This window comes from Salinivibrio sp. VYel1, assembly GCF_009377945.1.
In the GTDB taxonomy this organism is placed as follows: domain Bacteria; phylum Pseudomonadota; class Gammaproteobacteria; order Enterobacterales; family Vibrionaceae; genus Salinivibrio; species Salinivibrio siamensis.
On the sequence record NZ_RSAM01000002.1, the window covers coordinates 56,676 to 287,361 of the forward strand.

The window sequence follows — 230,686 nt, forward strand, 5'->3', positions numbered from 1 at the left end:
TTCGTGGTCTCAAGATAACGGTGGAACGTCGTTGCCAAACTACAGCCTTTCTAGTGATAACAAGCAGGTGATGCTAGATATCATGGACAACCTCCCGTTAATTCAAGAGTAATTGAATACAAGGTGTTGTGAAGAGCCCTCGTTGAGCGAGGGCTTTTTTGATCACAAATAATGCTATAAAATGATAACCATTTGCATTATCATCCCCGTCGCTTTTTATTGACGGGGAATGTTCAATGCAGTTAAAGCCAGTCGCCTCTTTTATTCTTAACTTTTTTGCTTTTCCTTCTCTCGCACTTGCTGCTCCGGCAGAGGATGCCTCTGAAAACGATGCGCCTATCGATACCGTGGTGGTCAATGCCGATCGCTTTTCCGATGCGCTGATGATGCGTGAGGATTTGGATAAGGTTCGTGGGATCAGTAACGCGGATATCTTTTCGGGTAACACCAGTATTCAGCTCAATAACATCCATAACGAAGCCGGCGCGATTGACCCCGGTATTCGTGGTTTGCAAGGGCATGGGCGGGTTGCGATGCTGATTGATGGCAGTTTGCAGTCGACACATACCTCGCGTGGTTATCAGGGAGTGAGTGATCGTACCTACATTGATACCGACTTATTGTCGTCGCTGTCGGTAGACAAAGGGGCAACAATTGGGCGGTCGCCTTATGCCAGTGGTGCGATTGGCGGCACCATTACCGCTACCACACTCAATGCGACAGACATTGTTCGTGATGGCGAGGGCTTTGGTGCGGTGGTGAAGCTACGTGCCCACAATAACGCCCGCTCGCCGCGTGTGAGTGACGATGCCCAAGAGCAAATGCGTTATCGCTTGGCCGATAGCAGTGACCACCAAGGGTTTGATAACGGGTCTGCAATGGTAGGGCTAGGGTATCAGGGTGATGGACTCGGTGGTGTGCTGGCATTTAGCCATCGCAAAAAGGGCAACCACTTTGCCGGTAAAAAGGGCATTGAACGCTACGAAGAGCCTGTGATTGGTGCAGGCCAAGAGGTGGGTAATACCAGTTTTGAGAGTGATTCTTGGCTCGCCAAACTGGACAAAGAATTCGGCAATGGTCATCAGGCGGATATTAGCTATCGTCACCACCGCCAAGAGGCGGGCGAGGTGCTGATGGCCTACTGGTATACCTACGAGAAAGATGGCGACACCTTGATGCCACAGTGGGGGCTAGGAACCGCGGATGTGGATGCTTATAGTGCGAACTACCGGTATACCTCGCCGTCGCAAAGCTGGCTGAATCTGCATGCGAATGCGTGGCACACGTCGGCCAAACTGAACCAATACAACGGGCTCTGGGCGAAAGGAAGCAATGCAGAGCAATATCTGCATGAGTATCAAAACGACCGTCATGGCGCGAGTATCGTCAACCGCAGTGAATGGTCGAGTGTGCCGGTGAGTGTGGATTATGGTGTGTCTTACACCAAAGAAACCCTTGAACCGCGTGGTGACACCGACAAGTTTTATACCAGCGAGCCGACCTCTCGCCACGGAAAACGCTCAGAGTGGAGTGTGTTTGCCAATAGTGAAATCGATCTCACGCCGGTGACCGCAAAGCTTGGCGTAAACTGGCATGAGGCGCAATCACTGGATAAGCAAACCCAGCAATCTTTGCACTATCGCGGTGAATGGGACTTATTGGGTGAGGTGCATTATGACATCAATGCTTCGGCGTCTGTGTTTGCCAAACTCTCTCGCACGGCGCGGTTACCGAGCTTGTATGAAGTGACTATTTCTAACGAGGTGTTTAGCTACAACCCGTATAACCCGCTGGATCCTGAAGTGTCGTTTAACCAAGAGTACGGTGTTAGCTTAGATGGCCGAGCTTGGTTGCAGGAATTAGGACTGGCGCAAACACGTCGCGCCGCCATGACGGTGTCTTACTTTAATAACCATGTCAGTGATTTTATTTCGGGTGGTGTGCTCGATCGCACGCCGGGTATGCCGTCTTGGCGCAGTAATTTTACTTTTACCAATTATGATGAGCTGTCGCTGTCTGGCATCGAGTTGCAAGCGCATTACGCGTATCAAGGCTTTTATAGCCACTTCTCTGCCACGTTTTACGACAGGGTGCAGGTGTGTTCGCAAGATCAAGCCGAACGTTCAGGCATGGACCGCTGTAACAGCTTAGGCTTTGCGTGGGGCACCACACCGACTCGTATTCCACCTGAGCGTAAATGGCACCTGAATATTGGCCATAAATGGTTGGATGATCGGCTCGATATTGGCACGACAGTGCGTTACCACAGTGGCAAATCGAACCCTGCCGATTGGCTAACAGGCACCGGCGCCGCAAGCCCTGTGGTGGCAATCCCATCAGAATACTTGGTGGATATTTATAGCCACTACGACATCACGCCGGATGTCAGTGTCTTTATTACGGTCAATAACCTAACGGACCGTTACACCATTCAACCTGGCTCGGTGGTGAGTATGCCGGACCCGGGCCGCACCATTACCATCGGCACCCAGTGGTCGTTCTAACGGTGATGCGTTAGCGCTGACTTGGCGTTGAGCAGGATGAACAGGCCTTTGCGTATTCCGTAACAGGCCTGTTTTTTATCTTACCCGTGTTTATTCTGTCGCCGGAGGCGGTGCCATGCCATGATGGCGAGCCACCAAGGCGCAGAATAGATCATGTGCGGTCGATAAAATCGCATCCGGAAAGTCATAGTCCGGGTTGTGCAGCTGTGGGTGATGCTCTCCGCTGCCAATCCCAAACAACGCGCCGGGCCATCGGGCGAGAAATTCGGCCACATCTTCTGACCATCGCATCGGCTCGGTAAGTGTTTGAACTGACAACCCAATAGTTTGAGCGGCGTCAACCACATGGGCGTGATGATCCGGGTGGTTGTAGGCGGCGATAAAAGGCTCGTGCCATGCTATGGATACCTCTAGCCCCGCGTGCTGGGCGATTGCGTTAATCGTGGCAGTCAGGCTGGCTTTCATCGCGTGGAAAGTAGCGTTGTCATCACTGCGCAAGGTAGCCATCACGGTCGCGTGGCCGGGGGCGACGCCGTAGGCGGGCTCTCCTAACTGGGCATGAACCAAGGTGACAAGGCTGTTGGCCTCAGGGTAGGCGTCGGGCAGTTGTGTCAGGGTATGCATCACGCCTGTCATCGCACCGGCAGGGCTAATCCCGCGTTCGGGGTAGGCGGCATGAGAGGTTTTTCCGTACAGCTCAATGGCGACTCCAGTCGAGGCACAGGCAAAGGTCCCTGGGCGTACCACGATTTGATGTTGATTAAAGCCGGGGAGATTGTGAAAGGCGTAGACGTTATCAATTTGCGCGTTGGTAAGTGCGGGGGACTCGCACATACGCACTGCGCCTTCTCCGGTTTCTTCTGCAGGCTGGAAGGCAAGCAGCACAGTACCACGAGCGGGCGGAGTGTGGCTAAGCTCGGCAGCGACGGCTAGCAACGCCGCGGTATGACCATCATGGCCACACGCATGCATCACGCCCGAATGCTGGGAGCAATAAGCCTGTGTTCCACGCTCTTCAATCGGGAGCGCATCAAAATCGGCGCGTAGCAAGGTGGTGGGCCCTGGCGCAGCGCCTTGAATGGTGACCAGGATCCCGTGACCACCGATATCAGTGGCTGGGTGAAAGCCAAATTGTCGCAATTGGGCAGCGATAGTACGTGCGGTGAGGGCTTCGTGGTTAGAAAGCTCAGGGGTTTGGTGCAGGGTATGCCGTAGCGTGACGGGATCGAACTCGTTAGCCATCTTCGACTCCAAAACCAGAATGGATACGCCATGCTAGATCGCGTTGGCATGTCACGTTGTGAACGCAAACGCAAAAAAGCCAGCAACAGGTGCTGGCTTTTGTTTTATCTCGACAGGGCGTGGTGAAAATTACACTTGGCCGTTGTCTTCCGCTTGTTTCGCTTGGATAGCTGTCAGGGCCACTGTGTAAACAATGTCATCGACCAGTGCGCCACGAGACAGGTCGTTCACCGGTTTGCGCATGCCTTGCAGCATTGGACCGATAGACACCAGCTCAGCAGAACGCTGTACCGCCTTGTAGGTGGTGTTACCTGTGTTCAAGTCTGGGAAGACGAACACGGTCGCTTTACCGGCAACCGGTGAATCCGGTGCTTTCGACTTAGCAACATTTTCCATGATTGCTGCGTCGTACTGAAGCGGGCCATCAATCACGAGATCAGGGCGCTTCTCTTTGGCAAGGCGGGTGGCTTCGCGAACTTTATCCACGTCAGCCCCTTTACCTGAGCTACCAGTCGAGTAAGAGATCATCGCTACGCGTGGCTCGATACCAAAGGCGCTGGCTGAATCGGCCGATTGAATGGCGATTTCTGCCAGTTGCTCAGCGTTTGGATCTGGGTTGATCGCACAGTCACCATATACCAGCACTTGCTCAGGCAGCAGCATGAAGAAGACCGACGACACCAAAGAGGCGTTCGGGGCTGTCTTGATGATCTGCAGCGGTGGGCGAATGGTGTTGGCCGTCGTGTGCACGGCACCGGAAACCAGGCCGTCCACCTCGTTGGCTTCTAGCATCATGGTACCCAGTACGACTGTGTCTTCCAGGTGTTCTTGCGCAATCACTTCGGTGATACCTTTGCTCTTACGCAGCTCAACCAAGCGGGCCACGTATTTGTCACGCGCTTTCACTGGGTCAATGATTTCTACGCCAGCGCCCAAGGTCACGCCTTGCTGATCGGCAACACGTTTAATTTCTTCTGGGTTACCCAAAAGCACACACTCAGCAATCTTACGCTCCGCACAGATAGCGGCCGCTTTAATGGTGCGTGGCTCGTCACCTTCCGGCAGCACAATGCGCTTGGCGGCTTTACGCGCAAACTCGGTGAGCTGATAACGGAAGGCCGGTGGGCTGAGGCGACGCTCGCGGTTAGAACCAGAGCTTAGTGACTCAATCCAGTTACCATCAATGTGGCTGGCTACATGGTCGTTCACAAACTCAACACGCTCTTTGTCGTCAGCTGGGACTTCGAGGCTGAAGCTTTGCAGGTTGAGTGAGGTTTGCCAGGTGTTACCTGCGGTGGTGAACACTGGTAGGCCCGTTTCAAAGGCACGGTCACACAATGCTTTGAGCTGGTCAGGGATCGAGTAACCACCGGTCAGTAGCAGCGCACCGATTTCCACGCCGTTCATTGCTGCCAAGCAGGCCGCGACAATCACGTCTGGACGGTCTGCCGAGGTCACTAGCAGTGAGCCAGGGCGGAAGTGCTCAACCATGTTAGGAATAGAGCGTGCGCAGAAGGTAATGCTCTTAATACGGCGCGAGTGAATTTCACCTTCATTAATGATGGTGGCATTCAAGTGCTTAGCCATATCGCTGGCACGGGTAGCAATCAGATCGATTTTCCATGGCACACAGCCCAGTACGCGGATTGGGCTCGTGTTGAAGATCTGCATCACTTCAACGTTAGTCGGACGCGCGCCGTCTGCATCGTCAAAGATCTCTGACAGATCGGGACGGGTGCGGCCAGCATCATCAACAGGTGCATTGAGCTTGTTGATGATCACGCCAGAGATGTTGCCGTTTTTGCTGCCACCAAAGTTGGTGCACGCAAACTCGATACGCTCTTTTAGCTGCGCAGGGTTGTCGGTACCTGGTGTGGTGACAAAGACAATCTCTGCATCCAGCGTCTTGGCAATCTCGTAGTTGATTTGGTTGGCAAACGGATGGTTACGCGTGGTGACCAAGCCTTCAACCAGTGCCACTTCGGTGTTTTGCGTGGCGCGTGTAAAGCGTGCAAGCACTTCTTCAAGCAGCACGTCTTCTTGATCGGAACGCAGCAGATCTTCGGCCTGGTTCATTGACATCGACTCGGCGACTTTCATGTCACTGTTGGCGTGAATGATTTCTGTCGTCAGGTCAGTGACATCAGTGTCGCTACCGTGATGAGGCTGCGCAATGGGTTTAAAAAATGAGACGCGGACGCCTTTACGCTCCATCGCTCGCATCACGCCGAGGCTGACACTTGTCAGGCCGACGCCGGAGCCGATTGGGATTAGCATAATAGTACGGGACACGTTGACTTCCTCTTACTATCTGATTGGCGTGCCGGACAGGCCGGCACAAATATAAAAACGGCTGAGTGGAATCAGCCGTTGGGAATGGTCTTACAGGCCAGTTAGGCGCGCGGTGTCTTGCGCAATGACCAACTCTTCGTTGGTTGAAATCACCATCGCAGGCACGCGGCTTTCGTCTGTGGTGATCACGCCTTCACCGCCAAAGCGGGCTTTTAGGTTGCGTTCTTTGTCGACGTCAACACCCAGCAGAGATAGGCGCTCGAGTACCAATTCGCGGATTGGGCCTGAGTTCTCACCGATACCGCCGGTGAAGACGATCGCGTCTAGGCGACCATCGAGGGTCGCGGTGTAGCTGGCCACGTACTTAGCAAGACGGTGACAGAACACGTTCATCGCGCGAGTGGCTTCTTCTTTCTCACCGTAGTTGTCTTCGACAAAGCGGCAGTCAGAGGTCACTTCGGTCAAGCCTTGTAGGCCAGACTCTTTGGTCAGCATGGTGTTGATTTGCTCAACGCTGTAGCCCAGTGCATCGTGCAGGTGGAAGATAATCGCTGGATCTAGGTCACCAGAGCGGGTGCCCATTACCAGGCCTTCCAACGGGGTCATGCCCATTGAGGTGTCGACGGATTTGCCGTTTTTAATCGCACAAACTGACGCGCCGTTACCGAGGTGGCAGTTAATGATGTTCACTTCATCAACAGGTTTGCCAAGCTGCTCAGCGGCGGCGTTAGCGATAAAGTAGTGCGAGGTACCATGCATGCCATAGCGACGGATGCCGTGCTCTTTATAAAGGTTATAAGGCAGTGCATACAAGTAGGCTTCTTCTGGCATGGTTTGATGGTATGCCGTATCGAATACAGCGACATTTTTCAGCGCTGGGAAGGCTTTTTTCGCCGCTTCGATACCTACGATGTGGGCTGGGTTGTGCAGCGGTGCAAAGCTGGCTGCATCGTGGATCCCTTTCAGTACATCGTCCGTAATTAATGCTGACTGAGTGAAGTGCTCGCCACCGTGAACAACGCGGTGGCCAATGGCACCTAGGTTCTCGGCAAGCTCAGGCTTAGAAGCCAGGATGGTATCAACAATGAAGTTAAGCGCTTCATTGTGTGCGGCACCTTCGCCGAGTTGGGCTTCATGCTTGCCGTCCATCTTCCACTTGATGCGGGCTTCTGGAAGGTGAAGGCATTCGGCTAGACCGGTAAGATGCTCATCGCCTGATTGAGCGTCGACAATGGCGAACTTCAAAGAGGAGCTTCCGCAATTGAGTACGAGAACCAGCTTGGACATGTATGACTACCTATGTTTCGTAAGACAGAGTGTATTGAACAAAAAGGATAGTGGACAAACAGAGACACTACCTTTTTAAAAAAAGAATTATCTCATGCGTTGTCGCGGGGAAAGAACCATCTTTATCCGTCCTGGATAAATGAACGCTCCGTCGAGTACAACCAGATTAGGTTGCGAGACAATCGAATCCGAGCAACAATGATAAAGTGCGCTAAGGATAGCGGGACTTGATACAGATAACAAAAATTTTTTGAGCAATACTGGTTAATTTTGAAAGTTTTTAAACAGTTTGTTTAATTTTTATTGTAAAAGTTGAGTGACAGCGCCTTGTGCCACACTGAGCGAGTCACACGAGTAAGTGAGGTAGGTATGACAACGAATAAGTCAATCTGGCGTTGCCTGCAAGATGGTCAGAAGTACATGCAGGAATGGCCAATGAGAAAGGAGTTGGCACCGGTATTCCCCGAGAACCGTGTGATTACCATGACTCGCTTTGCGATCAAAGTGATGCCAGCGGTGGCGGCGATTAGCGTGTTATTACAGATGTCGGCCAATAATGTACAAGGGCTGCCGCAGGCGGTGATTGTGGCCTTGTTTGCATTGAGCTTGCCGGTGCAAGGTTTGTGGTGGTTGGGTAAGCGTCGTGATACGCCTCTGCCGCCAGCGCTTGCGGGTTGGTATCGCGAGCTGCATCAAAAGATCACCAGTGAAGGACATGCGATGCAGCCGATCAAAAACCAGCCACGATACAAAGAGCTTGCGCATGCGTTAAGCCGCGCGTTTAAAGTAGATCGCGCTGCGTTGGAGCGTTGGTTCTAACAGACACGCGGCGGCGTCGCTATCGACTAGCGAACAGATATAGAGAAGAAGCGACAACAAAACGCCGACCGTTTGGTCGGCGTTTTTGTATATGGGTAAAGTGTATGTGGGAAAGCGTGAGCGCTTAGCTATTTGTGGCGCGCTTGCACTGAGCGGCACCTTGCCCTTTCATTTGGCTCACCGCTTGGCGCATTTCGTCCATCGACAGCCAGCGCTGTGGCATGGGTAGCACGTGTAAGCGCAAGTCGGGCGCGTCGTCGCTTAGCATGGCTTGGTCGCTTACCGCGGTGATCAATGCAATGCGCAGTTCAGGGTTGCGGGCGTGAATTTGTGCCGCGGTTCCCAAGCCTTCGGCGATGTGAAAGCGCCCGGCAATATGCACAATTTGGCTGTCAGGTTGAGCGGCATGGTAATCGACGATGCTTTCGGCCATGGTGGCATCCCACGCAAGCTGAGCCGCATACTGGGCGTCTGTTTGGCTGGCGCTGCCATGGTGCATATTGGCCTTAAACTTGCGCTTATACGGTGAATCTTGGGTATCTATGGTGTCGGCAAACCAGCTACGCTGTTGCTCGGATAGACTATCGAGATATGACAAGCCTTGCTGACCAATACAGCGTACCAGTCGCTTGGGGGCGTTGGCAGCAATCACCTCGATTTGGCGTTGCTTGGCCAGTTCAATCAAGGGCCGATAACTACCATCATAATTATCCCATGCATTGGCTTGTCGCTTTAACGTGTCTTCGCCGATCTCGCCAGCAAGATATTGGTCAAGCACGGGTTGTGTATCGCGACTGAATTGCTCCATCGACAGGGCCACTGGGTGTTCTGAGGCGAGCTGGCTGAGTAGCTCAGCTTGAAAGCGGTGCACGCCTGGATGGCCGTGCCATTCGCCAATGAGTACCACATCGGCATCCGCCACTTGGCGGGCCACTTGGGTCAGGCTCAATGATTCGCCCTCTGCGCGAGTGACTTGGTAGTCAAATAAAGTGGCAAGCGCATCGGTTTTTGCATGAAGCGTCGAACTGGTGAATACGATGCAGGCTGCGGCGAGCCAGGCGCTGATGATACGAACCGATACGCGACCTTGTTTCATGGGATGTCTCCTTGGCTATCATTGCTCGGCGGCGTGATGGCGATACACGCGCAGGGTGAAGTCGGCGTCGCACTCAAAGGCCTCGCTGTTCGCTAAGGTGTCACGCCATTCATCCGAGGCGCGCCAGGCAAAGGGCGTCATTTGCAGCAGAGTCAGGGCTTGCTCACCTGCCAATGTCATCGAGTAATGCAGTGAGTGCTCACTTTCAAGTTGGAAGCCTGGTAGGGCTTCAGGTGGCGTTTCGTGTAAACGCACCTCTTGATAGATACCGGCTTTTAGCTGAAATAGATGACGTGGACCTGGCGTAACCGTCACCACCACGCCGCCGGGCTTAATCGCGCGCGCTAACTCTTCGCCGTTACAGGGCGCATAAATCCGTACCACACCATCCAAGCTGTTGTCGGCAAACGGCAGGCGCTGGGAAGAGGCGACCGAGAACTGACACTGTGGGTACCACTTGGCCGCATAACGCACCGCCACTTTGGCAATATCTAATCCGTGAACAGACCATTGTTGCTCTGCGGTTTGATCGGCAATCGCGTGGGTGTAGTACCCTTCACCACAGCCGACATCCAAGATGGTTTTGTGCTCGCCATCGAGCGCTTGGGTGAGAGCGTCAATCATCGCTTGGCGCATCGGCGCATAGTGGCCAGCGTTTAAAAACGCCCGACGCGCTTGGGTCATGGCCTTGTTGTCGCCCGGATCTTTAGAGCGCTTAAATTGCACGGGGAGCAAATTGAGGTAGCCTTCTTTGGCGCGGTCAAATTGGTGATTGTTCGCGCAATAGGCGCCACGTGAGGTGGCTTGCAGAGACTGTTGGCACAGTGGGCATCGATAAATCATGGTCGTTCGGTGTGTTAGCGTGAATGGGCTTAAGGGTACGGGCTTGCGAGGCATTCGACAAGCGCGAGACGCGCAAATAAAAAGCCGCCTCGCGGGCGGCTGAGATTCGGGATGGTCGCGCTCTGCGGTTTAGGCGGCGAGGATTTGCTCAATCTCGGTTAAGCTTAAGTGGAATTGGCGCGGGCAATGACGCCATACATCCAGCATGCGACGATATTTGTCCAACATGGGCATTTGGCTGTTAAAACGATGCTCGCCCTGATCGAATTGCGGATAGAGTCCCTCCGTATCGACAAGAAAGCGGACATAATGCACTAACGCACCTTCGGTGGCGGCGTCGAAGCCCCAGAATTGAACGCGGCGCGGTGATAAGGCGGCTTGGTTGGCGTCGTCCAAGAGGTTGTATGAGGCCTGCATGGCATGGTGCATTTCCATGATATCAATGATCTCACGACACTGGGTTTCGCATAGCGCCTCGAACTGGCTGATCACTTCTGCCATTTGCAAGCTGTAACCGCGCTCAATAATGGTTTGTAAGCGGCGATACTTTTCGCTATTCGAGGGATCGAGGTGGCACATTAATTGGTATTGATTAGATAAAATTAGACGTTGTGCAGGGGTCATATCCATCGCGGTTGGCCTCTTAACTCTCAAAGGTACAATAGTCATTCATCAATTGATGAGGGAATAAATAGAGACTACCAGCTCTATGAGGGGGAAATCTTGATCTGGGCTATGTCCGTAGCACGTTTATCACCCGCTAGTTGTTGTGTCAGTCAAAGGTAGAAAAGGTCAGTGACTAGGGATTGAATATGTTTGAGTTCGCCGAAGTGAGCGGTTGGCAATGGAGCGGCTGGTTATTGTGGGCCGCGGTGCTGTATCGAACCTATCCGCCGGAATTTTTTTCTAAGCTGCGTCAAGAAACCGGTTACCAGCATTTGGCGTTTTCCTCGGCGGTGGTGTTGTTTGCTTTATGGGCGCTTCAAGCAGGGATCAAAGCGGGGCTAGATATCCACTTTTTAGGCGTGACCACGCTCGCCTTGTGTCACGGCTGGCGTATCGCTATTTGGATTGCCACTGTGCCTCTAACACTGATGGCGGTGTTTGGTTTTGTCCCTGTCGCGGACTTGGGGATGACCGCGCTCACCACGGCGGTGCTGCCAATCACTTTTAGTTATGCGATTTTCGCGCTCAGTTACCATTATTTAACTCGCCACCTGTTTATTTATATTTTTATCGCCGCTTTTATCGGCGCGGCGCTGACCATGGTTTTTCAGCTGTCCGTGACATCGTTGTGGTACGGGCTGGCAGAGCGACATAGCTGGCAAGACATTGTCCATAACTATCTGCAAATTGCGCTCCTGATGTGGTTCCCTGAGGCGTTATTAAATGGCATGGCGGTGACAGTGATGGCGGTATATCGGCCTCATTGGCTACGCACCTTTTATGACCGTGAGTATTTATCACCTGAGCGTTAGTCCGTGTGTCAATGCGGCGATGACGGCAACATCTCGATGAAAAATGCCGCCGGTATTGACCGGCGGCGTGATCGATAACGGCCATCCCTGTGTTAGGTGGTAACTAAGTGTTAGGCGGTGACTAAGCCTTCTTTCGCATCGGCGGGAAGGATATCCATTGCATTACCGTAAAGTGGCGCGAGTGCTCGAATCACATCGGCGCGCGTGATCACCCCCTCCAAGCGCTCGTCTTTCATCACCGGATAAATATAGGGACGAGACAGTGTTTGCGTTTTGGCGCGCTCTAATGCCGATTGGTTGGTAAAGCGGGTGGCAATGCCCGCATCACTGACCGGATAGAGCACTTGGTTATCAATGCTCATGTACTGCGCCAGCTCAATCACCGATTGGTCTGCCTCAACGGTTTGTACCTCGGTGCGCATCAGATCTTCAACTTTGGCATCCATGTCGGGTTGATAGTCATTCCACCATAGATCCACTAAGACATCTTGCACCGAGAAAAAGCCAACTAGTTGATTTTGGCTGTCTACCACAGGGGCGCCTTGAAGTTTGGTGCGGTTGAGCTGCTCTAGGGCGTCCGCCACAAACTGCTGGGCTTTTAAAGCACACTGAGCCGATTGCATGTTGTTTTTAATAGTTAAGGTTTCTTGGGTCATAATAGGTCTCTCAGAATAAGGCGCAGACGGGAGCGTCAATGCAGAAATGTGCGCGGTTTTGTGTTCTCTTTCTGGGTTGATAATCAGCCAATAGCCCATACCAACCAGGCCAGCGCCACCGACGATATTGCCAAGGGTGACGGGGATTAAATTGGCACTGATAAACTGGATGAGATTGACGTCATTAAAGGCCGCGGGGGAACTGCCCACCGCTTGCCAAAAGCTGTCTGGTGCGAAGGTGGCGATGCTCATACCCAAAGGCACCATGAACATATTGGCCACGCTATGCTCAAAACCGGTGCTGACAAACATGGCAACAGGTAAGATCACCATCACGGCTTTGGTCAGCGGGTTTTGCGAGGTGAATGTCATCCAAATCGCCAGACAAACGAGCAAGTTACAAAGCACACCGAGGGAGAACGCTTGCAGCCAGCTGTGATGCAGCTTGTGCTGCGCGACATGAAGAGCGTTGAGCCCCCACTGCCCATCATCAAGCTGATATAAACCCGCCGCCATCACGATCAGCACCAACAATAGCGCGCCGCATAAGTTGCCGATATACACCCTTGCCCAGGTATAAAGCAGGCTACGTGTACTAATTTTGCCGTTGGCGCGAGCAAGCATGGACAGCACCGTGCTGGTAAATAGCTCGGCCCCGCCGAGTACCACAAGAATTAATCCCATGCTAAAGGCCAGCCCGCCCATCAGCCGAGTGAGCCCCCAGCCGGCCGTGCTCCCCGTGGTCACCGTGAGGTAAAACACGAATGCCAACCCGATAAATAGGCCTGCCATCATCGCCAGCCCGACGGCCATACGGGTCGATTTGCGCGATTTGCTCTCTGCGTATTGTTCGGCTTGCACCAGCAGCGCAGCGGGGCCTTCAGTGTGGATAGGGGTTACCATCGGTTGCCTCCTCTTTTGGCAATGTGTGCCCGACCTTGAAGACAAAAAAACATACTGGTTGTACTCCTTTTTAGACTTAATGTGAATAAATCCAGCCTATTCGCCTGGTTATCAGGAGTAAAATTGATATTGCTTAGGGTCATAATCATAAAAATTGATAGTCTGATGTCATCAAAGTCAGACAGTAAGGATCCTAGATGCGCTACTCACTTAAGCAGCTCGCTGTGTTTGAAGCGATTGCCGCGATGGGCAGTGTGAGCCGTGCTGCCGACCATTTAGCGTTAACGCAGTCGGCGACTAGCATGGCGCTTTCACAGCTTGAAAAGCTACTCGGTAGGCCGCTCTTTGAGCGTCAAGGTAAGCAAATGCAGCTCACCTATTGGGGAGCATGGTTGCGACCCAAAGCACGACAACTGTTGTTTGACGCGCAACAAATTGAAGCAGGGTTTGATGGGCAGCACATTATTAGTGGTGATATTGCCTTAATTGCCAGTCAGACCGCAGCAGAACACCTAATTCCAGACCTTATCAGTATTATTGATAGTGATTTTCCCGAGCTGAGAATCGACTTTACGGTGAAAAATACCCAGAAGGTGATTGATAGTGTGCGTCGGTATCAGCACGACTTGGGGATCATTGAAGGGCGTTGTGACGACAGCCGGTTGAAGCAGCAGGTGTGGTGCCATGACCATTTGGTGGTGGTGGCAGCCAAGCATCACCCTTACGCGCAGCGCGATCAAGTAAGTTTGGCGCAACTTGAGCAAGCCCAGTGGGTATTGCGAGAGCCGGGAGCGGGGACGCGACACAGTTTTGATAGTGCCATTCATGGCGTTATCGAAGATCTTGATGTGCGCCGTGAGTATGAGCAGGTGCCGGTATTGCGCACCTTGGTGGCTAATTCCAACTACCTCAGTTGCTTGCCGTATCTTGATGTCGAGAAGTGGATAGAACGTGAAGAGCTGGTGGCGCTGAACGTGCCGGAGCTAAATATGCGCCGCACATTGTCGTTTATCTGGCGAGCAGACGCGGCGGATAACCCGTTGCGTGACTGTATTATCCGTGAAGCCATTCGAATGACGAAGGCGCGGCGACGCGAGATGTAAGGCGAAAAAGCCGGCTGCATGGCCGGCTTTATGGGGTTAACGCTTAGTAGGTGACACTGTGACCGTAACTGGCAATAATCGCTTTGACGCTCTCCATCACTTCTTTTGATGGGGGCGAGACGTCTTGCAGTTCGTAGTCATGACCCAGCGCTTCCCATTTGTGCGCGCCGAGTTGGTGGTAGGGAAGTAACTCAACTTTTTCGATGTTATCCATATCTTGAATAAATTGGCCAAGACGATGGGCAGAGTCGTCATCATCGGTGTAGCCGGGGACAACCACGTAACGAATCCAGGTTTTTTGCCCAATTTTTTGCAGGTACTTAGCAAAGTCAAGCGTTCGCCGGTTTGATACGCCCACCAAGTCTTCGTGGACTTCATCGTTGAGTTGCTTCAAATCCAGCATCACTAAATCGGTGGCATCAAGGACTTCATCAATCACCGGGGTGTGTTTGCGAATATAGCCGTTGGTATCTAAACAGGTGTGGATCCCTTCCGCGTTAGCGGCTTGGAAAAAGTCACGCACAAACTCAGGTTGCAACATGGCCTCACCGCCAGATGCTGTCACCCCGCCACCCGAGGCGGTAATAAAATGGCGATAGGCACGCACATCTTTCATTATTTCATCCACGGTGACTTCTTTGCCGCCGTGCGTGTCCCACGTATCACGGTTATGGCAGTATTTGCACCGCATCAAGCAGCCTTGCATAAAGACAATAAAGCGGATGCCAGGGCCATCTACGGTGCCACAGGACTCAAACGAATGGATGCGACCAATTGTCGACATAGCTGTCTCCAGACTGCGAATGGCTATGCCGTCATTTTATTACAAAAACCGGTGTGAAGATAAGGGAATTCCCGGCTTTTTCGCACTTCTCACCTTCGTATTTCTCCTATGTTGCATCCCTGTCATAGCTTGATCACAGTTCCAGTTTTTCGTTGCCTAGCGAATGAGACGTTAACCAGATAAATTCCATGCAGATTTTGTGACTTTTTGTTTTTTTGTCCAAACTTACGTGCGACACATCGCCAAAGCGATACATGCTTATGCCAGGTTGCATGCAAGCAAGGACATGCTTGGTGTCAGGCTAGGATCAAAGCAAATGCTAGGACTTATAATGAGAAAAATCAGTGATCTGAGAGTGAAGAATAAGCTTGTTGCACTAATGCTGGTTGCCGTTGTGTTGCTGGCAGGGATCAGCGCGTACACCATCAACAAAGAGCGGGAGCAGTCTTATGCTGAACGGACGGCTTCCTTGCGTGCCAATATTGAGGTGGCGCAAAGTGTGGTGGCCTATTATCGTCAGCAGGCACCACAAATTGGCGAAGAAGAAGCAAAGGCACAAGCGATCGCGCAGCTTAATAAACTGCGTTACGACGGGAATAATTACTTTTGGGTACTCAAGCCCGACCTCACCGTTGTGAATCACCCGATCAAGCCCAAGCTAAACGGCACCAGTGCGGATGGGCTGACCGATGGTGACGGCAAGCACCACTGGCGTGAGATGGTGCAAGTCAGTCAAGGCGCGCAGGGCGGCGTGCTCGATTACACCTGGCGTTCACCTGAGGGCGAGATGAAGCCGAAAATTTCCTATGTGAAACGCGTTGATGGCTGGAATTGGATTATTGGCTCAGGCGTGCATGTCAGTGATATTGAAGCACGGGTGATACAATCTGCGTGGCAAATCGGTGGTTTAACCCTGTTATCTGGTGCTATCTTGCTGGTATCCGGTGGGTTTGTCAGCCGCGATATCGTGGTGCCCTTGGATGAGCTGGTGGAAAAATTCGATCGCATTGCCGGTGGCGATCTTCGGGTCGAGTGTGGTTATACCCGTCATGACGAAATTGGCAAACTCGCTCGGCGCATGGATACCGCGATGAGCAGTGTCCGCGAGGCGCTGCGTGTGGCGCATGATGAAGCCAAGCAATCATCGACCATGGCCTCCTCCATAGCATCAGCCAGTGAGGAAAGTGCACAAAGCATTCAATCGCAGCGCGCACAACTTGAGCAGCTCGCCACGGCGATGAACGAAATGACGGCTACCGTGGCCGATGTTGCCGATCACGCTGAGCAAACCGCGCAAGCGACCAACGATATTTCGTCGATGGCGGAAGACAGCAACCACAAGCTAGATAGCACGGTGGCCAGTATTCGTGAGGTGGCTGAGCGTATTGCCGCAGCGGATAAATTGGTGAATCAAGTGAAACAAGGGGTGATGGAGATCAGTGATGTGGCGACGGTGATCCAAGGCATCTCTGAGCAAACTAACCTGCTGGCACTCAATGCGGCGATTGAAGCAGCGCGAGCGGGTGAGCAAGGCCGTGGCTTTGCGGTGGTGGCCGATGAAGTGCGCTCGCTCGCTCAAGGCACGCAAAAATCGACCACTCAAATTCAAGGCACGATTGAATCGCTCACCAACAATGCGATTGAGGCCGCTGAGGCAATGACATCAAGTCATCAATCGAGTGAAGACAGTGTCAATACGGCGCTAGAAACCCAAGCGCAGTTGAAGGAAATGGTGAGTGCCTTACATGGCTCGAATGACCGCGTGGTACAAATCGCCGCGGCGGCAGAAGAGCAGGGGACGGTGTCGGAAGAGATGAACCAAAATGTGAGTAATATTCACAACTCGGCCAACGAAGTGAGCGGTGCGGCGTCGCACCTTGCCGAGCAAAGCCAGCTGCTTGCCGATTCAGCACGTGAGTTGGACAGTAAGTTGGACCGCTTTGAAGTGGGGTAATGGCTGATTGCGCCTAGCTGGCAGGTTAAACAACTGTTCGCTGGGCGTCGGCTCTTTGGCGTTACCCCCGGACAAAGCAAGACATAGCGCTGAAAAACGACAGACAAACAAAAACCGCCAGCATTGCCGGCGGTTTTTTCTTTAGGCGTTAACCCTTATTTATCTCTTACAGTGAAGAGGTAAAGGTACGGGTAATCACGTCTTGTTGCTGCTCTTTGGTCAGCGAGTTAAAACGTACCGCGTAACCAGAAACACGGATGGTCAGCTGAGGATAGTTCTCAGGGTGCTCCATCGCATCCAGCAGCATTTCACGGTTCATCACGTTGACGTTCAAGTGCTGGCCACCTTCTTGACCGCTTTCGTGGTGGAAGTAACCATCCATCAAGCCTGCCAAGTTAGCGCGTTGTGCGTTCTCATCTTTACCCAGTGCATTTGGCACGATAGAGAAGGTATAAGAAATACCGTCTTTGGCGTGGGCAAATGGCAGTTTACCGACAGATGTCAGTGACGCAACCGCGCCTTTTTCATCACGGCCGTGCATCGGGTTAGCACCTGGGCCAAATGGCATGCCGGCTTTACGACCGTCAGGCGTGTTACCCGTTTTCTTACCGTATACCACGTTTGAAGTGATAGTCAGGATAGACTGGGTAGGCACCGCGTCACGGTAGGTCTTCAGTGAACGGATTTTGTTCATGAAGCGCTCAACCAGGTCACAAGCGATTTGGTCAACACGCTCGTCGTTGTTACCAAATGCTGGGTATTCGCCTTCGATATCAAAGTCGATAGCAATACCGTCTTCGTCACGAACAGGCTTCACTTTGGCGTATTTAATCGCGGCTAATGAGTCAGCTGCTACCGAGAGACCGGCGATACCACATGCCATGGTGCGATACACATCACGGTCGTGGAAAGCCATCAGCGCCGCTTCATAGCTGTACTTGTCGTGCATGAAGTGAATGCTGTTTAGGGCAGTCACATACTGTTTAGCCAGCCAATCCATCAGGTGATCCATGCGGTCCATGACTTTGTCATAGTCCAACACTTCGTCAGTCATTGGCGCGTGTTCAGGCGCAACTTGGATTTTCAGCTTCTCGTCAATACCACCGTTGATGGTATAAAGCAGCGTTTTCGCCAAGTTGGCACGGGCACCAAAGAATTGCATCTGCTTACCAACAATCATGGGTGATACGCAGCACGCAATCGCATAGTCGTCATTATCAAAGTCAGTGCGCATCAGATCGTCGTTCTCGTACTGGATAGACGAGGTGTCGATCGAGACTTTGGCACAGAACTTTTTGAAGCCTTCCGGCAACTGCTCAGACCAAAGCACGGTGATGTTTGGCTCTGGGCTTGGTCCCATGGTGTATAGGCTGTTTAGGAAACGGAAGCTGGTACGTGAAACCAGTGGACGACCGTCAACACCCATACCGGCAACAGATTCTGTTGCCCAAATTGGGTCACCAGAGAAGAGATCATCATACTCAGGCGTACGCAGGAAGCGCACCATGCGTAGCTTCATCACGAAGTGGTCGATCAGCTCTTGCGCTTGCTCTTCAGTCAGTTTACCCGCCGCGATATCGCGCTCTACATAGATATCGAGGAAGGTAGAGGTACGGCCAAGCGACATGGCGGCACCGTTTTGGGTTTTCACTGCACCCAAGTAACCGAAGTATGTCCACTGAATGGCTTCTTGCGCGGTTTCGGCTGGGCGAGAAATGTCACAGCCGTATTTTGCGGCCATTTCTTTCAATTGACCCAGTGCGCGATGCTGCTCTGCAATTTCTTCACGCAGCTGCATGGTCATCTGCAGATCTTCGCCGTTTTCGAATTTCTCTTGCAGCGAGTCGAATTGGGCTTTCTTGTCTTTCATCAAGAAGTCGATACCGTATAGCGCAACACGACGGTAGTCACCGATGATACGGCCACGGCCATATGCATCAGGCAAACCGGTCAACACGCCAGATTTACGGCACTTCATGATTTCTGGGGTATAAATATCGAAAACGCCTTGGTTGTGGGTTTTACGATATTCGGTGAAGATTTTCTTCACTTGTGGGTCGAGTTCGCGGCCATAGGCGTCGCATGACCCTTGAACCATGCGGATACCACCATACGGGAGCATCGCGCGTTTTAGCGGCGCGTCAGTCTGTAGACCGACAATCTGTTCCAGATCTTTCTCGATGTAGCCGGCGTCGTGAGACGTCAGGGTCGAAACCACAGACGTATCAAAATCAACCGGTGCATGCGTCGCGTTCTCTTGCTTGATGCCTTCCATCACGCGCGCCCACAGTTTGCGAGTGGCGTCAGTTGGCTCAGAAACTAGGAATGATTCGTCGCCCTCGTAAGGGGTATAGTTTTTCTGGATGAAGTCACGAACATCAACTTCTTTGCTCCAGTTACCTTCAACAAATCCTTCCCATGCATTGGAAACGTGCTCAGACATGTTGCACCTACCTGTACTCTTTTCAAAAAGATATGTATTGGGACCAGGTTCAGTCATCGTCTTTGTCAGTATGGCTGACGCCTGCGACCCATCGATTTATCCGGATACCCCGCCCGAAAGCGGGGCAATGTTATTACAACAAAGATGGAATGCCGGGAATCATTCCGACTGCCAACATGGCAGCAATACAAATGATCACTGTGGCGGTTGGAATCACCAGACGGTCAACGGTAGAGAGCGTTGTCGGGCGCTCTTTATCACCGATAAGGCCGTTGTTGTCCAAGAGCATAGTGACTGCCCAACCAAAGACTGGGTTAACAGCCATGGAGGCGAAAATACAAATACCCGCTGCTTGGCTCGACTTGGCGTCTTTCACCATCTGCATGCCTGCTTCAAGCAAGGGCAAGAAAACACCTGACAGTAGCGCGATGGTCATCACGGGTGGCCAAGTGGCGACATCCATTGGGTAGCCAATCAAGGCAACGGCAATACATAACAGACCCAGTACAATGGCACCGCCAGGGATGGGTCGACGCGCAATCGCCGCCGGAATCATGTAGGTTCCCCACGATGAAGTGATGTTACCGCCACCCACAGAGGCACCGACGATTTGACGGATAGAACAACCTGTCATGGTGTCATCCACGTCCATCAATACTTTTTCGGCTTTCTTCGGATAATTTAGTTCCTGGAAAATCCGGTGACCAAGAAAATCTGGTGACCACATCGCTACCGCGAGCAATGCAAATGGCAAAGAGGCGAGGAAGTGCGACAGGTTAGGAAGTCCTAGCTGCCAGCCTTGCTCGGTTGAGCCCCACCAGTAAACCGGGTTGAGGTTAGGCACACCTGGTTGAGTAACGAACTCCAGTGAAGAGCCAGCACCCAGCGCGGTAGCAATCAGTCCGCCGGTGACCGCACACACGGGAATCGCGAGCCAGCGTTTACCGATGCGCGCCAAGAAGGCATAGATCACAATCGATACGGCGAGAATTAAAATGGAGATATAGCCCATATCAATCGCCGCGCCCCATGCGAGCAGACTCTCAATCTGGCCTTTTGCACCACCAAAGCCAAGGAAGATCAGCAAGCCACCGGCGACCCCTTGACTGGTCAAGTTAACTAATTTGGAGCCACCTTTCAGGTAACTGAGTATCAGGCCAAAGGCACCAATCAGAATCCCCAATGCCAATGGGTGAGCACCTGCTAACGCAATGGTCCCGACCAGTGGAATCATTGGCCCATGGTTGCCGGCCAAGTTGGCGCGTGGGTTAATAAACCCGCACAACAGGACACAGAACAGAAGCGCTGGGATAAGCATTTCTACCCGCGCCACTTCAACGGCAAACGCTTTACCCAAGGTGATGTGATCCCAAGCGGCGGTTAAACCATCCGCCCAGGACATCATCACAGCAGAGTACATGGCGATAATGCCGATGGTACCCGCGAGCGCTGGGACAAGGTCTTCGATTTCAAAACGGAAGTCACGGCCAGGCAAGTTTAAGCCCCAACGGCGCGGACGCATAATTTGTAGTTCGTGATTCAGGTAGTCAGCGCGGGAGGCAAATGAAGAAGCCGGCTTGTGCTTCTTTTGATATTCGCTCTTTTCTTCGTGACTCACACTGCGGTCTTGAGCATGTGTTGCCATAATTTCCTCGTCGTACAGAAAGCAAACGCTTTCGAAACAGTGGCTTAGCCAGTCTTTATGTGTTGTTAACGCTGGCCTTGTGGCCGTGTTCTGTTTCGTTATCAGCATGCTAACAACAGGGGGGGCGCAGAATGTTGACTTAGATCATTACCGTGTAATTTTTTTACGTGCTACGCCCACTTGTGCCGAGGTTTTTGACCCTGTGTTCCTCTCGTCTCGCCGATAAACCAGCATTTATGTAATTTAATTACCAATCTAAGCGGCGAATATGTGCTACAAAACAGTAAGATAAACTCGCCTGATGTAAAGCGGACGTGGTGGCATCCTGAATCTGTGTCAATAAATAAAGACAGCCACCGCTTGCTCGCTGTAGTGAATAAAAAAGATAGGTTATAGTCGATATATTGTCCTCTAAAAATGGGTCCTTATGGTGCGCCGATTGTTCCGCCTGTTTGTTTGTTCTCCCATGCTGATGCCAAAGTGGCGTTGTTTGAGCTTGGGTGTCTTACTGTTTTGCCCTTTTATGGTTGTCAAGGCTGCGGGGGTGGAAACAGTGAGCGCAGCGATTCAAAACGGCGACTATCAACATGCGCTCACCGAGGCCGATACGTTGCTGACTCCATCGGATCAGCAGGTGCTGGCACCCTCTGAGCGTGCGGAGCTGCAACGTTTGCAGGCTATCGCCCACCTTTACCTTGGTCAGCGCGCCGAAGCCTACCGAGCCTATCGTCTTGCATTGGCATTGAACGCGCTCAGCAAAGAGAGCGAGGCGGATGCGTTAACTGCCGTGATTAGCTTGGCGTTTCGAGTCGAGCAATATGAAGAAGTATTGAACTATGCCCGCCAGCTCCGCGATAAGCACACACTTCAGCCGACCTCTGCTCGCTTCGCGATGCAGGCTGCTTATGCGCTGTCTCGTTTCGACGTGGCGATTGAGTATGCGCGCCAGCTGAAAAAGCTCGGCGCGGAGGATGCATTTATCCTGCAAACCAAAGGGCTCAGTGAAGTGGCGCTATCACGCTTTAAGGCGGCGGCAGCGACATTCGATCAGTTGGTCAATCAACCCGATGTAGCCCCTCGTTGGTTAGAGCAGGCCGCACGCGCTCACGCCAAAGCGGGCTCGCACCAAGCGGCACGCCAGTATTTAGCGCGTGCCAATGCTGACATTGCCCTTTACCGGACTCTCTCCACCGGCCAAATGGAGCTGGGGGCCTCACAGCAGGCATTGCTATATTGGCAACAGGGATTACAGCAATTGACCCGGCTACCCACGCGTGATGAGCAGTTATTTCTGGTGCAGTGTTTGATTAAAACAGACCAGCGCGTGGCGGCGTTAAACCGGATCAGTGAAGTGAATTTGAGCGAGCCAGACAAGCAAACGCTCAAACTACAGGTGATGTTAGCGTATCAGCTTAATCATTGGCAGGAAGTGATTGATACCGCGCAAGTGGCGCTCTCTTATGGCCTGAAAGATGATCGTATGCTGTGGCAGTGGTTATCCATCAGTGCGATTAAAGCTGGGGACTATGCACTAGCAGACTATGCGCTAGAACAGTGGGAGGCGCGTGATCCTACCGGCCTTGCCGAGCGCTGGCGTGACACCTTAGAGCTACTTAAAGCGAAGCGAGCGAAACGTCGCGACGCGCGGCTGTCATAAGGTGAGAGGCTGCCTACTTTAAAAGCGCCACTGTCTTTTTTAGTAGGCGTTTAACTATGGTGTTCACAGTTTTGTTACGCACCGCTGATCGCATTGAAATGAAATAAATTGCACGTCTATCCCCTCCAACGCTAATTTTTGTCAGCTTTCACGATAAAAATAACCAGCTTTCTTCAAGTTAACTTCTATACTTACCTCGGTTAAAGCCGGTTTAGTACGGCTAATGGCTGACAAAGCAATTGTTGGTTTTTTCAGCAGTAAATTTTACGATTGACTTTTTATGCAGTAATAGTGACTATAATGAATGCACTTTAAAGGTTAACAAAATGTTGCTCATTGCGTTGAGGGGTGATATTTTCAATCCATACTCAGTGCATTTAGTGCGCTTTAACCACAAACACAACAGATTTCACGGATGACAGGAGTTAGCGCATGACGGATGCTGTGGCGCTACAGGTAAAATCACTTAAAAAAAGCTTTGGGCAGCATCAAGTGCTCAAAGGTATTTCCCTCGACGCCCACCGCGGCGACGTGATTTCCATTATCGGCTCTTCCGGTTCTGGCAAGAGCACCTTTCTTCGCTGTATCAATCTGCTGGAAACCCCCACGGGCGGTGAAATTTGGGTCAACGGTGAGTTGATCAAAATGAAAAACAACCGTGCCGGTGAGCCCATCCCCGTCAGTGACAAGCAAGTGCAACGCATTCGTTCGCGGCTGGCGATGGTGTTTCAAGGGTTCAATCTTTGGTCGCATATGACGGTGCTGCAAAATGTTATCGAAGCGCCCGTGCATGTGCTGGGTGTGCCTAAGGCACAAGCGATTGAAGAAGCAGAAGCGTTATTACACCGCGTTGGGCTTTATGAGCGCCGCGATTACTACCCAGGCCATTTATCCGGTGGTCAGCAACAACGTGCAGCGATTGCGCGCGCACTCGCGGTAGAGCCAGAAGTCTTGCTGTTTGATGAGCCAACCTCCGCGCTGGATCCTGAATTAGTAGGAGAAGTGCTGGGTGTGATGCGCTCACTGGCTGAGGAAGGACGTACCATGCTGGTGGTTACCCATGAAATGAGCTTTGCGCGCGATGTCTCTAACCATGTGATGTTCTTGCACCAAGGGTTAGTAGAAGAGCAAGGCAACCCGAAAGAGTTGTTTGATTCGCCAGAATCAGAGCGTTTGCAGCAGTTTATCTCATCGATTTATTAATCTATTTATTAAAAATATCAATAGCATAACCATGCAATAGGGCAATGCCCTGACAACATCGTAAAAACGACAGGAGACAGGAAGATGAAAAAATGGCTAGTTGCCGCCGCTGTAATGGCCGCGGTTGGGTCAACCTCCGTAGCAGCCAAGGATTGGAAGGTCGTACGTTTCGGTATCGAAGGGGCCTATCCTCCATTTAGCTGGACCACCAACGAAGGCGAGCTAAAAGGCTTTGATGTGGATATGGCCAATGCGCTCTGCGAAGAGATGCAGGCAAAGTGTAAGATTGTGGCCCAGGATTGGGATGGCATTATTCCATCACTGCTGGCACGTAAGTACGATGCCATTATCGCCGCGATGTCTATTACCGAAGAGCGGAAGCGAAAAGTTGACTTCACCAACAAATACGCGCTGATCCCTAATAAATTTGTGGCTGAAAAAGGCACGGATCTGACCTTTACCAAAGAGGGCTTAGAGGGCGTTAAAATTGGTGTACAACGTGCGACCACGCACGACAAATACCTGACTGATAACTATGGTGACTCGGTGGATATCGTGCGTTACGGCACCTTTGATGAAGCCTACCTGGATCTAAAAGCAGGCCGTATTGAGTCAATCCTTGGCGATGCGTCGGCACTCCAGCAAGGGCTGCTCGACAAAGAGGGGGGTGACGAGTTTGCGTTCATCGGCCCGTCACTGACAGACCCTGAGTGGTTTGGTGAAGGCTTTGGGATTGCGACACGTAAGCAAGACAAAGAACTGACCAAGAAGCTCAACCAAGCGATCGATTCGTTGCGTGAAAAAGGCGTGTATGACGAGATTGCTGCCAAGTACTTTGACTACGACGTTTACGGCGAGTAATAGGCAGGCGGGCAGCATGAAAGTGCTGCCCGAATCATATGATTGATTTGAAAGGTTACGAGTGGTCCCTGCTTGAAGGCGCATGGGTGACCCTTCAGGTTGCGCTGCTCTCGTTAGGTCTTGCAATGCTACTGGGTATGCTGGGCGCACTGGCGAAACTCTCCAAATTTGGCTGGCTGCGTGGGATAGCGACGGTCTATACCACGGTCATACGCGGGATCCCTGATCTGGTGCTGATGATGCTGATTTTTTACGGCGGTCAAATGCTGTTGAACAACAGCTTGTATGGCATCAATGAGTGGCTTAACGAATACATGGCCGGACAAAACCCCAATCACGACTGGACATCTTATTTACCTGACTATATTGATGTGAGTCCATTTATTGCCGGGATCCTAACCATCGGGTTTATCTTTGGTGCTTACATGGCGGAAACTTTCCGTGGCGCTATCATGGCGGTGGACGCTGGGGAAATGGAAGCCGCACGTGCTTATGGCATGAGCAGCAGTTTGGCATTTCGCCGTATTTTGCTGCCGCAGATGATCCGACATGCGCTGCCAGGCTTTGGTAACAACTGGCTGGTGCTGCTCAAAACCACTGCGCTGGTGTCGATTATTGGCCTTGATGACATGGTGCGAAAAGGCGCGTTGGCGGCCGGCTCAACTCAAATGCCATTTACTTTTTACTTTACCGTTGCACTGATTTTCTTGCTCTTTACCAGTATCTCGACCACGGGACTGCGCTGGATGGAGCGTCGTTTTAGCATTCACACGCGGTAGGTGACCATGGATTTTTCTCTCGTACTCGAAACCTGGCCGATATACTTAGAAGGCCTTTGGACCACCGTATGGCTGGTCGCCTCTGCGTTGGTGATTGGCTTAGTGGTCGCGGTGCCGGTAGCGGTCGCGCGTAATGCGCAATTCCCTTTATGGCGTTATCCAGCGTGGGCGTTTATTTATTTTTTCCGGGGTACACCGCTGTTAATTCAGTTGTATCTGATTTATTACGGCTTGAGCCAAGTGATCAATGTCGAGAATTCTTTGTGGCAGCACGCTTGGTTCTGCGCCTTGGTGGCCTTTGTGCTCAACACAGCCGCTTACACAGCGGAAATCATCCGTGGCGCGATTAATGGCCTCCCTAAAGGAGAGGTCGAGGCGGCGATCGCTTATGGCATGAGCCCCTATAAAGCCTTTTCGCGCATTGTGTTGCCGAGTGCGATGCGTCGTGCGTTACCCGCGTACAGTAACGAAGTGGTGTTTATGCTACACGGCTCAGCGGTGGCAGGGATCATCACCATTGTCGATTTAACCGGTGCCGCGCGGATAGTGAACTCTCGCTATTATGCGCCGTTCGAGTCGTTTTTGACCGCGGGCGTGTTTTATATGGCGCTGACATTTAGCATCCTTTGGATGTTCCGCTTAGCGGAGCGCCGCTTCCTACGCCATTTAAGGCCGCTTAGCTAATCGGCTCAATCTCAAATGAGAAACGCCGCAGTGATCACCTGATCATCTGCGGCGTTTTTTTATCCAACGCGTGCGCCTTGGGGCTTACTTAAAGGTCGCCCAAATCGGTGCGTGATCTGACGGTTTTTCAATCGCACGGAGTTCGTAGTCAATGCCGGCATCGATGCATTGGCTCGCCAGATCGGAGGTGGCCAGAATCACGTCAATACGTAGGCCGCGGTTATCGTCAAAGCCGCGGGAACGGTAGTCAAACCACGAGAACTGATCGTTCACGCTAGGATGCAGGGCTCGGAAGGTGTCAACAAATCCCCAGTCCATCAGAGTGCCCAGCCACTCACGCTCTTCGGGTAAGAAAGAGCACTTACCGGTGCGTAGCCAGCGTTTGGCGTTTTGCTCACCAATACCGATGTCATCGTCTTTCGGGCTGATATTAATATCGCCCATCACCACCAACTGCTCACTCGGATCACGGTCAGCTAAATAGGTCATTAAGTCTTGATAAAACTTACGCTTGGCGGGGAATTTGGTTTCATGGCTGCGGTTTTCCCCTTGCGGGAAGTAACCGTTGAGCACAGTGATTGGCTTGCCGTTTTCGTCTTCAAAGGTCGCCATGATCATCCGGCGTTGAGCGTCCTCGTCATCGGTAGGAAAGCCTTTTTGCACGCTGATAGGGGACTTTTTGCATAGCATTGCCACGCCATAGTGGGCTTTTTGGCCATAGAAGTGCACTTCATAACCCATCGCTTTGACATCCGCGAGCGGGAAGGCGTCATCATGGACTTTGGTTTCTTGTAACCCGATCACGTCAGGTTGATGCTTTTCAATTAAGGCTTGCAATTGATGCAAACGAGCACGAATACCATTGATATTGAATGAAATGATTTTCACGTGTGAGGCTGCCTTTGTTGTCTTGTTAATAGCAAGACACTTTACCAGCTTCGTTCAATGAACGGAAAGGCGGCCTCTATCTCTATAGGTTATGGAAACGCGCGATATGCGCTAAGCGTTAGTGCGCAAGAGAGAATTCACCTAAGCATTCGCCTTGGCTAAAAATAGTGCCAAGCTCGGTGCTGGGATCAAACTGCAGCGTCGGTTGGGATAGTGTCGGTAGGCGATGGAGCAAGTGCTTGAGGATAATATCCCCATTAAATTGATGAATCGCGACCTGCCAGTTGGCAAGGTTAGGGAGTGAAAAGTTAACTTTCAATGGCGCTCCTTACTGTTTTGGTTGTGTTGTTAGCGGTTTTCGTTTGTGTTTGCGCACGGCGTAAATGATACCAGTGACGCAGTCTGCCGTTAGTAGCGGCCATATTTTATCTCCATGAGTTAAATGATTATTGCTCTGCCCTCTCAGTCGTTATCCATCATGGGCCGCGCAAATGCGTCGGTTTCTTTGGATTGAGCGATCACCATCCATACAGTGATACTTACCAATGAGTGATAGCAAAAGGGCGTTTAACGGGTTATCAATCTAGGAAAAAAGCGAAAGTGGATTACTGCAGAGAGTCTATGCGGGAAATAGCGTGGTCTGTCTCGACTTTGACTTGATGTCTTTTGATGCTCCGTATCTAGAGCTTTGGCCACACTACAGCATTTCTTACGGATGTAAAGGGCTTTTTTAACAGCAATACGATCGCGATAGTGCTGTGTTTTTCCTCTGTGCGTGATTTGACATATGGTATTTCATATATATTATTTTTCGTATGTATTAGGAAGAGGTAATGCAGATGTATCACACACTCACTTTTTACAAAGCCTTATCCGAGCCCACTCGGCTGACCTCTCTATTGCTGCTCTCTCAGCATGGTGAGTTATGTGTATGTGATCTGATGGAGGCGTTAGCCCTAAGCCAACCAAAGATTTCTCGGCATTTGGCGGAGCTACGTAAGCACCAATTAGTTGTCGGAGAGCGTCGTGGTAAGTGGGTCTATTACCGGTTGCATCCAGCCTTACCGGAGTGGATGCGTGGTATTTTACTGACCACGGTAAAACACAATCCTGCCATGTTGCCACCTGTTGAACCAACGGCCTTAAACCAGACTTGTTGTGAGGAAAAACAATAATATGAATGATAACGAACTCCCAAATATCACGGCCGATGCGTTTGATATTCCGTCGGCTGATAAGTTCGCGGTTCAGCGCTCGAGCCACCGCCCTCGTATCTTGTTGCTATATGGTTCCTTGCGGGCGCGTTCATACAGCCGACTGGTGGTTGAGGAAGCGGCGCGCTTACTGACGGCGATGGGGGCCGAGGCGCGGATTTATGATCCTAGTGGCTTACCCGCGCCCGATAGTGTTGAACCTTCACATGAGAAAGTAGCGGAATTGCGCGAGTTGATGATGTGGTCTGAAGGGCAGGTTTGGTGTTCGCCTGAACGCCATGGCTCGATCACCAGTATCATGAAAAGCCAAATCGACTGGGTGCCTCTAAGTCTTGGGGCCGTGAGACCAACCCAAGGTAAAGTGCTCGCGGTGATGCAAGTATGTGGGGGCTCTCAATCATTCAATACAGTTAATCAGCTCCGTGTTCTCGGCCGCTGGATGCGTATGTTTACCATTCCGAATCAATCATCGGTGCCCAAAGCCTATTTAGAGTTTGATGAAGAAGGCCGGATGCTGCCATCGCCTTTTTATCAACGCATTGTTGATGTGGTGGAAGAGCTTATGAAATTTACGCTCTTACTTCGTGACAACAAAGACTATCTCGTTGATCGCTACTCTGAGCGCGTTGAGAGTGCCGATGAGCTATCAGCACGTGTCAATCAACGTCAGTTATAAAAAGGAACTACCACGATGTCTCAATCTGAAACCTGTGCGCCGTCGGCCGCCGAAAAGATGGGTTGGCTTGATCGGTATTTAACGGTATGGATTTTCCTCGCTATGGCCATAGGGGTCAGCATAGGGTGGATTTATCCAGAAGTGGCGACCCTCAGTGAGCGTTTATCGGTCGGCAGCACCAATGTGCCGCTGGCGATTGGCTTGATCTTAATGATGTATCCGCCACTGGCAAAAGTGAATTATCGTTTATTGGGCTCGGTCACGCGCGACAAAAAAGCCATCACGCTGTCGCTGATCATGAACTGGGTGGTAGGCCCTATTCTGATGTTCACACTGGCGGTGCTGTTTTTACGTGATGAGCCAGGCTACATGGCGGGAGTGATATTGATTGGTCTTGCCCGTTGTATCGCCATGGTCTTGGTGTGGAACGATATCAGTGGCGGTAACAAAGAGTATGGCGCAGCCCTAGTGGCACTGAATAGTTTATTTCAGATCCTGACTTACAGTGTGATGGCATGGCTATTTATCACCGTTTTACCCCCCATGCTGGGTCTACAAAGTTTTGTGGTGGATGTCACCATGGGCGACATCGCGCAAAGTGTGCTGATTTACTTGGGTATCCCTTTTGTAGCGGGTTATCTATCACGTACCGTGCTGGTCGCTAAAAAGGGCGAGCAATGGTACGAAGATGTCTTTCTGCCACGTGTCTCACCGATGACGTTAGTCGCTTTGTTGGCGACCATTGTGTTGATGTTTAGCCTCAAAGGGGAAGCGATTATTGCGTTGCCGCTTGATGTGCTGCGTATCGCTGTACCGCTAGTGACCTACTTTGTGTTGATGTTCTTTATTAGCTTCTTTGTGGGCAAAAAATTGGGGATCCCCTATGACCGCAACGCGTCAATTGCGTTTACCTCATCCGGTAATAACTTTGAATTGGCGATTGCGGTGGCAATAGCAGTCTTTGGCATTCACTCTGATCAAGCCTTTGCAGGAGTGATTGGGCCGCTGGTGGAAGTGCCGGTGTTGATTGCCTTGGTGAATGTCGCGCTAAGGATGAAGCGGCGCTATACGATTTAACATGAAGCTTTTATGAATTCCGGCCTGTCCCAGTTGCGTGCATGCTTGGGTTCATTAATATACGCATATCCATATATACAGTTAGTAAAGCGTTATGAGAGAGCCCGTGTTGCCTCATCAGTTTTTCAAATTATTGGCCGATGAAACACGTGTGCGGTGTTTACTGCTTATTGCCCGTGAAGGGCAGTTATGTGTGTGCGAACTGACTGAAGCGCTAGATACCTCGCAGCCGAAGATCTCACGCCATTTGGCGCAACTGCGGGCCAGTGGTTTGTTGGTTGATACGCGCCAAGGACAATGGGTGTTTTATCGCTTAGCCGCTGACTTACCCGGTTGGATGCGCAAACAAATTCAAGGGCTGGTGGACTCCAACTGCCTAAAAGACACTTATCAAGAAGATCTCACGCGGCTTGCCAAGATGGCGTCTCGCCCCACCTGCTGTGTGTAAAGGAGAAAGCAATGACAATTAAAGTCGGGATCAATGGGTTTGGCCGTATCGGCCGTTTGGCTCTGCGTGCTGCGTTTGACTGGCCAGAGCTCGAATTTGTCCACATTAATGACGTGGCGGGAGATACGGAAACACTGGCGCATTTGCTGGAGTTTGATTCGGTACAAGGGCGTTGGCATCACGCGGTGAGTGCAGAAGGCAACCGCGTGCAGATTAACGGTCAAACACTGACGACAAGCCAAGAAAAAGCGATTGATGCAGTCGATTGGTCAGGCTGCGATGTGGTGATTGAGGCCACAGGAAAACACCGTGACGCGGATTTGCTGCAAAAATACTTGGACAAAGGCGTAAAGCGTGTGGTTGTCTCTGCGCCAGTCAAAGATGAGCGAGTGGCGAATATTGTGGTGGGAGTGAATGACGCGATATTTGATCCGAGTAAACATCGAATCGTGACTGCGGCGTCGTGCACCACGAACTGCTTGGCTCCGATTGTGAAAGTGATCCATGAAAAACTGGGAATTGCGCAGTCGACCTTCACCACCATTCATGATTTAACCAATACTCAAACGATTTTAGATGCGCCGCATAAAGACTTACGTCGTGCCCGCGCGTGCGGTATGAGCTTGATCCCGACCACCACAGGATCGGCGACCGCCATCGTAGAAATTTTTCCGGATCTAAAAGGTAAGATTAATGGCCATGCGGTGCGTGTACCACTCGCCAATGCGTCGCTAACGGATGTGATCTTTGACGTGGAAACCGATACCACTGCTGATGAGGTGAACGCCCTGTTGCAAGAAGCCGCGGACGGCGAGCTCAACGGCATTCTTGGCTTTGAGGCGCGTCCGTTAGTCTCGATTGATTACCGTGGCGATCAGCGCTCCACGATTGTCGATGGTTTATCCACCATGGTGGTGGGTAAGCGTATGGTCAAAATCTATGCGTGGTATGACAACGAAATGGGGTATGCCACGCGCACCGCAGAGTTGGTGCGCAACGTCGGCCGCGTTGATCAGTAACCGCTTTTTTATAGGGTAGCGATGCGTGCCCCGTGCCGCATCGCCCTTTTTTGTATGTGAATCGATGACCACTATGTTTGCTCAATTAAGCCAATCTGTGCGCCAGTATATGCTGGTCACCTTTAACTATTGGAATTTTACCATCACCGACGGAGCACTACGGATGCTGGTGGTGCTGTATTTTTATGAGCTGGGCTACGGCACGTTAGAAATCGCTTCGCTGTTTTTGTTTTACGAATTCTTCGGCGTGGTCACCAACCTTATCGGTGGATGGCTCGGTGCGCGTTTAGGCCTTAATCGCACCATGAATATTGGCCTTGGCATGCAAATTATCGCGCTTGCCATGTTAGCCGTGCCAGCCGTTTGGCTCACCATTCCCTGGGTAATGGCGGCTCAAGCCTTGTCTGGGATTGCGAAAGATCTGAATAAAATGAGCGCCAAAAGCGCGATTAAAACCTTGGTGCCTGACAACGCACAGGGAGCGCTGTTTAAGTGGATTGCGATCTTGACCGGCTCGAAGAATGCACTCAAAGGTGTGGGCTTTTTTGTTGGTGGCGCATTGCTCTCTCTGATTGGCTTTCAGTACGCGGTGGCAGCCATGGCTGGCGTGTTGAGTTTGGTGTTTATCGGCAGTGTGGTGTCGCTCAATGCAGAGTTGGGAAAAGCTAAAAGTAAGCCCAAGTTTTCGGAAGTTTTTTCTAAGTCTCGAAGCGTGAATATCCTCTCAGCGGCACGGATGTTCCTTTTCGGCGCGCGAGATGTGTGGTTTGTGGTGGCCTTGCCAATTTATCTTGGCACCACATTTGGTTGGAGCCACAGTGCGGTGGGCGGCTTTCTTGCGCTATGGGTGATCGCTTACGGCATGGTGCAAGGCATTGCGCCGAAAATCACTGGGCGCCAATCTGGCCATTCGCCGGGTGGTAAGGCGGCGCTCGGTTGGGCATGTTTACTGGCGATGGTGACGGGAGTCATTGCTTATGCAATTGGCGAACAGTGGCATCCGCAAGGGGTGATTATCGTTGGACTCATGGTGTTCGGAGCGATCTTTGCGATTAACTCTTCACTGCATTCCTACTTGATTGTCAGCTACGCCAAAGGCGATGGTGTGTCGCTGGATGTAGGATTCTATTATATGGCGAATGCCATGGGACGCTTAATTGGTACTGTGTTATCCGGTTGGGTGTTCCAAGTATGGGGACTCGCCGCGTGTCTTTGGGTGTCTTTCGCATTTCTAGTTCTAACTACTGTGATTTCGCTAGGGCTCCCCAACACGGCTGTCTCGACAGACCAAGCTTAAATAAACAGGGGTAGCATGGATATGCTTACCCCTGTTTCAAACTGCGGTTACTCGTTGAGCATATTGCTGATTTTCTTCTGCAGCTCTTTATCTTCACGTGCTTGACGAAAAACAGCGTTATATTCTTCTATCGTTAGGCCCGTTGCCTCAATCGCTTGCGCCATTTCTTTTTGCGTCTCCGCCATTAGCGCTTTCGCCTTTTCTTCACTGCGAATGCTCTCAAGCTTGCTTTTATAATCTTTTGAGATTGAAACCACCTGTTCAGCGGCCTCTGCGTAGCTGCTTACCACTTGGTCGGTCAGCTGATCCGCTGACAGTTCGTTTGTTTCGTTGGCAGCGAAACTTGGCAGACTGGCTGCAACAACAAACGCAAAAGATAGGGTCGCTAGTAAACGTTTCATCAATACTCTCCTTTTATTTATCACGGTCACCCTAAAAGAGATGGAGAGTGACCGTCAAACGCGAAAAAGCAATCAGACAAATTCTCACAAGACCATGACATTGTTGATACTGTAAGGATTGTTCAGCTTTTTCGAATAACTCCAACAAGTTGCTCTGCCGACTTTCCTTAGCGCGCTTCTTATACTGCTGATAGTAAAAAAGGAGGACGTATGGGAAAACTGATAGACGGTATTTGGCATGATGTGTGGTATGACACCAAGTCGTCGGGTGGTCGATTTGTCCGTGAAGACGCGGGCTTTCGTCATTGGGTGACCGCTGATGGCCAAGCTGGACCAAGTGGCGATGCGGGCTTTAGTGCTGAATCAGGCCGCTATCATCTTTATGTTTCTCTTGCTTGTCCATGGGCACATCGCACCCTGATTATGCGCCATTTAAAAGGGCTTGAGCCTCATATAGCGGTTACGGTCGTCTCGCCTGAGATGCTAGAACATGGCTGGACGTTTTCTGAGCCAGAGCCGCTGTATGGATACGACTATGCCCATCAGCTCTATACCCACGCGAAGCCTGATTACACCGGTCGAGTCACCGTTCCGATTTTATGGGATAAGCAAACTCAGACGATTGTCAGTAATGAATCCGCTGACATTATTCGAATGTTTAATTCGGCGTTTAATGGTATGACGGGCAATCATGACGATTATTACCCAGACAACCTGCGTGCGGCGATTGATCAGTGGAACGAGTTTGTTTACCCCAATGTGAATAATGGCGTCTATAAATGTGGCTTTGCCACCGAACAAGAGGCTTATGAAGAAGCCTTTGATCAGTTATTCACTGCATTGACGGTGTTGGATGATCATTTAAGTCGCAATCGTTATCTTGCCGGAAATCAGATTACTGAAGCAGACTGGCGGCTGTTCACAACGTTAATTCGCTTTGACCCCGTCTACGTGGGCCATTTTAAGTGTAACAAGCAACGTATTGCCGATTACTGCAATTTATTCTGTTACATGAAAGAGTTATTCCAAGTGCCAGGCGTGGCAGAGACAGTCGATATGCACCATATCAAAACCCATTATTATTACAGCCACGGCAACATTAACCCGACGCGCATTGTGCCGAAAGGACCAGAGCAAGATTTGTGGTCGCCGCATGGGCGTGCATCAGTCAGCTCTCGTGGCAAGTGATTGAGCCGTTGACAAAAAACAACGAAAAAGGGCCAGCAAATGCTGGCCCTTTAAGATGGTGGTGGAGGAAGGATTCGAACCTTCGAAGGCTGAGCCGTCAGATTTACAGTCTGATCCCTTTGACCGCTCGGGAACTCCACCATGGAGTCTTGCTTTGTAAAAGTGGTGGTGGAGGAAGGATTCGAACCTTCGAAGGCTGAGCCGTCAGATTTACAGTCTGATCCCTTTGACCGCTCGGGAACTCCACCACGGAGTCTTGCTTTATAAAATGGTGGTGGAGGAAGGATTCGAACCTTCGAAGGCTGAGCCGTCAGATTTACAGTCTGATCCCTTTGACCGCTCGGGAACTCCACCACAGAGACGAGGCGAATCTTACCAAACCGATTGAAGCTGTAAAGGGTTTTCTCAATCCAGGCTAGTGGTTGGTGCTTTTTTCAGCGTCTTGCGGGTGATAATTAACGTAAAGTGTGCTTTTTCGACGTTTTTTGAAACCTGCCCGCATGTTAACAGTCTTATTCTCGTCTCGCTTTATCGCAAAACGCTATGAAATAACGTTAAAAATACTGTCTTTACAATTCTTTAAGGACAAAAAAAAGCAGATCGGTACACTGGTGCTATTCAAATTATAAGGTACAAGTTAATGAAAAAAGGGATGCTATTAGGCGTCGTGGTGTTGGCAGGTGTCGCGTTCTGGCAGTGGGGAGGTTTACAGTCCTCGAACGAGGAAGCCTCTGCACCACCACCGGGTGCACGAAGTGTGGATGTGGTGACAGCGCAAGTCGAAACTAAACCCATTGCGCCGTCGTTGTCGTTGGTGGGCAATGTTAAAGCCCATCAGCAGATTGATATTGAATCGGAAGTGTCGGCGCGTATTGAAACGGTGCACGTGAAACCTGGGGAGACGGTTGAAGAAGGAGCCCCTTTGGTGACTTTTAACCGTGCCAAAGCCCAAGCTGCGGTGTTGGAAGCATCGGCCTATCTCAATGACGAACAGCGTAAGCTAAAAGAGTACACTAAGCTAGCGCAGCGCGGCGCATTGACGCAAACCGAGTTGGATGCACAGCAAGCTAGCGTCAATATTGCCAAGGCCCGTTTGCAATCGGCGCAATCTGATTTAGATGATCATCGTTTAATCGCGCCTTTTTCCGGTCGCATTGGTTTGTTTGATTTAAGCGTCGGCCAGCGCGTGGATGTGGGCGAAACGCTTTTTAGTCTCGACAACCTGTCACGCATGAACCTCGATATTCAGGTGCCAGAGCAATACGTCGGACTGCTTTATCCCAATATGCCAGTGGCGGTCACGTCGCAAGCGTATCCCGATGATGCCTTTACCGGCACGGTGAGCGTGGTGGACTCTCGGGTGGATAAAGACGCGCTATCAGTCAGTGTTCGCGTTGCGCTGGATAACCCTGAACGCCAATTGCAGCCCGGCATGCTGATGGAGGCGAAACTGACCTTGCCGGAGCAGCAAGCGGTGATTGTGCCTGTGCAAGCTCTGCAGTATTCCGGTACGCGTCGCTATGTCTTCCGCGTTGATGACGAAGGCATTGCCCATCGTACTGAAATTACCCTTGGCGCGCGGATTGATAACCAAGTGGTGGTGAGTAAAGGACTTGAACCCGGTCAGCACATTGTGGTGCAAGGTTTGGTGAATATGCGCGATGGTGCGCAAGTGTCTGTATTAAATGCGGAAGCACCGAAAAATCCAGAAGATGACCAAAGCCGTATCGATGATACCGTGTCTGAGACGGAGGCCAGCTAATGTGGTTGTCTGATGTCTCGGTAAAACGGCCAGTGATGGCGATCGTATTGAGTTTGCTGTTATGTGTCTTTGGCGCGGTTTCTTTCTCGACCTTGTCCGTGCGTGAGATGCCTGATATCGATAGCCCGGTGGTGAGTATTTACACCGGCTATTCTGGCGCCTCGGCCAGCATTATGGAAAGCCAAGTCACGCAGTTGATTGAAGATGAGCTTTCCGGCATTAGCGGCATTGAAGAAATCACCTCGGTCAGCCGCAATGGCTCATCACGGATCACGGTGGAATTTAAACTCGATCACCCGCTGACCGAGGGGGTGAGTGATGTGCGTGATGCCGTGGCGCGCGCGCAAGGGGGATTGCCTGATGATGCCAATGATCCGATTGTGTACAAAGACAACGGCACTGGCGAAGCGGCGGTTTATATCAACTTGGCCTCGTCAGAGATGGACCGCAACCAACTGACGGAATACGCCCAACGTACGCTGGAAGATAGATTCAGCTTGATCTCTGGGGTGAGCTCGGTCGATTTATACGGCGCGCTGTATAAAGTGATGTATGTGAAGCTGGATCCCACCCAAATGGCGGGGCACGGTGTCACCACCCAAGATATTCTTGATGCATTGCGGGATGAAAACTTAGAGAGTCCGGGCGGGGAAATTCGCAATGACGTGATGACCATGCCGGTGCGTAGCGATCGTTTATATCGTGACGCAGAGGACTTTAAACAACTGGTGGTGCGCACCACGGCGAACGGCACTGCGATTTATTTGTCGGATGTGGCGGAGGTGGCCATTGGCTCACGCAACGAAGATGCCACCTATAAAAACAATGGTATCAATAATTTAAGTTTAGCGCTGATCCCACAATCCGATGCCAATCCGCTCGATATTTCTGACCGCGCTCATAAGCTTGTCGATGAGATGCAGGCCTTCCTGCCCGAAGGTACGCGTCTTTGGGTGGATTACGATACTACGGTATTTATTGAGCGCTCGATTGAGGAAGTGTATAGCACCCTCTTTATCACTGGGGCGCTGGTGGTATTAGTCCTGTATATCTTTATCGGCCAAGCGCGCGCCACCTTGATCCCAGCAGTGACTGTGCCGGTATCCTTGATATCCGCCTTTATCGTTGCCTCAGCGATGGGCTTTTCGATTAACTTACTGACCTTAATGGCGCTTATTCTCGCGATAGGCCTCGTGGTGGATGATGCCATTGTGGTGGTCGAAAATATCTTCCACCACTTACAACAAGGCGATAAACCCTTGGTGGCCGCTTACCGTGGCGCACGGGAGGTGGGCTTTGCAGTGATCGCCACCACCGCGGTGTTGGTGATGGTGTTCCTCCCCATTACCTACATGGATGGCATGATTGGTAAGTTGTTCACCGAGTTTGCCGTGATGCTCGCCGTCACCGTGCTCTGTTCGTCCTTAATAGCGTTGACCCTCACGCCGGTGCTCGGCAGTAAATTGCTGCGCTTAAATGTAACATCCAGTCCTGTGAACCGTGCTATCACCCGTGGGTTTGATGTGCTCGAAGGCTACTATCGCCGGGCGTTGGAGCATGTACTGCGCTGGCGTTGGTTGGCACCTGTAGTGATCTTGCTCTGTATTGGCGGCAGTGGCGTGTTGATGCAGCACTTACCATCGCAATTAGTGCCACAAGAAGATCGCGGGGTGCTGCTGGCGTTTGTCCGTGGTGCGGAAGGCACGGCGTACAACCGTATGGTGGGCAACATTGAGCAAATTGAGCAGCGCTTAATGCCCTTGGTCGATGCGGGTACTCTGAGCTCGGTTAGCTTACAAACACCAGCGTTTGGTGGCCGAGCTGGGGATCAAACAGGCTTCGTGATCATGCTATTGCCGGATTGGGATGAGCGCGACCGCTCCGCACAAGATATCTTGGCGGAAGTCCGGCAGGTGTTAAATGGTGTGCCAGATGTGCAAGTGTTCCCGTTTGCGCCTGGCTTTGGGGGCGGCAGTTCAGAGCCCGTGCAGTTTGTGTTAAGTGGTCCAGACTATCCTGAACTTCATCGCTGGGCGGAGAAATTGGGCGAAATGGGCCGCGAGGCGGGTGTGATTGACAGCCCGGATTACGACTACAACCAAAACACCCCTGAGCTGGTAGTGAAAGTTGACCGTCGTCGCGCCTCTGAACTTGGGATTTCGGTGCGGGATGTTTCCGATACCTTAGAGGTGATGCTTGGTGGCCGGGCCCAGACCAGCTATGTGGATCGTGGTGAAGAATACGATGTGTATGTACGCGGCGATGAAAAGGCCTTTAGCAGCAAAGGGGATCTTACCCGTATTTATATGCGTAGCCGCAGCGGCAAGTTAGTCTCGCTGGATGCAGTGACCACGGTGGAAGAAACAGCGTCCGCGCAGCGTTTAAGCCATACCAACAAGCAAAAGTCGATCACCTTATCGGCGCATTTAGGCGAGGATGTGACACTGGGTCAAGCACTCGATTATCTCGATAAAATCGCGGCTGAGAACCTGCCGGCCGATATCTCGGTGGGCTATTCAGGGGAGTCGAAAGATTTTCGTGACAACCAAACCAGTGTGCTGGTGGTGTTCGGTTTAGCGCTCTTGGTGTCTTACTTGGTGTTAGCGGCGCAATTTGAAAGCTTTATCAACCCCTTGGTGGTGATGTTGACGGTGCCCATGGGGATGCTAGGTGGCTTTTTAGGCCTGTGGCTGACCAACCAAGGGATCAATATCTACAGCCAAATTGGTTTGATCATGCTGATTGGGATGGTGACCAAAAACGGTATCTTAATCGTGGAGTTTGCCAACCAATTGCGTGACCGTGGCATTGCATTTGATAAAGCGATTATCGATGCGTCAGTCCGTCGCTTGCGACCGATTCTGATGACGGCGTTTACCACCTTGGCAGGGATGATCCCACTGATCCTCTCCACTGGCGCGGGGGCGGAAAGTCGTATTGCGGTTGGGACAGTGATCTTCACCGGCATGGCCTTTGCGACCTTTGTTACCTTGCTGGTGATCCCTGCGATGTATCGCTTACTCTCCATTCATACTCACTCGCCTGAGTATGTGGCGCAGCAATTGGATAAGGCGCTCGCGGTGGAAACTGTGCATCGGGCCAGTCATGGTGAGTTTGATACCCATCCGCATGATGAGCCGCATAAATAACTGCTGTTGTATTCTCGATACAAAAACCGCCTCTTCATAATGAGGCGGTTTTTTATTTCTTGTCGCTGCGCCATTACGCGTTTTCGGCTTGTTTGCGTTGCAGCGCCGCTTGTACTTCTGCTTGGTTGGCGAGGTACTCATCTAAGCCACGCTGACGCAAGTGACAGGCTGGACACTCGCCACAGCCAGTGCCTTTAATGCCGTTATAACAGGTTAGGGTGTGGTCGCGTACAAAATCGAGGGCGTGATACTGGTCGGCCAGTGCCCAAGTCTCGGCTTTATTCAGCCACATCAGTGGTGTGACTAAGGCGAGTTTTCTATCCATGCCGCGCTCAAGGGCTTGCTGAATTGATTGAATAAAATCGTTACGACAATCTGGGTAGCCAGAAAAGTCAGTTTCGCAGACACCGGTGATCACCGCCTCAGCGCCAATTTGATAGGCGTAAATGCCCGCCAAAGTCAAAAACAAGATATTACGACCCGGCACAAAGGAATTGGGCAGGCCGTTTTCGTTCAGTGCATTGGAAACAGGAATATTGTCGCGTGTGAGCGAGCTAATCGCCAATTCATTGAGCAAACCAACATCCAGTACCTTGTGCGCACTGACGCTGCGGTTTGCAGCAATCTCACGGGCAACATCAATTTCTTGCTTGTGGCGCTGGTTATAGTCGAACGTGAGGCAATGCACTTCGTCGTACTCTGCCTGCGCTTGAATCAAACAGGTGGTTGAATCCTGTCCTCCGCTAAATACCACAACGGCTTTTTTCATTGGTTTGTCCTTTGGCGGTGCTACTTACCCAGTGTTACACAGAGCACGGATGGTACCCCTGTGCGGTATCGACAGCAAGCCAGAAGCTTTTGAGTCATCATGATGCCAAGGAACAAATGTCCCAATGGCTCAACGGCTGACTGCGCATCAGGCAACGCGCAGTGCTTGTCTCTATGCTTACTATTTCGCCACAAAGGCTTTTAACCCTTCGAGCGTCTCGGCTGGGATGGGGCAGCTTTTACCGGTTTTAAAATCGCAATAGACAATCAAGGCCTCGCCCTCGGCCACACAGCGCTCTTGATTGTGACTGTAGATTTCATACTTCATCGCATAGCGCTTTTCTTGAATATCCTCGACCCAAGCGACGGTGGTGATGGTATCTGGATACACTAAAGGGGCGCGATAATCGCAGCGGGTTGAGGCGACCACGGGGCCTACATGCAGCCGTTTGGCTAGCTCGAATACTTCCAGTTTTTCAAGCATCACCACGCGCACATCTTCAAAATAGCGAAAGTACACGGTGTTATTGATGTGTTGCATGGCATCCATGTCGTTCCAGACAATCGCCTGCGTATGAGAGAGCGGGTAGTTTTCTACTGGGATATTTGCCACAAGACAATCCTCCTTAATTGTGTGCCTTGATTGCACACCAAGCCCAATCACAAGACAAGTCGCGCAGGTATAAATACGGATCTTTGTCTAACAATGACGTAACAAAACACATGAGTCGACAAAGTGGTTATCAGGATGTGTGACGCTAATCGATTAATGTGGCAGCAATAAGACTCTGGTATGATACGCACCCTTTGGCCGTGCTTGGGCGCGGCATGATTTACTTTTGCTGTGGATACGACTTTGACTGATACCGCTTTTTCCTCGCTTGCGTTACCTGCTGATTTACTCGATAACTTAGCAACCTTGGGTTATACGCACATGACGCCCATTCAGGCGCAGAGCTTACCGTCTGTGCTTAGTGGGAAAGATATTATTGCCCAAGCAAAAACCGGCTCGGGGAAAACGGCGGCGTTTAGCCTGGGCGTGTTAGCCAAACTGAACGTGAAACGTTTTCGCGTGCAATCTTTGGTGCTGTGTCCAACCCGTGAGCTGGCCGAGCAAGTGGCGGTTGAGATGCGTAAGTTGGCGCGTGGTCGTCATAATGTCAAAGTACTGACGCTGTGTGGCGGCGTATCGATTGGCCCACAAATTGGCTCATTGGAGCATGGTGCACACATTATTGTCGGCACTCCAGGGCGTGTGGATGACCATTTACGCAAAGGCACCTTGCGCCTTGATGATGTTGAGACCTTGGTGTTGGATGAAGCCGACCAGATGCTGGATATGGGCTTCCAAGATACCTTGGATGCTATCATTGCGAGTGTTCCTGCTCATCGCCAAACCTTGTTATTTAGCGCTACCTTCCCGCGCTCGATCAATGCGATTGCCCAGCGAGTGCTGAGCCATCCTGTCTCCGTTAAAGTGGATGAGGTGCAAACGCAAAGTACAATCACGCAACACGTTTATAAAGTCGATGACAACAATCAGCGTTATCAAGCGTTAAAGCTACTGTTATTACATTTTCAGCCGCAAAGCTGTGTGGTGTTCTGTACGACCAAAGCTCAAACACAACAAGTTTGCGATAACCTAGAAGATGATGGTTTTAGCGCCGTTGCTTTGCATGGTGATATTGAACAGCGTGGCCGTGAGCGCACCTTGGTAAAATTTGCCAACAAAAGTGCGTCCGTGCTGGTGGCCACTGATGTGGCTGCGCGAGGCTTAGACATTGATGACATGGATATGGTGATCAACTATCAACTCGCCCACGATCCGCAAACTCATGTACACCGCGTCGGCCGTACCGGTCGCGCTGGCAAAAAAGGGGTGGCGTGTTCGCTATATAACGATGCCGAGCACTATAAGCTGGCGATGATTGGCGATCAATATGATCGTGATTTTCTCCCCGAAGCCCTCCCGCCGCAGCACTTGCTCGACACTGCGCCTTATCAACCTGAGATGGCAACCTTGATGATTGACTCAGGTAAAAAGCAAAAAGTGCGCGCGGGCGACATTTTGGGCGCGCTGACTGGTCAAGCGGGCATTGACGGTAAGCAGGTCGGAAAAATCAATGTGCTCGACAATGTGGCGTTTATTGCTGTGTCCCAATCCTGCGTTAAAGCCGCGTTGCGTAAACTCAATGATGGAAAAGTTAAAGGACGCACTATTCGCGCTCGTCGGATTTAGTTTACTCGTTCCCACGCTCCTGCGTGGGAACGCATACAAAACTCGAACCCTGAACAGAAGTCGTGACAAAGCCATCTATCCGCACTTCCTACGCCTGATTTATATATGAATGCGCCTGTTTATCAAACGCTGTATAGACGATGATGCGTTAACCCAACAAGGTCTGCAAATCATGGGTCGCTTGGTCGAGATCCCCAATGTGCTCGCGTACCCAATCAGGGTTGTAATAGGTGTCTAGGTAGCGCTCGCCGCTGTCACATAGCAAGGTGACAATAGAGCCTTTTTCGCCGTTGGCGCGCATTTCATTTGCTAGCATCAAGACGCCGTACAGGTTGGTACCGGTGGACGCGCCGGCTTTGCGGCCAAGTTGGCTTTCTAGCCAGTGAATGGTGGCGATACTGTGAGTGTCCGGCACTGTGGTCATTCTATCAATCACGCCGGGAATAAAGCTGGGCTCGACACGTGGCCGTCCAATCCCTTCAATGCGACTGCTTTTATCGGTGGTTAATGCACTGTCGCCAGTGAGGTAGTAATCGTGAAACACCGAATGTTCAGCATCGGCCACCATCAGCTGAGTCGGTTGGCAGCGATAGCGAATGTAGCGGCCAATGGTCGCTGAGGTGCCACCGGTGCCCGGGCTCATCACAATCCAGCGAGGGATCGGAAAGCGCTCGTACTGCATTTGATCAAATATGCGGTTGGCAATGTTGTTATTGCTACGCCAATCGGTCGCGCGCTCGGCATAGGTAAATTGGTCCATGTAATGGCCATTGAGCTCTTTAGCAAGGCGACGAGACTCGGCATAGATCTGATCTGACCGCTCGACAAAGTGCGCTTCACCGCCATAAAAACGGATTTGCTCAATCTTCTTACACGCGGTGTTTTTGGGCACTACGGCAATAAAACGTAAACCAAGCAAACGGGCAAAATACGCTTCGGAAATGGCGGTGCTGCCCGATGAGCTTTCAATGATGGTAGTGTGCTCATCAATCCAACCATTACATAAGCCGTACAAAAACAAAGAACGCGCCAAGCGGTGCTTCAAGCTGCCGGTTGGGTGAGTGCTTTCGTCTTTCAGATAGATATCAATGTCCGTAAAGCTAGGGAGATCGAGCTTAATTAAATGGGTATCTGCAGAGCGTTTAAAGTCGGCTTCAATGAGGCGAATCGCGTTACCGACCCAAGTATGGCAAGGATGTGAGGTTGTCATCATGCGTCTCCGAATGCGTAATTAGCACCAGTTTATGTAAAGAGTGGGATAAAAACCTTGCTATTTTTGCTCTATAATGCCACCTAAATAGAAAAATAAACTCCCATATAATACTTAATGGAAAAAAATTTTATGACTATCACTTTAGATGAGATAGATCGCACTTTACTCGCGGCGCTGCAGGAAGATGCCAACTGGTCTGTGGCAGCGTTGGCCGAACGGGTGAATTTAACCACGACTCCCTGTTGGAAGCGGCTAAAACGGCTGGAATCACAAGGGGTGATCCGTGGGCGGGTGGCATTGCTTGACCCCGAAACCGTTGGCCTCGCATTTACCGCCTTCGTCCATATCAAAACCAATGACCACAGTGAGCAGTGGTACAAGACCTTTACCGAGGTGGTGACCGAGTTCCCTGAGGTGATGGAATTCTACCGTATGGCGGGAGAATATGATTACATGATGAAGGTGCAGGTGGCTGATATGACTCGATTTGATCATTTTTATAAAAAGCTGGTCAATTCTGTGCCAAGTCTGAATAATGTGACATCAACATTCGCCATGGAAGCGCTTAAGTACACCACCGCCTTACCGATCCGATAGGTCGTTGTGATGATAAAAAGGCGGGGATAAAAAGGAGACCTCATGAAGGTGTTTTGGCAGTTAGGCTGGTTTTTTAAACGTGAATGGCGTCGTTATCTCGGCGCCATGATTATTTTAGTATTTGTCTCTGTCTTCGAGCTGATCCCGCCGATGGCCGTGGGCCATGTGGTTGATGGCGTGGTCGCGGGCGAGATTTCCACTGAGCTACTGATGTGGCTACTGGCAGGCATGCTGGCCATTTGGGTAGTGGTATATCTGCTACGTATTGTGTGGCGAGTCTGGCTATTTGGTGCCGCGGCTGAGCTGGGCACTGTGCTGCGCAATCGGCTTTATGATCACTTTACCCGTCAATCCCCGCATTTTTTCCGTCGCTATCCGAGTGGCGATATCATGGCGCGTTCCACCAATGATGTGAAAGCAGTGGTAATGACGGCCGGTGAAGGGGTCCTGACTGCCGGGGATTCCATTATCACAGGCGTTGCTGTGCTCATTGTGATGGTAAGCCAAATTAGCTGGCAGCTGACGCTTTTAGCGCTGTTACCGATGCCGGTGATGGCGGTGCTGGTCAATCGCTTTGGCCGTCGTTTGCACCATACCTTTACCGAATCGCAAGCGGCGTTTTCTGAGCTTTCAGAGGTGAGTCAGTCCTCACTGTCAGCAGTGCGTATGGTACGTGCATTCGGCTTAGAGCAGCACCAGATGAATCAGTTTAATCAAGTTGCCGATCGTACTGGGGAGAAAAACCTCGCGGTGGCACGGGTTGATGCGCTGTTTTCGCCGGTGATCCAAGGCACCATTGGCGCTTCGTTTTTCCTAACCGTGTCTGGCGGCGGCTACATGGTCGCCACTGGTGATATTTCGCTTGGGGATCTTACCGCATTTACCTTGTATCAAGGCTTGATGATTTGGCCGATGCTCGCGGTGGCGTGGCTATTTAATATTATTGAGCGTGGGCGCGCCGCTTGGACGCGGATTGATGCGTTACTGCAAGAGCAGCCGGATATTGTTGGCGGTGACACGCCGCTGCCTAACACCATGCAGCCGTTGACGCTGGCCATTGAGCAGTTTAAGTGGCAACCGGATGACAGTTTTGCCCTCAAAGATATCCATGTGACGCTTCCGCCTGGGGCCATGCTGGGGATTGCCGGCCCAGTCGGCAGTGGTAAATCAACCTTATTGCAATTGCTACTTCATCTGACCCAGCTTGAAAAGGGTGATATTCGCTATGGTGATGTGTCGATAGCGGAGGCTGACTTGTCGTCATGGCGACAACGTTTCGCGGTGGTGACGCAAACGCCGTTTTTGTTTTCGCGCTCGATTGCGGAAAACATCGCCCTTGGTCGTCCGGATGCGACCCAAGCGGAAATCGAACAGGCGGCGACACTTGCCTGCATTGATGAAGACATCCGTCAGCTGCCGCACGGGTATGAAACCGCGGTGGGTGAAAAAGGGATCACCTTATCTGGTGGTCAAAAGCAGCGTATTTCGATTGCTCGCGCTTTATTGGTGGAAGCGGAGTGCTTGATTTTGGATGATGCTTTGTCAGCCGTTGATGGTGACACCGAGCACCGCATTTTGCAGAACCTGCAACAGCATCAGCACACCCGTACCACGATTGTGATAGCCCACCGCTTATCGGCACTTGAAAACGCCGATGAAATTGTGGTGCTCACTCATGGGCAAATCCGAGAGCGTGGCCAGCATCGCCAATTGATTCAACAGCCAGGATGGTATCAAGAAATGCACCAATATCAGCAGCTGGAAGCGGCATTGGAAGCCGATGAGGAGCCGCGCCATGACTAAGCGAGAGATCTTATTTCGATTGCTAAGCTACATGCGCCGCGACAGGCGTCAATTCGTGATTGCCACGGTTTTCTTGCTGGTGGCGGCTGTGGCCGAAGTGACGGGGCCTTATTTAGTGCAAATCTTTCTCGATAATTATGTCGCCAAAGACCATTATCCGGCGGTGATTATGTGGGCACTGGCGGTGGGCTATATCGTATCGACCATTGTTTCCGCGGGCTTTCAGTATCAGTACGAGCTGCGTTTTAACACCATGGCGGTGGCCATCATTCAACGTATTCGTAAAGCGGTGTTCGCCAATGTGATTAAACAGCCTCTGTCAGCCTTTGATTATGTGCCAATGGGACGCATTGTATCGCGCTTAACTAACGACACCGAGTCGTTGAAAGAGCTGTATGTGTCGGTGCTTTCTACCTTTTTACGTAACATAGCGCTAATTGGTGTGATGCTGGTGGCGATGCTAATGCTCAGTGTGCAACTGACAATGGTGGTGCTGGTGCTACTGCCGTGTGTGGTGCTGGTGATGGCGCGCTATCAAAAACGTTCAGCGCCTGCGTATCGTCGGGCGCGAGATCGGCTAGCAGATATCAACGGGGTGATGAATGAATCTGTGCTCGGTATGAATTTGATCCAGCTAATGCAGCAAGAGCGGGCGTTCTCCTCGCGATTCAGTGATATGACTGCGGATCACTTGGATGCCATGGTCACTATTCAGCGCCTTAACGGGATCTATCTCCGCCCTTTGATTGATTTATTGGCGGGGGCCGCCTTGCTGTCTTTGGTGGCTATCTTCGGTTTTAGCGGCACAGCAGTGATTGGTGTTGGGGTGCTATACGCCTTTTTAAGCTATTTGGGGCGGATCACCGAGCCATTGATTGAAATGATGCAGCAACTGTCACTGCTTCAGCAGGCTATCTCGGCCGGTGAGCGGCTTTTCGAAATGATGGATACGCCGCCTGAGCAATATGGCCATGACACCACGCCGATCCCTGATGGTGCCATTGCACTGCAGAATGTGTCGTTTTCCTATGATGGTGAAACACCGGTGTTGTCAGACGTGAATGTAGACGTCCCTGCCGGCGGCTTTCTGGCGTTGGTGGGACATACGGGCAGCGGTAAATCAACTTTGGCGTCGCTATTGATGGGGTTTTATCGCGCAGGCGAGGGGACGCTGACGCTGGGTGGATTACCGATCGAAAGCTTGAGTCATCAAAGCTTGCGTGAGGGCGTTGCCATGGTGCAACAAGATCCGCACATGCTGACGGGGAGTTTGCGAGAAAACATCGCGCTGGGGCAGACGCTGGACGATGAAAAAATCTGGCATGCGCTCGAACAAGTGGCGCTGGCAGATTACGTGAAAGGGTTGCCAGCGGGGCTGGATACCTTACTTGGCGAGGGCGGGATGACCTTTTCTGCCGGTCAGCGCCAGCTGTTGGCTCTGGCGCGCGTGTTGGTGCGTCAGCCTAAAATTCTGATCCTTGATGAAGCCACCGCCAATATCGACTCTGGTACCGAAGAGCTTGTGCAACAGGCGCTGAATCGGTTACGCCAACAGATGACGGTGGTGGTGATTGCGCACCGCTTATCGACCATTGCCGAGGCCGATAACATCCTCGTCTTGCATCGTGGCCGCGTGATTGAGCAAGGGCGTCATCAAAGCCTGCTGCGTCAGCAAGGTCGCTACTGGCAGATGTATCAACTACAGCAAGCCAGCGCGCATTTAGCCGCATTAGAGGAAGAGGCGCAGGTGTAGCGGCTCAGTCATGAGTGAAGCAATCAAAAAGGGGCGCAATGCCCCTTTTTTGTGCTGCTCAGACTCCCTCACGCTCGAGACGTTGATGGTTAGGAGAGTTTACGCATCAAACCTTCTTGGGTCGCTGAAGCAACAAGATCGCCTTGCTGATTAAAAAGTTCGCCGCGTACAAAACCACGCGCGCCACTGGCGGACGGGCTTTCAATCGCAAACAACAGCCACTCATCCATTCTAAACGGGCGGTGGAACCACATGGAGTGATCAATGGTGGCCACTTTCATGCCCGGCGTAAGCAGCGTCACTGCGTGAGGTTGCAACGCCGTGACCAAAAAGCCCCAATCGGCGGCATAGCCGAGTAAATACTGGTGGACATGAAAATCGTCGCCGACTTCACCATTGGCGCGGATCCACAGATATTGCTTAGCCGGCGCGGAATGGGGTTTAAGTGGGTTGATCACTGTGGCAGGCCGCACTTCAATCGGCTTGTCACCCCCAAAGGCTTTGACCACATTAGGGGGAAGCTTGTGAGCGATATCATTGACAAGTGACTGCTCAGAGCGCAAGGTCTCGGGCGCTGGCACGTCTGTCGGCATGGTGTTTTGATGCTCAAAGCTTTCTTCCTCTTCTTGATAAGAGGCGGTGAGATAAAAAATCGGTTTGCCGTACTGCACGGCTTTTATTCGCCGTGTGCTGAAACTTTTTCCGTCTCTGAGTATCTCAACATCATAGATGATCGGCTGCTCAGGATCGCCTGGGCGCAGAAAATAGCTATGGAATGAATGCAAAAAGCGATCAGGGTCAACCGAGGTTTTGGAGGCCGATAAGGCCTGTCCAATCACTTGCCCACCATACACTTGGGGGAGTCCAAGGTTCTCACTTTGACCGCGGTACAGGCCAGTGTCTAGTCGCTCAAGCTCTAGCAGCTGTAAGAGTTCTTTCAGTGGTTGGCTCATAAGTCCTTGATTCATGCTATGCTTCCATTGTTATTGTTCAAGCTATCATAACCTTAGCGTTTTTGCCGCATTTGAACGTGCTTCAGTGAGGATTCTTTAATGAAGAAACTAACGTTTCTATTGTTCGCCTTATTCACTGCTTTGGTGTTTACTGCTTGTTCTGGAAATAGCCAACCTAATGATTTAGCAAATGTTTCTGGTAGCTTGGTGTATCGAGAACGCCTTGCGTTGCCCGAAAATGCCAGTGTAACAGTGCGCTTGGTAGAGATTAAAAACATCGATGCGCCAGGCAAAGTGATCAGTCGACAGTCTTTCGTGACGGAGGGGCAACAAGCGCCTCTGCATTTTTCCCTCAACTATGATCCGAGCCAAATTACGACGACGCACGATTATGTGATCACCGCCCAGATCGATGTGAGTGATCGGCCTCTGTTTATTACCAATACGGTCAATAAAGTGATCACGGATACGAATCATACCTATGATCCAACGCTAACACTGGTGCGCGCGGGGCATTGATCGCTACACTGGTGAGAGATATCCGCACAAGGAGTGTGCATGCGAATCTCACTGTTTCTCTGGCCCGTGTTGGTGCTGACGGTTATCGCTGTCGCGGGGATTAGCGCCACGTTTTCCCTGAATAGTTTAGCGATTGGCGCGTCTGCTTTATTCTTTTTCTATCCAGATAAATTCGCGAGTTGGTGCTTGGCGCTAGCGATGGCGATTTTTGCCTTTACCTTGCCATATCTCCCTACGCTGTTAGCCGCGAGCACGCTATTGCTTTTGCCGGCTTTGTCTCTCTGGTTCAATCCCGACCGACATCCACACGTCAAGCTATTACTCTGTGCGGTGATGGTTGCCATGTTCGCGGGGATGATGGCTTTGCAATCTGAAGCTAAATTGGGTGGCTCACCGAGTACTCTCGCGCTGCAAACGCTAGCACTCGTGGGGTTATGGCTTGCGATCAGATATTGGCCAGGTTATCAGCCTCCCCATCGCGGGGCCTGGCTGTTACTGCCTGTATTAGTGGCGGTGAGTGGCTGGCCTGCTGCGTTATGGAGTGCGACAACGGTGATGATTATTTGGTTGTTACAGTGGGTGGGATTCACACCACAATTTGCTCGCTCACGTCACCTTGCCTTGCATCTTATCCCGAGTATGCCGTTTTTGGTGATTACGTGGATTACCCCTGGACAACTCACGCTGTCGCTATTAGTCGCGTGGGCTACCATGCTTGCGGCGATTTGGGTTGGTGAGTATTTGCTATTGGAAGAGCCGGACGATCAGTAGGAAAATTGCCTAGAAGATAAACAGTTAACGAATGAGGTCATGAATCCTCCTTGCATTGCATCCAGCCTTGCCACATAATGCCCCGCAGTTAAGCAAGCTTAACGACATATCGATGGAGGCCTCCTTGGTTCTCCCGCAACACTATCTTGTGTACTGGGTCAGGTCCGGAAGGAAGCAGCCCGCGCTTGGGACGTGTGTGCCGGGATGTAGCTGGGGAGGTCTCCGCCCTTTCTGCCTGTCGTAAAACGTTCTCACTTCCTCTATTGACTCTCTATCTTTATTGACTGTGTGACACAGCTACTTTCTAACCAGCTACAATGTTGACACTCGGGTGACACAGCTTTTAATTGCTTAACTATGATCTCATCATTAGCACTTGTTGCGTCAGTGTGAGGGTCCAAAAGGGTGGCAAAGTGGTGTTTCGAGCGTTAGCAGCGTTACTGTTGGCTTTACTCAGCAGCCAAACGGCGGCCAGTGAGCTGCACACGCAACTGAAAGGGTTTTATGATAAGGCCTGGCAAACGGGCACCTTGATGGTTGCACAGCCGGCATTAAATGCCTATCCGCAGGCTTTGTTGGTCAGTCAGTCGCAGTACCCTGATTTCGAGAATGTTAACTGGCAGGACTTAAACGCACTACACCAAGTGGTGCAAACGTGCCAGCCGACCCCCAGTATCGTGTCCCCCCTTTTGTTAGCCGCCCAGCGTTTTGAATTGGCTTTGTGCCGTGATGAGCCTTTACCCATTGAGTGGTTTGAGCAAAACCCGCTACTCCATCCTGCCGGTGGAAGTTATGCTGAACGTTATGTGTCAGCGCGTGGGATCGACACGCCGTCACCTGAACTGGTACAACGTTTTACCTTAGCCAACGAAAAGCACCCTCTACATGCTGCACTGAATGTCCTCAGTCAGGCAGGCCGAGATGCGTTACTCAGTGGTTACCGTGCGTATTTAGATGGCGGGCGCCTGTGGCTTAACGGCGAAGAAGGGTGGAAGGCGCTATCTCATGAACAATGGGCGCCAATTGCTGAGCAATATCGTTTGAGTTTATCGACGAATACGACGGGGTGTGATTACCGCTATGGAAATATTTGTAATCAACTCCACCCGGCGTATCGTGGCGTGATGATTGCGGTGTTGGTAGCGGTTTTTTGTGCGCTAATAGTTGGTTTAGCGCGTAGCCTATACGATCGATACCAGCAGCGCCGTGAGCGCCAATTTATTCTCCAGTTGCTGACGCATGAGCTAAGAACACCGATCGCAAGCCTAGGTATGACGGTGGAAATGTTGCGCAGCCAGTTCGATTTGCTTGAGCCCAGCACGCAAGATGTGCTTTGGCGATTACTGGCGGATCATCAACGCTTAAGTCAGCTGACAGAGACCAGTAAGGGCTATTTAAGTACCGATAAACGTGAGCAATTTAAGTTACAAACTGCGTCCTTATCGGAGTGGCTGGATAATATTTGCGATTGCCTAGAGGTTGACTACACCCTTGAGCAAGATAAAACACTGACGTTGCCTTTCTACTGGTTATCCATCTGCTTGAAAAACCTGATTCAAAATGCCCATCATCATGGCGGTGATCAAATTTGGCTTCGTGTATGCGTGGATAAGCGCGTACGAGTTTGTGTGTATGATAACGGAGTTTTTCCATCCTGGTGGCAAAGGCTGTGGCGGCGATATAAGTCGTCACCGTCAGAAAGAAACATGGGGATTGGATTGTTTTTAGTGGCGCGTTTAATGCGTCAAATGGGGGGGAAGCTAGTGATCAAGCGCCACCCAACCTGCTGTATTCTGGAGTTGCCGCAATGAGCCATCTATTGTTGATTGAAGATGACACCTTATTAGGGGAAGGCTTACGCCAGTTTTTGGAACAGCAAGGGTTTGAATGCACCTGGCTGGCAGAGAGTAATAAGGTGGATAAGCATTGGTTTCATGCCGATTTGGTGATTTTAGACCGCCAGCTCGCCGATGGCGATAGTTTAGCGCATCTGCCTCATTGGCTGTCTTTAAAAGCAGTGCCAGTGATCGTATTGACAGCCAAAATTGAGGTTGAGCAACGGGTTGAGGGCTTAATGGCCGGCGCCAAAGATTATGTGGTTAAACCCTTTTCACATCAGGAGCTCTTGGCGCGTATCTATGCCCAATTACGGCCCTTAGGAGAAAGCCAACTCGTATACGGGCAGATCAAGGTTGAACCTGGATCCCGTCATGTGTATTGGCAAGACCAGGATGTGACGCTCAAGCCTAAAGAGTTTGATTTATTGCTATTGCTGTTACAAAACCAAGGGCGGGTTTTTCATCGCGAAGAATTGCTCAATAAAATATGGGGATATCAGGCGTTTCCTACCACGCGCACGGTTGACAATCATGTGTTGCGACTACGACAAAAGTTGCCCGGTTTAGCGATAGAGACGCATCGCGGTGTCGGGTATCGGTTGGTGGTGCTATGAACGGGTTTGGCTACCACATACTCGTGATAGCATGCATGGTATGCAGCTTCAGTGTCCGCGCTGAGCAAGTTTGGTTTCCAAAAACACCGATGCAGGAAACCTATCAGGCACTCCTCGCAGATAGGCCCAAGGTGGCGTGGCAAGAGCTTATTTTTGCGCTATCTCAGCAGCAGATACCGACTGAGCATTGGGCGAAGATCAAGTACGCGATCATCAATCAAACGGATTGTGGCCAACAGTTAACTGAGCCCAACGGTAAAGGGATCCCTCAAGGGTTAACCATTGCATTTGTACGACGGGCAGGCGCCTCAAGTCTTGGCTATGAAATCAAGCTTTCTGCCGAGCAGGTCGAGCGTGATACCTTGCTAACCCTCACTGATCCTACCGGGCAAACGGTGCTCAATGAGATCTTGAACGCGAAAAGCGGGTATCAAGAAATAGAATCAGGGCAACTATTTACCCAAATTATTCCTGGTATTTATGAGTTAAAAATGGGTGGTCAGCATTATAGTTTGGTGGTGTATGGGCTGCCACGCCGCCCTTGGGTAAAACTGATAGGCCATCCTGATCAACAGCTCGCAATCGATTTGCCCGATACGCCTTTGAGTTGTTCGCCAGCCGCTGCACACTGGTTGTGGCTTGATGACGCCTATCGCTGGGTCGAACAAACGCCGATTTATCTGTCCGGCCGCGCAGACAACTCCCACGCGCCAACCAAGATAAAATTGCCCACCTCATCACTTGTTAATGCTGAGCATTTAAGCGTCACTGTCAGCCATTTTGAGTATCAAGGTGCCATTAAAGTCAACTATGTTGAGCGATTAGCGTTGCCGCTGCCTCGAACAGTGAATAAAGAATGAGCCACAAAAAAGCCCGCATTTACGCGGGCTTTTGCTAAATCTTATTGATTGATGATTAGTTAAGGTAAGCGTTTAGCATCCACATCAGTTTTTCTTGTTCGCGGATGTAATCGCTCATCAGTGCAGATGTCCCTTCGTCACCCGCATCACCGGCAAGGTTCATGATATCGCGTTGTAGGCCAATCAGAACACTAAAGCCTTCGACTAATGCACGGACACCAGCTTGACCATTTGCTTCGGGTGCATGCTCTTTAATTTCACTGACCTTCAGGTACTCGCTGAAGCGATGTTCGGCGGTGCCACCGATGGTGAGAATGCGCTCGGCGACTTCGTCAATTTTGGTTTGAAGATCGGTGTAAATCTCTTCAAATTTGGTATGCAACTCGAAAAAGTCGTTGCCTTTGATGTTCCAGTGAAAACCACGCACATTGGTGTATAGCACTTGGTAGTTCGCTAATAGCGTATCCAAACGCGCGCCTAGATCTTCGGCTTTGCTGCTGTCTAGTCCAATCAATGCTGCTTGCTTACTCATTTAATGCCTCCTTAGTGGCAAATCAATGTGTTCGACCCTTCGCTTTATCGCGAGTGCCAAGCACTGGAAACGGTTCGTTCCAAACGATGTGGATAGAGTAACTACCCGATATAAAAAAAGAAAATGGAGTTAACCTATATACGCGATAGGTGTGACCTATGATGTGATCGAGGTATCGTCATGAACAATAAAATGCTCCGGCAGGCGCTCGAGGCCAGCCATTAGCGCTTGTAAACATTGCGCGTCGATGGCTGTGCCTGTCTCTTCTTTCATGATAGAGAGGGCTTTGTTCATCGGAATCGGGCCACGATAGGGGCGCTCGGCAGTGATGGCATCGAAAATATCAGCGGTGGTAATAATGCGAGTGAGCAAAGAGATGTCATCGCTTTTGATCCCCTCAGGGTACCCAGTACCATCGAGCTTTTCGTGATGGGCGCTGGCGAACTTGGCAAGATGATCGAATTGGTGGATTTTCGATAAGATGGTTTTACTCAGTGCGGCATGGCGTTTAACATGCTCCCATTCCTCTTCATCCAATTTTCCCGGTTTATCAAGCACATCATTGCTTACGCCGAGCTTGCCAATATCGTGCAGTAACGCGCCACGCTTTAGCCATTTTTTTTCCTGTTCACTGATACCAAGCTCATCAGCAATTAAGCTGGCGTAAACGGCCACGCGCTCGCTGTGACCGGAGGTGAAAGGGCTTTTGGCATCAACAATGCGCCCGAAAGCCGCTGCAATGTCATCCAAGTAGTCATCATCGACCGGAATACTTGTGTCAGCCGGCGTCATCGACAGCACGTCTTTTTTTAACGCGGGGCTGTCCAGTTGCTGCCAAAACTGCGGCTCGCGCGCTATCTGTAAAAAGGTATCGACCAGCGTTGGATCAAACCAGGTGCCGCGACGGTTTTTTAGCTCGCGAAGTGCGGCGTCGACACCGGACTCGGTTCGGAAGACATCAATGACTTGCGTCATCAATGCGATGCGCGAAAAAAAGGGGATCTGATCGGCCTTTAACTGATCAGGACGCCCACCACCATCATAGTGTTCATCCAGCGCATAGATGGCTTCAGCAACGGTTTCACTAAAACGTAAATCGCGTGCGACATCGGCACCACGGGTACATCGCGTTTCGATCAGCTCTTGCGCATACATGTCACCGTTGCGGATGATATCGAGTGTGGTCGAGAGTTTTTGCATGAAGCCGCGTTTGACCCCAGTATTTTTTAACACAAAGTTAAGTACGCTGGACAAGCTACCGTCCACTACCTTGTAGCTTTGTTTAAACGCTAAATCATTGGTGAGGTAAAGCTCACAGATCCGTGCCGCATTGCTGCTGCAGCCCGCATCTTTTAGCAGCAACGTATAGAAAAGATCATGACGTTGTTGATCATCGAGCGCTAAGGCGTCAGCGAGTTTCATTCCTAACCACGTGCAGCGCATACAATGTTCGGGAGGTTGCCCCTCCGTCATATCCAACGCGGTACTTAACGCCAGAATAAGCTCCGATAATTGCAACTGTGTCGCGCTGCTGGCCTGGGTGTGCATCGTATTTCCTTATCCTTTGTACTCATCGCGACCGAATGGCAATGAGATCGACGGTTATTGTGTCAGCCGACGAACGGTAGCGGACACTTCTTCCGCGCCGGCATGAATGTCACTCATCACAGTGTCGGCAGCGGTGACTTTTTCTTGTCCTATGGTCGATTGCTCGGTCACTCTTTCCATTGCCTCACTCACGCCTTTGATCAGTTGTTGGTTTTCATCGACAACATCGGCAATTTCGGTGGTCGAGTGACTAGTGCGTTGCGACAGGCCGCGTACTTCATCGGCGACCACGGCAAAGCCTCGCCCTTGGTCGCCCGCGCGTGCGGCTTCTATTGCCGCATTTAGCGCTAGAAGGTTCGTTTGCTCTGCGATTTGCTTAATAGTGGTGACGATGTTTTCGATACTTTGTGCGTGCTCACTCAATTGTGCGACTTGATTGGTGGCCTCGACGGCTTGATCGTTCACACTCTGCGACAGCTTGACGGCCTCTTGTAACAAGGCACTGCCGTTTTCACTGTGGCGGAGTGTTTGTTCGGAAGAGGCTTGCGCGAGTTCTGCCGCCTGATTGACTGCCTGGTTTTGTTTCACCGTATCGGTGATGGCAGTAGCGAACTTGATTACCCGATGAACGTTTCCCTTCGCATCAAAAACGGGATTATAGGTGGCTTCTAACCAGACTTCGTTACCATATTTATCGCGGCGCAAATATTGCCCAGAAGTGAATTGTCCGCGTGCTAAATTCGCCCAAAAATCAGGGTTCTCATCGTAAAAGTCCTGATCACAGAACATACGGTGATGTTGGCCTTTGATCTCGTGGTCTTGATAGCCGACTGCAGCGAGAAAGTTATCGTTGGCACGAATAATCGTGCCATCGGGCTCGAATTCAATCACCGCCAATGAGCGGTTAATCGCTGCTAATATGGCCTCTTGTCGGCGGGCGTCTTGATACTGTTGCGTCACATCAGCCGCTAATTTGCGAATGCTGACGACTTTGCCGTTGGCATCTTTAATGGGGACATAGGTCGCTTCCATCCAAATCTCGGCGCCGGATTGATGGCGGCGACGAAACACCCCTTTTTGTGCCTTTCCTTGCGCGAGTGACTGCCAAAACTGCTGGTAACTTGGGGCTTGACTGGTCTCGTCAAAGCACACCGCACGGTGATGTTGGCCGATGACTTCATCGGCGGTGTAGCCGATAATATTGAGCAGCTTGTCATTCACATCGGTAATAATGCCATCAGGTGTAAAGGTGATGGTGGCAATATGTGCTTTGATAGCATCGAGCTCTGCTTGGAGCGCGGCTTTTTCTGCTCGGCAGGTGTCCAGCTCTCGCTGCGCTTTTTTGAACATGACAGCAAACTTCCTTTTGTTCAGGTGTTTATGTTAACGGCGCGTCTTGTTTCATCGTTATAAGGAGGCGCACCATGATAAGTGTAGGCGATAATGACACTCCTAATGTGATCTTGTCCCCAAATACATTGTGGTTGCCAGTATAAAAAGCCATTTGTGTTGAGAAACTCGATGATTATAAAACTCTCAATTGTGTATCTGTTTGTGTGTTTTCCCTTTCTTTTCCGTCCGTGGGTACGTAACCTGTGTGACTTCGATCATGTTTAATTATAGCTGAATGTAACGTATTCATAACCTCTCTTCACCTTTGCTTACAACTTTGCTTTTCTATTTTCAATAATTTCTGAAATTTCCAAATTTTCATTGATCTCCCACAAAGAAACTCCGTATTATCCCACAGAAGCACTGTGAGGGAGATCAAGATGGAGCTATCACAAGAACTACGTAATGTGGTGATGCACTTTGGTGAAATGGGAAGTCGTTGGGGCTTTAATCGTTCGGTGGGCGAAATGTTGGCACTGATTGTGTTGAGCGAGCATCCACTGAGCGCAGACGACATTGTGTCGGCGCTCAACATTTCTCGTGGCAATGTCAGTATGGCAACCAAAGAGCTGCAAGGCTGGCACTTGATCCGTTCGCAGCGCACCCCCGGGGATAGAAAGGACTACTTTGTGTCCAATGGCACTATCTGGGAGTTGGCGCAGCAAGTTCTCGCCGAAAGGAAGAAGCGGGAAGTTGACCCTACTTTATCCATGCTGCGCTCACACTTTATGCGGAGTGAAGACGACGCAGAGAGTCACTCGGTTAAGCAGTTGCACGAAATCCACGATCTCCTAGAGCTGTTTAACCACTGGTTTGACGATGTGCAGCAAATGAAACCTGAACATCTAAAAAACTTGATGAAGCTGGGTAGCAGTGTCGGCAAGCTTCTTGAGTTATCCGGCAAGCTGTTTCACAGCAAGTCCAACGAAGAATCGGGTAGTTAACCTCCTGAGGGTAATGTCATGTTAGATACATTAATGTTGTCGCGGATCCAATTTGCGGCCAACATCAGCTTTCACATCCTGTTTCCCACCATCACAATCGCGCTTGGGTGGATGCTGGTGTTTTTCAAGTTCCGGCACAACCGTACCGGTGAGCAAATCTGGTTGGATACCTACTACTTCTGGGTAAAAGTGTTCGCGCTCACCTTTGCGCTAGGGGTGGTGTCTGGGATCACCATGAGTTTCCAGTTCGGCACCAATTGGCCTGGCTTTATGGAAAAGGTCGGTAATATTGCCGGGCCTCTGTTGGGCTATGAGGTGATGACCGCCTTTTTTATGGAGGCGACCTTCCTTGGCATTATGCTGTTTGGTAAAAATCGCGTTCCGAACTGGGTGCACACATTAGCGACGCTGCTGGTGGCGATTGGTACCACTATTTCTGCGTTCTGGATTTTGGTGCTGAACAGCTGGATGCATACGCCAACCGGTTTTGAAATTATCGATGGTGTGGTGCATCCAACCAGTTGGTTCGAGGTGATTTTTAATCCGTCTATGCCGTATCGCTTAAGCCATATGCTATTAGCGTCAGGGCTGACCGCGTCTTTCTTGATTGCCGGTATTTCTGCCTACCAGAAGTTGAAATCGCCTAAATCAGGTGTGGCAGATAAACCATTAAAAGTAGGGATCACGGCTGCCGCCATCCTTATTCCCTTGCAAATTTTTGTCGGTGATATGCACGGTCTCAATACCCTTGAACATCAGCCGCAGAAAATTGCGGCCATGGAAGGGGTTTGGGAAACCGAGCAGGGTGCGCCTTTGCTGTTGTTTGCGGTACCCAATGAAGAAACACGTTCCAACGACTTTGAAGTTGGGATCCCGAATCTGGCGAGCTTGATTCTGACTCACCAACTCGACGGCGAGATCAAAGGGCTGGAAAGCTTTGACTATCATCCGCCGGTGAAGCCGTTGTTCTTTGGTTTCCGCATTATGGTCGGAGTGGGCGTATTGATGCTGCTGGTAAGCTGGTTTACAGCGTATCGCGTGTGGCGTAACCAGCCGATGCCCAAGTGGCACTTAATCGGCCTAGTCGCTATGACGTTTTCCGGTTGGGTGGCCACGCTTTCAGGCTGGTATGTGACGGAAATCGGTCGTCAGCCCTGGCTGGTGCAGGGGGTGCTTAAAACCGCCGATGCGGTCACTCCAGTCGCAAGCTCGCACGTAGGGATTACCTTAACCATTTACCTGACGCTCTACGCGGTGCTAATGGTGGCGTATATCCGCACCTTATTCTTTTTGGCGAAAAAACGCCTGCCTGAATATCAATCAGACAATCACGCTCAGCCTGAGAAAGAGGTGAACGTATGAGCATAACTCCTTATCTGCCTGAAATTTATCTGCTGCTGTTTGGCTTTTCGGTCTTCATGTATGCCGTGCTTGATGGCTACGACCTTGGCGTCGGTATGCTGTTACCAAGCTGCAATCAGGCGCAGCGTGACCGTATGATTGCGTCAATTGGTCCCTTTTGGGATGCTAACGAAACCTGGCTGGTGTTGGCGGTGGGATTGTTGCTGATTGCTTTCCCAGCGGCCCACAGCATGATTTTGACTGAACTGTACCTGCCAACGTCTGTGATGCTAGCTGGGCTTATCTTACGTGGTGTCTCTTTTGATTTTCGTGCCAAGGTGAAGCCAGAGCGTAAAGATCTCTGGGACCGTTGTTTTAAAGCCGGGTCTTTTATCGCGTCAATGACGCAAGGCTACATGATTGGTCGCTATGTGTTGGCCTTTGATGACAGCACAGGCTCATATTTGTTTGCGCTATTAAGCGGCCTCTGTGTTACCGCAGCGTACATCTATATCGGCGGTACCTGGCTGGTGATGAAAACCGAGGGGGATTTGCAAAAACGTGCGGCTAAATGGTCACGTCGTGGCGGTTGGCTGGCAGCACTAGGGGTGTTAGCGATCAGTATTGTCAATCCTCTGGTCAGTGAGACAGTCGCAGCGCGTTGGTTTGGCTTCCCTGAAATTTTATTACTCGCACCCGTCCCGTTGGTTTGTCTTGCCATCATGCTGCTTGTTGATCGCTACCTACGCCACGTACCGGTCGAAAACGATGTGGGATACCAGTTCCCTTTCATTGGTGCAATTTTCCTATTCGCATTGAGTTTCTTTGGTCTCGCGTATAGCTTTTTCCCCGATATTATTCCTGGGGTGATGACAGCAAAAGAAGCGGCCAGTGCGCCGGGTACCTTATTGATTGTGGGCTATGGTGCCATGTTTGTCTTGCCCATGATCTTCTTGTATACCCTGTTTGTTTATCGTGTCTTCTCGGGGAAAGCGACAGAGCTTAACTACGAGTAGGGCGACGTTAACATCATCGATGAGGCGCTCAGGCTTTTTGACAGGCCTGAGCGCTTTTTTATGCCCTCCTGTGGCTGGCCTTAAACGCGCTTCTATTAAGCGATGTCAAGGTTGCCTGTTATCGCTTCATGCATCACGCTGCGACGTCATAAAACTTGTCACCCTAAACATTTAGGGGGTTAACCATTACATCTCATTTATTTGTCGTCCGTTTAGTACGACGCTTTCCTCTCTTTATCTTATTGTGACGATCCGTGCCTAACTGCCACTTGTGGCTAATTAGTAGCGATATTACTCTAATGTGCCGCATTTTGCTGTTATCTTTTTATTGCTATGTGGCCGGCACGTCTCGGTCGTCGAGACAATGAAGCGTTTTTCTTCTTTATGCCCCTTATTAAAGCCAGCTTTTAGGGTTTGGTAAGGCGGTTTTTTACACGATTTGCTCACAAATAGTGCTATCAGCACAAAATATTAGGTCTGGAATCAGTCAGGGTAAAATTGACCTAAATCATTGTTTTGTCTTTATCTAGCTGTTTTTTGGTGGGGGTGGGTGTAGCAAATTGGTTAAAAATAATGTTTGAGATCTAAAGATTAGCGTGTAAGATTATCTTTAACTAATCGTTCAATTAAAAACGAATGGGAGACGAAATGCCTAAGGTAGGGATGCCGGAAGTACGAAAACCGCAACTTGTTAGAGCCACCATGACGGTGATTGGTCGAGTGGGGCTACATGCGGCAAGTATTTCTTTGATTAGTAAGGAAGCCGGCGTATCGACAGGCATTATCAACCACTACTTCGGTGGTAAGCATGGCTTGCTGGAAGAAACGATGCGCGTGGTATTGCGCGAGCTTTCAGCCACTGTGATCGGCGCATTGAAAGAAATTCCGCGTCATCACCACCAGGCGCGTATTAACGCGATTATTAATGCCAACTTTGAAGGTTTTCAGGCCAAATCTGATGTGGTTAAAACCTGGTTGGCGTTCTGGTCTTATGCCATGCATGACAACGAGTTACATCGTTTACAACGCGTGAACGAGAAGCGCTTGCTGTCACATTTGCGCATTGAACTTCGCGCACTATTGCCAGAAGAGCAGGCTGCGATGGTTGCTCAGGGGATTGCCGCATTGATTGATGGTATCTGGTTGCGTGGTGCATTGAACCCTAAAGGTATTGATGCCAACAACGCACGCACCATTATCAATGACTATTTGGATAAGCAACTGACCTTTTATGGTCGTCCTCAGAGCTAAGCCTCAACAGAGCCTTACATGCACACTCGAACAGAAATGAATTCAGGATTAATCATGGATGCGAAAACGCTTTTTATTAACGGTCAGCTTACCTCCGCAACAAGCGGTGAGCAGTTTGCAACGGTAAACCCAGCAACGGGCGAGACACTGGCGCAAATTGGCCAAGCCTCGGCAGACGATGTGCAAGCTGCGGTGGATGCCGCTAAGCAAGGTTTTGCGGTTTGGTCACGTATGACGGCCATGGAGCGTAGCCGTATTTTGCTTAAAGCCGTTGCGTTGTTACGTGAGCGTAATGATGAGCTAGCCAAGCTGGAAGTACTAGACACCGGCAAACCGATGCAAGAAGCGGTAGAGGTTGACGTAGTGACGGGCGCGGATGCGATTGAGTACTTTGCTAACTTGGTACCATCAATGCAAGGTGAGCAGCAACCGCTTTCTGACAACCAATTCTTCTACACCCGCCGTGAGCCACTGGGTGTGTGTGCAGGCATTGGTGCATGGAACTATCCGATTCAAATTGCCATGTGGAAGTCAGCACCTGCCTTAGCCGCGGGTAACGCCATGGTTTTCAAACCCTCGGAAGAAACACCGCTGACCGCACTGAAACTGGCAGAGATCTTTGCAGAAGCGGGTATGCCTGCCGGTGTCTTTAATGTGGTGCAGGGTGATTATCGTGTGGGTCAAATGCTGACGGCACATCCTGAGATTGCCAAAGTATCGTTTACCGGTGAAGTGGGCACGGGCAAAACCGTTATGGGTGACGCCGCGAAGACCCTGAAATCAGTCACGATGGAACTAGGCGGTAAATCGCCATGTATCGTGTTTGATGATGCCGACCTGGACAATGCGGTATCCGCAGCAATGGTGGCAAACTTCTACACCCAGGGTGAAGTGTGTACGCACGGTACACGTGTGTTTGTTCATGACAGCATCTATGACCGCTTTATTGAACAGCTTAAACATCGTACTGAAAAGCTTGTTATCGGTGACCCAACCGACATGAACACGCAAATTGGTGCGCTGATCTCAACCGATCACCTTGAGAAAGTGATGACGGCTATCGAGACCGCAAAACAAAGCGGTGCGACCTTGCTGACCGGTGGTTACCGCGTCACTGAGAACGGCCTCGATAAAGGTAACTTTGTGGCCCCCACCATTTTCACTGACTGTGACGACAGCATGGCGCATGTTCGTGACGAGATCTTTGGCCCTGTGATGTCAGTGCTGCGTTTCTCTGACGAGGAAGAAGTGGTAGCACGTGCCAACAATACTCACTATGGCCTAGCGGCTGGTGTCTTCACCCAAAACCTATCGCGTGCACATCGCATTATTCATCAACTCGAAGCGGGTATTTGCTGGGTCAACACCTGGGGCGATTCGCCGGCTGAAATGCCTGTCGGTGGCTATAAGCATTCAGGGGTAGGGCGTGAAAATGGTGTCGAAACCCTCACGCATTATACCCAAACCAAGAGTGTGTTGATCGAGCTTGGCGACTTCGCCAGCCCTTACGCCTAATTTCTAACGGAGCGACCAATATGTCACAACGCTACGATTATATTATCGTCGGCGCGGGTTCGGCCGGCTGCGCATTGGCTGATCGGCTGACCGAGTCAGGCCAACATCAAGTGTTATTGCTGGAAGCCGGTGGTACCGATAAGAGCATTTTTATTCAGATGCCAACGGCGCTATCGATCCCGATGAATACCAAACGCTACGCGTGGCAGTTTGAATCTTTGCCTGAGCCAGGCCTTGACGGCCGCCAACTGCATTGCCCGCGTGGCAAAGTGCTGGGGGGAAGCTCATCGATTAATGGCATGGTGTATGTCCGCGGTCACGCTTGTGACTTTGAAGAGTGGGTTGAGCACGGTGCTAACGGTTGGGATTACGCGAGCTGTTTGCCGTACTTTAAGCGCGCAGAAACCTGGTCTGGCGGTGCCGATACTTACCGTGGCGGTCAGGGGCCTGTGGGCACATGTAACGGTAACGACATGAAACTCAACCCGCTGTATCAAGCCTTTATTGATGCGGGTGTCGAAGCAGGCTATCCCGAAACAAACGATTACAACGGTTATCAGCAAGAGGGCTTTGGCCCTATGCACATGACCGTCGATAAGGGCGTGCGTGCTTCTACGTCGAACGCTTATCTGCGCCGCGCACTGAAGCGCAGCAACCTGACCTTGAAAAAAGGTGTGGTCACCCGCCGCATCTTGTTGGAAGGCAAGTGCGCGGTGGGCGTGGAATTTGAAAAAGGCGGCAACATCGAGCATGTGATGGCCGACAAAGAAGTCATTTCGAGTGCGGGTTCTGTGGGATCGCCACAGCTGCTGCAGCTATCAGGGATTGGTTCACGTGATGTGCTGGAGAAAGCTGGCGTAGACGTTAAGCATGAACTGCCGGGTGTGGGTGAAAACCTGCAAGATCACCTCGAGGTCTACTTCCAGTTCCACTGCAAACAGCCTATTACGCTTAATAGCAAGCTGGGCCTTATCAGCAAAGGCATGATTGGCACTGAGTGGATCTTAACCCGTAAGGGGCTGGGGGCCACCAACCACTTTGAGTCATGCGCTTTTATTCGCTCTCGTGAAGGATTGAAGTGGCCGAACGTTCAGTATCACTTCTTGCCTGCAGCGATGCGCTATGACGGCAAAGCCGCGTTTGATGGCCATGGTTTTCAGGTACACGTTGGCCCGAACAAACCAGAGAGCCGCGGTCACGTTCGGATCAAATCAGCCGATCCGCACGATAAGCCGTCAATCCTATTTAACTACATTACCACCGAGCAAGATCGCCAAGACTGGCGTGACACCATCCGTTTGACCCGTGAAATCATGGCGCAAAACGCGATGGATACCTTCCGCGGCGATGAAATTCAGCCGGGCAATGATGTTCAGTCTGATGAAGCGATTGACCGTTGGGTGAAAGACAACGTGGAAAGCGCGTATCACCCCTCGTGTACTTGCAAAATGGGCGCCGACGATGACGCATTGGCTGTGCTTGATGAGCAGTGCCGTGTGCGTGGAATTCAAGGGTTGCGGGTGGTGGACTCGTCTGTCTTCCCGACAATCCCTAACGGCAACCTAAATGCCCCAACCATCATGGTAGCGGAGCGCGCCGCTGACATGATCCTTGAAAAGCCACTCTTGCCTGCCGAGCAGGTGCCAGTATGGATTGCGGCTGAGTGGCAGCACAAGCAACGCAATCAAAACGCGCAGAGTGATGATGCCACCGCCGGTGAGCACACACTAGAAACTAATCAGTAAGCATTACAAGGAAACTAAGATGTCAATGAATAAACGTAAAACCAGCAAAACTCTGATGACCGCAGTCGGTTTGAGCTCAATGGTCGCTTTTAGCGCCGCCGCTAATCAGTGTGAGACAGTCCGCTTTTCGGATATCGGTTGGACAGACGTGACCTCAACGACTGCCATCACTACTGAAGTGCTGAAAGGCATGGGTTACGAGACACAAACCGATCTATTGTCTTTGCCGGTAACCTTCTCATCACTTGCGTCGGGCGACATCGACGTATTCCTCGGTAACTGGATGCCTACGCAAACAGGCGATATCAAAAAGTATCTTGACGAAGGCTCGATCGACAGCGTTCGCGCCAACCTGACAGGTGCCAAATATACCCTCGCCGTGCCTAAGTATGTTTACGATGCGGGTGTTACTAGCGTCGCAGATATCGCGAAATACGCTGACAAGTTCGACTCACGCATTTATGGCATTGAGCCAGGTAACGACGGTAACCGCCAGATCCAGAAAATGATCGATACCGATGATTTCAACCTGGGTGACTTCCGTCTTATCGAATCCAGTGAAGCTGGCATGGTGTCTCAGGTGTCTCGTGCCGTTCGTCGTGACAAGTGGGTTGCCTTCCTCGGTTGGGCCCCGCACCCAATGAACAGCAACTTTGATATGAAATACCTATCTGGTGCGGACGAGTACTTTGGTCCTAACTATGGCGGTGCCACGGTTCATACCAACGTACGTAGCGGCTATGTCGAGCAGTGTGCGAACGTCGGTCAAATGCTTGAGCAACTTGAGTTCAGCCTCAAGATGGAAAACGAAATGATGGGCAAAATCCTTAATGACGGAGAGAAGCCTCAGGCCGCGGCACGCGAGTGGTTGCGTAATAACCCAAGTGTGCTGAACAAGTGGCTAGACGGCGTGAGCACCGTTGATGGTGAGAACGCGGTTGAAGCGGTCACTGAGTACCTGAAAAAGACTGAAGCGTAAATAAAAAAGTGTAGAAGGAGAGGGCGGTGTTAACGCCGCCCCTAAGGTTTTATTGTGAATATTATTACAGATAACAAGATCCCACTCGGTCAATGGATGGAAAATGGTGTTGACTGGCTAACCATGAACGCCGCCGGCTTTTTTGATGCGATCTCAATTGGCTTAGATACGACCATCACACTATTAGTCGACATTTTTAAATGGATGCCAGCGGCAGGGCCGATCATTATGACAGCCGCCTTAGCATGGTACCTGCAGCGTCGAATTTCCATCGTGATCTTTGTTGTGAGTGCGCTCTTGTTGATCCTCAACCTGGGCTACTGGCAAGAGATGCTGGAAACCTTTGTTCTGGTATTTGCCGCGACAACGATTTCCGTATTAATTGGCATACCGCTTGGGATAATGGCCGCGCATCGGCCCTTGGTGTACACCATTATGCGGCCCTTATTGGACTTGATGCAGACGGTACCGCCGTTCGTCTACTTGATCCCAACCTTGGTGCTGTTCGGTTTGGGCATTGTCCCAGGTCTGATTTCAACCATCATTTTTGCCATCGCGGCGCCGATTCGTTTGACGTATCTCGGCATTACCCGTGTACCGGAAGAGTTGGTAGAGGCAGGACGCGCATTTGGTGCTAACCGTATGAAACTACTGTTTAAAGTGGAGCTTCCTGCGGCACTGCCTAGCATTATGACGGGTGTGACTCAGTGCATTATGTTGTCACTGTCGATGGTGGTGATCGCGGCGCTGGTAGGTGCTGATGGCCTCGGTAAACCAGTGGTTCGTGCACTGAATACCGTCAACATTTCTCAGGGTTTTGAAGCGGGTCTGGCGATTGTATTGGTAGCCATCATTCTTGACCGCCTGTGTAAAGCACCAAATCAAGGCAACGAATAAGGGGGAAACCATGGACGCAATCGCAATTAAAAATTTAGACGTGGTGTTTGGCGACAATGTTAAGCCAGCACTGGATCTGCTTGATGATGGATTAAGCCGCTCAGAGATTATCGAGAAAACCGGTCAAGTTGTGGGCGTGGACAATGTCTCACTCAATGTGAAAGAAGGTGAAATCTGCGTCTTGATGGGTTTATCTGGCTCAGGTAAATCGAGTCTACTGCGCGCCGTGAATGGATTGAACCCCATCAGCCGCGGTAGTCTTGAAGTCCGTGATGGCAACAGAATGGTCGACATGGCAACAGTTGACTCGCAAACGCTTCGCCACCTTCGTACTAACCGTGCATCTATGGTGTTTCAAAAGTTTGCGCTTATGCCTTGGATGACAGTGGTTGATAACGTCGCCTTTGGCCTAGAAATGAAAGGTATCAGCAAGAAAGAGCGTCGTCGACAAGCGCTGGAAAAGCTAGAAATGGTCGGGTTGGACGACTGGGCTTATCAATATCCGCATGAGCTGTCTGGTGGTATGCAGCAGCGCGTTGGCTTGGCCCGTGCGTTCGCGATGGACAGTGATATTCTACTGATGGATGAACCTTTCTCGGCACTGGATCCACTGATCCGTGCGCAGCTACAAGATGAGTTGCTAGAGTTGCAGAAAAAGCTCAACAAAACGATTTTGTTTGTGAGCCATGATTTGGACGAAGCCCTGAAAATTGGTAATAACATTGCCATCATGGAATCAGGCCAGCTTATTCAACATGGTAAGCCTGAAGACATTGTGCTGCGTCCTGAGACGGATTACGTGCGTGACTTTGTTGCTCATACTAATCCATTGAACGTGTTGAAAGGGCGTTCGATGATGAAATCTGTTGACGACTTACCTCATGTCGACAACCGTTGGAAAGTGTGTGAGCAGCGTGATATTTGGGTTACCGCAGAGCAGGGCGGTCGTTTGTCAGCCGCTGCAGGCTCACAGCCCCTACGAGTCGTTGAATGGGAAAAAGACGTTCAAGATCTGTCACAAGTTGGAGACGACACCATTGTGGTTGCCTCGCCTGACATCGAAATGCGTGATGCGATTGAAATTCGCTATCACACTGTTAAGCCAGTGTTACTCATCGAAGAAGGGAAACTGGTTGGTACCTTATCTGACCATGACTTCTACCACGCGCTGTTAGGTAAGTTTCAACAAAAGTGCACTGATAAAGCGGCGTGACATTCGGTGTATGAATTGTCTATAGACAGATGAATAAAACAGCCTGCTCCAAGAGCAGGCTGTTTTTTTACGTATCTATGTGTGTACCGAGGTTTGGTGCCTCACTCATATCGCCTCACGAGCGCCCTTGTTGAGCGAGACGGACAAAGTACTAGGGCATTATCACGGTATCAATCACATGAATAACGCCGTTAGAGGTCATGATATCGGGCTTGACGACGGTAGCGTTATCGATTTTGACATCCCCGTACGATGTTTTGATCATTACGTCACTGCCTTGCACTGTGGTCGCGGAAGACATCCCCATCACTTGCTCTGCCGTTACTTTTCCAGGGACGACGTGGTAGGTCAGGATCTCGGTGAGTTTGTCTTTGTTTTCTGGCTTGAGTAGGGTGTCCACCGTGCCGTCAGGTAACTTATCGAAAGCCGCGTTCGTGGGGGCAAAGACGGTAAACGGGCCCTCTCCTTTCAATGTATCAACAAGGTCCGCGGCTTTAACGGTTGCCACCAATGTTGAAAAGTCGTCATTTTTCATTGCTGTATCAACAATGTCATGCTCACCTTTGTGGTGGGCAGCGACGGCGCTTCCCATCCCAACCAGCAATGTCGCAGTGATGGCTAATTTCGTGATCGTGCGTGTTAACATCATTGTTCTCCCTTTTGCGTTCGTTTCCCCACCCAATAAGTTGCCTTATTACAACCCTTGGTGACGACTTGGGAAGTATCAACTTGTTGCAAGGATGAAAACGAGGACGGGAGCGAAGTCGATCACTGGTAAGGAGAGTATTCCCCATCTTCCTCTTTTCTACGCCTAATAACCGCCGCCGTCTTGTGAAATTTTTCGAACGAGTCATTCATATTATTGTGATTGTCGTCACGTTCTGTCAGGCGTAACCTCATTCTCGTTCCACGGCAATAACGCAATAACGCAATGACGATATCGAACCGTGATTGCGCCTTGATGAGTCTCTGGAGACAGATTTTTAGAAATGGAGACATTGAGGTGACAAATCACCGGCACAATTTGCGTTTAATAGCTGTCAACCCATTACGAAAGAGGAAACAAACCATGAAAAAACTTGCTGCAATCTTTGCCCTAACGTTCGCTTCAACGTCTGTCATGGCTGGTGGTCTGAACCTCGATGTAGACCCTGCAGAAGGGGGCGCTTGGGTAACGGTCACTGAACAAGGCCAAGCGGTAAAAGGCGCTAAAGTCGCCAATGAGTCGGGTCTTGATGCGAAGGTAACGGATGAGTCTGGTCGTGTATTTATCCATGCTCAGAACCAAAACAGCCGCTCAATCAACTTTGTGGCTAGCACCGATCAAGGTGAGCGTGTAGAGCAAGCCGCATTCATCAAAGGCGACCACAGCTAAAAGACGCACGATTGAGTTCAAGCCGCCGTTAATAATGGCGGTGCCGATAAAAAGAGAGCATGTTTGCTCTCTTTTTTGTCACTGTTTAGGTTGGCAGTAGCCAATTTTTTAATTGATGTAGAGAGTCAACTTGGTGTGTCGGCGCAATATCTTCAGGGACAGGGGTATTATCGACATTTAACCAACACGTATCGATGCCGGCTTGCATGCCACCGAGAACGTCAGAATGTGGGTTATCACCCACCATCAAGATTTTTTCTTTAGGCGGATGCCCCATTTTTTCAAACGCATGTTCAAAGATACGTGGGTCAGGCTTAGCGACACCGACCTGCTCAGAAATGACTAACGTAGAGATCGCCGCCTTCAATCCTGTTTTTTCTAAACGAATATCTTGTAAAGCTGTAAACCCGTTAGTGATGATACCGATATGAGCATGCGGGGAAATGGCGTTGATGAGTTCCCGAGCCCCTGGTAATGGTTCACAGATGTCTGCCATGGCATCTAAAAACCCTTGGTTTAAGGAAGAAGGGGCGACGTTTAAGCGCTTTCCCCAGTCCGTAAAGCGTTCGGTCTGTAGAGTCTGGGCATCAATTTCCCCATTTTGATACTGTACCCACAGTGGTTTATTGCGTGCGGAGTATTCTGCAAACGCCTGCTGGTCAAAATCGACATCGTAATGCGAGAACAGACGTTGTAAGCCGGAGAACGCATCAAAGTGAAACAAGGTCTCGTCGGCATCGAATAAAACCCATGGGTATCGCATGTTATTACATCTCTTTACGTGAAGTTAACTAAGTGTAACAGAGTGCCAGTGCGGTTTTCGAGTCCATTTTTGTTTACTCACCGTCCATGGTGAGAAACAGCGTGAGTGGTCGCGAGCGAATACGCTAGGAGAATGACAAGGAAAGGTAGAGACCTGCCAGGGTCGCACTCATCAGGTTGGCGAGTGTCGCCGCGAGAATGGCTCGCATACCGAGTGTCGCAATATCGCCCCGGCGTTCGGGTACGATGCCGCCTAGGCCTCCCATCAGCATGGCAATGGAGGTCAAGTTGGCAAAACCACACAGCGCAAACGTCACGATAGCTTGACTGTGGGCGGATAATTGGCCTTTTAAGTTCATAAAATCGGCAAAAGCAACAAACTCGTTCACTGCGATTTTTTTACCGATCAAGGTGCCTGCGGTCATGGCTTCATGCCAAGGAATGCCAATTAACCAAGCCACCGGCGCGAATAGGTAGCCAAATAGCCATTCAAGGCTTAGCTGAGGCAGGTTCAAAAGAGGACCAAGCTTACCTAACCCACCATTGATGAGCGCAATCATACTGATCACGGCCAATAAACTGGCACCCACTGCCATGGCGATTTGTAAGCCACTTAAGGCGCCTTGCGTGCCGGCATCAATCAGGTTCACTGGTTTGTCCTGTGTGTCTTGCACTGATTGATGTTGCGTCGGGGTCATCGGTGTTTCGGTTTGTGGCACGATGATCTTGGCCATCATGAGTCCTGCCGGTGCCGACATAAACGCCGCCGCAATAAGGTACTTCATTTCCACACCGAGCCCTGCATAGCCTACCATGGTGCCGCCAGCCACTGAGGCGAGCCCACCCACCATGACAGCAAACAGCTCTGAGCGTGTCATGGCAGCAAGAAAAGGCCGAACAACCAGCGGCGCTTCAACAGAGCCAACAAAAATATTGGCGGTGGCAGACATTGATTCTGTACGCGACGTGCCGAGTACACGTCGTAGTAGTCCACCAATCAGGCTAATGACCCATGTCATTATCCCAATGTGGTACAGCACAGCGATCAGTGCAGAGAAAAAAACGATGGTAGGCAATACATTAAAGGCGAATATAAAACCGAGTTTAAATTTAGCGAGATCGCCAAAGAGGAACTCTGCGCCTATGTCACCAAAGCTGATGATCGCAGAGACGGTGTCAGACGCGTTGGCCAAAATACGCTGGCCAAGGGGAACCGAGATGATAAAGCCAGCAAAGACGATTTGTATGAGGAATGCACCGCCAACGGTGCGCCAGTTAATCGCGGATCGATTTTCAGAAAAACCCATCGCGATAAGAAAGAGGACGCTAATCCCCAACAGGCCAATGCCAAACTGCATGATGTTGCTCCACAAACGTTAAACTTGAGATGGAAAACGATTGCGGCGGTATTGTACGTGGTTTTTCTTATGTGACAAGTGTCACTTTGTGTGTTTTGTGTTTGCATTTTTTTTCATCAATGGCGTCTTTGATATGAGCAAGCGAGTTGCCCAAGCGTGATGACTTTCACGATCGTTATGTTTGCTTAGCAATGGTGGAAAATACGACTATGATTTTAAGAGGGTGTTAGGCGTTCTAAAACGCTATTAACAAAATTGTTTATTGTTCTGAAATAAAGAGTTCAAATAACCGGGAAAGCCAGTAAAATCGGGGCATGGAGGGAAGTTGGTATTCGGTGCTTGGTTAGAAAGTAAACATTTGGTTAGGGGCCTAATTAAATTTTTTCTCAGATGTGGTAATGTAGTTGATTGTGTGGTGACAGCTGGTCTTTTATTGCTGGTAAAGATGGCTTGAACAGCAATGAATAATGGGCGCACCACCAACACTCACAGGCTTCCGAATAAACGGACTAAGGAGTTAACTCGTGAGCGATAAAAGCCATGAAGATATGATGACACCAGACGGGAAGGTTAACCCGATCGATACTGATTATCAGGTCGGTCAGGATAACGTGGCACTGAAACTCGGCCCGTTTGGTTTTGATATTCACAACCGAGTATTTATGGTCTCAGGGCTGGCTATTTTGGCCTTCATTTTTGTCACCCTGGCCTTTCAAAACCAAATTGGTCCTGTTTTTGGGGATCTACGTGGATGGCTAACTTCAAACCTAGACTGGTTCTTCCTTTCAGCAGGAAACATTTTTGTTATTGCCTGTCTAGTGCTGATTGCGTCTCCACTGGGTAAAGTGAGACTCGGTGGTACCGAAGCTAAGCCCGATTACAGCTACGGCGGCTGGTTTGCGATGCTTTTCGCAGCCGGTATGGGTATTGGTCTGATGTTCTACGGGGTTTCAGAGCCATTGACGCATTTCCAAACGGCGTTAGGCGGGACATCCGTAGGCGCTGATGGTCTTCGCACTGACTGGGCGCCTTTGGGTGCGGCAGCCGGTGATACAGAGGCGGCGCGCCGCTTGGGTATGTCTGCCACGATTTTCCACTGGGGCTTGCACCCATGGGCGATTTACGCGGTATTGGCGTTAGGCCTGGCACTGTTTGCGTACAACAAAGGCTTGCCTTTGACCATGCGTTCTGTGTTCTACCCACTGTTCGGTGAACGTGTTTGGGGCTGGACGGGCCACGTGATTGACATTTTGGCAATCATCGCGACCTTGTTTGGTCTTGCAACATCGCTTGGCTTGGGTGCCTCACAGGCATCAGCGGGTCTTCACTATCTGTTTGATACACCGCTAGGTGATACCACAGAAGTGTTGCTGGTAATGGGTATCACAGGCGCCGCGATTCTTTCGGTTGTGGCTGGTGTTGATAAAGGGGTCAAGCGCCTATCTGAAATCAACATGATGCTTGCGCTATTGCTGCTCATCTTTGTGATTGCAGTGGGTCCAACCATCGCTATCCTAACCGGTTTCTTTGGTAACTTGGGCGCGTATCTACAAAACTTGCCTGCGCTGTCAATGCCATTTGGCCGTGAAGATGCCAACTTTACCCAAGGTTGGACATCCTTCTACTGGGCATGGTGGATTTCTTGGTCCCCATTCGTCGGTATGTTTATTGCGCGCGTATCGCGTGGCCGTACCGTGCGTGAATTCATCACTTGTGTGTTGATCATCCCATCAGCAGCCTGTGTATTGTGGATGACTGCCTTTGGAGGCACCGCAATTGGTCAGTTCGTCAATGAAGGCTATACCGCGGTTGCGGACGCAGAGCTGTCACTGAAACTGTTTGCGATGTTAGATGATCTGCCACTAGCAGCGATCACCTCGTTTATCGGCATTATCCTGGTCATGGTGTTCTTTATCACCTCGTCTGACTCAGGGTCATTGGTTATCGACACCATTTCTGCCGGCGGTAAAGTGAATGTTCCTGTGCCACAGCGTGTATTCTGGGCCTCTTTCGAGGGCTTGGTGGCCGTTGCGCTGATCCTTGGCGGTGGCTTGGTCGCCCTGCAAGCAATGGCGGTGTCGACAGGCTTCCCATTCACGATTGTGTTGCTGGTTGCTACCGTGTCACTGTTTAAAGGTTTGGCCTCAGAGCCTCGTGCTTCGTAAGCCAAACACTTAACGTCACGTTAAGGTTTTATAAGCAGCCCCAAGTGGGCTGCTTTTTTTATTGGTTACGTTTTTCCCTACCTATTGTTCGTTTTTCTTCCCTGATTGCGCCAAAAGCGAGCACCTTTATCCAATCGTTATAACTGTTAAAGAATGAGTTCAAAGGATCTGCTTCGTTGTAAATAAGCTGTGCTGGCAAGGTATGTGTGTAACAACCTTGATGACAAAGTGACCAAGCGGTTAGGGGCCTAATTAAAGCGCGTTCGCTCTATGGTATTCTTGCTGACCGTGTTGTCATTGCCACCCTTTTTGGTGTTTTTATCACGCTTAAATACCAAGCAACCTTCGGCAGTGTTCGGCAACACAGAGAGGCTTGTGAATCGACGGACTAAGGAGTTAACGCGTGAGCGATAAAAGCCATGAAGATATGATGACACCAGACGGTCAGGTGAACCCGATCGACACTGACTACCAAGTGGGTCAGGATAACGTCGCTTTGAAAGTCGGCCCGTTTGGTTTTGATATTCACAACCGTGTATTTATGGTCTCAGGGCTGGCGATTATGGCCTTTGTCTTTGTGACCTTGGCCTTTCAAAATAAAATGGGGCCGATTTTTGGCGATTTACGTGCTTGGCTGACTGCAAATCTCGATTGGTTTTTCCTCTCGACAGGCAATGTTTTCGTCATTGCTTGCTTAATATTGATTGTATCGCCGTTAGGAAAAGTGCGGCTGGGTGGCACAGAAGCCAAACCGGACTTTGGCTATGGTGGCTGGTTCGCGATGCTTTTCGCCGCGGGTATGGGCATTGGCCTTATGTTCTATGGCGTGTCAGAGCCGTTGACGCATTTTCAAACCGCGCTCGATGGCACGTCGACAAATGCTAATGGTATCCGGACTGACTGGGCCCCGTTAGGCGGCGCCGCGGGGGATACAGACGCGGCACGTCGTTTAGGTATGTCCGCGACCATTTTCCACTGGGGACTGCACCCTTGGGCCATCTATGCGGTGCTGGCGCTTGGTCTCGCACTGTTTGCTTACAATAAAGGGTTGCCGCTGACTATCCGTTCGGTGTTCTATCCCTTGTTTGGTGAGCGCGTATGGGGCTGGACCGGTCATGTGATTGATATTTTAGCTATTGTGGCGACGCTCTTTGGTCTTGCCACCTCGCTCGGTATTGGTGCCTCACAAGCGTCCGGTGGTTTACATTACTTGTTCGATACGCCGTTAGGCGCAACGACCGAGATCATCTTGGTGGTGGTGATCACCGCGATGGCGATCTTCTCCGTTGTTGCTGGCGTCGATAAAGGGGTGAAGCGCCTATCTGAGCTTAACCTCATCCTTGCGTTTTTATTGTTGCTGTTTGTGATTGCGGTTGGCCCGACGCTTGCGATTCTGACCGGTTTCTTTGGGAATCTTGGTGCTTATTTAGAAAACTTGCCAGCACTGGCGATGCCATTTGGGCGAGATGACGCCAACTTTACCCAAGGTTGGACATCCTTCTATTGGGCGTGGTGGATCTCTTGGTCACCATTTGTCGGGATGTTTATCGCGCGCGTATCTCGGGGTCGAACGGTACGCGAGTTCATTACCTGTGTGTTGTTGATCCCATCGGCGGCCAGTGTGCTTTGGATGACGTCATTCGGGGGCACGGCGATTGACCAGTTTGTCAACGACGGCTACACCGCCGTTGTCGATGCCGAGCTGTCTCTGACGTTGTTTGCGATGCTTGAAGGCCTGCCACTTGCGACGATCACCTCGTTCATTGGTATTATTCTTGTCATTGTCTTCTTCGTCACGTCATCCGACTCAGGCTCTTTGGTGCTTGATACCATCTCGGCGGGCGGAAAAATGGATGTACCCGTATCACAACGGGTGTTCTGGGCCACTTTTGAAGGTTTAGTGGCGGTGGCGCTGATCCTTGGCGGCGGCTTGGTGGCGTTGCAAGCGATGGCTGTCTCCACCGGCTTCCCATTCGCCGTGGTGCTCCTGGTAGCGACTGTCTCCTTGTTTAAAGGCTTGGCTTCTGAGCCACGCGCGAAATAAACAGGTGTGCTAACTGTTTGATTGTTAGCTAAGATAGGAAAGGCAGGCCTTCGGGGCTGCCTTTTTTATTACCCGGCCAGCGCTTGAGCTGTGCCGCTGGCGAAAGAACGGATGCCCCAAAGGGGGAGCCCTTCAATAAAATGCAGGTTTAGGTGAGCATTATGGAAGCTGAACAAATTGAAATCGCGACATTTCTTGCGCAGTACGCCCCTTTTGACGCGATGCCGGAAGAGGTGGTGGCTGAGGTAGCAACCAGTATTGAAATCAGTTACTACCGTGCAGGCACCGATATTTTTGCTTACGGTGATGAAATTCACGATTTAGCCATCCTGCGCAGTGGCGCGGTCGAGCTCTTTCGCCGGAATGGAACCTTGTATAACCGTATTTCAGAAGGCGATATCTTTGGTCAGATGGGCCTTTTGATGAACAACCGCGTCCGGATGCCCGCCAAAGCGATCGAGGATACCTTGGTCTATTTTATCCCAGAGGCGATGTTCAACCGGCTCTTTGATGACTTTGAGCACTTTGCTGATTTTGTTGAGGTAGAGGACAGAACCCGATTGCGCCAAGCGGTCTCGAGTCATAATGAAGCCAACGACTTGACCACCTCAAAAGTGAAAAAACTGATTATCCGTGACCCGGTAATGATATCCAGTACAGACTCGGTTCAGCACGCTGCTCAGGTCATGTCACAAGAGACAGTCTCTTCTATTCTGGTGATGGGCGATGAGCCAGATCCTGATACAGGTATAAAGCCGGTACTGGGGATCATAACGGATCGTGACTTACGTAATCGCGTCTTAGCGGAAGGGTTGCCTTATGAGACGCCAGTGCAAGAAATCATGTCACCACAGCTGATCACGCTTGACCACAATGCGTATATCTTTGAGGCAATGCTGACCATCTTGCGCTCAAACCTTCATCATGTGCCCGTGATTCAACACGGTAAGCCGATTGGTGTGGTCGCACTGTCTGATATCGCGCGCTATGAGTCGCAAAACAGTTTGTTCTTGGTGGCGAGTATCTTCCGCCAACAATCTGTGGATGATTTGGTCATCTTGTCTAAACAAGTGAAAGATTGCTTTGTCCGTATGGTCAACGAAGACGCGAATTCACATATGATAGGCTCCGCGTTGTCGGTGATTGGGCGTAGTTTCAAACAGCGCTTGCTTGAGCTTGCTGAGGAAGAGCTCGGTGAGCCGCCAGTGCCGTATTGCTTTTTAGCCATGGGGTCAATGGCACGTGACGAGCAGTTAATTGTTACTGACCAAGATAACGCCATTATTTTGGACGATAGTTATGATCACAGTCAGCACAATGCGTATTTTGAAGCCTTGTCTAAACGTGTCTCTGATGGATTGAATGCGTGTGGGTATACGTATTGCACCGGCAATATTATGGCGACTAACCCTGAGTGGCGAAAAACGCTGAAAGAGTGGGAGCAATGCTTTGCTGATTGGATTGATAATCCCAGTCCGCGATCGCTACTTGATAGCAATATCTTTTTTGACCTTGATGGCGTCCATGGTCGTACTAACTGGGCAGAGCAACTTAAAGCCTTTATTGGTCGTCGTGCGCGCCGCAACAACCGCTTCTTGGCGGCGATGGCACGCAATGCGCTCAATCGCACACCGCCACTGGGCTTTTTCAAAGACTTTGTCATGGAGCAAGACGGGCGTCATAACAATTCCATTAACTTAAAACGTCGTGGCACGGCACCTTTGGCCGATCTGATTCGGGTACATTCATTGGCGATCGATTCACGCTCGCAAAACTCCTTTGAGCGTTTGGACGATATTATCGAGTCGGGGATCTTGCCTAAAGGTCGAGGCCCAGACTTACGCGATGCGATGGAATTTATCTCTATGGTGCGCATTCGTCATCAAGCGTTAGACATCGAAGCGGGTCGCGAGCCGGACAACAACATTGAGCCAGAGAACCTATCTGACTTTGAACGTCGAAACTTAAAAGATGCATTTCAGATCTTAAGTAACGCGCAGAAATTCTTGAAATTCCGCTATCAGCCGAATCGGTCTTAAGGGGAGGGTATGCTTCATTTCGATTTGAGAAAAAAAGAGGATGCCGACCACGTGGATTGGCGTGCCATGCTGGAAACCAAACGTGAGACGGTCCAGCATGAGACGTTGCAAGCGTTTTATCAGCAAGGCTGGGTATCGCCTGATACGCCTGTCTCCCAGGTGTCTTTTGTGGCGTTAGACTTTGAAACCACAGGGCTTGATAGCCAGCAAGATGCGATTGTCAGTATTGGCTTGGTGCCCTTTACCCTGAATCGCATTCGTTGTCAGCATGCGCAACACTGGATTGTTAACCCTAACCGGCCGTTGGCAGAGTCGTCGATTGTCATTCATGGGATCACCCACTCAGATATCGTGAATGCCCCTGACTTTTCGCATGTGATTGAACCTTTACTGAGCGCACTAGCCGGCTCAGTAGTCGTGGTTCATTATCGCCGTATTGAGCGGGAGTTTCTGGACCGTGCGATCAAACAGCGCCTAGGCGAGGGGATCATTTTCCCAATGGTCGATACCATGGAATTAGAAGCGCGCAAACATAGAAACGGTAAACGCAGCTTTATGGATTGGATTGCCCGTCGCCCGCCCGAGTCGATTCGTTTAGCCGATAGTCGTCATCGTTATCACTTACCCTTTTACCAGAGCCACCATGCGCTGACGGATGCGATGGCAACGGCTGAACTACTGCAAGCGCAAATTGCCCATGACTTTTCACCGGACACGCCCATCAGTGAACTATGGCGCTAACCGTGGGAACGGTCCTCGCGACTAAAGTAGAGGCTCGTGGCGAGACAATGAACCCTTTGCTGATGGTTTTCGTAATGACTGATAAGGCGTATAATCAACGTGCTACAAGTCAGTGACGAAAGTGAGAGGAAAAATGACATTGATCCATGCGGTTGAAGGGTTAGCGTTCGGTCTCGGTGTGCTATTGCTGTCATCGTCCATTGGCTTTGCGTATTGGGGGATCACTTTAAAGCCTGAAGAGGCTGAGGACATGACCGCACGTAAAATTGAGTTGGGGTTTTATGCGGGCGCGTGTCTTGTTTTCGCCCTACTCATTGGCTATTGGTTGAGCGTGTAGCCTTAGATACTTTGGTATAACGGCGCCAGCGCAAGCCTAAGACTTAAAAGTGAGTGTAAAAAAACCACCGATTGCTCGGTGGTTTTTTCGTATGACCCGTAGGGGATTACCAAACGTCTTTATCGATTTGCTTATCCAGTTTCGGGAACTTGGTGCGATCAAAGGTTGGGTTCTTGCCCGCACGGCGCTGGTCTTCATAGTCTTTCATCAGCGCGAAGGCGACACCCGACAAGAGCGCAATCGCCACCAAGTTGATCACGGCCATCATGCCCATCGACAAGTCAGCAAAGCTCCAGATTAACGGTAAGTCGGTAATCGATCCCACCAACACCATTGCTAGCACAGCAATACGGTAGAGCAGAATCGCGTTTTTCGAGCGGAAAATATACTCGATGTTTGACTCACCATAAGAATAGTTGGCAATGATAGAGGTGAAAGCGAATAAGAGGATTGCGATAGCAATAAACGCCGCACCCCAGTCACCCACTTGGCTAACCAATGCTTCTTGGGTAAGCGCAATACCCGTTAGGCCGCTATTTGGCTCAAGCATACCGGAGATCAAGATGATCGATGCTGTCGCGGTACAGATAACGATGGTGTCGACAAAAACACCCAGCATCTGAACATAGCCTTGCGCCGCTGGGTGATTCGGCTTGGTGGTTGCGGTAGCGGCCGCATTCGGTGCTGAACCCATACCTGCTTCGTTTGAGAACAAACCGCGCTTGATACCGTGCATCATCGCTTGCGCGATCGCATAACCCATTGCACCACCCGCCGCTTGTTCAAGCCCGAGCGCGCTTTTAACAATGGTGGAGATCACAGCAGGTAGCTGCTCGATATTCATGCCAACCACGACTAGCGCAACCAGCAAATACGCCAGTGCCATAAACGGCACGATCAGCTCCGCCACACGCGCAACCGAACGCATACCGCCAAAAATCACGGGTGCGGTCACTACGGCAAGGCCGATGCCAACCGCTAAGGCATCAAAGCCAAACGCGGTATTCATTGCTGCAGCAATCGAGTTGGACTGGACACCGTTAAACGCCAGACCAAAGGCGATAATCAGACAAATAGCGAACGCAATACCTAACCAGCGCTGACCTAAGCCTTTCTCAATGTAGTAAGCCGGGCCACCGCGAAAGGTCTTATCGTTGTGGTTAACTTTGTACGCCTGCGCCAAGGTGGACTCGACGAAACTGGTTGCCATGCCGACCAATGCCGTTAGCCACATCCAGAAGATAGCACCAGGGCCACCCAGATAGAGTGCGACGGCCACACCGGCCATGTTGCCGGTACCGACGCGCGCTGCCAGACTGGTACTAAAGGCTTGGAAAGAAGAGATACCACCTGACGCGCCATCGCGGCTGTTGGCCATGAGTTTGAACATGTGGCCAAAGTTACGGAATTGAATAAAGCCAGATCGTACGGTGAAGTACAAACCTAAGCCAATCAAAAGATAAATGAGTACGCTGCCCCAAAGGAGGCCGTTACCTGTATCGACTATGGACACAAATAGATTTTTAAGTTGTTCCATCATTAAACTCTGTTTTGTCTGTTGGGAGACGCCTAACTCGATAAACACGTGAACTTAGGTTCATCGTGAAAGAGCGAGGGTCGACAACCACTGTCCATGTGAGATCTCTGCCGTCCATGCAGGTGAGCAACGAAACGCGCGATAGCACCAAAACATCTGGCTTGCTATGACGCGCGATGTTGGATCTGCAACAGCATTTTGAATCCATGCTGGGCTGTTGCCAGAGTGCGCCGTTGCCAGTGATAGCGATGTCTTAGCACATCAATACACTAGGTGGAGCACGCCGGATAATACCGACATTTGTGAGACAAAACACTAGATGATTATTGATCTGTTGGTTTTTTGAACGGCCTTGGGTGTTAATAACAGCACTAAAAACTGTAACAAGAATGTAATGGGTTGCACGCTAATTACTTGATGTTAAAGCAGTCATCTCGACGTCTTTCGCATATTATTCCGTATTTTTTGATTAAATAACGTTTTCTTGCGCGCTGAACGAAATGTGATCAATGCCTCATATTGCCGCCGATTCATCGTACCGACTGTCGAACGAATTTGCCCGAACCGGTAGATAAAGGTGACTTATTCACTGGATGACGCCGCTTTTTTGGTCAGCAAATCATGCTTAACGATATCGATCGCGGAGAGCGCTGTGTCGGTATCGATCGCATGGCTTTCAAGCAAGTAAATAAGATCGACGGCGAGTTTAACGTCGTCGGGGGCCTCTTCGAGTGCTTTTGACGAGGAAGAATGTGAGTCAGTCATGATACCTCCAGGCTGGCGGAAAAGTCGGGAAAGTGGGTGAGCGCGGCTTGTATCAGTTGTTCGTGCAACGGGATTAGCTGCTCATGGGTGTCATGATAGCCTCCTCCTATGACCGCAGCGACAGGTATCTGGTGGGAGGCACACCGTGATAACACGCCTGTGTCGCGTTGAAAAATACCCTCAGCGGTAAGTGACAAATACCCCAACGCATCGTCTTTATGCACGTCGACACCCGCATCATAGATCACCATGTCGGGGCGGTGCTGAGCCAGTGCAAGGTCGAGTAAAGGCAAAAAGGCATCGAGATAGTCGTTATCTTGGGTGCCAATCGGGAGGGGTAAATCAAGCGTTGATGATGGTTTTCGCGAGGGGAAATTTTTCTCACAGTGGACGGAAAAGGTCACAATATCTGGATGTGAGGAGGCTAGCGCGGCGGTGCCGTCACCGTGGTGAACATCGCAATCGACGATCATCACTGTCTCTATGCCCGGCTGCGTGAGGGCATGACGTGCAGCAATCATTAAGTCGTTAAATAAACAAAAGCCACTGCCAAAGTCATAATGGGCGTGATGGTAGCCGCCGGTAAGGTGGATAGCCAGACCCGTGCGCAATGCCTGATCCACCGTTAAGGTGGTGCCACCCAGTGAGGTTAAACTGCGCTTTATTAGCGACTCACTCCAAGGAAACCCAATACGGCGCATTTTTACCAAAGGCAAGTTGCCCTCGAGTAATTGACTCACATAGGCGGGGTCATGAATCGCGTCAATGATCTCTCTGTGCGCGGCGGTGGGCTGGTAAAACGCAACCGGCAATCCAAGCGCTTGCAATCGTTCGAACAGCAGCCGGTACTTTTGCAGTGGATAACGGTGACCCTCGGGAAGCGGGAAATCAGAGTAAATGGGATGGTATATCAGTGGTAGCACATTCGCTCCTTACGTTATCGCTTTTCCCGGTAAGTAATGGTGGTTTCAATGCGTTCTCGGGCTTTGGTGCACCGCGCTAGACGCTGCTCGAGCGCGAGAACTTGCTTTTGATGCTGTTGCCGTACAGCCGGACTGGAGGCCATCTCAACACTGGCGTTGGCATCACGGAGTTTGTCGGCGAGACGCCGCTCCCAGTCTTGATGCTTGGCCAAGTCTTGATAGAGCTCACCGATAGATTGGCGTCTTGGACCACGACGAGCTTGTTCTTGCTTACGTAAAGGTTGAGTGGCAAGTTCACGCTGGAGTGCGGTGATTTGTGCTAACAAGGTTTCGCAAATATGGGTGGCTCGCGCATCCGTTAGTACCCCTTGCTGATGATCGCGGCGCATCACGGCTAACAGGCCTTGTGCTTCATTAACACAGGGCGTTAATAACTTACCTTTGCAGTGAAAAAGTGGCGTGGCAAATAGCGGTGCCTTGGCTTCTCCTCGGCGACGATCAACCTCTGCGGCTTGAACGGCGAGTTGATCTAAATGTTGAGCCATGGCATCGATTTGCGCTTTCATGATGTTTTCTCTCTCAATGAGGGCTAGAACCAAGCATCAACGGCGAGTTTGCCCGCTAGAATAACCACCGCGGTGATAAAAATAGGGCGAATAAAACGGCTACCAAAGCGGATGGCTGAGTGAGCGCCAATAAAAGCCCCTAGCATTAAGCAGGCTCCCATGGTTAAGCCCAGCGCCCAGCTTACATGGCCTAACAGCGCGAACGCCACCAGTGAGGTGAAGTTACTGGTAAAGTTCATCGCCTTTGCTAATCCCGAGGATAGCAAAATATTCATCCGATAGAGCGACATGGTGGAAACCGTCCAAAACGCGCCGGTTCCCGGGCCTGCCACTCCGTCATAAAAGCCAAGTGATAAACCCTGACTCCACTGTTTTATGGGCAGCTTTGGGCAACGTGCGGGTAGCTGGTTGTTATCGCCTTTAGGGTGTGGATGCCAGATGGTATACACCGCGGCGACCAACACCACAATGGGAATGGCCTTCTCTAACCATTCGGTACTCAGAACGTCCACCAGCAGGGTGCCGGCCGTGGCGCCAATTAAGGTGCCCCAAAACGCATGTTGCCAAAATAAGGGAGAAAATAGGCGCTTTTTATAATAAGTGAACGCGGCGGTGCTCGACGCAAAGGTCGCGGCCAACTTATTGGTGCCTAACGCAACATGCGGCGGCAGGCCAAGTGATAATAGAGCAGGGACAGTGAGCATGCCGCCACCGCCAGCCACCGCATCAATAAATCCAGCGACAAACGCGGTCAGCCCCAGAATAACTAAAGTAGAGAGGTCAATCAGTTCCAGCATGTTAACTCGTCAGTTTAAGGTTCGATCACGCGTGTAAAGGGAGGTAGCGAGTCGAGTAAGGATTGGCCATATCTACGGGTGATAATGCGCCGGTCAAGAAGCACTACTTTACCAGAGTCCTCTTCTTTGCGCAGTAGACGACCGACTGATTGTACAAGCTTTTTACTCGCTTCTGGCACCGCGATTTGTAAAAACGGGTTGCCACCACAGCGCTCGATATACTCCGCGTGCGCTTCTTCAACCGGCGAGGTGGGCACGGCAAAAGGGATCTTAGTAATAATGAGGTTGGTCAATAAGTTGCCCGGTAAGTCCAGGCCTTCGGAAAAGCTGCCGGTGCCAAAAATGATACTGGTTTTATCAGCGTTAACCGCTTGCTGATGCGCCTTTAGTAATCCGGGACGCGACTGGCTCCCTTGGCAAAGCAGCTGCCAGCCCCGTTGCTTACAGGTGCTTTCTATCGCTTTTGTCACTTGCTGCATTTGCCAGTAGGAGGCGAAGAGCACCAAAGAGGCGCGTTCGCCTTCCAGATGTTCGAGTATTTTATCGCTCAGCACATCCGTAAAGTCGCTCGCTTGAGGTTCACAAGGCATCGTCGGGATCACCAAGCGCGCTTTGTTGGCGTAATCAAATGGCGAAGGCAAGGCTAAATAACGCGAGCCGTCGGTTTCGCTCAAGCCCACTTGACGGCAGAAATAACTGAACCGGTTGAGTGCACGTAAGGTCGCGGAAAATAGGCCAACCCCGGCTGCACGGGACCAGAGCATTTGGTCTAAACGCCAACCCACTTCCAAGGGGGAGACATGGATCCAAAGGTCGCCTTCGCGCTCGCGACACGCTCGCACCCAACGTGCCAAGGGGGCGCCTTTATCCGAATTAGGTTGAGCCATCAAGGTCCACACCTTTTCTAAATTTTCTAACCGTTGCAGGAAAAAAGCCGTTTCCGCGAGCGCCGGATCAGCCAGTTTTGCCGAAATGTCATTTTCTTTCAGACGCTCATTGATCAAATCATGAATTTTTCCCAATGCCTGATGGGCTTTTTTGCTCGCCGTTTTGAGTTGCTCACTGGGTGAGGTAAGCGCATCGGGGAGCTCGCCATCAGCAAAGCGGTAGCAACCATCATCGTTGAGCGGCAATTGACTGAGCTGTTGTTTAACCTCGCGTAAGCCTGGGATTAAGGTTTGAATCGCGTCTAGCAAGCTATCCACAAACCGATGTGCGCGCTTAATATCAGCGGTATTCCCCAACTTGGTCGTCGCTTGATTGAGCTTTTCCAGCCAGCTGACCACACCCAACAGGCTGGCACTGGCGGCAGAAAAGTCTCGCGCGACAGTGGGCAAGTGATGAGCCTCGTCAATCATATACAGGCATTGCTCCGGCTCGGGCAAGATCACTCCGCCGCCGAGTTCGAGATCGGCGAGCAGCAAACTGTGGTTCACCACCACCACATCCGCTTTATCCATCGCCTCTCGTGCTTTAGCAAACGGGCAAGCACGGTGGGCGGGCAAACCGGCATGACAAGTGTGCTTATCAGAGGCGATGGCTTGCCAAAGATGATCAGCAATGGGTTTTGGCCAACTGTCTCTGTCACCATCCCACTTACCCCGATTCAGCGCAGCGTAGAGATCGTTGAGTAATAATTGCTCGCTGCGCTTGGGTTTTTGGGTAAATAGCGCCCCTTGAATGCTTTCCATGTCCGCTACCGCACTGAGCTTATGTGCACAGCAATAGCGTTGACGCCCTTTGGCTAAAATAAAATCAAACGGTTTGGGGCAGATGCGATGAAAAAACGGGATGTCTTTATTGGCAAGCTGTTCTTGCAACGCCACCGTCGCAGTTGAAATCACCACTTTTTTATTGTTGTTGAGTGCAAACGGGATCGCACCCATCAGATAGGCCATCGACTTACCGACCCCTGTGCCTGCTTCTGCCACTAATAGTCGCCGTTTAGGCGCGTAATCGCCAGCTAGGGTTTTCGCGAGCTCTGCCACCAAATAGTTCTGAGCTTTACGGGGAATAAAGTGGGGAAGTTGATCTTGTAGCGTTTGATAGCACGCGCGAATGTCTGATTTTACGGCAGGACTGAGCATCAACAGGTCCGAGTTGCAAAGGTTGGCGCCTAGTATAACACGGGGCAAAAACGTGAAAACGATCGCGAACTGCAAGATTTCCTTACAGATATGAGATCTTGGTCACGAATTTAATTTGAACCATTCTTCGCTATCTTGCTGATCTGCCGTTTGATTAACAAAACGCCTGATTTAAGCTATTGATTAGTTTTTTATTCTAATATAAGCAATAAATACTGTGATTTTTGGTGTTTTATGTTGTTAGTGTTTGTTGTTTATTTTCATCAAAAGGCGGGTGTTGAGTCAATTAAACTGTGATCTCAGTTCAACAAATATCACTATATTGTTGTTTTTAAGCGGTTTTTGTCTAGATTGTAATGCGCTTCCGGCGAGTTGACAGAACTACAAATGTTCTGCACGATTAGCCACGAAGTTTCAGTGAACTGGCATTTTGTTCTTCGCAGCGTTTTTGCTGCTGGTAATAGAGTGACAGTCACAATAAAACAGAGTTCCAAGAAGGAACTCATAATGACTAAATAGAAAAGGCAGTGGATTAACCATGAAAAAGACTATTCTAGCAATGGCAGTACCAGCTCTGCTGGCTGCTGGCTCAGCATCAGCAAGCATCAACCTGTATGACGCAAACGGCGTTAAAGTAGACGCATCTGGTGCAACTGAAGTTCAGTACATCAGCGGTCTTGCTGAAAACTCAGAAGGTGCATGGAAACTGGACGATGGTGATATCGCAATCAACACTACCGTTGCTATCTCTGACAAAATCAACGCCCTAGGCGGTTTTGCGTATGAATTTGAAGATGGCGATGTAACTAACGACGAGCTTTTCGTTGGCTTCGGCGGTGATTTCGGTACTGTTACTTTCGGTCGTCAATACCTGATCGCGGACGATGCTGGCAACGGTAAAGACAAAGAGTTCGGCGGTGAGTCAGTCGATTTTGTTGCCGCACACGGTGATCAGGTTGCTAAGTACGTCTATGACAACGGCACTTTTTACGCAGGTATCTCTGCGCTGCTAGAGTCTAACGGTGAAGACAACGATGATGATGTAACAGGACCGGTCACTACACCTGTTTACAATGAGAACACTACTAAGTATGAGCCCCAAACCGTTGACCAGGGCGAAGCTGACCAAATCATCGATGGCCGCATCGGTTATCGTGTAGGCGATCTTGATGCGCGTATCTATGCTTACAACGGTCAAGATATCGATACCGAAGATGGACAGCGCGATATTAACGGTTTCAATATCGAAGCTGACTATGTAATGGATGCGTTTAGCTTTGCAGCTTCTTACGGCCAGGTTGAGTACGAAGTTGTTGACGGTGTTCAAGAGCTTAATGTCGACACCATTGGCCTTGCAGCTGATTACACCATGGGTAAAAACGTATTTGCCATCGGTTACAACCGCTATGAAGCAGATAGCAACACAAAATCGAACAAAGCTGACCAAGATACTGTTTACGTGAACGCGACTCATAGCTTCCACAGCAACGTAACTGGTTACGTTGAGCTAGCAGTAGCTGACGGTGAAGGCTTTGATGGTCAAGATGCCGATTTCGACACTGCTTACCTAGCGGGTCTAGAAGTTAAGTTCTAATTGAACGTTAACCAATCACTACTGATGTAGTACTGGTTTTTTAAAAGCCGCCCTCGGGCGGCTTTTTTATTAGTAATTTTGGGGGTAAAACGTGAAAAAAGTCACTTGGTTCAGCGCACTCGCTGTTTTATTGGCGGCAGGCGCTGCGCAAGCAGCGACCATTACATCAGCACGTAATATTGAGTTCTTGGTTGCAGATGGTAAAGAGGTGACCTTTGAAAGCTGGGCACCACAGCAAAGTATTGAGCTCAGCGAGGGAACACACCAGTTGGTGATGCGCTTTGACGGAGAGGTCAAGCGGGGAAGCAAAGAAGTGATCTTTACATCCCGTCCGTATCTGTTTGAGCTTACAGTCGATGGACGTGATGCTACCATTGGCGTTAGCAGCCGTCTTCGTTCGCAATCACAAGCGAAAAGCTATTTCTCCTCTGGCCCGCAGTGGCAAGCTGAATTCGAGAATGGCGATGTGATGCCACTGGAAGCTGTTGAACTTGAGGGCGATGGCTTTGGCGCCTATGCCGACATGGAAGCGCTGGTGGCGGAGTATAACCGTGAGAATGGTATCATTATCGACCAAGGTGAAAGCAAGAACCTCAACGATGTATTGGTCGAGGTGGATGATCAAGGTAAAGCCTCTATTAAAGGTGATGCCTTGTCGCAGTTAAAGCTTTGGTATACCAAAGCCAGTGACCAAGAGCGTAAGTCGTTCCGTCGTTGGATTATTGACCAAGATTAAACGCCTCAGGATGATGTGTGATCGTTAGTATCACCCGCTTGTCAGCTTTAAATAGTCAATAAAAAACGCGCCCAGCTGATGCTGGGCGCGTTCCGTTTAAGCCACGATGAGACAAGCGAAAGTCAACCTCGCGATCACACGGTTTTACGTGCTCCTGCTGTGGCTCGGCGAGTGGCTGGATCGTGATGATAATAATTTGACGCACGGCACTGTGGGCAGCGCTGCTCGGCGGCGTCTTTAATTAAATCATCCAGTGGGATTTCACTTTCACAATCGGCACACAAGCCATAAATCTCCAAATCCATGGCACATAAAGCCGCATCGACTTTTTCTAAACGTTCACCGAGGCATCGGATGGCACCAGGTACCCCTTGGCTTTCTTTAATCAGATCCGAAATGGTGAGGTTCTCGCAATGCTTGTCCCAGTCTTCACGCAATCGCGTGGTTAATGTTGCTACTAGCTCAGTGCGTTCGCGGTTAAGTTCACGCCCCAGCTGAGCAAGGGTTGTTTTATCCATGGTCAGTTCGCTTGATTGGCTAAAATGACTTTTATCATGACGCAGTCACACAAGTTGTTACCCTGATGTAAATCAATGAACCGGCTAAAACCTTACAAAGAGTCCGTTTTTAGCGGTCTTGACCTGAGCTATAGTACCCGCTCACTGTTGTTATGCTGTTGTGAGTGAAGTAACAAAATGGAACATGATTTTAAAGAGCCTTATAACGTCAAGTACTTCATCGGCTTCCTGCTGGTATTACTGATCCCGACCTTACCTGCCAGTCTCACTTGGCTTGGCATTATTTTTGGCGGCTAATCACCGCCTTATTCACTCGCCGTGCGGCATTCCTTATTCGCCACCCTGTACCTCCATCGTCTCTGACACTACACTTAGCGTGAGTGAACAAGCGCGACCATCTCGAATCGAAGGGTAATAGAGACTATGCAACAAGCACCGACAGCCGCATGGCGTTGGTTATGGAACGGGTTAGGTTGGTTATGGGTCGCGATGGGTGCGGCAGGCGCCTTTTTGCCGGTACTCCCGACCACGCCGTTTTTGCTGCTCGCCAGTGGTTGCTTTATGCGAGGCTCTCCTCGCATCGCTAACTGGCTCCACGCCCATCCAACGTTCGGGCCGATATTGACGGACTGGTACCAAAAGCGCGCGATTAGTCGCAAAGTAAAACGACGCGCGACCGTCATGATAGTGGCAAGTTTTAGCTTCTCCATTTATATCGTCGGGGCGATGTGGCTGAAAGCGTTACTGGTTACCTGCCTAATTGTGCTCTTATGCTGGTTTCTCCGCCTACCTGAAACGGAATCTGTTGCTGGCTCGGCCGAAAATTCATAACATGACGGTTTGCGTTTTTTACCGGCGAGAATTGGCCATGAGCACCGACAGCTTGAATGTCATCAAACAAAGTATTCAAACCATCCCAGACTATCCCAAACCTGGCATCTTATTTCGCGATGTCACCAGCTTAATGGAAGACCCTGCAGCCTACCAAGCCACCATTGATGCCCTGGTTGCGCAATACCGCGATCATGGATTTACCAAGGTGATTGGTACCGAGTCACGTGGCTTTTTATTTGGTGCACCATTGGCGCTTGCGCTAGGGCTCCCATTTGTGCCAGTGCGTAAGCCTGGCAAGTTGCCACGCGCGGTGATCAGCGAAAACTATCAGCTAGAATACGGTGAAGATACCCTGGAAATCCATCGTGATGCGATTGCTGAGGGGGATAAAGTACTGGTGATTGATGATCTACTGGCGACAGGCGGCACTATAGAAGCCACCGTGAAGTTGGTGCGCCGTTTAGGTGGCACCGTAGAACACGCTGGGTTTGTGATAAGCTTGCCGGATATCGGCGGTGAAGAAAAGCTGGCCGCGCTTGGGATCAGTGTTTATAGCTTGTGTGAATTTGCAGGCCATTAATGCCAGGCTATATGCAGGGTCCCGCGTTAGCAATAAGCATACAGGAAGCGGATTGACATGAGTTACCAAGTCCTCGCTCGCAAGTGGCGACCCCATAATTTTGAGTCTGTTGCCGGTCAAAGTCATGTGCTGACGGCCTTAGCCAATGCATTGGATCATGACCGCTTGCACCACGCATACTTGTTCAGTGGTACTCGTGGTGTGGGCAAAACCACCATTGCGCGCATTTTTGCCAAAGGGCTCAATTGCGAACAAGGGGTGTCTTCTTCGCCATGTGGTCAGTGCGCAACCTGCCTTGAAATTGACGAGGGACGTTACGTTGATTTGCTGGAGATTGACGCTGCGTCCCGGACCAAGGTGGAAGACACGCGAGAGCTGCTCGATAACGTCCAATACAAACCCGCACGTGGCCGCTTCAAAGTGTACCTCATTGATGAAGTCCATATGCTGTCACGGCACAGCTTCAATGCGCTGCTAAAAACGCTGGAAGAGCCGCCTGAGTACGTAAAGTTTTTATTGGCGACCACGGATCCACAAAAGCTGCCGGTCACCATTTTATCGCGTTGTTTGCAATTTCACCTAAAACACTTTGATGCGAGCCAGATTCAGACGCAGCTAGAGCATATCCTTGGTCAAGAAGGTGTCGAGGCAGAGTCACGTGCCTTAATGCTATTGTCACGGGCTGCGGAAGGCAGTATGCGTGATGCCTTGAGCTTAACCGACCAGGCCATCGCGCTCGGAAATGGCCACATCAGCACCCAAGCTGTCGCTGACATGCTGGGGACCTTGAGTACCGATAACGCACTCTTGCTCCTTGAAGCCTTGGCGAATCATGATGCGGTTGAATTGATGAACATGCTGGCGCAGATTGCGCACGTCGGGGTGGAGTGGGATGGTTTACTCAAAGAGTTAGCCAGCCAGCTTCACCATGTGGCGCTTGCCCAAGCACTGCCTCAGACCCATGATGATGACAGCGGGGAGCAAGCACGGATTCACGCCTTGGCCTCGCGGCTTGCGCCACAAGATGTGCAGCTGTGTTACCAAATGGCACTGCAAGGACGGCAAGACCTGCCTTATGCCCCTGATGGGCGGGCCGGTCTAGAAATGGTCTTGCTGCGTATGTTGGCGTTTCAGCCGGTGAAAACGGTACCGTATGAACCGGCTACCATATCGGTGCCGGCACACGATCCCGCATCTTCACCACAACAGCCGGTAAAAAAAGATCCCTCGCAAGCACTGAACGCGTTGAAAGCGCAGGTCTCATCGGCCAGTGCGGCGTCGCCAAACCAGTCGTCACCAAGCCAGGGGCACGAAGTACAACAGAACCGGCCCATGGGCGATACCCCGGAGAGCAATGACCGAGACACGCCGGAAAGTCCCCAAAATATCAATGACACACGCGCGCCAACTCCTCAGCAGGCGACGGCAAAGACTAGCGCGGAGGTGCCTAGCGCAGGTGCATCCGGCAGAGGGGCACATGAAGCGAGTGTTTCCGAGCTGAGCCAACCAGCAGTCGATGACTCGGCGCCAGATGCCGGGTCATCACTTGCGAATCAGCCGTCTGCCTCTTCGCCTGCCTCTAGTCTTATTCAGGCTCGTAATCAGTTGCGTAGTCGTATGAAACGTCAATCTGAACAATCGGGGAGTGGGGTAAAAAAGGCGGGGCGGACACCGGCCAAGACTGATGCGTTATCTGTGCTCGATCGCGTCGCGACGGCGGCAGAGGGAGCATCGCCTGTGTCCACGCCTGAAAAAAAGACACCGAGTGTGTTGTTGTCACCCGTGACTGAACCTACTAACGGGTCGTCAGAGCCTTACCAGTGGCGCTCTACGCAACCTGTGTCACCGGAGCCCGAGACGGTGCCTTCACTGACACCTAAGTCGTTAAAACAGGCGTTAGAACATGAAAAAACGCCCGCCATGCGCGACAAACTGGTACAGGAAACCAACGCACAAGATCCTTGGTGTGCCTTGGCAGACAGTTTAGAGGTAGAGCGCCTAGTTAAACAAATGGCACTGAATGCGGCGATGTCCCAGCAAGGCGAGCGCGTACAGCTCACATTGCGCCCGGATCAATCGCACCTTAATACCGAAAAAGCGCAGCAGCAATTGACTCAGGCCTTGACGACGGCGCTGGGCGCCCCCATAACCTTGGAGGTACAGCTCGGGGAAGCGGGAATCACACCTTTAGAGCGGCGCGAGCAGCTCTATCAACAAAAATTAGCGCAGGCGACACACAGCCTGCATAATGATCCGAATGTGACTTTTATTCTTCAACGCTTTGCGGCGGAGTTAGAAGAAGATAGCATTCGACCAATTTAAGACACCTAACCAAGAGAGAGAATTATGTTTGGTAAAGGCGGCATGGGTAACATGATGAAGCAGGCGCAGCAAATGCAAGAGCGCATGCAAAAAGTACAAGAAGAAATTGCCAGCATGGAAGTGACAGGCGAAGCGGGCGCAGGCATGGTGAAAGTCACCATGACAGGTAGCCACAGCATCCGTCGTGTCGACATCGACGATAGCTTGATGGAAGATGATAAAGACATGCTGGAAGACTTGATTGCGGCTGCATTCAACGATGCTGCCCGTCGTGTCGAGGAGCAACAAAAAGAGAAAATGGCGGAAGTGACAGGTGGTATGCAGTTACCACCAGGCATGAAAATGCCATTTTAATCTATGCGCACCAGCCAGTTACTTGAACAACTGATGGACTCGCTGCGTTGTTTACCAGGCGTTGGCCCCAAATCAGCGCAGCGGATGGCCTACCACTTATTGCAACGAAACCGCCAAGGCGGGCTGGCCCTCGCGCAAGCACTGAGTACGGCAATGACTGACATTGGCCACTGCAGCCAATGTCGAACCTTTACCGAGCAAGACGTGTGCGCGATTTGCGATAACCCGAAACGCCAAGAAACAGGGTTGATTTGTGTGGTTGAAAGCCCGGCAGATATTGCAGCCGTGGAAGCCACGGGTCAGTACTCAGGGCGGTATTTTGTTTTGATGGGACACCTGTCACCCCTTGATGGCATTGGTCCGGCAGACATTGGCCTTGATGTGTTGGAAAAGCGTCTGCAACACGAACCGATCCAAGAGCTTATCTTGGCGACCAACCCGACAGTGGAAGGCGAGGCGACGGCGCAATACATCGCTGAGCTATGCCAAGAGCACCAAGTGGGTGCGAGCCGTATTGCACATGGCGTCCCCATGGGAGGCGAGCTAGAGCTGGTGGACGGTACCACGCTATCTCACTCAATTATCGGTCGCCAACAGTTGAAATATCGCTAGAAGCGCCTGACGTGTCCTAGAGACCGCACCTACCGTTGGTGACATTGTCTTCCACCTCGAGGGGCGGCAAAACAATGTGGCAACACCCACTGTCAAAGCAGCGATGTCAATCACACGACTGACGTGTAAAGCCTAGCCTTTGGTTAGGCTTTTCTTTTTTATTGTCTATCGACTTACTACTAACTGGCTTATATTTGACCACTTAGGCCTTGAAAGCGTGGTACCGGATCCCTATATCCAAGGAGACGGAAACAACGAATTCATAGTGGCGCGGGCAGATTGTCCGCGTCGCCATTAATCCTCATAGTGTTAGGTAGATTGACATGAGCGTGAAAACCCCAGAAAAACATCAGTTTGGTTCTGATACCTCCAAATTGCTGCAGTTGATGATCCACTCTCTCTACTCAAACAAAGAGATTTTCCTGCGAGAGTTAGTGTCAAACGCGTCGGATGCCGCCGATAAGTTGCGCTTTAAAGCATTGTCAGCGCCTGAGCTTTACGAAAATGACGGTGACCTGCGTGTCCGTCTGTCTTTTGATAGCGAAGCCGGTACGTTAACTGTCTCAGACAATGGTATTGGTATGAGCCGTGACGATGTCATCGCTAACCTCGGCACCATTGCAAAATCAGGCACAGAAGAGTTTCTTAAACAGCTTAACGAAGATCAAAGCAAAGACTCGAACCTCATTGGCCAATTCGGGGTCGGCTTTTACTCTGCCTTTATTGTGGCTGACAAGGTAACCGTAAGCACTCGAGCGGCGGGTCTTGCGGCCGACGAGGCAGTGCAGTGGGAATCAACCGGAGAAGGTGAGTATACCCTAGAGCCTATCAGCAAAGCTGACCGTGGCACTGAGATTACGCTGCACCTTAAAGACGACGAGAAAGAATTCCTCAATGATTGGCGCCTACGTGAGGTGATCGGTAAATATTCCGACCACATCGGTATTCCGGTAGAAATGTGGACGCAAGAGAAAGACGAGGAAGGTAACGAGACGGGCGAAGGCAAGTGGGAGCAAGTTAACAAAGCGCAAGCGCTTTGGACCCGTGCTAAGTCAGATATCTCGGCAGACGAATACAAAGAGTTCTATAAGCATGTGTCTCACGACTTTGCCGAACCGCTGACGTGGAGCCACAACCGTGTAGAGGGTAAAAACGACTACACCAGCTTGCTGTATATCCCGTCAAAAGCCCCTTGGGATCTATACAACCGCGAGCACAAACATGGACTGAAACTCTATGTACAACGCGTCTTTATCATGGATGATGCGTCACAGTTCATGCCAAGCTACTTGCGTTTTGTCCGGGGTTTGATTGACTCTAACGATCTGCCGCTTAACGTCTCGCGTGAGATCCTGCAAGACAACAAGATCACCCAGTCACTGCGCGGTGCGTGTACCAAGCGTGTGTTGTCGATGCTAGAAAAACTGGCTAAAAACGATGCTGAAAAATATCAGACATTTTGGCGTGAATTTGGCCTGGTAATGAAAGAAGGGCCGGCGGAAGATTTCAGCAACAAAGAAAAAATTGCTGGCTTGCTGCGCTTTGCCTCAACGCATGAAGACAGCGCTGAGCAAACCGTCTCCTTGGCCGACTACGTGTCGCGCATGAAAGAAGAGCAAGACAAAATCTACTACATCACCGCGGATAGCTACAATGCAGCGAAACACAGCCCGCACTTGGAGCAGTTTAAAGCCAAAGGCATCGAAGTTATCTTGATGTATGACCGCATCGATGAGTGGTTGATGAGCTACCTGACCGAGTTTGATGGTAAGTCGTTCCAGGCAATCACCAAGGCAGATCTCGATCTGAGCCAATTCGATGATGAAGAAGCAAAAGCAGAGCGTGAAGAAACCGAAAAAGCGTTTGAGTCTGTGATTGAGCGAGTAAAATCGCACTTGGGTGATCGTGTTAAAGATGTACGTACCACCTTTAAACTTTCTGGCACACCGGCGGTGGTGGTGACCGATCAGTTTGAAATGGGCACGCAAATGGCGAAGCTTTTAGAAGCCGCTGGCCAGCAAGCGCCGGATGTGAAGTACATCTTTGAACTGAACCCAGAGCACGCTCTAGTTAAGCGCATGGCAGATGAAAGCGATGAGCAGAAATTCGGTACTTGGGTAGAAATGCTGCTGGGTCAAGCGATGCTGGCAGAGAAAGGCAGTATGGACGATCCGTCAGACTTCTTGGCCTCGGTCAACCAGCTTCTGACTAAGGTATAATCGACAGGCGATTGTCGAGACCACATACTGAATGACTATCGAACAAGCCCGGCCGGATTGCCGGGCTTGATAGCGTTTAGTTAAGCGTGTATGTTTCGTGTCTTTGCGAATATAGACGCAGTTTAACGAAACCTAAATAATCATAAAGGGGATCACTATGCGCATCATTCTGTTGGGTGCACCGGGCGCGGGTAAAGGGACGCAAGCGCAGTTCATCATGGAAAAATACGGGATTCCGCAGATTTCTACGGGTGACATGCTGCGCGCCGCGATTAAAGCGGGCACTGAGCTTGGCAAACAAGCCAAAGCGGTTATTGATGCTGGCGAATTGGTGTCTGATGACATCATTCTTGGCTTGGTTAAAGAGCGTATCTCGCAAGATGATTGTGCCAACGGCTTCTTGCTAGATGGGTTCCCACGTACCATTCCTCAAGCTGATGGACTGAAAGAGATCGGTGTCGCGATCGATTACGTACTCGAATTCGACGTTCCGGATGACGTAATTGTTGAGCGTATGAGTGGTCGCCGTGCTCACCTTGCTTCAGGCCGTACTTATCACGTTGTTTACAACCCACCGAAAGTGGAAGGAAAAGACGACGTGACTGGCGAAGCGCTAGTGGTACGTGATGATGATAAAGAAGAGACGGTGCGCGCGCGTTTGAATGTTTATCATAATCAAACTGCACCACTGATTGCTTACTACAAAAAAGAAGCCGATGCTGGCAACACCCAGTTTGTGACCTTCGATGGCACACAAGGGGTTGAGCAAGTCAGCGCAGAGATCCAAAAGGTTCTCGGCTAATTTTTTGTTTAAAGGGTTAGTGCTCAGGCGCTGACACCTGTTCTCATCGGTATGACTGATGCCAGAAACCGGAGCTGACGATTAGTCGCTCCGGTTTTTTTATGGCAAGCTACGCGTCATTCTCCAAGCCATTTAATCAGACAACGTTAAATTGGAAAGGTACAACAAAAATAATCGGCTCGCGAATAAGCCAAGGACAACAAACATGACCGAAAAGCATAATCGAGTTGGCGTACTCTTGGTCAACCTGGGAACCCCGGATGCGCCCACCTCTTCTTCAGTAAAGCGTTTTTTATCTGAATTTCTGCATGATCATCGGGTGGTTGATTTAACGCGTTGGTTGTGGTGCCCACTGCTGCATGGTGTGATTCTGCCTGTACGCTCTCCCAAGGTGGCGAAGCTCTATCAAAGTGTTTGGATGGATGAGGGCTCACCTTTGATGGTGTATGCCACGCGCCAGCGTGATGCCTTAGCCACCAAGACGGGGTTACCTGTCGCTTTAGGAATGACCTATGGCTCACCTTCGATGACGGATGGTATTGAGCAACTGCAGCAACAAGGTTGCGAAAAGGTCATGGTTTTGCCTTTGTATCCGCAATACTCTGCGACCACCACGGCCGCGGTATTTGATAAAGTTGCCAAATCCCTTAAAGGACGCCCCTTGCTTCCTGAGCTTCGCTTTGTGCACCACTATCACGATCATCCGTCGTACCAATCCGCATTGGCAGACTCCGTCAGGCGCCACTGGGATAAACACGGCAAGGGCGATCTCTTACTGTGTTCATACCATGGGATCCCGCAACGTTTCGCGGATAACGGCGACCCGTACCCGCAACATTGCGAACAAACCACGGCATTGCTGCAGGCGGAACTTGGGCTCCCCGACCAAGCGATCATGATGAGCTACCAATCGCGTTTCGGACGTGAAGAGTGGCTTAAGCCTTACACCGATAAAACCTTGGAAGCGCTACCCGCAAAAGGGGTTAAAACCCTCGATATCATGACCCCAGCCTTTTCTTCTGACTGTTTGGAAACCTTGGAAGAAATTGCTGGCGAGTGTCGGGATATCTTTTTGGAAGCAGGTGGCGAAGCCTTTCGTTTTATCCCATGCTTGAATGATGACGAGGCGCATATTGAGTTAATGGCGACGCTGGTGGCAGAGCATACCCAAGGGTGGTAGACGGATAAAATTCGTTTCTCCAACGCTATGCAGGCGCAAATTCTGTGGTAGAATTCGCGCCTCCCTTCCATTAGCTAGTTACACGAACCATGAAATTTCCAGGACAACGTAAGTCTAAACACTACTTTCCGGTTCACGCCCGGGATCCTTTGCTTAACCCTGCCAGTGAGCGTGGCTTTAAACGCCCTCATGTGATTGGCATAGACCAAACCTTGGTGGACATAGAAGCAAAAGTGAGTGATGACTTCCTGGAGCGCTATGGTTTGAGCAAAGGCCACTCGTTAGTGATTGACGATGAGCGCGCTGAAGCCTTGTATCAAGAGCTCAAAGACAACAATTTGGTGACGCATGAATTTGCCGGCGGCACCATTGGCAATACCTTGCACAACTACTCCGCTTTAGCGGACGACCAATCGATTCTGCTTGGCGTGATGAGTCAGGATATTCGCATTGGGAGCTACTCTTATCGCTATCTATGCAACACGTCCAGCCGCATGGACCTCAATTATCTGCAACCTGTCGAAGGCCCGATTGGCCGTTGTTACGCGCTGATTGGCGATTGTGGTGAGCGTACTTTTGCCATCAACGAAGGCTTAATGAATCAGCTGCGTCCTGAGTCGATTCCGGAACATATCTTTGAGCATGCGTCTGCCTTAGTCCTGACAGCCTATCTGGTACGTTGCAAGGACGGTGATCCGATGCCGGATGCGACCATGCGTGCCATCGAGTATGCCAAAAAGCATAACGTGCCTGTGGTGATGACGTTGGGCACCAAGTATGTGATTGAACAAAATCCACAATGGTGGCGTGATTTTCTGGCTGAGCACGTCAGTGTGGTGGCGATGAACGAAGATGAGGGTGAAGCGCTCACGGGTGAAAGTGACCCGCTGCTCGCGGCCGACGCCGCCTTACAATGGGTAGATATGGTGCTTTGCACCGCCGGTCCGATTGGCCTCTACATGGCGGGTTATAGTGAAGATAAAGCTAAACGCGAAACCTCACTGCCTTTATTACCCGGCGCCATTCCCGAATTCAATATGTATGAGTTCAGCCGTCCAATGATCAAAGCCGATTGCGAAAATCCAATCAAAATTTATTCGCACATTGCCCCATACATGGGTGGGCCGGAACGGATCAAAAACACTAATGGCGCGGGAGACGGTGCACTGTCTGCGTTGCTGCACGATATGTCAGCGAATCGTTACCACCGTGATAACGTGCCTAATTCGAGCAAACATCAGTACCCATTTTTGACTTACTCATCGTTTTCTCAGGTGTGCAAATACGCCAACCGTGTTAGCTATGAAGTGCTGGCACAGCATTCTCCGCGTTTGTCACGTGGCTTGCCGGAGCGCGAAGATAGCTTGGAAGAGGCTTACTGGGAACGTTAATCTCATTGCCATAAAAGATAAAAAACCGCCAATTGATGTTGGCGGTTTTTTATTATTGGTCGTGAGGCGTGGGCTTATTGATACGCTTTTTCGTGTACGTTGCGGACCGCACGACCTGATGGGTCGGCTTGGTTTTTGAACGATTCATCCCATTCAATCGCTTTGGCACTTGAGCAGGCGATCGATGGGCCGCCAGGAACACACTTCGCGGCATCTTCCAGAGGGAAGAGTTCGGCGAAAATCTCACGATACATATACGCTTCTTTAGTCGTCGGCGTGTTGTATGGGAAACGGAAGGCTGCCGTTGCCAACTGTTGATCGCTGACTTTTTCATCGGCAATGGCTTTCAAGGTGTCAATCCATCCGTAACCGACGCCATCGCTAAACTGCTCTTTTTGACGCCATGCCACCGATTCTGGCAACAGATCCCCGAAGCATTCACGAATGATGTGCTTTTCCATTTTACCCTCACCGCACATTTTATCATCCGGTTTGATTTGCATCGCCACTTCCAAAAATTCTTTATCCAAGAAGGGGACACGCGCTTCAACGCCCCAAGCGGCCATTGATTTGTTCGCACGAGCACAATCAAACATGTTGAGTGCGAGCAGCTTGCGAACGGTTTCCTCGTGGAATTCTTGAGCGTTGGGCGCTTTGTGGAAATATAAGTAGCCGCCAAATACCTCATCGGCGCCTTCTCCCGATAGCACCATTTTAATTCCCATTGCACGGATTTTACGTGACATCAAATACATGGGGGTTGATGCTCGGATAGTGGTCACATCATAGGTCTCGATGTGATACACCACGTCGCGGATGGCATCCAAGCCTTCTTGAATACTGTAGGTAAATTCGTGGTGTACGGTGCCAAGGTGGTCGGCGACTTCTTTGGCGGCTTTCAAATCCGGCGCGCCTTCCAGGCCGATAGCAAACGAGTGCAAACGTGGCCACCAAGCTTGGCTTTGATCGTCATCCTCGATACGGTTGGCGGCATATTGCTTGGTCACTGCGGAAATCACCGATGAATCCAACCCACCAGATAGCAGAACGCCATAAGGTACATCGGTCATAAGTTGACGGTGAACCGCTTTCTCTAGGGCTTCTTTGAGTGCTGCTTTATCCGTGGTGCTGTCTTTTACCCCGTCATATTCCATCCATGCGCGTTTGTAATAACGAACAGGCTCACCTTGTTTACTCCATAAAAAGTGACCCGGGGGGAACTCACTGATGGTTTTACAAATAGGCGTCAGTGCTTTCATTTCCGAAGCAACGTAGTAGTTGCCATGTTCATCGTGCCCATGATAAAGCGGGATAATGCCGATATGATCGCGACCAATTAAATACGCATCCTGCTCCTCATCATACAAAATAAAGGCAAAGATACCGTTGAGATAATCGAGCAGTTCTGGCCCTTTCTCTTGATATAGGGCGAGAATGATTTCGCAGTCTGACTCTGTTTGGAACGGATAATCGGCGGCGAATTCAGCGCGGAGCTCTTTGTGATTGTAGATCTCACCGTTGACTGCGAGGGCTTGGGTTTGGTTTTGGTTATAAAGTGGCTGTGCCCCACTGTTAAGATCGACAATCGCAAGGCGCTCATGAACGAGAATGGCTTTTTCAGACGAATAAATCCCTGACCAGTCCGGACCTCGGTGACGCATGGTCTTCGACATTTTTAACGCGATTTCCCGCAATTGTTGCGAGTCGGTTTTAATGTCAAGCGCTCCAAAAATTGAACACATAATCTTCCTCTCTGTTTGTGTTATACGGTGTTTTCGCCGTGGCATGTCTGCGATATAGGACCACTGGTGGCGACCTGTTAATCACACTCTGCCCTGTGGCAGAGAAAGACACAAGTAGATAAAACAAATTCGTTATCCAAACTGACTTTGTGGTAAATATTATTTAATAAAAACCATAAAAAATGAATTTAATTCAAAAATGGCGCAGTTTTTATACAAAAACGCACAAGTGAAGCATCACTTGTGCGTGAGGAGGGTGGCAGAGTGGTTAGGTATCCGGATGTGAGAAGCGGTCTCTTACGTGACGCGCAAAGCCACTACCTGCCTCTTGATAGATATTAAAGGCTTCATCCACGCCAAGTGCTTTGAGTTGGTCGAGCTCATCTTGATATTTGGCGATGGCAGCGACTTTACCACTGAATTGTGTTTGTCGAATTTGCTCGAGTGCCAACGTATTGGCGTGGCTGTGAGGCATGGCCAGTAAAATGAGCGAGATATTGCCATCAGACACGGCTCGTGACCAAAAGTCGGGATCAGTCGCGTCGCCTAAAATAACACGTCTTCCTTCTTGCTGATGACGAGTGACAGAGTCTTCTCGTGTGTCAATTCCCACAATGGGTTGGTGGTGTGTGGTGGCGAGTTCGTCGTAGGCGCCTGAGCCAATACGTCCCATCCCCAATACTAAAATACTGGCATCACCGAGATTGATTTGTTGATCGCTGGGGTGAAGTTTGTCGGGTGCACGCTCAGGTAGCCAGCGTGATGCCCAACCATACAGCTGATTACTAAAGGTATTGAGCGGGGCGGAAAAGGCAAAACTGAGTGATACCGCGATGGCGATGGAGACCAAGATCGGGCCGGGCATCAGTCCTGTTTTATACGCCAAGCCACCCACAATGAGTCCAAACTCACTGAAGTTGAATAAGGTGAGCGTGGTAAATAAGGCAGTACGGACGCGGTAACGGAATCCATTAACGATCCAATAGTAGAGTACGCCCTTGATGGGCAGTAATAACATCAAGATCAGGGCAAAACTAAAGCTTTGCCAGGTAGGCTGTTCGGACAAGCCAATGTTGAGGAAAAAGCAAACTAGAAAAAGCTCTTTCATATTAAACAGTGACTTGGCCATTTCGGATGCACGTGGGTGACTGGCAAGCAGCATACCGAGAATAAGTGCGCCTAAATCAGGTTTAATCCCCACCGCCTCAAACAATCCAGCGCCAGCCACTAGAGCGAGGAACACGGCATAAAGAACCAACATTTCACCGTGACCTGCCTTGTCCAAAAGCTTACCCAATAGAGGTTTTAGCAGAGGTAAACCAAAGAGGAGGAGGGCGGTGAGTTCGGGGGTTTTTCCCGATGTGGCGGTGAGGAAAATCACGGCAAAGATATCTTGCATGATCAGCATGCCGATGGCCAAGGTGCCATAGGTGGCATTAAGCTCACCTTTTTCTTGCAGCGCTTTGATGGCAAAGACGGTGCTAGAAAACGAAAGCGCGAAGCCAAGCAGCAGCATTTCAGACATACTCATGCCTGACAGCATAGGAATGCTCAGTGCTTTAAGGCCCATTAGCGCGAGAGTAAAAAACGCGGTTGTCAGGACATTATGGGCAGTAGCCCCAAACCAGATTTCTTTCGCAAGCAAGGTTTTGACATCAAGCTTTAAGCCGATAGTAAACAGCAGCAATGTGACACCCAGATCGGCCAGCTGCGTGATCACCGGTGTCGACTGGTAGCCCATGGCATGGAGAACAAAGCCAGCGATAAGAAAGCCAACCAGTGGCGGGAGGTGGCAGCGCATTAATGCATAGCCACTGATAAATGCAGCGGAAATAAAAACCAGTTCCATATCTTGTACTTATTCTAAAGTTGAGTGAGACAAGGCATTGTCGGTAACGTGGCTATAATGTACACGTTTTGTGGTCAGTATGTGAATGTAAAATAAGGAAGCGTGAGAAAAGGCCGGTGAAGATAAGATGAGGCAAGGCGACATTTGCAGAGAAGACTGACGTTGCGAGAGAAGATGCCCGCTCTCCTAACCGCTGGCTGACCAACGGTTAGGGATTAACGTCTCGGCTAGGTTTAACTGACATGTTTTAATCACTCAACATGTCAATCCAAGTAGTGAAAAACTACTCCTCCAACAGCTCTTGTAGGAGCTCACCATTAAGCATCGCCCGCTTGACTAAGGAAAACGCAGCCATTGTAGGCTGAGCCTCCAGATTTGCGCTAACAATCGCCAGCTTCTCGTGGAAACTTGGCAGTGATTGATTCTCTACACAGCGCTCAATGGCAGGAAACACCACACTTTTTGCCGCGGTAATTTTGCCAGCAATCACCACCAGTTGTGGATTAAACAGGTTTACGGTCATCGCGATCGCTTTACCCAGGTGATTGCCAACTTTAACCAACACTTGGCGTGCTAACTCATCACCTTGCTCTGCGGCTTGGCAAATGGCTTCGATGGTTAGGCTTTGATCATAACTGAGGCTACTGGGATGCCCTTGCGCAAGCAGTTGTTGGGCATGCTCAATGATGGCTTCGTTTGAGGCCACGGTTTCTAAGCAGCCAAAGTTGCCACACTGACATTTTTTACCCAGTGGATCGATCTGCACATGGCCGAGCTCACCGACATTGCGGTTATGGCCAAGAAAAATTTGCCCATTGACGATGATCCCCGCGCCAGTACCATGATGCACACTGACCAGCATAGAGTCATAGTAGTCTTGGCTCGCCCCAAAGTAGTGCTCCGCCAGCGCTTGACCGCGAATATCGTTGCCAACGAAAGCCTGCACACCAAACTCTTCGCGCAAGGTATCAGCAAGTGCAAGTTGTTTGATATTGATGTTGGGCATGTATTCGACCACCCCTGAATCAGGGTCAACCAAGCCAGGCATGACCACGGATATCGCAATCAGTTCTCGGAGTGCGTGTTGGTGCGTTTCCAAAAATTGGCTAACGATATGAATCAAGCCTTGAACAAGCTCGTCCTGGTCATGGTAATGGAAAGTTTCGCCGTGTTCGGCCAAAGAGGCACCGCTCAAGTCATACAAAGACAACTCAATAAAATGACGACCCAATCGTACCGCAAGGGTATGAAAGGGCGCACACTCGGTGGTGAGAGAAATGGCACGACGTCCACCTGTCGATGCTTGTTGTGCCACCTCTTTAATGAGGCCTCTTTCTAGCAGTTGGCGGGTAATTTTGGTCACACTTGCCGGCGCCAATCGGCTTACATCGGCAATTTGTATGCGTGAAATAGGCCCTTGTTGATCAATTAATCGATAAACGGCAGCTCCGTTAAGTTGCTTTACAAGATCGACATTCCCGATTTTTCCGCCAGTCATAGGTGTCCTAGCTTTGTAGATATTGTCCGTTTACGATCGTCGCTTGAACGTTGATTGCACGGTCGAAAATGGCAAGATTCGCAATTTTCCCCGGACGAATGCTGCCATAGTGTTGTTCGATACCGATTGCGCGAGCGGGATAGAGCGTAGCCATCCGCAAAGCTTCATCCAAGGCGATCCCTACATGCTCAACACTGTTATAAATCGCCTGATCCATCGTCAGTGCCGAGCCGCCAAGCGTGCCATTTTCATCAACACACTTACCGTCACGGTAATATACTTTCTTACCTACAAAAATAAAGTGATCCATGTCGGCTCCTGCTGGTGCAACCGCATCCGTAACCAACACTAATTTCTCACCTTTTACTTTATGTGCGAGACGAATATTAGGGTACGAGACGTGAAAGCCGTCAGCAATTACACCAGTGTAGACATCAGGTGTATCGTAGATGGCACCGACGACACCTGGCTCACGGCCTGAAATAGAGGTCATTGCGTTAAACAGGTGCGTGGCAAAGGAAATGCCGTGGGTAAAGCCTTGCTTAGCTTGTGCGTAAGTGGCATTGGTATGGCCAGCAGAGACCACGATACCAGCTTGCTTCAGGGCTTGAATATGCGACGCGGGCGCCAGTTCAGGCGCGAGGGTGACTTTGGCAATCACATCCGCATTTTCGCATAAGTAGTTGATCATCTCATCGTTGCTTGGGCGAATATAGTCAGCGCTGTGTATCCCCTTTTTTTCGATATTCAAATAAGGGCCTTCAAGGTGTAACCCCAGCGCCTGATGGGGCTGCTGTTTTTGGTAAGCACGCATGGCGTTGATGGCGGCTTGCATATCGGTATCAGAGCTAGTGATCAGGGTGGGGAGAAAGTTGGTGCAACCTGATTTAAGGTTAGCCTGATGCATGGTCGCGATGGTGTCAGGGGTAATGGCATCATTAAACATCACGCCGCCACAGCCATTAAGCTGAAGGTCAATGAAGCCTGGGCTGACTAATGCACCGTCGAGCGCGCGCGTGGCAATATCATTGGGCAGGGCGTCTTGTCGACAGACGGCGTCAATCAGGCCTTCTTTAATCACGATGGCATGATCATCCAACACCTCATGGCCAGTAAAAATCCGGCAGTGGGTTAACGCATACATGCTTCAATTCCTTATAAATGGTGTATATTTTGGGCTTCAAGCTCTTGAAAATACTTCACAGTTTTTACTTTTAGTTCTGCTGTTGAAGGCGCATCGCACACAATCATCGCTTTTGGGTGCAGTTGTAGCGCTGATACTGTCCATAAGTGGTTCACTGACCCTTCTACCGCGGCCTCAAGTGCCTGGGCTTTATTGTGTCCTGTGACTAGGATCATGACTTCTTCTGCATCTAACAAGGTGCCGACACCAATGGTGAGCGCATGCTTAGGTACCTGATTGATATCATTATCAAAGAAGCGAGAGTTTGCCACACGGGTATCCTCGGTCAAGGTTTTGATCCGTGTTCTTGATGCTAATGATGACGCGGGTTCATTAAACGCAATATGACCATCGTTTCCTACACCACCCATAAAGAGATGGATTTTGCCGTACGCTTTGATTTTTTCTTCATAGCGTTGGCACTCGGCATCGACATCGGTCGCATTGCCATCAAGCAAGTTGATGTTTTTTTCTTGAATATCAATATGGTTAAAAAAGTTTTCGTACATAAAGGTACGATACGCTTGTGGGTGATCAGCAGGGATCCCACAGTATTCGTCCATATTAAAGGTCACCACGTGCTCAAAACTGATTTCGCCTTGCTGGTGGAGCTTAATGAGTTGCTTATAGGTGTTGAGTGGCGTCCCCCCTGTGGGTAAGCCCAGAACAAAGGGGTTATCGGCAGTCGGCGAAAACGTGTTGATGGTATCGACGATATAGCGAGCCGACCATAGGCCGACTTGTTGGCTGGTTTGTAAAGGAATGAGTCGCATCGGTCACCTCGTTCTATCAATGCTCAGTTCGTGGCCATAGCATAACGGATATGCTCATTTATTTTCATCATAAAATAAGTTTTATGATCAGGCTAACAATTTTCTCTGTATATGGGTGGGTTTGGTGATGATTCTCACAAATAACGCGGGTTTAATTTGCGAGGCGAATTTATTGACATAAACTGCAATTGACTAACATTGCTTTACAAAAGAAGTGATTTAACAAAAGTCCTTGGGCAAGCGTCCAAGTTAGATGCCCAGCCGCGGAGCAAGCGCAAGCGTGGTGGGGCACTGAAAAATATAAAGGGGGAACGACGGTGAATATTCTTGGTTATGCACAACGTATAGGTCGTGCGCTGATGGTACCGGTTGCGGTATTACCAGCGGCTGCGATCTTGATGGGGGTCGGCTACTGGCTTGACCCAACTGGATGGGGGGGCAACAGTGCCCTAGCTGCTTTCTTGATAAAATCAGGGGCAGCGATTATAGACAATATGTCAGTGTTATTTGCCATCGGTGTGGCATATGGCATGTCAAAAGATAAAGACGGCGCCGCCGCTCTGGCAGGCTTTGTTGGCTTTATGGTGATCACCACGCTGTGTGCGCCGGGTGCGGTAAGCCAAATTGGCTTGGTCGATATTTCAGTGGGCAACAATGAGCTTGCGTTCAGCAAAATCAACAACCAGTTTATCGGTATCTTGATCGGTGTGGTGTCTGCTGAGCTGTACAACCGTTATAGCGGTGTTGAGCTGCCTAAAGCCTTGGCGTTCTTTAGTGGCCGGCGTTTGGTGCCTATTTTGGTCTCTGTTGTGGCGATCATCATCTCGTTTGTATTGATGTTTGTCTGGCCTGTGTTATTTGGTGGCTTGGTTCACTTTGGTGAAAGCATCACCAACCTAGGTGCCGCGGGTGCCGGTGTTTATGGCTTCTTTAACCGCTTACTTATCCCTGTTGGTCTGCACCACGCGCTTAACGCCGTATTCTGGTTCGATACGGTCGGTATTAACGACTTGGGCCGCTTCTGGATGGGGGCACAAGGCCTTGAAACAGGCGAAGCGATTAAAGGGACCACAGGCATGTACATGGCAGGCTTCTTCCCCGTCATGATGTTTGGTCTACCGGGTGCAGCGCTTGCGATTTATCACACAGCGCGTCCTGAGAACAAAGCACGTGTTGCGTCTATCATGATTGCTGCTGGTTTTGCGTCTTTCTTTACTGGGGTGACCGAGCCACTTGAATTCTCATTCTTGTTTGTCGCACCTTTGTTGTTCGTGTTGCATGCGCTATTAACCGGTGTTTCCTTGTTTATCGCGGCCACTTTCGACTGGACGGCAGGCTTCGGCTTCTCGGCAGGTTTAGTTGACTTGGTGTTGTCGTCGAAAAACCCTGTGGCTAACCAGTGGTACATGCTGCCTATCATGGGCCTTGTATTCTTTGCGCTTTATTATGTGTCATTCCGCGCCGCGATTTCAGCGCTCAATCTGAAAACGCCAGGCCGAGAAGATGACGCAGTAGAAAGTGCACCTGCGAGCGCCAATACCGGTGAAGCGAGCGATAATCGCGAGCTTGCACGCAAGTACCTTAAAGCCCTTGGTGGCCATCAAAACCTCACATCGATTGATGCGTGTATCACCCGTCTGCGTCTGTCGGTTGCCGACCGCGAGGTGGTTGATGAAGCGAAATTGAAAGCCATTGGGGCGATGGGAGTCGTCAAGCTTGGCGAGAACAACTTGCAGGTCATTCTTGGCCCTCTAGCAGAAATCATTGCCGGTGAGCTGAAACAAATTCCAGAAGATGAAGATTTGTCAAACGTCGCGCTGCCATAAACGAGGCACTGTACGACAATGATCTGAACAAAGCGCCCAGCCAACAGCTGGGCGTTTTTTTAGGTTTGTGTCATCGCTTTCGCGCAAAAAAGTAACAAATAGGCCTACACCGCGATGACAATGACAACAACGGGTTGAGTCGCAGCGCGGAATAGGAGATCATAGTATCTATGTAGCTTTAAAATTCGCATTTTTGATACGAGGTAACCTTGATGAGTGATGCTGAAGCTCGTCCCACTAACTTTATTCGCCAAATCATTGATAAAGACTTGGCGGAAGGGAAACACACAGCGATCGTGACACGTTTCCCACCGGAGCCGAATGGCTATCTGCACATCGGCCATGCCAAATCAATTTGTTTGAACTTCGGGATCGCACAAGACTATCAGGGTGAATGCAACCTGCGTTTTGATGATACCAACCCAGAAAAAGAAAACGTGGAGTACGTTGAGTCTATCAAGCGTGATGTGCAATGGTTGGGCTTTGACTGGGCAGGAGAGGTGCGTTACTCCTCAAACTATTTTGACAAGCTTTATGGCTACGCGGTTGAGCTGATTGAAAAAGGGTTGGCATACGTCGAAGAGCTGACGCCCGACGAGATCAGAGAGTATCGTGGCACATTGACCGAGCCGGGCAAGCACAGCCCTTATCGTGAACGCTCGGTTGAAGAGAATTTGGCACTGTTTGAAAAAATGCGAGCTGGTGAGTTTGCAGAAGGTAAAGCCTGTTTGCGTGCTAAAATCGATATGGCGTCCCCCTTTATGGTGATGCGGGATCCGGTTTTATACCGTGTTCGTTTTGCGCATCATCATCAGACTGGCGACAAGTGGTGCATTTATCCAATGTACGACTTTACCCATTGCATTTCAGATGCACTGGAAGGGATCACGCATTCTCTATGTACCCTCGAATTTCAAGATAACCGACGCCTATACGATTGGGTATTGGAAAACATCACTATCGACTGTACGCCGCACCAATATGAGTTCAGCCGCTTGAATCTCGAGTATACCGTGATGTCTAAACGTAAGCTGAACCAACTGGTGGAGGAGCAGTTAGTGAACGGTTGGGATGACCCGCGTATGCTGACTATTTCAGGCTTGCGTCGTCGGGGTTACACGCCTGCCTCCATTCGTGAGTTTTGTCAGCGTATTGGTGTGACTAAGCAAGATAACACCATTGAAATGAGTGCGCTTGAATCTTGCGTGCGTGATGACTTAAACGAAAATGCACCACGCGCCATGGCGGTGCTCGATCCCATTAAGCTGGTGATTGAAAACAAAGCCGATGACGTGGAGTGGCTTGATGCACCCAACCATCCCAATCAGCCAGAGATGGGGACGCGCCAGGTGCCATTTTCGCGCGAGATCTGGATTGAGCGAGAAGACTTCCGTGAATCAGCCAACAAGAAGTACAAGCGACTGGTACTGGAGAAGGAAGTACGTTTGCGCAATGCCTACGTGGTAAAAGCGGAGCGTTGTGAAAAAGACGATGAGGGCAATATTACCACTGTATATTGCAGCTATGATCCAGACACCCTCGGTAAAGATCCTGCCGATGGGCGAAAAGTGAAAGGCGTGATCCATTGGGTTTCTGCGGCTGAGGCGTTACCCGCTGAATTCCGATTGTATGACCGCTTATTTACGGTGCCAAATCCGGCCAGCGCAGACAACTTCGCTGAGACGATTAATCCGGCGTCATTGCAGGTACAACAGGGATTTGTTGAACCAAGTATGCAAAATGCGCCAGTAGAGAAGGGTTATCAGTTTGAACGGACAGGCTATTTTTGTGTAGATAATAAAGATAGCCGTAAAGATGCACTTGTCTTTAACCGGACCGTGAGTTTACGTGATACCTGGGCGAAGATAGAAGGTAAATAATAAAAAGCCGGCGTGATGACCACGCCGGCTTTTTTCGAACGTTCACACTGAATCAATCAGCGTTATGAATGGATGGGTCGGCTTTGCAATCGCCTTCCTTACAGTGACCATACAAATACAAACTATGGTTTGTCAGTTGCACATTAAAGCGTGCGGCGATTTCTTTCTGACGCTCTTCAATCAAATCATCAGAAAATTCAATCACTTTACCGCAGTCAAGGCAGACTAAGTGGTCATGATGATGCTGTGTCGCCAATTCAAATACGGACTTTCCGCCTTCAAAATGGTGACGCGTGACAATGCCTGCATCGTCAAATTGGTTCAGTACGCGGTACACGGTTGCTAGGCCAATTTCTTCACCTAGGTCAATTAATTTCTTATACAGGTCTTCGGCACTGATGTGCTGGCAATCTGGCTGTTGCAGCACTTCTAGGATCTTGAGCCGTGGGAGGGTGACTTTGAGCCCAGCTTGCTTCAACGCCTGGTTATTGTCTGACATGTGTATCTACCTGTTTTCTGCCTGAGTTAAGACAGTTGGATTAGCAAGGAAAATATCTTATAAGCCTATCAAAATTGCACTGCTCTCGCTACTCTCGACATGCGTTCTTAGGACGAAATTTGATCATTTGTGGTTGCATCAATGTTTACGAGATGTGAATATTATCTGGTTAGACCAGATAAGGATGTCAACTTACATGTATCGCTTCTACAAACCACGTATTGTTAAGTGGGCACTTAACAGCTGGCCACCATTTTGGGGCGCAGGGATCCATATTGATGCCATTAGCCAGGATTTTAAACGTGTCAATATGCGTTTGAAACTCCGCTGGTGGAATAAAAATGCTAACCGTACCCAGTATGGCGGTAGTATCTTCTCCTTAACCGATCCTGTCTATGCGCTCATGTTAATGGGGATTCTCGGCCCTCAGTACCATGTCTGGGACAAACAAGCAGATATCAATTTTATTAAGCCGGGAACCACGGACTTGTACGCAGATTTTGTGATCAGTGATGCGGTGTTAACCGATATCCAACAACAAGCAGGACAAGGCGATAAGGTATTGCCCGAGTTTGTTGTCCACGTCAAAGACGCGCATGGCGAGGTGGTTGCTGAAGTAAGGCGTACACTTTATGTGAGAAAAAAACGCCAGTATCGAGATACAGCCAGCAAACAAGCCGCATGATCGGCCCATTGTGCGCCGGTTAGATAAAAAACGCCAAGGTTGAGTCCCCTTGGCGTTTGATAAGCCAGACTTAGTCTTCAAGCTCTGCGAGACACATTTCTTCGTAAACTTGTTTCACCCACTTGCTCACACGCTCGTCGGTCAGTTCAGGTTGGCGGTCTTCATCGACACATAAGCCAACAAAATGGTTGTCATCAACCAATGCTTGTGAGGCTTCAAATTCATACCCCTCAGTTGGCCAATGACCAATGATGGTCGCGCCTTTCGCTTCAATGATGTCGCGGACGGTGCCCATGGCATCACAGAAGTATTCTGCGTAATCTTCCTGGTCGCCACAGCCGAAAATAGCCACGAGTTTTGTTGAGAAGTCAATTTGCTCTAACTCTGGGAAAAAGTCATCCCAGTCGCACTGTGCTTCACCGTAATACCATGTCGGAATACCGATCAGCAGCAAATCGAAGTTATCAATATCTTCTTTGCTGCTCTTCGCGATATCCTGCACGTGAACCATTTGCTTGCCTAACTGCTTTTGAATGGTTTTTGCAATTGCTTCCGTGTTTCCCGTGTCACTACCAAAGAAGAGACCTACACTCGCCATATAAAAACACCCGTTTTGTCAGTGGGTTGCTGTTTGCAACTAACTCGAATTAAAGAAAAAGCGTCGCTTTTTCAAACCTATATGATTAACCAGTGACTTCAGTGCTAGGGTTAGCCGATGCCGACCCCTTCCCAAACCAACTGAATCACACCTTTCACGATAAAGCCGACACAGCCTAGTGTGAGCACAAACCAGACGATCCGTCGGCCGAATACTGGCACATTGCCCTCACGTAACACGTCTTTAATTGCCATGCCGATAAAAAAGAAAATCGCGGCGAAGACGAGATCTAGACCTATTTTCTCGAGCAATTGAAAGTGCTCGTAAAGCATGCGTGCCTCCATTGAGCACCGACTTATGCGGCGCAATATATCACAAGGGTCACTTAACTGTTAACGCTCGCTCGGCATTAAAAAACGTTCTATGACGCTGGCAACCACCGCCGGTTTTTCAGCATGTAGCCAATGACCCGTGCCTGCCACCATATGCGCTTTTGAATGAGGGAACTGAGCGACAATGGCCTCGCGGTGGTCTGGCAGAATGTATTCAGAGTTCTGCCCTTTGACAAACAGAGTTGGCCCCGAATACTGGCCAAACTCTGTCCATCCCATGATGTCACGATAGCCGTGATAAAGATTATCAATATTGAAGCGCCAGGCGTAGTGACCGTGATCGGTTTTATAGAGTGATTTCAATAAAAATTGGCTCACGCCTGGATTTTCAATCGATTCATTCATCATGGTTTGCGCTTGTTGGCGGCTTTCCAGTGTCACCCTTTGTGTCTGATGCAATGCCCTGAAAACATTGTCATGTCGGTTAACTTGATAATCGACTGGGGCAATATCCATCACCACCAGTTGTTCGACGCGCTCTGGGAAGCGCTGAGCGACGGCCATCGCCACTTTGCCACCCATCGAATGGCCAACGATAATGGTTGACTCAAGCTGTTGTGCATCCATCCACGCGATCACGGCATCGGACTGGCTTCGATAATCTGTGTCCTGTGTATGATAGGAGCGACCATGGTTAGGTAGATCAACTTGATAGACACAAAAATGGTCGGACAGTGTCTTGGCGAGCCCGCCTAAATTATCGAGATCACCAAATAAACCGTGGATCAATACAAGCGGTGAGCCCTCACCGCGAGACTTTCCGTTTAATAACACGTTGCTTTTCTCTCAGATTACTGGCTTTAACGTAGAGTATACCTATCTATCTCTGTATAATCGCCCCGTTAAACGATAAACAGGACGCGATGAAAAACAATGAAGACGATAGAGGTTGACGACGATCTATACCGGTATATTGCCAGCCAAACTCAGCATATTGGCGAAAGCGCATCAGACATCCTGCGTCGCTTACTGCTGTCGGACTCGGCACCGCAGCCAACCCAGGCTGCGCCGACGACGCCCTCTCGTTCTAGCGGTATTGTTGTCAGTAAAGACGCTGGGCGCAGTGCGTCCGTTGATCGTGTCAAAGCGATGCGAACGTTATTGATTTCAGATGAGTTTGCGGCTCAAGAACGAGCTATTGGTCGTTTTATGCTGATCCTCACCACCTTATACCGTGTTGACCAACAAGGATTCGCAGATGGTATGGCGCTAAAAGGGCGTACCCGTCTGTATTTTGCCGATAATCCACAAACTTTATTAGAAAGCGGCAAAACCACCAAACCCAAGCAGATTCCAGACACCCCTTTTTGGGTCATCACCAACACGAACACTGGCCGTAAGCGTCAGATGGTGGAGCAGCTTATGGAAAAAATGCAGTTCCCGAGTGATTTGACTGAGAAGGTTGTGAACGCGATTTAATCTATGCCACTCATGGGAGAAGAGAATTATGGCAGTGCATCCTCAAGCCGGACAGCGCGCGAATCCGCAAGATTTGTGTGATATCCCGGCGCTTGTGACGCGTTTTTTCCAGGCTCAACCACGTCCAGGTGATCCGTCGCAACGTGTTGCGTTTGGGACGTCAGGACACCGTGGAAGCGCGTTGAACACGACGTTTAACCGCGATCATATTTTGGCGATTGCACAAGCAATTTGTGATGAGCGCAGCGCGCGCGGCATTTCTGGCCCTGTCTTTGTGGGAAAAGACACTCATGCGCTTTCAGTACCAGCATTCGATGCCGTGGTTGAAGTGTTAACGGCCAATCACGTTACGGTGATTGGCCAAGCTGAGCAAGGGTATACACCCACCCCAGGGGTATCGCAGCAGATACTCGCCTACAACCGCGCGCATGACGCGAAAGCGGACGGGATTGTCATCACTCCCTCGCACAACCCACCGCAAGATGGGGGCATCAAATACAACCCGCCCCATGGTGGACCCGCCGAAGGCGAAATCACGAAAGCAATAGAAACGCGAGCGAATCACTATATTGAAACCCATCTCGTCGGCGTTAAACGCTCGGAGATTGATGCGGCGATGCACAGTGACTATTACCAAGCGCAAGATCTTGTGACGCCATATGTCTCTGGGCTGGCCAAGGTTGTTGATATCGAGGCTATTCAAAAAGCGGGTTTAAAACTTGCCGTTGACCCTTTGGGGGGCGCAGGGATCCGCTATTGGCAGCAAATTGCCGCGCATTATCAACTGGATATTACCCTGATTAACGATCATGTCGACCCAACGTTTGGCTTTATGCCGCGCGATAGCGATGGCGTGATTCGTATGGATTGCTCGTCTGCATACGCAATGGCCGGACTATTGGCGTACAAAGATGATTATGATTTGGCATTTGGCAATGATCCAGACTTTGATCGCCACGGCATCGTGACTCCCGAAGGATTGATGAACCCGAATCACTATTTAGCCGTGTGCATCGATTATTTGTTCCGCCACCGTCCGCAGTGGTCAGCCGATTTAGGCGTGGGTAAGACCCTGGTGTCCAGTGCGATCATTGATAAGGTGGTTGGCGATCTCGCTCGTCCGCTGGTTGAAGTGCCCGTCGGCTTTAAATGGTTTGTGCCTGGCTTGAGTGAAGGAACGCTTGGCTTTGGCGGGGAAGAAAGTGCCGGTGCCTCATTCTTAACCTTTGATGGGCAGCCATGGTCAACAGATAAAGATGGTATCATTCTTTGCTTACTGGCAGCAGAAATTCTGGCGGTAACGGGGCTTACGCCACAGGCGTATTATCAAAAACTTGCCCACAAGCACGGTGATCCGTCGTATAACCGATTACAAGCGGTTGCCAATGCAGCGCAAAAGCAGGTGCTCAGTCAGCTCAGCCCCGAGATGGTGACGGCAGAGAGCTTGGCGGGCGATACCATCACCGCCAAACTGACGCATGCGCCGGGCAATGGCGCTGCCATCGGAGGACTGAAAGTGGTCACGGAGTTTGGTTGGTTCGCTGCGCGCCCATCAGGGACAGAAGATATTTATAAAATCTACTGTGAAAGCTTTAAAGGTGATGATCACTTGCGTTTGATTGAGCAAGAAGCGCAACAAATTGTTGACCGCGTGTTCAACGCTCAAGGCGTTTAGCGCGTCCCGTCGTGACGCTGTAGTCGAAAACGCGTACAGACAATGTGCGCGTTTTTTATTTCAAAGCGGGTAACGCGGGTATCGTCTCTGGCCAGTCGCGGGGTACCACGAACCAAGGGGTGAGTGAGTCATCTAACAAGTGACAGGTGCGAGATAGCTCATCAAGTGATGCGCGTTCGAGCTTGGGCAAATCAGCGAAAGCAGGCAGTGACAACCACTGGTCGCGGGCCAATACGGCAAATTCCCTGTCTGTTGGTAATGCATCTGGCCAACACCACCATCCCCCAATGCTGTCATGATTGACGGGTGGCCACTCTGGTAGGGGCTGCTCGCCATGATGATAATGGCGGTACAACCTTCCTTGCACCATTAAACGCTTCTCACTTGGTTGCCAGTGTGGGTATTGCTGACAGAAGCTTGGGTGGCTGGACAGCGCCAATTGGTGGTCAAGCATTCGCGCCACTTTGATATCCAATGCATCCTTGGCATTGGGGCCTAACCAACGGTTGTCATAGGCGAGGTAGAATTTTACCGCTACCTCCCAGTGCTCTAGTTGCCCCTGATATCTGACTAAAAAGTCGATGGCACCTCGCGTCTTGCCGCCTTCATTAATTTGTATTTCCTCAGCTTCTAACCCCAAATGCGGGTGACAATCAATGAGCTGAGTGAGCAGCCACTGATAGTAAAAGCCGATACGCTTTGGTCCCTTATAGGGCGAGGGAGATGGCAGTAATTTGTGTTGCCAAAGATGATGAGGCACAACCGGGAAGTGCTTGTCGCTGAGTAGTGAGAACTGATTTTGTAACCAGCTAAAGTCGGCATTGATTTGATCTTGGTTGCTAAATAGCGGATCGGTGTCACTCATGATGTAATTTTATTACCTTGTTAAAAGACTGTTAAAGCTGAATCTGGTAATTTTTGGGTGAAAAATAACCATTTATGTAGTAAAAAAACAAAACGGGTGGTACACTACGTCCATACTTGCAAACTGGTCAGATGAGTGAGGTTGATTATGTATACACCGTTCGATAAAACCCGTGTTGTGTTGCGCCGCTGCGCGGTTGTGATCGCGGGCATCACTTGCCTGCCAACACTGATTGTGCCGCCAATGGCATCGCGTTTATATAGCCATTTACATCAAGTCTGGCTTAAAGACAGCACCAAGCCAGTCTGGTTAGCTGAGTCGGAAAAGGTCGGTGGTTTTTTCTAACCCACCTTTACCTCATCAAGGCTTAGCCTATCGTATAAGCCATAAATACGTATAGATGCAGCCGAACAGATAGGTAGCGATTAGATAAGCGGTGAGCCATTCGTGCTCGCCGCTTTTTTTATTTTTGCTTGTCAGGTTACACTGTTGCCATTGTCTCGCAAGTGGATGTGAATGCTATGAATAATTTTGAACTGGAAGCATTGCTCAACGCCGAACTAAAACCGGATAGCATCAAAGACTACAGCCCGAACGGACTGCAAGTGCAAGGGCGTGATGAGGTTCAAACCGTCGTCACAGGGGTGACGGCTTGCCAAGATCTTATTGATGCAGCGATTGAGCAGAATGCGGATGCCATCCTGGTGCACCATGGTTACTTCTGGCGCGGCGAACCACAGCAAATTCGCGGCATGAAGTACCAACGTATCAAGATGTTGATTGAACATGGCATCAATCTATACGGTTATCACTTGCCTTTGGATATTCACCCGACGCTGGGTAACAACGCGCAACTTGCCAAACGTTTAGGCATTGAGCTGCTTGGGGGACTGGAGCCTGACAACCCTGTCTCGATTCCTGTTTATGGAAAGCTTTCAACGCCCATGACGTTGGCTCAGTTTGAGCAACAAGTGGCCACGGTGCTTAACCGAACGCCCCTTGTGATTGACGGTGGCCAACAAACGCGGATTGAAACCGTCGGGCTGTGTACTGGTGGCGCGCAAGATTTTATCGACTTGGCCGCTTCACAAGGGATGGATGCGTATCTGTCGGGTGAGATTTCTGAGCGCACAACCTTTTCGGCGCGCGAGCAAGGTGTGCATTATATCGCGGCAGGGCATCACGCGACCGAGCGTTATGGCGTGAAAGCGCTAGGGGAGTGGCTTGCCCAGCAGCATGGTTTGAATGTGCACTTTATTGATATCGACAATCCAGCGTAACGCCTAGGCGTTGAGGCTAAGTGCGATAAAAGGTAGACGCAGCAATGTGATAACCTGCTGATAATAAAGAAAAAGCCGCCTATTGGCGGCTTTGTTATATGACATTCGCGGCTTAACTGCGCTTGTCCATCGGCGTAAACTCGCGTTGCGTATAGCCTGTGTAAAGCTGACGCGGGCGCCCAATACGCTTGTGTGGGTCGGTATGCATTTCATTCCAGTGAGCAATCCAACCAATGGTACGAGACATCGCGAAGATCACTGTAAACATCGACGTGGGAATCCCGATCGCTTTCAGGATAATGCCTGAATAGAAATCAACGTTCGGATAAAGTTTCTTATCGATAAAGTAATCATCTGACAATGCGATGCGCTCTAGCTCCATCGCTACGTCAAGCAGTGGGTCCTGTATTTGTAACTCATTGAGCACTTCGTGACAGGCTTCACGCATCACGGTTGCGCGAGGATCGTAGTTCTTGTAGACACGGTGACCAAAGCCCATCAGGCGGAATGGATCATCTTTGTCTTTCGCGCGAGCAATATACTCAGGAATGTTATCAACATGCCCGATTTGCTCAAACATACGCAAGCACGCTTCATTCGCACCGCCGTGGGCGGGTCCCCATAACGAGGCAATCCCTGCCGCAATACAGGCAAATGGGTTCGCACCTGACGAGCCCGCAAGGCGTACTGTTGATGTGGATGCGTTTTGTTCGTGATCGGCGTGCAGCGTGAATATTTTATCCATTGCACGCGCAACCACAGGGTTGACCTCATACTCTTCGCATGGCGTGGCGAACATCATATGTAGGAAGTTCTCCGCGTAGTCGAGGTCGTTACGTGGATAAATAAATGGCTGCCCGATCGAGTACTTGTAACACATTGCAGCCAATGTTGGCATTTTCGACAGTAAACGGAACGCCGTGATTTCACGGTGTTGATCGTTGTTGATGTCGAGAGAGTCGTGATAGAACGCGGCCAGTGCACCTACAACCCCGACCATTACGGCCATTGGGTGAGCGTCACGGCGGAAGCCGTGGAAGAAGCTTGCAATCTGTTCATGCACCATGGTGTGGCGCACGATCATTGAGCGAAACTCATCGTATTGCTTTTGGGTAGGGACTTCACCGTAGAGCAGGATATAACAGACTTCTAAATAATCAGCGTTATTGGCAAGTTGATCTATCGGGTAACCGCGGTGCAGCAATACGCCGGCTGCGCCATCGATGTAGGTGATTTGCGAATTGCACGAACCCGTTGCGACAAAGCCAGGATCAAAGGTGAAATAGCCTTCGTTTACCAGCTGGCGCACATCAATGACTTCTGGACCGACGGTGCCCTCGATAATCGGCAGTTCGATTGGTGCTTTCCCTTCGATATGTAGGGTAGCTTTCTTCTCTGCCATAACAATCTCCTTTGTTATTTTATAATCCCATCCAGGATACGGACTCGACCGTTGTACCGATCGACCCTAATGATGTCAATTTTTAACCTATCGATGTGTGCGTCAGTTAATAACTTATTTGCAATGCGAGTTAAATATCTGTTGTGAGATTCCGGTCAATTTTGTGCGTTTGTAATTGTCTGTTACGCCACGTATACTTTTTCGAGGTCTCTGGGCAAATCAGTATCCTAGAGCGTTTAGGGGCTCAAACACCTTTCCTAACTGACGTGATCCATTCGCCAATAATTGCAGTTATAAGCAATAAGGTACATGAAGCGCGTTACGCAGATGTTGCAGGTCTTACGCTTTGAGTACTGAGGTTCAGAGAGTGTAATAACTATAAATGCTCAATGGAGCTGAGTGGGCAATATCGTGAAAGAAAGAAAGTCAAGACCCGTAAACCTCGACCTCCAGACGATTCGTTTCCCGATAACAGCGATTGCGTCTATATTGCATCGAGTGGCAGGTGTCATCACCTTTGTCTCGATCGCCATCCTCCTATGGCTGCTTAGCCTGTCTCTCTCTTCTCCTGATGGATTTCAATCCGCTGCTGCCATTGTCGATAGCTTTTTCGTCAAACTGATCCTTTGGGGCATTTTGACGGCACTGGCGTATCACATTGTTGGCGGGATCCGTCATTTGATCCAAGACATGGGTTATTTTGAAGAGCTGGAGTCTGGCGCGCAAAGTGCGCAGGTTGCATTTGTTATCACTGGCGTGTTGTCTGTGTTGGCGGGGGTTTTAGTATGGTAACTAAAAACATCTCATCGGTCGGGCGCAATGGTGTGCACGACTATGTGCTGATTCGCGCCACTGCGATTCTCATCACACTTTACACACTTTATATGGTCGGTTTTGCCGTTTTTGGTCCTGAGATTACGTATGCCTCATGGACAGCGTTTTTCGGCCAGACCAGTACCAAAGTCTTTACCATGTTAGCCCTGGTCTCCGTGCTGATTCACGGCTGGATCGGAATGTGGCAAGTATTGACTGATTATATCAAGCCAGCCTTGCTGCGTGGCATGTTGCAACTGGGCGTTGTGGCCATGCTACTGATCTATGTTTTCGCCGGTTTCTTTGTATTGTGGGGTGTGTAAGTGAGTATTCCAGTTCGCGAATTTGACGCAATTGTCATTGGCGCAGGTGGCGCAGGTATGCGCGCCGCACTGCAAATATCAGAGCAGGGCCTAACCTGTGCACTGTTATCTAAAGTGTTTCCAACTCGTTCGCACACTGTGTCCGCGCAGGGTGGGATTACGGTAGCACTGGGTAACTCGCACAAGGACAACTGGCAATGGCACATGTATGACACGGTGAAAGGGTCGGATTATATTGGCGACCAAGATGCCATTGAGTACATGTGTAAGACAGGCCCTCAGTCTGTGATTGAGCTTGAAAAAATGGGGCTGCCATTTTCTCGCTTCGAAAACGGATCCATCTATCAACGCCCGTTTGGTGGCCAGTCCAAAGAGTTTGGTGGCGAGCAAGCAGCGAGAACGGCAGCGGCTGCTGACCGGACCGGGCACGCACTGCTGCACACCTTGTATCAACAGAATATTAAAAACAAGACCACCATCTTCTCTGAATGGTATGCGCTTGATTTGGTGAAAAACCAAGACGGTGTAATCGTTGGTGCCACGGCCATGTGTATGGAAACTGGGGAGATTTGCTACTTCAAATCCAAAGCAACCGTGTTGGCGACAGGTGGCGCTGGTCGTATCTATCAATCAACCACCAATGCGCATATCAATACCGGTGACGGTGTTGGTATGGCGCTGCGCGCAGGCGTGCCAATGCAAGATATGGAAATGTGGCAATTCCACCCCACAGGCATTGCTGGAGCGGGTGTATTGGTGACGGAAGGTTGTCGTGGTGAAGGCGGTTATCTGCTCAATAAAGATGGTGAACGCTTTATGGAGCGTTACGCCCCCAATGTGAAAGATTTGGCAGGGCGTGACGTGGTGGCGCGTTCAATGATGATCGAGATTCGAGAAGGGCGTGGCTGTGACGGCCCATGGGGCCCACACCTCAAATTGAAGCTCGATCACCTTGGCAAAGATGTGCTCGAGTCTCGTCTCCCCGGTATTCTTGACTTGTCGCGTACCTTTGCGCACGTCGATCCTATCAAAGAACCGATTCCGGTGATCCCAACCTGTCACTACATGATGGGGGGCATTCCAACACAAGTGTCTGGCCAAGCAATCAAGCAAGACCCGCTCGGCAATGACATTGAAGTACAAGGTTTGTTTGCCTGTGGCGAGATTGCCAGCGTGTCTGTTCACGGTGCCAACCGCTTAGGCGGCAACTCATTGCTCGACTTGGTTGTCTTTGGCCGTGCGACCGGCCTGCATCTTGGCGAGACACTCGCCGCGCAAGTAGAAGCGCGCGATGCGAGCGAGTCAGACATTGAGGCGTCACTGGCACGGGTTAATCGTTGGAATAACACCCAGCAGGGTGAAGACCCGGTTGAGATCCGCAAAGATTTGCAAGCTTGTATGCAAGAAAACTTCTCTGTGTTCCGAGAAGGCGAGGCGATGGAAAAAGGGCTGAAAGAGCTGAAGGAAATTCGCGAACGCCTTAAGTCGGCGCGTCTTGATGATACGTCAACCGAGTTCAACACCCAGCGTGTCGAATGTTTGGAGCTGGAGAATTTGATGGAAACCGCGTATTCAACGGCGGTATCAGCCCATTATCGTACTGAAAGCCGTGGCGCACATGCGCGTTTCGACTATCAAGACCGCGATGATGAAAACTGGCTATGCCACTCCATCTATAACCCAGAAACCGAAGCCATGTCGAAGCGCGACGTCAATATGGCGCCAGTGCACCGTGAGGCTTTCCCACCGAAAGTCCGCAGTTACTAAGGGGGTCGAGAACGATGAATGTTAAGTTTTCTATCTATCGCTACAACCCAGATGTAGATAATGCGCCATACATGAAAGACTACACGCTGGATGTGCCTGAAGGGTCTGACATGATGCTGCTGGATGCGCTCATCCAGCTTAAAGAGCAGGATCCTACTTTGGCCTTCCGTCGCTCGTGCCGTGAAGGTGTCTGTGGCTCTGACGGCGTCAATATGAACGGTAAAAATGGCCTGGCATGCATCACGCCGCTGTCCTCACTGATGGACAAGTCCGAAATCGTGATTCGTCCGCTACCCGGTCTACCGGTGGTGCGTGATCTTATTATTGATATGGGGCAGTTCTATGAGAACTATGAGCGTGTCAAACCCTACCTGATGAATGATGAAACGCCACCGTCGCGAGAGAACTTGCAAGCGCCGGAAGATCGCGCGGAACTTGATGGCTTGTATGAGTGCATTATGTGTGCATGTTGCAGTACCGCATGCCCTTCATTTTGGTGGAACCCTGACAAGTTTGTTGGTCCAGCGGGCTTGCTTGCCGCTTACCGTTGGCTGGCGGATAGCCGTGACACAGCGACCGAAGAGCGGTTATCTGATCTAGACGACGCTTTTAGTGTCTTCCGTTGCCACGGGATCATGAACTGTGTCAGTGTATGTCCAAAGGGACTGAACCCAACCAAGGCAATTGGGCATATCAAGTCTATGCTGATTCAGCGCGGCGTTTAAAACGCTGAACCAATAACGTAGAAAAAAATGCCCCGTCCTCGGACGGGGCTTAATAACAGGTAACCCGGCCTCAGACCGGTGTTTGGATAAATAACTAGTGGTTAAGGGATAACAATGCAAAATGGCGTGATGAAGGCTTGGTTAGAGTCTTCTCATTTGGCTGGCGCCAATGCAACGTACGTAGAAGACCTCTACGAAATGTACCTCAGTGACCCGGAGTTAGTTGATCAAGAATGGAGAGCGGTTTTCGACCAGCTGCCAGTGGTAAGTGATACCGCGGTAGAACAACCTCACTCTCGTGTTCGTGATTACTTTCGACGCTTAGCTACCGATACATCGCGTGCAAGTGCTTCAGTCAATGATCCAGATGTAGACGCGAAACAAGTCAAAGTTCTTCAACTGATTAATGCTTTTCGTTTCCGCGGCCACCAACAGGCCAGCCTAGACCCTCTCGGGTTATGGAAACGTAAACCTGTACCTGATCTGTCACCTGCTTTTCACTCTCTTAATGAGCAGGATTTCAACGAAACTTTTAATGTCGGCTCATTTGCGATTGGTAAAGACAATATGCAATTGGGCGAGCTGTATGATGCGCTTGAGAAGACCTATTGTGGGTCTATCGGTGCAGAATACATGCACATTACCGATACCGAAGAAAAGCGCTGGATCCAAGGTCGCCTGGAGTCTGTGGTTGGACAGCCGCAGTTTAGCGAAGAAGAAAAGCTCACCTTTTTAGAAGAGCTCACCGCAGCTGAAGGCCTCGAACGCTATCTTGGTGCCAAATTCCCCGGCGCTAAGCGGTTCTCTCTTGAAGGCGGTGATTCGCTGATCCCGATGCTGAAAGAGCTGATTCGCCACGCGGGTAGCGAAGGCGCACGAGAAGTGGTGGTCGGAATGGCTCACCGTGGGCGCCTCAATGTGTTGGTAAACGTATTAGGTAAGAAACCGTCCGAGCTTTTTGATGAGTTCGCGGGTAAACAAGACGAGAGTTGGGGAACCGGGGATGTGAAATATCACCAAGGCTTCTCGTCTGATTTCGCGACACCGGGGGGTGATGTTCACCTTGCGTTGGCGTTCAACCCCTCACACCTTGAGATTGTGAACCCGGTGGTGATGGGATCAGTGCGTGCTCGCCAAGACCGACTGGAAGATAATACCGGCTCGAGTGTTCTCCCTATCACCATCCACGGTGATGCCTCTATCGCCGGGCAAGGGGTGGTACAAGAGACCTTCAACATGTCGCAAGCGCGAGGCTTCCAAGTAGGCGGCACCGTGCGCATCGTGGTCAATAACCAAATTGGGTTTACCACGTCGAATCCGGCTGATTCACGCTCGACGCAATACTGTACAGACATCGCTAAGATGGTGCAGGCGCCGATTTTCCACGTCAATGCAGATGATCCCGAGGCGGTTGCTTTTGTATCGCGCTTGGCGCTCGATTTTCGCAACGAGTTTAAGCGTGATGTGGTGATTGACTTAGTCTGTTACCGTCGCCATGGCCACAACGAAGCGGATGAGCCCAACGCGACTCAGCCGATGATGTACCAAAAGATCAAAAAGCATCCTACTCCGCGTAAGCTGTATGCCGATGTATTGGATCAACAAGGGGTCGCTAATCTCGAAAAAGCCACTGAGATGATCAATGAGTATCGTGACCTTCTCGATAGTGGTGAGTGTGTGGTGAAAGAGTGGCGCCCAATGGTGTTGCATTCTGTCGACTGGACGCCCTATCTAGGCCACGATTGGACGGTAGAGTGGGCAAATAAGTTCGATGCTAAGCGTCTGAAAGAGCTGGGTCATCGCATTTGCCAGTTGCCGGATAGCCATAAACTCCACAGCCGTGTTGCCAAGCTCTACAAAGATCGCAAAGCGATGGTAGAAGGCGAAAAGATGGTTGATTGGGGGATGGCTGAGACCCTTGCTTATGCCACTTTGGTTGATGATGGCAAACGTATCCGCATTACGGGTCAAGACTCAGGTCGCGGCACCTTCTTCCACCGTCATGCGGTGCTCCACAACCAAGAAGATGGCAGCACGTATTTGCCACTTGCAAATATCCATGACAAACAAGGACCATTCGAGATCTTCGATTCCGTGTTATCGGAAGAAGCGGTACTGGCGTTTGAGTACGGTTACGCCACCGCTGAGCCAGGCGGTTTAACCGTGTGGGAAGCACAATTTGGTGACTTCGGCAATGGTGCGCAAGTGGTGATTGATCAGTTCATCAGCTCTGGTGAACAAAAATGGCGCCGCATGTGTGGCCTGACCATGCTGCTTCCTCATGGCTATGAAGGGCAGGGCCCCGAGCACTCGTCAGCGCGTTTAGAGCGTTATCTGCAACTGTGTGCTGAGCAAAATATGCAGGTTGTGGTGCCATCAAGCCCCGCGCAGGTTTATCACATGTTGCGCCGGCAAGTGGTGCGCCCCATGCGTCGTCCTTTGATCGTTATGTCACCGAAGTCGCTGTTACGTCACCCACTGTGTGTGTCTAACTTGGAAGACTTAACCGAGGGTGATTTCCTACCAGCGATTGGTGAAATGGACGATCTTGAGTCAAGCAAGGTGAAACGCGTCGTGATGTGCTCGGGCAAAGTCTATTATGATTTGCTACAAGCACGCCGAGAGCAAGAGATTGATGACGTTGCCATTATCCGTATTGAGCAACTTTATCCATTCCCTCTGGACGCGGTTAAAGACGCGATTGCGCCTTATAGCAATGCGAAAGACTTTGTTTGGTGCCAAGAAGAGCCACAAAACCAAGGGGCGTGGTACAGCAGCCAGCACAACTTCCGTGCTGCCTTACCGCAAGATGCCACATTGACCTATGCCGGACGCTCGGCATCCGCATCACCTGCGGTAGGTTATATGTCTGTACACCAGAAACAACAAAAAGCGTTAGTTCAAGACGCTCTGACCCTAAAGTAAGAACTAGAACATTAAGGATAAATACGATATGACAATCGAAATTCTGGTTCCCGATTTACCCGAATCTGTGGCTGACGCAACCATTGCCACATGGCACAAACAGCCAGGTGACTCGGTAACCCGTGACGAAGTACTGGTTGATATTGAAACAGATAAGGTCGTGCTGGAAGTGCCTGCCCCTGCTGATGGGGTGTTGGAGTCCATCATTGAAGATGAAGGGTCAACCGTATTAGCGAAACAGGCCATCGCTAAAATCAAAGAAGGTGCCGTCGCAGGTGAGCCAACCAAAGACGTTCCTGCACAATCAGAGTCTTCACCTGACAAGCGCCACACCGCCTCACTAGAAGAAGAGACGAACGACGCGTTAAGTCCTGCGGTACGTCGTCTGCTTGCTGAGCATGACCTCTCTCCTGATGCAGTGAAAGGCACAGGTGTGGGTGGACGCATTACGCGAGAAGATGTTGAAGCACACCTTGAGAGTCAGCCTGAACAGGGAGAGCAAAAAGCACAAAGCCAAGATGTGCCACCTGTGGCTGAACGCGGTGAGAAGCGTGTTCCTATGACGCGCTTGCGTAAACGTGTCGCTGAGCGCTTGTTAGAAGCGAAAAACAGTACCGCGATGCTGACCACCTTCAATGAAGTGAACATGAAGCCCATCATGGACTTGCGTAAGCAATACCGTGATAGTTTTGAAGAGCGTCACGATATTCGTCTCGGCTTTATGTCTTTCTATGTGAAAGCGGTCGTCGAGGCCTTGAAGCGTTACCCAGAAGTCAACGCATCCATCGACGGTGATGATATCGTTTATCACAACTACTTCGATGTCAGCATGGCGGTATCTACACCGCGTGGTCTGGTTACCCCTGTGCTGCGCGATTGCGACAAGCTGGGCTTTGCGGATATTGAAAAGGGTATCCGTGATTTGGCGATTAAAGGCCGTGATGGCAAGCTCACCGTCGATGAACTGACAGGGGGCAACTTCACCCTCACCAATGGCGGTGTCTTTGGCTCATTGATGTCAACGCCGATCATTAATCCCCCTCAAGCAGCCATTCTTGGCATGCACAAGATCCAAGACCGCCCGATGGCGGTGGATGGCAAGGTCGAAATCTTGCCGATGATGTACCTGGCGCTTTCTTATGATCACCGTCTGATTGACGGTCGTGAATCGGTAGGCTTCTTGGTGACCATCAAAGAACTTCTAGAAGACCCAACACGTCTGCTTCTGGACGTTTAATGGCGCTACCCCCTGTTTCTGAGGGGAGCCATTTTAGAGGGGACGGAGGTCCCCTCATTTGGAAAGCAAAAAGACACAATAATGGACACTAACACGGATAGAACATCATGAATCTGCACGAATATCAGTCAAAGCAGCTGTTCGCTGAATATGGTCTACCAGTTTCAGAGGGCTATGCTTGCGACACACCACAAGAAGCTGCTGAAGCAGCCGATAAAATTGGCGGAAACAAATGGGTCGTTAAATGCCAGGTTCACGCCGGTGGGCGTGGCAAGGCAGGCGGGGTAAAACTGGCTAAGTCCAAAGAGGAGATCCGTCAGTTTGCTCAGCAATGGCTTGGTAAAAACTTGGTGACCTTTCAAACCGACGAAAACGGTCAGCCGGTAAGCAAAATTTTGGTGGAGTCATGCACCGATATCGCCAAAGAGCTTTACCTGGGTGCGGTTGTCGACCGTGGTTCACGCCGCGTTGTTTTCATGGCATCGACTGAAGGCGGTGTCGAAATCGAGAAGGTGGCGGAAGAAACCCCTGAGCTTATCCACAAAGCATCGATTGATCCCCTTGTTGGCCCTCAGCCTTATCAAGGTCGCCAACTGGCCTTTAAACTGGGTCTAGAAGGTGAGCAAATCAAGCAATTTACCAAAATCTTTGTGGGTATCGGCCAGCTGTTTTTGGATAAAGATGTTGCACTGGTTGAGGTTAACCCTTTGGTTATTACTGACCAAGGCAACTTGCACTGCTTGGATGCGAAATTGGCCATTGATAGCAACGCTGTCTACCGCCAGCCAAAAGTACGCGCGATGCACGACCCCAGCCAAGAAGACGAGCGTGAAGCGCATGCCGCGCAATGGGAACTCAACTATGTCGCGCTAGATGGCAATATTGGCTGCATGGTTAACGGTGCGGGCCTAGCAATGGGCACCATGGACATTGTTAATTTGCACGGTGGCAGCCCAGCTAACTTCCTTGACGTTGGCGGTGGCGCGACCAAAGAGCGTGTAACAGAAGCGTTTAAAATCATTCTGTCTGACAGCAACGTAAAGGCTGTCTTGGTGAATATCTTCGGCGGTATCGTGCGCTGCGACTTGATCGCAGATGGCATTATTGGTGCAGTCGAAGAAGTTGGCGTTAAAGTTCCAGTGGTGGTTCGCCTCGAGGGAAATAATGCTGATGTAGGTGCCAAGAAACTGGCCGATAGTGGTTTGAATATCATTGCGGCAACATCGCTAACCGAAGCCGCTCAAAAAGTCGTTGCTGCCGCGGAGGGTAAATAACAATGTCAGTGCTGATTAATAAAGATACCAAAGTGATCTGCCAAGGTTTTACAGGTGGACAAGGTACTTTCCACTCAGAGCAAGCTATTGAGTATGGAACACAAATGGTCGGCGGTGTATCCCCTGGTAAGGGCGGTACGACTCACCTAGGTTTACCTGTGTTCAACACGGTGGCCGATGCGGTCGAGGCGACGGGTGCGACAGCATCAGTTATTTATGTTCCTGCCCCTTTCTGTAAAGACGCGATCCTAGAAGCGATCGATGCTGGTATTGAGCTTATTGTATGTATTACGGAAGGTATCCCAACACTGGATATGCTGGAAGTAAAAGTGAAGCTGGACCAAGCAGGCGTGCGTATGATTGGGCCTAACTGTCCAGGTGTGATCACGCCGGATGAGTCTAAAATCGGCATTATGCCGGGGCACATTCATCAATCTGGTAAAGTGGGCATTGTGTCGCGCTCGGGCACACTGACGTATGAAGCCGTTAAGCAAACCACTGATGAAGGCTTTGGCCAATCCACCTGTGTTGGTATTGGTGGGGACCCTATTCCAGGCTCAAACTTTATCGACATTTTAGAAATGTTCGAAAAGGATCCGGCGACCGAGGCGATCGTGATGATCGGTGAGATTGGCGGGACTGCAGAAGAGGAAGCGGCGGCTTACATCAAAGCCAATGTGACCAAGCCCGTAGTGGCATATATTGCCGGGGTAACGGCACCTCCAGGTAAGCGCATGGGTCATGCGGGGGCAATTATTTCTGGTGGTAAAGGAACCGCAGATGATAAATTTGCTGCCCTTGAAGCAGCGGGTGTCACGACGGTTAAAAGCCTGGCTGATATTGGTAAAGCATTGCGCGAGAAAACCAGCTGGTAAGCCAGACAAAGTAATCGCATAAACAAAAGCCGCTCATATGAGCGGCTTTTTGATATAAAAAACATAATAAGTGGTTAGGGCTTAGTGCGAGCGATTCGGCAATAACTGCGCCAACATAAAGACACTGGCTGCTGCAACCACCACAGATGGGCCAGCGGGCGTATCATAAAACCAAGAGCCTGCCATGCCTAGCAGCACCGCAGCCATCCCAATGAGGCTAGCAAACGAGGCCATTTGCTCTGGTGTTGAGGCGATACGCCGTGCCGTTGCCGCGGGAATGATTAGCATAGAGGTAATAATTAATGCCCCGACAAATTTCATCGCCAACGCAATGACCAAACCAATCAGTAGCATCAATAACAGCCGCAGCTTTTCTACTGCAATACCTTCTACCTTGGCAAGCTCTTCGCTGACTGTCATCGACAGTAACTGCTCCCAGTAATACGCGAGTACCCCGAGTGTTAAGCACGCGCCAATGGCGAGTAAAGTGAGATCGGCAAAAGAGACCGCCAACAAATCGCCAAACAAATAGGCCATGAGATCGACGCGCATGTTGTCCAAAAAGCTTACTGACACTAACCCCAATGACAGGGCACTGTGAGCCAATATACCGAGCAAGGTATCGGTCGAGACCAGGTGTTGGCGCTGTAGTCCCACCAATAAAACCGCCAGGAGTAAGCAGGTGATCACGAGTGCGAGGTTTAAGTCGATTTGCAGCAGAAAGCCTAACGCTAAACCGAGTAGTGAAGCGTGAGCGAGGGTATCGCCAAAGTAGGCCATACGTCGCCAGACCACAAATGAGCCCAAAGGGCCGGCAATGGCGGCGATCAATAAGCCGCCCATGATAGGGGCAAGTAAGAACTCAATCATGATGATGCTCTTGGTGTTCGCAGCTTACAGGTTGCCCTGCAAGATCATGTTTATGATGATGGTGGTGGTGGTATAGCGCGAGTTGCTCACTGGTTTGGCGACCAAACATCGCCACATAAGAAGGGTGCTGCGAGATGGCATCGGGCTCACCGGAGCAGCAGACATGATGCTGCAAACAAATCACTTCATCGGTTTTAGCCATTACTAAATGCAAGTCATGCGACACCATGAGTACCGCGCACCCAAGGCTATCACGCAATTGACTGATCAGGCTATACATCTCCAATTGACCGCTGACATCCACCCCTTGCACTGGCTCATCTAACACCAACACATCAGGGTGCTTTAAAATGGCGCGGGCGAGTAGAACGCGTTGCGTTTCACCGCCGGAGAGGGTATGCATATTCGCATATTGCAAGGATTCGGCATTGACCGTATGTAGCGCCTGGCTAATCTGCGCATTGGTATAGCGTGTTCCCAGACGAATAAACCGATCAACCGTTAGCGGCAGAGTTTGATTTAACTGCAACTTCTGAGGTACGTAACCGATTTTTACATCTCGGGCTATTTGTACTGTGCCGGCGCTCGGCTTAACTAAACCGATCAGTGCTTTGACAAGCGTCGATTTCCCGGCGCCATTGGGGCCAATTAGCGTGGTAATTTGCCCGCGCTTTAGTTGCATCGAAACCTTATCCAGCACATGGCGGCCATTGAAGGTCACCGTCACCGCATCGAGCGAGACTAGCGAGTCAGTCATAGTGAAAAAAGCATTGTGAATTGGAATTGTTATATTATAACATTCATAGCCAGTGAGAAAACATAAGAATGAGAGGAAAGATGATGGCGCGTATTATTGGGGTATTTATTGCACTACTACTGGCATTGCCCGCGCAAGCCACGTCGGTAATGACATCGATTAAGCCTTTACAGCTGATCGCGGCAGGACTTGTGACACAAGATGATACCGTCGATGTGTTGTTGCCGCCGGGCGCGTCACCGCATAGCTATGCGCTAAAGCCATCGGACATACGCGGTTTAAATCAAGCGGATGTGACGATTTGGGTGGGACCCGAGCTAGAGCTTTTTCTTTCTAAGTTGTTGGCGGATAAACCTTCTGTATTGACCTTGACACAGGTCGAGAATATGCCGTTGCGCCATTTTGATGGCGGGCACCATCATCATCATGGACACGATCATGGCGAGCACAATATTGACCCGCACCTTTGGCTGGGACCCAAAACGACTCGAGTGGCGGCACAAGCTATTACAGAGGCATTGATTGAAGCCGCTCCCGGTAAAGCAGAGCAATACCAAGCCAACCTGACTCGTTTCAATGATAAGCTCGATCAAACCGTTGCCGATATTCAGCAAGACCTCGCCACCCGTATTCAGTCAGGGTATTTTGTCTTCCATGATGCCTATGGTTACTTTGAAGATGCTTTTGGCCTCGCAAAAACCGGACATTTTACGGTTGATCCAAGTCAAAAGCCTGGGGCGAAAACCCTGGTGACGATTCGCCGAGGTTTGCTTAATCATGATGCGACCTGTATCTTCACTGAGCCGCAGTTTAATCCCGCACTGATTGATGCTGTGACACGACATAATGACGTCAATGTACTTGCCTTAGATCCATTGGCGACATCAATTCCGGTAGCGCCTGATAGCTATCAGGTGTTTTTAAAAGATTTAGGAAATCGTTTCACACGTTGTTTAAAGCATGAAACTACTGACTAACTGGCTCGCTGTGACAGCCAGACTTCCTCGCCAGCACAAGCTGGCCCTGGCTTCATTATCTCTTTTGGTTGGCGCTGCCCTCATGTGGCAGCCCCATCCTTTTTCTCCCAAAGAACGGCAACCGTTGCCGGCGGTCAATCAACACCAAGCGCCGGCGACAGTGGATCACAGTGAACCGATTGAGCAAGGCATGGATGCAAATGATCCTGCCTTGAGTGTGCCTGAAGATGCGCTCGAGCAAGACATCACATCTGAGGCGCCGCGTGTCCATCACCACACCGTCGCGGCAGGGGATACACTCGGTGAGATCTTCTCACAGTATGGTCTCGCTATCGGTCAGCTCTACCAAATGCTGGATGTGAACGATAAGGCCGGCGATATTCGTCGCGGACAAAAAATGGAATGGCAAGTTGACGAGGAAGGTCGATTGCTGACGTTCACCGTTTATCAATCGATTAAATACCGCGACTATTACCAGTTCGATCAAGGTACCGTTGACTATCAGCGCTTGGAAACCAAAGGCGAGTTTGAGAGTGTGACCTTGATTGGACGGGTGAATAGTAGCTTTTATCAGCAGGCGCGCCAAGCTGGGCTCACACCTAATCAGATTCAAAATCTGGTCTCGGCGCTACAGTGGCGTTTTGACTTTGGACGTCAATCTCGTCGCGGCGATCAGTTTGCGGTACAAGTAAACAGAGAGTTCATCGACAATAAACCCGTGTCATCGGGTAAGGTCACGGCCATGCTCTACAAATCGGGCAGTCGAGACATTTTTGTCTATCGTCATCATGATGGACGCTTTTATGATCAGAAGGGGCAAAGCCTTGATCGTGCGCTCCGTCGTTATCCCACTGCCAAGCGCTATCGTATTAGCTCATCGTTTAACCCACATCGTAAGCACCCGATTACCGGGCGTATTTCACCGCACAATGGCACTGACTTCGCGACGCCAGTGGGTACCTCAGTATTGGCCGCCGGTGATGGTGTTGTCGTTAAAGCGCGTAAACACCCGCTAGCGGGTAATTACGTGGTGATTAAACACGGGCGTGAGTATTCAACGCGATATTTACATTTGCACCGGATTTTAGTGAAGCCGGGCGATCATGTGTCGATGGGACAACGAATCGGATTAAGTGGTAATACCGGTCGCTCAACGGGGCCTCATCTTCATTTTGAATTGCTCAAATACGGTCACCCGGTCAACGCGATGAAGGTACCGCTGCCTGAAGCGCACCCCGTTCCTAATGGCGAGCGTAATGGGTTCCAGCGTCAAGCTAAACGTGCACATCAGGCGTTGGCGCAGCGATTAAATGGGTAATGGGTATCAATTATGTGAGGCCTAGCTCACATTTAGGGTTGCAGGGTTTTATTTAGGGGCAGGTCGCAGGACACTACGCCACTGAATCCTGCAACCTGTCTCTCTTCTCGTACATGAAACGCCGATGTCTCTGTTTGTTATGGCTGGCTCTCATCTTTCCTTGCCTACCTTTGCAGGCGCATGATCCCTTGCTCACATCGTTTCAATCATACGGCGGTCTCAATGGCCTCGGTGATGTTCGCGATGTGGCGGTGCAGTCATCTGGTGGTATGTGGTTGTTGGATAACCAAGGACGCATTCATTTTTTTGATGGTCATCAGCGCCATCCACTCAACGACGCCCTGACCTTGCCTGATGAAAAGATCCTGACCATTGCTTATGCTCACCAGGCGCTTTGGATGGCAGGAAGGCAACATGTTTATCGTTTCCAGCCAAGTACCAATACGCTTACCGCTTTCCCGTTGCCCGATGCCGTTGCACAGACACGCGCTGATCATGCGCCTCGTCCCTCCCAATCGCCACGACTGGCGACGATCAATAATACGCTATGGCACATTCAAAGCGGCCAGATAAGCGTCTATCAACGGGAAGATAAGGCATTTCACGTGTGGCGAACGGGTCCGTGGCGTGCTGATAGTGTTTGGTTTACTGCGGGTCATCGATTGTTTGCGGTCGGGACAAGCTTATACCAACTCAGTGACGCGGGTGTGCGTCAACTGACACGCTTTTCTACGCCGATTACAGCGATCACGGCGAAACAAGACAGAGCATGGATCAGTACCGAAAAGCGTGTTTATCTACTGGCATTATCGGGCGATCAAGTAAAAGCACAACACGTGTTGAATACTCGTGGAGGCTACCAAAGAATGACGGTCGGCTCGGGCGGGTTGTGGGCCGCCAATCATAACGGGTTATTTCGACTTTCCCTAGACGGTGTCGCGACGCCTGTTTGGCAGCCAGGCTCTCAGGGTATAGCAGGCCAAAGCATCACTTTTTTATGGGCAGATTTTGAAGGGGGGATCTGGTTTTCAACCGATCAGGCTACACGTTATCGTGCGCCGGGCCAGCGTTGGATAACTCATCAACACCGCGCGTTTCCCAGCGTGCTTACCCATGGTTTTATGGCGCAGAGTAACCCTTGGGGGCTAGAGAGAGGCAGTTGGCGCGATTTAAGTGGGTATCGCACTGTACCATGGACCTCGGATGCACCAAGCGGTGAATACCTCAGTGCCACCCGAGACGCTCAGCGCCTTTGGTGGTCAACACCGTCAGGTACAAAAGGGATCAATACGCAAACAGGGGTAAGCATCGTCATACCCGACCGGTTGGTAACCTTGCCCGCGGAGCATTTGTATACTGATGCAGAGGGCACCGTCTGGTTATCGGTTGACGATCAGGTGATGCGCTACTGGCCGGACACACAGACATTGGTCAGTTATGGCACGCGATGGCAGACTCATCACGCGGGTGAGGTGTTAGGCTTTTACGATGATGGTCGCGGTAGTGTATGGATCCGTGATCAGAATGGCTTAACCCGTTATCGAGACGGTCATTTTAAGCCGGTCCCCTTGGCGAAAGACCGACTGCCTGTGCAGGATATGTATACCGATGAACGAGGTCGTTTATGGCTCACCAGTGCGCGCGGTGTGTATCAATACGATCCTAGCGCCCCAGACGCCGCGTCATTGGTTTATTTATCGCTACCCGATGAGCGATTCCACTGTGTCACTGGTAACCGCGACGGCGTATGGGCGTACAGTAACCAAGCATTGGTACACATTGCCCCACGAGGGTTCGTGCGCACATTTCGCCTCCCATCTGATGCAGAAAAAGTGGCCTGCTACGCGACCCAACCCCATCAACTCACTCTGTTGGCAGGGGATTATACCTACCAGATAGATACTGACCAATTGGCGTTTTCTCTGCGTAAACCGCCAAGTGTTGTGATTGGTGCGGTTTGGCAGCAACGCAAGCGTTGGCGTATTGGCCCTCGACAGCAAACAGCGGTGACATTACTAGAGCAAAGCCCCGCCTATCTAGCGTGGGGGAGTTGGCCACCAGAACGACAAGTGACACGCGTGCATTACCAGCTCGTGCCTTATCAGCACGCTGGCCAGCCAATGGCTGACAAACTGGCCGCTTGGCAGCAGACCGGCAGTGATACGATTTCTTTGGCCAATATGGTGGGGGGGCACTATCAATTACGTATTGCTATTCCGCGTGATGGTGCTTCCCATACTGTGTTAGATATCTCTGTCTCTCTTCCTCTATTGCCTCACATTATCAATGGCATGGTACTGGCCTGCTTTGTGAGCCTGGTTCTTGCGGCTGTCATCTTAGCCTTGAGACAACGTCACTTGTCGGCGGTGCACATAGAGACATCGAGCGTGCCCATCTCCGGGCCGCTGGATGAAATCTCGGATGTCACATATCCTATCGGATTTGAATCGCCCTCATCACTGGCGCTGGCTTCAGACCAAGCCAATCAGCGATGGACAGCCGAGTTTGAGAAAGTTATCGCGGCCAAGTACCGAGATCCTGACTTTTCAATGGCTCAGGTAGCAAGCGCGTTAGCGATGTCTGAGCGTAATTTGCAACGTAAGTGTCGACAGTATTTTGGTGTGACAGTGACCGCTTATGTGACGCAGAAAAGACTGAGTGATGCCGCTGCGCGCTTGCAGCACGGGTATTCGGTTGCGGATGTGGCTGAGGCGTGCGGATATCGCGATCCGGCTTACTTTAGTCAACGGTTTAAAAGCTACTTTGGTGTCAGTCCTTCGCAGTATCGACGCACGACGACCGATATAACCGTGGCAGATATACGTGATTAGGTTGGGCTGTTGACCTGAAACCCAGGGGGGAAATGCGCGTAAAAGAAAACGTGGCATAGCCGGGGAGCCATGCCACGGGTGTCAACGACACCTTCGCTTGCTGCCGAGGGCGGGGAGCCCGCCCTGGTAAAAAACGGGCTGGTCAGGCGTGTATTGTCTTAACCAGCGGCATCAATATACCGTAATTTGCGCTTGAGTCGTTATGACTAAACCGCCAATCGCACCTTGACAGGTTTAAGTTTAAGTCATTGATAATTATTGCTTTTATTTCATTTTCTGATTTTGACGAAAATAACGAAGTGCACTTACCCATTGACGACTAACCCACTGGCGGCGAGTGTCTCCCTCAGCTGTTGGATGAGGGGCTGTGCTTGTTCGTGAGGACGATGCCCCACTTGTAGGTGGCCCCAAATCGGATTTGGCCATACCGGATCCGTTTTAAACCGAGCAACATGGTGGAGATGGAGCTGGGGAACTAGGTTGCCGATTGCGGCGATATTGAGCTTGTCAGGGGAGAATAGACGCTCAAGACAGCGCGCCACTATGGCCGACTCTTGCCACAGCGAGTGCTGCTCAGTATCGTCAAGGTGGTGAATTTCTTCGATGTCCTGCTTACGTGGGATCAGCAAGAGCCATGGACCAATATCGGCATGCGCAAGGCGCAACTGACAAAGTGAGAAATCACCGACATAAGCGCTATCGGCGGCTAATCGTGAGTGGAGAACGAAGGACATACAGGCTCCTTATTGCAATGCGAGCGCATAGCTTACATCACAACTTGCTTTTGGGTCACAAACTCCTCACCGAATAGGAGGATTCGCCTCATAAGAAACAAAAAGCAAGTACGCTTAACACAATGTTGAAGCCAAATGTGTCGACGAACGCGAGAGGAGGTGGCATGCATTATCAAGACGTCCTAGCTTTTTGGTTTGGCGACGAGCGTAGTGAGTGGGTTCCTTCGTCCGCCTCGCAGGCACGATGGTTTGGCGGTAGTCCAGACGTTGATGAGGCGATTCGCGAGCGATTCCAATCTTGGGTCAGTGCGGCCGGCGCGGGCGCATTAAATGACTGGGCCCAGACCGCAGAGGGGCGTTTGGCATTGATTATTCTGCTCGATCAATTCCCCCGAAACTTATATCGCGGGTTGGCGGCAGCATATCGGTATGATGCCTTGGCATTGGCTCTCTGTAAGGCAGGGCTTGCGAAAGGTGACGACCAAGTCTTAACCCCGCTTCAACGGGTGTTTTTCTATCTTCCCTTAGAGCATGCTGAAGAAGAAGCAGACCAAGAAGAAGCACTGTTTCGGTTTGATCAACTGCGTCAGCGAGTGAGTGGGGAGGCAAAAGCTTGGTACGAGCAATGCTTTGATTACGCACGCCAGCACTACGACATTATTACTACCTTTGGTCGATTTCCTCATCGCAATGCGGTGATGGGACGGTTATCGACTCCCGAGGAACGGTTGTGGCTTAGCGAAACGGATCAGCATTTTGGTCAGGGATAAAAAAGGCGCCCACTTGCAACCAGTGGGCGCCCTTCTTCTGCGCTTATCCGCACAACAAGGATCATCTAACCTTGTTACATGCGCTCAAGCGTGTTGATACCCAACAGATCTAGGCCTTGCTTGATGGTTTTGGCCGTCAATGCAGCCATTCTTAGGCGGCTTTGGCGCGTATTCCCTTCAGAAAGCAGGATAGGGCATGCTTCGTAGAAGCTTGAGAATAGACCAGCCAGTTCAAATAGGTAGCTACACATTAGGTGAGGCTGACCCTCTCGCGCGACTGATTTAACCGCTTCTTCAAACTGAAGCAGTTTGGCGACCAGCGCTTTTTCTTTCTCATGCTCAATGAGCATTTCACCGTCGAGTGCATCACGGTCAACCCCAGACTTGGCAAAGACTGACGCCACACGGGTATAGGCATACTGCATATAGGGGGCGGTGTTGCCCTCGAAGGCCAGCATATGATCCCAGTCGAAGATATAATCCGTGGTACGATGCTTTGACAGATCGGCATACTTGACGGCTGCCATCGCGACCGTGGTTGAGATATCTCGCTGCGTATCAGCATCCATATCTGGATTTTTCTCTGCGATCAGTGCCTTGGCACGTGTTTCTGCTTCATCGAGTAAGTCAGCGAGGCGGACTGTGCCCCCAGAGCGGGTTTTGAAAGGTTTACCGTCTTTGCCGAGCATCATGCCAAACGCGTGATGCTCAAGACTGACCGAATCCGGCACATAGCCCGCTTTGCGCACAATGGTCCAAGCTTGCATGAGATGCTGGTGCTGACGTGAGTCAATAAAGTAGAGCACACGGTCAGCGTTGAATTGCTCGTAACGATATTTGGCACAAGCAATATCAGTGGTGGTGTACAAATAGCCACCATCACGTTTTTGGATGATCACACCCATTGGCTCGCCGTCTTTGTTTTTGTACTCGTCAAGGAAGACAACTTGTGCGCCATCATCTTCTACGGCAATCCCTTTGGCTTTTAAGTCTTCAACAATACCGGGCAGCATATCGTTATACAGACTTTCGCCCATCACATCTTTATTGCTCAATGAGACATTCAGGCGATCATAGTTACGTTGGTTTTGCTCCAACGTTACTTTGACAAGCTTTTCCCACTTTTCTTTGCAATAGGCGTCACCGCGTTGCAGGCGAACCACGTAGTCGCGCGCTGTGGCGGCGAAAGCTTCATCTTCGTCGTAGCGAGCTTTGGATTCACGATAGAAGTTTTCGATATCACCCAGTTCCATGGAGACATCGTCACCGCGTGACTCATGTAACTCGAGGTTGGCAATGAGCATACCGAACTGTGTCCCCCAATCACCGAGATGATTGGCACGGGTCACGTTGTGGCCTAAAAATTCGAGGGTGCGTACAACGGCGTCACCAATGATAGTGGAGCGAAGGTGGCCAACGTGCATTTCTTTTGCCACGTTAGGGGCTGAATAGTCCACCACAATGTTTTGTGTGTCTTGTTTATCGACACCTAAACGTGCGTCCGACAGGGCGGCATCTGCCTGTTTGGCTAACCACTGATCGTTAAGGAAGATATTGATAAAGCCTGGGCCGGCAATTTCTGTTTTGCTCGCCATATCACCGAGGTCGAGCGCATCCAAAACCTGTTGAGCAAACTCACGGGGGTTCGTGCCGAGCTTTTTGGCTGCTCCCATGACTCCATTCGCTTGATAGTCACCAAATTGTGGCTTCGCAGACTGACGCACTGCCGCTGGTGTGCCCTCAGGCGCACCCGCCGCAACCATCGCGGCAGACACTTTTTCGTTAAGAAGACTTTGAATATTCACTTGCTTACCTTTACTACTAGCCGGGCTGATTATGAATGACCCGTTTTGTGGGCTTCCAGCTTATTAATACAAGAATCCGCCAACACTGCACTGCCACGTAACCAAGCGTGCAAACACAGTGTTGGCGGGATGCTGTATTGTTGCGAACCATGACGTCAATCGACGCGGATTAGCCCTAATGATACCCATAAAACAGCAGGCATTGGCAATAGTTATTCAACGCCATCCTTGATATCTTTCGCGACTGGAAGACAACGAGCACTTTAAAACCTTGAGAGGTCACTATGCATGATGCCAGCAATTGGGTATCCCTGATGCGAGATCAAGCAACTTTTACAGATAAAATCAATCAGTTGCTGGAAACGCTGGCGATTGATTGTACCCAGTTAACGCTTGATCACGTTGCGATCCGTACCAATGATAGCGTGTTAACACAATCGCTTGCCGGCCATCTAAGCGCACAGGGGCAATTAATATCACAGGCGATGGTCAACCAGCGGCCGATCCATATTTATCAGCTTAATACCTCATTACACTTTGGTGCCTGGCAAACTGATTTAGTGGAATTGCCGTTTCCTCACCACAAAACCTATCCTTTTCAAAGCTGGGAACATATGGAGTTTGTGGTTCCTTGCCGCCATGCCACCCTATCAGGGCTTGAAGACGCGTTACACGCGCAGTTTCCAGGCTTACTCGCGCGCGCAGCAAAGCTGAGCGAGATAACGGTTAAACACAGTGAGCCACAGGTTGCGGGAGAGCGGTTGGCCAATCCAACCATCGCGTTTAAGCAAAATGGTGTTTGCGTGAAGTTTCATCCTTATTCACTCGCGCAAATTATTGCTAGCGAAGCCAGTGTTTGAGCACTGGCTCAACCAATGTTGTCGGTTTACAAGATCACGGTTTTATTGCCATGGACAAATACCCGGTCTTCGACAACACATTCAATTGCTTGACTTAGCACACTTTTTTCCACGTCGCGGCCTGCTTTGGCCATATCTTGCGCGCTAAAGCTGTGATCAACATGAATCACGTCTTGGCCAATAATCGGCCCTTCGTCCAAGTCATTGGTGACAAAGTGGGCGGTGGCACCAATGATTTTGACCCCACGCTCAAACGCTTGATGGTATGGACGGGCACCGATAAATGCGGGCAAAAAGCTGTGATGAATATTGATGATGCGATGCGGATATTGGGCAACAAAGTCAGGCGTCAGAACCCGCATGTATTTCGCGAGAATGATGTAGTCAGGCTGATGGGGTTGAATCGCTTTGAGCATGGCTTGCTCGTGCTCTTCTCGGCTTAGGCCCTCATGGCTTACATAATGAAAAGGGATATCAAAGCGCTCAGTCAGATGTTGTAGTTTGTCATAGTTACCGACTACCGCTGCAATATCAATCTCGAGCGAGCCATCATAGGCTTTCATTATAATGTCGCCGAGGCAGTGGGATTCTTTGGTGACCATGATGACGACGCGTTTGCGGCGCGAGCTAATCAGCTGGCGCTGGCTGCCAGGTGGTAGCGCATGGTCAAGGTCGAGAAGCAGGGTGTGATCGTTAAAAATCCCCTCCAGCTCAGTGCGCATATAAAACTGCCCAGTGACATTATCGACATACTCTCGGTTGTGAATAATGTTGAGCTGATGTTTATAGCAAATGTTGGTGATGGTCGCGATGAGCCCTTGGGCGTCAGGACAGTCCGTGAGAAGTGTTTTTCGTTCCATGTTGGTCGTGTACTGCTGATGACTAAACCCTCGGTTTTACCCTGTCTCAGCCGCAAGGTCAAAGTGATTTTACGATGCGCCATCGGTTTCTCAGGGGAGTGGTTTCATCCCGAAGAGGGGTTTGGCATAATGGCGGCTTTCCCCCTGTGTATTTATACAATGATCCGTAAGGTTTTCTCAGACACCGGTGCGCTGGCCAAAGCGATTGATGGTTTTGTGCCTCGCCAGCCGCAAACAGATATGGCGATTGCTGTTGATGCGGCAATTCGTGACCAAGGCCAGCTCGTGGTGGAAGCGGGCACAGGAACCGGGAAAACCTATGCCTATCTGGCGCCTGTTTTATTAAGTGGTAAAAAGGCCATCATCAGCACTGGCTCGAAAAATCTGCAAGAGCAGCTCTACCATCGAGACTTACCGCTGATGAAGTCAGCCTTGGGCTATACAGGAACCACCGCCTTATTGAAAGGCCGAGTCAATTACCTGTGCCCAGAGCGACTCGAGCGACAAATTAGTGAGTGCCACCGCCCCGACAGCGAGCCTGGGCAATTGAGTCAGCTGGTTAAAATTCGCGAGTGGTCGTCCTATACCGAGTCGGGTGATCTGAGTGAATGTGACGCATTGGCTGAAGACAGCCCACTGATCCCTGTGGTGACGTCCACCAATGACAATTGCCTTGGTAAAGACTGTCCAAGTTATGAAGACTGTTATGTGGTCAAAGCGCGGCGTCGTGCGATGGATGCCGACGTGGTGGTGGTCAACCATCACCTATTTTTAGCGGATGTTGCCATCAAAGAAACGGGGTTTGGCGAGCTCATCCCAGAAGCAGACGTGATGGTGTTTGATGAGGCGCATCAGCTTCCGGACATTGCCAGTCAGTATTTTGGCCAATCTCTATCTAGCCGGCAGCTGCAAGATGTTGCCAAAGACATTCATATCGCCTATCGCACTGAGTTACGAGACACGCGTCAACTGGAAAAAGTTGCTGATCGCCTCTCGCAAGCTGCGATGGATATGCGCTTGGTGATGGGCGAGCCTGGATACCGAGGTAACTGGCGTGAATTACAGACGTCGCCCAGCGTAGAGAAAGAACTGGTACGGTTATCAGATGCGCTCGATCTTGCGCATGACGTGGTGAAATTATCACTCGGCCGCAGTCAATTGCTTGACGCTGCATTTGATCGCATCACTTTATTTAAAGCGCGGCTTGCACGCTTAAAAGATACCTCAATCACCGGGTACTCTTATTGGTACGAATGTACTCGTCACCACTTTAGCCTCAATATTACCCCCTTATCGGTGGCGGATCGTTTTCGTGAGCAAATGGCCGAACAGGGCGGCGCTTGGATTTTTACCTCCGCTACCTTGGCCGTTGAGGGCGACTTCGCGCATTTTAATCACCGTCTCGGGATTGACGCTAAGCAACAAATGACATTGGAAAGCCCCTTTGACTACCCCAATCAAGCGAGGCTTTGCGTGCCTCGTCATGTACCGGAAACCAATAGTTTTCGTCGTGCCAACAGACTTGCCGCATTATTGGGACCGGTGATTGAACGTAACCAAGGGCGTTGCTTTTTCCTGTGTACGTCACATCAAATGGTACGAGAGCTGTCAGCCTTGTTTCGTGAGCAGCTGTCATTGCCCGTCCTCATGCAAGGAGAGATGCCCAAGCAGCGCTTATTGGCAGAGTATTTGTCGTTGGGCAATGCGTTGCTGGTGGCGACGGGCGCCTTTTGGGAAGGCATTGATGTGCGTGGACAAGCGCTCAGTTGTGTGATCATCGATAAACTCCCGTTTGCTTCCCCCGATGATCCTTTATTAAAAGCACGAATAGAAGATTGTAAACTGCAAGGGGGCGATCCCTTTGCTCAGGTACAGATCCCCGAAGCGGTGATCACCCTAAAGCAAGGAGTGGGGCGTCTCATTCGGGATCAACAAGATTTTGGTGCACTGGTTATTTGTGACAACCGATTGGTGACCCGCGCATACGGCGCAACCTTTTTGCGCAGCTTGCCGGCGATCCCTCGCACGCGGGATTTACACCACATTGACGATTTTTTGTCGGGCAGTGACACCAACAGCAACACGATGCAATCGCATTTATTAGATCAACCGATAGAGGGTTAAATGACGCTACGAATATTGGCCGTAGATACGGCGACCGAAAACTGCTCTGTCGCACTGTGCTGTGATGATCAGATTATCACACGCAGCGAAATTGCACCGCGTGAGCATACCAACAAGATCCTACCCATGGTCGATGAGGTATTGGCAGAAGCGGGCCTAACATTGACGCAATTGGATGCACTCGCGTTTGGTCGCGGGCCGGGCAGTTTCACAGGCGTCCGTATTGGCATCGGAATTGCACAAGGTCTAGCGTTTGGTGCAGATCTCCCAATGATTGGCGTTTCAACATTGGCAGCGATGGCAGCACAAAGCGGTCGCTTACATAATGCGACGCGCGTATTGACGGCGATTGATGCGCGTATGGGTGAACTCTATGTTGGCCAATATCTGCGGACTGACGCTGGCGTATGGCAGTGTGTCGGTGAAGAGAGGGTCGTCGCCCCGGACGCATTCACCCCTGAGTGCACCGAGGGGGTGTGGACATTGGCAGGAACCGGATGGGCAGCCTATCCTGATCTGGCAACACGCTTGGCATTGCAGACAGCGCCGTCAGAGGTGTTATACCCCCAAGCACAAGATATGCTGGAGATTGCTAAGCAGGCGTATCGTGCGGGAGACACAGTCGCTGCGGAGCTTGCTAGCCCCACGTATCTGCGGGATAAAGTCACTTGGAAAAAGTTACCCGGGCGCGAATAACCACCATGAGGCCGGCAGCATAGGACGTGAATATGGTATCGATTAACGGTGTATCCTCCCCACAGACAAACCGGCCTAACCATCCCCAGCGTGCGGGCAAAAAGCCGCAAACGACGCGCAAACAAACGCCCAAGACGACGCAAGTGGCTAAGGCGGTTCGCCAGCGTGTCGACCCCGCCGCGGTTGCGCAAGCAGAACAGGCGAAAAAAGCGTACGTGCAATATGATTTGCCGGATGGCCGCGGCCGTCAAGCGATGGCTTCCTACTTCGCGGTGTTAAATCAAGCCAGGCGAGAGGAACTGATCAACTTAGTAGGCGTCGATATCTATGTGTGATGTGGCGCGAAAGGAGCCTGATATGAAGTCTTACCTGTTAGTTTTATGCGGCATGTTGCTACTGAGTGGCTGTACAAGTTTGCCTGAGTCCCTAAAAGGCCGGATGGACCAGCCCGTGACCGAATACCCGGTGGTCGCGAAAATGACAGAGGCAAACCAAGGGGAAGAGGTGCGCCTTGGTGGCTTGATCGTTGGGGTGAATAACCGTGAACAGGACTCTGTGGTTGAAATAGTGGCGGTGCCAACGTCGACAGCGGGTCGGCCCGATATCGATGCCTCGTCGCTTGGGCGCTTCAAAGCGATTTTTACTGGTTTTATTGAACCGGCTGATTATGCCAAAGGCCGGCCGATAACGGTGTTGGGCGAGTTTCAGGGCCGTCAAGCGGGAAAAGTGGGGGATTATTCCTATGATTACCCCGTGCTTAGGGTAACAGGGCACCAGCTTTGGGATATTGAACAGCATGTGGTTGATGATGACAGACCTTATTGCTACGGCTTGTACTGCTCCCGAGTGCGCATTGGCGTCGGCACGGGACGGGTGCAAAGCGTGATTAGCTTACCTTATTAGCCCTTGTATGTGATTGTGATGATGACACCGCCATTGACGGAGGCTCTCGAGGCATTATTGGCGTCTGACCCGGCAGCACTCGGGTTATCGTCTGGCTTAACGCCGACCTCGATTCGACTTAATGATGTGACAGTGGCCGCGGCAAGCCGCCCAGCAAACGGCTTAGCGCCAACATTGGTTTTTTTACATGGCTGGCAAGACAACCTGGCGAGTTTTGATTCACTGATCCCCATGCTGCCTCAAGACTACGGGTTACTTATGTTTGATTGGCCCGGGCACGGTTTGTCTGAGCACAAAACCGGGGATTATCACTACCCGTTTTTTGATTATCTAGATAGCTTGCATCAAGTGCTTCACCAAACACTTTGTTCGCAACCTGAGAAAATAGGTCCCGTCATATTGGTGGGGCACTCATTGGGAGGGTTAGTGGCTAGCTGTTACGCGGCCAGTTTTCCTGAGTCGATCGCGGGGGCTGTCTCGATAGAAGCGTTGGGGCCCATTGTTGAACCTGAACATAAAATCACCGAACGCATCGCGAAAAGTCTCAATCAGCGCTTAAATTCAGCGCAAAAAACACCACGTCTCTTTGATTCTGCGATTAAGGCGCTACAATTGCGCGCATCCATTAATAAAGTCGCCTGTCAGTCACTGATGCCACTGGTAGCACGCGGGCTCGAGACATGCGGTCATGGTGTACGTTGGCGTCATGATCCTAAGCTTCGTGGTGAGCCACTGTATCGAATGGCGCCCGGCCATGGAGAGTCGATTATTCGAGCGATTGAATGCCCTGTGCTGGCGATTCGCGCGACAGATGGGTATCCTGCGCTGCGCTCTGCCGATGCCGCGCAACGAGCCACGTGGTTTAAGCAATTGACACTTATTGAGATCCCCGGGACACACCATTGTCACCTTCAGCAACCGCAACAAACTGTGTCGTTAATAACGGATTTTGTGACCAAAATTCAAACGCGCACTTAAAATGCTCGTGTAAAAATAATGTTAACGCTATGGTGGGCAGGTTAAACACCTGTTTGAATTATGCCTCGCGTCGATCGAAGCAGGCAATATAGCCTGCAAGTTAACACATAGGAGAAAGCCAGTGGAAAAGGTATGGCTTAATCGTTACCCGTCGGATGTGCCGGCGGAAATAGATCCAGATGCCCATCGCTCTCTGGTCGAGATGTTTGAACATTCTGTTCAGCAGTACGCGGATCAAACTGCCTTCATTAATATGGGGCAGGTCATGACATTTCGTAAACTGGAAGAGCGTAGCCGTGCGTTTGCAGCCTATCTACAAAACGAGCTGAAACTGAAAAAAGGCGATCGCGTTGCCATTATGATGCCGAACTTGCTGCAATACCCAATTGCCCTGTTTGGTATTTTACGAGCCGGTTGTGTCGCCGTGAACGTTAACCCGTTGTACACCCCTCGCGAGCTTGAGCACCAATTAACGGACGCCGGGGCAAAGGCGATTGTGATTGTGAGTAACTTTGCTCACACGTTAGAGAAAGTGGTCGACAATACGCCGGTGAAACACGTGGTATTGACCAGTTTGGGTGAACAGTTGCCACGAGCCAAAGGGACCCTGGTTAACTTTGTAGTCAAATACGTCAAAAAAATGGTGCCTAAGTATCATTTGCCGCACGCGACCTCGATGCGCCAAGCGCTGCGCCGTGGTCGACGTATGCAATATGTGAAGCCTTTTTTGAAAGGCGAGGATATTGCATTTTTACAATATACCGGTGGCACCACGGGGTTAGCGAAAGGCGCCGTACTCACGCATAGAAATATGTTAGCTAACGTCTATCAAGCCAAAGGGACGTATCAGCCGGTACTCAATGCAGGTGAGGAGTTAGTTGTCACTGCATTGCCGCTTTATCACGTATTTGCGCTCACGGTCAATTGCCTCTTGTTTATTGAAATGTGTGGACAAAATCTACTGATCACCAACCCACGCGATATTCCAGGTTTTGTTAAAGAGCTACAAAAGTATCCGTTTACGGCCATTACAGGCGTGAATACCCTGTTTAACGCGCTACTCCATAACGAAGATTTCCATGAGTTGGACTTTTCTAACCTGCGTTTGACCGTCGGTGGCGGTATGGCCGTGCAAAGGGCTGTCGCGGAAAATTGGAAAAAGCTGACTGGCAAGCATTTGCTCGAAGGATATGGGTTGACGGAGTGTTCGCCACTGGTTGCGGCCTATCCTTATGATTTACGAGACTACAACGGCTCCATTGGGTTGCCCGTGCCATCGACGGAGGTTCGCATCGTTGATGATCAGGGTGAAGATGTGGCGGACAACCAGCCGGGTGAGTTGTTAGTGCGTGGCCCGCAAGTGATGCAAGGGTATTGGAATCGTCCAGAGGCGACACGAGACAGTATCGACGAACAGGGTTGGTTAGCGACTGGCGATGTGGTGCAGTTCGATGATGATGGTTTCTTGCATATTGTCGATCGCAAGAAAGACATGATCCTCGTCTCTGGTTTTAATGTGTATCCCAATGAAGTGGAAGATGTCGTTGCGTTACATGACAAGGTGTTAGAAGTGGCCGCCATTGGCCAGCCAGATGAGAATTCTGGGGAAGTGGTTAAAATTTGTGTGGTCAAAAAAGATCCGTCGCTTACGCGAGATGATCTTGTGGCGCACTGTCGCAAACACCTCACTGGCTACAAGGTACCACGTGTCGTGGAATTTAGAGATGAACTGCCTAAAACCAATGTGGGTAAAATTCTGCGTCGAGAGTTACGCGATGAGCCGCAAGCCACTGAGCAAAAAGCGTCAGCTTAATGCGAACCGACCCAGAAAAGGGTAAACTGTCGATAACGAATCACGAAATGCCGGCCTCGCCGGCATTTTCTTTATGGGCTTTTTTGTGAACTATCAACAAATCACCACCGATCAACAGCTGGTCGATATCTGCGCACATTTCCGTGACCAAGCCGTTGTGATGCTTGATACCGAGTTTGTCCGTACGCGTACCTTTTATGCACAATTGGGGCTGGTCCAGATTTATGATGGCGAGCAACTGGTGCTGGTTGACCCGCTAGCCATTGATGATCTTTCTCCGTTATGGGCGCTGTTGACTGACACCCAGGTCACCAAGGTGTTACATGCGAGTAGCGAAGACTTAGAGGTTTTTCAGCACTACGCGGGCGTGTTGCCAACCCCCATGGTGGACACGCAAATCGTCGCCGCCTTTTTAGGTCATGGCGTCTCCGAGGGCTTCGCAAGCTTGGTAGAGCGTTATGTCGGCGTGAGCTTAGATAAAGGAGAGTCGCGCACTGATTGGTGTGCACGTCCCTTAACGGACAAGCAGAAACAGTATGCGGCCGCTGATGTGTATTACTTGCTACCGCTTTATCAAGCGCTGACTCAAGCGCTATCCGACACACCGTGGTATGACGCCATGGTAGAAGAGTGTGGCCTGTTGTGCCGCAAAAAGCAGTGGGTAAAGCCGGATGAAGCAGCTTATCTCGATATTAAATATGCGTGGCAGCTTAAACCTCAACAGTTAGCGGTATTGCAAGCTCTTGCCAAGTGGCGAGCTGAGGAAGCGCGCCGCCGGAATATGGCACTCAACTTTATCGTTAAAGAGCAAAACCTCTGGAAAATGGCGCGTTATGGTATTCGTACGGTTGAGCAAATGAACGAGCATGGGTTCGACAAATTTGAAGTGCGTTATCACGCGCAAACCTTGATCACGTTGGCCACGCAAGCGGATAAAACCCCGTTAGCCAAATGCCCGCCGGCCATCACACGCTTAGTCGATGAGCCTGGGTATAAGTCGGTGATTAAAGCGATTAAGGAGCAGGTGCAAGCCCAGGCAGATAAGTCAGGCTTAGCGCCTGAGTTTATTGGTTCTAAAAAGCAGCTTAATCAATTGATTACCTGGGTATGGCGAGAGGAGCGTCAAGAAGACAAACGTCCTGACTTAGCCTCGGGGTGGCGCTTTCGGTTAGTGGGTGAGACATTGCTGACGATGATCCCTAACGCCCCAGGGGCATAGTCATCATCTCACGCATAAACAAAAGCGGTGGCCTTGAGCCACCGCTTTCTGTATTAGCCCGTTGTAATTGAGATCTAGCTCTCTTTTCCCTCTTCGGGCAAGGTGACATTCAGCTCCAAGACGGATAGGTCATCATCGCCTTGCTCTAGGCTGACAGACACTTGGTCCGGTGCGATATCCACGTATTTGCGGATCACGTCTAAAATATCTTGCTTGAGCTGAGGCAAATAAGTCGGCGCTGGGCTATCTGCACTGCGACGCTCGGCAACAATAATTTGTAAACGCTCTTTGGCAATATTGGCCGACTTTTTCTTAGATGGGCGGAAGAATTCAAGCAGTGCCACATTAGCCTCCAAATAAGCGTTTTAGGAAACCTTTGCGCTCTTCCTCGATAAAGCGGAAGGGACGCTCTTCACCCAGCAGACGCGCAATGGCATCTTCATAGGCTTGGCCTGCATCAGATTCTTGGTCAAGTACCACTGGCTCGCCTTTGTTTGAGGCGTGCAACACAGACTGGCTCTCCGGGATGACCCCTAACAGTGGAATACGCAAGATATCTTCAACATCCTCAACACTGAGCATTTCACCGTTGGTCACACGTGCAGGATTATAGCGAGTGAGTAATAAGTGATGTTTTACCGGATCCTCGCCGTTTTCTGCGCGGCGTGACTTGGAGTCGAGAATACCTAGAATCCGATCAGAGTCGCGTACGGATGAAACTTCTGGATTAGTGGTCACAATCGCTTCGTCAGCAAAATACAGCGCCATTAATGCACCGGCTTCAATGCCCGCGGGCGAGTCGCAAATAATGTATTCAAAGCCAAGCTCATCCATGTCTTTTAGAACCCGCTCCACGCCGTCTTTGGTTAGCGCATCTTTATCGCGTGTTTGTGAGGCTGGCAGAATAAACAAATTGTCTACGCGTTTGTCTTTAATTAATGCTTGATGCAGATTGGCTTCGCCATTAATGACATTGACAAAGTCATAGACGACCCGACGCTCACAGCCCATCACCAAATCCAGGTTACGTAGGCCAATATCAAAATCGACCACGGCGGTTTTTTTGCCTGTCATGGCCAACCCGGTCGCCAATGCCGCACTCGATGTTGTTTTACCAACACCGCCTTTACCGGAAGTAATTACAATAATTCGTGCCATTCCTCTTCCTTATTCTCTTATAGCGTGAGGGGGTCAATGTGTAAGCTTTCTTGATTAAGCGAGACCATGGAAGGTCGCTCTAAATGTTCTGATGGAATTTTATCGCTGAGCCAATAGCTTCCTGCTACTGACAATAATTCTGACTGAAGGTTCTGACAATAAATACGCGCTTGCTTTTGTCCACTTGCGCCGGCAATAGCTCGGCCACGCAAAACGCCATAGATATGAATACTGCCATCGGCTATCACTTCCGCGCCGGCACTGACATGATTGAGGATCACCAGATCGGCGTTTTTCGCATAGATTTGCTGACCTGAACGCACGGGGGCGGTGACCACTTTGGCAGGCGGCTGAATCGGATCGGCAACTCGGGATTGCTTGCTTGACTTGAGCACGGCTAGCTGCGCATTCAGCGCAAGCTCGCGTGTATCATTATGGGTGACGCCGGTCAATCCGACGAGAATCATGCCTGTGGCCTGTAAGCACTGCTTTAAGGCACCGATATCAGGACATTGTGATAGACGGCTAATGTCAGCGACAACAGGGGCGCCTTGAAAAAAGGCCGGTGCTTGGGTGACTTTCTCTGTCAAAACATTGGCAGCGGCAGCAAAATTATCGTCAACGAGGTGGAGGACGGAAAGGGTAAAGGTTGAGCCTTTCAACTCCGGTTGTTTGAGCATGTTATTCGATCCCGGTTTTGTCATTTAAACACGAGTCAGACGCGCATTATCAGACGTTGGATAGCATGGTATATTCACAGAGCCAATGCGGCAAGCAGGGTTTGCCGTTGATGCGGCATTTCTCCCTTTAATGGTGTTTTTTTAACGTTTGAATGAGAAATGGCAGCAGAGACGCGTTTTGACACACTTTGCTGCAAAGCTTAACAAACCTTTACCCCGAGATGACAATTTATCGCCAGTAATATGGCATGCTCATGAGGACTTTTGAGATGTATTGCGCAATTTATCGTAGCAAAAAGAAAGAAGGCACCTATCTTTATCTTGCAGAGAAAGATAAATTTGATGATGTGCCTGAGGCATTAATGAATAGCTTTGGGCAACCCGAATTTGCCATGATGATCAACTTAGACAAGCGCGATAAACTGGCTGCTGTTGACATCAATAAGGTTAAACAAAGCCTGCAAAGTGATGGTTTTTTTGTGCAATTGCCCCCGCCACCTGATGCGGCATTGCAGGCCATTCGTAATAAAAACGAAAAACTGTAAAAGGAAGACTATGCGCAAAGGTATGATTTCAGCTTCTATCGCGGCGGCACTTTTGGTGAGCCCTGTGATGGCCAAGCCCGGATTCGAGCAGTATGTGACCACCTTAAAAGCCGAGGCACGAGAGGCGGGCATCAGTGATGCGTTACTTGAGCGTGCGTTTAAGGACGTTGAATACCACGAGCGTGCGGTCAGCTCCGATCGAAATCAACCTGAGCGACGCCTTACGCTGGATGAATATATTCCGCGTGCTGTGCCTGATTGGAAAGTCGCCCAAGCGAAAAAACTGTATCGTGAACATTACGACACGTTGAAAACCATCGGTGAGCAGTACCAAGTTCAGCCGCGTTTTATTGTGGCTTTATGGGGCGTAGAAAGTAATTTTGGCAAACTTCAGGGCAGTTATAATGTGATTGAAGCTTTATCAACATTAGCCTTTGATGGTCGTCGAGAGGCCTTTTTTCGTAAAGAGACCATGGCTGCACTGAAGATATTACAGCAAGGGCACATTGCGCCAGAAGCGATGAAAGGCTCTTGGGCAGGGGCAATGGGCCAATGCCAGTTTATGCCAAGCTCGTTTATTAATTACGCGGTCGATGGCAATCAAGATGGTAAGAAAGACATTTGGCAAACAGAAGCCGATGTTTTTGCGTCTGCTGCGAATTACTTAAAAAAAGCCGGGTGGGATGATACTTATACATGGGGGCGGCAAGTACAGCTACCTGCAGGAATAGATCGTACTTTGCTTGGCACCGACAGTGATAAAGCACACTCATTGAGTGCCTGGCAGACGCGTGGTGTGCGCCGTTTGAATGGTCAGGCGCTACCCGCCGTCGATATCAATGCGTGGTTGATTCAGCCTGATGATGGTAAAGGCAGGGCTTATCTTGTTTATAATAATTATCAGAGTTTATTGAAATGGAATCGCTCGCACTACTTTGCGTTAGCGGTGAGCCATTTGGCAGACAGAATTAAATTTGGTTAAGGGATAAAAAAAAGAGGCTGAGCGCCTCTTTTTTTATGCGGGAATATGGACTTAGGCTTCTTGGCCTGGGATGAGGAAATCTTCCTGCTTAGCCGCACCGCTCTCAATCGCTTCGCGAATCACTTTCGGCATACGACCTTGGCCTGTCCAGGTTTTTTGTGAGCCATCTTCGCCCGTATATTGATATTTTGCTGGACGAGTCGCGCGTTTACCCGATGCTTTGCTCTTGGAAGCACCACCTAACAATGCCACGATTTCTTCTGGGTCAATACCGTCGGCTTCTAACATAGCACGGTATTTTTCTAACTTCTCTAAGCGCTCTTTTTCTTGCGCTTCAGCTTGGCGATCGATTTCTTTGCGCTCTTCAACAACCGTTTGTAATTTTTCTAAGGCTTCGTTCAGTTGCTCAGTAGACATCTCTTTTGCAACTGCGCGTAAGCTACGCAAATTGAGTAAGGCTTTCATTGCATCAGACATTATTGGTTCCTATTTGATTTATATGTTAATTGAAAGAATGATAGCAGTATAATTGAAATATACAATATGACCTATATTAATACGCCATATTGTTCATTAATTGCAAGTTAACCGCAAATTTGACTTTAATTCTATTGTCTTTTTTGAAACAGATGTCTAAAAAAATAGAAGATAAGACGCATTTTATTGGCATCGAGTAAGGTGGGGGTTAATCGACGTTTTTTCAACCATAAATAGTTGCGATAGTAAACACGTTGTGTAGAATGCACCACGCTTAACGTAGAGGTGCGTTGTTTATAAGTCGTGCGCAAGAGGGTGATACCGATGAGAGCGCATAAAAGGAAACAACGCCGAAGCCAATCAGGTCATCACACCGATTGAGCTGGGGCTGTTACCGAATAGGGGCAGCACTGCCATAGTACTTGGAAATACACTATGGAGCGCTACTGTATGTAGGAGGCAAGTTGTTTGCCGTGTGATACCACACCTTACCGTCTTCATTTCTGCAGTAGATCTCCAACCACCTGGTTGACACTGAGATCATGAACTTAACAGATTTTTCTTCATCCGCTTTATCACTGCTTCCCCCTTTATTGGCGCTAGGCCTCGCGATTGCCACACGACGGGTTTTATTGTCGTTGGGCATGGGAATCGTACTGGGTACTGTATTACTGACCGATTTTTCTTTCCTCTCTTCTGGACAGTACTTACTTGAGGTAATCACTGGGCTATTTATTGCTGATGGAGGCTTAAATAGCTGGAATTTAAGTATTCTCGCGTTTCTTATTTTACTCGGTATGATCACTGCGCTCCTGTCTCTTTCTGGAGGGACACGCGCGTTCGCCAATTGGGCGCAAAGCCGGATCAAGAGTAAACGTGGGGCGAAACTGCTCGCCGCTTTTCTCGGCGTATTTATATTTGTCGATGATTATTTCAACAGCTTAGCGGTGGGCGCCGTTTCTCGCCCCGTGACAGATAGATTTCACGTCTCTCGAGCGAAACTGGCTTACATCCTTGACTCCACGGCAGCCCCTATGTGTGTGATCACGCCAGCATCAAGCTGGGGAGCCTATATCATTACCGTGATTGGCTCGATTTTAGTGGCGCATGGTGTGACGGATTACACGGCTCTAGGGGCATTTGTCACCATGATCCCGATGAACTTTTACGCCATTTTTGCCTTGCTCTTAGTGTTTGCGGTGGTTTGGTTTCAACTGGATATTGGCCCGATGCGTCAGTTTGAATATCAGGCGAAAAAAGGCAGTCGATTGGGCGATGAAAGTGAAAACTGCGCTGATATCTGCGATGACTTAGGGATTGAAGAAAGTGATAAAGGCAGCGTGGCTGATTTGGTCGCCCCCATTATTATGCTAGTCGTGGCGACGGTGGGAGCGATGCTATATACCGGCGGGCAGGCCTTGGCCGCTGATGCACAATCCTTTTCTCTCCTCGGCGCGTTTGAAAATACCGATGTCGGCATGTCATTGCTGTGGGGTGGACTGGCGGGTTTAGCTGTGTCCTTAGTGATGACAGGTAAACAAGGTATTGCGGTATCAGATATTGCGAAAACCCTTTGGGTGGGCGCAAAGTCTATGTTTGGCGCGATCCTCATTCTGTTATTTGCTTGGTCAATTGGCCATATTATTGGTGACCTACAAACAGGCAAATATTTGTCGTCTTTAGTTGAGGGGAACTTACCGGCGCAACTCTTGCCTGTGGTGCTCTTCTTGTTGGCGGCAGTGATGGCCTTTGCAACAGGGACGTCGTGGGGGACGTTCGGTATTATGCTTCCTATCGCAGGCGATCTTGCCGCGGCGACAGAGATTGCTCTGATGCTACCTATGCTCTCAGCAGTATTGGCGGGGGCGGTATTTGGCGATCATTGTTCACCAATTTCTGATACCACTATCTTGTCTTCAACAGGGGCACGATGTGGACATATTGACCACGTCGCCACCCAGCTCCCTTATGCTATTGGCGGGGCGCTTGTCTCAACCGTAGGCTTCATGGTGTTAGGCTTTACCGCGTCACTTCTTTGGTCTTTGATGGCGACCGTGTTTGCGTTCGTTGCACTATGTGCTGGGTTAATGTGGCTTAAAAAGCGACCGTGTAAATTGGTCGGTTAATTATCTAGCCTCGCTTCGGCGGGGCTTTTCTTTTTCTGCTAGTGCGGTAGCATGCCTGTTTATTTAATCCAGCTCGCCCAAAACGGGCATTACGTGTAGAGACAGTTATGGCTCAGTTATACTTTTATTATTCGGCAATGAACGCGGGTAAGTCGACCACCTTGTTACAATCGGCCTTTAACTACCAAGAACGCGGTATGCAGCCTCTACTATTTACCGCCGCGATTGATAACCGCTATGGGGTCGGAAAAATTAGTTCTAGAATTGGCTTAGAAGCTGATGCCCACCTGTATGACAATCAGACGTCGCTATTCGAGCACGTTGCGACTATCTTGGCGCAAGAGAAAGTTGACTGTTTATTGATTGATGAGAGCCAATTTTTGACCAAACAGCAAGTCCTTGAGCTCACCGATGTGGTGGATAAGCTGCGGATCCCAGTATTGTGTTATGGATTAAGAACGGATTTTCGTGGTGAGCTGTTTGAAGGGTCGCAGTACTTGTTGGCGTGGGCTGATAAGCTCGTTGAACTGAAAACCGTTTGCCATTGTGGACGTAAAGCGAGTCGAGTTATTCGCCAAGATAGCGAGGGTAATGCCATTGCGGATGGTGATCAGGTGGTGATTGGGGGCAATGAACGTTATGTTTCTGTGTGTCGCCGCCACTACAAACAGATGCTTGGGTTACTCTAGACGGCATTGAGTTCGGTCAAACACAACAAAGGCGAGCGGTAAGCTCGCCTTTTCCATTTGGCCGACCGGATTCAGCGCTATTTAGCCGCTTCTTGATCGACTGGCACAATTTCACTGGCATGGTAGCCTTTTGGTCCTTCCTGAACCTCGTAGTTGACGGTTTGTCCCGCCTTTAATGTCTTATATCCGTCCATCTGGATGGTAGAATAGTGGGCAAACACATCGCCTTCTCCTTCTACCGGACAAATAAAGCCAAATCCTTTTGCATTGTTAAACCATTTTACTGTACCAGTTTCCATGCGACACATCCTTCTTGCATCAAACTTTGCATACCTGCGATAAACGCGTTCATTCCACCTCATCAATCCCGGCAGCGCGGCACTGTTGCCATCACTGATATGATTGAATAGAAGTGACATGGTTAGTTTACCTACCACATGTTTCACTTTAGTAGATACTTTTAGGCAGTCAAGTGTGGGGTATAACTTATAACAGTAATGTAATATCGAATCGAAAAAGTGTGAGGAAGTGGCAATTATTCATTCAACAACAGACATCTCAATTGCATAGTTTTTTAGATTTTACCCTGGATGTTTTCGCTATAAACCCGTGTGATTACAGTGATAGATGCGCTATTACAGGGCTGAACTATTACTTTTTATTCTAATAACTTGCTCTTTAGCCCTTAAGTGTTTGGATTGGCATGATCGCTACTGGCATTACGTAAGGAGTCTACCTGCTTAAAAATGATCATGGAGTGAATATTGTGAATCGAGATAGGCGTGTGCCTATTTCTCACCCGTCGCGCTTGATGCGATCCACCCACACGTTATTTGCTAGCCGGATTGCCTTGTTTTTTATGCATTTTGATGCAGTGAGCGATGACACGTTCGTGTCGCGCGCAGTGAACGAAATGCTGCGTCAGACACTATTACATAATGCAGTGCTTAACAATTGCTCAGGCAAACGGTGTTCGCAATGAAAAGGTTGCTGGAATACAATCTGTGGCTTAACTTTAAGTATAGGTGGACGGGAATCGTGGATGGCAGTAGTGCCCCGCCACATCACTTACCGAGACACCCTAACAATGCATTGAATGAGTTATGAGTAATTGGAACCAGTGGGGTTTGCCTGACGCAGAGGCCGAATCGTCAGAAAAAACCAAGTTGCAACCGCCATCAATGTACAAGGTGGTGCTAAATAATGATGACTATACTCCGATGGAGTTTGTTATCGATGTGCTCCAGACGTTTTTTGCCATGGATGTGGACAAAGCGACGCAAGTCATGCTGACGGTGCACTATGAAGGAAAAGCGGTCTGTGGCGTATTTACCGCCGAGGTCGCTGAAACGAAAGTGGCACAGGTAATGATGTATGCCAAAGAGCATGGCCATCCGCTACTGTGCACGATGGAGAAAGCTTAGCCGGCTCCATCACGCTTTAGCGCGGTTTTTGAGGGAGGTGCCTTTATGCTTAACAAAGAACTTGAAGCCAGTTTGAATGGCGCGTTTGCACGTGCGCGTGAAAAACGCCACGAATTCATGACGGTGGAGCACCTGCTTCTCGCGTTGATCGAAAATGCGGCCGCGCACGATGCGCTGGTCGCGTGCCGTGCAGATTTGGAGGCGCTGCGCAAAGAACTTGATGCGTTTATCGAACAAACCACGCCGCTGATCCCTGCGGACGATGAGTCGCGGGAAACGCAGCCAACGCTAAGCTTCCAGCGAGTACTCCAGCGGGCTGTTTTTCATGTGCAGTCATCCGGTCGTAGCGAAGTAAGCGGTGCGAACGTGTTGGTGGCCATCTTTAGCGAACAAGAGTCCCACGCCGCTTACCTGCTTAAAAAGAACGACGTGAGTCGCCTTGACGTGGTCAACTATATCTCCCATGGCACCACGAAAGATGAAGGCGACGATCTGCCAAGCAGTGACATGGGCGCCGATGAGGCCGGTGCGGAGCCGGGTGAAGACCGGTTGGAGAACTTCGCGACTAACCTTAATCAGCTCGCGCGTGTTGGCGGTATTGATCCGCTAATCGGTCGTGATAAGGAACTTGAGCGCACCATCCAGGTCCTGTGTCGCCGTCGTAAGAATAACCCCCTGTTGGTTGGCGAAGCCGGGGTCGGTAAGACGGCAATTGCAGAAGGGCTCGCATGGCGCATTGTCGAAGGGCAAGTGCCAGATGTAATCAAAGATTGCGTGATTTATTCGCTCGACATTGGGTCTCTATTAGCCGGGACCAAATACCGTGGTGACTTTGAGAAGCGCTTTAAATCGATCTTGAAGCAACTCGAAAAAGAAGATCATGCGGTGCTCTTTATCGACGAGATCCACACTATCATTGGCGCAGGTGCTGCCAGTGGTGGCCAGGTAGATGCCGCAAACTTAATTAAACCGCTATTGAGTAGCGGAAAGTTACGCTGTATCGGCTCGACGACCTACCAAGAGTATGGCTCTATCTTCGAAAAAGAGCGGGCACTGGCGCGCCGTTTCCAGAAAATCGACGTGATTGAGCCCTCTATTGATGACACCACTAAAATCTTGATGGGGCTGAAACCCAAATACGAAGCCCACCACGAAGTGCGTTATACAAATAAGGCCATTCGTGCTGCTGTGGAGCTGTCGGCGAAATACATTAATGAGCGTCATTTGCCAGACAAAGCGATCGATGTGATCGATGAGGCGGGGGCGCGGTGTCGTATGGCGCCAGCAAGCAAACGCAAGAAGACGGTCAATGTCCCTGATGTTGAGAGTATGATTGCGAAAATGGCGCGTATTCCTGAGAAGTCGATTTCTTCGTCAGATAAAGACGTGCTGCAGTCGCTGGATGACAAGCTGAAAATGTTGGTGTTTGGCCAAGATACCGCCATCACCGCGTTGTCTGAAGCGATCAAGTTAAGCCGCGCAGGACTGGGCGATGAGAATAAACCGGTCGGCTCTTTCTTGTTTGCCGGGCCTACCGGGGTCGGTAAAACCGAGGTCACGGTACAATTGGCCCGCGCGATGGGCATTGAGTTGCAGCGCTTTGACATGTCGGAGTACATGGAACGTCACACAGTGAGCCGCTTGATTGGTGCTCCCCCAGGCTATGTGGGATACGATCAGGGCGGGTTGCTGACCGATGCGGTGATCAAGCACCCATACAGTGTAGTGCTGCTTGATGAAATTGAGAAAGCACACCCAGACGTGTTCAACCTGTTGTTACAGGTGATGGATAATGGCACTTTGACGGACAACAACGGACGCAAAGCCGATTTCCGCAATGTTATCTTGGTGATGACGACCAATGCTGGCGTGGCCGAGACGGTGCGTAAGTCGATTGGCCTGATTCAGCAAGACCACAGTCATGATGCAATGTCCGAAATTAAGAAGGTGTTCTCGCCAGAGTTCCGTAACCGTTTGGACAACATCATCTGGTTTAATCACTTGGATGAGCAAGTTATCTTGCAAGTGGTGGATAAGTTCATTGTCGAGCTACAAGCTCAACTGGACGCCAAGGGCGTGTCGCTTGAGGTGACGTCAGAGGCTAAGCGCTGGCTAGCGGAAGAAGGCTATGACAAGGCAATGGGAGCACGGCCGATGGGGCGCGTTATCCAAGATAACTTGAAAAAGCCACTGGCTAATGAGCTGCTGTTTGGCTGTCTGGTCAATGGAGGGACGGTTCGTGTGGTATTGAAAGATAACCGGTTGGACTTCCAATTCAGTGATCAAATGGAACCTGCTTAATCATCTTGAGACGAAAAAGCAAAACCCGGCATCGCTGCCGGGTTTTTTGATCGCGTTCGGAGGATTAACGCGAACGGAAAACGATGCGACCTTTGGACAAATCGTAAGGGGTCATTTCAACAGTGACTTTGTCGCCGGTCAGGATGCGGATGTAGTGCTTACGCATCTTGCCTGAAATGTGGGCAGTCACCACGTGACCGTTTTCTAGTTCTACGCGGAACATAGTATTAGGCAACGTATCGAGTACGGTGCCTTGCATTTCAATTACGTCTTCTTTTGCCATTGAATCCTCTTAGGCCTCTTCTGGTAGCCAATTTTTTGACCGACAGATAATGCCTCTATTCTGAAAGTCTGTAAAGTTCGGGTGCGAATTTTACCCTGTTGGGGCGCTCCTTGCTAGAAAAAATAGCCACTATTGTGGAATAAGCGGCCAGGAAAACGCCCGCCACTGCTGGTTGATAAAGCGTTGATGTGGATAATAGTCCGCCTTATAACGCATCGCTGGACAGGTGTCGATTTGATAGCCCAAGTAGAGCCAGGGTAAATGGAGTGAATTTGCCAGTTGTAGCTGTGCCTGAATACTGACGCGTCCAAGAGAGAAGCGGTGCTCTGGTTCGAAAAAGGTATAAAGCGCACTTAACCCGTCGGCGACGACATCAGTCACGGCGATGGCAACCAGAGTGAGTTGGTTATGATCGCGTTGATACAAATGGATAAAGCGCGGGGATAACCAGTCACTACCGATAAAGTCGAGAAAATCTTGGCGCTTGGCAGGGTACATATTGCCATCAGCATGGCGAGTGGCGATGTACCGTTGAAAGAGCGCAAACCAGTTCTCATCAAGCTCATCACTCACTTTAATCTCTAGGCGATTAAGCTGGCTGCGATGACGCTTTTGGCTTTTTGAGGGTTGATATTTGGCCACATCAATCCGAAGCGCTTGGCAGGCCTGGCATTGTGGGCAGTGCGGCCGGTAAATAAGGTTACCACTGCGACGAAAGCCAGCGGCTAACAGTGCAGCATATCGCTCGGGCGTGTGGTAATCCGCCGACATCACCACGGCCAGTTGCTCTTGCTGGTGAGACAAGTATTGGCAAGGTGCTGTAGGCGTGACGCCTACCTGGATCCCCACACTCATTATGGTCTCCAATCTGCTATCTGCTGCGGTTGGCAGCCCTGGATAATGGGGTCATCGCGATGAGCGTGCAGCGCGGCGATAAACGCGTCGCGTGTCCAGGGTTTGGTGCCCAAAGAGGCTAAATGTGGGGTCATCATCTGACAGTCAATATAGTGCCCCCCTCGTTGCGCGAAGAATTGGCTAAATTGCCAAAGGGCAAACTTTGACGCATTGGACGTGTGGGAAAACATGGATTCACCACAGAACACACGGCCTACAGAGACACCGTAAAGCCCGCCGACAAGGTGTGTTCCGTCCCACACTTCCACACTGTGGGCATCGCCTTGCTGATGAAGCTGGCAGTAAGCGGCTTGCATCTCATCGGTAATCCAGGTCTGTTCAGGTCCACGAACAGTCGCGCAGGTAGCGATCACCGTCTCGAATGCGCGATTGAACGTGATGGTATACGCAGACTTTTTGGCGGCTTTACGCAAACTGCGACTGGCGTGAAAATCAGAGGGCTGAAGGATGGCGCGTTCACTCGGCGACCACCACAATAAAGGGTCATCTTCGCCAAACCAAGGGAAAATACCACTGCGATAAGCCGACATTAGCCGCGCAGGTGATAGATCTCCCCCAATGGCGAGCAAGCCATCGGGGTGAGAGAGCGCCTCATTCACGGGCGGAAAGCCGACATCATTTTGCGCTAAAGGGGGTAAAAAGAGGGTCATCGTACACTCTCTTATTACAAGCGGTTCATGAGTTGTGCATAGCGACCGTTACGTGCCAGCAAGTCTTGGTGCGTGCCTTGCTCAATAATGCGGCCTGCATCCATTAAACACACTGTGTCCATATGCGCCAAGCCAACCAATCGATGGGTAATGATCACCACGGTTTTATCCTGACAATGGTCTTGCAGTAAGGATAGGATCTCTGCTTCGGTTTGCACATCCAGTCCTTCCGTTGGCTCATCAAGCAACATAATCGGCGCGGGGTGCAAGAGGCCACGAGCAATCCCCAAACGGCGGCGCTCACCCCCAGAGAGTTGTCGTCCGCCGTCGCCCAACCATGCGTCTAGCCCTTGGCCTTCGAGCAGCCCGGTTAAGCCGACGCGGTGCAGGGCAGAGGCGAGATCATCGTCTGATGTATCTGGGCAAGCGAGGGTAAGGTTGTCGCGCAGTGTGCCATTGAACAAATCAACGCTTTGTGTCACCACAGACATGGCGTCACGCAGCGCGGTTTCTTGCCATTGCATTAGAGGCACCCCATCAAGGGTGATTTGACCTTGGGTGGGATCCCACGCGCGGGTGAGCAAGCTCAATAAGGTTGACTTACCACATCCCGTCCTTCCTAGAAGTGCCAGTGTGTGTCCCGGTGTCACGTGGAGCGAGATATTTGAAACCGCGTCTTGTGCCGCGCCTGGGTATTGGTAACTGACGTTATCAAAGCAAATATCGCCGACGGCAGGGCCAGTATGTCCGTGGGAAGGGAAGGGGACACTGGGTGCTCGCTCGGTGATCGCATTCAGTCGTTTGGCAGCGGTAAGCGTTTTACCCAGATATTGGAACGCGGCGGTAATAGGCATCATCAGCTCAAAGCTGGCCATGGTTGTAAAGGCGACCATCGCGATCAGTGGGCCTGGCATACGCTCACCGACACCATCTGCTGCGAGCCAAATCATCATCACCAATGTTAGCCCTGTGGCCGCGACGAGCACGGCATTGGCCAATCCGGTAATACGCGCCATATTGGCTTGTGCGTGAAGCATCGCTTGCTCGCTGTCATCGATGCGGGCGCGATAACGGTCACGTGCGCCAAATAAAGCCAGCTCGGCGTGGCCTTGTAACCAATCGAGCAGTGCTATGCGTGTGGCTGCGTTTTGCTCCAATTGAGCACGGCCTTGATCGTTACCCAAGCGATAAAAAAGGATGGGCAGCCCAATCAGTAACGCGAGCAAGGTCAGTCCAAGCGCCATGCCAAGCCTTGGGTCAAACCACCCCAGGAAGAAACTCACCGCCAGGATACCGACGATACCGACCAGCATCGGGCTGACTAGGCGCAGATAAACGTGATCCATGGCATCGACATCGGCGACCATGCGATTAAGCAAATCGCCATCACGCATATTCAGCCCTTGATCAGGGACTAACGGGGCGAGTTTGCGAAAAAATGACACGCGCAAATCTGCCAATAGTTTGAAGGTGGCATTGTGGCTAACCACACGTTCGGCCCAACGACCAAAGGTACGGCCAATAGAGAAGCCACGCACACCCGCCGCAGGGAGCATGTAATTAAAGGTAGCGATACTCGCTAGGCCTGCAACAGCCGCAGCGGCAATAAACCAGCCGGAGAGGGTGAGTAGGCCAATAGCAGCAAATAGTGTGGCAAACGCCAGTACCATGCCTAAACTCAAACCAAACCAGTGGCGCTTATAAAGGCGAAGATAGGGCAGTAGTTCACGCATCGAGGTTTCTCCTATCGGCGGAAGCCAGCATCTCTGCCAGCGGGCCCGAGTCAGCCAGACTGTGATATGGGCCTTGTTGCACGAGTTTCCCATCCATCATTACCCAGACTTGGTCACTTTTGGCGAGTGAGTCCAAACGGTGCGATACCTGTATACAGGTTTTATCTTGTGTTGCTGCACTCAAGGTTTCCAGCACGCGATTTTCGCTATGTGCGTCTAGGCTTGCAGTCGGTTCATCCAGTACCCAGAGGGCGCCATCTTGTAATAACGCTCGCGCGACGGCAATGCGCTGTGCTTGACCCACCGATAACCCCCCATTTCGGTCACCGACAGAGTGGGCTAAGCCGTCGGTCAATCGCATCACAAATTCATCCACGTACGCTTGCGTCATCACCTGATTAATCATATCTGGCGTTGCCTCAGGGTTGGCCAGAGCAATATTGTCTCGGATACTGCCGTGGAAAAGTTGCGGATTCTGCCCGACCCAACTGATCGATTGGCGCCAGTGGCTGATGGAGAGATCACGGCGTTCGCAGCCATTAATGGTGAGGCTACCACGGTAGGGCAGAAAACCAAGCAGGGCGTTAAGGAGGCTGGATTTGCCTGCGCCACTGACGCCAATGAGCGCAATCTGCTCGCCTGGCTGAACGGAAAAACGCATGGGCCCAGCCAATACGTGGCCGTCGGGACTGAGTACCTCCAGGTCGTGCGCGATAATAGCGACGGTGGATAAATCAGGCGTGGCCTCACCTTGAGTGCCGGTATCTGGCTGAGCGTCCAGGAATTCAACGATCGACTCAGCCGCACCAATCGCTTGCGCCTTGGCGTGATAAAAGGTGCCGAGATCGCGCAACGGCTGATAAAACTCGGGGGCGAGCACTAAAACAAATAAACCGGTAAACAGTGAAATGGAGGCGCCATAGTGACCAAAGTCGAGCTCACCAATAAAGCTAAAGCCGAAATAGACGGCGACAACGGCGATGGAAATAGCGGTGAAAAATTCCAGCACGGCCGATGATAAAAAGGCGAGGCGCAGCACTTCCATGGTGCGTTGACGAAACGTGTGTGACGCGAGATGAAGCTGCTCGGCCTCCGCTTCGACGCGGTTAAACAGCTTGAGTGTGGGCAGTCCACGTAATCGGTCGTAGAAGTAACCGGATAAACGTTGCAGTGCCTTAAAGTTTTTTCGGTTGGCATCAGCGGCTTTAATGCCAACCAAGGCCATAAAAAAGGGGACCAACGGTGCGGTCACTAAAAAGATCAATCCTGAGGCCCAGTTGATTGGGAAAACGGCGACTAAGATCACCAACGGGATCAGGACGGCGATGGCCATTTGCGGTAAATAACGGGCAAAAAAGTCTTGTAACTCTTCCACTTGCTCTAAAATCAGGCTCGCCCAACTGCCTGCTGGGCGCCCTTGGATACTCACCGGCCCCAACGCCTCGAGACGATTCAGGATTAAATGACGAATATGTTGGCGAATCGCTTCACCACAGCGGTAACCCGTTTGCTCTTTCGCCCAACTGCATAGCGCACGCACTATCACGACAACAGCCAGGGCAAAAAAGCTTGGGAGTAGGGCAAATTTATCCGTTTGTTCAATAATCAACTGGTGCAGCAGGTGGGCAAGAAGTGCTGCTTGGGCAATCAAAAGCACACCGGAGAGGAGTGCAATACTAATCGTCGCAACTAACCAGGGTTTGGCTAACGTGCTCTGCGACTTGAGCCATTGGGTTAGCGCCCGCTGTTTAGATTTATCCATATCGTCTTATTGTTTTATGAGAGCCTACAAATAGGCTGGGCAGGCCACCGAACGGCAGCCTGCATGAGAGCGTGGGCTTACTGATTATTTGCCAGAGCGTCGAGATAGCGCTCGGCATCTAATGCGGCCATACAACCGGTGCCTGCAGAGGTGATCGCTTGACGGTAAACATGATCCATCACATCACCAGCAGCAAAGACACCTTCAACGCTGGTTTGAGTGGCGTTGCCATTAAGGCCCGACTCAACCTTGATGTAGCCATTTTCCATCTCTAATTGACCCGCAAAAATATCGGTATTGGGTTTATGGCCGATAGCAACAAACACACCCATCACATCCAGTGTTTCGGTTTCATCACTTTGGGTGTCTTTCAAGCGTGCTTGGGTCACGCCCATTTCATCGCCTAAAACTTCATCCAACACGCGATTAGTATGAAGGACAATATTGCCGTTGTTGACTTTATCCATCATGCGGTCAACGAGGATTTTCTCGGCTCGGAAGGTCTCGCGACGGTGAACAACATGCACTTCTGAGGCAATATTCGACAAGTACAAGGCCTCTTCGACCGCCGTGTTACCACCACCGATCACCGCGACTTTCTGGTTGCGATAGAAAAAGCCATCACAGGTCGCACAGGCTGAGACGCCCCGCCCTTTAAATGCCTCTTCAGATGGAAGGCCAAGATATTGCGCAGAGGCACCGGTAGAAATAACCAACGCATCACAGGTGAACTCACCGTTATCACCTTTTAAGCGGAACGGGCGTGAGGATAAGTCCACGTCATTGATGTGATCAAAGATAATCTCAGTCTCGAATTTTTCCGCATGGGCTTTCATGCGATCCATCAATGCCGGTCCTGTCAGTCCCTCAGGATCGCCAGGCCAGTTTTCAACGTCGGTGGTGGTGGTCAGCTGGCCACCTTGTTGCATTCCGGTCACCATCACAGGGTTTAAGTTAGCGCGCGCGGCGTAAACAGCGGCCGTATAGCCAGCCGGGCCTGAACCCAGGATCAATAGGTTCGCATGCTTAATGTTACTCATTCACGTCTCCGAGCAGGAAAGAGGTTCGTTTTTGAATGGACTGATTGTAGGTAAATTAGAAAGGTAAAGAAAGGGCACCGTGATGGTGCCCTCGATTTCTATGATTGGCGTGGCCGATTAATGTGCCGACTTCAGTGCGTCCATTGCGTCGACATAAGGTAAATCAAAGCCTTCTGCGACTTCTTTGATGGTCACTTGACCGCCAATGACATTCAGACCATTACGTAGATGCGCATCTTCGACCAAGGCATCACGATAGCCTTTATTCGCTAGCTTAACGATATAAGGCAGTGTGGCGTTGTTCAGAGCGACAGTAGAAGTACGTGCTACCGCGCCAGGCATATTGGCGACACAGTAGTGAACGACATCATCCACGATATAGGTGGGATCTGCATGGGTTGTTGCATGTGATGTTGCGAAACAGCCACCTTGGTCGATAGCGACGTCCACCACGGCGGCGCCTGGCTTCATACGCTTAATGTGATCTTCGTTAACCAGCTTGGGGGCAGCAGCACCTGGGATCAGCACGGCACCGACAACCAGATCGGCGTTCAATACGTGTTGTTCAAGGGTTTCTTCTGTGGAGTAGACCACTTTGGCACGCCCTTGGAACTCTTCATCAAGGCGACGTAAGGTATCGACATTTTTGTCGAGAATTGTGACGTCAGCACGCAGACCAACGGCCATACGAGCGGCGTTCGAGCCGACAACACCACCGCCTAGTACCACGATTTTCGCCGGCTCGACTCCAGGTACACCGCTGAGCAGCATGCCCGAACCGCCGTGTGATTTTTCTAGCGCTTGTGCACCTGCTTGAATAGACATGCGGCCGGCGACCTCAGACATGGGTGCAAGGAGTGGCAATCGACCTTTAGAATCTGTTACCGTTTCGTAGGCAATACAGATGGCTTTACTTTTAATTAAGTCTTCTGTTTGCGGAAAATCTGGTGCAAGATGCAAATAGGTGAACAAAATCTGTCCTTCGCGGAGCATCGCACGCTCAACGGCTTGTGGCTCTTTCACTTTGACGATCATCTCTGCTTTGGCAAAGACGTCAGCAGCAGTAGGAAGGATAGACGCGCCGGCGGCTTTATAGTCGTCGTCAGAGAAACCAATACCGTTACCTGCGTTGGTCTCAATGTAAACAGAGTGGCCGTGAGAAATAAGCTCGCGAACACTCGCTGGCACCATACCAACACGGTACTCATGGTTTTTGATTTCTTTTGGAACGCCAATGATCATGCTGTCACCTCTTGTTTATTCAGTGTTATCGGCTGGCTTGTTATTGATATTGTCAATTTTCAGGCTAGTATAAAGGCAACAAACCAGCATTTGATGCTAAAGATCATTTAGATGTTATTTAATTTGGTATATCTTTTTGCAAGGAAGTAACAAGGTGGAATAAAAAATGGTAGATACCAAAAAAAAGCCCTCCAAGGAATTGGACCGCATTGACCGCAACATCCTGAACGAGCTCCAAAAGGATGGGCGAGTCTCTAACGTTGAGTTATCAAAACGTGTTGGTCTTTCTCCTACCCCCTGTCTAGAACGTGTACGACGTCTTGAGCGTCAAGGTTATATCCTTGGCTATACGGCACTGCTTAACCCCCAGTATTTGGATGCATCACTGTTGGTGTTTGTCGAAATCACACTCAACCGCGGCGCGCCTGATGTGTTCGAGCAATTTAACAAAGCGGTGCAAACGCTTGAGGACATTCAAGAGTGCTCGTTGGTGTCAGGGGATTTTGACTACCTGCTTAAAACACGAGTAGCGGATATGTCGGCTTATCGCAAGTTATTGGGTGAAACTTTGCTGCGTTTGCCCGGCGTGAATGACACCCGTACGTATGTGGTGATGGAAGAGGTTAAACAGAGCAATCATCTGGTTATCCATACCCGTTAGCCAGGTGATGAAAAGGGGTGCGATGCACCACCTATCGAGACTGAAGCCGAGCGTCATGCTCGGCTTATTTTTTGTGCGGATAGCATAAGATTGTGTGATATCTCGGTAAAGATTTGGCGTAAACATGCATCATGCCTGCCCTCACGGCATGAATGTGATAAAGTCAGGGCAACATGAGCAAGCCTCAAAGTAGGATGAGGAATGCGGTTCAAGAACGGTATTAAACAGGTGATGATGGAGTTTTCTTTACGTCGGGAGCCCAAAGCGGCTCGTGCTAAAGCGCGTTTAGATGGCGTTCAGCGATTAAAAGAGTGTGGGTTTATTCTGGTACTCGCGGCAGCCGTGTTCACCATGGTGGCCCTATTGTCTTTTAATCCGGCCGACCCATCCTGGTCGCAAACTGCCTGGCATGGTGATGTGCACAATGCGGCGGGTGCCATGGGCGCATGGCTCGCCGACAGTCTCTTCTTTTCGTTTGGCATCTTGGCGTATCCGCTGCCTCCAGCGGCGATCCTCGGAGGGTGGGTGTTCTTGCGTCGCCGCAGCGACGATGAACCGATTAATTATACCATTATCGGTGCGCGCATATTAGGACTGTTCATCCTGTTTTTAACTAGCTGCTCGTTGGCCGATTTGAATTTTGACGACTTTTGGCATTTTTCCTCTGGTGGCGTGATGGGGGATGTCACCAACAGTTTGGCGCTGCCGCTATTTAACGTATTAGGCACGACCTTGGTGATGCTGTTTGGTTGGGCGGCCGGCTTTACCCTTTTTACCGGTATTTCTTGGTTAACCATTGTTGACCATCTTGGCGCGATGACGCTCAACGGTGTGACGTGGGCGGTGAATCGGATTCGTGGTGACGCGCCGACCGAGTTAGGTGTGCCAGACACCGAGACACAGAGTACCGCAGCCAATGCATCTGAACCCATGGAGCTCAGTGATTTACGTCGCCTGACGCCGTCAGCGCCGGATAAGGCGGAGCGTACCACCAATGATGAGCACACACAGAACCAGGCTGCGTCGCCTATTATTTTTGGTGGACAAGCGCGTTCGGAAACCGATGTACCAGCGACCGATTATTCATCCGCAGACGATGCGGCATCCGTGGCCCATGAGAGCGATCAACCTAGTGAACCGACGCTAGGGCAGTGGGATATCGCGATCGAGCACGAAGTGCCATCTTTCTCGTCATCGGATGTTGAGGTAGAGGAAACAGAGGCGATCAGCGCATCAGCGGAGCAAATGAGTGACCACTCGCAAGCGGATGAAGCGCCTTCAGCCTCATCGTCTCGCCACGCCGACACAACCTATGGCAATCAAGATGGACTGTCCGAGCTTGAGCGTGCAGCACAAGCGAGTAGTGGCGCGGATGAGGATGACGATCCCTTCCAAGAAACCATTCGCCAAGCGCAAAAGGCTCAACAGCAGGCGGCGGGGCTCGACCATCCTTTCCTGGTAAAAGATGAGCCGGATTTACCCACGCCGACAGAGCCTTTCCCGACCCTCGATCTACTCGATCCCGCTCGCCATACTGCAGAGCAGGCGACGCGTGAAGAGCTTGAGAAGATTGCCCGCTTGGTTGAAGCACGGTTAGAAGATTTTAAAGTCCAGGCGCGAGTGGTTGGCGTGTACCCAGGCCCAGTGATCACCCGTTTTGAGCTTGACTTGGCCCCTGGGGTGAAAGTCTCGCGCATTTCTGGCCTATCCAAAGACTTGGCGCGTGCTTTGTCGACCACGGCAGTGCGTGTGGTCGAAGTGATCCCAGGGAAGCCCTACATTGGCCTTGAACTGCCCAATGAGCACCGGGAGACGGTGTTTATGTCCGAAGTGATTGGAAGCGAACGTTTTAAGAATAGCCACTCGCCTATTTCGGTGGTGCTGGGGAATGATATCGCGGGTGAAGCGATTATCACTGATTTGGGGAAGGCACCACATATGCTGGTGGCCGGTACCACAGGCTCGGGTAAGTCGGTGGGCGTGAACGTCATGCTGGTGAGCATGTTGTATAAAGCCTCACCCGAAGACGTGCGCTTTATCATGATTGACCCTAAAATGCTCGAACTATCGGTATACGAGGGGATCCCACACCTGTTAACAGAGGTCGTGACCGACATGAAAGACGCTGGCAATGCCCTGCGTTGGTGTGTTGGTGAGATGGAGCGTCGTTACAAGCTGATGTCGGCGCTTGGGGTGCGAAATCTAAAAGGCTTTAACGAAAAAGTGAAGGCGGCTGAAGCCGCCAACAACCCCATCCCCGATCCGCTCTGGAAACCGGGTGATTCGATGGACGAATCGGCGCCTAAACTCGAGAAATTACCGTATATCGTGGTGGTCGTGGATGAGTTTTCCGATTTGATGATGGTCGTGGGCAAAAAAGTGGAAGAACTGATTGCGCGACTAGCACAAAAAGCGCGGGCAGCGGGGATTCACCTTGTGCTTGCCACTCAGCGTCCGTCCGTTGATGTGATTACAGGCTTAATCAAAGCCAACATTCCAACGCGGATGGCGTTTACGGTGTCTACTAAGACAGATTCACGCACTATCCTCGACCAAGGCGGCGCAGAGTCGTTACTGGGGATGGGTGATATGCTCTTTATGCCCAATGGCTCCAACCACCCCATCCGTGTACATGGCGCTTTTGTCAGTGATGAAGAGGTTCACCGTGTGGTGAATAACTGGAAAGCACGTGGTAAGCCACAGTATCTAGACGAAATAACCAAAGGGGATCAAGGCTCTGATAGCTTGTTGCCGGGTGAAGCACCCTCAGGCGGAGATGGGGAAGAGTTGGACCAGCTTTTCGACCAAGTGGTTGAATTTGTCACCGAGAGCCGCCGAGGCTCTGTCTCTGGTGTGCAGCGCCGGTTTAAAATTGGCTACAACCGTGCGGCGCGTATTGTGGAACAACTGGAAGCACATGGTGTCGTAAGCTCACCAGGCCATAATGGTAATCGCGAAGTCATCGCGCCACCGCCACCCAAAGATTGATCGAATGGAAGGTTTCATGACTCGATTCTCTGCTATCCGCCACCTAATGGTGGTGCTGTCTCTACTTTTTGCATTGTCGGTGCAGGCGAAAACGCAGGCACAACAACACCTGATGGATCGCTTGAGTCAGGTTGACGCCTTTAGTGCGCAATTTTCCCAAACAGTGCAAAGCCCAGAAGGAGAGGTGATTCATCAAGCAAAAGGGCGGTTGGCGATTCAGCGGCCAAACTTGTTTAACTGGACCACGACCTCACCCGATGAAACCATCATGATTTCCGATGGCGAGACGCTCTGGTACTACAGCCCATTTGTTGAGCAAGTGACGGCGATGTGGTTGGAGGATGCTACGGCACAAACGCCGTTTGTCCTACTGACACGCAATCAGCCAAGTGATTGGCAGGCTTATCAAATCACCCAAGAGGCTGACACCTTTACCTTAACGCCAAAAACCACAGGCACGATTGGCGAATTTGAAGTCACCGTGAAGCCGGATGGTACCTTGACCGGCTTTACCGTGGTTGAGCAAGATGGGCAACAAAGCCAGTTCACGCTGAGCCAATTTAGCCGACAAGCACCGGCGTCGGACGTGTTTTCGTTTACGCCACCCGACTCAGTGATGATCGACGATCAGCGCCAACCAAGATAATTGCCTCGGAGGTGACTGTGTCGACCTTACCGCTTGACTTTGCAGACGATTTTCGCCCACTGGCCGCACGTATGCGGCCACTCACGCTTGACCAGTACATCGGTCAGCGTCATCTTCTCGCCGAGGGTAAACCGCTTCGCCGGGCGATTGAGTCTGGCTCCCTCCATTCGATGATTTTCTGGGGGCCTCCGGGGACCGGTAAAACCACGCTCGCCGATATTGCCGCGCGCCAAGCCAACGCAGAGCTGGAACAAATCTCGGCTGTGACCTCTGGCGTCAAGGAGATCCGAGAGGCGATTGGACGCGCAGAGCAAAACAAGCAAGCTGGTATTCGTACCGTTCTGTTTGTGGATGAAGTGCACCGCTTTAATAAAAGTCAGCAGGATGCGTTTTTGCCCCATGTGGAAGCGGGAACGGTCACGTTTATTGGTGCCACTACGGAAAACCCCTCGTTTGAGCTTAATAACGCGTTGCTATCGCGTGCCCGTGTGTATCGTTTAACCAGCCTTGACGAGAGCGATTTGGAAGCGGTGATTGATCAAGCACTTGCCGACTCACAACGTGGGCTCGGTGAGCAGTCCCTGGTCTTTGATGATGGCGTTAAAAGGGCGTTAACGGCAGCGTGCAGTGGTGATGCACGTATGGCGTTAAACCTACTGGAAATGTTGGCAGACATGGCCGATGGTCAAATCACGATGCCGATGCTTAAAGACGTGGCCGGTGAAAAAGTGGCACAGTTCGATAAGCAGGGGGATGCGTGGTATGACTTGATCTCTGCATTTCACAAATCAGTGCGTGGTTCATGTCCCGATGCCGCGCTGTATTGGTATGCACGCATTGTGAGCGCGGGAGGTGATCCGCTTTACGTGGCAAGACGTTTGTTAGCGATAGCCTCTGAGGATGTCGGTAATGCCGATCCGCGCGCGATGCAGGTGGCACTGAACGCATGGGATTGCTTTACCCGCGTCGGGCCTTCGGAGGGTGAGCGCGCCATTGCACAAGCCGCGGTGTATTTGGCCAGCGCCCCGAAAAGCAACGCGGTGTATACCGCGTGGAAACAAGCCTTGCGTGACGCGAAAGACACCGCCAACGCGCCCGTTCCCATGCACCTTCGTAATGCGCCAACAGCATTGATGGAGCAAATGGGACACGGTGATGGCTACCGCTATGCCCACGATGAACCCAATGCGTATGCGGCGGGCGAGCGCTATCTGCCCCCAGAGCTTGGCGAGGCGCGTTACTATCAGCCCGTCAATCGTGGGCTAGAAATTAAAATCGCCGAAAAGCTCGCCTTTCTCGCTGAGCAAGATGCAAAAAGCCCGCAAAAGCGCTAGGCAAATTTACCCTTTTTGGGTAAGGTTTAACTTCGTCAATTTACAGTCAATAACCCGAAAGCACAGGATTAGCATGCTGGATTCCAAATTACTTCGAACTGAGCTGGAAGAAACCGCTCAACAACTCGCTCGTCGTGGCTTTACGCTTGATGTTGACGCTATGCGTGAACTCGAGGAACAACGTAAGGCGCTGCAAATTCGCACCGAACAACTGCAAGCTGAGCGTAATTCCCGATCGAAGTCCATTGGCCAGGCTAAAGCAAAGGGTGAAGACATTGCACCATTGCTAGAAGAAGTATCAAACCTTGGTGATGAATTGGATGCGGCGAAAACGGAGCTCGCGGCACTCCAGCAAAAAGTGAATGACGTGGTCATGAGCGTGCCCAATCTACCTGCGGCCGACGTACCAAGCGGTAAAGATGAATCTGAGAACCAGGAAATCTCACGCTGGGGCGAGCCCCGTCAATTTGAGTTCGAGATTAAAGATCACGTCGACCTCGGTGAACTCACCGGTGGTCTTGATTTTGCCAGTGCAGTGAAGCTATCTGGCTCTCGTTTTATCGTGATGAAAGGGCAAATGGCGCGTATGCACCGTGCGCTTACGCAATTTATGCTCGACTTGCACACCAATGAGCACGGTTATACTGAGATGTATGTGCCTTACTTGGTCAATGCGGACAGCTTGTATGGCACCGGTCAGCTGCCGAAATTTGGTGAAGACTTGTTCCACACCCAGCCGGCGACGGAAGAAGGGGTGGGCATGTCGTTGATCCCAACGGCGGAAGTGCCGCTGACCAACATGGTACGTGATGAAATCATCGATGAAGCCGATTTGCCGCTGTGCATGACCGCACACACACCTTGCTTCCGCTCAGAAGCAGGTTCATACGGGCGTGATACGCGCGGCCTTATCCGTATGCACCAGTTCGATAAAGTTGAGTTGGTGAAGGTGGTTAAGCCAGAAGACTCAATGGAAGCACTGGAGTCATTGACTGCGGATGCAGAAAAAGTATTGCAGTTGCTGAATCTGCCATATCGTAAGATGTTGCTCTGCACCGGCGACATGGGCTTTGGTGCGGCGAAAACCTACGATCTAGAAGTCTGGTTACCAGCACAAAACACTTATCGTGAGATTTCATCGTGCTCAAACACCATGGACTTCCAAGCTCGCCGTATGCAGGCACGTTTCCGTCGTAAAGGTGAGAAAAAACCTGAGCTGTTGCACACCTTGAATGGTTCGGGCTTGGCGGTAGGCCGTACCTTGGTGGCTATTTTGGAAAACTACCAACAAGCGGATGGGCGTATTGAAATCCCTGAGGTATTGCGTCCATACATGGGTGGACAGACTCATATTGGGTAAGTGTCATCGTGTTGCTATTAAGCCGGCCTTGCGCCGGCTTTTTTATTGCTGTGTATGGTTGAATCTTTGATGGTGTGGATCATTGATGGGTGACAGCGTATTGAAGATATCATCTTCTGGTGTAGGAAAGCGGGCGAGCAGTGTAGCCAGAAAGGTGTCGAGTGCATCCAGCATCACGGCGTTAACTTGCTGCGCCAGCGCCAGGCGGCGATTGAGTGACAAGGTGTGTACATCATCAAGCTGTGAGATAACCTGATCTATCTTATCGGTGAATGCATCGCCCAATTCAAGGTCGCGCAGTTGTGCTAAACGCTTGGTGAGTATTTGTTGTTGTAAGCTTAGGGACTGGTGCGCATTGGGCGTTGCGTTCTCCAGTTGTATTGACGCGTAGGAAAAGCGTTGGCGAGCTTGAAGTAGCTCTAGCACGGCATACCAAATTTGTTGGTAAGACGAGAGCGTGTGGTCATCACCACAGGCAATTAACACGGGCGGGATGGCTTCATCCAGCAAGTACGCTAGGTGCTGCAAGGCGCGGTTTTTCATCTTGGCCTGGGTCACATCATCATATTGTGGCAAGGCGTGAAGGTGATGGAAAAAAAGCCGATACATTGGCTTTTGCGCATGGGGTGCCAAGTGGTGTAACTGACGTGTTTGATCCAGCAATCGTTGATAGTCATACGGATCGACGCGCGGTTGAGTGGCGAGGTAACCTGCATGCTGGAGCAAAGCCCGTAACTCATGCAGTTGATGCAATCGCCAATCCGGTCGTTGACGAAACACGATGACCGCCACCACGCTAGCAATCGTGAGCGCCAGTATTCCTATCATCACTAACCATCCCATATGCTCTCCTTGCTATGGCTTCCGCGTATACAGAGCGGAGCATGAAGCATGCCAAAATTGAGAGGTGAATCACGCCTTGTAGCGCAATGACTGGCGCGTGGATGTGCTCTTACTGCGCACCTTACTTGGGCGTGATTGCTCACTCGTAGTGCAGGGGAGAATCGATGGATGGCACTCATTGGACAAAAAAAGAGCCCGACTGGGCTCTTTATTCTCTGCTTGTGCAAATTGACGAGGCAGCAAGGTTACATGACCCGCATACCTGGCTGGGCGCCCTCATGAGGCTCTAAGATCCAAATCTCTTTCCCGCCAGGGCCGGCCGCTAAAATCATGCCTTCTGACATGCCAAACTTCATCTTTCTTGGTTTTAAATTGGCGACCATCACGGTGTGCTTGCCCACCAGATCTTCCGGCTTGTAGGCCGATTTGATCCCAGAGAAAACCTGACGTGTTTCACCGCCAATATCGAGCTTGAATTTGAGCAGTTTATCCGCTTTTGGCACGGCTTCACACTCAAGGATTTTAGCGACACGAAGATCGACTTTAGCAAAATCACCAAATTCGATTTCATCCGCGAGTGGTTCATCGGCAAGTGGCCCTTGCGCGCTTGCTTTCGCCGCCTCTTCAGTCGCGACATCTTCTTTGCTGTCAGCAATCATGGCATCGACCGCTTTTGGATCAATTCGGTTAAATAGCGCCTTGAACTTGGTGATTTGATGGCCAGTCAGCGGGGTCGCAATGCTCTCCCACGTTAAGGTGTCGTTTAAAAAGCCTTCCGCACGCTCGGCCAGTTTGGGCATCACAGGTTTTAGGTAGGTCATCAGCACTCGGAACAAGTTAATACCCACTGAGCAAATCGCTTGCAGTTCGGCGTCTTTACCGTCTTCTTTGGCGATGACCCAAGGGGCTTTCTCGTCGACGTATTGGTTCGCTTTATCGGCAAGCGCAATGATCTCACGGATCGCTCGGTTAAACTCGCGTGCCTCGTAGAGTTCACCTATGTGCTCGGCTTTATCGATAAAGGTTTGATAAAGCTCAGGCTCAGAGCAAACGGGCGACAGCTGACCGTCAAAGCGTTTGCTGATAAAGCCCGCGTTGCGAGAGGCCAAGTTGACCACTTTGTTGACAATGTCGGTATTCACGCGCTGGATAAAGTCATCCAAGCTTAAATCGAGATCATCAATACGGCTGTTGAGCTTGGCGGCGTAGTAATAGCGTAAGCATTCGGGATCAAGGTGTTTTAAGTAAGTGCTCGCTTTAATGAATGTCCCTTTCGACTTGGACATTTTTGCGCCATTGACGGTGACATAACCGTGCACGAAGACGTTATTTGGCTTGCGGAAACCGGCACCGTCGAGCATGGCTGGCCAGAACAGACTATGGAAATAAACAATGTCTTTGCCGATAAAGTGATATAGCTCGGTGTCGCTGCTGGCTTTCCAATACTCGTCGAAGTCGATGTCACCGCGTTTGTCACAGTAGTTTTTAAATGACCCCATATAACCAATCGGTGCATCAAGCCAAACGTAGAAAAACTTGCCGGGTTGGTCAGGGATTTCGAAACCAAAGTAAGGGGCATCACGTGAGATATCCCACTGCTGAAGGCCGGTTTCGAACCACTCATTCATTTTGTTGGCAATTTCACTTTGCAGTGAGCCGGACTTTGTCCACTCATTCAGCATTTGCTCAAATTGCGGCAAATCGAAGAAGAAGTGCTCAGAGTCACGCATTACGGGCGTGGCGCCACTCACCGCTGAGCGTGGGTTAATCAGCTCTGCTGGGGTATAGGTCTCACCACAGTTGTCACAGTTGTCACCGTACTGATCGTCGGCGTGACATTTTGGACACTCGCCTTTGACAAAGCGATCCGGCAAGAACATTTCTTTTTCCGGATCAAACAGCTGAGAGATCGTACGGCTGGTGATGTAACCTTTATCGCGGAGCTGAGTATAAATAAACGAGGCGAGCTCACGGTTTTCATCACTGTGGGTGCTGTGATAGTTATCGAAGCTGATATCAAAGCCATCAAAGTCGGCTTGGTGCTCTTGTTGCACGCCAGCGATCATGGCTTCTGGCTCGACACCCATTTGCTGTGCTTTCAACATAATGGGGGTGCCGTGGGCATCGTCGGCACAAATAAAGTGAGTCGTGTTGCCACGTAGGCGCTGATAGCGCACCCATACATCTGCTTGAATATGCTCGAGCATGTGGCCCAAATGGATTGAGCCGTTCGCATAAGGCAGCGCACAGGTCACCAGAATTTTCCGTGGGTTTGCAGCCATAATCTTGTTTGTTCGCTCTTATGATATGAATGGAATGATTGCGGAAATCTTACCTGATACGATATGCCTTGCCTAGTGCAGGCCGTGAGTGAGGCTGTTTATCCGTTAAACGTTAGCTATCCGGCCTAATATATTTTAATCAATGGGATGGTGATGCATGTTGTTTGGCTCTAAAAAGAAAAAAGCACAAAAACAAAAAAAAGACACGGCCGCCCCGCTGACCAATGTGGATGACGCAGTGAGTCTATTGAATCAGTTTTCACATCCGCGTTTGGTGGAGCAGTGGGCAAGCCAACCATATTGGGTGAGCGTGACTGAACACGGCTTTAAAGTGACGTTTCCATTTGCAGCGGCGTCAGTGATGCAGGCACTCAATGACTGGCTGAATGCCCAGTCGACGACATTGGCGCAGCAGTTTCAACTGACACAGAGAGTGGCGCCATTAAAAAGTGGTGATAAGTCGCCCGTCAAAGGGGTGAAAAACCTGTTAGTGGTGAGCTCGGCCAAAGGCGGTGTGGGTAAATCGACGACGGCGGTCAATTTGGCACTGGCACTGCAGGCGGAAGGGGCATCGGTGGGCATTGTCGATGCGGATGTGTATGGCCCATCGCTCCCGATTATGCTCGGCGCTAAAGACAGCGAGCCGCAAACCCATGATGGCAAATTGATGGAGCCTGTGATGCGTCATGGTATTGCCTCTAATTCAATTGGTTACCTGGTGCCCGCTGATAATGCCACTGTGTGGCGTGGGCCAATGGCCTCGAAAGCCTTTGCTCAATTGATCAATGAAACCCGCTGGCCCGAGCTTGATTATTTGGTAGTTGATATGCCACCAGGCACCGGTGACATTCAGCTTAGCTTGGCGCAGCAGTTTCCGGTGACGGGAGCGATGGTGGTTACCACGCCACAAGATCTCGCACTGGCTGATGCGATTAAAGGCGTGGCGATGTTTGAGAAAGTACAGGTGCCGGTTCTCGGGGTAATTGAAAACATGAGCTACCATATTTGCTCACAATGCGGTCATCATGAAGCGATTTTTGGTACTGGTGGTGCAGCGAAAATGGCTCGTGAGCAAGGCGTGCCAGTGTTAGCTCAAGTGCCGCTTCATGTCGCGATTCGTGAGGACATAGACGCAGGCACACCGAGTATGGTGGCGCGCCCTGACAGCGAGCATGCTGCTGTCTATCGCCAAATGGCCGCCACCGTCGCCAGTCAGCTTTATTGGCAAGGGGAAACGCGCCCTGAACAAATAAGCGTACAAACGGTGTCGCCCTGATTGAGCAACGTGCAGATATCGCAGGCTTAAAGCAGCGGGTCAGTCAGGGAAGCGTGATTTTCTCTGGCGCCAGCGGCTTCAACTCCCTATAATCAGGCGGTTTATGTAGATTCCGCCAAGCTTCCTCTGGGTATTCATATTATGAGTGACAACAACCACCAATGCGTTATTATCGGCATAGCAGGTGCCTCTGCTTCCGGTAAAAGCCTGATCGCTAGCACCATTTATAAGGAATTAAAGGAAAAAGTCGGCGATCATCAAATCGGCGTGATCACGGAAGATAGATATTACCGAGATCAAAGCCATCTCAGCATGGAAGAGCGCGTACAAACCAACTATGACCATCCACAAGCGCTAGACCATGACTTGCTTTGCGAGCACCTAGAAAGCCTCGCGGCAGGTCAGTCTGTCGATGTGCCTGTGTACAGCTACTCAGAGCATACCCGCATGGATGAAACCACCACCATGACACCCAAAAAGGTGATCATTTTGGAAGGGATCCTGTTGCTAACCGATCCACGCCTGCGCAATCTGATCCATGCCAGCGTCTTTATGGATACTCCCCTTGATATTTGCTTGTTGCGCCGCATGAAACGTGATGTGGCTGAACGTGGCCGCACCATGGACTCCGTGATGGAACAATATCAGAAGACGGTCCGCCCTATGTTTATGCAGTTTATTGAGCCGTCAAAGCAATATGCCGATATTATCGTGCCACGTGGGGGTAAAAACCGCATTGCGATTGATGTGTTAAAAGCGCATATCGCGCGATTACTGAAAGCCTGATTTGGGTATGATGGTTTCACTGACCTCAATCTCGCTGCTTTTTATGCAGTGGACAACAAGCTAAATGAATGCGGTGCGTGAATGTATCGCCCCATCTATTAACCGTGAGGACTATCCGATGCGACTATGCGACAGGCATATCAAAGAACACCTTGATGATGGCCGCATCAAAATTGAGCCACGTCCGGCAGAGGCTTCGATTTCTGGTGTGACGGCGGATGTGACTTTGGGCAATCAATTCCGGGTGTTTAATGACCACGGCGCAGCATTTATCGATCTGTCTGGCCCGAAAGAAGAGGTCAATGCCCAGCTTGAACGTGTGATGAGTGATGAAATTGAGATTGCTGATGGTGAGGCTTTTTATCTTCATCCAGGCCAGCTCGCGCTTGCTGTCACGCATGAAGCGGTGACCCTTCCTGACGATATCGTCGGCTGGCTTGATGGCCGCTCGTCGTTGGCACGTTTAGGGCTGATGGTGCATGTGACTGCGCACCGGATTGACCCGGGCTGGTCGGGCCGTATTGTGCTGGAGTTCTATAACAATGGTCGTTTGCCCTTGGCGCTACGACCCGGTATGCCGATTGGTGCGTTAAGTTTTGAGCCTATGTCGGGCGCGGCTGATAAGCCGTATAACAAACGCGACAACGCAAAGTATAAAAATCAGCAAGGGGCAGTTGCCTCTCGCATTAGCCAAGACAAGGTTTAACGATTGCAATGCGCCTACGGGCGCATTTTTTTGTTAACGTGGAACCCGATCGCGAAATCATGGTCGATAATGCGGGTATCTCTCGTAAGTGGTATCGCCTGTTACGCACAAGGAGCATCTTGCAATGATAAAAAAAATCGCCCTTACTCTCGCTGTTTTGGTGGTGGTCGTCATGGGTGGCATCGCCGCTTTGCTCGCCACCATTAATCCTAACCAGTTTAAGCCATTGTTGGTCGAGCAAGTTAAAAAACAGACAGGCTATGACATGGTGATCGGTGGCGACATTGCTTGGCAGTTTTGGCCAAGTTTGGGTTTTTCAATCGAGGATGTCGCGATAAAAAATCGCCCCGGCTTTGATGAACCCGATTTGATGCGCTTATCTCAAGCCCGCCTCTCTGTCGATGTGTTGCCTTTGATGTCGCAAACCTTGCAGATCGGCGAAATTACATTGCAAGACCCACATGTGTTTATTCAAACCCTGAGTAATGGGGAGAGCAACCTCATCGCGACATCGCCGACGGCTGAGCCTCAAGCTGAGCCAGCGCCACAATCAGGCACATCCGCTGATAGCACGAGCACCGAGGCAAAGGCGTGGAACGTATCGCTACAAGGGCTCAGTGTGGCCAACGCGAGTGTGGTCGTCAAAGATGACCAAGCGGGCACCATGACAGCGTTGCGCGATGTGGATCTTGAGGTGGGCAATCTGGCGACGGATGTGTGGACGCCACTGTCAGTGTCGTTGCGCGGCGAGCAAAATGACGCTCGTGTTGAGCTGGAAGGTCAAGGTGAGTTGAAATTGGCCAGTGACCTGATACAAAGCCAGATGCGCAAACTGGCGTTGACGCTCTCCGCCGAGCAAGGTGCACTGACCCTAGAACAAGCGAACCTCACCCTCGATCGTTTGGCGCTGGGTGAGGCGGCGCAGTTGGGCTTTAATATCAACGCGCAAACCGCAGACATCGACGTTGAAAGCTCGGGGCAAGCCCAGGTCACTATCGCAACGACGCAAGATAAGATCACGGTTCAGGGGTTAGACATGCTCACGACGGTGTCTGGCGAGCCAATCCCCAACCAGTCGCTTAGCCAAGCGCTAGCCGCTGATATTGTGTTTGACATCAACCAGCAAACGTTGACGGTCAGTGAATTGATCAGCCGATTAAACGACGATGATGTTGTGGTGGATGGCAAAGTGGCAGTTAAATTGACGGAGATCCCCCAAGTTCGCTTTGCGCTGAATACCAACCACATTGACCTCGATACGCTGATACCGACAGACAATGCAGCGCCTAATCAATCTGCAAAAGATAGTGAATCTGGCTCTAATGATAAATCCAGCCCGAGTACGCAAGCGGCGCCACTGAGCAAAGAAGAGCCTGATTTGAGTGTGTTGAAGACGCTAGATATTGCCGGCTCACTGGCAATGAAAGGGCTTACTGTGAGTAACGTTACCTTAGGGCAAACACGCGCGACGGTGGCCATCGACCGTGGCAAGGTCGACGTGTCAGAGCTGACGACGCAAGCCTATGAAGGCAGCGTGGTTGTGCAAGGGATGTTAGATGCTACGCAAACGCCCGCTCGCTATCAGGTGAGTAAAAAAGCACGTGGGATCCAAGTGCTTCCGCTGCTGGAAGACGCTGCCCAGGTTGATCTTTTAGAGGGTAAGGGTAACGTCGATATCAATGTACAGGGCAAAGGTTTGTCGCAGTATGCATTGCGTCAAGCGATTCAAGGCAGTGTCGCTATTTTCTTCGAAGATGGCGCGATTAATGGGATAAACTTGGCACAGATGCTCAGAGAGGCGAAAGCGACGCTGAAAGGTGAGTCGGCAGCGGCCGCCAATGAAGTACGTAAAACAGACTTTAGCGCACTCACTGCGAGCTTTACCTTAGGTAACGGCATGGCTCGCACCACCGACTTACTGTTGGAAGCGCCCGCGCTTCGGGTACGTAGTGACGGACAAACCGATCTGTTACAAGAGACACTCGATTTTAATGTCTATACCTCGGTGGTCGAGACCAGTAAAGGCCAGGGCGGTAAAGATATTGATGAACTGCGTGATGTCACCATCCCAGTGACGGTGGCCGGTACCTGGCAATCGCCGAGCTATAAACTAAACATTAAGCAGCTACTCAGCAGTAATAACGCGTTGGAAGAAAAAGCCCGCAAAGAGGCGCAACGAGGGTTGAAAAAGCTACTGGGTGATAAAGCGGATGACGATAAGGTCAAAGAAACCGCTGATAAACTCCTTAATTTATTTCAGTGATCGGCTGACAAGCTATTGGGCTATCTAATGCAAAGCCATTAAAGGACGGTTTATGGATTCTGTCACGCAAGCAGCGCTAGGAGCAACGGTCGCGGGCTTGGTCGCGGGCAAACGTTGCTCACCGAAAGTGCTATTGGCGGGCGCGGCACTCGGGACTCTCCCGGACCTTGATGTCTTGATTGACTATGGCGATCCGGTGGCGAACACTGTGAATCACCGTGGGTTTAGCCACTCGTTGTTTGTGTTGCCTTGGGTCGGTGCACTCATTGCATGGTGCTGGTGGCGCTGGCAGCGCCAGTGGCCACTTTGGCAAGTGATGACGCTAGTCATCGCGGTGCTTGTCACCCATCCATTGCTCGATGCAATGACGGTATATGGAACCAAGCTATTCTGGCCGCTTGAGGTGCCATCGGTAGCGGTGGCGAGTCTGTTTATTATCGATCCCCTGTATACGGTGCCTCTACTGGTTGCGCTCATCAGCGCATTGGTATGGCGCCATCTGGGAGCCAAGGCATGTGGTGTTGGGTTGATGGTCTCGAGCCTTTACTTGGCCAGCTCTGTGTACCAGCTCCAACAAATAAAAACCCGTGTTGCCGAACAAACACAAGGAACCTTGCTGGAAGGCCAGCCGTTAATCATTATGCCAACGCCGTTTAATACCTTACTGTGGCGTGTGGTCGTCAGTGGCGAAGAGCAATACTGGGAGGGGTTAGCCTCACGACTTGATGCCAACCCGTCAATTGATTGGGTGGCGCAGCCTCTAGGAGAGTGGCCACTGGCCAACTCTGATACCCTCAGCGCTCTGCGGACGTTTTCACGTAATTTTATTCGCTTTGAAAACCGAAACGGGCAGCAGGTAGTCACCGACTTGCGCTTTGGTGTGGCCGCCTATCAGCCGTTCCAGTTTTTACTGGCAGAACAAAATACAGACGGGGACTGGTACCCTGTGTCGCCCAAACAACTTGAGCCTGGCCCGTTGCCCGAGACCGCGCTACCCGCGTTGTGGCAACGTTTGTTGGGCGATCAATCGATTGACGCCAAACTCTGCCGGCAGTCGTGTCAGCAAACTGACCCGCGTTGGGCCGAGCCCATCTCATCTGCCGCCTTACCGGCGACGGCCTCTGAAAAACAATGAGCGCACGCCGTGCACACGTATTGTCTCACGTTGTCAAAGGTTACCAATCAATGCCTTGGCGCGCTTTAATGCCGGCATCAAACGCATGTTTGACATTGCGAACTTCAGAGACAGTATCGGCGATTTCGATTAAACGACGGTGAGCGCCTCGACCCGTGATCAGCACAGATTGCTCACTTGGGCGTTGGCTAATTGCATCGATGACATCGTCCAGGTCAATGTAGCCATAGGTGATCATATAGGTGATTTCGTCCAAGACGACCAAATCATAACTAGGGTCGCTGAGCATGGTTTTGCATGCTGACCAGATTTTTTGTGCGGCTTGCGTGTCGGCTGTTTTATCTTGGGTATCCCAGGTAAACCCTGTACTCATCACATGAAAGTCCACGCCATGCTGCCTGAGTAAGTCTCGCTCACCGCATGCCCACGTTCCCTTGATATACTGCGCCACCCCGCATTTGAAACCATGGCCTGCCGCGCGTGCGACGGTGCCAAAAGCGGATGTCGATTTGCCTTTGCCGTTGCCTGTAATAATAAGAAATAGCCCTTTTTCTTGTTGTGCGGCGTCAATCCGAGCATCGACTTTTTCTTTCAGTTTTTGCTGGCGCTGTTGATGACTGTGTTCTGACATGTGATTTCCAACCTTTGGTTAACTTAGGTCTATAGTAAAGGGACGATAGGGTGGATGCCACCCATGACATTCTGGCCGCAAACCGACGGCCCCAGCCAAAGGACGCTATGATGAGAAAAGGAACGCACGCTCTTATTGCTTTGTTGGCTCTATGCTCGCTGCCTGCTGTGGCGGGTAAACAGATAGGTTATCAGTTAGACGGGGAGGCATTTTCCGGCTACCTGGCGATCCCTGCTTCTTTTGAGAACGGCAGTGTGGTGATTATTCATGACTGGGATGGGCTAACGGACTACGAACGTCAACGTGCGGATATGCTGGCAAACTTAGGCTATCGTACGTTCGCATTGGACATGTTTGGCGCCGGGAATCGACCGACCAGTCTAGAGGCGAAGAAAGCGGCGACTCGTTCACTGTATGAAGACAGAGTGCGGATGCGCGAGCTGATTGAAGCAGGGATGAGTGCCGCGCAATCGCAAGGTGTGACGCAGCCAGTAGTGGCTGGCTATTGTTTCGGTGGCACGGTGACGTTAGAGCTTGCACGCAATCCAGGCAATATGCCTGTCAGTGGCTACGCGAGTTTTCATGGCGGTTTGGGCACGCCAGATGGCCAAGGCTATTCAGAGGACATTGCGCCACTGTTTATTGCTCATGGTGGGGCGGATAAAGCGGTGCCCATGGCAGATTTTGCGACCTTTATACAAACGCTAGAGCAGGCGGGTGTCGATTACTGGTCGCAAGTGTATGGTGGGGCGCCGCATGCGTTTACCGTATTTGGCTCGGAGAGGTACCGTGAAAAAGCTGATAAAAAGTCTTGGCAGGCGTTTAAAACGTTTTTGACGGATCGGATGGAATAGTGACACGAGGAGAAAAGAAATGATTCGTCATGTATTGCTTGTTCGTTTTACCGCTAACGCGCGCGATGATCAGATCCAAGCATTGAAAGATAAATTTGAATCAATGCCTAGCGTCATTGATGGCGTTGGGCCGGTCGAATGGGGAGAAAACAACAGCCCAGAAGGTAAAGACCAAGGCTACACGCATGTGATTGTGATGACGTTTCGTGATAGTGCTGCGCGGGAGCGCTATTTACCGCATCCTGAACATGAGGCGCTAAAAGCGATATTTCGTCCTATCCTGGAAGACATTATTGTTGTGGATTATTCCGTGCCAGCATAGGTGCTGACAAACTGCCCTATCACCGAGTATTACCTGCCTCACTATAGGCAGTGCTTAGCCTTATTGGTAATCTGAGGGCTTATCAATAAGGAGGTTTGACGCTGATGACAACTGATAATCAAAGGCCCAGTGTTTTGGTGGTGTGCTTGGGTAACATCTGTCGTTCGCCCACCGCAGAAGCCGTATTACGTACTCGCGCACAGGCGCGAGGCTTGGCAGTCGATATTGATTCGGCGGGCACGGCAGGTTATCACCAGGGTAACCCGCCTGATAGACGTAGCCAAGCGGCAGGGCAGGCGAGAGGCTACTCGTTTGAAGGTATTCGAGCGCGCCAGGTCGGCCCTGCAGACTTTGTGTGTCATGACATGATTCTGGCAGCCGATGAGAGCAACCTGGCTGACTTGCAAGCACAATGCCCACCCGAGCACCAAGGCAAGCTGTCTTTATTTCTCCACTGGGGCGAGCATACCGAGGGGCCGATCCCCGACCCTTATTATGGTGGCCCTGACGGCTTTGAGCGGGTGTTAGACTTGCTTGAACAAGCGGCAGATGGGGTGCTGAATCATATTGAAGCGCATCTTTTGCCTCGTTAGTTGAGAGAGTGCGCGTCTAGAATGAACGCATGGGTGAGAAGAATAAGCAAAAGGCGCGTGATGAACGCGCCTTTGTTTTGAGCCTACGTGAGCTGACTTACCATTTCTTTTTCGGTGCAAACAACTCGTCTAGATCGCTTCTTTCTTCTTCTTGCTCCGACTGGAGTTTTTCATGGCCCGTATTCAGTGTATGGGTAATATCGCTATGCATTTGCTCTAAATGCTTTTTCATCTCTTGAGAGTAATCATCGGTTTTGGGCGAGACCACATCAATGGCTTTTTTCAATAACTGCTGAGCGGTGCCCATTTGCCCTTTTTGCTTGGCGTCATTGGCACGCTTAATCACATTCTCAATATTGATTTTAAGTTGCATCTTTTCCAAGCGTGCGTTCTCAGCCACAAACGCTTGCGTCGCTAGTCGTCCCTTAGAGTGCTCCGCTTTTACCACGGAGCGCAGACGTTTTACTAGCTTGAGCATCGAAATCGCTTGTCGATCGTTATCTGGCACTTTAAAGGAAGTCGACTCGCGGTTTGAGTAGCTTTGTTTGATTTCATCGATCTGCGCTTGCGTCGCACTAATACGTTGCTTGATAGATTTATCGGAATTATCAATCTCGTACATGGCTTTCAAAGAATCTAGGATCTTCTTATTCAAGCAAACCAACAGCGTCCCGCTATATGGCAGATTATGTGCATTACCAATCAGCTCTTCAGTGGCGTCAATCACTGCAATGTGCTTAGCCATCTCTTGGCGCTTGTGAGATTCAATTTGCTTACGTTGTTGAGCCAATATGTTGTAGCCGACAATCAGGCCGAGCAATATGACACAAAGGCCAGCTATCAAGGCAATATTCATAATTCAGCGTCGATGTTCCTTGTAATAAACTCAACTGGTTAAGATACACGATCTCAACCGACAGAGATAGCATCAATCAAGGATGGAGGCAGCATGAGTGATCCGCATCTAACTCTGCACATTACATCCGATTCGCATGCGCTGGTAATAGTGTGGCCCATAATCGTGCACTTGGCGATAAACTGGTTGAAATAATCGGATTTTAGCGATTGGGCAATACCCTATTTGTTCACCAAATTGCTTAGTGAATGTGCAATCGCTAACGTTTATATAACCAAAGCCTATTAAATAGTCTAATTTGGGTATATAAATAATCTATCACAACCCAATGCTGTCACTTAACCCATGAGGCTCGCGCGTCTGCACTATGAAATTACAACAGCTTAGATATATCGTTGAGGTCGTCAACCACAACCTAAATGTGTCTGCGACCGCAGAGAGTTTGTATACCTCTCAGCCTGGGATCAGTAAACAAGTTCGATTACTAGAAGACGAACTAGGCGTGCAAATATTTGAGCGCAGTGGCAAACACCTTACCCAAGTCACTCCTGCTGGTGAGGCCATTGTGGAAATATCTCAAAGTATTTTGTCTCGGGTGGAAAGCATTAAAGCGGTGGCGAGTGAACATACTCATCCAGAAATGGGAAATCTCAATATTTCCACCACCCACACACAGGCACGATATGCATTGCCCGATGTGATCAAAGCATTTACTGCCCGCTACCCTAAAGTCTCTTTGCATATGCATCAGGGAACGCCGACGCAGATCTCCAGCTCGGTCGCCAAAGGCACATCAGATTTTGCTATCGCGACCGAAGCTTTCCACCTCTATGAAGACTTAGTGATGCTGCCGTGTTACCACTGGAATCGTTCGATTATTGTGACGCCTGATCACCCACTGGCACAGAAAAAAAACAATATCACCATTGAGGATTTAGCGGCCTATTCTCTTGTGACCTATGTCTTCGGTTTTACCGGGCGTTCAGAGTTGGATGAGGCGTTCCATCGCGCCCATCTCACTCCCAAGATTGTATTTACCGCCACAGACGCGGACGTAATTAAAACCTATGTGAAGTTAGGGTTAGGGGTTGGCGTTATCGCCAGTATGGCGATGGATAGTCAAGCTGACTCGGACCTGGTCGCCATTGACGCTAGCCATATTTTTGGTGCTAGCACGACCAAAATTGGATTTCGTAAAGGCACCTTCCTTCGCAGCTACATGTATGACTTTATTGAACGCTTCGCCCCACACCTGACGCGCAATATGATAGATAAAGCGGTGGCTCTGCGTTCAAACGAAGAAATTGATGCCATGTTTAAGGACATTCCGCTGCCAATTCGCTAAACTTCCCGTGTACGATATGGCTGCGTCAAGCAGCCTTTTTTGATCACGCTTTTATTCAAGTCCTGATAGCAGCCATGTCTTCCGTCTCTTTTCAGCAACAGTTCACTCAATTAACCCAACTTCTTACCCAGTTTCAGTGGTTATGGCAACCGATGCCAATGGCACATAGATGTTTACCGTGGCAGGAAGAAGACGCATTGTGCGCTTGGCTAGCCAGCTTGGATTATTCCCAGATAACAGCACTCAAGGCAGCACCTGAAGCTGTGATTACCCAGTTGTCGAGCTGGTGGCCTGCGTTGGCGTCATTGACCGAACTGACTGCTGTACCGCAGGCGAGTACGACCAAGGTGGGTGTGGATCCGCGGTTGGCGGTAGGGGTTCCGGGAAGAAAGTGGGCGCAAATCGAGGCATACATCGGTGCGGTTCCCACTCACGGGGAGACGGTACGCTATCTCGAATGGTGTGCCGGAAAAGGGTATCTCGGGCGTGCCATCTCATCGGTGACCGATAAGCCGGTTGAGAGTATCGAATGGCAAAAAGCACTTTGTGATCAAGGACAAGCGTTTGCACAGCGCAACGCCCTCGCGATGCGATTTTATCCCTTAGATGCCATGGGCACGGAGGCTGCCGCTGTGATGGCCGGTTGTGATCACGGATTAGCGTTACATGCCTGCGGCGACTTGCATGTAACGCTCCTGCAAAAAGCAGTGACGTGTGGTATGCCGCGTCTATCCGTCTCTCCATGTTGCTATCAGCTGATTCGGGGGGAGATTTATCAGCCACTCTCGGATGTCGCCCAGAATACGGGAATGCGGCTGACAAAAGCTGACCTTAAACTTGCCGTCCAAGAATCGGTGACTGGCGGACAGCGAGTGCGTCGCCAACGGGAACAGGAAGTTATTTATCGCTTAGGCTTTGATGAATGGCAGCGAGACTGGCAAAACCAGGATCATTACTTGCCATTACCTGCACTGAAAAAATCACAACTTAGCCAAGGGTTTGCGGAATTCTGTCGTTGGGGTGCGGCACAAAAAGGGCTCTCGTTACCCGATGATTTCGATGTGGATGGCTACTTTCGCCGCGGGGAGGTGCGTTTTTCCATTCTCGAACAAATCAACGTCGTTAAGAGCGCTTTTCGCCGAGCAATGGAAATATGGCTGGTGTTGGACAGGGTGTTATATCTTGAGCAACACGGATACTCGGTGAGTCTGATGCAGTTTTGTGAGCGTGAATTGACGCCTCGCAATCTATTGATTCATGCTGAAATGATTAATGCGCCCAGCACACCAGCCCATCCCTGACGTGTTACGCGCGGTGAACAAGTGTCGATAAGATGATCAGCCGTAAAAGCTCGCTCAAGATTGAGTAAATCGTTACACTCTGGTTACCTATCTTTACCTGAAGTTACTTTTTATGCCTGATATCGGCGTTTCCATAGCGGTGGCCATGATCTTGGGTCTCGGCTGTTTTGTGCAAAGCTTGGTAGGCTTTGGTATGGCGATTGTGGCGGCACCACTATTGCTGATGATTGATCCCAAACTCGTCCCAACCACCATTTCTATGGTGGGACTGACATTGGCGAGCATTAATGCTTGGCAATATCGGCATCAACTCTCATTTCGTGATCTTAGTTGGGCTTACTTAGGCCGTGTGCCAGGTACTGCCGTGGCCGGAGGCGTGATGTTGGTCGTCACAACACAAATGCTGGAAATTATCATCGGGGCAGCCGTCTTAATCGCAGTATTGGCCAGTGTCATGCGCTTTGACATTGCCCCTAATCGACGAAACTTTTTTGTCGCCGGTTTTACCTCTGGGGTGATGGGCACGACGACGAGTATTGGTGGCCCGCCAATGGCCCTTGTACTGCAACACGCTGATGTCAATAAGATGCGCGCATGCCTGGCGGGGTACTTTGCGATCAGCTGCATCTTGTCTTTGATCGCCTTAAGCGCCACGGACTTTCTGACATGGTGGCACTTAAAGCAAGCGGCTTTTGCGGTGCCTGCTGTACTGGTGGCGACATGGCTTGCTTATCGGGTCGCACCAAAGGTGAAACCGCATCTCGTCCGTCGGGCAATGTTGCTACTCTGTACCTTAGCTGGGGTCAGCACGCTGGTACGCGGCTTGATGGGTGGATGAAACGCGTAAAACGCAATGACGCCCCAGAGTCAGTGGGGCGCCATTGAATCATTGGATACTTCGCGAACGATGATCAGCCTATAAACTGTGCCACCACAACGCTTATGCCTCCCACCATTGCCAAGCTAAGGCCAAGATTCCCACCAATCACCTGATAATGCTCATCCGTCGAGACGGTTTGACGTGCTTTACGCACCATCAGCACAGGTAGCACCACCGCAAGAATCACCAGAGCAATTGCCGCGTAACCTAACGCAGTGATAAACCCTTGAGGGTAGAAAAGTGCGAACACCAAAGGCGGTAAGTAAGTAATAGCGGCGGTTTGCAAGCGGCCACGCACACTGTCTTGGCGATTAAAGCTATCGGAAATAAAGTCAAATAATCCTAAGCTAACGCCGAGAAATGACGTGGCTAAGGCTAAATCAGCAAAAAGCGAAATACTGGAGGCGATATAATCTTGTTGCACCACCGATTGGATGATGGCAACGAACTGAGACAGTTCACCGTTTTGCACCAAGGTAGCTTGTGCCACTGTTCCTAAACTCGCGACTTGCCAAAAAATGTACAGTGCAAGTGGAAGAGTCGAGCCGACGATCATCACTTTACGTAGTGAAGGCAGATCTATCCCGACATAACGTACAATCGAGGGGATACTGCCGTGGAAGCCAAAAGAGGTGAAAATAACGGGCAGTGCAGCGACCAAGAGCCCTTTTTCGACTGGCATCTCTACGAGGTTAATACTGGAGACGTGTGGGGTGAGTAAGGTTAACGCTAAAATCAGGAATAAGACTTTAACAGTAAATAAACCACGGTTGATTAAATCCACTTTACTCGTACCCAGAGTCACCACTAAGCCAAATACGAGGGTGAACAACACTGCACCGGCTGCTGGCGGTAGCTCGATGGTTGACCATTGTGCCAGCTTCTCATTGAGCTGGCTCCCACCGCCCGCAATATAAGCAGCGCACAGAGAGTAAAATAAGAACAACATGGCGAATGAGGCAAGCCACTTGCCCTTATCCCCTAAAAACTGTTTGGCCAGACTGTGCAATGTGGCATCCGCGTCAGCGTACTGATGGACCTCTAGCATTAACAGCGCTGTGTAGGTCATCAGAGCCCACATCGCCCCCATTAATGCCATCGATGCCCCAAATCCAATACCAGCGGAGGCAAGTGGTAAAGCTAGCATGCCTGCGCCAATGGTTGTCCCTGCGATAATCAGCGAACTTCCTAGTACTTTATTCATATTATGTTTAACCAGTGTTAATAAAAAGTTAATTGTTGTGTTCGCACAAAAGATAACGTGAATTTATGCGCATTGTGCACTGTCTATGCAGATAAAAAAACGGATGCGTGTAATGCTAAAGGTACGTATAAGTAAAGTAAAGTGTACGGTTAGGATGGGGTAGTGAATCGAGCGGTCTAATGTCATAATCAAAGACGAATCACGGTGACCAATAAGGAGCGGCAGGGTGGAAAACCAACAACATCAAGCACCAATGTCACAAATCGCGATGCTTTCTACCGGAGAGGAAGTGTTGCTGGGAGATATCACGGATACCAATGCAGCATGGCTATCAAGGACATTATTTGAGAACGGGCTAACAATGTCTCGTCGCGTGACCATTGGAGATGACCTTGATGATATGGCGATCGAGCTGGTTCGATTATCACAGACAGAGCAAGTGGTCATTGTGAACGGAGGACTGGGACCGACCACAGACGATCTCACTACGGCAGCAATGGCATCGGCGATGGGGGTTGAGCTAACACTGAACGAAGCGTGGCTTGATGAGCTGAAACAGCGCTTTGAGCGACACGGCCGGCCGATGGCACAAAGCAACCTTAAGCAAGCGATGTTACCTGACGGTGCGCGCTTAATTGAGAACCCGAAAGGGACGGCGTGTGGTTTTCACTGTGAACTCAATGGATGTCATTTTTATTTTACACCTGGTGTGCCCTCTGAGTTTTTCGACATGGTTGAGCGCCAAATCCTTCCTGAGTTGTTACATGTTTACGCGGCAAAAGCGCGATCGTGTTACCGTTTGTTTACATTTGGCTTGTCAGAGTCCGGGATCAGTGACGTGATGGCATCATTAGTGCTTCCTGACGATGTGTCACTGGGATATCGCTCGAGTTTGCCTTTTATTGAGGTGAAGCTGTTTATTGATGCAGAGCATGATGAAAAAGACACCATACTTGAGGCGCTGCAACAGCGGCTCGCTGATTATGTGGTGTCATATAATGAGCCAATGGCTTCAGCATTAGCGTTTGATGTTAATCGTCACGGTATTGCGTTGAAAGTGGCTGAGCAGTTCACCGGTGGCTGGCTATCAAGCTTACTCAATGGGCAAGCGGCTTATTTGGTTGAACAAGGCTGGGTGATGTCGAACGCCCATGTGCCAGAGCAAGCGTTGGCCAATCCGTTAGCAGCCTCACTGGCGATGGCCAGTGCGACGATCAGCCCCGAGCAAAAGCAAATTGGCCTTGCCTGTGGTCCGGAACTTCACGGACAAATCTGTGTGGCTATCTCCACGCCCGAGGGTGAGTGGGGGCAGCGTTTAAGCTTTAAACGGCAACTGTCTCACGACGATGCGCGCTGCTACATCTCCACTGTATTGTTAGATATGTTAAGGCGTTATTTAAATGGATATACGGTGATTGCCGATTATGCCTCACTGACGCGACATGACGATATTTATATTGATGCAGACAGCATAGAATAGAAGGTCGGTAAGAGAAGGGAAGGCGAGGCGATTGTATTACGCCTCGTTAACTTGTTTCTTGATGTCAGCGGGTTGGTAGTCGAACGCAATGGACACATCAGTCTGCGGCGCACTTTGACAAGCGAGGATTTCGCCTGGCATCACAAAGGCCATGCTTTCTCCCTGCGTGACAGACCCTTGATTAAGCTTACAGCGGCATGCGCCACACATGCCATTTCGGCATTGATATTCAGGCTGAATACCGGCGTCTTCTAACTGCTCTAGCAAGTTTTGGTGGGTGTTGCCACCCACCGTTATGCCGTTCACTTCGATGGTGATGCGGGTCATAGTTCGAAGTCACCAAAGTCTTCGACGCTGACTTCGTTGTCGATCTGACCGACTAGGTATGAGCTAATTTCTGCTTCCTGTGGGGCCACCTGAACATTATCCGAGGACAGCCAAGCGTTAATCCAAGGAATGGGGTTTTGTGTCGCATTGTCATAGGCAGGCGCTAAACCCACGGCAGACATTCTTAGGTTGGTGATATATTCAACATACTGACACAAGATATCTTTGTTCAGGCCGATCATCGAGCCGTCACGGAACAAATACTCAGCCCAGTCTTTTTCTTGCTCAGCCGCTTTCTTGAACAGATCAAAACACTCTTGCTCGCATTCTTTGGCAATGTCGGCCATCTCAGGGTCGTCTTGACCGCTACGTAGAATGTTGAGCATGTGCTGCGTGCCAGTCAGATGCAAGGCTTCGTCACGGGCAATAAACTTGATGATCTTAGCATTACCTTCCATCAGTTCACGCTCGGCAAAGGCAAAGGAGCATGCAAAACTGACATAGAAGCGAATCGCTTCAAGCGCATTGACCGACATCAGGCACAAATACAGCTGGCGCTTCAGCGCGCGCAGGCTGACTGTGACTGTCTGGCCATTGATCGAATGCGTCCCTTCGCCAAGTTGGTGATAATAGTTACTCAGCTGAATAAGGTCATCATAATACTGGGCAATGTCTTCTGCGCGCTTTTGAATGTGCTCATTCATCACGATGTCATCAAACACAATCGCCGGATCAGCCACAATATTACGAATAATGTGGGTATAAGAGCGAGAATGAATGGTTTCAGAGAAGCTCCAGGTTTCAATCCAGGTTTCGAGTTCTGGAATAGAGACCAATGGGAGTAGCGCGACGTTAGGGCTGCGGCCTTGGATAGAGTCCAGCAACGTTTGATACTTCAAGTTACTGATGAAAATATGCTTTTCATGTTCAGGTAGCTTGTTGTAATCAATACGATCGCTCGATACGTCCACTTCTTCTGGGCGCCAAAAGAACGACAACTGCTTTTCGATCAGTTTTTCAAAAATTTCATATTTTTGCTGATCGTAGCGGGCAACATTAACGGACTGACCCAAGAACATGGGTTCTTTGAGCGGGTCATTGTTGATTTTAGAAAACGTACTGTAAGCCATGAATCTTATAAACCTCTAGAAAAGGGCCCAGAGGCCCTTTGCATGTCGTGTGTTAGATCTTACATGCACCGCCGGCACAATCGTCTTCAGCAGCTTGCGCCGCGGTTGATTCCGACTGACCATCGCTCGCGCCATCACGGGTGTTGTGGTAGTACAGGGTTTTAACCCCCAGTTTGTACGCGGTGAGCAAATCTTTAAGCAGCTGGTTCATAGGAACTTTACCGCTTGCATGTCGGCTCGGATCATAATTGGTGTTGGCAGAAATCGCTTGGTCGACGAATTTTTGCATGATACCGACTAGCTGTAAGTAGCCTTCATTGCTGCCAATGTTCCAGAGCAGTTCGTAATTATCTTTATACTTGTGATACTCAGGTACCACTTGTTTGAGAATGCCATCTTTTGAGGCTTTCACCGAGACAAAACCACGTGGTGGTTCAATGCCATTGGTGGCATTTGAAATTTGTGACGACGTTTCTGATGGCATCAAAGCGGTCAGTGTTGAGTTACGCAAACCATGGGTTTGGATATCCTTGCGCAAGGTTTCCCAATCCAAGTGTAACGGCTCATCACAAATCGCATCCAAGTCTTTCTTGTAGGTATCGATAGGAAGGATACCTTGCGAATAAGTGGTTTCGTTAAACGCAGGACACGCGCCTTTTTCTTTCGCCAGCTCCACGGATGCACGCAATAAGTGATATTGAATCGCTTCAAAGGTACGGTGCGTAAGGCCATTCGCACTGCCATCCGAATAACGTACACCGTGCTTGGCGAGGTGATAGGCAAAGTTAATCACACCCACACCGAGTGTACGGCGGTTCATGGTCGCTTTGCGCGCGGCAGGTAACGGATAATCTTGATAGTCCAATAACGCATCAAGCGCACGAATGGTCAAGTCGGCCAGTTCACCCAGCTCGTCGAGTGATTCAAGCGCACCCAGGTTAAAGGCGGATAGCGTACACAGTGCAATCTCACCGTTCTCATCTTCAACATTGTTCAGTGGCTTGGTCGGCAGCGCGATTTCTAAACACAGGTTCGACTGACGAATAGGTGCCACCGATGCATCAAACGGGCTATGGGTATTACAATGGTCAACGTTTTGAACGTAGATACGGCCTGTTGAGGCGCGCTCTTGCATCATCAGTGAGAACAGATCAACCGCTTTGACTGTTTCGCGCTGGATAGAGGCATCCGCTTCATATTGGGTATATAGACGCTCGAACTCGTCTTGGTCTTCGAAAAAGGCGTCGTATAAGCCAGGCACATCTGACGGAGAGAACAAGGAAATGTTGCCACCTTTAAGTAGGCGGGTATACATCAACTTATTGATTTGCACACCATAATCCATATGGCGTACACGGTTTTCTTCTACACCGCGGTTGTTTTTCAATACCAGCAGCGATTCCACTTCACGGTGCCAAATTGGATAGAATAAGGTTGCTGCGCCACCACGAACGCCGCCTTGCGAGCAGCATTTCACCGCCGTTTGGAAATATTTATAAAACGGGATACAGCCAGTGTGGAAGGCTTCGCCACCTCGGATAGGGCTACCCAACGCGCGAATACGGCCCGCGTTAATACCTATACCTGCGCGTTGTGATACATAGCGAACAATCGCGCTGGATGTGGCATTAATAGAGTCCAAGCTATCGTCACACTCAATCAATACGCAAGAGCTAAATTGACGTGTAGGCGTACGTACGCCGGACATGATAGGCGTTGGCAGTGAGATCTTAAACTGCGAGGCAGCATCATAAAAACGACGAATGTAGTCCAAACGCGTTTCTTTAGGGTATGACGCAAACAGGCAGGCAGCGACCATCATGTACAAAAACTGTGCGCTTTCGTAAATCTCACCGGTGACACGGTTTTGCACCAGGTATTTACCTTCCAGCTGCTTCACCGCGGCGTATGAGAAGTTCATATCGCGCCAGTGATCGAGGTAACTGTCTAGGGTATCGAGCTCCTCTTCGCTGTAATCTTCCAAGATATGCTTATCATACTTGCCTTTCTCGACCATGTTTTTGACATGATCAACCAGCTTAGGTGGCTCGAACTGGCCATAGGCTTTTTTACGTAAGTGGAAGACGGCCAAACGCGCCGCAAGATATTGATAATCTGGGCTTTCTTCGGAGATTAGATCGGCAGCGGCTTTGATGATTGTCTCGTGAATATCTTCCGTGCGCATGCCATCGTAAAACTGGATGTGAGAGCGCATCTCAACCAGAGAAACAGAAACGTTTGAGAGGCCTTCGGCAGCCCAAGTCACTACGCGATGGATTTTATCGAGGTTTAAGTTTTCTTTGCGTCCATCACGCTTTAATACGGTAATTTCTTGGTTCATTTGTATGCTTTCCCAATATTCCCTTGCCAAACTGCTCTTTTTCGCAAGTTTTTATAAAATGCTGATGATTTTTTGGTCGGCCTCTATGCGGACATCTCGTCGCTCATACACTATATATAGGGGGCGATGTCCGAGTCGGTTACAAGATAGTGATATAACCTGCTTTTTGCAAGCCAGTCTTTGTTAGGGTGGGTGTGGATATCTTGGGGATGTTATATCTAAAGTTAGTAATCACCAACCTAGTGACGCAAGGCCGACAAGATTAGTGAGAATTTCAATCACTGAAAGGCAAAAATTGGTAATAAAAAAAATTTATTTTGGTTGATCTTAGCGATGATCAGTGATCGTTTTTAACTGATTGAAAAGACAGCAAACCCCACAAAATGTGGGGTGTGACTAGGATCCAAGAATGGCGCTAAGTTGATCAGGCTTGGCGAAAATATGATCTGCTTTCCAATTATGAACTAAGGCTTGATCACCGGTGTAACCCCATCCTGCGACGGCTGCGCCCATATTCGCCGCGCGCGCCGCTAATATATCGTTTTCAATGTCTCCGACATACAGCCCTTGTTGTGGCACACAATTGAGGCTTTTGGCTGCTTCAAGCAAAGGCATAGGGTGCGGTTTGGCATGAGCATAGGTATCGGCGCCAACGATGACTTTGGCCTTTTGCAGGCGTGGGAAGAAGGCGAGTAACTGATGCGTGAGCCCTTCGGGCTTATTCGTCACAATGCCCCAAGGGATACGTAACTGATCCAGCTTATCGAGCAGGGTGTCTATGCCAGCGTAAAGCTGGGTGCCATGACATATCGCGTCCCCATAGTGATGAAGAAAACGCGCACGGAGGGCAACAGGGTCTTGATATTGTGCTTGTTCGCCAAACCCAGCACTTAACAGGCCGCGCGCACCGAAACTTGTATGGGTATAAATTTGCTCGCGTGTTAAAGGAGGCAAGTCAAACTCGGCGAGGACGCGGTTAGCGGCCTCACCCATGTCGGGGGCGGTGTCAAGCAAGGTGCCATCTAAATCAAAGAGAATGGTCGATGGGATCATGCTGGCGAGCTCCTTATCAGTCGGCTAGGGCGCGACGGTGTGAACGAGATAATTCACATCGACATTGGCGTTGGAAAGTTTGTAGGTATCAAACACCGGGTTGTAATGCAGCCCTGTCATGTCTTTGGCCGTTAGCGGGGTGTTATCAATCATGTTCATCAGCTCTGAGGGGCGAATAAACTTATGGTGCTCATGGGTGCCTTTGGGAACCAATTTAAGCACATGCTCCGCGCCGACGATCGCGAACAGCCAAGATTTGGCATTGCGACTCAGTGTCGAGAAAAAGACATGACCACCGGGTTTTACCATCTGTGCACAGGCTTGAATCACGGAGGCGGGTTCAGGCACGTGTTCGAGCATTTCCATACAAGTGACAACGTCGTATTGCTGCGCATAGCTGCTGGCATGTTCTTCCGCGGTTGATTGGATGTAGTGCACATCGACTCCGGCTTCGAGGGCATGCAGCCGCGCGACGGTGAGAGGCTCTTTTCCCATGTCCAGTCCTGTCACTTCCGCTCCTTCCTGCGCCATGCTTTCAGCTAAGATGCCGCCGCCGCATCCGACATCAAGTACTTTTTTGCCGAATAATCCGCCCGCTTTATCCAAGACATAATCGAGGCGTAATGGGTTGATTTGATGCAAAGGTTTAAATTCACCCTCTAAATCCCACCAACGCGAGGCCATATCCTCGAATTTTTGAATTTCTGCCGGATCGACATTGGGTACTTGGCTCATAACTGCAGCTTCCTTATCGGTTTTGCTGCATTATAACGAAATCCAACGCGATAAAAAGAAGCCGTGCTTCTCGCGGGACCGGTGGGTGTCGTGAATAGGGATCGGCGACGCTGAGTGGGAGGTAACATGTAGAGATAAAGAAATAGCACGACGGCCAGCCACCGCCGTGCAGAAGGGAGCGGCGTTACGCCGCGGTTAAGATGGCGCTGGTCGCTATTATTCCAGCCAAAAGGTATTTGCCTGCGATTAGGCAGGCACCAATCGCGTTAACGATACGAGTGAGCATCATGCCTCCTCTTTAGTATCAAGTTGACCAACGTTAGGTCGGTCAGGCATGTCACTTCTAAGTATGGTTGATAGTTCGGCCCCTGCTAAAAAAGTGATCTTGTGCTCAAGTTAAGCTAATTATTCCTTTTTCGCGCTCAGACACCTTGTGGGCTTTCCTAGTAAAAAAACCATAGTTAGCTACGCAAGTGGTGGCTTTTTGTCCGTGTAGACGCGTTCAGAGCGCCTGCTAACGAGATCCGTGATACATCTTAGCCATATTCGCGTGTCTCCAAAGAGGGTTTGTGTTATTCTCCGTGGTCACGTATTTGAATACGCAAACATTATTTGAGGGATGTTGGCTCCATGAGCGATCTTGCTAAAGAGATCACGCCAGTCAATATCGAAGAGGAGCTAAAAAGCTCGTATCTCGACTATGCAATGTCCGTCATTGTTGGCCGAGCTCTTCCTGACGTGCGTGATGGCCTAAAGCCAGTACACCGCCGCGTATTATTCGCGATGAACGTACTTGGTAACGACTGGAACAAGCCATATAAGAAATCGGCCCGTGTGGTCGGCGATGTAATCGGTAAATATCACCCGCATGGTGATAGTGCGGTATACGATACGATTGTGCGCATGGCGCAACCGTTCTCACTGCGCTACATGTTGGTAGATGGCCAAGGCAACTTCGGCTCCATCGACGGTGATTCAGCAGCCGCAATGCGTTATACCGAAGTGCGCATGGCGAAAATTGCCCATGAGCTGCTTGCCGATCTCGATAAAGAAACCGTGGATTATGTGCCGAACTATGATGGTACTGAGCAAATCCCGGACGTATTGCCAACGCGTGTCCCCAACCTGCTGGTTAACGGCGGCTCCGGGATTGCGGTCGGGATGGCAACCAACATCCCACCTCACAACCTTACTGAAGTTGTTAACGGATGTCTGGCGTATATCGATAATGAAGATATCACTATTGATGAGCTGATGGAGCACATTCCAGGCCCAGACTTCCCGACAGCGGCAATGATTAATGGTCGCAAAGGGATTGAAGACGCGTATAAAACAGGGCGTGGAAAAATCTACTTGCGTGCCAAGGCGGATATCGAAACCGACAAAAATGGTAAAGAGACCATTGTTGTCAATGAAATCCCCTATCAAGTCAACAAAGCGCGTTTGATTGAAAAGATTGCCGAGCTGGTTAAAGACAAGAAAATTGATGGCATTTCCGCGCTACGCGATGAGTCTGATAAAGACGGCATGCGGATTGTTATTGAGTGTCGACGTGATGCGGTGGCTGAGGTAGTACTTAATAACCTCTATGCGCAAACCCAATTACAGACGTCATTCGGCATTAATATGGTGGCGCTGGATAATAACCAGCCGAAGCTCTTTAACCTAAAAGGGATGCTTGAGTGCTTTGTTAACCACCGCCGTGAAGTGGTCACACGTCGCACGGTCTATGAATTACGCAAAGCCCGTGACCGTGCCCATATCTTGGAAGGCTTGGCGGTTGCACTGGCGAACATCGACGAAGTCATTGAGCTTATTCGTCAAGCCCCTACGCCTGCGGTAGCCAAACAAGAGCTACAAGATCAAGGATGGGGACTCGGTGGCGTGTCTGCCATGTTGGAAGCTGTGGGTGGCGAAAACGCGCGTCCTGAATGGTTGGCGCCAGAATTTGGTGCCCGTGATGATGGCTCTTACTACCTCACTGAACAACAAGCACAGGCGATTCTGGATTTACGTTTGCACAAGCTCACCGGGCTTGAGCACGAAAAAATCCTGGACGAGTATAAAGGCCTGCTCGAGCAAATTGCGGAGCTGCTGCATATCTTGGCCAGTACCGAGCGCTTGATGGAAGTGATCCGCGAAGAGCTCGAAGCCGTCCGTGATGGTTTTGGCGATAAACGCCTCACCGAAATTACTGCCGCGAGTGCAGACATTGATATTGAAGATCTTATCAATGAAGAAGACGTAGTAGTGACCTGGTCACACGATGGTTACGTTAAGTATCAGGTTCTGAGCGATTATGAAGCGCAGCGCCGTGGCGGTAAGGGGAAATCAGCGACGCGAATGAAGGATGAAGACTTCATTGAGCGACTGCTGGTTGCTAATACCCATGACACAATACTGTGCTTCTCGACGCGCGGGCGTATGTACTGGCTGAAAGTCTATCAGCTGCCGCATGCATCGCGTAATGCGCGCGGTAAGCCAATTGTGAATCTACTCCCGCTGGAAGAAGATGAGCGTATTACCGCGATCCTGCCAGTGCGTGAGTATGAAGAAGACAAATACGTCTTTATGGCCACAGCTCATGGTACCGTGAAGAAAACACCACTGACTGACTTTAGCCGTCCACGTAGCGCCGGGATCATTGCAGTGAACTTGCGTGAGGGCGATAGCCTGATTGGGGCCCAGCTCACTGATGATAGCAGTGAAGTCATGCTGTTCTCGCAATTCGGTAAAGTAGTGCGCTTCCTCGCATCGAATGACACCGTTCGCGCGATGGGTCGTACCGCCGCGGGGGTACGAGGCATTCAATTGGCTGAAAACGATCAGGTCGTCTCTTTGATTGTGCCGCAAGAGAATGCGGAAATCTTGACCGTGACCGAGAACGGCTTTGGTAAACGTACAGCGTTGGCAGAATACCCAACCAAGAGTCGTGCGACCAAAGGGGTGGTTTCGATCAAAGTCTCTGAGCGTAATGGCGACGTTGTCAGTGCCATCCAAGTCTGTGAAGGCGATGAGCTGATGATGATCACTAATGCGGGGACCTTAGTCCGTACTCGCGCAGAAGAGGTGAGTCAAGTGGGGCGTAACACCCAAGGTGTACGCTTGATTCGCGTCAGTGATGACGAGAAAGTGGTGGGCCTACAGCGCATCGAAGAGCCAGACGAAGATGAGATGGAAGCCTTGGCCAATGAAGCCGGCACAACCACTCAGTCGGACGGCAGCGAGGCATCAGTGCCTACCGATGATGATCAACGCGATGATAACGATCAGTCGCCCGCGTCTGATGATGATCAAAACGCGTAAGTCGTCGCTTAGATAACGTCTTAAGGGTGCAGTGAACTGCACCCTTTTTTATTGCCTATTGACAGGAGAGCATGGAAATTGTGATCGAATCTGCGTTGGCGCTTTCAAATTGCGCACGAAACGTGTTAAATCAATCACACACCATTTAAAACAGAGTCAATCCTTGTAGGCCTCCTGGCCACAAGTGATGAATAAGCAGGAGCCCCTCCCCAACATGGATAAGGTATATAATTTCTCCGCAGGCCCCGCGATGTTGCCGCGTGAAGTGATGCTAAAAGCACAAAAAGAATTGATGAACTGGCAAGACCTTGGTACCTCGGTCATGGAAGTGTCGCATCGCAGCAAAGCATTCTTAAACGTTGCTCGTCAGTCAGAGCAAGATTTGCGCGAACTCCTAGTGATTCCTGACAACTACCATATTCTATTTTGCCAAGGGGGCGCGCGTGCACAGTTTGCCGCGGTGCCCATGAATCTCATGGGGAACCACACCATCGCAGACTATGTCGATGGCGGTTACTGGGCAGAAAGTGCGGTCAAAGAGGCCAAGCGCTATTGTACGCCCAACGTTATCAATGTTCGCCGCGAGCGAGAGGGGAAACGTGCAATCTCGCCGGCGAAAGACTGGCTACTGAGTGATGATGCAGCCTATGTCCATTTCTGCCCTAACGAAACCATTGATGGCATTGAAATTAATGATTTGCCTGAGACCAATAAACCCATTGTTGCCGATATGTCATCGACCATCTTGTCGCGTCCGATTGACGTATCTAAATATGGGGTGATCTACGCCGGTGCGCAAAAGAACATTGGCCCTGCAGGGCTGACCCTGGTGATTGTACGTGACGACTTATTGGGACTGGCGCGAGATGTACTTCCTAGTGTGCTTAATTACAAGGTCTTGGTAGAGAAAGACTCGATGTTCAACACGCCGCCGACCTTTGCCTGGTATCTGGCCGCCGAAGTCTTTAAATGGCTGAAAAAACAAGGCGGGATTGAAGCCGTTTATGCACGCAATCAACAAAAAGCAGCCTTGCTTTACCAAGCTATTGATCAATCGAGCTTATATCGTAATGACATTCACCAAGACAATCGTTCCTTGATGAATGTGCCGTTTCAGTTGGCGAACAGCGACCTGGATGAGACTTTCCTCGCTGAAGCAACGGAACAAGGCTTACATGCGCTGAAAGGCCACCGAGATGTGGGTGGCATGCGAGCCTCTATCTATAACGCCATGCCCCTTGAAGGGGTGCAAGCGTTGGTCGACTTTATGGCCAAGTTCGAGAAAAAATATGGCTAATGACAGACGGTAGCGATGGCTGCGTCTTTTAACGGTGTTAAGTAGAAAACCGTGTGAAAAACGAGCCGCTTCCTTGTTAGAGGCGGCTTTTGCTTTCTCTTCACTGAAGGTGATAAAAATAATAATTGTGAGACTGTCGGTATTTTGGTTACTCTGGGGGCACTAAGCATCACGGATATAAACCAGAATGGAGCAACTGACACTTTCCCCGATTTCTTATGTCAACGGCCAGATTAACCTTCCCGGCTCAAAAAGCGTGTCGAATCGCGCATTACTCCTTGCCGCTCTAGCCTCAGGCACCACCCGACTAACCAACTTACTGGATAGTGACGATGTACGTCATATGCTCAATGCGTTTACCGCGTTGGGAGTAGAGTATCAATTGTCCAGCGATCGCACCGAATGTGTGGTACAAGGGCTGGGACAACCGTTTCATCTCGCCGAGCCAACCACGCTGTTTCTCGGCAATGCGGGAACGGCGATGCGCCCTTTGACGGCGGCACTATGCTTGGGAGAGGGTGACGTCACCCTGACGGGTGAACCACGAATGAAAGAGCGTCCTATTGGCCACCTTGTTGACGCCCTGAATGCGATTGGTGCTGATATCCAGTATCTTGAAACTGAGGGCTATCCGCCACTACGTATCCAAGGCACTGGCCTGGCAGGTGGCGATGTGAGTATCGATGGTAGTATCTCGAGTCAGTTTCTCACCGCACTACTGATGGCCGCGCCGTTTGCTGAGCAAGAGACCCGGATCACCATTAAAGGGGAGCTTGTCTCTAAGCCTTATATTGATATTACCTTGGCAATCATGGCGCAGTTTGGTGTTGAGGTACAAAATGATAACTACCAAGCGTTTGTGATCCCAGCTGGACAGCGTTATCAATCACCAGGTCACTTTATGGTGGAAGGTGATGCCTCATCCGCTTCTTACTTCCTCGCGGCGGCCGCGATTAAGGGCGGTGAAGTCAAAGTGACGGGCATCGGGCGTCATAGTGTGCAAGGTGATATCCAGTTTGCCGACGCACTCGCGGCGATGGGCGCCGAGATTGAGTGGGGAGAGGATTATGTTCTCGCCCGTGGAAAGACGCTTAAAGGCGTCGACATGGACTTTAATCATATTCCTGATGCAGCGATGACCATTGGCGTCGCGGCCTTGTTTGCAGAAGGGCCGACATGGATTCGCAACGTGTACAATTGGCGTGTTAAAGAAACCGATCGCTTATATGCCATGGCTACCGAGCTGAAAAAAGTGGGCGCTGTGGTTGAAGAGGGCGAAGACTATCTATACGTCGAGCCACCAAAGCAGTTACACCACGCGGCCATCGATACCTATGACGATCATCGGATAGCGATGTGCTTCTCGTTGGTCGCATTGAGTGATACGCCCGTCACTATTAATGACCCGGGCTGTACGTCAAAAACCTTCCCTGATTATTTCGAGAAGCTCGCGGCAATCAGCACCACGAAATAACCATGCTGCAACACATTGCTGCTGATATCCACGCAGCAGCAATGATTTCCAGCCGGATTTCTTCTATACTATGCGCCGATTTATCGATGTGCTTGTTGGGCAAACAGTGTGTTTGTCGCGTCACGGTATGGCAGGCGTCAAACCCATTTAACGCCTCAAGCGAAGCGAATCGAGTAAAGTTGACGAACGTGGAGAGATTTATGCCGACACAGGCGCCTGTGATTACAGTAGATGGACCGAGTGGTGCAGGAAAAGGAACCTTATGTATGCGGTTGGCGGAGACACTAGGCTGGCATTTGCTAGACTCTGGTGCCATCTACCGTGTTTTGGCATTAGCGGCAATTCATCATGACGTGGATACCTCATCGGAAGACGCCTTGGTACCGCTGGCTGCGAACCTAGACGTTCAATTTATTGCCGAAGGTGATCTGGTGAAGGTGATTCTCGAAGGGGAAGACGTATCGGGCACCTTACGCACAGAGCAGGTGGGTAATCAAGCGTCGAAAGTCGCTGCACTCCCGCGCGTTCGCGAGGCATTGTTGCGTCGTCAACGTGCGTTTGTCGGCGAGCCAGGTTTGATTGCTGATGGCCGTGATATGGGTACCGTAGTGTTCCCGCAAGCGGAGGCGAAAATCTTCCTTGATGCTAGCGCAGAAGAACGCGCACGCCGGCGCCAGCATCAGTTGCAAGGCAAGGGGGTTAATGTTACCTTTGACCGCCTTTTAAGCGAAATTCAAGAGCGTGATGATCGTGACCGCAATCGAGCGGTGGCACCATTGCGCCCCGCGTCAGATGCATTAGTGCTAGACTCAACGTCGTTATCAATCGACGAAGTGATTGCACAAGCACTGGCGTTTATTGAAAGCAAATTATCGGCTGCATAAGCAGTCTATAACCGTTAGCTGCAAGGATGATAGCTAACATATTTAACAACCCCATGCGGTAGGATACCCGTGGACGTTTATCAAATTGAAGATTTAAATATAATGACTGAATCTTTTGCTCAACTCTTTGAAGAGTCTCTAAAAGAAATCGAAACTCGCCCAGGTTCTATTGTTAAGGGTACTGTTGTTGCTATCGAGAACGGTTTCGTTCTGGTTGACGCAGGCCTGAAATCTGAATCGTCTATTCCAGCTGACCAATTCAAGAACGCTGCTGGCGAACTTGAAATTGAAATCGGCGGTGAAGTCGATGTAGCCCTGGACGCAGTGGAAGATGGTTTCGGTGAAACTCAGCTTTCTCGTGAGAAAGCGAAGCGTCACGAAGCTTGGATCCAGCTAGAGAAAGCGTACGAAGAAGCTGAAACCGTTAACGGTGTTATTAACGGTAAAGTGAAAGGTGGTTTCACCGTAGAACTGAACGGCATCCGTGCGTTCCTACCGGGTTCACTGGTTGACGTTCGTCCAGTACGTGACACTTCTCACCTGGAAGGCAAAGAGCTCGAGTTCAAAGTAATCAAGCTTGACCAGAAGCGCAACAACGTTGTGGTTTCTCGTCGTGCGGTTATCGAGTCAGAAAACAGCGTTGAGCGTGACGAGCTGCTAGCTTCTCTGCAAGAAGGCATGGAAGTTAAAGGTATCGTTAAGAACCTGACTGACTACGGTGCGTTCGTTGATCTTGGCGGCGTTGACGGCCTGCTTCACATCACTGACATGGCGTGGAAGCGCGTTAAGCACCCATCAGAAATCGTTAATGTTGGTGACGAAATCAACGTTAAGGTTCTGAAGTTTGACCGTGAGCGTACTCGCGTATCACTCGGCCTGAAACAACTGGGTGAAGATCCATGGGTAGCTATTGCTAACCGTTACCCAGAAGGTCACAAGCTGACTGGTCGCGTAACTAACCTAACTGACTACGGCTGCTTCGTTGAAATCGAAGAAGGCGTTGAAGGTCTGGTACACGTGTCTGAAATGGACTGGACCAACAAGAACATCCACCCATCTAAAGTGGTTAACGTGGGTGACGAAGTTGAAGTCATGGTTCTGGACATCGACGAAGAGCGTCGTCGCATCAGCCTTGGTCTGAAACAGTGTAAAGCCAACCCATGGCAGCAATTCGCTGAAACTCAGAACAAAGGCGACCGTGTTACTGGTAAGATCAAGTCAATCACTGACTTCGGTATCTTTATCGGTCTAGACGGCGGCATCGACGGTCTGGTTCACTTGTCTGACATTTCTTGGAACGTGGCTGGCGAAGAAGCCGTTCGCGAATACAAGAAAGGCGACGAGATCTCAGCAGTGGTTCTTCAGGTTGACGCAGAGCGTGAGCGCATCTCACTTGGCATCAAGCAGATGGAAGAAGACCCATTCAACAACTACCTGGCAGCTAACAAGAAAGGTGCTATCGTTAACGGTACGGTAACGGCTGTTGACGCGAAAGGCGCAACGGTTGAGCTAGCCGACGGTGTTGAAGGTTATCTGCGTGCTTCTGAAGCTGCGCGTGACCGTGTTGAAGACGCGACTCAAGTGCTTTCAGTTGGCGACAGTGTTGAAGCGAAGTTCACTGGTGTTGACCGTAAGAACCGCGTGCTAAACCTGTCTGTTCGTCTGAAAGACGAAGCTGATGAGCAAGAAGCGATGGCTAGCCTGAACAAATCTGATGAAGGCGCTATCGGTAATGCTATGGCTGACGCGTTTAAAGCAGCGAAGAGCGAATAATGTATAAGTTGAGGGGGAAATTTTCCCCCTCTGCATTTATACTGTTGAGAAACATACTAAAGCGGGGTGTCTATGACCAAATCTGAGTTAATTGAAAGGCTCTGTAGTCAGCAAGCCCATCTGTCTGCTAAGCAGGTAGAGGATGCTATCAAGGAAATCCTTGAGCATATGGCGACCACACTTGAAAGCGGTGATCGGATCGAAATCCGTGGTTTTGGTAGTTTCTCACTACATTATCGCGCGCCTCGCGTGGGGCGTAACCCGAAAACAGGGGAAAAAGTTGAGCTTGACGGTAAATACGTCCCTCACTTCAAACCTGGTAAGGAACTTCGTGATCGCGTTAACATCTATGGTTAAGCGATAGACGCTGAAAAAAACGGCATGCTGTAGGTATGCCGTTTTTTTATGTCTATCGATCATAGCTTGCGTGGCGAATTTCCTGCATAATCATACCTTCTGTGTAAGATCTTGTACCCACAACTAAAACCTTGTCGCTTGCCATCATGCGAGTGGATAGCACGGGCCAAGGGTGCATTAGTAACGTTTTCTTGTATCAAGCAAACGTTCACAGTGACAAGTGCCTCGCATCTTGTCGTTCTGCCATAATTGAAGAGGCACTAGGCCTTTCGCAATGAGGGAATACTTGTGAAAATACTCGGCATTCTGTTTCTGGTGTTATGTTTTCTGACCACCTTGGCGCTGGGAGCGCAAAACCAAGATGTGGTCAACTTTAACTACTTAATCGCCCAAGGTGAGTTTCGTCTCTCTGTTATCTTGGGTATTGTCTTTGTCATTGGCTTTGGCATCGGCTGGTTAGTCTGCGGTGCGTTATACCTAAAAGCGAGAGTGACCGCTCGAGGGCTGCGTAAACAGGTGGAAAAGCAACGCAAAGAACTTGATAAATTGCGTACGGACCCGCTAAAGGAACAATAATTCATGCTAGAGCTGTTGTTTCTGTTGCTCCCTATTGCCGCCGGTTATGGCTGGTACATGGGTAACAGGAATGCTCGTCATCGACGGCAAGAACAGTCACATCACTTGTCTCGCCAGTATGTGGCGGGGCTGAATCTGCTGCTGTCTGAACAGTCTGATAAAGCGGTTGATCTGTTTATTGAGCTTTTACAGGTCGACAATGAGACCATTGACACTCACCTTGCCCTAGGCAACCTGTTTCGCTCTCGGGGCGAAGTCGATCGCGCCATTCGCATCCACCAAAACCTGATTGCTCGCCCTAATCTGACGCTTGATCAACGTAACCTTGCCATGCAACAACTGGCCAAAGATTACATGGTCGCCGGGTTTTTTGATCGCGCAGAGAAGATATTTTCTGAGCTAGTGGATGAGCCAGATTATCAAGAATTTGCCCTTCAGCAGTTGTTAGCCATCTTTCAGCAAACCCGAGAGTGGGAAAACGCGATTGATACCGCGAGCAAACTGGTCAAAATGGGCAAACAAAAATTACGTAAAGACATCGCTCATTTTCACTGCGAACTGGCGATGCAACAGCTCGCCGATGGCGACGAACATAAAGCACGACAATGGCTACGTCGCGCCTTGTCGTATGATAAAAGTTGCGTGCGCGCCAGCTTGAAGCTGGCCAAGCTTGATATTGAGCACCAAGATTATAAAGGCGCCATCAAGCAGCTAGAGAACATCCTTGAGCAGGATGCGGATTTTGTCAGTGAGGCGTTACCACTGTTGGCGGAGAGCTATCGCGCGTTAGGACGTGAAATGCACCTGGTTCGGTTTTTAAAAGAATGCATTGAAAAGAATGCTGGGGTGAGCGCGGAGTTGATGCTATCAGAAGTGATCGGTCACAACGAAAATATCGCGATGGCGCAAAGCTTTCTCACCCGCCAGCTTACTCGCAATCCGACCATGCGCGGCTTTCACAAGTTAATGGAATACCATGTTGAGCAAGCGGAAGAGGGACGCGCAAAAACCAGTCTGAACACGCTAAAAGACTTGGTGGCGGAACAGATGAAAGTGAAGCCGCATTATCGTTGTCGAAAATGTGGTTTCTCGACCCACTCGCTCTACTGGCAATGTCCTTCTTGCAAAAGCTGGGGGGCAATCAAGCCAATTCGAGGGCTTGATGGTGAATAATGGCGATGCGCAAGCATCGCCGTTTTTTTATCTATCGCGGCGGTATACCTGCTGAGATGAATCGTAAACAAGGAACTAGGAGACAACATGCACGACCCAAAAGTCATTGTGGCACTTGATTATGCGAATATGGACCACGCCTTGGCCTTTGCCGAGAAGATAGAACCAGGTTCATGTCGCTTAAAAGTGGGCAAGGAAATGTTCACCTTATTTGGGCCGGCATTGATTAAGCAGCTGCATGCGGGTGGGCACGAGGTTTTTCTCGACCTTAAATTTCACGATATCCCGAACACGTGTGCACGAGCGGTCGCGGCAGCGGCAGAGCTGGGTGTTTGGATGGTCAACGTCCACGCCGCTGGCGGGGAACGAATGATGGTTGCTGCACGTGAAGCCTTAGTGCCTTATGGGGGCAACCGCCCTTGGCTGATTGGTGTGACCGTGTTAACCAGCATGACGGCGGTGGATTTGGCAGACAGTGGTATTCAGATATCGCCACAGGCGCAAGTGCAGCGCCTTGCGGGTCTGACGCAGCAGGCAGGCCTTGATGGTGTTGTTTGCTCCGCGCAGGAAGCGAGCCTGCTTAAGGCACAGTGTGGGGACGCCTTTAAATTAGTCACGCCAGGTATACGCCCAGCCGGGAGCGACAAGGGTGACCAACGCCGAGTGATGACGCCCGAGCAAGCGGTACAAGCCGGCTCTGATTATCTCGTCATAGGTCGCCCTGTCACGCAAGCGGCGGACCCCGCTGCTGTGCTTGCGTCAATTAACCAATCGTTGAATGACCAAAGTGCCGAGTAACTCGGGTTGCGAGTAACTTAAGCTCCTAACACTAGCGTTTACTAGCAATCGCGTTTACTAGCAATTGTGGTTGCCAATAATCGCCGTTGCTAATGACTGAGCTCGCCAATGTTTCAAGCTAAGCGCTTGACGAGGTAGAGAGCGGCAGGGGACGCGTTAACAGAGCGGCCATGGATCGCGCCGCTCGTGTTCGTCATTATGGGCGGGCGCTGACTGATTTGCGCGACCGCCTATCCAGTACCGGTGCGGTAAAATGACTGTCAATCAGCCTTTGTGTCAAGCTGTGTTGCGGGTTGGCAAAAATGTCAGCGGTATTACCCGATTCCACCACGTCGCCCTTTTGCATCACCATCAGCTTGTCGGTGACATGTTTGATCACCCCCATATGCTGCGACACATACACGTAAGACAAGCCCATCTCATCTTGAAGCTCAAGCAGTAAGTTAATGATTTGCGAGCGCATGGACATGTCGAGACCATTTAACGCCTCGTCGGCGACAATGACACTCGGTTGCAAAATTAAAGCCCTGGCGAGTGATACCCGCTGTTTTTGGCCGGTTGCCAGCATCTGCGGATAAAAGTAAGCATGCTCCGGCAGCAAGCCGACCCGCAACAGGGTGTTCTTAATGCGCTTACCTCGCTCTTGCGGGGTCATATTGGTGTTTCGCCGCAAGGGGCCTTCTAAGATTTGGCCGATTTGGTTGCGTGGGTTGAGCGACGTGTTCGGGTCTTGGAAGATCATCCGAATCAGCTTGCAGCGGGTTTGGTAATCTTTGTAACGCAGCGTCTCACCATTGACCCGGATTTCGCCTGCCGTTGGCTCGATAACGCCAGCAATCATGCGTGCTAGGGTTGATTTTCCTGAGCCATTCTCGCCCACAAAGGCAATGGTTTCCCCGACATCCAAAGAAAAAGAGACCGGCTTCACCGCGTGGGTGACACGCTTTCTCAACCACCCTGTGCGGTGGTGATAATCTTTGGTGAGCCCATCAATTTCAAGAAGAGCGGCCATGCTTGTTCTCCATGTTGAGCGGGAAATGACAGGCAAATTTATGGTTTTTCACTTTTTGCGTATGAGGCGTTTCGACACATTTACGTTGTGCGTACGGGCAACGCGGCCCCAGTCGACAACCGATGGGCAGATGCTGCAGTGGTGGTATTGAGCCAGGCAAGGTTTCGAGCTTGCTCTTGTGGGGAATGTCGCGGCTAAAATCAGGCATTGTCCGTAATAAAGCATCCGTGTAAGGATGGTGCGGCGTGGTTAAAATTTGCTCGCGGTTGCCGGACTCTACCGACTGGCCACAATACATCACGGTGATCCTATCGGCCCAACGCGTCACCAAGGTGAGATCATGACTAATCAGCAAGATTGTCGTGTTAGATAACTGATTGGTGCGACTCAGTAAACGGAATATCTGCGCCTGAGTAATGGGATCTAAATCGTTGGTCGGCTCATCCGCAATCAATAGGCGAGGGCGGTTAGCAATCGCCATTGCAATCATCACCTTTTGACACTCGCCATCGGTAAGCTCATACGGATAGCTTTCCATCACCCGCTTGTGATCCTTGATGCCCACTTTATGCAGCAAGGCGATAGAATGCTGCTTGCGCCAATTTAAGCGTTGCCACCAACTGCCGGAAAATGACGCGGGTGGAATGGCCTCTTCAAGCTGATGACCCACTACTTCGGATGGGTCAAGACACGTGGAAGGCTCTTGGAAGATCATCGCAATGTCTTTGCCGACCACATGGCGACGTTCGCGCGCGGGCAGTTCTAATAGGTCGATATTACCCAAGCGCAATCGGTCGGCGGTTACATGCCATTGATCCTTAGTGACGCCGCAAATAGCTTTGGCCACCAAGCTTTTGCCTGAGCCGGATTCCCCCACCAAACCACGAATCTCACCGTCATTGATGGTCAAACTCATACGGTCGACGGCTTTCACCATACCTTGTGGGGTTTCTATCTCTATGGTCAGGTGTCGAATATCAAGTAACGGCATTATTCAGTTCCTGCATTGATGGCTTGGCTGATCCCCTCACCAACTAGGTTAACAACCAACACACTGAACGCAATCGCCATTCCAGGCAGAGTGACAGTCCAAGGCGCCGTGAAAATCAGCTCGACAGAATCCCCTAACATGGCGCCCCATTCTGGCGCCGGCGGCTGTGCTCCAAGGCCTAGAAAGCCGAGTGCGGCCACATCAAGAATCGCCACCGAAATCGCGCGGGTAATTTCGGTACTCAGTACTGTGACGATATTGGGCAGAATCGAATGGTAAAGCAGATAAAAATCATTGGCACCGTCCAAGCGCGCGGCAATGATATAGTCTTTCCCTATCTCATCGTGTACGGCCGTATACACCGCGCGGATAATCCGTGGAATGAGTGACAGCCAGATAGCGAGCAATACTTGGGTTTCGCCCACCCCTAAAAAGGCGACCACGATAATGGCCAACAGTAACGAAGGAATAGAGAGAATACTATCTAGGATATGATTCAACACACTCGATTTGAGCCCCTTGGTCATCCCGGCTAGCACGCCAATCGCGACCCCGACAAGTGACGCGGCCAATGCGGTCATCAGTGCATAACCAAAGGTGAGCCGAGAGCCGGCAATCAGGCGCGAGAGCATATCGCGGCTAAGATCATCGGTCCCTAAAAAATACTCAATTTGCCCTGACTGCACCCAAGAGGGCGCCATCAGTAAGTGACCTGTTTGATGCTGCGGGCTCCACGGGGCGAGTAGAGGGGCAAATAAGGTGACAAGGATGAGCCCAACCAGGCACCAAAAGCCAATCACCGCAAGCTTGTTGCGACGAAATGCATTCCAGGTGCGCTCAAATTGGGTAGGGATATGCTGTTCAACGTAAACACTATTTGAGGGCATACCATTTTTTCCTTACCAGCGGGTTCATAAAAGCCCCTAATACATCCGAGATGATATTAATCAGTAACACAAACCCACCAATGACCAAGACGCCGCCTTGTACTGACACATAATCTTTAGCGATGAGCGTATCGAGCAGCCAGCGCCCAATTCCAGGCCAGTTGAATACTGACTCAACGATGATGACAAAGGTCACCATGGTGGAAACCAGTAGGCCAAAATTAGGGATGATCGGTGGAATGGCGTTTTTCATCCCATGGCGAAGCACTATTTCCGTTTTTGATAGTCCCTTGGTCGCTGCCGCTTTGATGTAGTTCTGGCGCATCACATAAGCCATGGAGTCGCGCACCATCTTGATGATCTCTGTGGTAGGGACCACCGCAAGGGTCAAGGTGGGAAGTGCGAGGTGACGGACAATATCAGAGGCGACCTTGCCTTGTAGCGGTAAGTCTGACAGCCATAAATCCACTAGCGCGAAACCGGAAATATGCGGGATCTCATACAAAAGGTTATAGCGCCCTGATACCGGAAACCACTGCAAGTCGAGTGAGAAAACCATGATAAAGAGGATAGCTAACCAAAATGTAGGGATGGAGAACACCACCAGGGCAAATGAAGAAATCACTTTATCTGCTGGCCCTTGGCTACGAATGCCAGCCAGCGTGCCCAAGGGCACGCCCACAATCAAGCTGATAAAGAGCGCGGCAAAGCATAGTTCCAAGGTAGCAGGCGCGACGTGTGCCAGGGTGTCAACAACCGGCGACCCACTGGCGGCCAAGCCAAGGTTTCCATCGAGCAACTGTCGAATGTAGTAAATCCAGCCTATCCAGTAATCAAATTGGTGCCACTGTGAATCGGGCGCCAGCAACATAATGTTGTAGGCGACCAAGGTGAGGATCACTAGCGTGATTAAGAACAGGTTGAGGCGTCGTAACGTATAAATCAGCATGAGTTAGTGCTCCCGCGACACATCGGCGAAACTATCCGCGCCAAAGGGCGTCATCGTGAGCCCCGTCAGGCTAGCATCACGCACTTGATGTTGAATACCGTGGGCGAGCGGAATAACGGGCATGCGACGGTCGAGAATCGTCTGAGCGGCCTGATACAACGCCTTGCGCTTGGCTATCTTGTCCGTGGCGATCGCCTGATTCAGTGTTTGGTCAAAAAAGCGGTTACACCAATTAGAAATGTTCCAACCGGTAAATTTCGCGTTGCAGGTGAGCAAGGGACGTAAAAACGTATCGGGATCGCCGTTGTCGGCTACCCATCCGGTTAATACCATATCGTGGCTGTCATCACCTTGGCGAATGGACGTGCGATTAACCGTTTTTTCCGGAATAATATTGACGTCGATGCCAATTTCACCCAAGTCCGCTTGGATTAGTTCTGCGGTTTTACGTGGGCTGGGATTAAACGCGGTCGGTTTTAGCGGCACGGTTAAATCGACACTAAAGCCATGGCGATAGCCTGCTTTGGCAAGGAGTGCTGCGGCCAGTTTGGGATCGTGCTGAGTTTTTCGGTTTGGATCGTAAGCCCATGACATAGGCGGAAGCAAGCTGGTGGCGGGCGCGCCCGTGCCATAATAGACCGAACTGAGCAGGGCTCCCCGGTCAATCGCAAGATTAATCGCTTGACGCACTTCCACTTCCGAAAGCGCAGGATGACGGGTGTTGAGGGCGATAAAAGCCACATTCATGCCCGTTTGCGACGACAAACTGAAGCGTTCATCACCGACAACCACGGGAAGCTGACTCGCAACCGGAGAGGCGAGGACATCACACTCGCCCGTCAGCATTTTCGCAAGCGTCCCTGTGCCGCGCGTTGAAACATCAAACACCACCTGCTCCATCGGCGCAGGGCCTTGCCAATACTGCCAATGGCGGCGTAGTCGAATAAACTCTCGCGGTTGATACTCAGCTAGCGCGAACGGGCCGGTACCAACCGGATAGGTATCGAGCTTCTCTGGCGTACCCGCTTCCAGTAATTGGTTAGCATACTCTTTTGAAAGGATCACCGAAAAGTTGGTGGCCAACGTGGAGAGAAAAGAGACATCGGGCCGAGAGAGTGTAAATTGGACGCGGTAGGTATCGAGCGCTTTAACTTGGGTCACCAAGCCGCCAAAGTTCATGCTATCAAACCACGGGTACTGACCACCGGAAATGCGATGAAAAGGATGGCGTGGATTAATAAGGCGACGAAAGGAAAACACGACATCGTCTGCGTTGAGGTAGCGTGAGGGGGTGAATTTGACACTGCGATGAAATGCCACGCCCCGGCGCAGAGAGAAGGTGTAGGTTTTACCGTCATCACTCACCTGCCAGCTTTTCGCCAGCATCGCCTCGGGTTGGTACGTCTCGGGGTTGAGTCGCAGCAGACGGTCATAAAGCTGACTCGACAAGGTATCAGCCGTGAGGCCGCCATCGGTCAACTGAGGGTTGAAGGTGTTAGGCTGGCCAGGGCCGCAAAACACAAAGCCACGATTGTCGGCCGCACGTTGATCGCTGGCAGCGTCACAACCTGCAAGGAGCAGACCACTCACACCCAGGATCAAATACTGGAAAAAAACGCGCATAAACCAAGTAAAATCAGCTATCAAAGTAAACCCCGTAATCTACCACTGAAACGGCTTTACCACCAAGCAAAGTAGGGGCTATCTGATGTTTCTTTGCGTGCGGGGTGTACCTATGCACGTACACGTTGCGTCAGCCGGTTTGCCCCACATGATGTTTTCGCAGCAATCCCCTGAATTGATGGTAGCTTAGGCCAAGTAACTGCGCGGCCTTTCTCTGATGATAGTTGGCTTGTGACAGGGCCGCTGTGACCAAATCGTGTTCTTGCGTGGTTTGCCACTGGCGAAGGTCCAGGGGCAATGACGGCAATGCCTCTCTCTCAATGGGCACAGGTGCCTCGGCATCCGCTGTGCGCCAAGGTGGTGAAAAAGGGTCTAAACATATCGTGTCGATGGGTGTACTAGGATCATTGTGGCGAGAGAGGGCGCGCTCAACCGCATTTTTTAACTCGCGCACATTACCTGGCCAGGTGTGAGCGAGAAGTTGAGATTGAGCCTGTGCCGAAAAGCCAGCAAACAGCGAATAGCCAAGCTCCACGGCCATTTTCATCGCGAAGTGCTCAGCTAACAACAGAATATCTTGCTGACGCTCACGCAGTGGCGGGAGGTGAACGACATCGAACGCCAGCCGGTCAAGCAAGTCGGGACGAAAAGCGTTTTGTTTGGCAAGGGCGGGTAAATCTTCATTCGTTGCACAGACAAGACGCACATCGGCACGCAGAGGAGATGTGCCGCCAACACGCTCGTATTCGCCATATTCAATCACGCGTAGCAGCTTTTCCTGCACACCTAATGGCGCGGTCGCTATCTCGTCTAAAAACAAGGTACCGCTTTCTGCTCGCTCAAAGCGCCCCGCATGCCGGCCTTTGGCGCTGGTAAAGGCACCGGCTTCATGCCCGAATAACTCTGAGTCGATCAACCCTTCGCTGAGCGCCGCACAGTTTAAGCTCACTAGTGGTTGTGACCAACGGGCGGAGAGATAATGAAGACGCTGTGCAATCAACTCTTTCCCCGTGCCGCGCTCACCCATAATCAGAACAGGACGGTTAAGCGGTGCCAGTTGGCTGACATGATCCAACACGGCGAGAAAACGGTCCGATTCACCCAGTAAATTGTCTTGTTCACGCATGGCGATTTTTACCAAATAGTGGTTTTCTTCATCATGGCCTTTTTCTCAGTTTAACGCAATCTGTTTTAACCTATTGAAAATAAACACCTTAAAAGTTGGCATGGGACTTGAATTCTATTGAGCGTGTCAGAGCCGAGTACCACGGGTTAACGCGCCACTGGCCTTAACTCTAGGGCTCATCAACGAGGAAGCGTATTAAGGAGTCTATGATGGGAATTTTTTCGCGTTTTGCTGATATTGTGAATGCTAACGTCAACGCATTGTTAGACAAGGCAGAAGATCCACAAAAAATGATCCGTTTGATCATTCAAGAAATGGAGGACACCCTCGTTGAGGTGCGTACCTCGTCGGCAAAAGCGCTAGCCGATAAAAAAGAAGTGGCGCGCAAAATTGAAAACATCGAGCGTCAGATCCAAGAGTGGCAGGACAAAGCCTCACTCGCATTGCAAAAAGATCGTGAAGACCTGGCTCGCGCCGCATTGATTGAGAAGCAAAAAGCGCATGATGTTAAAGTCGCGCTGGACGAAGAGCTGACGCTGATTAATGAAAGCGTAGAGAAGCTTGCCGGCGAAATTGCGGCATTAGAAAACAAGTTAAGCGAGACACGCGCGCGTCAGCAGTCATTGACGATTCGTCGTGAAACAGCAGGCAATCGCCGTGATGTGCGCCGTCACCTCGGCAGTGGGCGTGCCGATGAGGCAATGGCGAAATTTGAACAATATGAGCGCCGTATTGACGAACTAGAAGCGGAAGCAGACAGTTATCAAATGGGCAAAGGAAAAGGCCTAGAAGACGAGTTCGCTGACTTACAAGCGCAAGACGAGATTGAAAAAGAGCTGGCGTCTTTGAAAGCTAAAATGAAAGACAATCAATCGTAACGATACCTCAAGGAGCGGACATGTCATCATTATTTCTTGGTTTCCCACTGGCGATTTTCTTGCTGTTTGTCGCCCCATTGTGGTTATTTCTGCATTACCGCAGTAAGCGACAAGTGGCGCAAGGCTTGAGTGGGCAAGATTACGAAACACTGCAACAATTGGCTCAGCGTGCCGAAAAGCTGCAGGCACGGGTGGATAACCTAGAGCGTCTACTGGATGCAGAAGCCCCTCACTGGAGGCAACGCGCATGAGTAATACCTTGTACAGAGATCCAGAAAATGGCCGCATCGCAGGGGTGTGCGCCGGGCTTGCCAATCACTTTGGCATGGAAACCTGGTTAGTGCGCATCCTGACTGTTTCGGCATTTTTACTCGGTTTTGGGTTCTTTGTGGTGGTCGCTTATATCGCGGCGGTACTGATCCTGGATAAAAAGCCGTCAGAGGTGAGTCAAGAGCCGAGAGCCGCGCAGCAAGACCATCAAGTGAAGCAAAAACCTTGGCAATCAGGGAAGTCTGCCAGCCAATTGATCGCGGATCTCGACCGCGAGTTTAGTCACATGGAAGACAAGGTGACGCACATGGAAGCGTATGTAACCTCATCGACCTTTAACGTCGACCAAGCCTTCAAAAAACTCTAACCTCGCTGCCCTGTTTGGGCAGCTTGGCCAACTAGGAGCCATATCAACCTATGCCATCAGTGAAAAGGCGCGTGAAGCAGTGGGTGAGCCGTGGGGCTGACCGTCATGTTCGCCTCGCGGTGACCGGTCTTTCTCGTGCGGGTAAAACCGCCTTTATTACCTCTCTTATCAATCAATTGACGCATTTGGGCACAGAGCCCAACTTACCGCTGATGTCACTGGTGCAACAGGGGCGTGGGCTGGGCGCACGTCGTGAACCCCACCCGCATATGCACCTGCCAGCCTTTGACTACGACAGTGCTATGCAAGCGCTTCATCAAACTCCGCCAGTATGGCCGTCGCCGACACGTGATGTCAGTGAAGTGCGCCTTGCGGTGCGCTATCGACCGCAGTCGGCTGCCCTGAGAGCGATCAACGAAATGGCCACGCTATACGTGGACATTGTCGATTATCCCGGAGAGTGGCTGCTCGATTTACCCTTGTTAAGCCAAACCTACTCGCAATGGTCGGCCAAACAAGCTGGGCTACTCACCGGCCGTCGGGGCGAGCTGGCCTCCACTTGGACAACTAAGGCAGCGGCTCTTGACCCGTTTGCCCCTGCTGATGAAAAAAAGCTGGCGGAAATTGCTGAAGACTACACGGCGTTTTTACACCAATGCAAAGCACATGATGGCTTGCACTGGGTACAGCCTGGTCGATTTGTGCTGCCAGGTGAGTTAGCGGGCGCGCCTGTGGTGCAATTCTTCCCTTGGGTTGGTAGCCAAAATGAACACGATCTAGCCAAAGCCGGGAAAGACTCGAATTACGGGGTGCTAAAAGCGCGCTACGACTATTATTGCGAGCATGTGGTCGCCAAGTTCTACCGCGAGCATTTTGCCAAAATAGACCGGCAAGTGATCCTGGTGGATACGTTGCAGCCCCTGAATGCAGGGCCGGCGGCATTTCACGATATGCGTCTTGCCGTTGAGCAGCTGATGCAAAGTTTTAAATATGGCAAGTCAGGGCTGATGAAACGGCTGTTTTCACCACGGATTGACAAGGTATTGTTTGCGGCCACTAAAGCTGATCATGTGACGCCCGATCAACACCCAAATATGGTGAGCTTATTACAACAAATCGTTCATCAGGCGTGGCAGCAAGCTGCGTTTGAGGGCATTGATATGCGTTGTCAAAGTGTGGCCGCGATTGAAGCCACCACACCAGGCTATGTCACGGTAAAAGGCGATAGCCAGAGTGCGCTAAAAGGTGTGCTTGCAGACAACTCGCCAGTCACCCTGTATCCCGGCGATGTGCCAGCGCAGCTACCTGATGAAACATTCTGGCAAGCGCAAGGATTTGACTTTCCCTCTTTCCGTCCTCAGCAAGCGCCACTGGATGCGCCGTTACCGCACATTCGTATGGATAAGGCACTGGATTACTTGCTGGGTGATAAATTTCGATAAGCGAGGGCGCCATGACGCACTACAAGCCAAAACAAACCTTTGCACAAAATGTGGACGTAGAACGTGACACGGAAAGCGAATTACAACAAGGAACCCAATTCGAATCGGAAACCGATTTTACCCCTGTCTCGAGTGAAGAGTGGGATGCGGATCTTGATGCGACCTTAAGGCCTTCGCCACGTAAACGTCGCCGCGTGTGGCCATTTTTGCTATTGGTGACTATGCTGCTCGCCGTGTGGCAATCGGCGGACAGCGTCTATCAAAGCTGGCTCGAACGAGATTGGTTGAGTCTGGGTTGGCAGGGTCTGCTAGTCGCGGTTGCCACAACCGGACTGGTGATGCTGGGCAAAGAATGGCGGGCGATGCGTCGTTTGGTTCAGCGTGAAGCCGTGCGGGAGCAAGCGGAACAGCTGCTAAGCTGTGATGCGGTCGGGCAAGGAGAGCGGTTTTGTCAGCAATTGGCTGAGCAAACCGGGCAGGCCCAAACGGCAGCCTTTGCCAACTGGCAGCAGCAACTGGCGGCCACACATAACGACAGTGAAATTCTGAGTCTCTATGAGCAGCAAGTACTGAGTGCGCAAGATAAAGCGGCGCGTGACCTGGTAACCAAGCACGCGCAAGAGGCGGCACTCATGGTAGCGGTGAGCCCGTTGGCGGCGGCAGACATGTTGTTGGTTGCTTGGCGTAATTTTCATTTGATGACGCGTATCGCGCAGATCTACGGGATCCAACTGGGCGTTAAAGCACGTTTTCGCCTACTGAAAATGGTGCTCACTAACATGGCGCTGGCGGGTGCCAGTGAGGCGATGACCGATGTGGGCTTTGATGTGTTGTCCGTCAATATCGCTGGCCGAGTATCAGGCCGGGTGGCGCAGGGGCTCGGCATTGGCCTGCTCACCGCGCGGTTGGGGCTTAAAACCATGACACTCATGCGGCCACTGCCTTGGCATGGTCAAGCCGCGCCTAGCCTGTCACAACTTCGCCGTGAGTTGGTAAAGCGGCTGGTGGGGAAGCGTCAACAAGACGCGTCATAGTCCACGCCGGTAAGGTGGCTGGTAGGTAGACTTACCAGCCACATTGGTATTCATTGAATAATCAGTGAGTTAATTGCGTGTTCTCTGTGCTACAAACGTGACGGCGTAAGGCAAAAATCGCATCAGGGCTTGACTGTTCCCCCCAACCCGCTCAAACTCCGCTTCAGTGTCAACTTATCCTGACAGCTAATGCAGCGCATGCAGCCGCGACGATGAATGCTTCAGTAACCCGTTGAAGCGGGCATAGTTTTAGGGTACTCATCGCAAAAAGGCTTGCTGCCGGTATTGGGTATCACTGTCAAGTTACAGGAATCCATTATGAGACTGAAAGTCTGTTGTGAAGATAGGATCGGGCTTACCCGCGAACTCCTCGATATTCTGGTGCGCCGCGACATCGACCTGCGTGGTATTGAAATTGACCAGGTCGGAATCATATACCTCAACTGTCCGGAAATTGAATTCGACGCCTTTAGCCAGTTGATGTCGGAAATTCGACTCATTTCTGGGGTCACCGACGTACGCAAAGTACAATTCTTACCGGCTGAGCGTGAACATAAAGAGTTGCGAGCGTTAGTTGAAAGCCTGACCGATCCTGTGGTGTCGATTAACCTCGATGGCTACATTGATATGGCCAACAAGGCGGCGCAAGACTTGATTGGCTCGAGTGAACACCAGCTTATCGATGAACATGCAAACAGCGTGTTTCCTGACTTTCAGTTTGCCCATTGGCTGGAAAAAGAAGAAGCCAGCCAAAGCTGTCGTATGGTGGTAATGGCTGGGCTCGACTTCCTCATGGAAGTGATGCCAGTGCACATCAATGACGAAAGTGAGCAGCCTGTATTGGTGAGTGCGGTGGTGCAGCTCAAGCAGGTGGCGATGAATAACACCTCGCAAACTGTGTTCCGTACCCCGAGCGATCACGGGTTTGATCATCTTGTGGGTCAGTCAAACAAGTTTAAGCAGCTTATTAGCCAAGCGAAAAAGCTGGCGATGTTGGATGCACCTCTCTTAATACAAGGCGAAACGGGCACAGGTAAAGAAATGATAGCGCGTGCCTGTCACCGTCACTCCTTGCGCGCAGACAAACCTTTCCTACTCGTTAACTGCGTCTCTATGCCGGATAACGCCGCTGAAACCGAATTGTTTGGTATGGCGGCCGCCGAAGAAGGCGGTAGCGCCAAAAAAGGCATCTTAGAGCAAGCGGATGGCGGCACGGTATTCTTGTACGAAGTCGGCGAAATGAGCCGCCACCTGCAAGTGAAGCTATTGCGCTTTATGCAAGATGGTACCTTCCGCCGCGTGGGGGAAGAACGCGAGATGCAGGTGGATGTAAGAGTGATCTGTTCAACACAGAAAAACTTGCCTGAGCTGGTGGCGGCCCATCAGTTCCGTGAAGATCTCTTCTATCGTCTCAATGTGTTATCGCTCACTGTCCCACCACTTAGAGAGCGAACGGCCGACGTGATGCCGCTTGCAGAACTGTTCGTCAAACAATTTGCTGCCGATTTAGGGCAATCCAAGCCGCGCATCGATGAGGCGTTGGCGGACTATCTTACCCACTATGCGTGGCCCGGGAATATCCGCCAGTTACGTAATGTGTTGCTCCATGCGATGACCCAAATTGACGCAGAAGTGATGACGATTGATGACGTCCAACTGCCAGAAATTGAAAACACTCAGTTTATGAGTGAAGAGTCGATGGATGGTTCGTTAGATGAAATCATGAAGCGTTACGAGTCGGGGATTTTGCATAACCTGTATCGAAGCTACCCTTCAACGCGCAAGCTGGCTAAACGGTTGGATGTCTCGCACACCGCGATTGCCAATAAACTGCGCGACTATGGGATTGGTAAAAAGTAAGCCGATGCCGGAAGCCAGTATGTATCAGACGTCAGTGAGCCACTTCCCGCGTTTGTCCGTTGATGAGCTACGCATAGATGCCATCAGTCACGAGGACGTGACCCGGGTGGTGCAGTACTTTCAGCGCAACCGTGATTTTCTCGCCCCTTGGGAGCCTGAACGTGCGGCGGGTTTTTATACTGAACAGGGATGGAAGCGGCGTGTGCTGCAGTTGATGGAATTACAAAAGCATCAGCTGGCTTATTATTTTTTGATCGCCAAGCAAGACTCGCCTCACGTGTTAGGGGTGATTTCTTATACCAGTGTGATGCAATACCCGTCTTATTCGTGCACCGTGGGCTATTCGTTAGATGAAGCGGCACAAGGACAAGGGATCATGCGTCGAGCGCTCGCCGCGACCAATCAGTGGCTATTCGATAACGTCCATATCCACCGTGTGTGTGCTTCCTACATGCCGTGTAACCAGCGTAGTGCCAAGGTGCTAGAGGCAGTGGGGTTTGAATATGAAGGTCGAGCGCGTGATTACTTGCTGATTAATGGCCGATGGGAAGATCATATCCTAATGGCGCACATCAATCCGCACTGGCGACCTAAACCGGCCTGACCCGCGACCGTCTCACGGATGCTCCAGCAGTCACCCACAGGTAATAATAAAGGCGACCCGATTAGGTCGCCTTTTGCGTTTCTAGTATGCGCTTTGTCCGCGAGTTATTTCCATAGCAGGCGTGAGAGCACGACTATTTCACTGTCAGCACACGCATGGTGTTGGTCGAGCCAATCACTTCCATCTGATCGCCTTGGGTCATGATCACCTGGTCTCCCTCGGCCAAAAAGCCACCTTCTTTTAAGGTTTGCAGGGCGCGCTCCGCCACTTGCAAGCCGGCACCGCTGTCACTGTCAAAATACACCGGGGTAACACCACGATAGAGTGCGGCACGGTTAAGCGTGTGCTCATGACGCGATAACGCGAAAATCGGCTTACCGGATGAAATACGTGACATCATCAAGGCTGTGCGGCCCGATTCGGTCAGCGACACCATGGCTTTGACCCCTTTCATATGGTTCGCCGCGTACATGGTCGCCATAGAGACTGTTTCTTCTTGGCTATCAAACTGGCGGTCTAGGCGGTGATTCGATACGTTAACCGACGGCATCTTCTCAGCCCCGACACACACTTCAGCCATTGAGCGTACTGTTTCCAGCGGGTACTGACCGGCAGCGGTTTCTGCCGATAGCATCACTGCATCGGTGCCATCGAGCACCGCATTGGCCACATCCATCACTTCCGCGCGAGTAGGCATGGGGGCGGAAATCATTGATTCCATCATCTGCGTGGCGGTGATCACCAAACGGTTCATGCTGCGCGCGCGGCGAATGAGCTGCTTTTGTACCCCAACCAATTCTGGGTCGCCAATTTCCACACCAAGATCACCGCGCGCCACCATCACCACATCAGACGCTTCAATAATGTCGTCGATACTCTCATCACTGACCACGGTTTCGGCACGTTCAACTTTGGCCACCAAACGCGCATCCAAGCCAGCGTCGCGCGCCAAAGAGCGGGCATAGTGCATATCTTGGCCGTTGCGCGGGAAGGAGATCGCTAAGAAGTCGACGCCAATTTTGGCGGCAGTCAGAATGTCTTGCTTGTCTTTTTCCGTCAGTGCAGGGGCAGACAGGCCACCGCCTTTTTTGTTGATCCCTTTGTTGTTAGAGAGCTTGCCGCCTACCGTGACTTCGGTATGCACTTTGGCCCCTTCAACCGCCAGTACCTTGAGCTGTACGCGGCCATCATCAAGCAGCAGAATATCGCCATTGGTGACGTCCTGGGGCAGGGCTTTATAATCAAGGCCGACCGCGTCTTGGTCGCCCATGCCAGGCGAGAGCTCGCCATCTAACGTGAACTTATCGCCAACGGAGAGAGTAATGGCACCGTCTTTAAAGGTAGAAACACGGATTTTAGGGCCTTGCAAATCACCCAAAATACCCACGTGGCGGCCAAGTCGCGCCGCAATCGCGCGCACTTGATCGGCGCGTTTAATGTGGTCTTCCGCACTGCCGTGAGAGAAGTTGAGGCGAACGACGTTAGCACCAGCGACAATAATTGACTCCAACACACTGTCTTTGTCGGTGGCAGGGCCGAGTGTGGTAACAATCTTCGTTCTTCTCAGTTTTGCAGACATGATTAACTCCTATATACAGGGTGATGTTTTAAGGGATAGTGCAGAAAGGGCAACATCACCGCTAGGTCGTGGATTCGACGACATGCTGACATCAGTGTAGCGCATCAAAAACGTCGAAAAGATGACACAAAAAAGGAGTGCCAACGCACTCCTTTTAGTTAGGTCAGGGATTCTTTATGAAAGCGTGAATCGCGAATGGCTTCTTTGACACGCTTCAAGTTATCTCTAAATCCTGGGCCACGGCGAAGCGTGAAGCCTGTTGCTAGCACGTCGATAACCGTCATTTGCACGACCCGGCTTGCCATCGGCATGTATTCGTCCGTGTCTTCCGGCACATCGAGCTGGATGGTGTGGGAACACACTTTATCTAGCGGCGAGTCGCGCTGCGTGATGCCGATAACAGTGGCACCGTTTTCACGCGCTAAATTAGCCACATCGACCAAGCTTTTGGTACGCCCTGTGTGTGAAATCATCACCACCACATCGCCATCATTACAGTTAATACAGCTCATTCGTTGCATCACGATGTCGTTAAAGCACACCACCGGAATGTTAAAACGGAAGAACTTGTTTTGCGCGTCATGCGCGACCGATGCGGATGCGCCCAACCCGAAAAAGGCGATTTTTTTCGCCTGGGTTAGCATGTCGACCGCGCGGTTAATTTGGTGCGTGTCGATGCTGTTTTTCGCTACATCCAAACAGGCCATGGTTGACTCAAAAATCTTCGCCGTGTAAGCATCCGCACCATCGTTCTCTTCAACGTTGCGGTTCACATACGGGGTGCCGTTGGCCAAGCTTTGTGCCAAGTGAAGTTTAAAGTCCGGGAAGCCTTTGGTATCTAGGCGACGACAAAAACGGTTAACCGTTGGCTCGCTCACATCAGCCATCTTTGCCAAAGTCGCAATACTCGAGTGAATAGCGGTTTGAGGGGAGGCGACAATGATTTCAGCAACTTTTCTTTCAGATTTGCTGAAGTTTTCAAGATTTTTTTGTATTTTTTCCAGAGTATTCATCTGAGTTACCGCTTACGTTCAAGACCAAAGTTAAAAACTGTCGCTCGATGAGAGCGAGCATCAATGAAGTGTTAAGTGCGTCATTCACCACGGCTTTTGACTGCCGTTTAGTAACAGATAGTCTATCCTCTCGCGGATTGTAATGACATTATTATGACTATCTGAGCATAAAAACTTTGTCACCATTCACGCTTTTAGTTATTTCCTTACATAATTAAGGAATATATTTACAGCGCGAAATAAATAAATCGTCAAAAATCAGCCGAATTGGGTGGTGTTAACCATTACATTGAAAAATAATTACGTAACCCTAGGTAATCATAAGGAGCGCGTGTGTCAGGATTGAAAGTTGGAATTTGTGGATGTGGTTGGTTGGGCCAACCGCTGGCGTCACACCTACTTGGCGCTGGACACCACGTGGTGGGGACCAAACGTGAGCCAGCCTCGGCGCAAGCATTGAGCGAGACGCTGGCGACCACCGTGGTGCCGTTTGATGTGATGGCGCCGGATTATCAATCAGCGGCGGCATTGCTCGAGACTGACATCGTGGTGATCAATATCGCAGCGGGGCGTCGTCACGCCGACTTTGATGCATACCGCGATGCCATGTGCGCGTTTATCGACCGCCTGGCCCAAGCAGGCGTTGAGCATGTGCTCTTTATCAGCACCACCTCTGTATACGGGGAGCTTAAAGGGCAGGTGACCGAGCACACCGCGACCGCCGCCGCCACGGCGTCAGGCAAAGCACACGAACATATCGAAGCGCATCTGCGCGAAACGTATGGAGAGAAAGGAACAATCATGCGGCTCGCGGGGTTGATTGGCGGTGCGCGTCATCCTTCAACTATGCTCGCGGGTCGACAAGGCTTATCAGGCGGCAATGAGCCGGTAAACTTGATCCACCGCAGTGATGTGATGGCGGCGATCAGTGCGATTATCCATCAGCGTCAATGGGGTCACACCTTTCATCTGTGCGCGGAACTGCACCCAGCGAAAAGTGTGTACTACGGCTGGGCAGCGCGTGAAATGGGTTTGACACCGCCTGAGTATCAGCCAAGTGCAGGCGATGGTAAATGGATTGATGCCTCGCAGACGCTATCGCAACTGGGACTTAACTTACGTTATGCCTCACCGTATCAAATGATCGCAGATGGTCAGGTGACTTCGGACGACCCAGCCCCAAAATAAAAAAAGCCCACACAAGGTGGGCAAAAATAAAGGTAGAGACAAACAAACTCTAAAGTAAGTAGAAAAAGCAGCAGCAGGTCGGAAAGAAAGATGAATCATGCTCCCTCACGTTCTGAGGGGGATAAGGCATTTCTTACCGATGCACCCATTAGGACTGGGCGAATTTAAAGAAGTTCCTACAAATTAAAAAAAGTCGTGATATTTAATCAATAGGCGATGTAGATGTGACGCTTGTCTCATAAATGGCGGCAATTAATGCCGCCATCTCACGCTATTGCAACACAGCTATTGCAATAGAGTGAGATGGCCTAGCGTGTCACCGACGTCCGGTTAGGCGGCCCATTGCCGTTGCTTGAGCCATTGGAACAATCCACCCAACGCCACCAAGCAAAGCCCAAGGCCAATAAAGGACAATGCTCGCATCAGCCCCTCTAAACTTGCCATATCAACCAGGAACACTTTTAGGATTACTAGCGCCAACACCGCCATTGCGCCCTGCTGTACCCGTACCGATTGCTGCCAGTAGCCACCCAGCAAGCTCAAACTCCCTATTGCCAACCATACCAATGAGTAGGTATACAGCTCTGCATGTGAGGTCAATTGCGACAGGGCAATGGTATCGCCTTGCCAAGTCTGACGGATCAAACCGTTAACCAGCAAAAAACCAAACACCGCGGCACAGGTGCTGGCCGCTGTTTGCACTCGGGCTTTTGGCAAGGGTAGCGATGGATATCCCCATTTCGCTAACCACACACACGCGAGCAAAGGAACGCCCCACCAAGGCCAGAGTAAACTGGCAAGTGGCGAGTCACCAATCGAGACCCTCTCAACGTATGGGTTATGCTCGAAAAAGAGAATAAATTGGGTGAGTGCACTTAAGACTAAGAGGGCGATGCCGCCGATACGGTACAAAAACGCGAACGTCTGCGCGGCGCGAGCACGATAAAGATACACACACGCCAATAATAACCAGTTCATGCTCATGACCACCGCGCCAGAAATCGAGTACATCACGCTGGTCAGCCCTTGAAGATCACATAGCCACAGTGTTGCACTTGTGAGCCACAGCGCGGCGAGTTGCAGTTGTGCGCCAGTGAGCCAAGCGGGCAGTGTGTGGTTTTGGACCCAGCGCTGACCAACATAAATCAACAGCCCAAGCGACGGATAAAGCCATAATGTGTCTGGCAGTGATGCCATATGATGGGTGGAGAGCAATAACAAGGTCGCGCGCGCGAGCACCACGCTGAGCAGTGCTTGGATCACCCAATTGGCGAGCGATATCCGGTATTGATGGGTGAGCCAAAGCATCACCACTGCTTGCGCGGTCAAGGCCAAGGTCAGAGCGTAATCGCTCAGCAGCAACGTTAACGCGAGCGCCAGGTGGGCATTGACGCCACACCACAGGCTCAATCGAGCCAGAACATGGGCCTGATCGGTACCTTTAAAATGACGAGTAAAGGCCGCTAACACCGCGCCGCCACCGACGAGGCAAGCCGCCCATAACGGTGCGCTAGACGCGTACGCAAGCGTTCCGCCCCAAAACGCGCCTGTCACCTTCGCATTAAGGCTCACCATGAAGGGCGTGGCTAGGCACGCTAGCCAGATAAAATGGATACGTTGCGGTGACCGTTTACCTAGGGCTAAGCCATAGAGCAGGGTAATGACACCCATCCCCAAGCCAACCTGCTGGGCAAGCGGGTCGCGGGCAAGATCGCCGAACCATAACCAGAGGGCGACCCAAGCTAAGCCCAGCACCGGCCACGCATCCCAGCGTGCGGAGAAAAGCGGCGCGAGATAAAGCCATGCCACCAACGCGGCCATCAATGGCATCCCGACCGTAAACGGTAAAGAAAACGCTGCAGTAGAGGCAATAAACATTATTGCCAGCATCAGCCAAGTATCGAGTGCGTGATGGTGCCAAGCTCGAATATCGACAAGGGTGCGCCAAGACAGTGGCGCGTCAGATGTTGGTTTGAGTAACCACCCCAACGTTGGCACCGCGACTAATAGGTACACAGAGCCGAGGGCAAACCCGGTAACGATAAGCAATGGCACCGAAAAATGCGCAAAAGCAAACAGCCAAGCAAGGTGCACCCCCCACAAGCTATACCATAGCCATCGGCGCTCGACGCGCTGAGCCACATAGGTGATGGCGGCAGCGACGAGCAAGAAATAACTGGCGAGCAATCCGTAGCTGGGGGTGGCACTGGTAGAGAACAATGGCGCGCCATACGCCCCGATGAGCCCGACAACGGTCAGTAACGGACCAAATCTAAGCCCGTAGAAGGTGGCAGCGAGCGAGATCAGCGCCAGCATCACGACGGCGACTGGCTCGGCAATAAACTGATAGGGCGTCGCCGCCATCAAGGTCAGGCCAAACAAGCTGATAAAGCCCGCGCTCGCAATCGCAGCCGGCACATAGCTCGGCCAATCAATTTGCGTATACCGGCGCAACTTATCGTGTAGCCATTCACTGCCAACAATCAAGCCGACGCCAAACAGCGCTCCCAAGCCAAGACGAGCCAAAGGAGGAAAATAACCTTCACTGATCAGGTAGGAAATTAAGAAAAGTCCGCCGAGGGTAAAAATACCGGCGCCACTCCAAACCAGCCACTGTTGTTTCGCGCGCTCAAGCCAAGCGAGACGATGACGGTTATCGCCTGATGGTTGCGCGTCAGAGGCGGTATGGGCGGAGTTGGTTGCGACTGGCTCTGCAACACTGGGCTCTGTGTTAGATGGCGCATGCTGGGTCGATGTGGCAAGCGCTTCCTGCGTTAATGGGTGGCTATCACGCGATACCATAGCCGCGTCTGTATCGCGGCCAGCCTCAACCGGCTCTGTGTGAGCCTCAGCCGTGAGGTTGGCATGAGTGGACGTCGGCATTGCGTCAGCGTCAGCGTCCGCTTTCGATTGCAACTGGGAAAGGGTATGGCGCACCTCCGAGAGCTCTCGATTGAGTGCGTTGACTTTGAATAGGGCCCAGAGGCCACAAATACCACCAATGAGCATCACCAAACTGGCGACAAACACCAAGAGGAGTAAGGATTCCATATCGCGTTAACCAAGCCCGCTGTCACTAAATGCGTGCACACTGTACAGCGAGGCCGAATGAATTGGCGTAATCGCGACAAGAAAAGTCAAAACTTGGGAGCAAGTGCATAAAAAAGCCCACAAGCAAACGGCGAGTGGGCATAGAAGAAAAGTCTTCTAGAAAAAGCAGTGGCACAAGGTGTGACTACCAGAAATGCGAATGGGTTCCCACTTTTGTTCAAAAAAAGCACAGCCATGGCTGAGAGCGTGGCAGAGCTGGCTGCTTAACCATTTTTATTCAACGCGTTACATAGTCAGCCAAGCGCGCAAAACGTCATCACGATTTACCAAACAATATACGGTCATGCAGCAAACGTGGGTGTAAACCCACTTGGTCGCTGTCTCGGCGAAATCACTCAATAATGTGATGTTACTCATGCGATGCGTGTGTGTTTCAGGCTTGTTAAAATCCATGTCTGGGTATAAAGTTAAACAAGCGTTTAATACAGGTGAATGAACAATGGCAGGACGAGGCGACACCAAAGCAAAAATTCTGGATGCCGCGGAGCAGCTCTTCGCCGAGCACGGGTTTAAAGAAACGTCGTTACGCACGATTACCAGCAAGGCTGGCGTTAACCTTGCCTCAGTGAACTATCACTTTGGCGACAAAAAATCACTGGTGCGTGCCGTGCTCGGACGCTACCTCGAAGCGTTTATGCCAGCGCTCGGTGAGCAGCTGCAAGCGCTCTTAGTGCGACCAGATTGCACGATGGAACAAGTGTTCTTATGCGCAAAACAGCCAGTGCTTGCGCTTGATGCGTATCGGCCACATGGTGCAGCCACCTTTATGCAACTGATTGGCCGCGGTTATACCGATGTACAAGGCCATTTACGTTGGTTTATCACCACCCGTTACGAACACGTGCTGTCGCTGTTTAACCAAGCGGTACGCAAAGCCAACCCCGCACTGACGTCAGAGGCGGTGTTTTGGCATTTACACTTCACCCTTGGGGCGGCCATTTTCACCATGGCGTCCAGCGAAGCGTTGCGTGATATTGCCGAAAACGATTTTGGTCGCACCCTTGATACTGAAGCGATCGTTGACCGCTTAATTCCGTATCTAGCAGCAGGGATGAACGCCAAACCCGCGGCAATGGCACAGCAGGGGCAAGTGCTCGCCTTCGCGACGGAGTCACAAGCGGAGTAGGGCAATCAAAACACATCAAGCGAGGTGCGATGCGTCCCGCTTATTTGAACCACTCAGCGCAGCGACAGGTGTATCACGGTGCGTGAAGTGCAATGTAAAAACCCGTTCTGGTCGCACAATAACAGCAAAAAGAGTGCAACCATGATCAACAAAAGGACCTGAATCATGAGCTCTCAAACTTCATTACGTCGTTCACTGGTGAGTGATAAAGCGTTTACTTTCTTCAAAAAAGTGCTGCCACCGTTATCCGCCACTGAGCGTGAAGCGATGGAAGCCGGTAGTGTGTGGTGGGACGGTGAACTGTTTTCCGGATCACCGAACTGGAAAACCTTGCACCAATATGGCAAGCCGGCGTTAAGCGCGGAAGAGCAATCGTTTATCGATAACCAGCTAGAAACCCTCCTGGCGATGTTGGATGATTTTAAAATTGTCCAAGAGCAAAAAGATCTGCCGGAAGAAGTCTGGGATTATCTGAAAAAAGAGCGCTTTTTCTCGCTGATCATTCCCAAAGAATACGGTGGCCTCGCGTTCTCGGCGCTTGCCAACTCTACCATCGTATCGCGCATTGCCACCCGTAGCTTAAGCGCAGCGGTGACCGTGATGGTGCCTAACTCACTGGGGCCGGGTGAACTGCTGACCCATTATGGTACCCAAGACCAGCGCGACTATTGGCTGCCACGCTTGGCCGATGGCCGTGAAGTGCCGTGCTTTGGCTTAACTGGCCCAGAAGCAGGCTCCGATGCTGGGAGTATTCCAGACCGCGGCGTGGTGTGTATGGGTGAGCACAATGGTGAACAAGTGCTAGGGATCCGCTTAAGCTGGAACAAACGCTACATTACACTGGCCCCCGTGGCGACCGTGGTGGGCTTGGCGTTTAAACTGGGCGATCCAGACGGTCTGCTGGGGGACAAAAAAGAGCTTGGCATCACCTGTGCCCTGGTCCCTGCAGAACACCCTGGCGTTGAAATTGGCGATCGTCACAACCCGCTCAACATGGCATTTATGAACGGCACCACCAAGGGTGAAGATGTATTTATTCCGATTGATTGGGTCATCGGCGGTAAAGACTACGTTGGCCGCGGTTGGCGCATGCTGGTGGAGTGTCTGTCAGCCGGTCGAGGGATCTCGTTACCCGCACTGGGGACGGCGGTAGGGCATCTCGCCACCCGTACCACAGGCGCTTACAGTTATGTGCGTAAACAATTTGGTATGCACATTGGCCGCTTTGAAGGGGTAGCAGAAGCCCTAGGCCGCATGGGCGGGTTGAACTACTTAATTGAATCGACCCGCACCCTGACCACCACCGCGCTTGATCAGGGAGAAAAACCGGCGATCATC

At 50.7% G+C, this 230,686-nt stretch carries 201 protein-coding genes, 3 tRNA genes, 1 other RNA gene, 1 pseudogene and 1 riboswitch (2 of these 207 only partly in view); of the genes and pseudogenes, 125 read left to right on the plus strand and 81 right to left on the minus strand.

The window, feature by feature from the left end; all coding sequences use genetic code 11:
* Both EHW58_RS02865 and EHW58_RS02870 read left to right on the plus strand, forming a co-directional pair.
* Positions 1 to 112, plus strand: partial view of a hypothetical protein gene (locus EHW58_RS02865; protein WP_152794683.1) — the end only. 2,240 nt of this gene lie to the left of the window's left edge; only the last 112 of its 2,352 coding nucleotides appear in the window; its start codon lies off the left edge, out of view; it ends in the stop codon at positions 110 to 112.
* A 124-nt stretch (positions 113 to 236) separates the two neighbouring features.
* Positions 237 to 2,504, plus strand: a complete 2,268-nt coding sequence (locus tag EHW58_RS02870; protein ID WP_152794686.1) for a TonB-dependent receptor domain-containing protein — start codon at positions 237 to 239, stop codon at positions 2,502 to 2,504.
* Between the two features lie 90 nt (positions 2,505 to 2,594).
* On the opposite strand, the gene EHW58_RS02875 is transcribed toward EHW58_RS02870, so the two are convergent.
* The 3 genes from EHW58_RS02875 to EHW58_RS02885 all read right to left on the minus strand — a co-directional run bounded on the left by EHW58_RS02875 (position 2,595) and on the right by EHW58_RS02885 (position 7,325).
* On the minus strand, positions 2,595 to 3,746 hold the full coding sequence (locus EHW58_RS02875; RefSeq protein WP_152794689.1) for an amidohydrolase: 1,152 nt from the start codon (positions 3,744 to 3,746) through the stop codon (positions 2,595 to 2,597).
* 129 nt (positions 3,747 to 3,875) lie between these two features.
* Complete coding sequence (pta, locus tag EHW58_RS02880; protein WP_077578561.1) at positions 3,876 to 6,023, minus strand: phosphate acetyltransferase; 2,148 nt, start codon at positions 6,021 to 6,023, stop codon at positions 3,876 to 3,878.
* Positions 6,024 to 6,128: 105 nt separating this feature from the next.
* Entirely contained in the window at positions 6,129 to 7,325 is a 1,197-nt protein-coding gene (locus EHW58_RS02885) for an acetate kinase (protein WP_077578560.1), read from the minus strand.
* A 369-nt stretch (positions 7,326 to 7,694) separates the two neighbouring features.
* Here EHW58_RS02885 and yfbV point away from each other — a divergent pair, with 369 nt between their 5' ends.
* Positions 7,695 to 8,144, plus strand: a complete 450-nt coding sequence (gene yfbV, locus EHW58_RS02890; protein ID WP_077578559.1) for a terminus macrodomain insulation protein YfbV — start codon at positions 7,695 to 7,697, stop codon at positions 8,142 to 8,144.
* Positions 8,145 to 8,268: 124 nt separating this feature from the next.
* On the opposite strand, the gene EHW58_RS02895 is transcribed toward yfbV, so the two are convergent.
* The 3 genes from EHW58_RS02895 to EHW58_RS02905 form a co-directional block, all read right to left on the minus strand.
* Positions 8,269 to 9,240, minus strand: coding sequence for a ChaN family lipoprotein (locus EHW58_RS02895; protein WP_152794692.1), 972 nt, complete (start codon positions 9,238 to 9,240; stop codon positions 8,269 to 8,271).
* Positions 9,241 to 9,258: 18 nt separating this feature from the next.
* Positions 9,259 to 10,083: a 23S rRNA (guanine(745)-N(1))-methyltransferase gene (rlmA, locus tag EHW58_RS02900; protein ID WP_077605869.1), complete on the minus strand. Its 825-nt coding sequence runs from the start codon at positions 10,081 to 10,083 to the stop codon at positions 9,259 to 9,261.
* Positions 10,084 to 10,212: 129 nt separating this feature from the next.
* Entirely contained in the window at positions 10,213 to 10,713 is a 501-nt protein-coding gene (locus tag EHW58_RS02905; RefSeq protein WP_077578556.1) for a YfbU family protein, read from the minus strand.
* Positions 10,714 to 10,895: 182 nt separating this feature from the next.
* Here EHW58_RS02905 and EHW58_RS02910 point away from each other — a divergent pair, with 182 nt between their 5' ends.
* Entirely contained in the window at positions 10,896 to 11,561 is a 666-nt protein-coding gene (locus EHW58_RS02910; protein WP_077605870.1) for an energy-coupling factor ABC transporter permease, read from the plus strand.
* A gap of 110 nt (positions 11,562 to 11,671) precedes the next feature.
* On the opposite strand, the gene focA is transcribed toward EHW58_RS02910, so the two are convergent.
* On the minus strand, positions 11,672 to 13,120 hold the full coding sequence (focA, locus tag EHW58_RS02915; protein ID WP_152794695.1) for a formate transporter FocA: 1,449 nt from the start codon (positions 13,118 to 13,120) through the stop codon (positions 11,672 to 11,674).
* Positions 13,121 to 13,317: 197 nt separating this feature from the next.
* On the opposite strand from focA, the gene EHW58_RS02920 reads away from it, so the two are divergent.
* Complete coding sequence (locus tag EHW58_RS02920) at positions 13,318 to 14,223, plus strand: LysR substrate-binding domain-containing protein (protein WP_046073653.1); 906 nt, start codon at positions 13,318 to 13,320, stop codon at positions 14,221 to 14,223.
* A gap of 43 nt (positions 14,224 to 14,266) precedes the next feature.
* Here EHW58_RS02920 and pflA read toward each other — a convergent pair whose 3' ends face one another.
* Positions 14,267 to 15,007 (minus strand): pyruvate formate lyase 1-activating protein, encoded by a 741-nt coding sequence (gene pflA, locus EHW58_RS02925; RefSeq protein WP_152794698.1) that lies wholly within the window; start codon positions 15,005 to 15,007, stop codon positions 14,267 to 14,269.
* A gap of 331 nt (positions 15,008 to 15,338) precedes the next feature.
* On the opposite strand from pflA, the gene EHW58_RS02930 reads away from it, so the two are divergent.
* The gene (locus EHW58_RS02930) at positions 15,339 to 16,961 is read left to right on the plus strand and encodes a methyl-accepting chemotaxis protein (RefSeq protein WP_152794701.1); all 1,623 of its coding nucleotides are present in this window, start codon (positions 15,339 to 15,341) and stop codon (positions 16,959 to 16,961) included.
* Between the two features lie 166 nt (positions 16,962 to 17,127).
* On the opposite strand, the gene pflB is transcribed toward EHW58_RS02930, so the two are convergent.
* Both pflB and EHW58_RS02940 read right to left on the minus strand, forming a co-directional pair.
* On the minus strand, positions 17,128 to 19,404 hold the full coding sequence (pflB, locus tag EHW58_RS02935; protein WP_046073650.1) for a formate C-acetyltransferase: 2,277 nt from the start codon (positions 19,402 to 19,404) through the stop codon (positions 17,128 to 17,130).
* Positions 19,405 to 19,537: 133 nt separating this feature from the next.
* A complete protein-coding gene (locus EHW58_RS02940; protein ID WP_077665960.1) occupies positions 19,538 to 21,049 on the minus strand; it encodes a DUF3360 family protein in 1,512 nt (503 codons plus the stop codon).
* A gap of 544 nt (positions 21,050 to 21,593) precedes the next feature.
* On the opposite strand from EHW58_RS02940, the gene EHW58_RS02945 reads away from it, so the two are divergent.
* The 5 genes from EHW58_RS02945 to EHW58_RS02965 all read left to right on the plus strand — a co-directional run bounded on the left by EHW58_RS02945 (position 21,594) and on the right by EHW58_RS02965 (position 26,233).
* Complete coding sequence (locus tag EHW58_RS02945; RefSeq protein WP_152799339.1) at positions 21,594 to 22,706, plus strand: lipopolysaccharide assembly protein LapB; 1,113 nt, start codon at positions 21,594 to 21,596, stop codon at positions 22,704 to 22,706.
* Between the two features lie 432 nt (positions 22,707 to 23,138).
* Positions 23,139 to 23,909 (plus strand): ABC transporter ATP-binding protein, encoded by a 771-nt coding sequence (locus EHW58_RS02950; RefSeq protein ID WP_046073647.1) that lies wholly within the window; start codon positions 23,139 to 23,141, stop codon positions 23,907 to 23,909.
* An 84-nt stretch (positions 23,910 to 23,993) separates the two neighbouring features.
* Positions 23,994 to 24,770 (plus strand): ABC transporter substrate-binding protein, encoded by a 777-nt coding sequence (locus tag EHW58_RS02955; protein WP_046073646.1) that lies wholly within the window; start codon positions 23,994 to 23,996, stop codon positions 24,768 to 24,770.
* A gap of 38 nt (positions 24,771 to 24,808) precedes the next feature.
* Positions 24,809 to 25,549: an ABC transporter permease gene (locus EHW58_RS02960; protein WP_046073645.1), complete on the plus strand. Its 741-nt coding sequence runs from the start codon at positions 24,809 to 24,811 to the stop codon at positions 25,547 to 25,549.
* 6 nt (positions 25,550 to 25,555) lie between these two features.
* Positions 25,556 to 26,233: an ABC transporter permease gene (locus EHW58_RS02965; protein WP_046073644.1), complete on the plus strand. Its 678-nt coding sequence runs from the start codon at positions 25,556 to 25,558 to the stop codon at positions 26,231 to 26,233.
* Positions 26,234 to 26,317: 84 nt separating this feature from the next.
* Here the strand turns inward: EHW58_RS02965 and xthA are convergent, their stop codons facing one another.
* Together xthA and EHW58_RS02975 are read right to left on the minus strand one after the other, a co-directional pair.
* A complete protein-coding gene (gene xthA, locus EHW58_RS02970) occupies positions 26,318 to 27,121 on the minus strand; it encodes an exodeoxyribonuclease III (RefSeq protein ID WP_172969987.1) in 804 nt (267 codons plus the stop codon).
* A 118-nt stretch (positions 27,122 to 27,239) separates the two neighbouring features.
* Positions 27,240 to 27,440 carry a hypothetical protein gene (locus tag EHW58_RS02975; RefSeq protein ID WP_152794710.1) on the minus strand — a complete coding sequence of 67 codons (201 nt, stop codon included), beginning with the start codon at positions 27,438 to 27,440 and terminating at the stop codon, positions 27,240 to 27,242.
* Between the two features lie 520 nt (positions 27,441 to 27,960).
* Between EHW58_RS02975 and EHW58_RS02980 the strand changes: the two genes are divergently transcribed.
* The 6 genes from EHW58_RS02980 (at position 27,961) to arsJ (ending at position 32,852) form a co-directional block, all read left to right on the plus strand.
* Positions 27,961 to 28,296, plus strand: a complete 336-nt coding sequence (locus EHW58_RS02980; protein ID WP_152794855.1) for a metalloregulator ArsR/SmtB family transcription factor — start codon at positions 27,961 to 27,963, stop codon at positions 28,294 to 28,296.
* A gap of 1 nt (position 28,297) precedes the next feature.
* Positions 28,298 to 29,011: an arsenical resistance protein ArsH gene (gene arsH / locus EHW58_RS02985; RefSeq protein WP_152794713.1), complete on the plus strand. Its 714-nt coding sequence runs from the start codon at positions 28,298 to 28,300 to the stop codon at positions 29,009 to 29,011.
* Between the two features lie 15 nt (positions 29,012 to 29,026).
* Positions 29,027 to 30,088 (plus strand): ACR3 family arsenite efflux transporter, encoded by a 1,062-nt coding sequence (arsB, locus tag EHW58_RS02990; RefSeq protein ID WP_077667524.1) that lies wholly within the window; start codon positions 29,027 to 29,029, stop codon positions 30,086 to 30,088.
* 106 nt (positions 30,089 to 30,194) lie between these two features.
* Positions 30,195 to 30,536, plus strand: coding sequence for a metalloregulator ArsR/SmtB family transcription factor (locus EHW58_RS02995; protein ID WP_077638573.1), 342 nt, complete (start codon positions 30,195 to 30,197; stop codon positions 30,534 to 30,536).
* 11 nt (positions 30,537 to 30,547) lie between these two features.
* Positions 30,548 to 31,555 (plus strand): ArsJ-associated glyceraldehyde-3-phosphate dehydrogenase, encoded by a 1,008-nt coding sequence (locus EHW58_RS03000; RefSeq protein WP_152794719.1) that lies wholly within the window; start codon positions 30,548 to 30,550, stop codon positions 31,553 to 31,555.
* 73 nt (positions 31,556 to 31,628) lie between these two features.
* Entirely contained in the window at positions 31,629 to 32,852 is a 1,224-nt protein-coding gene (gene arsJ / locus EHW58_RS03005) for an organoarsenical effux MFS transporter ArsJ (RefSeq protein WP_152794857.1), read from the plus strand.
* Between the two features lie 47 nt (positions 32,853 to 32,899).
* On the opposite strand, the gene EHW58_RS03010 is transcribed toward arsJ, so the two are convergent.
* A complete protein-coding gene (locus tag EHW58_RS03010) occupies positions 32,900 to 33,253 on the minus strand; it encodes a DUF4168 domain-containing protein (RefSeq protein WP_046073635.1) in 354 nt (117 codons plus the stop codon).
* A gap of 210 nt (positions 33,254 to 33,463) precedes the next feature.
* Between EHW58_RS03010 and EHW58_RS03015 the strand changes: the two genes are divergently transcribed.
* Positions 33,464 to 34,441, plus strand: a complete 978-nt coding sequence (locus tag EHW58_RS03015; RefSeq protein WP_152794722.1) for a glutathione S-transferase family protein — start codon at positions 33,464 to 33,466, stop codon at positions 34,439 to 34,441.
* A 56-nt stretch (positions 34,442 to 34,497) separates the two neighbouring features.
* Here the strand turns inward: EHW58_RS03015 and EHW58_RS03020 are convergent.
* From EHW58_RS03020 to EHW58_RS03030, 3 genes are all read right to left on the minus strand, one after another.
* Positions 34,498 to 34,582, minus strand: a tRNA-Tyr gene (locus tag EHW58_RS03020).
* A gap of 22 nt (positions 34,583 to 34,604) precedes the next feature.
* A tRNA-Tyr gene (locus EHW58_RS03025) sits at positions 34,605 to 34,689 on the minus strand.
* A 21-nt stretch (positions 34,690 to 34,710) separates the two neighbouring features.
* A tRNA-Tyr gene (locus tag EHW58_RS03030) sits at positions 34,711 to 34,795 on the minus strand.
* A 286-nt stretch (positions 34,796 to 35,081) separates the two neighbouring features.
* Between EHW58_RS03030 and EHW58_RS03035 the strand changes: the two genes are divergently transcribed.
* Together EHW58_RS03035 and EHW58_RS03040 are read left to right on the plus strand one after the other, a co-directional pair.
* Positions 35,082 to 36,203, plus strand: coding sequence for an efflux RND transporter periplasmic adaptor subunit (locus tag EHW58_RS03035; protein WP_152794725.1), 1,122 nt, complete (start codon positions 35,082 to 35,084; stop codon positions 36,201 to 36,203).
* The gene (locus EHW58_RS03040; protein ID WP_152794728.1) at positions 36,203 to 39,352 is read left to right on the plus strand and encodes a multidrug efflux RND transporter permease subunit; all 3,150 of its coding nucleotides are present in this window, start codon (positions 36,203 to 36,205) and stop codon (positions 39,350 to 39,352) included. The genes EHW58_RS03035 and EHW58_RS03040 overlap by 1 nt, the downstream gene beginning before the upstream one ends.
* Before the next feature lie 73 nt (positions 39,353 to 39,425).
* Here the strand turns inward: EHW58_RS03040 and queC are convergent, their stop codons facing one another.
* Both queC and EHW58_RS03050 read right to left on the minus strand, forming a co-directional pair.
* On the minus strand, positions 39,426 to 40,121 hold the full coding sequence (gene queC, locus EHW58_RS03045) for a 7-cyano-7-deazaguanine synthase QueC (protein WP_152794731.1): 696 nt from the start codon (positions 40,119 to 40,121) through the stop codon (positions 39,426 to 39,428).
* Between the two features lie 180 nt (positions 40,122 to 40,301).
* The gene (locus tag EHW58_RS03050) at positions 40,302 to 40,733 is read right to left on the minus strand and encodes an acyl-CoA thioesterase (RefSeq protein ID WP_370517139.1); all 432 of its coding nucleotides are present in this window, start codon (positions 40,731 to 40,733) and stop codon (positions 40,302 to 40,304) included.
* Between the two features lie 243 nt (positions 40,734 to 40,976).
* Here EHW58_RS03050 and dbpA point away from each other — a divergent pair, with 243 nt between their 5' ends.
* Entirely contained in the window at positions 40,977 to 42,359 is a 1,383-nt protein-coding gene (dbpA, locus tag EHW58_RS03055; RefSeq protein WP_152794734.1) for an ATP-dependent RNA helicase DbpA, read from the plus strand.
* Between the two features lie 148 nt (positions 42,360 to 42,507).
* Here the strand turns inward: dbpA and EHW58_RS03060 are convergent, their stop codons facing one another.
* Positions 42,508 to 43,569 (minus strand): PLP-dependent cysteine synthase family protein, encoded by a 1,062-nt coding sequence (locus EHW58_RS03060; RefSeq protein ID WP_069588008.1) that lies wholly within the window; start codon positions 43,567 to 43,569, stop codon positions 42,508 to 42,510.
* A 132-nt stretch (positions 43,570 to 43,701) separates the two neighbouring features.
* Here EHW58_RS03060 and EHW58_RS03065 point away from each other — a divergent pair, with 132 nt between their 5' ends.
* From EHW58_RS03065 to EHW58_RS03075, 3 genes are read left to right on the plus strand one after another with little or no spacing between them, the layout of a single operon-like run.
* Positions 43,702 to 44,169, plus strand: coding sequence for an Lrp/AsnC family transcriptional regulator (locus EHW58_RS03065; protein WP_046073854.1), 468 nt, complete (start codon positions 43,702 to 43,704; stop codon positions 44,167 to 44,169).
* A gap of 42 nt (positions 44,170 to 44,211) precedes the next feature.
* Positions 44,212 to 45,972, plus strand: coding sequence for an ABC transporter transmembrane domain-containing protein (locus tag EHW58_RS03070; RefSeq protein WP_152794737.1), 1,761 nt, complete (start codon positions 44,212 to 44,214; stop codon positions 45,970 to 45,972).
* Positions 45,965 to 47,725 (plus strand): ABC transporter transmembrane domain-containing protein, encoded by a 1,761-nt coding sequence (locus EHW58_RS03075; RefSeq protein ID WP_077578532.1) that lies wholly within the window; start codon positions 45,965 to 45,967, stop codon positions 47,723 to 47,725. Before EHW58_RS03070 ends, EHW58_RS03075 begins: the two co-directional genes overlap by 8 nt.
* An 89-nt stretch (positions 47,726 to 47,814) precedes the next feature.
* Here the strand turns inward: EHW58_RS03075 and tesB are convergent, their stop codons facing one another.
* A complete protein-coding gene (gene tesB / locus EHW58_RS03080; RefSeq protein ID WP_046073853.1) occupies positions 47,815 to 48,678 on the minus strand; it encodes an acyl-CoA thioesterase II in 864 nt (287 codons plus the stop codon).
* Between the two features lie 99 nt (positions 48,679 to 48,777).
* On the opposite strand from tesB, the gene EHW58_RS03085 reads away from it, so the two are divergent.
* The 6 genes from EHW58_RS03085 (at position 48,778) to EHW58_RS03110 (ending at position 53,280) form a co-directional block, all read left to right on the plus strand.
* The gene (locus tag EHW58_RS03085) at positions 48,778 to 49,197 is read left to right on the plus strand and encodes a YbaY family lipoprotein (protein ID WP_046073620.1); all 420 of its coding nucleotides are present in this window, start codon (positions 48,778 to 48,780) and stop codon (positions 49,195 to 49,197) included.
* A gap of 39 nt (positions 49,198 to 49,236) precedes the next feature.
* Positions 49,237 to 49,968, plus strand: coding sequence for a hypothetical protein (locus EHW58_RS03090; RefSeq protein ID WP_152794741.1), 732 nt, complete (start codon positions 49,237 to 49,239; stop codon positions 49,966 to 49,968).
* A gap of 122 nt (positions 49,969 to 50,090) precedes the next feature.
* Positions 50,091 to 50,187, plus strand: an RNA gene (ffs, locus tag EHW58_RS03095) — signal recognition particle sRNA small type.
* 197 nt (positions 50,188 to 50,384) lie between these two features.
* Positions 50,385 to 51,779: a DUF3404 domain-containing protein gene (locus EHW58_RS03100; RefSeq protein ID WP_194163204.1), complete on the plus strand. Its 1,395-nt coding sequence runs from the start codon at positions 50,385 to 50,387 to the stop codon at positions 51,777 to 51,779.
* Positions 51,776 to 52,420: a response regulator transcription factor gene (locus EHW58_RS03105; RefSeq protein WP_077578529.1), complete on the plus strand. Its 645-nt coding sequence runs from the start codon at positions 51,776 to 51,778 to the stop codon at positions 52,418 to 52,420. The genes EHW58_RS03100 and EHW58_RS03105 overlap by 4 nt, the downstream gene beginning before the upstream one ends.
* Positions 52,417 to 53,280 (plus strand): DUF2861 family protein, encoded by an 864-nt coding sequence (locus tag EHW58_RS03110; protein WP_152794747.1) that lies wholly within the window; start codon positions 52,417 to 52,419, stop codon positions 53,278 to 53,280. Before EHW58_RS03105 ends, EHW58_RS03110 begins: the two co-directional genes overlap by 4 nt.
* A 55-nt stretch (positions 53,281 to 53,335) precedes the next feature.
* On the opposite strand, the gene EHW58_RS03115 is transcribed toward EHW58_RS03110, so the two are convergent.
* The 4 genes and pseudogenes from EHW58_RS03115 to EHW58_RS16010 form a co-directional block, all read right to left on the minus strand.
* Positions 53,336 to 53,812 (minus strand): Dps family protein, encoded by a 477-nt coding sequence (locus EHW58_RS03115; RefSeq protein WP_077486604.1) that lies wholly within the window; start codon positions 53,810 to 53,812, stop codon positions 53,336 to 53,338.
* A gap of 156 nt (positions 53,813 to 53,968) precedes the next feature.
* Positions 53,969 to 55,360 (minus strand): HD-GYP domain-containing protein, encoded by a 1,392-nt coding sequence (locus EHW58_RS03120; RefSeq protein WP_152794748.1) that lies wholly within the window; start codon positions 55,358 to 55,360, stop codon positions 53,969 to 53,971.
* A gap of 54 nt (positions 55,361 to 55,414) precedes the next feature.
* Positions 55,415 to 55,948 carry a methyl-accepting chemotaxis protein gene (locus EHW58_RS16005; RefSeq protein ID WP_255377317.1) on the minus strand — a complete coding sequence of 178 codons (534 nt, stop codon included), beginning with the start codon at positions 55,946 to 55,948 and terminating at the stop codon, positions 55,415 to 55,417.
* Positions 55,943 to 56,710, minus strand: a pseudogene (locus EHW58_RS16010) (PAS domain-containing protein); the annotation flags it as partial. The gene EHW58_RS16005 and the pseudogene EHW58_RS16010, both read right to left, overlap by 6 nt.
* Positions 56,711 to 57,132: 422 nt before the next feature.
* Between EHW58_RS16010 and EHW58_RS03130 the strand changes: the two are divergent.
* From EHW58_RS03130 to choV, 9 genes are all read left to right on the plus strand, one after another.
* Positions 57,133 to 57,696 (plus strand): GbsR/MarR family transcriptional regulator, encoded by a 564-nt coding sequence (locus EHW58_RS03130; protein ID WP_152794750.1) that lies wholly within the window; start codon positions 57,133 to 57,135, stop codon positions 57,694 to 57,696.
* A gap of 18 nt (positions 57,697 to 57,714) precedes the next feature.
* Positions 57,715 to 59,058 carry a cytochrome ubiquinol oxidase subunit I gene (locus tag EHW58_RS03135; protein ID WP_046073609.1) on the plus strand — a complete coding sequence of 448 codons (1,344 nt, stop codon included), beginning with the start codon at positions 57,715 to 57,717 and terminating at the stop codon, positions 59,056 to 59,058.
* A complete protein-coding gene (gene cydB / locus EHW58_RS03140; RefSeq protein WP_046073608.1) occupies positions 59,055 to 60,053 on the plus strand; it encodes a cytochrome d ubiquinol oxidase subunit II in 999 nt (332 codons plus the stop codon). Before EHW58_RS03135 ends, cydB begins: the two co-directional genes overlap by 4 nt.
* Before the next feature lie 648 nt (positions 60,054 to 60,701).
* Complete coding sequence (gene betI, locus EHW58_RS03145) at positions 60,702 to 61,304, plus strand: transcriptional regulator BetI (RefSeq protein WP_046073607.1); 603 nt, start codon at positions 60,702 to 60,704, stop codon at positions 61,302 to 61,304.
* A 54-nt stretch (positions 61,305 to 61,358) separates the two neighbouring features.
* Positions 61,359 to 62,819: a betaine-aldehyde dehydrogenase gene (gene betB / locus EHW58_RS03150; protein WP_046073606.1), complete on the plus strand. Its 1,461-nt coding sequence runs from the start codon at positions 61,359 to 61,361 to the stop codon at positions 62,817 to 62,819.
* A 20-nt stretch (positions 62,820 to 62,839) separates the two neighbouring features.
* On the plus strand, positions 62,840 to 64,564 hold the full coding sequence (gene betA / locus EHW58_RS03155; RefSeq protein ID WP_152794754.1) for a choline dehydrogenase: 1,725 nt from the start codon (positions 62,840 to 62,842) through the stop codon (positions 64,562 to 64,564).
* A 19-nt stretch (positions 64,565 to 64,583) separates the two neighbouring features.
* Positions 64,584 to 65,543 carry a choline ABC transporter substrate-binding protein gene (locus EHW58_RS03160; protein ID WP_152794756.1) on the plus strand — a complete coding sequence of 320 codons (960 nt, stop codon included), beginning with the start codon at positions 64,584 to 64,586 and terminating at the stop codon, positions 65,541 to 65,543.
* Between the two features lie 54 nt (positions 65,544 to 65,597).
* Positions 65,598 to 66,440: a choline ABC transporter permease subunit gene (gene choW / locus EHW58_RS03165; RefSeq protein WP_046073603.1), complete on the plus strand. Its 843-nt coding sequence runs from the start codon at positions 65,598 to 65,600 to the stop codon at positions 66,438 to 66,440.
* Positions 66,441 to 66,450: 10 nt separating this feature from the next.
* Entirely contained in the window at positions 66,451 to 67,653 is a 1,203-nt protein-coding gene (choV, locus tag EHW58_RS03170; RefSeq protein ID WP_046073602.1) for a choline ABC transporter ATP-binding protein, read from the plus strand.
* A 151-nt stretch (positions 67,654 to 67,804) separates the two neighbouring features.
* Here the strand turns inward: choV and EHW58_RS03175 are convergent, their stop codons facing one another.
* The gene (locus tag EHW58_RS03175) at positions 67,805 to 68,299 is read right to left on the minus strand and encodes a fasciclin domain-containing protein (RefSeq protein ID WP_152794865.1); all 495 of its coding nucleotides are present in this window, start codon (positions 68,297 to 68,299) and stop codon (positions 67,805 to 67,807) included.
* Between the two features lie 423 nt (positions 68,300 to 68,722).
* Here EHW58_RS03175 and EHW58_RS03180 point away from each other — a divergent pair, with 423 nt between their 5' ends.
* Positions 68,723 to 69,028: a hypothetical protein gene (locus tag EHW58_RS03180; protein ID WP_077605900.1), complete on the plus strand. Its 306-nt coding sequence runs from the start codon at positions 68,723 to 68,725 to the stop codon at positions 69,026 to 69,028.
* An 85-nt stretch (positions 69,029 to 69,113) separates the two neighbouring features.
* Here EHW58_RS03180 and yjjG read toward each other — a convergent pair whose 3' ends face one another.
* Together yjjG and EHW58_RS03190 are read right to left on the minus strand one after the other, a co-directional pair.
* Entirely contained in the window at positions 69,114 to 69,791 is a 678-nt protein-coding gene (yjjG, locus tag EHW58_RS03185; RefSeq protein WP_046073599.1) for a pyrimidine 5'-nucleotidase, read from the minus strand.
* Positions 69,792 to 69,915: 124 nt separating this feature from the next.
* Positions 69,916 to 71,148 (minus strand): NupC/NupG family nucleoside CNT transporter, encoded by a 1,233-nt coding sequence (locus EHW58_RS03190; RefSeq protein WP_152794758.1) that lies wholly within the window; start codon positions 71,146 to 71,148, stop codon positions 69,916 to 69,918.
* A 548-nt stretch (positions 71,149 to 71,696) separates the two neighbouring features.
* Here EHW58_RS03190 and EHW58_RS03195 point away from each other — a divergent pair.
* The 5 genes from EHW58_RS03195 (at position 71,697) to EHW58_RS03215 (ending at position 78,474) form a co-directional block, all read left to right on the plus strand.
* Entirely contained in the window at positions 71,697 to 73,313 is a 1,617-nt protein-coding gene (locus tag EHW58_RS03195; RefSeq protein WP_152794867.1) for a BCCT family transporter, read from the plus strand.
* 427 nt (positions 73,314 to 73,740) lie between these two features.
* On the plus strand, positions 73,741 to 75,357 hold the full coding sequence (locus tag EHW58_RS03200; protein ID WP_152794869.1) for a BCCT family transporter: 1,617 nt from the start codon (positions 73,741 to 73,743) through the stop codon (positions 75,355 to 75,357).
* Between the two features lie 161 nt (positions 75,358 to 75,518).
* Positions 75,519 to 77,396 carry a DUF294 nucleotidyltransferase-like domain-containing protein gene (locus tag EHW58_RS03205; protein WP_046073595.1) on the plus strand — a complete coding sequence of 626 codons (1,878 nt, stop codon included), beginning with the start codon at positions 75,519 to 75,521 and terminating at the stop codon, positions 77,394 to 77,396.
* 9 nt (positions 77,397 to 77,405) lie between these two features.
* On the plus strand, positions 77,406 to 78,137 hold the full coding sequence (locus EHW58_RS03210) for a 3'-5' exonuclease (protein ID WP_077578513.1): 732 nt from the start codon (positions 77,406 to 77,408) through the stop codon (positions 78,135 to 78,137).
* Between the two features lie 133 nt (positions 78,138 to 78,270).
* Positions 78,271 to 78,474 (plus strand): hypothetical protein, encoded by a 204-nt coding sequence (locus EHW58_RS03215; RefSeq protein WP_046073593.1) that lies wholly within the window; start codon positions 78,271 to 78,273, stop codon positions 78,472 to 78,474.
* 106 nt (positions 78,475 to 78,580) lie between these two features.
* Here the strand turns inward: EHW58_RS03215 and EHW58_RS03220 are convergent, their stop codons facing one another.
* From EHW58_RS03220 to dinG, 6 genes are all read right to left on the minus strand, one after another.
* On the minus strand, positions 78,581 to 80,011 hold the full coding sequence (locus EHW58_RS03220; RefSeq protein ID WP_077578512.1) for a sodium:alanine symporter family protein: 1,431 nt from the start codon (positions 80,009 to 80,011) through the stop codon (positions 78,581 to 78,583).
* 582 nt (positions 80,012 to 80,593) lie between these two features.
* The gene (locus tag EHW58_RS03225) at positions 80,594 to 80,776 is read right to left on the minus strand and encodes a DUF2496 domain-containing protein (RefSeq protein ID WP_077605903.1); all 183 of its coding nucleotides are present in this window, start codon (positions 80,774 to 80,776) and stop codon (positions 80,594 to 80,596) included.
* A complete protein-coding gene (locus tag EHW58_RS03230) occupies positions 80,773 to 81,699 on the minus strand; it encodes a histone deacetylase (RefSeq protein ID WP_172969984.1) in 927 nt (308 codons plus the stop codon). Before EHW58_RS03230 ends, EHW58_RS03225 begins: the two co-directional genes overlap by 4 nt.
* Before the next feature lie 14 nt (positions 81,700 to 81,713).
* Positions 81,714 to 82,265, minus strand: coding sequence for a primosomal replication protein (locus EHW58_RS03235; protein ID WP_046073589.1), 552 nt, complete (start codon positions 82,263 to 82,265; stop codon positions 81,714 to 81,716).
* A gap of 23 nt (positions 82,266 to 82,288) precedes the next feature.
* Positions 82,289 to 83,062: a TSUP family transporter gene (locus EHW58_RS03240; RefSeq protein WP_077578509.1), complete on the minus strand. Its 774-nt coding sequence runs from the start codon at positions 83,060 to 83,062 to the stop codon at positions 82,289 to 82,291.
* Between the two features lie 14 nt (positions 83,063 to 83,076).
* Positions 83,077 to 85,149, minus strand: coding sequence for an ATP-dependent DNA helicase DinG (gene dinG / locus EHW58_RS03245; protein ID WP_152794760.1), 2,073 nt, complete (start codon positions 85,147 to 85,149; stop codon positions 83,077 to 83,079).
* Between the two features lie 538 nt (positions 85,150 to 85,687).
* Between dinG and EHW58_RS03250 the strand changes: the two genes are divergently transcribed.
* Both EHW58_RS03250 and EHW58_RS03255 read left to right on the plus strand, forming a co-directional pair.
* Positions 85,688 to 86,743, plus strand: coding sequence for a porin (locus EHW58_RS03250; protein WP_152794762.1), 1,056 nt, complete (start codon positions 85,688 to 85,690; stop codon positions 86,741 to 86,743).
* 91 nt (positions 86,744 to 86,834) lie between these two features.
* Positions 86,835 to 87,479, plus strand: coding sequence for a DUF2057 domain-containing protein (locus EHW58_RS03255; RefSeq protein WP_172969983.1), 645 nt, complete (start codon positions 86,835 to 86,837; stop codon positions 87,477 to 87,479).
* Positions 87,480 to 87,613: 134 nt separating this feature from the next.
* On the opposite strand, the gene EHW58_RS03260 is transcribed toward EHW58_RS03255, so the two are convergent.
* Positions 87,614 to 87,997, minus strand: coding sequence for a hypothetical protein (locus tag EHW58_RS03260; protein WP_077668771.1), 384 nt, complete (start codon positions 87,995 to 87,997; stop codon positions 87,614 to 87,616).
* A 423-nt stretch (positions 87,998 to 88,420) separates the two neighbouring features.
* Between EHW58_RS03260 and EHW58_RS03270 the strand changes: the two genes are divergently transcribed.
* The 9 genes from EHW58_RS03270 to EHW58_RS03310 all read left to right on the plus strand — a co-directional run bounded on the left by EHW58_RS03270 (position 88,421) and on the right by EHW58_RS03310 (position 98,291).
* Positions 88,421 to 88,828, plus strand: coding sequence for a YbaN family protein (locus EHW58_RS03270; protein WP_152794764.1), 408 nt, complete (start codon positions 88,421 to 88,423; stop codon positions 88,826 to 88,828).
* A gap of 37 nt (positions 88,829 to 88,865) precedes the next feature.
* A complete protein-coding gene (apt, locus tag EHW58_RS03275) occupies positions 88,866 to 89,411 on the plus strand; it encodes an adenine phosphoribosyltransferase (protein ID WP_152794766.1) in 546 nt (181 codons plus the stop codon).
* 57 nt (positions 89,412 to 89,468) lie between these two features.
* Positions 89,469 to 91,733, plus strand: a complete 2,265-nt coding sequence (gene dnaX / locus EHW58_RS03280; protein WP_152794768.1) for a DNA polymerase III subunit gamma/tau — start codon at positions 89,469 to 89,471, stop codon at positions 91,731 to 91,733.
* Between the two features lie 24 nt (positions 91,734 to 91,757).
* Positions 91,758 to 92,087: a YbaB/EbfC family nucleoid-associated protein gene (locus EHW58_RS03285; protein WP_046073581.1), complete on the plus strand. Its 330-nt coding sequence runs from the start codon at positions 91,758 to 91,760 to the stop codon at positions 92,085 to 92,087.
* Between the two features lie 3 nt (positions 92,088 to 92,090).
* A complete protein-coding gene (gene recR / locus EHW58_RS03290; RefSeq protein WP_046073580.1) occupies positions 92,091 to 92,699 on the plus strand; it encodes a recombination mediator RecR in 609 nt (202 codons plus the stop codon).
* A gap of 323 nt (positions 92,700 to 93,022) precedes the next feature.
* Positions 93,023 to 94,918: a molecular chaperone HtpG gene (htpG, locus tag EHW58_RS03295; RefSeq protein WP_046073579.1), complete on the plus strand. Its 1,896-nt coding sequence runs from the start codon at positions 93,023 to 93,025 to the stop codon at positions 94,916 to 94,918.
* Between the two features lie 157 nt (positions 94,919 to 95,075).
* Positions 95,076 to 95,720 (plus strand): adenylate kinase, encoded by a 645-nt coding sequence (gene adk, locus EHW58_RS03300; RefSeq protein WP_046073578.1) that lies wholly within the window; start codon positions 95,076 to 95,078, stop codon positions 95,718 to 95,720.
* Between the two features lie 205 nt (positions 95,721 to 95,925).
* A complete protein-coding gene (gene hemH / locus EHW58_RS03305; RefSeq protein ID WP_152794770.1) occupies positions 95,926 to 96,900 on the plus strand; it encodes a ferrochelatase in 975 nt (324 codons plus the stop codon).
* 89 nt (positions 96,901 to 96,989) lie between these two features.
* Entirely contained in the window at positions 96,990 to 98,291 is a 1,302-nt protein-coding gene (locus EHW58_RS03310; protein ID WP_046073576.1) for an inosine/guanosine kinase, read from the plus strand.
* Between the two features lie 74 nt (positions 98,292 to 98,365).
* Here the strand turns inward: EHW58_RS03310 and asnB are convergent, their stop codons facing one another.
* The 5 genes from asnB to nagB form a co-directional block, all read right to left on the minus strand.
* Positions 98,366 to 100,033, minus strand: coding sequence for an asparagine synthase B (gene asnB, locus EHW58_RS03315; protein ID WP_046073575.1), 1,668 nt, complete (start codon positions 100,031 to 100,033; stop codon positions 98,366 to 98,368).
* A gap of 268 nt (positions 100,034 to 100,301) precedes the next feature.
* On the minus strand, positions 100,302 to 101,882 hold the full coding sequence (locus EHW58_RS03320; RefSeq protein WP_077666120.1) for a cation:proton antiporter family protein: 1,581 nt from the start codon (positions 101,880 to 101,882) through the stop codon (positions 100,302 to 100,304).
* Positions 101,883 to 102,165: 283 nt separating this feature from the next.
* Positions 102,166 to 103,380: an ROK family protein gene (locus EHW58_RS03325; RefSeq protein ID WP_046073573.1), complete on the minus strand. Its 1,215-nt coding sequence runs from the start codon at positions 103,378 to 103,380 to the stop codon at positions 102,166 to 102,168.
* A gap of 7 nt (positions 103,381 to 103,387) precedes the next feature.
* Positions 103,388 to 104,524: an N-acetylglucosamine-6-phosphate deacetylase gene (gene nagA / locus EHW58_RS03330; protein WP_077666121.1), complete on the minus strand. Its 1,137-nt coding sequence runs from the start codon at positions 104,522 to 104,524 to the stop codon at positions 103,388 to 103,390.
* Between the two features lie 11 nt (positions 104,525 to 104,535).
* On the minus strand, positions 104,536 to 105,336 hold the full coding sequence (gene nagB / locus EHW58_RS03335) for a glucosamine-6-phosphate deaminase (RefSeq protein WP_152794772.1): 801 nt from the start codon (positions 105,334 to 105,336) through the stop codon (positions 104,536 to 104,538).
* Positions 105,337 to 105,653: 317 nt separating this feature from the next.
* Between nagB and nagE the strand changes: the two genes are divergently transcribed.
* Together nagE and glnS are read left to right on the plus strand one after the other, a co-directional pair.
* Positions 105,654 to 107,162, plus strand: a complete 1,509-nt coding sequence (gene nagE / locus EHW58_RS03340; protein ID WP_046073570.1) for an N-acetylglucosamine-specific PTS transporter subunit IIBC — start codon at positions 105,654 to 105,656, stop codon at positions 107,160 to 107,162.
* A 212-nt stretch (positions 107,163 to 107,374) separates the two neighbouring features.
* Positions 107,375 to 109,042 carry a glutamine--tRNA ligase gene (gene glnS / locus EHW58_RS03345; protein WP_152794774.1) on the plus strand — a complete coding sequence of 556 codons (1,668 nt, stop codon included), beginning with the start codon at positions 107,375 to 107,377 and terminating at the stop codon, positions 109,040 to 109,042.
* A gap of 52 nt (positions 109,043 to 109,094) precedes the next feature.
* On the opposite strand, the gene fcrX is transcribed toward glnS, so the two are convergent.
* A complete protein-coding gene (gene fcrX / locus EHW58_RS03350; RefSeq protein ID WP_046073568.1) occupies positions 109,095 to 109,541 on the minus strand; it encodes a ferric iron uptake transcriptional regulator FcrX in 447 nt (148 codons plus the stop codon).
* 196 nt (positions 109,542 to 109,737) lie between these two features.
* Between fcrX and EHW58_RS03355 the strand changes: the two genes are divergently transcribed.
* Positions 109,738 to 110,226 (plus strand): DUF4442 domain-containing protein, encoded by a 489-nt coding sequence (locus EHW58_RS03355; RefSeq protein WP_370517140.1) that lies wholly within the window; start codon positions 109,738 to 109,740, stop codon positions 110,224 to 110,226.
* Positions 110,227 to 110,296: 70 nt separating this feature from the next.
* Here EHW58_RS03355 and fldA read toward each other — a convergent pair whose 3' ends face one another.
* The 3 genes from fldA to EHW58_RS03370 form a co-directional block, all read right to left on the minus strand.
* Positions 110,297 to 110,824, minus strand: coding sequence for a flavodoxin FldA (fldA, locus tag EHW58_RS03360; RefSeq protein ID WP_046073566.1), 528 nt, complete (start codon positions 110,822 to 110,824; stop codon positions 110,297 to 110,299).
* A gap of 110 nt (positions 110,825 to 110,934) precedes the next feature.
* Positions 110,935 to 111,156 (minus strand): DUF2788 domain-containing protein, encoded by a 222-nt coding sequence (locus EHW58_RS03365; RefSeq protein ID WP_021022467.1) that lies wholly within the window; start codon positions 111,154 to 111,156, stop codon positions 110,935 to 110,937.
* 60 nt (positions 111,157 to 111,216) lie between these two features.
* Positions 111,217 to 111,990 carry an alpha/beta fold hydrolase gene (locus tag EHW58_RS03370; protein WP_172969982.1) on the minus strand — a complete coding sequence of 258 codons (774 nt, stop codon included), beginning with the start codon at positions 111,988 to 111,990 and terminating at the stop codon, positions 111,217 to 111,219.
* Positions 111,991 to 112,089: 99 nt separating this feature from the next.
* Here EHW58_RS03370 and seqA point away from each other — a divergent pair, with 99 nt between their 5' ends.
* Positions 112,090 to 112,635 (plus strand): replication initiation negative regulator SeqA, encoded by a 546-nt coding sequence (gene seqA / locus EHW58_RS03375; RefSeq protein WP_046073564.1) that lies wholly within the window; start codon positions 112,090 to 112,092, stop codon positions 112,633 to 112,635.
* Positions 112,636 to 112,663: 28 nt separating this feature from the next.
* Entirely contained in the window at positions 112,664 to 114,310 is a 1,647-nt protein-coding gene (gene pgm / locus EHW58_RS03380; RefSeq protein ID WP_077666124.1) for a phosphoglucomutase (alpha-D-glucose-1,6-bisphosphate-dependent), read from the plus strand.
* Positions 114,311 to 114,365: 55 nt separating this feature from the next.
* Here pgm and EHW58_RS03385 read toward each other — a convergent pair whose 3' ends face one another.
* Positions 114,366 to 115,175: a DUF1853 family protein gene (locus tag EHW58_RS03385; RefSeq protein ID WP_077666125.1), complete on the minus strand. Its 810-nt coding sequence runs from the start codon at positions 115,173 to 115,175 to the stop codon at positions 114,366 to 114,368.
* A 147-nt stretch (positions 115,176 to 115,322) separates the two neighbouring features.
* Here EHW58_RS03385 and EHW58_RS03390 point away from each other — a divergent pair, with 147 nt between their 5' ends.
* Together EHW58_RS03390 and EHW58_RS03395 are read left to right on the plus strand one after the other, a co-directional pair.
* On the plus strand, positions 115,323 to 115,520 hold the full coding sequence (locus tag EHW58_RS03390) for a DUF2517 family protein (RefSeq protein ID WP_046073561.1): 198 nt from the start codon (positions 115,323 to 115,325) through the stop codon (positions 115,518 to 115,520).
* 176 nt (positions 115,521 to 115,696) lie between these two features.
* On the plus strand, positions 115,697 to 116,455 hold the full coding sequence (locus tag EHW58_RS03395; protein WP_077579201.1) for a Nif3-like dinuclear metal center hexameric protein: 759 nt from the start codon (positions 115,697 to 115,699) through the stop codon (positions 116,453 to 116,455).
* A 112-nt stretch (positions 116,456 to 116,567) separates the two neighbouring features.
* Here EHW58_RS03395 and EHW58_RS03400 read toward each other — a convergent pair whose 3' ends face one another.
* Entirely contained in the window at positions 116,568 to 117,857 is a 1,290-nt protein-coding gene (locus tag EHW58_RS03400; protein WP_046073559.1) for a citrate synthase, read from the minus strand.
* A 399-nt stretch (positions 117,858 to 118,256) separates the two neighbouring features.
* Here EHW58_RS03400 and sdhC point away from each other — a divergent pair, with 399 nt between their 5' ends.
* From sdhC to sucD, 8 genes are all read left to right on the plus strand, one after another.
* Positions 118,257 to 118,649 (plus strand): succinate dehydrogenase cytochrome b556 subunit, encoded by a 393-nt coding sequence (gene sdhC, locus EHW58_RS03405; protein WP_046073558.1) that lies wholly within the window; start codon positions 118,257 to 118,259, stop codon positions 118,647 to 118,649.
* Positions 118,643 to 118,993, plus strand: a complete 351-nt coding sequence (gene sdhD / locus EHW58_RS03410; protein WP_046073557.1) for a succinate dehydrogenase, hydrophobic membrane anchor protein — start codon at positions 118,643 to 118,645, stop codon at positions 118,991 to 118,993. The genes sdhC and sdhD overlap by 7 nt, the downstream gene beginning before the upstream one ends.
* A complete protein-coding gene (gene sdhA, locus EHW58_RS03415) occupies positions 118,994 to 120,760 on the plus strand; it encodes a succinate dehydrogenase flavoprotein subunit (protein WP_046073556.1) in 1,767 nt (588 codons plus the stop codon).
* Positions 120,761 to 120,774: 14 nt separating this feature from the next.
* On the plus strand, positions 120,775 to 121,485 hold the full coding sequence (locus EHW58_RS03420) for a succinate dehydrogenase iron-sulfur subunit (protein WP_046073555.1): 711 nt from the start codon (positions 120,775 to 120,777) through the stop codon (positions 121,483 to 121,485).
* Between the two features lie 114 nt (positions 121,486 to 121,599).
* Positions 121,600 to 124,410 (plus strand): 2-oxoglutarate dehydrogenase E1 component, encoded by a 2,811-nt coding sequence (sucA, locus tag EHW58_RS03425; protein WP_152794778.1) that lies wholly within the window; start codon positions 121,600 to 121,602, stop codon positions 124,408 to 124,410.
* Positions 124,411 to 124,438: 28 nt separating this feature from the next.
* Positions 124,439 to 125,647 (plus strand): 2-oxoglutarate dehydrogenase complex dihydrolipoyllysine-residue succinyltransferase, encoded by a 1,209-nt coding sequence (gene odhB, locus EHW58_RS03430; RefSeq protein WP_152794780.1) that lies wholly within the window; start codon positions 124,439 to 124,441, stop codon positions 125,645 to 125,647.
* 107 nt (positions 125,648 to 125,754) lie between these two features.
* On the plus strand, positions 125,755 to 126,921 hold the full coding sequence (gene sucC / locus EHW58_RS03435; protein ID WP_152794782.1) for an ADP-forming succinate--CoA ligase subunit beta: 1,167 nt from the start codon (positions 125,755 to 125,757) through the stop codon (positions 126,919 to 126,921).
* Between the two features lie 2 nt (positions 126,922 to 126,923).
* Positions 126,924 to 127,796: a succinate--CoA ligase subunit alpha gene (gene sucD / locus EHW58_RS03440; RefSeq protein ID WP_046073551.1), complete on the plus strand. Its 873-nt coding sequence runs from the start codon at positions 126,924 to 126,926 to the stop codon at positions 127,794 to 127,796.
* Between the two features lie 81 nt (positions 127,797 to 127,877).
* On the opposite strand, the gene znuB is transcribed toward sucD, so the two are convergent.
* Together znuB and znuC are read right to left on the minus strand one after the other, a co-directional pair.
* On the minus strand, positions 127,878 to 128,666 hold the full coding sequence (znuB, locus tag EHW58_RS03445) for a zinc ABC transporter permease subunit ZnuB (RefSeq protein WP_046073550.1): 789 nt from the start codon (positions 128,664 to 128,666) through the stop codon (positions 127,878 to 127,880).
* Positions 128,659 to 129,423 carry a zinc ABC transporter ATP-binding protein ZnuC gene (gene znuC, locus EHW58_RS03450; protein WP_077579204.1) on the minus strand — a complete coding sequence of 255 codons (765 nt, stop codon included), beginning with the start codon at positions 129,421 to 129,423 and terminating at the stop codon, positions 128,659 to 128,661. Before znuC ends, znuB begins: the two co-directional genes overlap by 8 nt.
* Before the next feature lie 80 nt (positions 129,424 to 129,503).
* Between znuC and znuA the strand changes: the two genes are divergently transcribed.
* The 3 genes from znuA to EHW58_RS03465 all read left to right on the plus strand — a co-directional run bounded on the left by znuA (position 129,504) and on the right by EHW58_RS03465 (position 134,549).
* Positions 129,504 to 130,400, plus strand: coding sequence for a zinc ABC transporter substrate-binding protein ZnuA (znuA, locus tag EHW58_RS03455; RefSeq protein WP_227986275.1), 897 nt, complete (start codon positions 129,504 to 129,506; stop codon positions 130,398 to 130,400).
* Entirely contained in the window at positions 130,384 to 131,718 is a 1,335-nt protein-coding gene (gene mepM / locus EHW58_RS03460; RefSeq protein WP_077579205.1) for a murein DD-endopeptidase MepM, read from the plus strand. Before znuA ends, mepM begins: the two co-directional genes overlap by 17 nt.
* A 188-nt stretch (positions 131,719 to 131,906) precedes the next feature.
* On the plus strand, positions 131,907 to 134,549 hold the full coding sequence (locus EHW58_RS03465) for an AraC family transcriptional regulator (protein WP_172969981.1): 2,643 nt from the start codon (positions 131,907 to 131,909) through the stop codon (positions 134,547 to 134,549).
* 305 nt (positions 134,550 to 134,854) lie between these two features.
* On the opposite strand, the gene EHW58_RS03470 is transcribed toward EHW58_RS03465, so the two are convergent.
* On the minus strand, positions 134,855 to 135,283 hold the full coding sequence (locus EHW58_RS03470; RefSeq protein WP_077579207.1) for an HIT family protein: 429 nt from the start codon (positions 135,281 to 135,283) through the stop codon (positions 134,855 to 134,857).
* Positions 135,284 to 135,447: 164 nt separating this feature from the next.
* Here EHW58_RS03470 and EHW58_RS03475 point away from each other — a divergent pair, with 164 nt between their 5' ends.
* Positions 135,448 to 136,053: a DUF924 family protein gene (locus EHW58_RS03475; protein ID WP_046073545.1), complete on the plus strand. Its 606-nt coding sequence runs from the start codon at positions 135,448 to 135,450 to the stop codon at positions 136,051 to 136,053.
* Positions 136,054 to 136,127: 74 nt separating this feature from the next.
* Here EHW58_RS03475 and argS read toward each other — a convergent pair whose 3' ends face one another.
* A complete protein-coding gene (gene argS / locus EHW58_RS03480) occupies positions 136,128 to 137,858 on the minus strand; it encodes an arginine--tRNA ligase (RefSeq protein ID WP_172969980.1) in 1,731 nt (576 codons plus the stop codon).
* Between the two features lie 314 nt (positions 137,859 to 138,172).
* Between argS and EHW58_RS03485 the strand changes: the two genes are divergently transcribed.
* The gene (locus EHW58_RS03485) at positions 138,173 to 138,718 is read left to right on the plus strand and encodes a VOC family protein (RefSeq protein WP_172969979.1); all 546 of its coding nucleotides are present in this window, start codon (positions 138,173 to 138,175) and stop codon (positions 138,716 to 138,718) included.
* A gap of 26 nt (positions 138,719 to 138,744) precedes the next feature.
* Here EHW58_RS03485 and purU read toward each other — a convergent pair whose 3' ends face one another.
* A complete protein-coding gene (gene purU / locus EHW58_RS03490) occupies positions 138,745 to 139,578 on the minus strand; it encodes a formyltetrahydrofolate deformylase (protein ID WP_152794788.1) in 834 nt (277 codons plus the stop codon).
* A gap of 159 nt (positions 139,579 to 139,737) precedes the next feature.
* On the opposite strand from purU, the gene EHW58_RS03495 reads away from it, so the two are divergent.
* The 7 genes from EHW58_RS03495 to rnd all read left to right on the plus strand — a co-directional run bounded on the left by EHW58_RS03495 (position 139,738) and on the right by rnd (position 147,311).
* On the plus strand, positions 139,738 to 141,702 hold the full coding sequence (locus EHW58_RS03495) for an ATP-dependent DNA helicase (RefSeq protein WP_152794883.1): 1,965 nt from the start codon (positions 139,738 to 139,740) through the stop codon (positions 141,700 to 141,702).
* A complete protein-coding gene (gene tsaB / locus EHW58_RS03500) occupies positions 141,703 to 142,398 on the plus strand; it encodes a tRNA (adenosine(37)-N6)-threonylcarbamoyltransferase complex dimerization subunit type 1 TsaB (RefSeq protein ID WP_077579209.1) in 696 nt (231 codons plus the stop codon).
* 32 nt (positions 142,399 to 142,430) lie between these two features.
* Entirely contained in the window at positions 142,431 to 142,733 is a 303-nt protein-coding gene (locus tag EHW58_RS16015) for a chromosome partitioning protein ParA (RefSeq protein ID WP_152794790.1), read from the plus strand.
* A 22-nt stretch (positions 142,734 to 142,755) separates the two neighbouring features.
* Positions 142,756 to 143,301 carry a Slp family lipoprotein gene (locus EHW58_RS03510; RefSeq protein ID WP_158010043.1) on the plus strand — a complete coding sequence of 182 codons (546 nt, stop codon included), beginning with the start codon at positions 142,756 to 142,758 and terminating at the stop codon, positions 143,299 to 143,301.
* Positions 143,302 to 143,319: 18 nt separating this feature from the next.
* Positions 143,320 to 144,279, plus strand: coding sequence for an alpha/beta fold hydrolase (locus EHW58_RS03515; RefSeq protein ID WP_227486487.1), 960 nt, complete (start codon positions 143,320 to 143,322; stop codon positions 144,277 to 144,279).
* A gap of 121 nt (positions 144,280 to 144,400) precedes the next feature.
* Positions 144,401 to 146,092 (plus strand): long-chain-fatty-acid--CoA ligase FadD, encoded by a 1,692-nt coding sequence (gene fadD / locus EHW58_RS03520; RefSeq protein WP_370517822.1) that lies wholly within the window; start codon positions 144,401 to 144,403, stop codon positions 146,090 to 146,092.
* Positions 146,093 to 146,177: 85 nt separating this feature from the next.
* Positions 146,178 to 147,311, plus strand: coding sequence for a ribonuclease D (rnd, locus tag EHW58_RS03525; protein ID WP_172969977.1), 1,134 nt, complete (start codon positions 146,178 to 146,180; stop codon positions 147,309 to 147,311).
* 74 nt (positions 147,312 to 147,385) lie between these two features.
* On the opposite strand, the gene minE is transcribed toward rnd, so the two are convergent.
* The 3 genes from minE to minC are packed head-to-tail and all read right to left on the minus strand — an operon-like array spanning position 147,386 to position 149,149.
* A complete protein-coding gene (minE, locus tag EHW58_RS03530) occupies positions 147,386 to 147,655 on the minus strand; it encodes a cell division topological specificity factor MinE (RefSeq protein WP_046073536.1) in 270 nt (89 codons plus the stop codon).
* 1 nt (position 147,656) lies between these two features.
* Complete coding sequence (gene minD / locus EHW58_RS03535; protein ID WP_046073535.1) at positions 147,657 to 148,469, minus strand: septum site-determining protein MinD; 813 nt, start codon at positions 148,467 to 148,469, stop codon at positions 147,657 to 147,659.
* Between the two features lie 17 nt (positions 148,470 to 148,486).
* Positions 148,487 to 149,149 (minus strand): septum site-determining protein MinC, encoded by a 663-nt coding sequence (minC, locus tag EHW58_RS03540; protein WP_077579212.1) that lies wholly within the window; start codon positions 149,147 to 149,149, stop codon positions 148,487 to 148,489.
* Positions 149,150 to 149,418: 269 nt separating this feature from the next.
* Here minC and EHW58_RS03545 point away from each other — a divergent pair, with 269 nt between their 5' ends.
* Together EHW58_RS03545 and EHW58_RS03550 are read left to right on the plus strand one after the other, a co-directional pair.
* Entirely contained in the window at positions 149,419 to 149,694 is a 276-nt protein-coding gene (locus EHW58_RS03545; protein WP_069361431.1) for a YcgL domain-containing protein, read from the plus strand.
* Positions 149,695 to 149,704: 10 nt separating this feature from the next.
* Positions 149,705 to 150,676 carry a lytic transglycosylase domain-containing protein gene (locus EHW58_RS03550; protein WP_046073532.1) on the plus strand — a complete coding sequence of 324 codons (972 nt, stop codon included), beginning with the start codon at positions 149,705 to 149,707 and terminating at the stop codon, positions 150,674 to 150,676.
* A 51-nt stretch (positions 150,677 to 150,727) separates the two neighbouring features.
* Here the strand turns inward: EHW58_RS03550 and EHW58_RS03555 are convergent, their stop codons facing one another.
* Positions 150,728 to 151,153: an H-NS family nucleoid-associated regulatory protein gene (locus tag EHW58_RS03555; RefSeq protein ID WP_046073531.1), complete on the minus strand. Its 426-nt coding sequence runs from the start codon at positions 151,151 to 151,153 to the stop codon at positions 150,728 to 150,730.
* A gap of 272 nt (positions 151,154 to 151,425) precedes the next feature.
* A riboswitch (Lysine riboswitch) is annotated at positions 151,426 to 151,607 on the plus strand.
* A gap of 88 nt (positions 151,608 to 151,695) precedes the next feature.
* On the opposite strand from EHW58_RS03555, the gene EHW58_RS03560 reads away from it, so the two are divergent.
* Together EHW58_RS03560 and EHW58_RS03565 are read left to right on the plus strand one after the other, a co-directional pair.
* Positions 151,696 to 153,279, plus strand: a complete 1,584-nt coding sequence (locus EHW58_RS03560; protein WP_152794798.1) for a Na+/H+ antiporter NhaC family protein — start codon at positions 151,696 to 151,698, stop codon at positions 153,277 to 153,279.
* Positions 153,280 to 153,386: 107 nt separating this feature from the next.
* Positions 153,387 to 153,968, plus strand: a complete 582-nt coding sequence (locus tag EHW58_RS03565) for a thymidine kinase (RefSeq protein ID WP_046073529.1) — start codon at positions 153,387 to 153,389, stop codon at positions 153,966 to 153,968.
* A gap of 77 nt (positions 153,969 to 154,045) precedes the next feature.
* Here EHW58_RS03565 and cspD read toward each other — a convergent pair whose 3' ends face one another.
* Positions 154,046 to 154,267 (minus strand): cold shock domain-containing protein CspD, encoded by a 222-nt coding sequence (cspD, locus tag EHW58_RS03570; RefSeq protein WP_046073528.1) that lies wholly within the window; start codon positions 154,265 to 154,267, stop codon positions 154,046 to 154,048.
* An 804-nt stretch (positions 154,268 to 155,071) separates the two neighbouring features.
* On the opposite strand from cspD, the gene clpS reads away from it, so the two are divergent.
* Entirely contained in the window at positions 155,072 to 155,392 is a 321-nt protein-coding gene (gene clpS / locus EHW58_RS03575; protein ID WP_046073527.1) for an ATP-dependent Clp protease adapter ClpS, read from the plus strand.
* A 45-nt stretch (positions 155,393 to 155,437) separates the two neighbouring features.
* Positions 155,438 to 157,693 carry an ATP-dependent Clp protease ATP-binding subunit ClpA gene (clpA, locus tag EHW58_RS03580; RefSeq protein ID WP_077579213.1) on the plus strand — a complete coding sequence of 752 codons (2,256 nt, stop codon included), beginning with the start codon at positions 155,438 to 155,440 and terminating at the stop codon, positions 157,691 to 157,693.
* A gap of 64 nt (positions 157,694 to 157,757) precedes the next feature.
* Here clpA and infA read toward each other — a convergent pair whose 3' ends face one another.
* The 7 genes from infA to ald form a co-directional block, all read right to left on the minus strand.
* Positions 157,758 to 157,976 (minus strand): translation initiation factor IF-1, encoded by a 219-nt coding sequence (gene infA, locus EHW58_RS03585; RefSeq protein WP_021022425.1) that lies wholly within the window; start codon positions 157,974 to 157,976, stop codon positions 157,758 to 157,760.
* 129 nt (positions 157,977 to 158,105) lie between these two features.
* Positions 158,106 to 158,831 carry an arginyltransferase gene (locus EHW58_RS03590; RefSeq protein ID WP_152794801.1) on the minus strand — a complete coding sequence of 242 codons (726 nt, stop codon included), beginning with the start codon at positions 158,829 to 158,831 and terminating at the stop codon, positions 158,106 to 158,108.
* The gene (gene aat, locus EHW58_RS03595) at positions 158,831 to 159,541 is read right to left on the minus strand and encodes a leucyl/phenylalanyl-tRNA--protein transferase (RefSeq protein ID WP_152794802.1); all 711 of its coding nucleotides are present in this window, start codon (positions 159,539 to 159,541) and stop codon (positions 158,831 to 158,833) included. The genes EHW58_RS03590 and aat overlap by 1 nt, the downstream gene beginning before the upstream one ends.
* A gap of 14 nt (positions 159,542 to 159,555) precedes the next feature.
* Positions 159,556 to 161,274 carry a cysteine/glutathione ABC transporter ATP-binding protein/permease CydC gene (cydC, locus tag EHW58_RS03600; protein WP_152794804.1) on the minus strand — a complete coding sequence of 573 codons (1,719 nt, stop codon included), beginning with the start codon at positions 161,272 to 161,274 and terminating at the stop codon, positions 159,556 to 159,558.
* The gene (gene cydD, locus EHW58_RS03605) at positions 161,267 to 163,036 is read right to left on the minus strand and encodes a cysteine/glutathione ABC transporter permease/ATP-binding protein CydD (protein ID WP_152794806.1); all 1,770 of its coding nucleotides are present in this window, start codon (positions 163,034 to 163,036) and stop codon (positions 161,267 to 161,269) included. The genes cydC and cydD overlap by 8 nt, the downstream gene beginning before the upstream one ends.
* Positions 163,037 to 163,113: 77 nt before the next feature.
* Entirely contained in the window at positions 163,114 to 164,076 is a 963-nt protein-coding gene (gene trxB / locus EHW58_RS03610) for a thioredoxin-disulfide reductase (protein ID WP_077579218.1), read from the minus strand.
* Between the two features lie 117 nt (positions 164,077 to 164,193).
* Positions 164,194 to 165,318 (minus strand): alanine dehydrogenase, encoded by a 1,125-nt coding sequence (gene ald, locus EHW58_RS03615; RefSeq protein WP_046073520.1) that lies wholly within the window; start codon positions 165,316 to 165,318, stop codon positions 164,194 to 164,196.
* Positions 165,319 to 165,484: 166 nt separating this feature from the next.
* Here ald and lrp point away from each other — a divergent pair, with 166 nt between their 5' ends.
* The 5 genes from lrp to serS all read left to right on the plus strand — a co-directional run bounded on the left by lrp (position 165,485) and on the right by serS (position 172,307).
* Positions 165,485 to 165,979 carry a leucine-responsive transcriptional regulator Lrp gene (gene lrp, locus EHW58_RS03620; protein WP_046073519.1) on the plus strand — a complete coding sequence of 165 codons (495 nt, stop codon included), beginning with the start codon at positions 165,485 to 165,487 and terminating at the stop codon, positions 165,977 to 165,979.
* A 234-nt stretch (positions 165,980 to 166,213) separates the two neighbouring features.
* Positions 166,214 to 168,967 carry a DNA translocase FtsK gene (locus EHW58_RS03625; protein WP_152794887.1) on the plus strand — a complete coding sequence of 918 codons (2,754 nt, stop codon included), beginning with the start codon at positions 166,214 to 166,216 and terminating at the stop codon, positions 168,965 to 168,967.
* Between the two features lie 16 nt (positions 168,968 to 168,983).
* On the plus strand, positions 168,984 to 169,613 hold the full coding sequence (gene lolA / locus EHW58_RS03630) for an outer membrane lipoprotein chaperone LolA (protein WP_369795671.1): 630 nt from the start codon (positions 168,984 to 168,986) through the stop codon (positions 169,611 to 169,613).
* A 17-nt stretch (positions 169,614 to 169,630) separates the two neighbouring features.
* Entirely contained in the window at positions 169,631 to 170,947 is a 1,317-nt protein-coding gene (locus EHW58_RS03635) for a replication-associated recombination protein A (protein WP_046073518.1), read from the plus strand.
* Between the two features lie 73 nt (positions 170,948 to 171,020).
* The gene (serS, locus tag EHW58_RS03640; RefSeq protein WP_152794808.1) at positions 171,021 to 172,307 is read left to right on the plus strand and encodes a serine--tRNA ligase; all 1,287 of its coding nucleotides are present in this window, start codon (positions 171,021 to 171,023) and stop codon (positions 172,305 to 172,307) included.
* A gap of 42 nt (positions 172,308 to 172,349) precedes the next feature.
* Here the strand turns inward: serS and EHW58_RS03645 are convergent, their stop codons facing one another.
* Complete coding sequence (locus tag EHW58_RS03645; RefSeq protein ID WP_152794810.1) at positions 172,350 to 173,150, minus strand: hypothetical protein; 801 nt, start codon at positions 173,148 to 173,150, stop codon at positions 172,350 to 172,352.
* Between the two features lie 245 nt (positions 173,151 to 173,395).
* Complete coding sequence (gene metG, locus EHW58_RS03650; RefSeq protein ID WP_152794812.1) at positions 173,396 to 175,432, minus strand: methionine--tRNA ligase; 2,037 nt, start codon at positions 175,430 to 175,432, stop codon at positions 173,396 to 173,398.
* 157 nt (positions 175,433 to 175,589) lie between these two features.
* Here metG and apbC point away from each other — a divergent pair, with 157 nt between their 5' ends.
* The 5 genes from apbC (at position 175,590) to EHW58_RS03675 (ending at position 181,598) form a co-directional block, all read left to right on the plus strand.
* A complete protein-coding gene (gene apbC, locus EHW58_RS03655) occupies positions 175,590 to 176,708 on the plus strand; it encodes an iron-sulfur cluster carrier protein ApbC (protein ID WP_152794815.1) in 1,119 nt (372 codons plus the stop codon).
* Positions 176,709 to 176,849: 141 nt separating this feature from the next.
* Complete coding sequence (udk, locus tag EHW58_RS03660; protein ID WP_077605938.1) at positions 176,850 to 177,494, plus strand: uridine kinase; 645 nt, start codon at positions 176,850 to 176,852, stop codon at positions 177,492 to 177,494.
* Positions 177,495 to 177,612: 118 nt separating this feature from the next.
* Positions 177,613 to 178,200 (plus strand): dCTP deaminase, encoded by a 588-nt coding sequence (dcd, locus tag EHW58_RS03665; protein WP_046073840.1) that lies wholly within the window; start codon positions 177,613 to 177,615, stop codon positions 178,198 to 178,200.
* 124 nt (positions 178,201 to 178,324) lie between these two features.
* Positions 178,325 to 180,463 (plus strand): AsmA family protein, encoded by a 2,139-nt coding sequence (locus EHW58_RS03670; protein WP_152794816.1) that lies wholly within the window; start codon positions 178,325 to 178,327, stop codon positions 180,461 to 180,463.
* A gap of 52 nt (positions 180,464 to 180,515) precedes the next feature.
* On the plus strand, positions 180,516 to 181,598 hold the full coding sequence (locus EHW58_RS03675) for a metal-dependent hydrolase (protein WP_077579225.1): 1,083 nt from the start codon (positions 180,516 to 180,518) through the stop codon (positions 181,596 to 181,598).
* A 40-nt stretch (positions 181,599 to 181,638) separates the two neighbouring features.
* Here the strand turns inward: EHW58_RS03675 and cobO are convergent, their stop codons facing one another.
* Positions 181,639 to 182,229 carry a cob(I)yrinic acid a,c-diamide adenosyltransferase gene (cobO, locus tag EHW58_RS03680; RefSeq protein ID WP_152794818.1) on the minus strand — a complete coding sequence of 197 codons (591 nt, stop codon included), beginning with the start codon at positions 182,227 to 182,229 and terminating at the stop codon, positions 181,639 to 181,641.
* Between the two features lie 107 nt (positions 182,230 to 182,336).
* Between cobO and EHW58_RS03685 the strand changes: the two genes are divergently transcribed.
* From EHW58_RS03685 to EHW58_RS03695, 3 genes are all read left to right on the plus strand, one after another.
* The gene (locus tag EHW58_RS03685) at positions 182,337 to 183,083 is read left to right on the plus strand and encodes a dienelactone hydrolase family protein (RefSeq protein WP_227486488.1); all 747 of its coding nucleotides are present in this window, start codon (positions 182,337 to 182,339) and stop codon (positions 183,081 to 183,083) included.
* A 19-nt stretch (positions 183,084 to 183,102) separates the two neighbouring features.
* Complete coding sequence (locus EHW58_RS03690) at positions 183,103 to 183,405, plus strand: Dabb family protein (RefSeq protein ID WP_077605942.1); 303 nt, start codon at positions 183,103 to 183,105, stop codon at positions 183,403 to 183,405.
* Between the two features lie 104 nt (positions 183,406 to 183,509).
* Positions 183,510 to 183,998 carry a low molecular weight protein-tyrosine-phosphatase gene (locus EHW58_RS03695; RefSeq protein WP_152794820.1) on the plus strand — a complete coding sequence of 163 codons (489 nt, stop codon included), beginning with the start codon at positions 183,510 to 183,512 and terminating at the stop codon, positions 183,996 to 183,998.
* A 97-nt stretch (positions 183,999 to 184,095) separates the two neighbouring features.
* Here EHW58_RS03695 and EHW58_RS03700 read toward each other — a convergent pair whose 3' ends face one another.
* Positions 184,096 to 184,854: a DNA repair protein gene (locus EHW58_RS03700; RefSeq protein ID WP_152794822.1), complete on the minus strand. Its 759-nt coding sequence runs from the start codon at positions 184,852 to 184,854 to the stop codon at positions 184,096 to 184,098.
* A 367-nt stretch (positions 184,855 to 185,221) separates the two neighbouring features.
* Between EHW58_RS03700 and cysB the strand changes: the two genes are divergently transcribed.
* From cysB to EHW58_RS03715, 3 genes are all read left to right on the plus strand, one after another.
* A complete protein-coding gene (gene cysB / locus EHW58_RS03705; protein ID WP_152794824.1) occupies positions 185,222 to 186,199 on the plus strand; it encodes an HTH-type transcriptional regulator CysB in 978 nt (325 codons plus the stop codon).
* Between the two features lie 74 nt (positions 186,200 to 186,273).
* Positions 186,274 to 187,500 (plus strand): methyltransferase, encoded by a 1,227-nt coding sequence (locus EHW58_RS03710; protein ID WP_152794826.1) that lies wholly within the window; start codon positions 186,274 to 186,276, stop codon positions 187,498 to 187,500.
* Between the two features lie 112 nt (positions 187,501 to 187,612).
* The gene (locus tag EHW58_RS03715; protein ID WP_152794828.1) at positions 187,613 to 188,338 is read left to right on the plus strand and encodes a sulfite exporter TauE/SafE family protein; all 726 of its coding nucleotides are present in this window, start codon (positions 187,613 to 187,615) and stop codon (positions 188,336 to 188,338) included.
* A gap of 73 nt (positions 188,339 to 188,411) precedes the next feature.
* On the opposite strand, the gene tyrP is transcribed toward EHW58_RS03715, so the two are convergent.
* Entirely contained in the window at positions 188,412 to 189,584 is a 1,173-nt protein-coding gene (gene tyrP / locus EHW58_RS03720; protein ID WP_046073504.1) for a tyrosine transporter TyrP, read from the minus strand.
* A 226-nt stretch (positions 189,585 to 189,810) separates the two neighbouring features.
* Between tyrP and EHW58_RS03725 the strand changes: the two genes are divergently transcribed.
* Positions 189,811 to 191,064 carry a CinA family nicotinamide mononucleotide deamidase-related protein gene (locus EHW58_RS03725; protein WP_370517141.1) on the plus strand — a complete coding sequence of 418 codons (1,254 nt, stop codon included), beginning with the start codon at positions 189,811 to 189,813 and terminating at the stop codon, positions 191,062 to 191,064.
* A 36-nt stretch (positions 191,065 to 191,100) separates the two neighbouring features.
* On the opposite strand, the gene yfaE is transcribed toward EHW58_RS03725, so the two are convergent.
* From yfaE to ubiG, 5 genes are all read right to left on the minus strand, one after another.
* Positions 191,101 to 191,391: a class I ribonucleotide reductase maintenance protein YfaE gene (gene yfaE / locus EHW58_RS03730; protein ID WP_046073503.1), complete on the minus strand. Its 291-nt coding sequence runs from the start codon at positions 191,389 to 191,391 to the stop codon at positions 191,101 to 191,103.
* A complete protein-coding gene (gene nrdB / locus EHW58_RS03735) occupies positions 191,388 to 192,521 on the minus strand; it encodes a class Ia ribonucleoside-diphosphate reductase subunit beta (protein WP_077579233.1) in 1,134 nt (377 codons plus the stop codon). The genes yfaE and nrdB overlap by 4 nt, the downstream gene beginning before the upstream one ends.
* 52 nt (positions 192,522 to 192,573) lie before the next feature.
* Positions 192,574 to 194,862: a class 1a ribonucleoside-diphosphate reductase subunit alpha gene (gene nrdA / locus EHW58_RS03740; protein ID WP_046073501.1), complete on the minus strand. Its 2,289-nt coding sequence runs from the start codon at positions 194,860 to 194,862 to the stop codon at positions 192,574 to 192,576.
* A gap of 396 nt (positions 194,863 to 195,258) precedes the next feature.
* Positions 195,259 to 195,915: a phosphoglycolate phosphatase gene (gph, locus tag EHW58_RS03745; RefSeq protein ID WP_077579235.1), complete on the minus strand. Its 657-nt coding sequence runs from the start codon at positions 195,913 to 195,915 to the stop codon at positions 195,259 to 195,261.
* Between the two features lie 24 nt (positions 195,916 to 195,939).
* Entirely contained in the window at positions 195,940 to 196,650 is a 711-nt protein-coding gene (gene ubiG, locus EHW58_RS03750; RefSeq protein ID WP_152794830.1) for a bifunctional 2-polyprenyl-6-hydroxyphenol methylase/3-demethylubiquinol 3-O-methyltransferase UbiG, read from the minus strand.
* 630 nt (positions 196,651 to 197,280) lie between these two features.
* On the opposite strand from ubiG, the gene gyrA reads away from it, so the two are divergent.
* The 9 genes from gyrA (at position 197,281) to pyrF (ending at position 208,288) form a co-directional block, all read left to right on the plus strand.
* Positions 197,281 to 199,956, plus strand: a complete 2,676-nt coding sequence (gene gyrA, locus EHW58_RS03755; protein ID WP_152794832.1) for a DNA topoisomerase (ATP-hydrolyzing) subunit A — start codon at positions 197,281 to 197,283, stop codon at positions 199,954 to 199,956.
* A gap of 214 nt (positions 199,957 to 200,170) precedes the next feature.
* A complete protein-coding gene (gene serC, locus EHW58_RS03760) occupies positions 200,171 to 201,253 on the plus strand; it encodes a 3-phosphoserine/phosphohydroxythreonine transaminase (RefSeq protein ID WP_046073497.1) in 1,083 nt (360 codons plus the stop codon).
* A gap of 187 nt (positions 201,254 to 201,440) precedes the next feature.
* The gene (gene aroA, locus EHW58_RS03765) at positions 201,441 to 202,727 is read left to right on the plus strand and encodes a 3-phosphoshikimate 1-carboxyvinyltransferase (protein ID WP_077579239.1); all 1,287 of its coding nucleotides are present in this window, start codon (positions 201,441 to 201,443) and stop codon (positions 202,725 to 202,727) included.
* 200 nt (positions 202,728 to 202,927) lie between these two features.
* Positions 202,928 to 203,611 carry a (d)CMP kinase gene (cmk, locus tag EHW58_RS03770; RefSeq protein ID WP_046073495.1) on the plus strand — a complete coding sequence of 228 codons (684 nt, stop codon included), beginning with the start codon at positions 202,928 to 202,930 and terminating at the stop codon, positions 203,609 to 203,611.
* Between the two features lie 102 nt (positions 203,612 to 203,713).
* Positions 203,714 to 205,384 (plus strand): 30S ribosomal protein S1, encoded by a 1,671-nt coding sequence (gene rpsA / locus EHW58_RS03775; RefSeq protein WP_046073837.1) that lies wholly within the window; start codon positions 203,714 to 203,716, stop codon positions 205,382 to 205,384.
* Positions 205,385 to 205,456: 72 nt separating this feature from the next.
* Positions 205,457 to 205,741, plus strand: a complete 285-nt coding sequence (ihfB, locus tag EHW58_RS03780; protein WP_046073494.1) for an integration host factor subunit beta — start codon at positions 205,457 to 205,459, stop codon at positions 205,739 to 205,741.
* 288 nt (positions 205,742 to 206,029) lie between these two features.
* Entirely contained in the window at positions 206,030 to 206,317 is a 288-nt protein-coding gene (locus EHW58_RS03785; RefSeq protein WP_370517823.1) for a LapA family protein, read from the plus strand.
* Positions 206,318 to 206,320: 3 nt separating this feature from the next.
* Positions 206,321 to 207,490 carry a lipopolysaccharide assembly protein LapB gene (gene lapB, locus EHW58_RS03790; protein ID WP_077579240.1) on the plus strand — a complete coding sequence of 390 codons (1,170 nt, stop codon included), beginning with the start codon at positions 206,321 to 206,323 and terminating at the stop codon, positions 207,488 to 207,490.
* An 87-nt stretch (positions 207,491 to 207,577) separates the two neighbouring features.
* The gene (pyrF, locus tag EHW58_RS03795; RefSeq protein WP_152794834.1) at positions 207,578 to 208,288 is read left to right on the plus strand and encodes an orotidine-5'-phosphate decarboxylase; all 711 of its coding nucleotides are present in this window, start codon (positions 207,578 to 207,580) and stop codon (positions 208,286 to 208,288) included.
* Between the two features lie 196 nt (positions 208,289 to 208,484).
* On the opposite strand, the gene EHW58_RS03800 is transcribed toward pyrF, so the two are convergent.
* The 6 genes from EHW58_RS03800 to pspF form a co-directional block, all read right to left on the minus strand.
* Positions 208,485 to 209,300 (minus strand): ATP-binding cassette domain-containing protein, encoded by an 816-nt coding sequence (locus EHW58_RS03800; RefSeq protein WP_046073490.1) that lies wholly within the window; start codon positions 209,298 to 209,300, stop codon positions 208,485 to 208,487.
* Positions 209,284 to 210,291, minus strand: coding sequence for an oligopeptide/dipeptide ABC transporter ATP-binding protein (locus EHW58_RS03805; protein ID WP_046073489.1), 1,008 nt, complete (start codon positions 210,289 to 210,291; stop codon positions 209,284 to 209,286). Before EHW58_RS03805 ends, EHW58_RS03800 begins: the two co-directional genes overlap by 17 nt.
* A complete protein-coding gene (gene sapC / locus EHW58_RS03810; protein ID WP_077605955.1) occupies positions 210,291 to 211,178 on the minus strand; it encodes a putrescine export ABC transporter permease SapC in 888 nt (295 codons plus the stop codon). Before sapC ends, EHW58_RS03805 begins: the two co-directional genes overlap by 1 nt.
* A complete protein-coding gene (locus EHW58_RS03815; protein WP_077638498.1) occupies positions 211,165 to 212,127 on the minus strand; it encodes an ABC transporter permease subunit in 963 nt (320 codons plus the stop codon). Before EHW58_RS03815 ends, sapC begins: the two co-directional genes overlap by 14 nt.
* 3 nt (positions 212,128 to 212,130) lie before the next feature.
* A complete protein-coding gene (gene sapA, locus EHW58_RS03820) occupies positions 212,131 to 213,750 on the minus strand; it encodes an ABC transporter substrate-binding protein SapA (protein ID WP_046073486.1) in 1,620 nt (539 codons plus the stop codon).
* A 130-nt stretch (positions 213,751 to 213,880) separates the two neighbouring features.
* Entirely contained in the window at positions 213,881 to 214,876 is a 996-nt protein-coding gene (pspF, locus tag EHW58_RS03825; protein ID WP_152794835.1) for a phage shock protein operon transcriptional activator, read from the minus strand.
* A 209-nt stretch (positions 214,877 to 215,085) separates the two neighbouring features.
* Here pspF and pspA point away from each other — a divergent pair, with 209 nt between their 5' ends.
* From pspA to EHW58_RS03860, 7 genes are all read left to right on the plus strand, one after another.
* Positions 215,086 to 215,754 (plus strand): phage shock protein PspA, encoded by a 669-nt coding sequence (gene pspA, locus EHW58_RS03830; protein WP_077666150.1) that lies wholly within the window; start codon positions 215,086 to 215,088, stop codon positions 215,752 to 215,754.
* 20 nt (positions 215,755 to 215,774) lie between these two features.
* Positions 215,775 to 216,005, plus strand: coding sequence for an envelope stress response membrane protein PspB (pspB, locus tag EHW58_RS03835; RefSeq protein WP_046073483.1), 231 nt, complete (start codon positions 215,775 to 215,777; stop codon positions 216,003 to 216,005).
* Positions 216,002 to 216,391 carry an envelope stress response membrane protein PspC gene (gene pspC / locus EHW58_RS03840; protein WP_152794836.1) on the plus strand — a complete coding sequence of 130 codons (390 nt, stop codon included), beginning with the start codon at positions 216,002 to 216,004 and terminating at the stop codon, positions 216,389 to 216,391. The genes pspB and pspC overlap by 4 nt, the downstream gene beginning before the upstream one ends.
* 50 nt (positions 216,392 to 216,441) lie before the next feature.
* Entirely contained in the window at positions 216,442 to 217,833 is a 1,392-nt protein-coding gene (locus EHW58_RS03845; RefSeq protein WP_152794837.1) for a YcjX family protein, read from the plus strand.
* 11 nt (positions 217,834 to 217,844) lie between these two features.
* Entirely contained in the window at positions 217,845 to 218,867 is a 1,023-nt protein-coding gene (locus EHW58_RS03850) for a YcjF family protein (protein ID WP_152794838.1), read from the plus strand.
* A gap of 318 nt (positions 218,868 to 219,185) precedes the next feature.
* Complete coding sequence (tyrR, locus tag EHW58_RS03855; protein WP_152794840.1) at positions 219,186 to 220,727, plus strand: transcriptional regulator TyrR; 1,542 nt, start codon at positions 219,186 to 219,188, stop codon at positions 220,725 to 220,727.
* Positions 220,708 to 221,331 (plus strand): GNAT family N-acetyltransferase, encoded by a 624-nt coding sequence (locus tag EHW58_RS03860; RefSeq protein WP_227486489.1) that lies wholly within the window; start codon positions 220,708 to 220,710, stop codon positions 221,329 to 221,331. Before tyrR ends, EHW58_RS03860 begins: the two co-directional genes overlap by 20 nt.
* A 133-nt stretch (positions 221,332 to 221,464) precedes the next feature.
* Here the strand turns inward: EHW58_RS03860 and pyk are convergent, their stop codons facing one another.
* Together pyk and EHW58_RS03870 are read right to left on the minus strand one after the other, a co-directional pair.
* Complete coding sequence (pyk, locus tag EHW58_RS03865) at positions 221,465 to 222,910, minus strand: pyruvate kinase (RefSeq protein ID WP_077579246.1); 1,446 nt, start codon at positions 222,908 to 222,910, stop codon at positions 221,465 to 221,467.
* Between the two features lie 158 nt (positions 222,911 to 223,068).
* Positions 223,069 to 223,923 carry a MurR/RpiR family transcriptional regulator gene (locus EHW58_RS03870; RefSeq protein ID WP_046073477.1) on the minus strand — a complete coding sequence of 285 codons (855 nt, stop codon included), beginning with the start codon at positions 223,921 to 223,923 and terminating at the stop codon, positions 223,069 to 223,071.
* Positions 223,924 to 224,256: 333 nt separating this feature from the next.
* On the opposite strand from EHW58_RS03870, the gene EHW58_RS03875 reads away from it, so the two are divergent.
* Positions 224,257 to 225,111 carry an NAD(P)H-binding protein gene (locus tag EHW58_RS03875; RefSeq protein ID WP_152794842.1) on the plus strand — a complete coding sequence of 285 codons (855 nt, stop codon included), beginning with the start codon at positions 224,257 to 224,259 and terminating at the stop codon, positions 225,109 to 225,111.
* 330 nt (positions 225,112 to 225,441) lie between these two features.
* On the opposite strand, the gene EHW58_RS03880 is transcribed toward EHW58_RS03875, so the two are convergent.
* Positions 225,442 to 228,162, minus strand: a complete 2,721-nt coding sequence (locus EHW58_RS03880; protein ID WP_152794844.1) for a DUF2339 domain-containing protein — start codon at positions 228,160 to 228,162, stop codon at positions 225,442 to 225,444.
* 499 nt (positions 228,163 to 228,661) lie between these two features.
* Here EHW58_RS03880 and EHW58_RS03885 point away from each other — a divergent pair, with 499 nt between their 5' ends.
* Both EHW58_RS03885 and EHW58_RS03890 read left to right on the plus strand, forming a co-directional pair.
* Complete coding sequence (locus tag EHW58_RS03885; protein WP_077668201.1) at positions 228,662 to 229,348, plus strand: TetR/AcrR family transcriptional regulator; 687 nt, start codon at positions 228,662 to 228,664, stop codon at positions 229,346 to 229,348.
* 165 nt (positions 229,349 to 229,513) lie between these two features.
* A protein-coding gene (locus tag EHW58_RS03890) for an acyl-CoA dehydrogenase (protein WP_046073474.1) crosses the window boundary here: on the plus strand, positions 229,514 to 230,686 show its 5' portion. 1,128 nt of this gene lie beyond the right edge of the window; 1,173 of the gene's 2,301 nt are visible here — the first part of the coding sequence; its start codon is at positions 229,514 to 229,516; its stop codon lies beyond the right edge, outside the window.

What these genes read in the sequence shown, in the direction of transcription:
- EHW58_RS02870 (WP_152794686.1), top strand. Translation starts at nt 237, where the DNA reads ATGCAGTTAAAGCCAGTCGCCTCTTTTATTCTTAACTTTTTTGCTTTT.
- EHW58_RS02875 (WP_152794689.1), bottom strand. Translation starts at nt 3,746, where the DNA reads ATGGCTAACGAGTTCGATCCCGTCACGCTACGGCATACCCTGCACCAA.
- pta (WP_077578561.1), bottom strand. Translation starts at nt 6,023, where the DNA reads ATGCTAATCCCAATCGGCTCCGGCGTCGGCCTGACAAGTGTCAGCCTC.
- EHW58_RS02885 (WP_077578560.1), bottom strand. Translation starts at nt 7,325, where the DNA reads ATGTCCAAGCTGGTTCTCGTACTCAATTGCGGAAGCTCCTCTTTGAAG.
- yfbV (WP_077578559.1), top strand. Translation starts at nt 7,695, where the DNA reads ATGACAACGAATAAGTCAATCTGGCGTTGCCTGCAAGATGGTCAGAAG.
- EHW58_RS02895 (WP_152794692.1), bottom strand. Translation starts at nt 9,240, where the DNA reads ATGAAACAAGGTCGCGTATCGGTTCGTATCATCAGCGCCTGGCTCGCC.
- rlmA (WP_077605869.1), bottom strand. Translation starts at nt 10,083, where the DNA reads ATGATTTATCGATGCCCACTGTGCCAACAGTCTCTGCAAGCCACCTCA.
- EHW58_RS02905 (WP_077578556.1), bottom strand. Translation starts at nt 10,713, where the DNA reads ATGGATATGACCCCTGCACAACGTCTAATTTTATCTAATCAATACCAA.
- EHW58_RS02910 (WP_077605870.1), top strand. Translation starts at nt 10,896, where the DNA reads ATGTTTGAGTTCGCCGAAGTGAGCGGTTGGCAATGGAGCGGCTGGTTA.
- focA (WP_152794695.1), bottom strand. Translation starts at nt 13,120, where the DNA reads ATGGTAACCCCTATCCACACTGAAGGCCCCGCTGCGCTGCTGGTGCAA.
- EHW58_RS02920 (WP_046073653.1), top strand. Translation starts at nt 13,318, where the DNA reads ATGCGCTACTCACTTAAGCAGCTCGCTGTGTTTGAAGCGATTGCCGCG.
- pflA (WP_152794698.1), bottom strand. Translation starts at nt 15,007, where the DNA reads ATGTCGACAATTGGTCGCATCCATTCGTTTGAGTCCTGTGGCACCGTA.
- EHW58_RS02930 (WP_152794701.1), top strand. Translation starts at nt 15,339, where the DNA reads ATGAGAAAAATCAGTGATCTGAGAGTGAAGAATAAGCTTGTTGCACTA.
- pflB (WP_046073650.1), bottom strand. Translation starts at nt 19,404, where the DNA reads ATGTCTGAGCACGTTTCCAATGCATGGGAAGGATTTGTTGAAGGTAAC.
- EHW58_RS02940 (WP_077665960.1), bottom strand. Translation starts at nt 21,049, where the DNA reads ATGGCAACACATGCTCAAGACCGCAGTGTGAGTCACGAAGAAAAGAGC.
- EHW58_RS02950 (WP_046073647.1), top strand. Translation starts at nt 23,139, where the DNA reads ATGACGGATGCTGTGGCGCTACAGGTAAAATCACTTAAAAAAAGCTTT.
- EHW58_RS02955 (WP_046073646.1), top strand. Translation starts at nt 23,994, where the DNA reads ATGAAAAAATGGCTAGTTGCCGCCGCTGTAATGGCCGCGGTTGGGTCA.
- EHW58_RS02960 (WP_046073645.1), top strand. Translation starts at nt 24,809, where the DNA reads ATGATTGATTTGAAAGGTTACGAGTGGTCCCTGCTTGAAGGCGCATGG.
- EHW58_RS02965 (WP_046073644.1), top strand. Translation starts at nt 25,556, where the DNA reads ATGGATTTTTCTCTCGTACTCGAAACCTGGCCGATATACTTAGAAGGC.
- EHW58_RS02980 (WP_152794855.1), top strand. Translation starts at nt 27,961, where the DNA reads ATGTATCACACACTCACTTTTTACAAAGCCTTATCCGAGCCCACTCGG.
- arsH (WP_152794713.1), top strand. Translation starts at nt 28,298, where the DNA reads ATGAATGATAACGAACTCCCAAATATCACGGCCGATGCGTTTGATATT.
- arsB (WP_077667524.1), top strand. Translation starts at nt 29,027, where the DNA reads ATGTCTCAATCTGAAACCTGTGCGCCGTCGGCCGCCGAAAAGATGGGT.
- EHW58_RS03000 (WP_152794719.1), top strand. Translation starts at nt 30,548, where the DNA reads ATGACAATTAAAGTCGGGATCAATGGGTTTGGCCGTATCGGCCGTTTG.
- arsJ (WP_152794857.1), top strand. Translation starts at nt 31,629, where the DNA reads ATGTTTGCTCAATTAAGCCAATCTGTGCGCCAGTATATGCTGGTCACC.
- EHW58_RS03010 (WP_046073635.1), bottom strand. Translation starts at nt 33,253, where the DNA reads ATGAAACGTTTACTAGCGACCCTATCTTTTGCGTTTGTTGTTGCAGCC.
- EHW58_RS03015 (WP_152794722.1), top strand. Translation starts at nt 33,464, where the DNA reads ATGGGAAAACTGATAGACGGTATTTGGCATGATGTGTGGTATGACACC.
- EHW58_RS03035 (WP_152794725.1), top strand. Translation starts at nt 35,082, where the DNA reads ATGAAAAAAGGGATGCTATTAGGCGTCGTGGTGTTGGCAGGTGTCGCG.
- EHW58_RS03040 (WP_152794728.1), top strand. Translation starts at nt 36,203, where the DNA reads ATGTGGTTGTCTGATGTCTCGGTAAAACGGCCAGTGATGGCGATCGTA.
- queC (WP_152794731.1), bottom strand. Translation starts at nt 40,121, where the DNA reads ATGAAAAAAGCCGTTGTGGTATTTAGCGGAGGACAGGATTCAACCACC.
- EHW58_RS03060 (WP_069588008.1), bottom strand. Translation starts at nt 43,569, where the DNA reads ATGACAACCTCACATCCTTGCCATACTTGGGTCGGTAACGCGATTCGC.
- EHW58_RS03065 (WP_046073854.1), top strand. Translation starts at nt 43,702, where the DNA reads ATGACTATCACTTTAGATGAGATAGATCGCACTTTACTCGCGGCGCTG.
- EHW58_RS03070 (WP_152794737.1), top strand. Translation starts at nt 44,212, where the DNA reads ATGAAGGTGTTTTGGCAGTTAGGCTGGTTTTTTAAACGTGAATGGCGT.
- EHW58_RS03075 (WP_077578532.1), top strand. Translation starts at nt 45,965, where the DNA reads ATGACTAAGCGAGAGATCTTATTTCGATTGCTAAGCTACATGCGCCGC.
- tesB (WP_046073853.1), bottom strand. Translation starts at nt 48,678, where the DNA reads ATGAGCCAACCACTGAAAGAACTCTTACAGCTGCTAGAGCTTGAGCGA.
- EHW58_RS03085 (WP_046073620.1), top strand. Translation starts at nt 48,778, where the DNA reads ATGAAGAAACTAACGTTTCTATTGTTCGCCTTATTCACTGCTTTGGTG.
- EHW58_RS03090 (WP_152794741.1), top strand. Translation starts at nt 49,237, where the DNA reads ATGCGAATCTCACTGTTTCTCTGGCCCGTGTTGGTGCTGACGGTTATC.
- EHW58_RS03105 (WP_077578529.1), top strand. Translation starts at nt 51,776, where the DNA reads ATGAGCCATCTATTGTTGATTGAAGATGACACCTTATTAGGGGAAGGC.
- EHW58_RS03110 (WP_152794747.1), top strand. Translation starts at nt 52,417, where the DNA reads ATGAACGGGTTTGGCTACCACATACTCGTGATAGCATGCATGGTATGC.
- EHW58_RS03115 (WP_077486604.1), bottom strand. Translation starts at nt 53,812, where the DNA reads ATGAGTAAGCAAGCAGCATTGATTGGACTAGACAGCAGCAAAGCCGAA.
- EHW58_RS03120 (WP_152794748.1), bottom strand. Translation starts at nt 55,360, where the DNA reads ATGCACACCCAGGCCAGCAGCGCGACACAGTTGCAATTATCGGAGCTT.
- EHW58_RS03130 (WP_152794750.1), top strand. Translation starts at nt 57,133, where the DNA reads ATGGAGCTATCACAAGAACTACGTAATGTGGTGATGCACTTTGGTGAA.
- EHW58_RS03135 (WP_046073609.1), top strand. Translation starts at nt 57,715, where the DNA reads ATGTTAGATACATTAATGTTGTCGCGGATCCAATTTGCGGCCAACATC.
- cydB (WP_046073608.1), top strand. Translation starts at nt 59,055, where the DNA reads ATGAGCATAACTCCTTATCTGCCTGAAATTTATCTGCTGCTGTTTGGC.
- betI (WP_046073607.1), top strand. Translation starts at nt 60,702, where the DNA reads ATGCCTAAGGTAGGGATGCCGGAAGTACGAAAACCGCAACTTGTTAGA.
- betB (WP_046073606.1), top strand. Translation starts at nt 61,359, where the DNA reads ATGGATGCGAAAACGCTTTTTATTAACGGTCAGCTTACCTCCGCAACA.
- betA (WP_152794754.1), top strand. Translation starts at nt 62,840, where the DNA reads ATGTCACAACGCTACGATTATATTATCGTCGGCGCGGGTTCGGCCGGC.
- EHW58_RS03160 (WP_152794756.1), top strand. Translation starts at nt 64,584, where the DNA reads ATGTCAATGAATAAACGTAAAACCAGCAAAACTCTGATGACCGCAGTC.
- choV (WP_046073602.1), top strand. Translation starts at nt 66,451, where the DNA reads ATGGACGCAATCGCAATTAAAAATTTAGACGTGGTGTTTGGCGACAAT.
- EHW58_RS03175 (WP_152794865.1), bottom strand. Translation starts at nt 68,299, where the DNA reads ATGTTAACACGCACGATCACGAAATTAGCCATCACTGCGACATTGCTG.
- EHW58_RS03180 (WP_077605900.1), top strand. Translation starts at nt 68,723, where the DNA reads ATGAAAAAACTTGCTGCAATCTTTGCCCTAACGTTCGCTTCAACGTCT.
- yjjG (WP_046073599.1), bottom strand. Translation starts at nt 69,791, where the DNA reads ATGCGATACCCATGGGTTTTATTCGATGCCGACGAGACCTTGTTTCAC.
- EHW58_RS03190 (WP_152794758.1), bottom strand. Translation starts at nt 71,148, where the DNA reads ATGCAGTTTGGCATTGGCCTGTTGGGGATTAGCGTCCTCTTTCTTATC.
- EHW58_RS03195 (WP_152794867.1), top strand. Translation starts at nt 71,697, where the DNA reads ATGATGACACCAGACGGGAAGGTTAACCCGATCGATACTGATTATCAG.
- EHW58_RS03200 (WP_152794869.1), top strand. Translation starts at nt 73,741, where the DNA reads ATGATGACACCAGACGGTCAGGTGAACCCGATCGACACTGACTACCAA.
- EHW58_RS03205 (WP_046073595.1), top strand. Translation starts at nt 75,519, where the DNA reads ATGGAAGCTGAACAAATTGAAATCGCGACATTTCTTGCGCAGTACGCC.
- EHW58_RS03210 (WP_077578513.1), top strand. Translation starts at nt 77,406, where the DNA reads ATGCTTCATTTCGATTTGAGAAAAAAAGAGGATGCCGACCACGTGGAT.
- EHW58_RS03215 (WP_046073593.1), top strand. Translation starts at nt 78,271, where the DNA reads ATGACATTGATCCATGCGGTTGAAGGGTTAGCGTTCGGTCTCGGTGTG.
- EHW58_RS03220 (WP_077578512.1), bottom strand. Translation starts at nt 80,011, where the DNA reads ATGGAACAACTTAAAAATCTATTTGTGTCCATAGTCGATACAGGTAAC.
- EHW58_RS03225 (WP_077605903.1), bottom strand. Translation starts at nt 80,776, where the DNA reads ATGACTGACTCACATTCTTCCTCGTCAAAAGCACTCGAAGAGGCCCCC.
- EHW58_RS03235 (WP_046073589.1), bottom strand. Translation starts at nt 82,265, where the DNA reads ATGAAAGCGCAAATCGATGCCATGGCTCAACATTTAGATCAACTCGCC.
- EHW58_RS03240 (WP_077578509.1), bottom strand. Translation starts at nt 83,062, where the DNA reads ATGCTGGAACTGATTGACCTCTCTACTTTAGTTATTCTGGGGCTGACC.
- dinG (WP_152794760.1), bottom strand. Translation starts at nt 85,149, where the DNA reads ATGCTCAGTCCTGCCGTAAAATCAGACATTCGCGCGTGCTATCAAACG.
- EHW58_RS03250 (WP_152794762.1), top strand. Translation starts at nt 85,688, where the DNA reads ATGAAAAAGACTATTCTAGCAATGGCAGTACCAGCTCTGCTGGCTGCT.
- EHW58_RS03260 (WP_077668771.1), bottom strand. Translation starts at nt 87,997, where the DNA reads ATGGATAAAACAACCCTTGCTCAGCTGGGGCGTGAACTTAACCGCGAA.
- EHW58_RS03270 (WP_152794764.1), top strand. Translation starts at nt 88,421, where the DNA reads ATGCAACAAGCACCGACAGCCGCATGGCGTTGGTTATGGAACGGGTTA.
- apt (WP_152794766.1), top strand. Translation starts at nt 88,866, where the DNA reads ATGAGCACCGACAGCTTGAATGTCATCAAACAAAGTATTCAAACCATC.
- dnaX (WP_152794768.1), top strand. Translation starts at nt 89,469, where the DNA reads ATGAGTTACCAAGTCCTCGCTCGCAAGTGGCGACCCCATAATTTTGAG.
- EHW58_RS03285 (WP_046073581.1), top strand. Translation starts at nt 91,758, where the DNA reads ATGTTTGGTAAAGGCGGCATGGGTAACATGATGAAGCAGGCGCAGCAA.
- recR (WP_046073580.1), top strand. Translation starts at nt 92,091, where the DNA reads ATGCGCACCAGCCAGTTACTTGAACAACTGATGGACTCGCTGCGTTGT.
- htpG (WP_046073579.1), top strand. Translation starts at nt 93,023, where the DNA reads ATGAGCGTGAAAACCCCAGAAAAACATCAGTTTGGTTCTGATACCTCC.
- adk (WP_046073578.1), top strand. Translation starts at nt 95,076, where the DNA reads ATGCGCATCATTCTGTTGGGTGCACCGGGCGCGGGTAAAGGGACGCAA.
- hemH (WP_152794770.1), top strand. Translation starts at nt 95,926, where the DNA reads ATGACCGAAAAGCATAATCGAGTTGGCGTACTCTTGGTCAACCTGGGA.
- EHW58_RS03310 (WP_046073576.1), top strand. Translation starts at nt 96,990, where the DNA reads ATGAAATTTCCAGGACAACGTAAGTCTAAACACTACTTTCCGGTTCAC.
- asnB (WP_046073575.1), bottom strand. Translation starts at nt 100,033, where the DNA reads ATGTGTTCAATTTTTGGAGCGCTTGACATTAAAACCGACTCGCAACAA.
- EHW58_RS03320 (WP_077666120.1), bottom strand. Translation starts at nt 101,882, where the DNA reads ATGGAACTGGTTTTTATTTCCGCTGCATTTATCAGTGGCTATGCATTA.
- EHW58_RS03325 (WP_046073573.1), bottom strand. Translation starts at nt 103,380, where the DNA reads ATGACTGGCGGAAAAATCGGGAATGTCGATCTTGTAAAGCAACTTAAC.
- nagA (WP_077666121.1), bottom strand. Translation starts at nt 104,524, where the DNA reads ATGTATGCGTTAACCCACTGCCGGATTTTTACTGGCCATGAGGTGTTG.
- nagB (WP_152794772.1), bottom strand. Translation starts at nt 105,336, where the DNA reads ATGCGACTCATTCCTTTACAAACCAGCCAACAAGTCGGCCTATGGTCG.
- glnS (WP_152794774.1), top strand. Translation starts at nt 107,375, where the DNA reads ATGAGTGATGCTGAAGCTCGTCCCACTAACTTTATTCGCCAAATCATT.
- fcrX (WP_046073568.1), bottom strand. Translation starts at nt 109,541, where the DNA reads ATGTCAGACAATAACCAGGCGTTGAAGCAAGCTGGGCTCAAAGTCACC.
- EHW58_RS03355 (WP_370517140.1), top strand. Translation starts at nt 109,738, where the DNA reads ATGTATCGCTTCTACAAACCACGTATTGTTAAGTGGGCACTTAACAGC.
- fldA (WP_046073566.1), bottom strand. Translation starts at nt 110,824, where the DNA reads ATGGCGAGTGTAGGTCTCTTCTTTGGTAGTGACACGGGAAACACGGAA.
- EHW58_RS03365 (WP_021022467.1), bottom strand. Translation starts at nt 111,156, where the DNA reads ATGCTTTACGAGCACTTTCAATTGCTCGAGAAAATAGGTCTAGATCTC.
- seqA (WP_046073564.1), top strand. Translation starts at nt 112,090, where the DNA reads ATGAAGACGATAGAGGTTGACGACGATCTATACCGGTATATTGCCAGC.
- pgm (WP_077666124.1), top strand. Translation starts at nt 112,664, where the DNA reads ATGGCAGTGCATCCTCAAGCCGGACAGCGCGCGAATCCGCAAGATTTG.
- EHW58_RS03385 (WP_077666125.1), bottom strand. Translation starts at nt 115,175, where the DNA reads ATGAGTGACACCGATCCGCTATTTAGCAACCAAGATCAAATCAATGCC.
- EHW58_RS03390 (WP_046073561.1), top strand. Translation starts at nt 115,323, where the DNA reads ATGTATACACCGTTCGATAAAACCCGTGTTGTGTTGCGCCGCTGCGCG.
- EHW58_RS03395 (WP_077579201.1), top strand. Translation starts at nt 115,697, where the DNA reads ATGAATAATTTTGAACTGGAAGCATTGCTCAACGCCGAACTAAAACCG.
- EHW58_RS03400 (WP_046073559.1), bottom strand. Translation starts at nt 117,857, where the DNA reads ATGGCAGAGAAGAAAGCTACCCTACATATCGAAGGGAAAGCACCAATC.
- sdhD (WP_046073557.1), top strand. Translation starts at nt 118,643, where the DNA reads ATGGTAACTAAAAACATCTCATCGGTCGGGCGCAATGGTGTGCACGAC.
- EHW58_RS03420 (WP_046073555.1), top strand. Translation starts at nt 120,775, where the DNA reads ATGAATGTTAAGTTTTCTATCTATCGCTACAACCCAGATGTAGATAAT.
- sucA (WP_152794778.1), top strand. Translation starts at nt 121,600, where the DNA reads ATGCAAAATGGCGTGATGAAGGCTTGGTTAGAGTCTTCTCATTTGGCT.
- odhB (WP_152794780.1), top strand. Translation starts at nt 124,439, where the DNA reads ATGACAATCGAAATTCTGGTTCCCGATTTACCCGAATCTGTGGCTGAC.
- sucC (WP_152794782.1), top strand. Translation starts at nt 125,755, where the DNA reads ATGAATCTGCACGAATATCAGTCAAAGCAGCTGTTCGCTGAATATGGT.
- sucD (WP_046073551.1), top strand. Translation starts at nt 126,924, where the DNA reads ATGTCAGTGCTGATTAATAAAGATACCAAAGTGATCTGCCAAGGTTTT.
- znuB (WP_046073550.1), bottom strand. Translation starts at nt 128,666, where the DNA reads ATGATTGAGTTCTTACTTGCCCCTATCATGGGCGGCTTATTGATCGCC.
- znuC (WP_077579204.1), bottom strand. Translation starts at nt 129,423, where the DNA reads ATGACTGACTCGCTAGTCTCGCTCGATGCGGTGACGGTGACCTTCAAT.
- znuA (WP_227986275.1), top strand. Translation starts at nt 129,504, where the DNA reads ATGATGGCGCGTATTATTGGGGTATTTATTGCACTACTACTGGCATTG.
- mepM (WP_077579205.1), top strand. Translation starts at nt 130,384, where the DNA reads ATGAAACTACTGACTAACTGGCTCGCTGTGACAGCCAGACTTCCTCGC.
- EHW58_RS03470 (WP_077579207.1), bottom strand. Translation starts at nt 135,283, where the DNA reads ATGTCCTTCGTTCTCCACTCACGATTAGCCGCCGATAGCGCTTATGTC.
- EHW58_RS03475 (WP_046073545.1), top strand. Translation starts at nt 135,448, where the DNA reads ATGCATTATCAAGACGTCCTAGCTTTTTGGTTTGGCGACGAGCGTAGT.
- EHW58_RS03485 (WP_172969979.1), top strand. Translation starts at nt 138,173, where the DNA reads ATGCGAGATCAAGCAACTTTTACAGATAAAATCAATCAGTTGCTGGAA.
- purU (WP_152794788.1), bottom strand. Translation starts at nt 139,578, where the DNA reads ATGGAACGAAAAACACTTCTCACGGACTGTCCTGACGCCCAAGGGCTC.
- EHW58_RS03495 (WP_152794883.1), top strand. Translation starts at nt 139,738, where the DNA reads ATGATCCGTAAGGTTTTCTCAGACACCGGTGCGCTGGCCAAAGCGATT.
- tsaB (WP_077579209.1), top strand. Translation starts at nt 141,703, where the DNA reads ATGACGCTACGAATATTGGCCGTAGATACGGCGACCGAAAACTGCTCT.
- EHW58_RS16015 (WP_152794790.1), top strand. Translation starts at nt 142,431, where the DNA reads ATGGTATCGATTAACGGTGTATCCTCCCCACAGACAAACCGGCCTAAC.
- EHW58_RS03510 (WP_158010043.1), top strand. Translation starts at nt 142,756, where the DNA reads ATGAAGTCTTACCTGTTAGTTTTATGCGGCATGTTGCTACTGAGTGGC.
- EHW58_RS03515 (WP_227486487.1), top strand. Translation starts at nt 143,320, where the DNA reads ATGATGACACCGCCATTGACGGAGGCTCTCGAGGCATTATTGGCGTCT.
- minD (WP_046073535.1), bottom strand. Translation starts at nt 148,469, where the DNA reads ATGGCACGAATTATTGTAATTACTTCCGGTAAAGGCGGTGTTGGTAAA.
- minC (WP_077579212.1), bottom strand. Translation starts at nt 149,149, where the DNA reads ATGCTCAAACAACCGGAGTTGAAAGGCTCAACCTTTACCCTTTCCGTC.
- EHW58_RS03545 (WP_069361431.1), top strand. Translation starts at nt 149,419, where the DNA reads ATGTATTGCGCAATTTATCGTAGCAAAAAGAAAGAAGGCACCTATCTT.
- EHW58_RS03550 (WP_046073532.1), top strand. Translation starts at nt 149,705, where the DNA reads ATGCGCAAAGGTATGATTTCAGCTTCTATCGCGGCGGCACTTTTGGTG.
- EHW58_RS03555 (WP_046073531.1), bottom strand. Translation starts at nt 151,153, where the DNA reads ATGTCTGATGCAATGAAAGCCTTACTCAATTTGCGTAGCTTACGCGCA.
- EHW58_RS03560 (WP_152794798.1), top strand. Translation starts at nt 151,696, where the DNA reads ATGAACTTAACAGATTTTTCTTCATCCGCTTTATCACTGCTTCCCCCT.
- EHW58_RS03565 (WP_046073529.1), top strand. Translation starts at nt 153,387, where the DNA reads ATGGCTCAGTTATACTTTTATTATTCGGCAATGAACGCGGGTAAGTCG.
- cspD (WP_046073528.1), bottom strand. Translation starts at nt 154,267, where the DNA reads ATGGAAACTGGTACAGTAAAATGGTTTAACAATGCAAAAGGATTTGGC.
- clpS (WP_046073527.1), top strand. Translation starts at nt 155,072, where the DNA reads ATGAGTAATTGGAACCAGTGGGGTTTGCCTGACGCAGAGGCCGAATCG.
- clpA (WP_077579213.1), top strand. Translation starts at nt 155,438, where the DNA reads ATGCTTAACAAAGAACTTGAAGCCAGTTTGAATGGCGCGTTTGCACGT.
- infA (WP_021022425.1), bottom strand. Translation starts at nt 157,976, where the DNA reads ATGGCAAAAGAAGACGTAATTGAAATGCAAGGCACCGTACTCGATACG.
- EHW58_RS03590 (WP_152794801.1), bottom strand. Translation starts at nt 158,831, where the DNA reads ATGAGTGTGGGGATCCAGGTAGGCGTCACGCCTACAGCACCTTGCCAA.
- aat (WP_152794802.1), bottom strand. Translation starts at nt 159,541, where the DNA reads ATGACCCTCTTTTTACCCCCTTTAGCGCAAAATGATGTCGGCTTTCCG.
- cydC (WP_152794804.1), bottom strand. Translation starts at nt 161,274, where the DNA reads ATGCGTGAACTACTGCCCTATCTTCGCCTTTATAAGCGCCACTGGTTT.
- cydD (WP_152794806.1), bottom strand. Translation starts at nt 163,036, where the DNA reads ATGGATAAATCTAAACAGCGGGCGCTAACCCAATGGCTCAAGTCGCAG.
- trxB (WP_077579218.1), bottom strand. Translation starts at nt 164,076, where the DNA reads ATGAGTAACATTAAGCATGCGAACCTATTGATCCTGGGTTCAGGCCCG.
- ald (WP_046073520.1), bottom strand. Translation starts at nt 165,318, where the DNA reads ATGATCATTGGCGTTCCAAAAGAAATCAAAAACCATGAGTACCGTGTT.
- lrp (WP_046073519.1), top strand. Translation starts at nt 165,485, where the DNA reads ATGGTAGATACCAAAAAAAAGCCCTCCAAGGAATTGGACCGCATTGAC.
- EHW58_RS03625 (WP_152794887.1), top strand. Translation starts at nt 166,214, where the DNA reads ATGGAGTTTTCTTTACGTCGGGAGCCCAAAGCGGCTCGTGCTAAAGCG.
- lolA (WP_369795671.1), top strand. Translation starts at nt 168,984, where the DNA reads ATGACTCGATTCTCTGCTATCCGCCACCTAATGGTGGTGCTGTCTCTA.
- serS (WP_152794808.1), top strand. Translation starts at nt 171,021, where the DNA reads ATGCTGGATTCCAAATTACTTCGAACTGAGCTGGAAGAAACCGCTCAA.
- EHW58_RS03645 (WP_152794810.1), bottom strand. Translation starts at nt 173,150, where the DNA reads ATGGGATGGTTAGTGATGATAGGAATACTGGCGCTCACGATTGCTAGC.
- metG (WP_152794812.1), bottom strand. Translation starts at nt 175,432, where the DNA reads ATGGCTGCAAACCCACGGAAAATTCTGGTGACCTGTGCGCTGCCTTAT.
- apbC (WP_152794815.1), top strand. Translation starts at nt 175,590, where the DNA reads ATGTTGTTTGGCTCTAAAAAGAAAAAAGCACAAAAACAAAAAAAAGAC.
- udk (WP_077605938.1), top strand. Translation starts at nt 176,850, where the DNA reads ATGAGTGACAACAACCACCAATGCGTTATTATCGGCATAGCAGGTGCC.
- dcd (WP_046073840.1), top strand. Translation starts at nt 177,613, where the DNA reads ATGCGACTATGCGACAGGCATATCAAAGAACACCTTGATGATGGCCGC.
- EHW58_RS03670 (WP_152794816.1), top strand. Translation starts at nt 178,325, where the DNA reads ATGATAAAAAAAATCGCCCTTACTCTCGCTGTTTTGGTGGTGGTCGTC.
- EHW58_RS03675 (WP_077579225.1), top strand. Translation starts at nt 180,516, where the DNA reads ATGGATTCTGTCACGCAAGCAGCGCTAGGAGCAACGGTCGCGGGCTTG.
- cobO (WP_152794818.1), bottom strand. Translation starts at nt 182,229, where the DNA reads ATGTCAGAACACAGTCATCAACAGCGCCAGCAAAAACTGAAAGAAAAA.
- EHW58_RS03685 (WP_227486488.1), top strand. Translation starts at nt 182,337, where the DNA reads ATGATGAGAAAAGGAACGCACGCTCTTATTGCTTTGTTGGCTCTATGC.
- EHW58_RS03690 (WP_077605942.1), top strand. Translation starts at nt 183,103, where the DNA reads ATGATTCGTCATGTATTGCTTGTTCGTTTTACCGCTAACGCGCGCGAT.
- EHW58_RS03695 (WP_152794820.1), top strand. Translation starts at nt 183,510, where the DNA reads ATGACAACTGATAATCAAAGGCCCAGTGTTTTGGTGGTGTGCTTGGGT.
- EHW58_RS03700 (WP_152794822.1), bottom strand. Translation starts at nt 184,854, where the DNA reads ATGAATATTGCCTTGATAGCTGGCCTTTGTGTCATATTGCTCGGCCTG.
- cysB (WP_152794824.1), top strand. Translation starts at nt 185,222, where the DNA reads ATGAAATTACAACAGCTTAGATATATCGTTGAGGTCGTCAACCACAAC.
- EHW58_RS03710 (WP_152794826.1), top strand. Translation starts at nt 186,274, where the DNA reads ATGTCTTCCGTCTCTTTTCAGCAACAGTTCACTCAATTAACCCAACTT.
- EHW58_RS03715 (WP_152794828.1), top strand. Translation starts at nt 187,613, where the DNA reads ATGCCTGATATCGGCGTTTCCATAGCGGTGGCCATGATCTTGGGTCTC.
- tyrP (WP_046073504.1), bottom strand. Translation starts at nt 189,584, where the DNA reads ATGAATAAAGTACTAGGAAGTTCGCTGATTATCGCAGGGACAACCATT.
- yfaE (WP_046073503.1), bottom strand. Translation starts at nt 191,391, where the DNA reads ATGACCCGCATCACCATCGAAGTGAACGGCATAACGGTGGGTGGCAAC.
- nrdB (WP_077579233.1), bottom strand. Translation starts at nt 192,521, where the DNA reads ATGGCTTACAGTACGTTTTCTAAAATCAACAATGACCCGCTCAAAGAA.
- nrdA (WP_046073501.1), bottom strand. Translation starts at nt 194,862, where the DNA reads ATGAACCAAGAAATTACCGTATTAAAGCGTGATGGACGCAAAGAAAAC.
- gph (WP_077579235.1), bottom strand. Translation starts at nt 195,915, where the DNA reads ATGATCCCATCGACCATTCTCTTTGATTTAGATGGCACCTTGCTTGAC.
- ubiG (WP_152794830.1), bottom strand. Translation starts at nt 196,650, where the DNA reads ATGAGCCAAGTACCCAATGTCGATCCGGCAGAAATTCAAAAATTCGAG.
- gyrA (WP_152794832.1), top strand. Translation starts at nt 197,281, where the DNA reads ATGAGCGATCTTGCTAAAGAGATCACGCCAGTCAATATCGAAGAGGAG.
- serC (WP_046073497.1), top strand. Translation starts at nt 200,171, where the DNA reads ATGGATAAGGTATATAATTTCTCCGCAGGCCCCGCGATGTTGCCGCGT.
- aroA (WP_077579239.1), top strand. Translation starts at nt 201,441, where the DNA reads ATGGAGCAACTGACACTTTCCCCGATTTCTTATGTCAACGGCCAGATT.
- cmk (WP_046073495.1), top strand. Translation starts at nt 202,928, where the DNA reads ATGCCGACACAGGCGCCTGTGATTACAGTAGATGGACCGAGTGGTGCA.
- rpsA (WP_046073837.1), top strand. Translation starts at nt 203,714, where the DNA reads ATGACTGAATCTTTTGCTCAACTCTTTGAAGAGTCTCTAAAAGAAATC.
- ihfB (WP_046073494.1), top strand. Translation starts at nt 205,457, where the DNA reads ATGACCAAATCTGAGTTAATTGAAAGGCTCTGTAGTCAGCAAGCCCAT.
- lapB (WP_077579240.1), top strand. Translation starts at nt 206,321, where the DNA reads ATGCTAGAGCTGTTGTTTCTGTTGCTCCCTATTGCCGCCGGTTATGGC.
- pyrF (WP_152794834.1), top strand. Translation starts at nt 207,578, where the DNA reads ATGCACGACCCAAAAGTCATTGTGGCACTTGATTATGCGAATATGGAC.
- EHW58_RS03800 (WP_046073490.1), bottom strand. Translation starts at nt 209,300, where the DNA reads ATGGCCGCTCTTCTTGAAATTGATGGGCTCACCAAAGATTATCACCAC.
- EHW58_RS03805 (WP_046073489.1), bottom strand. Translation starts at nt 210,291, where the DNA reads ATGCCGTTACTTGATATTCGACACCTGACCATAGAGATAGAAACCCCA.
- sapC (WP_077605955.1), bottom strand. Translation starts at nt 211,178, where the DNA reads ATGCCCTCAAATAGTGTTTACGTTGAACAGCATATCCCTACCCAATTT.
- EHW58_RS03815 (WP_077638498.1), bottom strand. Translation starts at nt 212,127, where the DNA reads ATGCTGATTTATACGTTACGACGCCTCAACCTGTTCTTAATCACGCTA.
- sapA (WP_046073486.1), bottom strand. Translation starts at nt 213,750, where the DNA reads ATGCGCGTTTTTTTCCAGTATTTGATCCTGGGTGTGAGTGGTCTGCTC.
- pspF (WP_152794835.1), bottom strand. Translation starts at nt 214,876, where the DNA reads ATGCGTGAACAAGACAATTTACTGGGTGAATCGGACCGTTTTCTCGCC.
- pspA (WP_077666150.1), top strand. Translation starts at nt 215,086, where the DNA reads ATGGGAATTTTTTCGCGTTTTGCTGATATTGTGAATGCTAACGTCAAC.
- pspB (WP_046073483.1), top strand. Translation starts at nt 215,775, where the DNA reads ATGTCATCATTATTTCTTGGTTTCCCACTGGCGATTTTCTTGCTGTTT.
- pspC (WP_152794836.1), top strand. Translation starts at nt 216,002, where the DNA reads ATGAGTAATACCTTGTACAGAGATCCAGAAAATGGCCGCATCGCAGGG.
- EHW58_RS03845 (WP_152794837.1), top strand. Translation starts at nt 216,442, where the DNA reads ATGCCATCAGTGAAAAGGCGCGTGAAGCAGTGGGTGAGCCGTGGGGCT.
- EHW58_RS03850 (WP_152794838.1), top strand. Translation starts at nt 217,845, where the DNA reads ATGACGCACTACAAGCCAAAACAAACCTTTGCACAAAATGTGGACGTA.
- tyrR (WP_152794840.1), top strand. Translation starts at nt 219,186, where the DNA reads ATGAGACTGAAAGTCTGTTGTGAAGATAGGATCGGGCTTACCCGCGAA.
- EHW58_RS03860 (WP_227486489.1), top strand. Translation starts at nt 220,708, where the DNA reads ATGGGATTGGTAAAAAGTAAGCCGATGCCGGAAGCCAGTATGTATCAG.
- pyk (WP_077579246.1), bottom strand. Translation starts at nt 222,910, where the DNA reads ATGTCTGCAAAACTGAGAAGAACGAAGATTGTTACCACACTCGGCCCT.
- EHW58_RS03870 (WP_046073477.1), bottom strand. Translation starts at nt 223,923, where the DNA reads ATGAATACTCTGGAAAAAATACAAAAAAATCTTGAAAACTTCAGCAAA.
- EHW58_RS03880 (WP_152794844.1), bottom strand. Translation starts at nt 228,162, where the DNA reads ATGGAATCCTTACTCCTCTTGGTGTTTGTCGCCAGTTTGGTGATGCTC.
- EHW58_RS03885 (WP_077668201.1), top strand. Translation starts at nt 228,662, where the DNA reads ATGGCAGGACGAGGCGACACCAAAGCAAAAATTCTGGATGCCGCGGAG.